The sequence below is a fragment of the Bradyrhizobium sp. CCBAU 45389 genome, from assembly GCF_028128625.1.
GTDB classification, from domain to species: Bacteria; Pseudomonadota; Alphaproteobacteria; order Rhizobiales; family Xanthobacteraceae; genus Bradyrhizobium; species Bradyrhizobium liaoningense_B.
In genome coordinates this window covers 686,292-856,106 of record NZ_LBIY01000002.1, presented here as the reverse complement: position 1 = coordinate 856,106, position 169,815 = coordinate 686,292, and the positions used below count along the sequence as shown (strand labels likewise).

158 protein-coding genes and 3 riboswitches (1 of these 161 cut by a window edge) are annotated in these 169,815 nt (G+C 66.0%); of the genes, 109 read left to right on the top strand and 49 right to left on the bottom strand.

Annotated features, from left to right (window positions below; genetic code table 11):
- Positions 1-254: 254 nt before the first annotated feature.
- From ytfQ to mmsB, 11 genes are all read left to right on the top strand, one after another.
- Positions 255-1,220: a galactofuranose ABC transporter, galactofuranose-binding protein YtfQ gene (gene ytfQ, locus XH79_RS03740; RefSeq protein ID WP_271580709.1), complete on the top strand. Its 966-nt coding sequence runs from the start codon at positions 255-257 to the stop codon at positions 1,218-1,220.
- 114 nt (positions 1,221-1,334) lie between these two features.
- The gene (locus tag XH79_RS03735) at positions 1,335-2,879 is read left to right on the top strand and encodes a sugar ABC transporter ATP-binding protein (RefSeq protein ID WP_271580708.1); all 1,545 of its coding nucleotides are present in this window, start codon (positions 1,335-1,337) and stop codon (positions 2,877-2,879) included.
- Complete coding sequence (locus tag XH79_RS03730) at positions 2,876-3,868, top strand: ABC transporter permease (protein ID WP_271580707.1); 993 nt, start codon at positions 2,876-2,878, stop codon at positions 3,866-3,868. Before XH79_RS03735 ends, XH79_RS03730 begins: the two co-directional genes overlap by 4 nt.
- Complete coding sequence (gene yjfF / locus XH79_RS03725) at positions 3,865-4,845, top strand: galactofuranose ABC transporter, permease protein YjfF (RefSeq protein WP_271580706.1); 981 nt, start codon at positions 3,865-3,867, stop codon at positions 4,843-4,845. The genes XH79_RS03730 and yjfF overlap by 4 nt, the downstream gene beginning before the upstream one ends.
- Entirely contained in the window at positions 4,842-5,618 is a 777-nt protein-coding gene (locus tag XH79_RS03720; protein ID WP_271580705.1) for a FadR/GntR family transcriptional regulator, read from the top strand. Before yjfF ends, XH79_RS03720 begins: the two co-directional genes overlap by 4 nt.
- On the top strand, positions 5,615-6,541 hold the full coding sequence (locus XH79_RS03715) for a Gfo/Idh/MocA family protein (protein ID WP_271580704.1): 927 nt from the start codon (positions 5,615-5,617) through the stop codon (positions 6,539-6,541). Before XH79_RS03720 ends, XH79_RS03715 begins: the two co-directional genes overlap by 4 nt.
- A gap of 2 nt (positions 6,542-6,543) precedes the next feature.
- Positions 6,544-7,623 carry an aldose epimerase family protein gene (locus XH79_RS03710; protein ID WP_271580703.1) on the top strand — a complete coding sequence of 360 codons (1,080 nt, stop codon included), beginning with the start codon at positions 6,544-6,546 and terminating at the stop codon, positions 7,621-7,623.
- Entirely contained in the window at positions 7,620-8,501 is an 882-nt protein-coding gene (locus XH79_RS03705) for an SMP-30/gluconolactonase/LRE family protein (RefSeq protein ID WP_271580702.1), read from the top strand. Before XH79_RS03710 ends, XH79_RS03705 begins: the two co-directional genes overlap by 4 nt.
- 73 nt (positions 8,502-8,574) lie before the next feature.
- Positions 8,575-9,648 carry a multiple monosaccharide ABC transporter substrate-binding protein gene (gene chvE, locus XH79_RS03700; RefSeq protein ID WP_271580701.1) on the top strand — a complete coding sequence of 358 codons (1,074 nt, stop codon included), beginning with the start codon at positions 8,575-8,577 and terminating at the stop codon, positions 9,646-9,648.
- Positions 9,649-9,783: 135 nt separating this feature from the next.
- Entirely contained in the window at positions 9,784-11,355 is a 1,572-nt protein-coding gene (gene mmsA / locus XH79_RS03695) for a multiple monosaccharide ABC transporter ATP-binding protein (RefSeq protein ID WP_271580700.1), read from the top strand.
- Entirely contained in the window at positions 11,352-12,542 is a 1,191-nt protein-coding gene (gene mmsB / locus XH79_RS03690; RefSeq protein ID WP_212344128.1) for a multiple monosaccharide ABC transporter permease, read from the top strand. The genes mmsA and mmsB overlap by 4 nt, the downstream gene beginning before the upstream one ends.
- Before the next feature lie 407 nt (positions 12,543-12,949).
- Here mmsB and XH79_RS03685 read toward each other — a convergent pair whose 3' ends face one another.
- The gene (locus tag XH79_RS03685) at positions 12,950-13,105 is read right to left on the bottom strand and encodes a hypothetical protein (RefSeq protein WP_200875155.1); all 156 of its coding nucleotides are present in this window, start codon (positions 13,103-13,105) and stop codon (positions 12,950-12,952) included.
- Positions 13,106-13,237: 132 nt separating this feature from the next.
- Between XH79_RS03685 and XH79_RS03680 the strand changes: the two genes are divergently transcribed.
- From XH79_RS03680 to XH79_RS03610, 15 genes are all read left to right on the top strand, one after another.
- Positions 13,238-13,813 (top strand): cytochrome c oxidase subunit 3 family protein, encoded by a 576-nt coding sequence (locus tag XH79_RS03680; RefSeq protein WP_271580699.1) that lies wholly within the window; start codon positions 13,238-13,240, stop codon positions 13,811-13,813.
- Positions 13,814-13,815: 2 nt separating this feature from the next.
- Complete coding sequence (locus tag XH79_RS03675; protein WP_271580698.1) at positions 13,816-14,076, top strand: cytochrome C oxidase subunit IV family protein; 261 nt, start codon at positions 13,816-13,818, stop codon at positions 14,074-14,076.
- Positions 14,077-14,170: 94 nt separating this feature from the next.
- The gene (locus XH79_RS03670) at positions 14,171-14,623 is read left to right on the top strand and encodes a c-type cytochrome (RefSeq protein WP_018647685.1); all 453 of its coding nucleotides are present in this window, start codon (positions 14,171-14,173) and stop codon (positions 14,621-14,623) included.
- A 39-nt stretch (positions 14,624-14,662) separates the two neighbouring features.
- Entirely contained in the window at positions 14,663-16,009 is a 1,347-nt protein-coding gene (locus XH79_RS03665) for a cbb3-type cytochrome c oxidase subunit I (protein ID WP_212344137.1), read from the top strand.
- Between the two features lie 62 nt (positions 16,010-16,071).
- Positions 16,072-16,884: a CbbQ/NirQ/NorQ/GpvN family protein gene (locus tag XH79_RS03660; RefSeq protein WP_271580697.1), complete on the top strand. Its 813-nt coding sequence runs from the start codon at positions 16,072-16,074 to the stop codon at positions 16,882-16,884.
- 10 nt (positions 16,885-16,894) lie between these two features.
- A complete protein-coding gene (locus tag XH79_RS03655) occupies positions 16,895-18,811 on the top strand; it encodes a nitric oxide reductase activation protein NorD (RefSeq protein ID WP_271580696.1) in 1,917 nt (638 codons plus the stop codon).
- Positions 18,812-18,884: 73 nt separating this feature from the next.
- Positions 18,885-19,547: an HAD family hydrolase gene (locus XH79_RS03650; protein WP_271580695.1), complete on the top strand. Its 663-nt coding sequence runs from the start codon at positions 18,885-18,887 to the stop codon at positions 19,545-19,547.
- Between the two features lie 6 nt (positions 19,548-19,553).
- Positions 19,554-20,504, top strand: coding sequence for a sugar-binding transcriptional regulator (locus XH79_RS03645; protein ID WP_271580694.1), 951 nt, complete (start codon positions 19,554-19,556; stop codon positions 20,502-20,504).
- A 316-nt stretch (positions 20,505-20,820) separates the two neighbouring features.
- Entirely contained in the window at positions 20,821-22,131 is a 1,311-nt protein-coding gene (locus XH79_RS03640) for an ABC transporter substrate-binding protein (protein ID WP_212344146.1), read from the top strand.
- Positions 22,132-22,231: 100 nt separating this feature from the next.
- Complete coding sequence (locus XH79_RS03635) at positions 22,232-23,104, top strand: carbohydrate ABC transporter permease (RefSeq protein ID WP_212344148.1); 873 nt, start codon at positions 22,232-22,234, stop codon at positions 23,102-23,104.
- Positions 23,105-23,107: 3 nt separating this feature from the next.
- Positions 23,108-23,938 (top strand): carbohydrate ABC transporter permease, encoded by an 831-nt coding sequence (locus XH79_RS03630; protein ID WP_271580693.1) that lies wholly within the window; start codon positions 23,108-23,110, stop codon positions 23,936-23,938.
- Positions 23,939-23,948: 10 nt separating this feature from the next.
- Positions 23,949-24,956: an ABC transporter ATP-binding protein gene (locus XH79_RS03625; RefSeq protein ID WP_271580692.1), complete on the top strand. Its 1,008-nt coding sequence runs from the start codon at positions 23,949-23,951 to the stop codon at positions 24,954-24,956.
- 41 nt (positions 24,957-24,997) lie between these two features.
- Entirely contained in the window at positions 24,998-25,771 is a 774-nt protein-coding gene (locus tag XH79_RS03620) for an SDR family NAD(P)-dependent oxidoreductase (RefSeq protein ID WP_212344154.1), read from the top strand.
- A gap of 39 nt (positions 25,772-25,810) precedes the next feature.
- Positions 25,811-27,457 carry an FGGY-family carbohydrate kinase gene (locus tag XH79_RS03615; RefSeq protein WP_271580691.1) on the top strand — a complete coding sequence of 549 codons (1,647 nt, stop codon included), beginning with the start codon at positions 25,811-25,813 and terminating at the stop codon, positions 27,455-27,457.
- A gap of 5 nt (positions 27,458-27,462) precedes the next feature.
- Positions 27,463-28,398 (top strand): carbohydrate kinase family protein, encoded by a 936-nt coding sequence (locus tag XH79_RS03610; RefSeq protein ID WP_271580690.1) that lies wholly within the window; start codon positions 27,463-27,465, stop codon positions 28,396-28,398.
- A 4-nt stretch (positions 28,399-28,402) separates the two neighbouring features.
- Here XH79_RS03610 and XH79_RS03605 read toward each other — a convergent pair whose 3' ends face one another.
- Positions 28,403-29,290, bottom strand: coding sequence for a LysR family transcriptional regulator (locus tag XH79_RS03605; protein ID WP_271580689.1), 888 nt, complete (start codon positions 29,288-29,290; stop codon positions 28,403-28,405).
- A 121-nt stretch (positions 29,291-29,411) separates the two neighbouring features.
- Here XH79_RS03605 and XH79_RS03600 point away from each other — a divergent pair, with 121 nt between their 5' ends.
- The 8 genes from XH79_RS03600 to XH79_RS03565 all read left to right on the top strand — a co-directional run bounded on the left by XH79_RS03600 (position 29,412) and on the right by XH79_RS03565 (position 38,177).
- A complete protein-coding gene (locus XH79_RS03600) occupies positions 29,412-30,833 on the top strand; it encodes an amidase (RefSeq protein WP_271580735.1) in 1,422 nt (473 codons plus the stop codon).
- 84 nt (positions 30,834-30,917) lie between these two features.
- Positions 30,918-31,868 (top strand): ABC transporter permease, encoded by a 951-nt coding sequence (locus tag XH79_RS03595; RefSeq protein WP_212344160.1) that lies wholly within the window; start codon positions 30,918-30,920, stop codon positions 31,866-31,868.
- Entirely contained in the window at positions 31,865-32,758 is an 894-nt protein-coding gene (locus XH79_RS03590; protein WP_212344161.1) for an ABC transporter permease, read from the top strand. Before XH79_RS03595 ends, XH79_RS03590 begins: the two co-directional genes overlap by 4 nt.
- A 2-nt stretch (positions 32,759-32,760) precedes the next feature.
- Positions 32,761-33,774 (top strand): ABC transporter ATP-binding protein, encoded by a 1,014-nt coding sequence (locus tag XH79_RS03585; RefSeq protein ID WP_271580688.1) that lies wholly within the window; start codon positions 32,761-32,763, stop codon positions 33,772-33,774.
- On the top strand, positions 33,771-34,775 hold the full coding sequence (locus tag XH79_RS03580; RefSeq protein WP_271580687.1) for an ABC transporter ATP-binding protein: 1,005 nt from the start codon (positions 33,771-33,773) through the stop codon (positions 34,773-34,775). Before XH79_RS03585 ends, XH79_RS03580 begins: the two co-directional genes overlap by 4 nt.
- Before the next feature lie 55 nt (positions 34,776-34,830).
- A complete protein-coding gene (locus XH79_RS03575) occupies positions 34,831-36,327 on the top strand; it encodes an ABC transporter substrate-binding protein (protein ID WP_271580686.1) in 1,497 nt (498 codons plus the stop codon).
- Between the two features lie 228 nt (positions 36,328-36,555).
- The gene (locus tag XH79_RS03570) at positions 36,556-37,140 is read left to right on the top strand and encodes a hypothetical protein (protein ID WP_271580685.1); all 585 of its coding nucleotides are present in this window, start codon (positions 36,556-36,558) and stop codon (positions 37,138-37,140) included.
- A gap of 536 nt (positions 37,141-37,676) precedes the next feature.
- The gene (locus tag XH79_RS03565) at positions 37,677-38,177 is read left to right on the top strand and encodes a hypothetical protein (RefSeq protein ID WP_271580684.1); all 501 of its coding nucleotides are present in this window, start codon (positions 37,677-37,679) and stop codon (positions 38,175-38,177) included.
- Between the two features lie 176 nt (positions 38,178-38,353).
- On the opposite strand, the gene XH79_RS03560 is transcribed toward XH79_RS03565, so the two are convergent.
- The 11 genes from XH79_RS03560 to XH79_RS03510 form a co-directional block, all read right to left on the bottom strand.
- Positions 38,354-38,788: a hypothetical protein gene (locus XH79_RS03560; protein ID WP_271580683.1), complete on the bottom strand. Its 435-nt coding sequence runs from the start codon at positions 38,786-38,788 to the stop codon at positions 38,354-38,356.
- 1,962 nt (positions 38,789-40,750) lie between these two features.
- Complete coding sequence (locus XH79_RS03555; protein ID WP_271580682.1) at positions 40,751-42,304, bottom strand: hydantoinase/oxoprolinase family protein; 1,554 nt, start codon at positions 42,302-42,304, stop codon at positions 40,751-40,753.
- A gap of 6 nt (positions 42,305-42,310) precedes the next feature.
- Positions 42,311-43,417 carry a DUF917 domain-containing protein gene (locus tag XH79_RS03550; RefSeq protein WP_271580681.1) on the bottom strand — a complete coding sequence of 369 codons (1,107 nt, stop codon included), beginning with the start codon at positions 43,415-43,417 and terminating at the stop codon, positions 42,311-42,313.
- The gene (locus tag XH79_RS03545) at positions 43,414-44,100 is read right to left on the bottom strand and encodes an AroM family protein (RefSeq protein WP_271580680.1); all 687 of its coding nucleotides are present in this window, start codon (positions 44,098-44,100) and stop codon (positions 43,414-43,416) included. Before XH79_RS03545 ends, XH79_RS03550 begins: the two co-directional genes overlap by 4 nt.
- 2 nt (positions 44,101-44,102) lie before the next feature.
- Positions 44,103-45,179 (bottom strand): ABC transporter ATP-binding protein, encoded by a 1,077-nt coding sequence (locus XH79_RS03540; RefSeq protein ID WP_271580679.1) that lies wholly within the window; start codon positions 45,177-45,179, stop codon positions 44,103-44,105.
- Positions 45,176-46,240 (bottom strand): extracellular solute-binding protein, encoded by a 1,065-nt coding sequence (locus XH79_RS03535; protein ID WP_271580678.1) that lies wholly within the window; start codon positions 46,238-46,240, stop codon positions 45,176-45,178. The genes XH79_RS03540 and XH79_RS03535 overlap by 4 nt, the downstream gene beginning before the upstream one ends.
- Before the next feature lie 28 nt (positions 46,241-46,268).
- Positions 46,269-47,135, bottom strand: coding sequence for an ABC transporter permease (locus XH79_RS03530; RefSeq protein WP_271580677.1), 867 nt, complete (start codon positions 47,133-47,135; stop codon positions 46,269-46,271).
- Between the two features lie 8 nt (positions 47,136-47,143).
- Positions 47,144-48,019, bottom strand: a complete 876-nt coding sequence (locus XH79_RS03525) for an ABC transporter permease (protein ID WP_271580676.1) — start codon at positions 48,017-48,019, stop codon at positions 47,144-47,146.
- A complete protein-coding gene (locus XH79_RS03520) occupies positions 48,016-48,798 on the bottom strand; it encodes an IclR family transcriptional regulator (protein ID WP_271580675.1) in 783 nt (260 codons plus the stop codon). The genes XH79_RS03525 and XH79_RS03520 overlap by 4 nt, the downstream gene beginning before the upstream one ends.
- 180 nt (positions 48,799-48,978) lie before the next feature.
- The gene (locus tag XH79_RS03515) at positions 48,979-49,605 is read right to left on the bottom strand and encodes an alpha/beta hydrolase (protein WP_271580674.1); all 627 of its coding nucleotides are present in this window, start codon (positions 49,603-49,605) and stop codon (positions 48,979-48,981) included.
- Positions 49,602-50,540, bottom strand: coding sequence for a ring-cleaving dioxygenase (locus XH79_RS03510; protein ID WP_212344195.1), 939 nt, complete (start codon positions 50,538-50,540; stop codon positions 49,602-49,604). Before XH79_RS03510 ends, XH79_RS03515 begins: the two co-directional genes overlap by 4 nt.
- 129 nt (positions 50,541-50,669) lie before the next feature.
- Between XH79_RS03510 and XH79_RS03505 the strand changes: the two genes are divergently transcribed.
- Positions 50,670-51,596 (top strand): LysR family transcriptional regulator, encoded by a 927-nt coding sequence (locus XH79_RS03505; protein ID WP_212344198.1) that lies wholly within the window; start codon positions 50,670-50,672, stop codon positions 51,594-51,596.
- Between the two features lie 532 nt (positions 51,597-52,128).
- Positions 52,129-52,605: a hypothetical protein gene (locus tag XH79_RS03500; protein WP_212344200.1), complete on the top strand. Its 477-nt coding sequence runs from the start codon at positions 52,129-52,131 to the stop codon at positions 52,603-52,605.
- A 230-nt stretch (positions 52,606-52,835) separates the two neighbouring features.
- Here XH79_RS03500 and XH79_RS03495 read toward each other — a convergent pair whose 3' ends face one another.
- The 6 genes from XH79_RS03495 to cobU all read right to left on the bottom strand — a co-directional run bounded on the left by XH79_RS03495 (position 52,836) and on the right by cobU (position 59,177).
- Entirely contained in the window at positions 52,836-53,006 is a 171-nt protein-coding gene (locus XH79_RS03495) for a hypothetical protein (RefSeq protein ID WP_212344202.1), read from the bottom strand.
- Between the two features lie 284 nt (positions 53,007-53,290).
- The gene (locus tag XH79_RS03490; RefSeq protein ID WP_271580673.1) at positions 53,291-55,981 is read right to left on the bottom strand and encodes a hybrid sensor histidine kinase/response regulator; all 2,691 of its coding nucleotides are present in this window, start codon (positions 55,979-55,981) and stop codon (positions 53,291-53,293) included.
- On the bottom strand, positions 55,978-57,021 hold the full coding sequence (locus XH79_RS03485) for an ABC transporter substrate-binding protein (protein WP_271580672.1): 1,044 nt from the start codon (positions 57,019-57,021) through the stop codon (positions 55,978-55,980). The genes XH79_RS03490 and XH79_RS03485 overlap by 4 nt, the downstream gene beginning before the upstream one ends.
- A gap of 236 nt (positions 57,022-57,257) precedes the next feature.
- Positions 57,258-57,890, bottom strand: coding sequence for a 5,6-dimethylbenzimidazole synthase (gene bluB / locus XH79_RS03480; RefSeq protein WP_271580671.1), 633 nt, complete (start codon positions 57,888-57,890; stop codon positions 57,258-57,260).
- A gap of 4 nt (positions 57,891-57,894) precedes the next feature.
- Complete coding sequence (cobS, locus tag XH79_RS03475; RefSeq protein WP_271580670.1) at positions 57,895-58,677, bottom strand: adenosylcobinamide-GDP ribazoletransferase; 783 nt, start codon at positions 58,675-58,677, stop codon at positions 57,895-57,897.
- On the bottom strand, positions 58,674-59,177 hold the full coding sequence (gene cobU, locus XH79_RS03470) for a bifunctional adenosylcobinamide kinase/adenosylcobinamide-phosphate guanylyltransferase (protein WP_212344210.1): 504 nt from the start codon (positions 59,175-59,177) through the stop codon (positions 58,674-58,676). Before cobU ends, cobS begins: the two co-directional genes overlap by 4 nt.
- A gap of 121 nt (positions 59,178-59,298) precedes the next feature.
- Here cobU and cbiB point away from each other — a divergent pair, with 121 nt between their 5' ends.
- Both cbiB and cobD read left to right on the top strand, forming a co-directional pair.
- Entirely contained in the window at positions 59,299-60,240 is a 942-nt protein-coding gene (gene cbiB, locus XH79_RS03465) for an adenosylcobinamide-phosphate synthase CbiB (protein WP_271580669.1), read from the top strand.
- Positions 60,241-60,251: 11 nt separating this feature from the next.
- Positions 60,252-61,217, top strand: coding sequence for a threonine-phosphate decarboxylase CobD (gene cobD / locus XH79_RS03460; protein ID WP_271580668.1), 966 nt, complete (start codon positions 60,252-60,254; stop codon positions 61,215-61,217).
- Here the strand turns inward: cobD and XH79_RS03455 are convergent.
- Entirely contained in the window at positions 61,206-62,654 is a 1,449-nt protein-coding gene (locus tag XH79_RS03455; protein ID WP_271580667.1) for a cobyric acid synthase, read from the bottom strand. The genes cobD and XH79_RS03455 overlap by 12 nt on opposite strands.
- A gap of 5 nt (positions 62,655-62,659) precedes the next feature.
- A complete protein-coding gene (gene cobO / locus XH79_RS03450; RefSeq protein WP_271580666.1) occupies positions 62,660-63,295 on the bottom strand; it encodes a cob(I)yrinic acid a,c-diamide adenosyltransferase in 636 nt (211 codons plus the stop codon).
- Between the two features lie 40 nt (positions 63,296-63,335).
- Positions 63,336-63,555, top strand: a riboswitch (cobalamin riboswitch).
- Positions 63,556-63,649: 94 nt separating this feature from the next.
- Between cobO and XH79_RS03445 the strand changes: the two genes are divergently transcribed.
- Genes XH79_RS03445 through cobJ form a run of 7 tightly spaced genes read left to right on the top strand, consistent with a single transcriptional unit; the run spans position 63,650 to position 71,557 of the window.
- Positions 63,650-64,024, top strand: coding sequence for a DUF1636 family protein (locus XH79_RS03445; RefSeq protein ID WP_027558954.1), 375 nt, complete (start codon positions 63,650-63,652; stop codon positions 64,022-64,024).
- Positions 64,021-65,055, top strand: coding sequence for a cobalamin biosynthesis protein CobW (gene cobW, locus XH79_RS03440; protein ID WP_271580665.1), 1,035 nt, complete (start codon positions 64,021-64,023; stop codon positions 65,053-65,055). The genes XH79_RS03445 and cobW overlap by 4 nt, the downstream gene beginning before the upstream one ends.
- Positions 65,055-68,303: a cobaltochelatase subunit CobN gene (gene cobN / locus XH79_RS03435; protein WP_271580664.1), complete on the top strand. Its 3,249-nt coding sequence runs from the start codon at positions 65,055-65,057 to the stop codon at positions 68,301-68,303. The genes cobW and cobN overlap by 1 nt, the downstream gene beginning before the upstream one ends.
- On the top strand, positions 68,300-69,463 hold the full coding sequence (gene cobG / locus XH79_RS03430) for a precorrin-3B synthase (RefSeq protein ID WP_271580663.1): 1,164 nt from the start codon (positions 68,300-68,302) through the stop codon (positions 69,461-69,463). The genes cobN and cobG overlap by 4 nt, the downstream gene beginning before the upstream one ends.
- Complete coding sequence (locus XH79_RS03425) at positions 69,463-70,092, top strand: precorrin-8X methylmutase (RefSeq protein ID WP_271580662.1); 630 nt, start codon at positions 69,463-69,465, stop codon at positions 70,090-70,092. The genes cobG and XH79_RS03425 overlap by 1 nt, the downstream gene beginning before the upstream one ends.
- 2 nt (positions 70,093-70,094) lie before the next feature.
- Entirely contained in the window at positions 70,095-70,826 is a 732-nt protein-coding gene (locus XH79_RS03420) for a precorrin-2 C(20)-methyltransferase (protein WP_212344231.1), read from the top strand.
- Positions 70,823-71,557, top strand: a complete 735-nt coding sequence (cobJ, locus tag XH79_RS03415; protein ID WP_271580661.1) for a precorrin-3B C(17)-methyltransferase — start codon at positions 70,823-70,825, stop codon at positions 71,555-71,557. The genes XH79_RS03420 and cobJ overlap by 4 nt, the downstream gene beginning before the upstream one ends.
- Here cobJ and XH79_RS03410 read toward each other — a convergent pair.
- Positions 71,533-72,279: a cobalt-precorrin-6A reductase gene (locus XH79_RS03410; protein WP_271580734.1), complete on the bottom strand. Its 747-nt coding sequence runs from the start codon at positions 72,277-72,279 to the stop codon at positions 71,533-71,535. The two genes, cobJ and XH79_RS03410, sit on opposite strands and share 25 nt — an antisense overlap.
- Positions 72,280-72,289: 10 nt before the next feature.
- Between XH79_RS03410 and cbiT the strand changes: the two genes are divergently transcribed.
- The 8 genes from cbiT to cobT all read left to right on the top strand — a co-directional run bounded on the left by cbiT (position 72,290) and on the right by cobT (position 79,485).
- Positions 72,290-73,471, top strand: coding sequence for a precorrin-6Y C5,15-methyltransferase (decarboxylating) subunit CbiT (gene cbiT, locus XH79_RS03405; protein ID WP_271580733.1), 1,182 nt, complete (start codon positions 72,290-72,292; stop codon positions 73,469-73,471).
- Positions 73,468-73,836 carry a cobalamin biosynthesis protein gene (locus XH79_RS03400; protein ID WP_271580660.1) on the top strand — a complete coding sequence of 123 codons (369 nt, stop codon included), beginning with the start codon at positions 73,468-73,470 and terminating at the stop codon, positions 73,834-73,836. The genes cbiT and XH79_RS03400 overlap by 4 nt, the downstream gene beginning before the upstream one ends.
- Complete coding sequence (gene cobM, locus XH79_RS03395) at positions 73,833-74,615, top strand: precorrin-4 C(11)-methyltransferase (RefSeq protein WP_271580659.1); 783 nt, start codon at positions 73,833-73,835, stop codon at positions 74,613-74,615. Before XH79_RS03400 ends, cobM begins: the two co-directional genes overlap by 4 nt.
- Entirely contained in the window at positions 74,615-75,925 is a 1,311-nt protein-coding gene (locus XH79_RS03390; RefSeq protein WP_271580658.1) for a cobyrinate a,c-diamide synthase, read from the top strand. The genes cobM and XH79_RS03390 overlap by 1 nt, the downstream gene beginning before the upstream one ends.
- Positions 75,922-76,653 (top strand): uroporphyrinogen-III C-methyltransferase, encoded by a 732-nt coding sequence (gene cobA / locus XH79_RS03385; protein WP_271580657.1) that lies wholly within the window; start codon positions 75,922-75,924, stop codon positions 76,651-76,653. The genes XH79_RS03390 and cobA overlap by 4 nt, the downstream gene beginning before the upstream one ends.
- 45 nt (positions 76,654-76,698) lie before the next feature.
- Positions 76,699-76,918: riboswitch (cobalamin riboswitch) on the top strand.
- Positions 76,919-76,955: 37 nt separating this feature from the next.
- Positions 76,956-77,633, top strand: coding sequence for an energy-coupling factor ABC transporter permease (locus XH79_RS03380; RefSeq protein WP_271580656.1), 678 nt, complete (start codon positions 76,956-76,958; stop codon positions 77,631-77,633).
- Between the two features lie 39 nt (positions 77,634-77,672).
- Complete coding sequence (gene cobF / locus XH79_RS03375; protein ID WP_271580655.1) at positions 77,673-78,422, top strand: precorrin-6A synthase (deacetylating); 750 nt, start codon at positions 77,673-77,675, stop codon at positions 78,420-78,422.
- Between the two features lie 10 nt (positions 78,423-78,432).
- A complete protein-coding gene (gene cobT, locus XH79_RS03370) occupies positions 78,433-79,485 on the top strand; it encodes a nicotinate-nucleotide--dimethylbenzimidazole phosphoribosyltransferase (protein ID WP_271580654.1) in 1,053 nt (350 codons plus the stop codon).
- On the opposite strand, the gene XH79_RS03365 is transcribed toward cobT, so the two are convergent.
- The gene (locus XH79_RS03365) at positions 79,478-80,050 is read right to left on the bottom strand and encodes a histidine phosphatase family protein (RefSeq protein ID WP_271580653.1); all 573 of its coding nucleotides are present in this window, start codon (positions 80,048-80,050) and stop codon (positions 79,478-79,480) included. The genes cobT and XH79_RS03365 overlap by 8 nt on opposite strands.
- Positions 80,051-80,122: 72 nt before the next feature.
- Positions 80,123-80,324, top strand: a riboswitch (cobalamin riboswitch).
- A 115-nt stretch (positions 80,325-80,439) separates the two neighbouring features.
- On the opposite strand from XH79_RS03365, the gene XH79_RS03360 reads away from it, so the two are divergent.
- On the top strand, positions 80,440-82,794 hold the full coding sequence (locus tag XH79_RS03360; protein ID WP_271580652.1) for a TonB-dependent receptor: 2,355 nt from the start codon (positions 80,440-80,442) through the stop codon (positions 82,792-82,794).
- 12 nt (positions 82,795-82,806) lie between these two features.
- Entirely contained in the window at positions 82,807-84,228 is a 1,422-nt protein-coding gene (locus XH79_RS03355; RefSeq protein ID WP_271580651.1) for a PepSY domain-containing protein, read from the top strand.
- Between the two features lie 153 nt (positions 84,229-84,381).
- Here the strand turns inward: XH79_RS03355 and XH79_RS03350 are convergent, their stop codons facing one another.
- Both XH79_RS03350 and XH79_RS03345 read right to left on the bottom strand, forming a co-directional pair.
- Positions 84,382-85,749: an amidase gene (locus XH79_RS03350; protein ID WP_271580650.1), complete on the bottom strand. Its 1,368-nt coding sequence runs from the start codon at positions 85,747-85,749 to the stop codon at positions 84,382-84,384.
- Entirely contained in the window at positions 85,730-86,926 is a 1,197-nt protein-coding gene (locus XH79_RS03345; RefSeq protein WP_271580649.1) for an MFS transporter, read from the bottom strand. Before XH79_RS03345 ends, XH79_RS03350 begins: the two co-directional genes overlap by 20 nt.
- A 26-nt stretch (positions 86,927-86,952) precedes the next feature.
- On the opposite strand from XH79_RS03345, the gene XH79_RS03340 reads away from it, so the two are divergent.
- Positions 86,953-87,288 (top strand): hydroxyisourate hydrolase, encoded by a 336-nt coding sequence (locus XH79_RS03340; protein ID WP_271580648.1) that lies wholly within the window; start codon positions 86,953-86,955, stop codon positions 87,286-87,288.
- Positions 87,289-87,516: 228 nt separating this feature from the next.
- Here XH79_RS03340 and XH79_RS03335 read toward each other — a convergent pair whose 3' ends face one another.
- The 4 genes from XH79_RS03335 to XH79_RS03320 are packed head-to-tail and all read right to left on the bottom strand — an operon-like array spanning position 87,517 to position 91,364.
- A complete protein-coding gene (locus XH79_RS03335; protein ID WP_271580647.1) occupies positions 87,517-88,332 on the bottom strand; it encodes an ABC transporter permease in 816 nt (271 codons plus the stop codon).
- Entirely contained in the window at positions 88,332-89,195 is an 864-nt protein-coding gene (locus XH79_RS03330; protein ID WP_212344292.1) for an ABC transporter permease, read from the bottom strand. Before XH79_RS03330 ends, XH79_RS03335 begins: the two co-directional genes overlap by 1 nt.
- Before the next feature lie 3 nt (positions 89,196-89,198).
- Entirely contained in the window at positions 89,199-90,245 is a 1,047-nt protein-coding gene (locus XH79_RS03325; protein ID WP_271580646.1) for an ABC transporter substrate-binding protein, read from the bottom strand.
- Between the two features lie 24 nt (positions 90,246-90,269).
- Positions 90,270-91,364: an ABC transporter ATP-binding protein gene (locus XH79_RS03320; RefSeq protein WP_271580645.1), complete on the bottom strand. Its 1,095-nt coding sequence runs from the start codon at positions 91,362-91,364 to the stop codon at positions 90,270-90,272.
- Positions 91,365-91,521: 157 nt separating this feature from the next.
- On the opposite strand from XH79_RS03320, the gene XH79_RS03315 reads away from it, so the two are divergent.
- Entirely contained in the window at positions 91,522-92,841 is a 1,320-nt protein-coding gene (locus tag XH79_RS03315) for an amidase (protein ID WP_271580644.1), read from the top strand.
- Here XH79_RS03315 and XH79_RS03310 read toward each other — a convergent pair whose 3' ends face one another.
- The gene (locus tag XH79_RS03310) at positions 92,842-93,591 is read right to left on the bottom strand and encodes an aspartate/glutamate racemase family protein (protein WP_271580732.1); all 750 of its coding nucleotides are present in this window, start codon (positions 93,589-93,591) and stop codon (positions 92,842-92,844) included.
- 2 nt (positions 93,592-93,593) lie between these two features.
- The gene (locus XH79_RS03305; protein ID WP_271580731.1) at positions 93,594-94,373 is read right to left on the bottom strand and encodes a GntR family transcriptional regulator; all 780 of its coding nucleotides are present in this window, start codon (positions 94,371-94,373) and stop codon (positions 93,594-93,596) included.
- Positions 94,374-94,502: 129 nt separating this feature from the next.
- Between XH79_RS03305 and XH79_RS03300 the strand changes: the two genes are divergently transcribed.
- From XH79_RS03300 to hydA (XH79_RS03280), 5 genes are read left to right on the top strand one after another with little or no spacing between them, the layout of a single operon-like run.
- Entirely contained in the window at positions 94,503-95,507 is a 1,005-nt protein-coding gene (locus XH79_RS03300; protein ID WP_271580643.1) for an ABC transporter substrate-binding protein, read from the top strand.
- Positions 95,491-96,342, top strand: coding sequence for an ABC transporter permease (locus tag XH79_RS03295; protein WP_271580642.1), 852 nt, complete (start codon positions 95,491-95,493; stop codon positions 96,340-96,342). The genes XH79_RS03300 and XH79_RS03295 overlap by 17 nt, the downstream gene beginning before the upstream one ends.
- A complete protein-coding gene (locus XH79_RS03290) occupies positions 96,342-97,118 on the top strand; it encodes an ABC transporter ATP-binding protein (protein WP_100231001.1) in 777 nt (258 codons plus the stop codon). Before XH79_RS03295 ends, XH79_RS03290 begins: the two co-directional genes overlap by 1 nt.
- A 9-nt stretch (positions 97,119-97,127) precedes the next feature.
- Positions 97,128-97,859 carry a maleate cis-trans isomerase family protein gene (locus XH79_RS03285; RefSeq protein ID WP_212344319.1) on the top strand — a complete coding sequence of 244 codons (732 nt, stop codon included), beginning with the start codon at positions 97,128-97,130 and terminating at the stop codon, positions 97,857-97,859.
- An 11-nt stretch (positions 97,860-97,870) separates the two neighbouring features.
- Positions 97,871-99,280, top strand: a complete 1,410-nt coding sequence (gene hydA, locus XH79_RS03280; protein ID WP_271580641.1) for a dihydropyrimidinase — start codon at positions 97,871-97,873, stop codon at positions 99,278-99,280.
- A gap of 27 nt (positions 99,281-99,307) precedes the next feature.
- Here hydA (XH79_RS03280) and XH79_RS03275 read toward each other — a convergent pair whose 3' ends face one another.
- The 5 genes from XH79_RS03275 to XH79_RS03255 form a co-directional block, all read right to left on the bottom strand.
- Positions 99,308-100,348 carry a Bug family tripartite tricarboxylate transporter substrate binding protein gene (locus tag XH79_RS03275; protein WP_271580640.1) on the bottom strand — a complete coding sequence of 347 codons (1,041 nt, stop codon included), beginning with the start codon at positions 100,346-100,348 and terminating at the stop codon, positions 99,308-99,310.
- 204 nt (positions 100,349-100,552) lie between these two features.
- Positions 100,553-101,221 (bottom strand): siderophore-interacting protein, encoded by a 669-nt coding sequence (locus tag XH79_RS03270; RefSeq protein WP_271580639.1) that lies wholly within the window; start codon positions 101,219-101,221, stop codon positions 100,553-100,555.
- Positions 101,222-101,323: 102 nt separating this feature from the next.
- Positions 101,324-102,013: an O-methyltransferase gene (locus XH79_RS03265; RefSeq protein ID WP_271580638.1), complete on the bottom strand. Its 690-nt coding sequence runs from the start codon at positions 102,011-102,013 to the stop codon at positions 101,324-101,326.
- A gap of 104 nt (positions 102,014-102,117) precedes the next feature.
- Positions 102,118-102,936, bottom strand: coding sequence for an AraC family transcriptional regulator (locus XH79_RS03260; protein WP_271580637.1), 819 nt, complete (start codon positions 102,934-102,936; stop codon positions 102,118-102,120).
- A gap of 105 nt (positions 102,937-103,041) precedes the next feature.
- Positions 103,042-104,004: a LysR family transcriptional regulator gene (locus XH79_RS03255; RefSeq protein WP_271580730.1), complete on the bottom strand. Its 963-nt coding sequence runs from the start codon at positions 104,002-104,004 to the stop codon at positions 103,042-103,044.
- A 177-nt stretch (positions 104,005-104,181) separates the two neighbouring features.
- Between XH79_RS03255 and XH79_RS03250 the strand changes: the two genes are divergently transcribed.
- The 11 genes from XH79_RS03250 (at position 104,182) to XH79_RS03200 (ending at position 118,756) form a co-directional block, all read left to right on the top strand.
- Positions 104,182-104,802, top strand: a complete 621-nt coding sequence (locus tag XH79_RS03250) for a UbiX family flavin prenyltransferase (protein WP_271580636.1) — start codon at positions 104,182-104,184, stop codon at positions 104,800-104,802.
- Between the two features lie 26 nt (positions 104,803-104,828).
- Entirely contained in the window at positions 104,829-106,250 is a 1,422-nt protein-coding gene (locus XH79_RS03245; RefSeq protein WP_271580635.1) for a UbiD family decarboxylase, read from the top strand.
- 124 nt (positions 106,251-106,374) lie between these two features.
- Positions 106,375-107,214, top strand: a complete 840-nt coding sequence (locus XH79_RS03240) for a helix-turn-helix transcriptional regulator (RefSeq protein ID WP_271580634.1) — start codon at positions 106,375-106,377, stop codon at positions 107,212-107,214.
- A 143-nt stretch (positions 107,215-107,357) separates the two neighbouring features.
- On the top strand, positions 107,358-110,360 hold the full coding sequence (locus tag XH79_RS03235) for a xanthine dehydrogenase family protein molybdopterin-binding subunit (RefSeq protein ID WP_271580633.1): 3,003 nt from the start codon (positions 107,358-107,360) through the stop codon (positions 110,358-110,360).
- Positions 110,357-111,172 carry an FAD binding domain-containing protein gene (locus tag XH79_RS03230; protein WP_271580632.1) on the top strand — a complete coding sequence of 272 codons (816 nt, stop codon included), beginning with the start codon at positions 110,357-110,359 and terminating at the stop codon, positions 111,170-111,172. Before XH79_RS03235 ends, XH79_RS03230 begins: the two co-directional genes overlap by 4 nt.
- Entirely contained in the window at positions 111,169-111,687 is a 519-nt protein-coding gene (locus tag XH79_RS03225; protein ID WP_271580631.1) for a (2Fe-2S)-binding protein, read from the top strand. Before XH79_RS03230 ends, XH79_RS03225 begins: the two co-directional genes overlap by 4 nt.
- Positions 111,680-113,224 (top strand): AMP-binding protein, encoded by a 1,545-nt coding sequence (locus XH79_RS03220; protein WP_271580630.1) that lies wholly within the window; start codon positions 111,680-111,682, stop codon positions 113,222-113,224. Before XH79_RS03225 ends, XH79_RS03220 begins: the two co-directional genes overlap by 8 nt.
- A 29-nt stretch (positions 113,225-113,253) precedes the next feature.
- Positions 113,254-114,060 (top strand): enoyl-CoA hydratase/isomerase family protein, encoded by an 807-nt coding sequence (locus XH79_RS03215; RefSeq protein WP_271580629.1) that lies wholly within the window; start codon positions 113,254-113,256, stop codon positions 114,058-114,060.
- Positions 114,061-114,132: 72 nt separating this feature from the next.
- Positions 114,133-115,464, top strand: coding sequence for an MFS transporter (locus XH79_RS03210; protein ID WP_271580628.1), 1,332 nt, complete (start codon positions 114,133-114,135; stop codon positions 115,462-115,464).
- Between the two features lie 63 nt (positions 115,465-115,527).
- Complete coding sequence (locus tag XH79_RS03205; RefSeq protein WP_271580627.1) at positions 115,528-117,225, top strand: GMC family oxidoreductase; 1,698 nt, start codon at positions 115,528-115,530, stop codon at positions 117,223-117,225.
- Between the two features lie 82 nt (positions 117,226-117,307).
- Entirely contained in the window at positions 117,308-118,756 is a 1,449-nt protein-coding gene (locus tag XH79_RS03200; protein WP_271580729.1) for an NAD-dependent succinate-semialdehyde dehydrogenase, read from the top strand.
- Between the two features lie 149 nt (positions 118,757-118,905).
- Here the strand turns inward: XH79_RS03200 and XH79_RS03195 are convergent, their stop codons facing one another.
- The 6 genes from XH79_RS03195 to XH79_RS03170 all read right to left on the bottom strand — a co-directional run bounded on the left by XH79_RS03195 (position 118,906) and on the right by XH79_RS03170 (position 124,518).
- Positions 118,906-119,742: an ABC transporter substrate-binding protein gene (locus XH79_RS03195; RefSeq protein WP_271580626.1), complete on the bottom strand. Its 837-nt coding sequence runs from the start codon at positions 119,740-119,742 to the stop codon at positions 118,906-118,908.
- Positions 119,743-119,813: 71 nt separating this feature from the next.
- Positions 119,814-120,296 (bottom strand): MaoC family dehydratase, encoded by a 483-nt coding sequence (locus XH79_RS03190; protein WP_271580625.1) that lies wholly within the window; start codon positions 120,294-120,296, stop codon positions 119,814-119,816.
- A gap of 9 nt (positions 120,297-120,305) precedes the next feature.
- A complete protein-coding gene (locus tag XH79_RS03185) occupies positions 120,306-121,889 on the bottom strand; it encodes an acyl CoA:acetate/3-ketoacid CoA transferase (protein ID WP_271580624.1) in 1,584 nt (527 codons plus the stop codon).
- A 4-nt stretch (positions 121,890-121,893) separates the two neighbouring features.
- Positions 121,894-123,036 (bottom strand): acyl-CoA dehydrogenase family protein, encoded by a 1,143-nt coding sequence (locus tag XH79_RS03180; protein ID WP_212344372.1) that lies wholly within the window; start codon positions 123,034-123,036, stop codon positions 121,894-121,896.
- Positions 123,037-123,048: 12 nt separating this feature from the next.
- Positions 123,049-123,417, bottom strand: coding sequence for a tautomerase family protein (locus XH79_RS03175; protein ID WP_271580623.1), 369 nt, complete (start codon positions 123,415-123,417; stop codon positions 123,049-123,051).
- A gap of 3 nt (positions 123,418-123,420) precedes the next feature.
- A complete protein-coding gene (locus XH79_RS03170) occupies positions 123,421-124,518 on the bottom strand; it encodes a LacI family DNA-binding transcriptional regulator (RefSeq protein ID WP_212344376.1) in 1,098 nt (365 codons plus the stop codon).
- Positions 124,519-124,705: 187 nt separating this feature from the next.
- Between XH79_RS03170 and dapA the strand changes: the two genes are divergently transcribed.
- From dapA to XH79_RS03115, 11 genes are read left to right on the top strand one after another with little or no spacing between them, the layout of a single operon-like run.
- Positions 124,706-125,611 carry a 4-hydroxy-tetrahydrodipicolinate synthase gene (dapA, locus tag XH79_RS03165; protein ID WP_271580622.1) on the top strand — a complete coding sequence of 302 codons (906 nt, stop codon included), beginning with the start codon at positions 124,706-124,708 and terminating at the stop codon, positions 125,609-125,611.
- Between the two features lie 14 nt (positions 125,612-125,625).
- Positions 125,626-126,816, top strand: a complete 1,191-nt coding sequence (locus tag XH79_RS03160) for a CaiB/BaiF CoA transferase family protein (RefSeq protein ID WP_271580621.1) — start codon at positions 125,626-125,628, stop codon at positions 126,814-126,816.
- On the top strand, positions 126,813-127,976 hold the full coding sequence (locus tag XH79_RS03155; protein WP_271580620.1) for an acyl-CoA dehydrogenase family protein: 1,164 nt from the start codon (positions 126,813-126,815) through the stop codon (positions 127,974-127,976). Before XH79_RS03160 ends, XH79_RS03155 begins: the two co-directional genes overlap by 4 nt.
- Positions 127,977-127,987: 11 nt before the next feature.
- The gene (locus XH79_RS03150; protein WP_271580619.1) at positions 127,988-128,395 is read left to right on the top strand and encodes a MaoC/PaaZ C-terminal domain-containing protein; all 408 of its coding nucleotides are present in this window, start codon (positions 127,988-127,990) and stop codon (positions 128,393-128,395) included.
- A gap of 3 nt (positions 128,396-128,398) precedes the next feature.
- Complete coding sequence (locus XH79_RS03145; RefSeq protein ID WP_011086090.1) at positions 128,399-128,830, top strand: MaoC family dehydratase; 432 nt, start codon at positions 128,399-128,401, stop codon at positions 128,828-128,830.
- Complete coding sequence (locus XH79_RS03140; RefSeq protein WP_271580618.1) at positions 128,827-129,780, top strand: dihydrodipicolinate synthase family protein; 954 nt, start codon at positions 128,827-128,829, stop codon at positions 129,778-129,780. Before XH79_RS03145 ends, XH79_RS03140 begins: the two co-directional genes overlap by 4 nt.
- 11 nt (positions 129,781-129,791) lie before the next feature.
- Positions 129,792-130,094 (top strand): DUF4286 family protein, encoded by a 303-nt coding sequence (locus XH79_RS03135; protein ID WP_271580617.1) that lies wholly within the window; start codon positions 129,792-129,794, stop codon positions 130,092-130,094.
- Positions 130,095-130,108: 14 nt separating this feature from the next.
- Entirely contained in the window at positions 130,109-131,053 is a 945-nt protein-coding gene (locus XH79_RS03130) for an ABC transporter substrate-binding protein (RefSeq protein ID WP_245003913.1), read from the top strand.
- A gap of 17 nt (positions 131,054-131,070) precedes the next feature.
- Positions 131,071-131,802 carry an amino acid ABC transporter permease gene (locus tag XH79_RS03125; RefSeq protein ID WP_212344392.1) on the top strand — a complete coding sequence of 244 codons (732 nt, stop codon included), beginning with the start codon at positions 131,071-131,073 and terminating at the stop codon, positions 131,800-131,802.
- Complete coding sequence (locus XH79_RS03120; protein WP_271580616.1) at positions 131,799-132,578, top strand: amino acid ABC transporter ATP-binding protein; 780 nt, start codon at positions 131,799-131,801, stop codon at positions 132,576-132,578. Before XH79_RS03125 ends, XH79_RS03120 begins: the two co-directional genes overlap by 4 nt.
- 15 nt (positions 132,579-132,593) lie before the next feature.
- On the top strand, positions 132,594-133,523 hold the full coding sequence (locus XH79_RS03115) for a dihydrodipicolinate synthase family protein (RefSeq protein WP_271580615.1): 930 nt from the start codon (positions 132,594-132,596) through the stop codon (positions 133,521-133,523).
- Here XH79_RS03115 and XH79_RS03110 read toward each other — a convergent pair.
- From XH79_RS03110 to XH79_RS03085, 6 genes are read right to left on the bottom strand one after another with little or no spacing between them, the layout of a single operon-like run.
- Positions 133,520-134,824 (bottom strand): LLM class flavin-dependent oxidoreductase, encoded by a 1,305-nt coding sequence (locus XH79_RS03110; RefSeq protein WP_271580614.1) that lies wholly within the window; start codon positions 134,822-134,824, stop codon positions 133,520-133,522. The two genes, XH79_RS03115 and XH79_RS03110, sit on opposite strands and share 4 nt — an antisense overlap.
- Positions 134,825-134,828: 4 nt before the next feature.
- The gene (locus XH79_RS03105; RefSeq protein WP_271580613.1) at positions 134,829-135,587 is read right to left on the bottom strand and encodes an ABC transporter permease; all 759 of its coding nucleotides are present in this window, start codon (positions 135,585-135,587) and stop codon (positions 134,829-134,831) included.
- A complete protein-coding gene (locus tag XH79_RS03100) occupies positions 135,584-136,399 on the bottom strand; it encodes an ABC transporter permease (RefSeq protein WP_271580612.1) in 816 nt (271 codons plus the stop codon). Before XH79_RS03100 ends, XH79_RS03105 begins: the two co-directional genes overlap by 4 nt.
- Positions 136,396-137,412, bottom strand: a complete 1,017-nt coding sequence (locus XH79_RS03095) for an ABC transporter substrate-binding protein (protein WP_271580611.1) — start codon at positions 137,410-137,412, stop codon at positions 136,396-136,398. The genes XH79_RS03100 and XH79_RS03095 overlap by 4 nt, the downstream gene beginning before the upstream one ends.
- Before the next feature lie 23 nt (positions 137,413-137,435).
- Entirely contained in the window at positions 137,436-138,215 is a 780-nt protein-coding gene (locus XH79_RS03090) for a class II aldolase/adducin family protein (RefSeq protein WP_271580610.1), read from the bottom strand.
- Positions 138,212-139,075, bottom strand: coding sequence for an ABC transporter ATP-binding protein (locus XH79_RS03085; protein ID WP_271580609.1), 864 nt, complete (start codon positions 139,073-139,075; stop codon positions 138,212-138,214). The genes XH79_RS03090 and XH79_RS03085 overlap by 4 nt, the downstream gene beginning before the upstream one ends.
- Before the next feature lie 142 nt (positions 139,076-139,217).
- Between XH79_RS03085 and XH79_RS03080 the strand changes: the two genes are divergently transcribed.
- The 13 genes from XH79_RS03080 (at position 139,218) to XH79_RS03020 (ending at position 155,005) form a co-directional block, all read left to right on the top strand.
- A complete protein-coding gene (locus XH79_RS03080) occupies positions 139,218-140,018 on the top strand; it encodes a GntR family transcriptional regulator (protein ID WP_271580608.1) in 801 nt (266 codons plus the stop codon).
- Between the two features lie 68 nt (positions 140,019-140,086).
- Positions 140,087-140,866, top strand: a complete 780-nt coding sequence (locus XH79_RS03075) for an SDR family oxidoreductase (protein ID WP_271580607.1) — start codon at positions 140,087-140,089, stop codon at positions 140,864-140,866.
- 7 nt (positions 140,867-140,873) lie between these two features.
- Positions 140,874-142,019 (top strand): pyridoxal phosphate-dependent aminotransferase, encoded by a 1,146-nt coding sequence (locus XH79_RS03070; RefSeq protein ID WP_271580606.1) that lies wholly within the window; start codon positions 140,874-140,876, stop codon positions 142,017-142,019.
- Between the two features lie 11 nt (positions 142,020-142,030).
- Positions 142,031-142,912 (top strand): alpha/beta fold hydrolase, encoded by an 882-nt coding sequence (locus tag XH79_RS03065; protein ID WP_271580605.1) that lies wholly within the window; start codon positions 142,031-142,033, stop codon positions 142,910-142,912.
- 3 nt (positions 142,913-142,915) lie between these two features.
- Positions 142,916-144,172, top strand: coding sequence for a Zn-dependent hydrolase (locus tag XH79_RS03060; protein ID WP_271580604.1), 1,257 nt, complete (start codon positions 142,916-142,918; stop codon positions 144,170-144,172).
- Between the two features lie 8 nt (positions 144,173-144,180).
- Positions 144,181-144,711, top strand: a complete 531-nt coding sequence (locus XH79_RS03055) for a flavin reductase (protein WP_271580603.1) — start codon at positions 144,181-144,183, stop codon at positions 144,709-144,711.
- 118 nt (positions 144,712-144,829) lie between these two features.
- Positions 144,830-146,305 (top strand): MocR-like pyridoxine biosynthesis transcription factor PdxR, encoded by a 1,476-nt coding sequence (gene pdxR, locus XH79_RS03050; RefSeq protein ID WP_271580602.1) that lies wholly within the window; start codon positions 144,830-144,832, stop codon positions 146,303-146,305.
- Positions 146,306-146,731: 426 nt separating this feature from the next.
- Complete coding sequence (locus tag XH79_RS03045; RefSeq protein WP_271580601.1) at positions 146,732-148,741, top strand: hydantoinase/oxoprolinase family protein; 2,010 nt, start codon at positions 146,732-146,734, stop codon at positions 148,739-148,741.
- A complete protein-coding gene (locus XH79_RS03040) occupies positions 148,738-150,318 on the top strand; it encodes a hydantoinase B/oxoprolinase family protein (RefSeq protein ID WP_271580600.1) in 1,581 nt (526 codons plus the stop codon). The genes XH79_RS03045 and XH79_RS03040 overlap by 4 nt, the downstream gene beginning before the upstream one ends.
- A gap of 11 nt (positions 150,319-150,329) precedes the next feature.
- The gene (locus XH79_RS03035) at positions 150,330-151,625 is read left to right on the top strand and encodes an aminotransferase class III-fold pyridoxal phosphate-dependent enzyme (protein WP_271580599.1); all 1,296 of its coding nucleotides are present in this window, start codon (positions 150,330-150,332) and stop codon (positions 151,623-151,625) included.
- On the top strand, positions 151,622-153,304 hold the full coding sequence (locus XH79_RS03030; RefSeq protein ID WP_271580598.1) for a long-chain-fatty-acid--CoA ligase: 1,683 nt from the start codon (positions 151,622-151,624) through the stop codon (positions 153,302-153,304). Before XH79_RS03035 ends, XH79_RS03030 begins: the two co-directional genes overlap by 4 nt.
- A gap of 103 nt (positions 153,305-153,407) precedes the next feature.
- Entirely contained in the window at positions 153,408-154,340 is a 933-nt protein-coding gene (locus tag XH79_RS03025; protein ID WP_271580597.1) for an N-carbamoyl-D-amino-acid hydrolase, read from the top strand.
- A gap of 5 nt (positions 154,341-154,345) precedes the next feature.
- Positions 154,346-155,005, top strand: a complete 660-nt coding sequence (locus XH79_RS03020; RefSeq protein WP_271580596.1) for a flavin reductase family protein — start codon at positions 154,346-154,348, stop codon at positions 155,003-155,005.
- Here the strand turns inward: XH79_RS03020 and XH79_RS03015 are convergent.
- Complete coding sequence (locus XH79_RS03015) at positions 155,002-155,664, bottom strand: aspartate/glutamate racemase family protein (RefSeq protein WP_212344456.1); 663 nt, start codon at positions 155,662-155,664, stop codon at positions 155,002-155,004. The two genes, XH79_RS03020 and XH79_RS03015, sit on opposite strands and share 4 nt — an antisense overlap.
- 56 nt (positions 155,665-155,720) lie before the next feature.
- Here XH79_RS03015 and hydA (XH79_RS03010) point away from each other — a divergent pair, with 56 nt between their 5' ends.
- From hydA (XH79_RS03010) to XH79_RS02955, 12 genes are all read left to right on the top strand, one after another.
- Complete coding sequence (gene hydA / locus XH79_RS03010) at positions 155,721-157,190, top strand: dihydropyrimidinase (RefSeq protein ID WP_271580595.1); 1,470 nt, start codon at positions 155,721-155,723, stop codon at positions 157,188-157,190.
- A gap of 16 nt (positions 157,191-157,206) precedes the next feature.
- Positions 157,207-158,181, top strand: coding sequence for an NAD-dependent epimerase/dehydratase family protein (locus tag XH79_RS03005; RefSeq protein ID WP_271580594.1), 975 nt, complete (start codon positions 157,207-157,209; stop codon positions 158,179-158,181).
- Between the two features lies 1 nt (position 158,182).
- Positions 158,183-158,932 carry an SDR family oxidoreductase gene (locus XH79_RS03000; protein WP_271580593.1) on the top strand — a complete coding sequence of 250 codons (750 nt, stop codon included), beginning with the start codon at positions 158,183-158,185 and terminating at the stop codon, positions 158,930-158,932.
- On the top strand, positions 158,929-160,365 hold the full coding sequence (locus XH79_RS02995) for an NAD(P)-binding domain-containing protein (RefSeq protein ID WP_271580592.1): 1,437 nt from the start codon (positions 158,929-158,931) through the stop codon (positions 160,363-160,365). The genes XH79_RS03000 and XH79_RS02995 overlap by 4 nt, the downstream gene beginning before the upstream one ends.
- Before the next feature lie 119 nt (positions 160,366-160,484).
- The gene (locus tag XH79_RS02990; protein ID WP_212344470.1) at positions 160,485-162,104 is read left to right on the top strand and encodes an ABC transporter substrate-binding protein; all 1,620 of its coding nucleotides are present in this window, start codon (positions 160,485-160,487) and stop codon (positions 162,102-162,104) included.
- Positions 162,105-162,132: 28 nt separating this feature from the next.
- Positions 162,133-163,167 carry an ABC transporter permease gene (locus tag XH79_RS02985; protein ID WP_018647561.1) on the top strand — a complete coding sequence of 345 codons (1,035 nt, stop codon included), beginning with the start codon at positions 162,133-162,135 and terminating at the stop codon, positions 163,165-163,167.
- A complete protein-coding gene (locus XH79_RS02980; protein ID WP_271580591.1) occupies positions 163,164-164,012 on the top strand; it encodes an ABC transporter permease in 849 nt (282 codons plus the stop codon). The genes XH79_RS02985 and XH79_RS02980 overlap by 4 nt, the downstream gene beginning before the upstream one ends.
- Entirely contained in the window at positions 164,009-165,679 is a 1,671-nt protein-coding gene (gene nikE, locus XH79_RS02975) for a nickel ABC transporter ATP-binding protein NikE (protein WP_271580590.1), read from the top strand. The genes XH79_RS02980 and nikE overlap by 4 nt, the downstream gene beginning before the upstream one ends.
- Before the next feature lie 155 nt (positions 165,680-165,834).
- Positions 165,835-167,439, top strand: coding sequence for an ABC transporter substrate-binding protein (locus XH79_RS02970; RefSeq protein WP_271580589.1), 1,605 nt, complete (start codon positions 165,835-165,837; stop codon positions 167,437-167,439).
- A gap of 17 nt (positions 167,440-167,456) precedes the next feature.
- On the top strand, positions 167,457-168,398 hold the full coding sequence (locus XH79_RS02965) for an ABC transporter permease (protein ID WP_211400951.1): 942 nt from the start codon (positions 167,457-167,459) through the stop codon (positions 168,396-168,398).
- Positions 168,395-169,318 carry an ABC transporter permease gene (locus XH79_RS02960; RefSeq protein WP_271580588.1) on the top strand — a complete coding sequence of 308 codons (924 nt, stop codon included), beginning with the start codon at positions 168,395-168,397 and terminating at the stop codon, positions 169,316-169,318. Before XH79_RS02965 ends, XH79_RS02960 begins: the two co-directional genes overlap by 4 nt.
- A gap of 18 nt (positions 169,319-169,336) precedes the next feature.
- Positions 169,337-169,815 carry the 5' portion of an ABC transporter ATP-binding protein gene (locus tag XH79_RS02955; RefSeq protein WP_271580587.1) on the top strand. The gene runs 511 nt beyond the window's last position, so 479 of the gene's 990 nt are visible here — the first part of the coding sequence; its start codon is at positions 169,337-169,339; its stop codon lies off the right edge, out of view.

Below are 169,815 nucleotides of genomic sequence, written 5' to 3'. Positions count from 1 at the left end.
AACCAAGTGTAGCGAGGCGATCCAACTCCCACAATTTCCTTCATCTCCCCGTTGCATCCCCGGAACAAAATCGCGCTGAGCGTGTCTTAAAACCGCCGCCGCCGCTCCCGCGCGTTTTCCGACAAATAGTCAAATAATATGACTAGTCGGAACCCATCTTCCGTGAAATAGTGCCTTCCGCCGCCCCAAAGGCCGGCCTGTGGGTGCCATGCTACCAATCGGCGCCCCGGATAACATCTTGGGAGACACGCCTGATGACCCCTAAAGCCCTCTTTGCGGCCAGCGCCACGGCCGCCTTGTTGCTCGCGGTGCCGGCGAGTGCCGGCCAGCTCACCATCGGCTTCTCGCAGATCGGATCGGAATCCGGCTGGCGCGCGGCCGAGACGTCGGTCTCCAAGCAGGAGGCCAGTAAGCGCCAGGTCAATCTCAAGATCGCCGACGCGCAGCAGAAGCAGGAGAACCAGATCAAGGCGATCCGCTCCTTCATCGCGCAGAACGTCGACGCGATCTTCCTCGCCCCCGTCGTCTCGACCGGTTGGGATTCGGTGCTGAAGGAAGCCAAGGAGGCCAAGATCCCGGTCGTGCTGCTCGACCGCGACATCGATCCCTCGGGCAAGGAGCTCTATCTCACCGCCGTCACCTCCGACAGCGTGCACGAAGGCGCGGTCGCCGGCGATTGGCTGGCCAAGACCGTCGGCAACAAGGCCTGCAACATCGTCGAACTGCAGGGCACGGTCGGTGCCAGCGTCGCCGCCAACCGCAAGAAGGGCTTTGACACCGCCGTCGCCAAACATCCGAACCTGAAGGTGGTGCGCAGCCAGACTGGCGACTTCACTCGCGCCAAGGGCAAGGAAGTCATGGAGAGCTTCATCAAGGCCGAAGGCGGCGGCAAGAACATCTGTGCGGTCTATGCCCACAACGACGACATGATGGTCGGCGCCATCCAGGCGATGAAGGAAGCCGGCCTCAAGCCCGGCAAGGAGATCCTCACCGTCTCCATCGACGCGGTCCCCGACATCTTCAAGGCGATGGCCGCCGGCGAAGCCAACGCCACCGTCGAACTGACGCCGAACATGGCCGGCCCCGCGCTCGACGCCATCGCGGCCTTCAAGGACAAGGGCACGGTGCCGCCGAAATGGATCCAGACCGAGTCCAAGCTCTATACGGCCGCCGACGATCCGCAGAAGATCTACGACAGCAAGAAGGGCCTCGGTTACTGAGGCGGGCTTCGCCGGACCGCGCTTTGCGGTCCGGCACCCCCTTCGAAACCGCTGCGCGAGCGAATAGGCTGGGTGTCCGCATCGTTTGCGGGCGCCGGTGGGAGTGACGTCGCGATGGAAAACAGCCTTGATCCTGCTCTGCCGCTACTGGAGGTGCGCGGGATCAGCAAGAGCTTTGGTGCGGTGCGTGCGTTGCAGGAGGTCGACTTCACGCTGCGCGCCGGCGAGATCCATGCGCTGCTCGGCGAGAACGGCGCCGGCAAGTCCACCCTGATCAAGGTCGTCACCGGCGTATTCGCCCGCGATGCCGGCATCGTCCGGCTCGGCGGCCAAGAGGTCGCGCCGCGCTCGGCCAAGGCTGCGCTCCAGGCCGGCATTGCCACCGTCTACCAGGAGGTCAACCTGCTGCCGAACCTGTCGGTGGCGCAGAACCTGTTCCTCGACCGCCAGCCGATGCGCTTCGGCATCGTGCGCGAAGGCGAGATGCGCCGCCGCGCCAAGGCGCTGCTTGCCGATTTCGGTCTCGATATCGACGTCGCCGCGCCGCTCGGCAATTATTCCGTGGCCATCCAGCACGTCACCGCGATTGCCCGTGCGGTGGATCTCTCCGCGCGCGTGCTGATCCTGGACGAGCCGACCGCGAGCCTCGACCGCCACGAGGTCGAGATCCTCTTCGGCATCATGCGCAAGCTCGCGCGGCGCGGCATCGGCATCGTCTTCGTCAGCCACTTCCTCGACCAGGTTTACGAGATCTCCGACCGCATCACTGTGCTGCGCAACGGTCGCCTCGTCGGCGAGCGCGAAACCGCCTCGCTGCCGCGCCTCGAGCTGATCCGCATGATGCTCGGCCGCGAGCTTGCGGAAACCACCAGCGCGCGGGCGGCAACGCGCGAGCATCAGGTTCGCGAGGTGTGTGCGAGCTTCGAGAATTACGGCAAGGCCGGCTATGTCGCGCCATTCAGTCTCGAGCTGCGCCACGGCGAGGTCGTCGGACTTGCCGGCCTGCTCGGCTCGGGCCGCACCGAGACGGCGCGGCTGGTGTTCGGTGCCGAGCGTGCCGATCGCGGGCAGGCGAAGGTGGAGGGCGCAGCCGTCCGGCTGCAGTCGCCGCGCGACGGCGTCCGCCACGGCTTTGGCTATTGTCCGGAGGAGCGCAAGACCGACGGCATCGTCGCCGAGCTCAGCGTGCGCGAGAACATCGTGCTCGCGCTCCAGGCCAAGCACGGTCTGCATCGCCCGTTGTCGCGCCGCGAGCAGGACGAGATCGCGCGCCGTTACGTCAGGATGCTCGACATCCGCCCGCCCGACCCGGAGCGTCCCGTCGGCCTGCTCTCCGGCGGCAACCAGCAAAAGGTGCTGCTGGCGCGCTGGCTCGCGACCTCGCCGCGGCTTCTCGTGCTGGATGAGCCGACCCGCGGCATCGATGTCGGCGCGCATGCCGAAATCATCCGCTTGATCCGCGAGCTTTGCGACGACGGGCTCTCGCTGCTCGTGATCTCCTCCGAGCTCGACGAGATCGTGACCTATTCGGACCGCGTCGTCGTGCTGCGCGACCGCGCCCATATCGAGGAGCTCGCGGGCGAGGCGATCGACGTCGGCAACATTCTCGCCGCCATTGCCGCCGATAGCGTCACAGTTGCGCTTGAGGCCCACACATGACAGCGCTGCTGCCGCGCCGCGGCCTTGCCCAGATCCTGGCGCTGATCGTCATCCTCGCGGTCGATCGCGTGGTGTCGCCGCAATTCTTCGACCTGCGCCTCCAGGACGGCCGCCTGTTCGGCAGCCTGATCGACGTGCTCAATCGCGGCACGCCGGTGGCGCTGCTCTCGCTCGGCATGGTGCTGGTGATCGCGACGCGCGGCATCGATCTCTCCGTCGGCGCGGTGATGGCCATCTGCGGCGCGATCGCGGCAAGTCTTGCTGACAGCCACGGCCTGCCAGTCGTGCTGGCGGCTGCGCTCGGGGCCGGCCTCGTCTGCGGCTTGTGGAATGGCTTTCTCGTCGCCGTGCTTGGCATGCAGCCGATCGTGGCGACGTTGATCCTGATGGTCGCCGGGCGCGGCATCGCCCAGCTCATCACCGAAGGGCGCATTGTCACGTTCTCCTCGCCGGATCTGGTCTGGCTCGGCAATGGCTCGGTGCTCGGCCTGCCGGTACCGGTCGTGATTGCCTTAGGGATGCTGATCCTCACCGGCGCGGTGGTGCGCGGCTCCGCGCTCGGTCTCCTGATCGAGGCGACCGGCGGCAATGCGCGCGCGAGCGAGCTGGCCGGCGTCGGCACCCGTGCGATGATCTTGGCGGTCTATGTCTGGTGCGGCGTCTGCGCCGCGCTCGCGGGCGTGATCGCGGCCGCCGACATCATGGGTGCCGATGCCAACAATGCCGGCCTCTGGCTCGAGCTCGACGCGATCCTCGCCGTCGTGATCGGCGGCACCTCGCTGTTCGGCGGCCGCTTCAGTCTCGTGCTGGCGGTGCTGGGGGCGCTGATCATCCAGACCATGAACACCGGCATCCTGCTGTCGGGCTATCCGCCGGAGTTCAACCTGCTGGTCAAGGCGGTGGTGGTGCTCGCGGTGCTGCTGCTGCAATCGCCGAAATTCTCCGGTCTCGCCGGGATCGCCGCGCGGCTGCGGGGGACCAAAGCATGAAAGGCCTGCCGCCGGTCCTCATCACCGCCATCGTGCTCGTCGCAGGCTTCGCGGCTTGCGCCGTGCAATTCCCCAACATCGCCTCCACCCGCGTGGTCGGCAATCTCCTCACCGACAACGCCTTCCTCGGCATCGTCGCTGTCGGCATGACTTTCGTCATCATCTCCGGCGGCATCGACCTCTCGGTCGGCTCGGTGATCGGCTTCACCACCGTGTTCGTCGCGCTCGCCATCGAGCGCTGGGGCGTGCCGCCGCTGGTCGCCTTCGTCGCCATCCTCGCGCTCTCGGCGGCTTTTGGCGCGGCGATGGGGGCGGTGATCCACGTCTTCGACCTGCCGCCCTTCATCGTCACGTTGGCCGGGATGTTCCTCGCTCGCGGCGCCAGCTTCCTGCTCTCGACGGAATCGGTGCCGATCACGGCTCCGATCTACTCGACCGTGTCGGACTTCGCGCTGCGCATGCCCGGCGGCGGACGACTGACGGCGATCGCGATCATCATGCTCGTGATCGTGATCGGCGGCGCCTTGCTGCTGCATCTCACGAGGTTCGGCGCCAACGTCTATGCGCTCGGCGGCAGCCGGACCACCGCCAGCCTGATGGGCGTTGCCGTCGGCAAGATGACGATCAAGATCTACATGCTGTCGAGCCTGCTCGCGGGGATCGCCGGCATCGTCTTCTCCTTCTACACCAGCGCCGGCTATTCGCTCTCTGCCGTCGGCGTCGAGCTCGACAGCATCGCCGCCGTCGTGATCGGCGGCACGCTGCTCACGGGCGGGCAGGGCTCGGTGATCGGAACCTTCCTTGGCGTATTGATCCAGGGCATGATCCAGACCTACATCAATTTCGACGGGACGCTCTCGAGCTGGTGGACCAAGATCGCGACCGGCGTGCTACTGTTCGCCTTCATCGCGCTGCAGCAGGGTCTGGTCGCGCTGGCGCGCCGGCCGGCGGCGAAACGTGTGGGAGCGGCGTCATGACTTCGCGCATCGTCGTGATCCCGACCCGGCGGGCCCACTCCAACCATGCGGAGGTCGCCCGTTCGATCGGCGTCGACATCATCGCCGGCCGCTACGCGGAAGGCACGCGCCTGCCCGGCGATGCCGAGATGATCGCGATGTTCGGGGTGTCGCGCCCGGTGCTGCGCGAGAGCGTGAAGACGCTGGTCGCCAAGGGCCTGCTCACCACCAAGGCGCGGGTCGGCACCGTCGTGCGCGAGCGCGGCGCCTGGAACATGTTCGACGCCGACGTGCTGGCCTGGCACCTCGACGCCGGCATCGACAAGCGCTTTCTCAACGACCTCGCCGAGATCCGTCTGGCGGTCGAGCCGCGCGCGGCGATGCTCGCAGCAGTGCAGCGGTCCGAGGAGGACGTCGCCGAGCTCCGCCGCTGCATGGATCGCATGCGGCGTGAAGCCTCCGACTCGGTCGGCTTTGCCGATGCCGATCTCGCGCTTCACGTTGGCGTGGCGCGCGCCTCCGGCAATCTGTTCATGCGTTCTATCGGCCATGTCATCGAGGCCGCGTTGCGCGCCTCGTTCCTGCTCAGCGCCCCCGTCGAGCCGGAGGAGCGCGACACCGTGCTGCTCTGGCACCAGAAGATCGTCGATGCCATCGCCACGGGCGACGCGGATGCCGCGTCCGAGGCCATGGTCTATGTCATTCACAACGGCATGCGCCGCCACGAGGGTACGGTGATCGAGACCGCCCCGGCCGAGTCGCTGCCGTCGGCAGATACCGGAGAACAAGCGTGACAGACCTTCGCATCGCCATCGTCGGCTTCGGCAAGATCGCGCGGGACCAGCATGTGGGCGCGATCGCGGCGACACCGGGCGCAACGCTCGCGGCGGTGGCGAGCCGCAATGCTTCGCTGCCGGACGTGCCGCATTTCGCCACCATCGAGGAGCTGCTGGACAAAGGTCCGCCGATCGACGCCGTCTCGCTCTGCACGCCGCCGCAGGTGCGCCGCGCCCAGGCCGCCACGGCGCTCGCAGCCGGCAAGCATGTCATGCTGGAGAAGCCGCCGGGCACCGGCGTTGCCGAGCTCGATCCGCTGACCGCGATGGCTGCGGAAGCAAAGCGGACGCTGTTTGCGACCTGGCATTCGCGCTACGCACCGGCGGTCGAGCCGGCCCGCGAATGGCTGGCGAGCCGCCGGATCAAATCCGTGCGCATCAACTGGAAGGAAGACGTCCGCGTCTGGCATCCCGGCCAGGCCTGGATCTGGGAACCCGGTGGCCTCGGCGTGTTCGACCCCGGCATCAACGCGCTCTCGATCCTGACCCGCATCCTGCCGCAGCCCGTGTTCGTCACCGCGGCCGAGCTTGCCTTCCCCGCCAATTGCCAGGCGCCGATCGCCGCGAAGCTGAACCTGACGGACATTGGCGGCCTGCCCATCACCGCCGAATTCGACTTCCGGCAGACCGGCCCGCAGAGCTGGGATATCCTCGTGGAAACAGATCAGGGCCGGATGACATTGTCTGACGGCGGCCGGCGGATGGCCGTCGACGGCAAGGCCATTGCGGATGCTCCCGATCGGGAATATCGCGAGCTGTACCAGCGCTTCGTCAAGCTGGCGGCGTCAGGCGCAAGCGATGTCGATCTGGCGCCGCTGCGTCTCGTTGCCGACTCTTTCTTGCTCGGCAAGCGCACGATCGTCGAACCGTTTGTGGACTGAACATGGCCGGCTCAAGGAAAATAGAACAAGACGTCTTCGGAACGCTGCCCGACGGCCGCAAGGTCGAGCGCATCGTGCTGCGCGGGGAGGGCGGCTTCGAGGCTCGCATCATCACCCATGGCGCGGTGATCCAGGCGCTGATCGCGCCTGATACCAAAGGCGGCACCGACGACGTCGTGCTCGGCCATGACGCCTTCGCCGGCTATCTCGCCGAACGGAAGTTTTTAGGCGCCACCGTCGGCCGCTACGCCAACCGCATCGCCAAGGGACAGTTCTCGCTCGACGGTGAGACGGTGCAGCTCCCCGTCAACAACGGTCCGAACGCGCTGCATGGCGGCCTCGGCGGTTTCGATCGCAAGCTCTGGGAGATTGCCGAAATCGACGAGGGCGCCGAGCCCGCGGTGACGCTCACCTATTCGAGCCCGCATGGCGAGGAGAATTATCCAGGCAAGCTCGACGTGCGCCTGACCTATCGCGTCACCGGCCCGACCGAGCTGTCGCTGACGATGGAAGCGCGGACCGACCGGCCGACCATCGTCAACCTGACCAATCACAGCTTCTTCAATCTGGAAGGCGCCACCTCAGGCACGCCGATCCTCGACCACAAACTCACGGTCGCGGCCGAGAATTTCCTCGCGATCGATCCCACCGCCATTCCGTTGCCGGAGCCGCCGCGCAGCGTTGCCGGCACGCCGTTCGACTTCCGCGAACCGAGATCGGTGGGCGAGCGCATCCGCGAGAGCGATCAGCAATTGCGAAACGGCAGGGGCTACGACCACACCTATTGCCTCGGCCGCGAGGGAAAGCTTGCGCTCGCGGCGCGGCTCGAGGCACCGCGCTCGGGACGCGTCATGGAGCTGCTCACCAATCAGCCCGGGCTCCAGGTCTATTCCGGCAACTATCTCGACGGCACGATCTCGGGCAAGGGCGGCAAGCTGATCCGGCAATCGGACGCCATGTGTTTGGAGCCGCATATCTGGCCCGACGCGCCGAACCGGCCGGACTTTCCGAGCCCGCGCCTCGATCCCGGCCAAGTCTATCGGCATCACACCGTCTATCGCTTTGGGGTGAGGGCGCCATGACGGAACAGGTGCCGACTTCGGTTCTATCGGCTGAGCACTGTCATCTCGGCGAAGGGCCGACTTATGATGTGACCACCGACACGGCCTGGTGGTTCGACATTCGCGAGGGCAAGCTGTTCGAGGCGCAGCTAAGCAGCGGTTCTGTCCGCATCCACGCGCTCGGCCGGATGGCAAGCGCGCTCGGGCGCATCGATGTCGGCAGGCAGTTGATCGTGGCGGAGGACGGCCTCTACATCCGCGAGCTCGCCGACGGCGCGATGACGCTGTTCTGTCCGCTCGAAGCGGACAATCCGGCTACGCGGTCCAACGATTGCCGCGTGCATCAATCCGGCACGTTCTGGATCGGCACCATGGGCAAGAAGGCCGAGCCAAAGGCTGGGGCGATCTATGCGCTCCACCGCGGCAAGATCTCGACGCTGTTTCCCGGCATCAGCATTCCCAACTCGATCTGCTTCTCGCCGGATGGCGCCACCGGCTATTTCACCGACACCCCGCGCGCCGTGCTCTATGCCGTGCCGCTCAATCCCGCGACCGGCTTGCCGCGCGGCGAGCCGGAGGTGCTGCTGCGCCATAGTGGTATCGGCGGCCTCGACGGCTCGGTGTGCGATGCCGACGGGCAGATCTGGAATGCGTGCTGGGGCGCGAGCCGCGTGGATGTCTACTCGCCGCAGGGCGAGCGTCTTCGCTCGCTCAGCGTGCCGGCGAAGCAGGCGAGCTGCCCCGCCTTCGTCGGCCCCGACCTGTCGCGCCTGCTCGTCACCTCGGCCTGGCAGGACATGGACGCGGCGGCACGCGCCGCCGATCCGCAAGCCGGCTGCACCTTTCTGCTCGAAGCATCCGCGCGCGGTCGCGCAGAGCCCGACGTCAAGCTCGCATAGGAGACCAAAGGCAACCCACGACTACGTTCTCGACGAAACGAAGAAACAGTCCGACACCCAAAGGGAGTGAAATATGCTGAAACTGAAGACGACCTTCCTCGCGCTTGCTCTCGCCAGCGCCGCTGCGCTGATCGCGGGCGCGCCCGCCTCTGCCCAGGACAAGGCAACCGTCGGCATCGCCATGCCGACGAAGTCGTCGGCGCGCTGGATCGACGACGGCAACAACATGGTCAAGGTGCTGAAGGAGCGCGGCTACAACACCGACCTGCAATACGCCGAGGACGACATTCCGAACCAGCTCTCGCAGGTCGAGAACATGGTGACCAAGGGCGCGAAAGCGCTGGTGATCGCCGCGATCGACGGCACCACGCTGTCGGACGTGCTCAAGCAGGCGAAGGCAAAGGGCATTACCGTGATCGCCTATGACCGCCTGATCCGCGGCACGCCGAACGTCGACTATTACGCGACCTTCGACAATTTCCAGGTCGGCGTGCTGCAAGCGGAGTCGATCGTGCAGGGGCTCGGCCTGAAGGACGGCAAGGGCCCGTTCAACATCGAGCTGTTCGGCGGCTCGCCCGACGACAACAACGCCTACTTCTTCTACAACGGCGCCATGAGCGTGCTGAAGCCCTATATCGACAGCGGCAAGCTCGTCGTCGTGTCCGGCCAGATGGGCATGGACAAGGTCGCGACCCTGCGCTGGGACGGCGCCACCGCCCAGGCCCGCATGGACAATCTGCTCAGCGCCTACTACGGCAACAAGAAGGTCAACGCCGTGCTGTCGCCTTATGACGGCCTCTCCATCGGCATCATCTCCTCGCTGAAAGGCGTCGGCTATGGCAGCGCCGACCAACCGATGCCGATCATCTCGGGTCAGGACGCAGAGGTACCGTCGATCAAGGCGATGCTGCGCGGCGACCAATACTCGACCATCTTCAAGGACACCCGCGACCTCGCCAAGGTGACCGCCGACATGGTCGATGCCGCGCTCGCAGGCAAGCAAGTGACGGTCAACGACACCAAGACCTACGAGAACGGCGTCAAGACCGTGCCGTCCTACCTGCTCAAGCCAGTCGTGGTCTACAAGGACAATTGGGAGAAGACCCTGGTCGACAGCGGCTACTACAAGAAGTCGCAGTTCCAGTAGAACTAGTACTCCGTCGTTCCGGGGCGCTCGAAGGGCGAACCCGGACCCTCGAGATTCCGGGTTCGATGCTCCAGGACGCGCTTCGCGGTCCTGTCGCATCGCCCCGGAATGACGGCGATTGAGGAACACGATGCAATGACCGCCATGCTGGAGATGCGAAACGTCAGCAAGAGCTTTGCCGGAGTGCAGGCGCTGCGTGATGTCAATTTCTCGGTTCAGGCCGGGCAGATCCACGCCCTCGTCGGCGAGAATGGCGCCGGCAAGTCGACGCTGATGAAGGTGCTGAGCGGCGTCTACCCGCACGGCAGCTACGAGGGCACCATCGTCTTCGAGGGCGAGGAGCGCCGCTTCCGCGACATCAACGATTCCGAGGCGCTCGGCATCATCATCATTCATCAGGAGCTGGCGCTGATCCCGCTGATGTCGATCGCGGAAAACATTTTCCTGTCGCATCCGCCGTCGAAGTTCGGCGTCATCGACCGCGACGAGGTTTATCGACGCACGCGGGAGCTCTTGGCCCAAGTGGGCCTCAAAGAATCGCCGGATACGCTGATCACCGATCTCGGCGTCGGCAAGCAGCAACTGGTCGAGATCGCCAAGGCACTGTCCAAGCGGGTGCGGATGCTGATCCTGGACGAGCCGACCGCGAGCCTCAACGAGGCCGACAGCGCTGCGCTGCTCGAACGCCTGATGGCGTTTCGCGAGCAGGGCATCGGCTCGATCCTGATCTCGCACAAGCTCAACGAGGTCGCCAAGGTCGCCGACCACATCACCGTGCTGCGCGACGGCCGCACCGTCGACAGCATCGACTGCCATGCCGAGCCGATCCAGGAAGACCGCATCATCCGCAGCATGGTGAACCGCGATATGGCGCACCGTTTCCCGGAGCGCAGCGTGAAGATCGGCGAGCCCGTGCTGGACGTCGCGAACTGGTCGGTCTATCACCCCATCCATCCCGAGCGGCAGGTGATCAAGAACGTCAATTTCGGCGTCAGGCGCGGCGAGGTCGTCGGCATCGCCGGGCTGATGGGGGCGGGGCGCACCGAATTCGCCATGAGCCTGTTCGGCCGCTCCTGGGGCACCAATATCAGCGGCAGTATCCGGCTCGAAGGCCGCGAGATCGCGCTGCCGAGCGTCGCCGCGGCGATCGACGCAGGGCTTGCCTATGTCACCGAGGACCGCAAGCAGCTCGGCCTGATCCTCGCCGACGACGTGCGCAAGAACATCACGCTGGCGAGCCTCGACCAGGTCGCGCCGGGCAGGGTGATCGACGACATCGCGGAGCTGAAGGTTGCCAGCGACTACCGCAACCGCATGCGCATCCGCTGCTCCGACGTCTACCAGGAGACCGGCCAGCTCTCCGGCGGCAACCAGCAGAAGGTGGTGCTGTCGAAATGGCTGATGACCGATCCCAAGGTCCTGATCCTGGACGAGCCGACAAGGGGCATCGACGTCGGTGCCAAATACGAGATTTACTGTATCATCAACGAGCTGGCGGAGGCCGGCCGCGGCGTCGTGGTGGTCTCCTCGGAGATGCCCGAGCTGCTCGGTATCTGCGACCGCATCTGCGTCATGAACGAGGGAGCCTTCGTCGGCGAGTTCAAGGGCGCGGAAGCGACACAGGAAAAGATCATGCGCGCCATCATGCGCAACGAACGAAGCAACGGCGTGCCTGAGGCCGCGGAGATGGGAGTTGTGCGGTCATGACCGACAAGACGGTATCGCTGCCCGAGGAGCGCCGGCACGGCAGCTTCATCAAGAACAATTTGCGCAATTACGGCATGCTGCTGTCGCTGATCGCGATCATGCTGTTCTTCCAGGTCATGACCGGCGGCACGCTGCTGCAGCCGCTCAACCTCACCAATCTGGTGCTGCAGAACAGCTACATCGTGATCATGGCGCTGGGCATGCTGCTGGTGATCGTCACCGGCCATATCGACCTTTCAGTCGGGTCGGTCGCGGGCTTCGTCGGCGCCGTGGCGGCGCTGCTCATGGTGACCTACAAGGTCGACTATACGCTCGCCTTCATCGCCTGCCTCGCGCTCGGCGCCGCCATCGGTGCGGCGCAGGGCTATTGGGTGGCCTATTTCAAGATCCCGTCCTTCATCGTCACGCTGGCAGGTATGCTGGTGTTCAAGGGCCTCGCGCTCGCCGTGCTGCAGGGCCAGTCGCTCGGGCCGTTCCCGCCGACCTTCCAGAAATTGTCCTCCGGCTTCATTCCGGAACTGCTGCCCGAGGCCGGCACGCTGCATCCGACATCCATGCTGATCGGCGCCGTGCTCGCGCTCGGCCTCGTCTATGCCAGCGCCAAGGGACGGTCGCGGGAGCAGGCGCACGGCATCGAGGTCGAGCCTTACGCGTTTTTCCTCGGCAAGAGCATTCTGCTCGCCTGCGCCGTGCTCTATTTCACATATCTGATCGCCTCGCATCGCGGCCTGCCCAACGTGCTGGTGATCATGACCGCGCTGATCGCGCTCTACGGCTTCGTCACCCGCCGCACCGTGATCGGCCGGCAGATCTATGCGGTCGGTGGCAACGCCAAGGCGGCGAGCCTGTCGGGCATCAAGACAGAGCGGCTGACCTTTCTCACTTTCGTCAACATGGGCGTGCTGGCCGCGCTCGCCGGCCTCGTCTTCGCCGCGCGGCTGAATACCGCAACGCCCAAGGCGGGCCTCGGCTTCGAGCTCGACGTCATCGCCGCCTGCTTCATCGGCGGCGCCTCGGCCTATGGCGGGGTGGGGCGCGTCGGCGGCGCGGTGGTCGGCGCCATGATCATGGGCGTGATGAACAACGGCATGTCCATCCTCGGCATCGGCATCGACTACCAGCAGGTCATCAAGGGCCTGGTGCTGCTGGGAGCGGTGTGCATCGATGTGTATAACCAGCGGCGGTAGGGCGCGCGCGAATGCAAAGGTGGGTATAGGCACACCTCCGCGCGGCGTCCGCCCGGCGGTGATTGCGACAATTATCGTCAAATTCGATCACGGTATCGGCATTGCGGCGGCGGCCAATGCCTCGCCTTCACCATGATTTGGGGCATAAATCCGCGGCGCCGGGCAAGGCATGGGCAGGGCAGCGCCGATGACGGCTCCGTACCATGAGATGACGGAAGAAGAGTACGAGGACAAACTTCGCACCCTCGTCCGCATCGTGTCAGCCTCCACCCTGGGACTCTGCTCCTTTGCCGCGGGGCTGCTGATCGGGGCCTTTGTCCTGTTTTGAACCCTGCGATGCGCTGCCCGCACGCGCATTGCCATCATCGATCCCCTCGAACGAGGGGGGATTCGTTTGCCCGCCCCGCCTACTGCGTCGTGAACAGCACCGTCGCGATCGCGACGGAGAGGCTCACCGCCGATATGGTCGCGACCGTCGACAACACGCCCATTCGCCTCAGCGCGATCGCAAAGGCGATGATGATGGGGGTCGCGGTCATCAGCCCGATTTGTGCATCACTCATGTGATCGTTCGTCACTTCTGGGAACCCTGAGCCGGTTCTTAACGCGCGCCGGCGTCTCCCAGTTTGTCCTGCGACAAATTCCGAGCTCGACGGGTCGGCTAAGTCTGGCCGGTGTCCTGATCCGGAAAGACGATGTCGACGGCCGAGTGCGAACAACAGGAAACCGGCTGGGGAATTTTGCAAGATCTCCCCGGCGATCCCATGATCTGGGTGCTGATCTTCAGCGAGCTCGTCGCCTTCGGCCTGTTCCTCGGCGCCTTCGTGGTTGCGCGCGCGATTCATCCGGCGGTGTTCGCAGCCGGGCAGGCGACGCTCGATTCGAACCTCGCCGGCCTCAACACCGTCGTGCTGGTGACCAGCGGCTGGGCCGCGGCCCGGGCGACCAAATCCGCACGCGCCAATGCGAAGCGGGCTTCGCGCCGCTGGCTCCTCATCGCCATGGCGCTCGGCAGCCTCTTCATCGCAATCAAGCTCGCCGAATATGCGGAAGAAATCGGGCGAGGCGTCGGGCTCGAAACCAGCCCGTTCTTCACGCTCTACTTCCTGCTGACCGGCTTCCATCTCCTGCACGTCGGCCTCGGCATCGTCATCCTCGCCCTGGTCTGCCGCCGCGCTGAGGTATCCGGCGTCGAGACGAGCGCCGCCTTCTGGCACATGGTCGACCTGGTCTGGATCGTCATGTTCCCGGTTCTCTATCTGGTGCAATGACGATGCCGGATCGTATCGATATCACCTGGATCGCACTGATCGGCCTCGCGCTCGCGACCATCCTGATTCCGCCGTTGATGCCGCGTCCGCTGCTCGGCAACGCCGTGCTGCTGGCGCTTGCCGTGATCAAGGGCCGCCGGATTGCGCTCGATTTCCTCGACCTCCGCGCGGCGCCCGCGCTTTGGCGCGGCCTCGTCAGCGCCTGGATCCTGATCGTGCTGCTGCTTGCCTGGCTCGCCTCCGCCGTCGTCACCCTGATCTGACGCGCTCATTGCGCCCTGACAAAGAACGGACCGGGCAAAGCGGCAATAAATCGCCGCATCGCTATTTCGCAGAAGCAACCGGAAAGGATTGGCAATGGCTGAACGCCTGACCAAGTCGGCCGCTCGAAACGTGTTCTACGGCGGCTCGGCCTTTTTCTTCGCCATCTTCATAGGGCTGACGGCGCACAGCCATTACTACATGGCCACGAGCTCGACCGATGCGACGACGCTGACGTCGTCGGTCGCCCGCGGCAAGCATGTCTGGGAGAAGAACTCCTGCATCAACTGCCACACGCTGCTGGGCGAGGGCGCCTATTTCGCCCCCGAGGTCGGCAACGTCTGGGATCGCTGGGGCGGCAAGGAGGACCCGGCCGGCGCGCGCGAGACGCTGAAGGCCTGGATGCAGGCGCAGCCCTCGGGCGCGCCGGGCCGGCGGCAGATGCCGCAGTTCAACCTGACCGACCAGGAGCTCAACGACCTCGCCGATTTCCTGCAATGGACCTCGACGATCAAGCGCCAGGAATGGCCGCCGAACAAGGCCGGCTGAGCAGGCCGAATTCCTCTTTCAAGACAGAGAGAACCCGAGATGAAATACCAAACCCAGAAAGTCGCGATGCTGTATTTCTACGGTGCGCTGACGCTGTTCCTGGCCCAGGTCCTGTTCGGCCTGCTCGCCGGAACCATCTACGTCCTGCCCAACACGCTCTCGACCCTCCTGCCGTTCAACATCGTCAGGATGATCCACACCAACGCGCTGATCGTGTGGTCGCTGATCGGATTCATGGGCGCGACCTACTTCCTGCTGCCCGAGGAAACCGAGACCGAGCTGTACAGCCCGCTGCTCGCGAAGATCCAGTTCTGGATGTTCTTCGGCGCGGCAGGTGTCGCCGTGGTCGGCTATCTCTTCCACTACCACGAGGGCCGCGAATTCCTCGAGCAGCCCTTCATCATCAAGGTCGGCATCGTCGTGGTTTGCCTGATGTTCCTGTTCAACGTCACCATGACGGCGCTGAAGGGCCGCAAGACCACGGTCACGAACATCCTCTTGTTCGGCCTGTGGGGCGTTGCGATCTTCTTCCTGTTCGCCTTCTACAACCCGGCGAACCTCGCGGTCGACAAGATGTACTGGTGGTACGTCGTCCATCTCTGGGTCGAGGGCGTCTGGGAGCTGATCATGGCCTCCGTGCTCGCCTATCTCATGATCAAGCTCAACGGCATCGACCGCGAGGTCGTGGAGAAGTGGCTCTACGTCATCATCGGGCTGGCGCTGTTCTCCGGCATCCTCGGCACCGGCCATCACTTCTACTGGATCGGCGCGCCCGGCTACTGGCAGTGGATCGGCTCGTTGTTCTCCACGTTGGAGGTCGCGCCGTTCTTCACCATGGTGATCTTCACGGTGCAGATGACCTGGAAGGCCGGCCGGAAGCATCCGAACCGCGCCGCGCTGTTGTGGTCGGTCGGCTGCTCGGTGATGGCGTTCTTAGGGGCCGGTGTCTGGGGCTTCCTGCACACGCTGTCCTCGGTGAACTACTACACCCACGGCACGCAGGTCACCGCGGCGCACGGCCATCTCGCCTTCTTCGGCGCCTATGTGATGCTGAACCTGTCGGTGATGGCCTATGCGATCCCGCAGCTCAAGGGGCGCGCGCCCTATAACCAGTGGCTGAGCATGGCGAGCTTCTGGATCATGTGCACGGCCATGATGACCATGACCTTCGCGCTGACCTTCGCCGGCGTGGTCCAGGTCCATCTCCAGCGCGTGCTCGGCCAAGGCTACATGGACGTGCAGGATCAGCTCGCCTTCTTCTACTGGATCCGGCTCGGGTCGGGCGTGTTCGTCGCGATCTCTGCGCTGATGTTCGTGTGGGCCGTGCTGGTGCCGGGCCGCGAGAAGACGGTGGCCATTCCGGCCGCGCTGCAGCCGGCCGAGTAAACGCTCACGGCGGCCGCGGTTCGCCGCGGCCGCCGTCTCAATGTGAATTGCGAGGAATGACCATGAAACCTGCCCTTCACGCCGTCACGGCACCGGCCCCCGCGTTGCCGGCCTATGTCGCCAGCGGCAACGAATGCGCGCTGTTCGAGCACGCCTGGCGGCACCAGCTTCCGGTCCTGCTCAAGGGGCCGACAGGCTGCGGCAAGACCCGCTTCGTCGCGCATATGGCGGCGCGGCTCGGCTTGCCGCTGCACACCGTGGCCTGCCACGACGATCTCACCGCAGCCGATCTCACCGGCCGCTATCTCTTGCGGGGCGGCGACACTGTATGGACCGACGGTCCGTTGACACGCGCGGTGCGCGAGGGCGGCATCTGCTATCTCGACGAGGTGGTGGAGGCGCGCAAGGACGTCACGGTGGTGCTGCATCCGCTGACCGACGATCGCCGCATCCTGCCGCTGGAGCGCACCGGCGAGGAGCTCGCCGCGCCGGAGAGATTCATGCTCGTGGTCTCCTACAATCCCGGCTACCAGACGCTGCTGAAGGCGCTGAAGCCGTCGACGCGGCAGCGCTTCGTCGCCATCGAGTTCGGCTTCTTGGCCCCGGAGCAGGAGATCGCGGTGGTCGCGGCCGAGAGCGGACTGTCGCCGGAGCGCGTGCGGCCGCTGGTGGCGCTGGCCGGCCGGCTGCGCGCACTCAAGGGCCACGATCTGGAGGAGGGCGTCTCGACCCGCCTCGTGGTCTATTGCGCGACCCTGATCGCCGCCGGCATGCCGACGGCGGAGGCGGTGCTCGCCGGCATGATCGAGCCGCTGACCGACGATGCCGACGTCAAGGCGGCACTGCTCGACGTCGCACGCGCCGTGATCGGGTGAGGCGGGTCCCATGCTCGACTTCCTCGAACTGGAGGAGACGGTCGGCCGTGCCTGGCACCGGATGGTCGGCGGCACCGCGAGCTATCCGGTTCACCCCGATCACGCGGTCTCGCTTGCCGAAGTGAGAAACAGGCTCGCGGTGATGTTCCGCGCGCTCGGCGGTGAGGCGGGCGTGCAGATCGCGAGCGCTGGCGCGCGCAAGTCCAGCCATCGGCTCGGCTGGCGGCAACGCATCGGCCTCGGCGACGAGCGCCTCGAGCAGCCGGGCCGTGACGCCGCGACCATCTTCCTCCCCGACAGCATCGCGATTTTCGCCGACCGCGAACTCAATGCATCGCTCTATCGTTGGCTCGCGGCCTGGTTCGCGGTCGCGCCGGTCGAGGCGATCACCGAGGCCGATCCGCTCCGGCGCGATCTCCTCGCGCTGCGCCGCGCCGCCGAAACGGCGGTCTTTGTGCTCACGCAGTTTCCCGGGCTCGCCGCCGACTACGCGCAGCTTGCCGCGGCGACCGCCGAGGCCCGGCCGCGGCGCCCCCTGCCGCGCATCGAGCAGGAGATCGAGCGGATCGTTCTCGCCCTGCTCGGCGCGGGACCCGCGCCCGCGGGACAATTGTGGCCGGCCATGATGGGAACGGGACCGCTGCCGGACAAGGCGCCGCCGGGCTATCGTCCGATCCTGCCGTGCCCGCTCTGGGGCGATTGCTGGACGCGCGAGCTCACGCCCGCGTATGCGGGCGAGGATGAATGCGCTGATGGTGCTGAGCTCACGGCCCAGGACAATCGCAAGCGCTTCGCCGTGCGCGAGCGTGAGGACGGCGCCAATCGCCGCGATCCCTTCGTGCTCAACCGCTTCGAAAAAAACCTGGCGATGGCCGAGATGGTCAATGTCGATCGCCCCTCGGACGACAGCGAGGACGAGGACGCGCAGAAGGCGGCCGACGATCTCGAGGAAATCACGCTCAGCCGCCGCAGCGGCAAGCCGGCGAGCCGGTTCAAGTTCGATCTCGATCTGCCGCCCGAGGCGCTCGATGCCTCGCGCCTGAATGCGGAGCTGACCTATCCCGAATGGGATTATCGCAGCAGCTCCTATCTGCCCGATCATTGCCGCGTGCTCGCATCTCCGGCTTCGGAGCGAGGTGAAAGCTGGGCGCCTGACGAGACCATGCGCCGGCACATCCGCCAGGTGCGTCGCCGCTTCGAGGTCTTGCGGCCGCGTCATGAACTGATGCGGGCCCAGGCCGACGGACATGACCTCGACCTCGATGCGCTGGTGCGTGCGAGGTGCGACCTCCGCGCCGGCAGCAGCAATGGTCTCGATCGCGTCCACATGGCGATGCGCCCGCAAGGGCACGATCTCGCCGTCACGCTGCTCGTCGACGTCTCGCTCTCGACGGATGCCTGGGCCGATGGCCACCGGGTGCTCGACGTCGAGAAGGAGGCGCTGCTCGTGCTTGCGCACGGGCTGTCGGCCTGCGGCGATCACCACAGCATCCTGACCTTCACCTCGCGCCGGCGCTCCTGGGTGCGGCTCGAAACGGTCAAGGCGTTCGGCGAGCCGATGAGCGGCGTGGTCGAGCGCCGCATCGGTGCGCTCAAGCCCGGCTATTACACGCGGATCGGCGCGGCGGTGCGCCACGCCTCGGCCGAGCTTGCGCGCCAGTCGCAGCGCAAGAAGCTGCTGCTCGTCCTCACCGACGGCAAGCCGAACGACGTCGATCATTATGAGGGCCGCTTTGCGCTCGAAGACACCCGAAAATCCGTGCAGGAAGCGCGCCGGCTCGGTATCGCGGTCTTCGGCGTGACGATCGACGCGGCGGCGCAATCCTATTTTCCGACGCTGTTCGGCCATAGCGGCTATGCGATCGTCGGCAACATCAAGCGGCTGCCCGCGGCGCTGCCGGCGATCTACCGGCAGGTGGCGCATTGATGCGGGAATACCGCGGCACCGTGTTCCTTCCTGAGCTATTGCTCAAACATTGAGTATATGATCGAATGGCCGGATGGACCAGGGCCGGCCAAAACCCGATCTGATCATCTTCGACTGCGACGGCGTGCTCGTCGACAGCGAACTGTTGAGCTGCCGCTGCCTCTCTTCGGCGCTGGCCGAGCTTGGAATCGCGCTGAGCGAAGAGCAGGCGGTCGAATTGTTTCTCGGACGCAGCACCAAGGCGGTCGAGCAGCACTACCGCGATCTCGGGCAGTCGCTGCCGGACAGCTTCCTGCCGCGATTGAAGTCGCGTGTGCTGGAGACGTTTGCCGCCTCGCTCGAACCGATCCCCGGGGTGGAGGCGGTGATCTCGGGACTGACCGTGCCGTTCTGCGTGGCTTCGTCCAGCGACCTCGACCGCGTCTCGCTCTCGCTCGACGTCACTGGTCTTCGCGCGCATTTCGGCGATCGGCTCTACACCGCGCAGATGGTCAGGCACGGCAAGCCGGCGCCCGATCTCTTTCTCCATGCAGCCGAGAACATGCGAACGCCGCCCTCGCGCACGCTGGTGATCGAGGACAGCGTCAGCGGCGTGCAGGCGGCCAAGGCGGCCGGCATGACCGTCTGGGGATTTGTCGGCGGCGGCCATTATCGTGCCCGCGACGGCCGGGCTATATTGTCCGCCGCCGGAGCCGATCGGGTCTTCGCGCGCATGAGCGATTTCTGGGAGATGTGAGCCCGTATGGCCGCCGAGAACGACAAGTCGAGACTCGACGACGCCGCGCGTGCCGGCTGGCTCTATTTCATTGCCGGCCACACCCAGGACGAGATCGCAAAGATGCTCCAGGTCTCGCGCGCCTCGGCGCAGCGGCTGGTCTCGCTGTGCCTCGCCGAGCGGCTGATCACCTTCCGGCTCGAACATCCCATCGCCGCCTGCATGGAATTGTCGGCGCGCCTGAAGGAACGGTTCCACCTCGTGCATTGCGAGGTGGTGCCGGCCGATCCTGCCGCGCCGCAGGCAACTGCAGGCATTGCCGAGCGCTGCGCCAATCTGCTCGATTCCACCCTGCGCTCGGAGACGCCCGTGATCGTCGCGCTCGGCACGGGGAGGGCGGTGCGAGCCGCGGTCGAGCGCGTCACGCCGATCGAGCGGCCCAATCACCAGATCGTCTCGCTGGTCGGCAATATCTCCGCCGACGGTTCGGCGAGCTTCTACGACACCGTCGGCCGGCTCGCCGACCGCACCGGCGCGCGGCACTATCCGATGCCGCTGCCGTTCCTGATGTCGTCGGAGGACGAGCGCAACAAGATGGTGCGCATCGAGCCGATCGCCAAGGTGAAGGCGGTCGCGGCCAGGGCCGATTTGCGCCTCGTCGGCATCGGCCAGATGGACCAGAAGGCGCAGGTGCACGTCGACGGCTTCGTCACCCGCGACGAATTGTTCGAGATGATGCGCCTGGGCGCCATCGGCGAGATCACCGGCTGGGCCTATGATGCCAAGGGACGCCTGCTCAAGGCCGGCACCAACAAGCGCCTCACCAGCATTCCGCCGGAAGTGCCGGCGAAGACCACGACCATCGGCGCCGCCGTCGGTGCCGCCAAGGTGGCGGCCATCGGGGCTGCGCTGAGCGGCGGCCTGATCAATGGCCTGATCACGGACGAGACGACGGCAAGGGCGATCCTGGAGCGGTAGGGCACTCAGGTTTTCAGCGCGCTTCGCGAGGCTGTAGTTCTCTCCACCTACATCGCTGTCATCGCCCGCGAAGGCGGGCGATCCAGTATTCCAGAGGCCGTGGTGGCTAAACCGAGGGGCCGCGGCGTACTGGATGCCCCGCTTTCGCGGGGCATGACAGCCGTGGACGAGGCAACACCTTCCATCACTCCCGCACCGCAGCACTCATAAGTTGCTGGAACGTCCACGCGCCTGCTTGACAAGCCCAGTCCCTCAGTTGAACATACGCCCAACGCGTGGGCATATGCTCAAAAGCGCGAGTCCAAGGGAGGTCACCGTGAAACATGTTCTGGGCGCCGTCTGCGGCGCGTCTGTCCTGCTGGCCGTCCCCGCGATGGCCGAAACGACCCTGACCATCGCCACCGTCAACAATGGCGACATGATCCGCATGCAGGGGCTGACGGGTGAATTCACCAAGAAGAATCCTGACATCACCGTGAAATGGGTGACGCTGGAGGAGAACGTGCTGCGCCAGCGCGTCACGACCGACATCGCCACCAAGGGGGGCCAGTTCGACGTGCTCACCATTGGCACCTATGAGGTGCCGATCTGGGCCAAGAAGGGTTGGCTGGTGCCGCTCGCCAATCTCGGCGCCGATTACGACGTCGCCGACCTCTTGCCCAAGATCAAGGACGCGGTCTCCGCCGACGGCAAGCTCTATGCCGCGCCGTTCTACGGCGAGAGCTCGATGGTGATGTATCGCACCGACCTGTTCGAGAAGGCCGGCCTGAAGATGCCGGAAAAGCCGAGCTGGGACTTCGTGATCGACGCGGCCAAGAAGCTGACCGACAAGAACGCCGGCACCTACGGCATCTGCCTGCGCGGCAAGGCCGGCTGGGGCGAGAACATGGCCTTCCTCTCGGCGATGGCCAATTCCTACGGCGCGCGCTGGTTCGACGAAAAGTGGGAGCCGCAGTTCAATACGCCGGAATGGAAGACGACGCTCACCACCTATGTGAACCTGATGAAGGAAGCCGGCCCTCCCGGCGCGAGCTCCAACGGCTTCAATGAGAATCTGGCGCTGTTCAACGCCGGCAAATGCGCGATGTGGATCGATGCCACGGTCGCGGCGTCCTTTGTCACCAACCCCAAGGACTCCAAGGTCGCCGACAAGGTCGGCTTCGCGCTCGCGCCCAACACCGGGCTCGGCAAGAACGCCAATTGGCTGTGGGCCTGGAATCTCGCGATCCCGGCCGGCTCCAAGAAGACGGAAGCCGCCGAGAAGTTCATCGCCTGGGCGACGAGCAAGGACTACACCAAGCTGGTGGCGTCGAAGGAGGGCTGGGCCAATGTGCCGCCGGGCACGCGCACCTCGCTCTACCAGAACGATGAGTACCTGAAGGTCGCGCCGTTCGCCAAGCTGACGCTGGCCTCGATCGACGCCGCCGATCCCAATAAGCCGACGGTGAAGCCGGTGCCCTATGTAGGCGTGCAATACGCCGCGATCCCCGAATTCCAGGGTATCGGCACGCAGGTGGGCCAGCAATTCTCCGCGGCACTTGCCGGCTCGATGACGGTCGATGCCGCGCTTGCCGCGGCGCAATCCCAGACCGAGCGCGAGATGAAGCGCGCCGGCTACATCAAGTAAGACCCAACCGAGCTCTTCCTCCTGAGCTCAAACTGGCGGCCATCCATCAGCCCAGCCCCGGATGGATGGCCGCCTTCTTCCACTCAGCGGAGAAGCGTTGATGGCAACCCGGCAGACGCAATTCCTCGCGAGGTCGCTGCTGACCCCGGCCGTCGGATTGCTGTTCGTCTGGATGATCGTCCCGCTCGCGCTGACGCTCTATTTCTCGACGCTGCATTACAGCCTGCTGGATCCCGGCTCCGAGGCCTTTATTGGCTTGGAGAACTTCCGCTACTTCCTCACCGATCCCGCCTTCCTCGCCTCGCTCCAGAACACGCTGGTGCTGGTCGGCTCGGTGCTGGCGCTGACGATCCTGCTCGGCATTCCCCTGGCGCTGTTGCTCGACCAGCCCGTGATCGGCCGCAATTTCGTGCGGCTGATGGTGATCGCGCCGTTCTTCGTGATGCCGACGGTGAGCGCGCTGGTCTGGAAGAACCTGTTGATGCATCCGGTCTCCGGGCTGTTTGCCTGGCTCGCCTCGCTGTTTCATCTGACGCCGATCGACTGGTTCAACGACGTGCCGCTGTTTGCCGTGATCCTGATCGTGGCCTGGCAATGGCTGCCGTTCGCGACGCTGATCCTGCTCACCGCGCTGCAATCGCTCGACGAGGAGCAGAAGGAAGCGGCAGAGATGGACGGCGCCAGCGCCGTCTCGACCTTCATCTACATCACGCTACCGCACCTCGCGCGCCCCATCACGGTGGTGATCCTGATCGAGACCATCTTCCTGCTCACCGTCTTTGCAGAGATTTACGTCACCACGGGCGGTGGCCCGGGGCTGTCGACCACCAACATCGCCTTCCTGATCTATTCGCAGGCGCTGATCCAGTTCGACGTTGGCAGCGCCTCCGCCGGCGGTCTCGTCGCGGTGGTGATCGCCAACATCGTCGCCTTCTTCCTTGTCCGCATCGTCGGCCGCAACCTGGAGGCTTGAAGCATGGCGCGGATGGCGACGAGACAGCGGGTGGTGATCTCGACGATCGGGGCCTGGTTCTTCGGCTTCCTGATCTTCTTCCCGATCCTGTGGATGGTGCTGGCGAGCTTCAAGACCGAGCTCGAAGCCTTCGCCATTCCGCCGTCCTTCCTGTTCTTCCACTGGACCACCGAGAACTATGCCACGGTGCAGGAGCGCAGCGATTATTTCCACCATGCGATGAACTCGATCATCATCGCCGGCGGCTCGACGCTGATTGCGCTCTTGATCGCGATCCCTGCAGCCTGGTCGATGGCGTTCTCGCCGACCAAGCGCACCAAGGACATCCTGCTCTGGATGCTCTCGACCAAGATGATGCCGCCGGTCGGCGTGCTGGTGCCGATCTACCTGATCTTCAAGACGTTCGGCCTGCTCGATTCCCGCATCGGCCTGGTCTTCATCCTGTGCCTCGGCAATCTGCCGATCGTGATCTGGATGCTCTTCACCTATTTCAAGGAGATCCCGCGCGACATTCTGGAGGCCGCGCGCATGGACGGCGCCACCATCGGCCGCGAGCTGGTCTATGTGCTGACGCCGATGGCGATCCCGGGGCTGGCGTCCACGCTGCTGCTCAACCTGATCCTGGCCTGGAACGAGGCGTTCTGGACGCTGAACCTGTCGACCTCGAACGCTGCGCCGCTGACGACGTTCATCGCCTCCTATTCGAGCCCGGAAGGGCTGTTCTGGGCAAAGCTGTCGGCGGCGTCAACGCTGGCGATCGCGCCCATTCTCGTCCTCGGTTGGTTCAGCCAGAAGCAGCTCGTGCGCGGGCTCACCTTTGGCGCGGTGAAATAAGGGGGCTGCCATGGGTCGGATCACACTTCAGGGCGTGCAGAAATCCTTCGGCCCGGTACACATCATCAAGGGGGCCGACCTCGACATCGCCGATGGCTCGTTCGTGGTGTTCGTCGGTCCGTCCGGCTGCGGCAAGACCACGCTGCTGCGGCTGATCGCGGGGCTCGAGGACGTCAGCGGCGGCAAGATCCTGATCGACGGCAAGAACGTCGTCGATACGCCCCCGGCCAAGCGCGGGCTGTCGATGGTGTTCCAGTCCTACGCGCTCTATCCGCATATGAGCGTGCGCGGCAATATCGGCTTTGGCCTGAAGATGGCTGGCCTCGCCAAGGACGAGATCAACCGCAAGGTCGAGGCCGCCGCCGCGACGCTGAACCTTTCGCCCTATCTCGACCGCAAGCCGCGCGAGCTCTCCGGCGGCCAGCGCCAGCGTGTCGCGATCGGCCGCGCCATCGTCCGCGAGCCCAAGGCGTTCCTGTTCGACGAGCCGCTGTCCAATCTCGACGCCGCGCTGCGCGTGCAGATGCGCATCGAGGTGACACGGCTGCAGAAGCAGCTCGGCACCACCGCGATCTACGTCACCCACGACCAGGTCGAGGCCATGACCATGGCCGACAAGATCGTCGTGCTCAACGGTGGCAAGATCGAGCAATACGGCTCGCCGCTGGAGCTTTACGAACGGCCCGCCAATCTCTTCGTCGCCGGCTTCATCGGCTCGCCCAAGATGAATTTCGTCACCGGTGAGCCGGCGTTGCAGAAAGGCGCGGCGACGATCGGCGTGCGACCGGAGCATCTGAAGATCGAGCGGGAGGGCGGAGGCGGCTGGCAGGGAACGATCTCGGTGGCCGAGCATCTCGGCAGCGACACGTTTCTTTATGTCGATGCCGGCCCGCTAGGGATGCTGACCGCGCGCTACATCGGCGAATTGAGCCTGCACGCCGGCGACCGCGTCTCGCTGGTGCCGGACCCCCAGCGCATTCACCGCTTCGATGAGGGCGGCAACGCCCTTCGAGGCTAACAAGAAACGACAAGACAACGGCAAGAAACGGAAAGACCACCATGTACCTGGAAAAATTCAGATTGAACGGCAAGACCGCGTTCATCACCGGCGGCGGGCAGGGCATCGGCCTTGGCTGCGCGGAGGCGCTGGCCGAGGCCGGCGCCCGGGTCATCATCGGCGACCGTGACAGCAAGGTCGCCGACAGCGCCAAAGCCAGCCTGAAGGCGAAGGGTTTTGACGTCGAGACGGCAATCATGGACGTCACCGATACCAAGCGGGTGGCGGACGTGGCGAACGACCTCGTCGCCCGCCACGGCAGGGTCGACATCCTCGTCAACAATGCCGGCATCGCGCGCAGCGAGACGCCGGCCGAGACTGTCACCGACGAGCACTGGCTCAACGTCATCGACGTCAATCTCAACGGCACCTTCTGGTGCTGCCGCGAGTTCGGCAAGCACATGCTGAAGGCGAAAAGCGGCGCCATCGTCAATGTCGGCTCGATGTCCGGCTTCATCGTCAACAAGCCGCAGGAGCAGTGCTTCTACAACGCCTCCAAGGCCGCCGTGCACCATCTGACCAAGTCGCTGGCCGCCGAATGGGGCGCGCGCGGCATCCGCGTCAATGCGGTGGCCCCGACCTATATCGAGACGCCGCTCAACGCCTTCGTCAAGAGTAATCCTAAGATGTACGACGCCTGGATCGGCGGAACCCCGATGGCGCGGATGGGGCAGGTCGAGGAGATCGCCTCCGTCGTGCTGTTCCTCTCGTCAGAGGCCGCGAGCCTGATGACCGGCAGTATCGTGCTGGTGGATGGCGGCTACACTTGCTGGTAGGCTTATCGTCAAAACTGACGAGAGCTTCCGGGAGCGACAATGCCGCGAGCGTACATCGGCGTCGACGTGGGGACCACGAGCACGCGGGCAGGGGTTTTTGACGAGGCGGGCACCTTGCTCGCCACCGCCAGGCATCCGATCAGGATCTGGCACGAGGCCGGCGATATCGTCGAGCAGTCGTCCCAGGACATCTGGGAGGCCTGTGCCAAATCGGTCCGCGCGGCCATGGCGCAAGCCGCCATCGCACCCGACAGCATCGGCGGCATCGGTTTTGACGCCACCTGTTCCCTTGTGGTGCTTGATGCGCAAGGCGAGCCGCTCACCGTCAGCGCCTCCGGCGAGGCGCAGCGCAACGTCATCGTCTGGATGGACCACCGCGCCACGGCCGAGGCGCGGCTGATCAACGAGACCGAGGATCCCGTGCTGCGCTATGTCGGCGGCTCGATCTCGCCGGAGATGGAGATGCCGAAGCTGCTCTGGCTGAAGCGGCATCTGCGCGCGAGTTTCGACGCCGCAGGTCACTTCTTCGATCTGGCCGACTATCTGACCTGGCGCGCGACCGGCGCGCTGCAGCGTTCGACCTGCACCGTCACCTGCAAGTGGAACTATCTCGCCCATGACGGCGGCGGCTGGAGCGCGCCGTTCTTCAAGCGCATCGGTCTGTCCGACTTCGTCGCCGAAAAATACGCCCGCATCGGCACCGAGATCGTCGCCCCCGGTACGCGCCTCGGCGCAGGTCTCACCCCGGCAGCCGCAGCCGAGCTCGGCTTGACGCCGGGCACCCCGGTCGGCGCCTCCCTGATCGACGCCCATGCCGGCGGCATCGGCGCGATCGGCGGCCGCGACGGCCCGGGCGGGGCGAGCGATGTCAGCGACCGTCTCGCCTACATCATGGGAACGTCGGCCTGCATCATGGCGACGACGAAGGAGCCGTGCTTCGTCCCCGGCGTGTGGGGGCCCTATTATTCCGGCATGGTGCCGGAGTTCTGGCTCAACGAGGGCGGCCAGTCCGCAGCGGGTGCGGCGATCGATCATCTCCTCAAGTCGCATCCCGGCCATACTGATGCGAGCGCCGCGGCGCGCAGCGAGGGCCTCGACCTCATCGATTTCCTCGAGCGCCGCATCATCGCGCGCGCCGGCGACGCCAGCCGCGCCGCGCTGCTCGCGCGCGACGTCCATGTGCTGCCCGAATTCATCGGCAACCGCTCGCCCTATGCCGACCCCGACACGCGCGCGGTGATCGCCGGTCTCGATCTCGACACCGACATCGCCTCGATGGAGCGGCTGTTCGTCGCCGGCCTGTGCGGGCTTGCTTACGGGCTTGCCGAGGTGATCGAGGCCTTTGCCGCGCATGGCGTCCGTTCCAGCCTCATGATCATGGGCGGCGGCGCCAGCCGCAGCCCGCTGGTGCGGCAGATCATGGCCGACACGACGGGCCTCACGGTCGCGCTGCCGCAGACGAAGGAGCCGGTGCTGCTGGGCGCCGCCATGCTCGGCGCGGTCGCCGGCGGCGCCTATGCCTCGATCGGCGAGACCATGGCCAAGATGTCGGCGCTGGGACGCAAGAGCGAGCCGACCGCGCCCGACATGGCCGCCTTTCACAGGCGTAAGCGTGAGGTCTACAAGCTGCTGCGCGAGGTCGATCGCGGCAGCCGTGCCGCGATGGCCGACATCGCCAGAGGTTGAAAGAGATGTTGTTATCCTGCGGCGATGCGCTGATCGATTTCGTGCCGACGCGAAACATGGAAGGACGCGAGGCGGTGATGCCGGCGGTCGGCGGCTCCTGCCTGAACGTCGCGATCGGCATGGCGCGGCTGGGCGCGCCGACCGGCTTCGTCGGCGGCATCTCCACCGACCTGTTCGGGCGGATGATCGCGGATCACGCAATCGCCTCCAACGTTGAGCTCGGCCTCGCCACCCGCAGCGATCACCAGACCACGCTCGCCTTCGTCCGCATCGTCGCGGGCGAGTCGCATTACGCCTTCTACGATGCCGAGACCGCGACGCGGAACTGGACCTACCGGCGCGGGTCCATTCCCTTCGATACGGTCGAGGCCGTCCATATCGGCTCAACCACGCTGGTCAACGACCAGGGCGCCGCCGAGACCAAAGCTCTGATCGTGGACGCGCGCGCCTCCTCGACGATCTCCTTCGATCCGAACTGCCGCCCCAACCTCGTCAAGGACAAGCCGGCTTACCTTGCGCGCATGGCGGAGTTCGCCGCCCACGCCGATCTCATCAAGATGTCGGACGTCGATTTCGCCTATCTCTTCGGCGAGGAGCCGTATCAGCAGCGCGCGAGCGCGTTGCTGGGGCAGGGCACCAGCCTCGTCGTCATCACCCGCGGCAACAACGGCGCGATTGCCTGGCATGCGCGGGCAGGGCAGATCGAGGTGCAGGCACCAAAGGTCGCGGTCGCCGACACCATCGGTGCCGGCGACAGCTTCCAGGCCGCGCTGCTGTTCGCCCTGCACAAGCAGGCGCGTCTTGCGCGAGAGCGGCTCAAGGACATCAGCACTGAGGAGCTCCGCCGCGCGCTGTCCTTCGCGGCCAATTGCGCCGGCCTGACCTGCACCCGTCCGGGCGCCGATCCGCCCTGGAGCCGCGAGATCACCTGGAGCCTGTAGCCCGTCACAACCCCGCGACGACCTTCTCCGCGCATTTGAGGAAGGTGCGGATCAGCGGGCTCTGTGAATCCCGCCGCCAGCAGACCGCGATGTCGAGGGAGTCGGTGGCGTCGCGCAGCGGCCTGAACACGATGCCGCGCGGGGCGCCGAGCTGCGCGCAGGCGGGCAGGATCGCGAGGCCTTCGCCGGCGAGAACCAGGCTCATCGCCGAATGCACCGTCTCCACCCGGCTCGCGATCGGCATCACCACCTGGTGCCGGCGCAGCAGGGGGACCACCGCGGATGACGCGGGACCATGGTCCGGATGCGGCAGCGCGATCAGCGGACGGCCGTGCAACCGGGCCATCGGTACGGAGCCGAGGCGCGCGAGCGGCGAGCTGGTCGGCATCGCCAGCATGAAGCGCTGCGCACCGATCCGCGCCACCTGGATCTCGGGATGGTTGATCGCCGGCATGCACAGCGCGACCGTGACGCTGCGATCGAGCACCCGGGCCTCGCGTGTCGAGGCGCTGAGCTCGGCGAAGTCGAGGTCGACACCGGGCACCGAGCGGCGCAGCTCGGGGATCAGCCGCGGCAGGATCGCATTGGCCAGCACGAACATGTAGCCGACCGAAAGTCGCCCGCGCTTGCCGGATGCGACCGCGCGTGCGGCCTCGATGCCGTCGGCCGCCAGCGCCAGCGCTTCGCTGGCGCGCACCAGCAGCGCCTGGCCCGCCTCGGTCAGGTCCATGCCGCGCGTGCCGCGGCGGAACAGCGGCGCGCCGACCTCGGCCTCGAGCTTGCGGATCTGCACCGAGAGCGGCGGCTGCGCCATGCGCAGTCGCTCGGCGGCCTTGCCGACGCTGCGGGCTTCAGCGACGGCGACGAAATAGCGGAGCCGGCGGAGATCCATTGGCATACCGAAAACGTATGGGTTGGCGACCAAAATCGTATTGGACGGCGAGTTAACAAAACTGTCATTCTCGCTGTCAATGCCTGCCAACGGTGGCGGGCCTGCGGAGCGTGATGTGACGATGAACGGCGATCCCTGTCTGCTGTCCGCAACCGAGCTGCGCGGCCTGATCGCCGCCAGAAAGATTTCGCCGGTCGAGATCGTCAGCGCCGTGCTCGCCCGCGCCGAGGCGCTCCAGCCCGAATTGAACTGCTTCATCACGCTGTGCGGTGACGAGGCGATGGCGCAGGCCCGCGCGGCCGAGCGCAAGGTGATGGCCGGCGAGCCGCTTGGCCTGCTCCACGGCATCCCCGTCACCGTCAAGGACATCGTCAACACCAAGGGGGTCAAGACCACCTTCGGCGCGGTGCCTTACAAGGACAACGTGCCGACCGAGGACGCCGTCGCGGTGGCGCGGCTGCGAGCTGAGGGCGCGATCCTGATCGGCAAGACCACGACGCCGGAATTCGGCAGCAAGTGCCTGACGGATTCGCCGCTGTTCGGCCGCACCCGCAATGCCTGGGACGCCTGCCGCTCCTCCGGCGGCTCCAGCGGCGGCGCGGCGGTGGCGGTGGCGAGCGGCATCGCGCCGCTGGCGATCGCGACCGACGGCGGCGGCTCGACCCGGATTCCCGCCGCCTGCAACGGCGTGGTGGGCCTGAAGCAGAGCAACGGCGTGATCCCGCACAGCCAGGCCCTCGACGTCTTCGGCAACCAGACCTATGTCACGCCGACCACCCGCACCGTCGCCGACACCGCGCTGATGATGCAGGCGATGGCCGGTGAAGATCCTATCGATCCCTGGTCGATCGGCGTGCCGGTGCCCGACTTCGTCGGCACCGCCGCCCCGCGCGGCGACCTGCGCGGGCAGAGGATTTTGTACTGCCTGACGCCGCCGGGCCGCCCCGTTTCCGCCGAGGTCGCCGCCAGTTTCAAGGCGAGCCTCGACCGGCTGGCCGGGCTCGGCGCCGAGCTCGAGGAATTCTCCGGCGAGGGCTTTGATATCGAGCCGATCTGGCGCGCCATCAACCACACCGTCTGGCGCACGCGCTTTGCGAAGCTCGCGGCCGAGCACGGCGACGAGCTGAGCGAGGCCTTCCTCAAGCAGCTCGCGCTCGCCACCGAGGTCAGCGGCGTCGACTACCAGGAGGCGATGTTCGCGCGCGCCGCGCTGTTTCGCCGTGTACAATCCCTGCTTGCGCGCGGGCACTTTCTGGCGATGCCGACCCTCACGCGCACCGCGCTGCCGATCAAGCAGGATCTGTTCGGCAGCATCGAGATCGACGGGGCGCATTTCGACAGCGTCCGGCCAAACTGGTTCCCCTGGACCATGCCGTTCAACATGACCGGCCATCCCGCCGTCAGCCTGCCCTCAGGCTTTGCCCGCGACGGCCTGCCGGTCGGGCTTCAGCTGGTCGGCCGCTTCCGGCTTGATGCCGACTTGCTGCGTGTTGCCGCGCTGTTCGAGGCTTCAGGCGACCTTCTGTCCCGCTGGCCGGAATGACGTCATGCACAAGCAGCAAAGCCCTTGCCTCGGCCGCCCGGACATGTTGATCGTGCCGCGGATGAGCCCTGAAACCGACCGCACATGAGCGTCTTTGTCCTCCGACGTCTGTTGACCCTGCTGGCGACGCTGGTCGGCGCATCGCTGATCATTTTCCTGGTGCTGGATGCGCTGCCCGGCAATGCCGCGCAGATGCTGATGGGGGCCGACGCCTCGCCGGACGCGGTGCGCGCGCTCACCGTCAAGCTCGGCCTCGACCAGCCGCTCCCCGTTCGCTACCTGCAGTGGATCAAGGGCCTCGTCGTCGGCGACCTCGGCAATTCCTATGTCTACGGCACGCCGGTCGCCAGCCTGATCGCGGAGCGGCTGGTGCTGACCATTCCGCTCGCGATCATGTCGATGGCGATCACGGTGACGCTGGCGCTCTCGGCCGGCGTCTACACCGCCGCCAACCACAACAAGCTCGGCGACGTCGGCGTGATGTCGCTGACGCAAGTGGGCATCGCGCTGCCGAATTTCTGGTTCGCGATCCTGCTGGTGCTGTTGTTCGCGGTGCGGCTGCAATGGCTTTCGGCGGGCGGCTTCGCCGGCTGGGAGGACGGCGTCTGGCCAGGCGTCAAGTCGCTGCTCCTCCCGGCAGTCTCTCTGGCGGTGGTCCAGGCCGCGATCCTCGCCCGCGTCACGCGCTCGGCCGTGCTCGAAGTGCTGCGCGAAGACTTCGTCCGCACCGCCCGCGCGAAGGGGCTCGGCAAGCGCGAGGTGCTGTGGAGCCACGTGCTGCGCAACGCCATGATCCCCGTGATGACGGTGATGGGCCTGCAATTCGCCAATCTGCTCGCCGGCACCATCGTGATCGAGAACGTGTTCTACCTGCCGGGCCTCGGCCGGCTGATCTTCCAGTCGATCGCCAACCGCGACCTGATCGTGGTGCGCAATTGCGTGATGCTGCTGGCGACCATGGTCGTCATCGTCAATTTCATCGTCGACGTGCTCTACGCGCTGATCGATCCCCGCATAAAGGTGCACGACCTGTGAGCGCGCCCGTGACCACCTCCATTGACGCACCCGTCGCGACGCGCCGTCTGCCGGCCAAAACCTTCTGGGGCCGCGCGCTGCGCCATCGCAGTTTCGTCCTCGGCGGCGCGCTCAGCCTGCTGGTGCTCGTCTCGGCGCTGCTGTCGCTGGTTTGGACGCCGTGGTCGCCCTACGAGATCGACATCGCCTCGAAGCTCCGGCCGCCATCGGCCGCGCACTGGCTCGGCACCGATTCCTTCGGCCGCGACATCGTCTCGCTGCTGCTCGCCGGCGCGCGCTCCACCATCATGGTCGGCATCATCGCCGTCAGCATCGGTCTCACCTTCGGCGTCTGCCTCGGCCTGATTGCGTCCGCCAAGCGCGGCTGGACCGAAGAGATCATCATGCGCTTCTCCGACTTCACCTTTGCCTTTCCCGCCGTGCTGTCCGCGATCATGCTGGCCGCGGTGGTCGGACCCGGCATGGTGACCTCGATCGTCGCCATCGGCATCTTCCAGATCCCGACATTGACCCGGCTGACGCGCGGCTCGGCCAACGCGATCTGGGCGCGCGAATTCGTGCTGGCCGCGCGCGCGTCGGGGAAGGGAAAATTCCGCATCACCATCGAGCATGTGCTGCCGAACATCCTGTCGATCCTGATCGTGCAGGTCACCATCCAGTTCGCGCTCGCCATTCTCGCCGAGGCCGCGCTGTCCTATCTCGGCCTCGGCACCCAGCCGCCGCAGCCGTCCTGGGGGCGGATGCTGAACGACGCGCAGACGCTGCTGTTCCAGTCGCCGATGCTCGCGGTCTATCCCGGCGCTGCGATCGCGATCGCCGTGCTCGGCCTCAATCTCCTTGGCGACGGATTGCGCGACCTGCTCGATCCCCGCCTGGCGCGGGAGCGATGACGATGGCTGAGCGCTCCAATATGCCGCTGATCGAGGTCGACAATCTCGGCGTTCGCCTCAACACCAGCCGCGGGCCGGCGCAGGCCGTGCGCGGCGTCAGCTTCGCGCTGAAGCGCGGCGAGACGCTCGGGCTTGTCGGCGAATCCGGCTGCGGCAAGTCGGTCACCGCGATGTCGCTGATGGGCCTGTTGCCTGAGAGCGCACGCGTCACCGGCAGCATCAAGCTCGACGGCAACGAGCTCGCCGGGCTCGCGGATGCGGACTACTGCCGCCTGCGCGGCAACCGCATCAGCATGATCTTCCAGGAGCCGATGACCGCGCTCAATCCGATGCACACGATCGGCAACCAGGTCGCCGAGCCGCTGCGGCGTCACAAGAAATATTCGGCGGCGCAGGCGCGAAAAGAAGCGATCGCCTTGCTCGACCGCGTCGGGTTGCCCGATCCGGCGCGGCGCATCGATGCCTATCCGCACCAGTTCTCCGGCGGCCAGCGCCAGCGCATCACCATCGCCATGGCGCTCGCCTGCGAGCCGGACCTGTTGATCGCGGACGAGCCGACCACCGCGCTCGACGTCACCATCCAGGGCCAGATTCTCGACCTCATCGCCGATCTCGTCGAGGAGCGCGGCATGTCGATGATCCTGATCTCGCACGACCTCGGCGTCATCGCCGAGAACGTGCAGCGCATGATGGTGATGTATGGCGGCACCGTGGTCGAGAGCGGGCCGACCGACGAGGTATTCCGCCGCATGGGCCATCCCTACACGCAGGGCCTGTTCCGCGCCCGGCCGAAGCTCGGTGCGCGCAAGGGCACGCGGCTGAAGACGATCTCGGGCACGGTGCCGGAGCTGGCGGATCTTCCGGCCGGCTGCACCTTCTCCGAGCGGTGTCCGCTGGTGATCGATGCGTGCCGCGCCGCGCTGCCGCCGATGGTCGACGTCGGACCCGGACACGGCGTGCGCTGCATCAGGACCGACGTCTCCATGGCTGCGAATGTCGGAGCGCTGTCCGCATGAGTACCGCGCCTCTCCTCGACGTCAGGGATCTCGAGCAGCGCTACACGCTGCCGCGCGAGAGCCTGTTTCGTCCGCCCGGGCAGGTGCGCGCGCTCAACGGCGTCAGCGTGACGGTCGCGGCCGGCAAGAGCCTCGGCATCGTCGGCGAGTCCGGCTCGGGCAAGTCCACCTTCGCGCGCGTTGTGATGGCGCTGGAGCGGCCGACCTCGGGCCAGGTCGCGCTGCTTGGCCGCGATCTCAACCGCATCCCCGCCGACGAGCTGCGGCGCGCGCGGCGCGATTTCCAGATGGTGTTCCAGGACCCCTACGGCTCGCTCGATCCGCGCCAGACCATCGCGCGCATCGTCGCCGAGCCGCTCACTGTGCTGGAAGGCGCCGACCGCACCACCTTCCGCGATCGCGTCGCCGCGGTGCTGCGCCAGGTCGGCCTGCGCGATGCCGACATGGACAAATATCCGCATGAGTTTTCCGGCGGCCAGCGCCAGCGCATCGCGATCGCACGTGCGCTGATCACGCAGCCGAAGCTGATTGTCGCCGACGAGCCGGTCTCGGCGCTCGACGTCTCCGTGCAGGCCCAGGTGCTCAACCTGATGCAGGACCTCCAGGAGCAGTTCGGCCTCAGCTACATCCTGATCAGCCATGACCTCGCCGTCGTCGACTATCTCTGCGACGAGGTCGCGGTGATGTATCTCGGCCGCATCGTCGAGCAGGGGCGCCCCGAAGATCTGTTCGAGCATTGTGCCCATCCCTATACGCGGGCGCTGCTGGACGCGGTGCCGCGGGCGCGTGCCGGGGGCGGCCGACGCCGACGCGGGGCCCAGGCGATCGCTTCGCAATCGGCGGCCGCGACCGGATGTCCCTACGTCGCGCGCTGCCCGCTCGCCGACCAGCATTGCCGCGAGGCCCTGCCTGAGCTACGCAGGGTGGGCGAGGGGCACCTTGCCGCCTGTCACAAGGCGGAGGCCGTGATGGCGTTGCCGCCAGCGGCCATGGAAGGTTAGTGTCCGGAGCAGGATTGGCGTAGTCTGGGCAGGCAGCAGGCCGGGGAGTTACGAGATGTTCAGGAAACTATCGATCGTCGCATTTGTCGCCGCGCTTGTTGCAGCGCCGCTGCCGGTCCTGGCGCAGAGCAAGAAGGACAGCGTCGTCACGGCGATGGCGCTGGAGCCGCCGGGGCTCGATCCCACCAATGCCGCTGCGGCTGCGATCGCCGAGGTCACGCTCTACAACATCTACGAGACACTGACCAAGATCAACGAGGACGGCTCGGTGTCGCCGCTGCTGGCGGAGAGCTGGACCGCTTCGCCCGACCTGAAGACCTACACTTTCAAGCTGCGCAAGGGCGTCAAATTCCAGAACGGCGAAGCCTTCGATTCCGCGGCCGTGAAATTCTCCTTCGAGCGCAACGCGGCGCCGACCAGCACCAACAAGGACAAGAGCCTGTTCCAGGCTTTCGAGAAGGTCGATGCGCCCGACGCCGACACGGTCGTGATATCGGTGAAATATTCCGAGCCGAACCTGCCGTTCCTGCTGGGACAGGCGAGCGGTTCGATCGTCGAGCCGAAGAGCGCAGCCACCAACGTGACGCAGCCGGTCGGCACCGGGCCCTATCAGTTAGGGGCCTGGGCTAAGGGCTCGTCGATCACCCTGACCAAATGGGTCGACTATCGCAACGCCGCGGCGATCAAGCTCTCGAAGGTGACGATCCGCTTCATCTCCGATCCCGCCGCGCAGGTGGCGGCGCTGCTGTCGGGCGACGTCGATGCATTCCCGCGCGTTGCCGCGGCGCGCGCCTTGCCCCAGTTCAAGTCCGATCCGCGCTTTGCGGTGCTGGTCGGGGGCTCCAAGGCCAAGACCATCGTCGCATTCAACCACCGCAAGAAGCCGCTCGATGACGTCCGCGTTCGCCGCGCCATCATTGCCGCGATCGACCGCAAGGCCATGATCGACGGCGCCGTCGACGGTTTCGGTACGCCGATCGGCAGCTTCTACGTGCCGGGATCGCTCGGCTATGTCGACACCACCGGCATCAATCCTTTCGACCCCGAGAAGGCCAAGAAGCTGCTCACTGAAGCCGGCGTCACCACGCCGCTCGAATTGTCGCTCAAGCTGCCGCCGCCGTCCTATGCGCGGCAGGGCGGCGAGATCGTCGCGGCCCAGCTCGCCAAGGTCGGCATCATCGCCAAGATCGAGAACGTCGAATGGGCGCAATGGCTGTCACAGGTGTTCGCCGGCAACGGTCCGCATAATTTCGACCTCACCATCGTCAGCCATGTCGAGCCGTTCGACCTCGTCAAGATCACCGAGGCCGATTACTATCTCGGCTACAACAACGAGGCCTACAACGCCCTCTACAAGCAGATCGTCTCGACGCCCGACGAAGCCACCCGCGCAAAACTGCTCGGCGACGCCCAGCGCATGCTGGCCACCGACGCCGTCTCCGCCTACCTCTACCAGCCGCAGCTGATCACCATCACAGCCAAGAAGCTGAAAGGCGTCTGGAAGGACGTGCCCCAATACGAGAACGATTTCTCGACCTGGTATTGGGAGTAGGGGCGGCGACAGCGCGGTGCTCATTGCGGTGCCCTTTCCCCTCGTGGGGGAGGGCTATCGCGGATGGCGTCCTGGTGGCGGTCTGAGCGAGCGCCTCGTCCTTCGAGACGACCGCTTCCAGCGGTCTCCTCAGGATGAGGCCAGGCAGTATTGGCCCGTTTGAAATTGCTGCCGCGCGCTCCGCCCTCATCCTGAGGCCCGCCATCGGCGGGCGTCTCGAAGGATGTATTGCAGGCGAGCTATCCGCAGCTCTTTTCTCTTTTTGCGCTATTGGGTGCGGATGGTTGCCGCAGTGGCCTATCTGCACGAACGCATGACCATCGTGGCATATGCGCATTGATTTTCGTGATTTCCGCGCCCTTGCAGCGTAGTCGTCGGGAAGCCGCAATCAAGGTGCAGACTTGGGTTGTGACCGCTGTCGGCGCGGCGCCGACGGGAGCGTTCGCGATGCGCGCCTGTATCCCAATTCCCACACTTCGCGCAAAAGAGCATCCGTTTGTCGCTTTTCGAACAGACGGAAAAAGCCCGCTCCGTTCCAATTCTCCAACGATCAAAGCAGCCGGTCGGGGAGGCGAAATGGAACATTCCCTGTTAGTTGAGATGGCGCGCGACAAATATGTCGAGCGGTGCAAGCAACGGGCCTTCGATCATCTGGACCGAGGCGATCTCAAGAACGCGGTTGCTTCGTTTGTCGGCAATATGAGCGCGCGTCCCGATTGCGAATTGCCATCCTACCTGGCAGCGCTTGGCGCTTCGCTGCTCGGGGCGAACGATGCGTCCGGCTGGAGGATGCTGATTGAAGGATTGAGGTGATGATCCGATAAATGCGGCGTGGGGAGGCGTGGGGATGGCTCACTACCGAGCTTACCTTTTGGATCAGCACCACCGCGTCATAAGCGTGGCCAAATTGCAGTGTGCCGACGAACAGGAAGCACGAGAACGTGCTGCGCAACTGGTCGATGTCAACGACGTTGAGCTATGGCAGCTCGACCGCCGTATTGCGGTGTTTGAGGCCCCCACGAGCCGAACTTCGCAGGCTCCGGGAAAGGGAAGGCCGTGGCGCCCTAAAGACAAATGAGGCGTGCGTGCCGGTGCGCGAATCCCGCGAGTTGAATTCGTGGTGACAACTCCCGGCGGCGCCGCGCCGTCCGCGGATTTTTCCGGCCAGATGCTTCCGGTTCCTGTCGGGAACTACGTGGTCGATCGTCGCTGTGCGCTGGCCGCTTGATTTAGATCAAGCTCGAGACGACGAAATGCCAAATGCATGCGCCGGTGCCGTCGCCGTTGGCGCGGGCATCACCCGCAAAAGGCCAGCCGATCGATGGCGCCTCACCATCAGGAGGAAGCTCATGGTTCGCTATGGTCTGATTGGTTTCGCGGCAGCTATCCTCGTCGCTGCCAGCCTGGTGCCCGATGACGCGTTTGCTCGCCGTGGTGGAGGTGGCGGCGGCTTTCGCGGTGGAGGAGGAGGATTTCATGGCGGCGGCATGCGCGCCGGTAGCTTTCACGGCGGCGGCATGCGTGCTGCCCACGTTGGGCGAGGCGGGGCTTATGCCGGACGCATCCACGGCGGTCGCGGCTATGGCGTGGCCGGAGGAGTTCGGCCGTCGCATCCGATAGCAGGCCGCCCGATTGCAGGTCGACCCGGCTATCCGGGACGCCCGATCGCTGGTCGCCCGGGCTACGGCGGCGGCTACTACCGCCCGGGCTTGGGCTATGGTGCTGCCGCGGTGGGCGCCGCCGCTGCCTACGGAGCCTACGGTTACTACAACAACAACTACAACAGCGGCTGCTACTACGACACCAACGGCAGCTACGTCTGTCCGGGTCAGTATCCGTATCAGTATTGAGAAGACCAGGTGAGCACGGACGGCGGTGATCGAGGGCCGCCGCCTGCTCTTGGCATTCTCGCCGCCGATTGCTCCGGATAAGAGGCGAACCTGTTGGGCCGGCGCTTCAGGCTGTTTCTGCAATCGAATTTGTAGCCTTCAATCAGCTTTTGTCGCGGTTAACCGGTCCCGCGGGCTCAGGAGGCGCATGCGCGATACATCGCCTGCAGCGGGTTTCCGCGGAGGAATATGGTCCGGGGCGTCAAGCCGCCGCGACGGGCGATCCAGCGTCGCACCGGTGCGGGATACATGAGATACATCATACGCGTCGCGCCGGCGTTCGTGACAGCCCGTCCGCGAGGACCAATATCCCATGCGGCGTGGAACGCCAGCTCGGCCCGCGAAGTCACGCAAATCCTTTCGGCGGGCAGGGTCGCCAGGACAATCGTGCAAGCCGACGCGCAGAAACCGTCGATGATGACACGCTGGCCCGAAGCGCGCAGCCGTTCATACTTGTATACGTACTTCCCGATCGATCCGCCTCGATCGTCTGTGATCCGCACGGCGGCATCGCTCGAGCGCGATCCGGCGACCATGAGTGCTGCGATGACAAGCCTCATCCAGCGTTTCATGCCGAGCCCCTGCGCGTTGCCTGATCAATCCTCTTGAATCAGGCTCCGGTTGGCTTGATCCAGATCAACCAACTCGAAAACACGCCGACATCGGCGCGAGGTTGCCGAGCTTGCGGTTGACCGCGTGGAATGGCGCGCGGATGGCTTCCTGGTTGGTGCGACCGAACACGGCTGGCATCTCCTGTCAGAAGGAAGCGCGATCAACTTTTGGTCGCTCCGGCAACCTCCACGCCCGCGAGGCGATTTGTCAGAGACATTGTCCCAATTAGACCCGCGTCCTCGACTTGATGTCGTCGAACCCCAAAGTATCTAGATTGAAGTCGGGAGTGTTGATCAGCCGGGTTGCGGCTCCCGCGGGGAATAAGCAATGAAGGAAATGCAGGCCCAGCTAGAGCTGCTCCGCGCGCAAATCGCCGAATGCGAGCGGCTTCAGAAAACTGCCAAGAGCCAAGTCAAGCGCGACACATTCACGAGATTGCTCGCTCGCTACCGGGCGATCGCCGTGGAGTTGGAGCGAGCAATAGCAAGAATGCCACCGGCTAGCGGTACTTTCCTTGGACCGCAAAGCCGAGGAACCCCGTCCGCAAGAACAAGAAGAACGGTAAGGCCCACCTGAAGGCAGCCTCTTCGTGCTCTTCATCCAATGTGACCTGTTGGCCAGTTTTGCTCGAACGATTTGAAGTCGTAACGAATTCGAATCACGTCCGGAGAGTGAAAATTAGTTCTGCGCCATAATCGTAATGACTCCGTCGTAAAAAAAGAAAATAAGGTGCAAAAAACAAAAAATAGCTGGGAGGAGCAAATGGATACTGCGAGTCGCCTGCGCGCGATGGCATCGCTGTGCCGTCAGACAGCCGCGCATCATCCTGATCGAAGTTGGAAGCTGCTCGCCGAAGCTGAGTATTGGGAGCATTTGGCCAACGATACGCCGCCCGATGATTTCGAACTTTGCCAAGTTGGCTCACCGCCTCATGGTGAGCGCAGTCTCACGCAACCGGCCGCGGCCGTCGCAGGGGAAGTGCAAGACAGCATAGTTTGTTAGCTTCTATATGCCTAACTGGAAGCGTGCCGATTACCGCCGATTGCGGCACATTGGAATGGGAATGCCGGCCCCGGCTGTTACCCCATCCTGCGGCTGGGGCCGTTTTGAACTTTCAAACTCCAACGACAACCTTGTTGAGAGGCAGCCCTATAGCGCTATTTGGAATGGGCATCTCTTCTCAGCCTGATCGAGCGCTGTTCTGTGGCCGCAATACTGATGCCGCGGTCAGGGTTGTGCGGGAGATCAGCCGAGCCTAGAGGCGCTTCAGGAACTACCCGTGCGCTCAACGCCCTGCTGCCAGGGACGGCTACTTCTTCAACAGTATTCCGATGCTCCGCGCCATTCGTCGCACCGACCCGGCGTGACGGCCCAATTCGGCGGCTATCTTCGATGTGCCAACCCCCTGCCGGGCGAGCCTGATCAATCGGCGGACCTCCTGCTCGGCCCATTGCTTTGGCTTCGGTGCTTTCATGGCGGTGCTCGGCTGCACCAGTTAACCAGCAGGGTGATAGGCCGGCACTTGGGAAATTTACGGGTGGTGATTGCTCCCAATCGACATCCGACGCCTGGCAACCGCCACGAGGCACACGGCTGCGCGCAACGGCTATGCCGCTTGCTCGCGCGCCTCTCACCTGGATGTCGTCTGATGACCCATGGCTAAACTGCGTGGGTTGCTGCCGTTGAAGTCCCAGCCGCAGGTCGGCGCCGCCGCGCCAACGATCCAAACGCCGTTCGCGCCGGTTTTGCCTCCCAGAGGAGAAAGAGGATAATGCCCGGAATTCGGAATAATAGCATTATACCCCTGTGTTGCCCGACGTGTCAAAGGGGCCGTGGCTATCTGCGTAAGCCGTTGATTGTGTTATCGCCGGCTACTGTGCATGGGGTTGTTTTCGCATTTTTGTTTGTTGGGGATGAATAGGCTATGCCGCCGCCGGCAGATCCGGATCGGCGATCGCCCCTGCAACACGCACCCGCACACGCAGCGCATTGCCGGGCAGATACGCAATCGGCATGTCCTCGACGTCGACGGTCTTGAGGCTGTCGCGCGCCGCTCCCGCCTGGACGGCGCGGTCGGCGGCGATGTCGCGTGCGGCAGCGATAGCGTCCTCGCGGCTGAGATCGCGGAACACCTGATCGGCTTCGCCTGAGACCTGCGCGATCGCAGCGCCCACCGCGTTGGCGCAGTCGCCATGCGGTACGCGCACGATCTCGGAGATGCCGGGCAGGCGATCCGGCACCAGGAAGGCGCCGCCGCCGACCGCAAGCAGCGGCACGTCGCCGGCCTCGGTCTTCATGCGGTCGATGTCTTCCTCCAGCTTGCGCCAGGCATCGCGCAGCGCGGCCTCGATCAGCCGCTTCGGCAAGTTCGCGACGTGCGAACGGTCGCCGATGTCGATCAGGCCGGCCGCGACCGCAATGTCGGTGGCGGTGAGGCGCGAGCCGCCGAACACCAGCGCATCTGACGTCAGGCGATAGCCGACGCTGAGCGGGCCGACGCGGACCGGGTCCTCGTCGACATGGCTGCCGCCGCCGAGCCCGATCGAGAGCAGATCGGGCATCCGGAACAGCGTGCGCACGCCGCCAACCTCGACGACCGCATTGGCTTCGCGCGGAAAGCCGTGACGCAGCTGGCCGATGTCGCTGGTGGTGCCGCCGACGTCGACCACCATGGCGTCGTCGAGGCCCGAGAGATGCGCGGCGCCGCGCATGGAGTTGGTGGCGCCGGAGGCGAAGCTCATCACCGGGAAGGCGGTGGCGATCTCGGCCTGCATCACCGTGCCGTCGTTCTGGGTCAGGAACAGCGGCGCATCGATGCCGCTGTCGGCGATGGCCTTGCGGAAGGCGGCGACCGTGGTGACCGCGAGGTCGTGCAGCGAAGCGTTGAGCAGCGCCGCGTTCTCGCGCTCGAGCAGGCCGATGCGGCCGAGATCGTGCGACAGCGTCACCGCGACGTCGGGGCAGATCTCGGCGAGGATCTCGCGCGCCGTGGTCTCGCAGGAGGGATCGAGCGGGGAGAAGCTCGAGCAGACAGCGACCGAGCGCAGGCCGGCGTCCTTGATCTTTCGTGCGGCGTTCTTGAGGCCGGCGACATCCAGCGGCATGAACGGACGGCCGTCGTAATCGTGGCCGCCCTCCAGCATGAAGATCTCGCCGTTGACGAGGCTGGCGAGATCCGTCGGCCAGTCGCAGAACGGCGGCAGCGAGGCACTCGCGGGCATGCCGATGCGGATCGCGCCGATCTTCTGCACGTGGCGGCGCTGCACCACGGCGTTGATGAAATGCGTGGTGCCGATCACGACGGCGTCGACCTTCACCGCGGCGGCAGGCTCCGCGCGCAACGCCTTCAGCGCGTCCAGAATGCCCGAGGTCACATCCGCGGTGGTCGGTCGCTTGACCGAATGAACGACCTTCTCGTCGACGATCAAAACGGCGTCCGTGTTGGTGCCGCCGACATCGATGCCAATACGCTTCATGGGATCTTAAGCTCCGACTGCTGCGGGCGAGAAGAGGGAACGGAAATCGAGGTCGTAGCCGAAGGCGCGCGGGCCGACGAATTCGAGACCGCGCTGGCTCGTCAGCACCGGCGGCGCGGGCAGGGCCACGACGGTGACGCGCTGGCCATAGCGAATGGTCTCGGTGCCGATGCCATGGCCGTTGACGCTGTCGAGCACGCAGATCAGATCGGGCGAGGTCGCGATCGCCTCCTCATCACGCCAGGCCACGATCCATTCGTTCTGGAACGAGAGTTTTAGCTTTGTGCCGCGATCCGCGTCGCTGCCGTCCACCATCGCTGTGCCACGCAGGAATCCCTCGGTTGTCCGTCGCGCAACGTCAACAATCTTGCCGGTGAAGAGCTTCTTGCCGCCCTCGGTCGCGAGCAGCGCCGCGATCGGATCCTCGTGGCGGCGGTTCGCCTCCTGCACGGCGCGGCCGATGCGGATCGCCTTGGTGGTGGTGAAATGGATGCCCCAGTCCTTGACCTCGCGCCCCGTGCGCGGGGCCTTGCTGGTCGAGGCGATCGAGCCCATCTCGACGCAGATCTTGCGGCTCGCCCGCTCCATCCACTTCCAGGTAGGCACCTTGGTCACGACCGCCTCGATGCCGCGGGGATCGTAGAGCGTGCAAGGGTAGGGACGCAGGCCTCCGATCGCGACCGAGGTCATCTGCGCCTCAGGGAAGGCACGGCCCATGCAGTCGGCGTCGACGACGGGGATGCCGAGATGCGCGGCCGCCATCAGCGCCTGCACGCCGTTGCCGCCGCCGATCTCAACCGACATCACCGCGCGGAACTTGATGTTGTTGATCTCTTCCTGCATGCGCACGGCGCGCGCGATGTTGCGGCTGTCGGCGAGGCGCTCCTGTCCGACCAGCGGCGCGCCCATGTTGGAGACCACCGCGACCCAGTCCTCGTCGTCGAGGTCGAGCGGCGACATCAATTGTACGCGGTGGCCTTCGGCGTAGAGCCGGCGCAGATTGAGCAGGCCGAGATAGGGGCTGCCGCCGCCGCCGGTGCCGAGAATCCAGGCGCCGACCGCGAGCGCCTCGATCTCCTCGAGGCTGATCGTCTTCAATTCCACCTTGCTCACGATACCAGCTCCTCGACGATGCGGGCCGCGGCGGCGATGCCGAGGATCACGGGACCTGGATAGGCCTTGCGCACGCGCGCCTTGTTGGCGCTGGTGTAGCTGATGCAGTCCATCACCACGAGATCGGGCTCGAGGTCGGCCATCGTGCGCGCGGCTTCGTCGACGGCGGCCTCGCTGGAGCCGGGGCGCAGCGTGATGCCGACGACTTCGACGCCCTCGCGCTGCCATTTCTTGTCGATCAGCGCGGTCTGCTCGGGTAGCGGCGAGAACACGCCGAGCCGGCCCTTCGGCAGCACGGCCTCGACGAGATTATGCAGGACGGCCGACGGCAGGATGACGAGCCCGTCGGCGGCGAGGTTGGGGAATTTGCCGGTGCAGGCCATCAGCGTCACGCCGACGCCTTCATGCTTGAAGCGCGTGATCTGCTGGCTCGCGCGCCGCTCCACTTCCTTCTTGCTGATAGTGACGCCGTCGCCGTTCGGCAGCAGCGTGAACAGCGTGTCGTAACCGTCCATCGGCGGAATGGCGTCGATCTCGGCGCGGCTCATGCCGTCGAGCGCGCCGCGCAGCTCGATCTGGATGCCCGGCGACAGCACGGCTGCGATCTCGGCAGCGACGGTCGGGCGCGGACTCTGGCCGATCACGACCACTCCGATGCGCTGGTGCTTCAATGGCATGTTCATGTCTAGTCCTTCAACACGACGAGATCGGCCGGCGTCCATTCGAGTGTGACGCCGTTGCCGGGAACGAACAGGCGGCTCGTGCCTGCATTGGGCTGTTGCACGAGGATGCGATGGCCGCCCTCGAGCGTGATGCGGTAGAGCACGGCACCGCCGAGGAAGTTGGTGTTCTCGACGATACCATGTGCCGAGCTGCCGGCCGGGGGGGCGGCGTCAGCGCGCGGCATGAGGCGAATCTTTTCGGGGCGCAGCGCGACCGAGAGCACGCCGGTGCCCTGCGCTTCGGTGGGCGGCAGTGCCAGGATCAGGCCCTTGCCAACGTCGAGGCTCTGGCCCGCGGCAGTGCGCTCGCCGCGGAAGATGTTGGTGTCGCCGATGAAGTCGGCGACGAAGCGCGTCGTCGGCTGGTTGTAGATCTCCGTGGGCGTGCCGACCTGCTCGACGCGGCCGCCGTTCATCACGGCGATGCGGTCGGACATCGCCAGCGCCTCTTCCTGGTCGTGGGTGACGAAGACCAGGGTGAGGCCGAGCTTCTTCTGCAGCTGCTTGAGCTCGAACTGCATCTGCTGGCGCAGCTTCTTGTCGAGCGCCCCTAACGGCTCGTCGCAGAGCAGGACGCGCGGGGCGATCACGATGGCCCGCGCAAGCGCGACACGCTGCTGCTGGCCGCCGGAGAGCTGGGCGGGGCGGCGATCTTCCAGCCCGGACAGCTCGACCATGGCGAGGGCGGCTTTCACCCTGGCCGCAATGCTCGCCTTGTCGAGCCCGCGCATGCGGAGGCCAAAGGCGACGTTCTCGGCGACGGTGCGATGCGGGAACAGCGCGTAGTTCTGGAACACCATGCCCATGTCGCGCTTGTGCGCGGGTACATGGGTGATGTCGGCGCCGTCGACGCGGATCGCGCCCGCGCTCGGCGTCTCGAAGCCGGCGATCATGCGCAGCGTCGTGGTCTTGCCGCAGCCGGATGGGCCGAGCAGGGAGAAGAACTCCCCTTGCCTGATGTCCATCGCGACCGCGTCGACGGCGCGGACGCCGCCGTCATAGACCTTGCTGACGCCGGCGATCTCGATCGATGCGCTCATGCGCGGAAGATCCGGTTGACGCGCTGGTCGATCTCGTCCTTGCGCTCGTTGTACCACTTCCAGTCGACCTGGATCAGCTTGGAGACCTTCTCGGGCGTGGTCAGCAGCTTGGCGTCGTACTTGGCGTCGAGCTTCACCTTCTTGTTGGCCGGTGAGTACCACACGGTCTCGGCGAGGCGCTTCTGCACCTCGGGACGCAGCATGTAGTTCACATAGGCGTTGGCGAGCTCCTTCATCTTGCTGCCGGGCGTGATGGTCAGAACCTGCTCCAGCGACAGCACGCCTTCGCTCGGCGAGACGAAATCGGTCGGCTGGTTCTGGCCATCATAGCGGTAGATGCCGGAATCGTGGATGACGCAGAGGCCGACTTCGCCTGATAGCAGCATCTTCTCCATCGCGCCGGTGAAATCGACGATCTTGATCGGCTTCAGCTTCTCCAGCGCGGCATAAGCCGCGTCGAGATCGGTCTGGCCCTTGCCGAACAGCGTGCCGCACATCATCAGGAAGGCCTGGCCGAGGCTGTTGACCGGAATGACATAGCCGCCGCGGACGCCGTTGTACTTCGCGTCCCACAGCTCCTTCCAGGAGGTGACGCTGCCATAGCCCTTGTCGGTGCGAAGGCCAAGGCCAATGGCGCTCGTGAAGATCGAGACGCCGACGATCTTGTCGCTGACGGCGTAGGGATAGACGTCGGCGAGGTTCGGAACGAGCTTGGGATCGATCTTCGGCTCGACCAGTCCCATCTCGGCGGCGGCCCACTGCTCGTTGGAATTGGTGTGCAGCACGTCGTAGATCGGCGCGGAGCGCGAGCTCGCCTGGAGCTTTGGCAGATAGGGGAAAGCGGAGTCAGTCTGAAGCTTGCACTTGAACTCGCTCTCGAAGGCGGGGCCGATCTCGGCCTTCATGATCTCGCCCCACTTGCCGCCCCAGCCGGTGATGCGCAGCGTCGGGTCGTCGGCGCGCGCAACGTAAGGCGCGGCGATGGTGCCGATGCCGAGCGAGGCGCTCGCGGTCAGAAAGCGGCGGCGGCTGAGCCGTGACGATCCCAGAGCTTTCATCATGTGTCGATTCCTTCGTTGGAATGAGCGGTTACAATTTGACGTAGGAGCGCAGGCCGACCGTGCGGTCGAGCCCGATGACGACGACAAAGGCGAGCACGATCGAGACCACCGAGGCAGCGCCGATGGTGCCGTCCAGATCGAACTTCAGATAATTGAACAGCGTGACCGGCAGCGTCTCGTTGCCCGGCGAGACCAGGAACAGCGACACCGGGAACTGGTCGAAGGAGACGATGAAGGCGAAGATCGCGCCCGCGAGCACACCCGGCTTGATCAGCGGCAGCGTCACCTCGAAGAAGGTGCGTAACGGGCTGGCGCCGAGATTGCGCGCCGCCTCTTCCAGGCGCGTGTCGAAATTGTGCAGCACGGCGAGCGTGGTGCGCACCACGTAAGGCAGGGTCACCAGCGTGTGGCCGGCGACGAGGCCCCAGGTCGGCCGACCGACATCGAGCAGCACATAGGTCTGGAACAGCGCAAGGCCGGTGAGGATCGCCGGCAGCATCAAGGGCGAGAGCATGGTCGCCACGATCAGCCGCGTGCCCGGCAGATTGCCGCGTGCAAGCGCCAGCGCCGCGGAGGCGCCGAGCAAAGTCGCGGACAGGGTGGTGAGCACGGCGACTTCGAGGCTGAAGCCGAGCGCATGCATGAAATCGCGCGAGGCGAAGAATTTCTCGAACCAGCGCAGGGACACACCGACCGGCGGAAACTGGATGAACGGCGTCGGGTTCAGCGCGAACACGACCACGATCGCGATCGGCGCCAGCAGGAAGACCAGAATGGCGATGTTGAGGGCGAGATAGAGATAGCGGCCGTAAGGCCATGCGGCTGCGGCCGTACGAGCAGGCGTCGCCTTCCGGGCGGTTGCGAACGATGGGCTGTGGGAGGTGGAGGTGCTCATAGTCCGCCTCACTGCAATTCGCGCTGGCCGGAGACGAGGCCGAGCGCGCGGTTATAGGCGATGACGAGCATGAGCGAGATCATGAGCAGCACGATGCCGAGCGCAGCGGCGAAGCCGACGTTGAAGTTCGCCGAGATCTGCTGGTAGATCAGGATCGGCAGCGTCATGATCTGGAAGCCGCCGAGCAGGATCGGCGTGACATAGGCGCTGATCGCGAGCGCGAAGACCAGCAACGATCCGGCGAGGATGCCGGGCACGCTGAGCGGCAGCGTCACCTCGAGGAAGGCGCGCAAGGGGCTCGCGCCGAGATTTTCGGCGGCCTGCTCCAGCCGTTCGTCGATCCGGCCGATGACGCCGGTCAGCGTCAGCACCATGAAGGGCACGTAGATGTGGACGAGGCCAACCACGATGCCGGTCTCGGTGTACATCAGCTTCAAGGGTTGAGAGATCAGGCCGAGCGACATCAGGGTCTGGTTGACCACGCCCTTGTCGGAGAGCAGCGTCATCCACGCGAAGGTGCGCACCACGATGCCGGTCAGCATCGGCGCCAGCACGGCCATCAGCAGCAGCGCGTGCCCGGTACGGCTCTTGATCCGCGCCATCCAGTGCGCCAGCGGATAGCCGATCAGGAGCGCGACCAGCGTGGTGACGAGCCCGATCCGGATCGTGGTCCAGATCACCTCGAGGTAATAGGGATCGCCGACCATGCGGGCGTAGTGGCGGTTGGTGAAGGCGACCTTCGGCATCACCACGGGATTGCCGGTGAGCACGCTCATCAGCGCCATCAGCCCGATCGGCAGGAAGAAGAACAAGGCGAACAGCAGCGCGCTCGGCAGAATGAAGAGCGCAAGGCCGTTGGGGCGCGTGGTTGCGGCGTTGCTCATCGCGTCCCCGTCTGGATGCGGGCGGCGTCCTGATCGAGCGGATCGCCGGTCAGTCGTCGCAGTTTTGCGGCCATCGCCGCCAGCTCGCGGCGGACATTGGCGCGCTCGGCGGCGGTGGTCGCCTGCACCGAGTAGGACACCGCGATGCCGATCATCTCGCCGGTCTCGCCACTCTTGAGCGCAAAGCCTTGCGAGCCGACGCCCTCGATGGATTCATCGGCCGCCTCCGACACGCCGGTGCTGCGGATCTCGTTCAGGCGCAGCATCAGCTGCTTGAAATTCTGCGGCGAGTTGCGCGCCAGCTTTGGATAGGTCGCAGGCACCCGCGCGCGGATGTCTTCGTCGGAAAGGCGCGCCAGCATGGCGCGGCCATTGGAGGTCGCGAGCGCAGGCGTGCGCTGGCCAGGCGGATTGACGACGCGCAGGGGATTGGAGCCCGGCACGATGCGGAGCACGACCTGCTCAAAACCGTCGAGCACGGCGATGTAACCGGTGTGACCGGTGCGCGCGCAAACCTCGCGCAGCTCGCGCTCGGCCATGCTGATGAGATCGTCATGGGCGCGATGCAGTCGGCCGAGCTCGAAGGTGAGCAGGCCCGGCCGGTAGCGGCGGGTGTGCGGGTCCTGCTCGAGCAGGCCGCAATCGCGCAAGGAGCGCAGCAGCCGCGAGGTCGAGCTCTTCGGCTTGCCCGTCAGCGCCATCACGTCCGCGAACGACAGATCGGGCCGCGCGCTGGAAAAGCAGCGGAGGATCTCGATCGCGTTGGTGAGAGCGCTCATCAGGGTTGGTCCAAGGTAGTTCCATATTTCGGAACCTTGTCCCAAATTCTAAGCCTGACGCGGAAACGGGCAAGCGGAAAATTCCGGCAGGCTGGCGCCCGATTGCGCAGATGCGGCGGAAGGTCGCTTGCAGGGGGGCGAGGCGGCGCACCGCGACCAACGGTGCGCCGTTCGCAGATGTCAGGCCGCTTCGGCGGCGACGCTGCCGATCCAGTCGCGGGCGAGCGTCACGTCGGCCTGCGACAATTGATGGCCTGCCGGCAGGACCTTGTGCGTCACGCCGGCGCCTGCTTGCGACAGCAGCGCTGCCAGCCGCGCCGAGTTGCTCGCAGGCACGATCGGATCGGCCTGGCCGGACAGGAGCAGGACCGGCTTGTTGCCGAGCACCGCCTTGAGCGGATGCGACAGCGGCACCATGGCCCGCAGCAGGATCGCGCCTGCAAGCACGTCCGGCTTCAGCAGCAACAGCGCCGCCGCGATATTGGCGCCGTTGGAGAAGCCGACCGCGATCGGCGCGGCGATGCCGTAGCGTTGCCGCGCCTCCGTAACGAAGTCACCGAGCTCGTGCGCGCGGCGGCGGACGTCGTCTTCGTCGAACACGCCTTCGGCGAGGCGGCGGAAGAAGCGCGGCATGCCGTGCTCGAGCACGCGGCCACGCGGCGAGAGCAGCGCCGAGCCTGGCGAGATCATCTTGCCGAGCCCGAGCAGGTCGTTCTCATCGCCGCCGGTGCCGTGCAGCAGCAGGAGAGGGGGTGAGCCCGCGCTGGTCGCGGGCTCGAAACGGTGGATGAAGGTGCTCTCGGTCATGACACGCTTTCTTCGAGGCTCGGCAGCACGCTCTCGATCTGCTTGCGGTGCTGCTCGAGGAAGCTCGGCAGCTTCAGGTCACGTCCCAGCGTCGCGACGGGCTCGTCGACGGCGAAGCCGGGGATGTCGGTTGCGATCTCGAACAGCACGCCGCCGGGCTCGCGGAAATAGATCGAGCGGAAGTAGTTGCGGTCCCTCTGCTCGGTCGGGTGCAGGCCGTGATTGCTCACGAGCTTCTGCGCCATCTTGCCCTGCTCGGCATCATCGGCCGCGCGGAAGGCGATGTGATGCACCGAGCCGCCGCCCTGATGTCCGCGCAGAAAGCCCTTGGCCTCGTAGATGTCGACGACGCTGCCTTCGACATCGCCCGGCGCCTTGAAGCGGATCACCGAGCCCTCGCGGCCGGTCTCCTTGAAGCCGAACACGTCGGTGAGAATGCCGGCCGTCTTCGCCGCGCTGTCGAGGAGCAGCGTCACGCCATGGAAGCCGCGGATTGCGTGCTCGGCCGGCACGTCGCCATTGCTCCAGCCGGGCTCGTTCTCGGCGCCGGGGACGCCGACCAGCGCGAGCGCCATGCCGTCAGGATCGGTGAAGGGCAGCACGGATTCGCCAAAGCGCTTCTCCAGCGCCTCGTAAGCAATGCCCTTCTCGGTGAAGCGCTGGGTCCAGTAGCCGAGCGAGCGCTGCGGCACGCGGAAGGCGGTCTGATGGGTCTCGCCGACGCCACGGCGGCCCGAGGGCACGCCGGCCCAGGGGAAGAAGGTCAGGATGGTGCCCGGGCGGCCGGTCTCGTCGCCATAATAGAAGTGATAGGTGCCGGGATCGTCAAAATTGACCGTCTTCTTGACGAAGCGCAGGCCGAGATCGCGCGTGTAGAAGCCGAAATTGCGGATGGGGTCGCCGGCAATCGCGGTGACATGGTGCAGTCCAGACATTGTCGTCCTCCTGAAATCGGGGAGCGGTCTTGCTCTGGCTGGAAATATCGTTCCGCTTTGGATTGGAGACAATCCATGCAAATATGACGGCTATGTCTACGATTTGGAAACAATCGCGGGGGCCGGGCCTTGGATAAGGTCGCCAGCCTCCGGGCCTTCGTCAAAGTGGTCGAAAGCGGCAGCTTCGCCGAGGCCGGACGGCAGCTGCGGCTGTCGCGCTCAGCGATCAGCAAATACATCGCCGACCTCGAGGAGAGCCTTGGCGTCCAGCTGCTGAACCGGACCACGCGTCACGCCAGCCCCACCGAGAACGGCCAGCGCTATTTTGAGCGTGCGGTCGTCATCCTCTCCGAGATCGAGGCCGCGGACCAGGCGGTGACACAGGCCCAGTCGGCGCCGCGAGGTCTGCTGCGCGTCAACGCGCCGATGTCGTTCGGCACGATGCGGTTAGGTCCCGTGCTCGCCGATTTCATGGCGCGCTATGGCGAGCTGCAGCTCCAGATCGTGCTCAGCGACGATCTGCTCGATCCCGTGCAGGACGGCTTTGACGTGACCTTGCGGATCGCAGAACTGGAATCCTCCAGCCTGATCGCGCGCAGGATTGTGCCTGTCCCGCGCATGATCTGCGCCTCGCCGGATTATCTCGCGCGCCACGGCACGCCAAAACATCCGCAGGATCTGCGCGAGCACGCCTCGCTGACCTACGGCTTCCTGCTCACAGGCAATCAGTGGAAGCTCACCGGCAACGACGGCGATCACTGGATCCAGCCGGCCTGGTCGCTCTGCGTCAACAATGCCGAAGTGCTGCGCGATGTCGCGATCAAGGGCAGGGGGCTGGCGTTGCTGCCGGAGTTCATCGCTGCGGACGCGTTGAAGAAGGGCGAGCTGCGGACGGTGCTGGACGATTATTCGGCGCCGCCGCTCGCGCTCTATGCGGTCTATCCGCCGACGCGGCATTTGTCTGTGAAGGTGCGGCTATTCATCGATTTCCTGGTGGAGCGGTTTGGCCGCGAGGAGGAGGCCGGCGGGCGCAGACGTGCGGAGGCTGGGCCGTGAACCCATAAATCTCCCGGGCGACGGCTCGCTAGAGTCCGCTAACCCCGATGGCGCATCAATTTCCCTGTCACAGCGATTCTGTCGCGATGGGGCAAGAGGCGATTCCATGGGTGACCAGCGCAGGGACTTACGCCCGTGAAATGGTGTCGCGACATCGCTCTCCCATTTGTCAACGTTGGTGACACTAATCCCCCGGAATTGCTGTTCCGCGAACTATCGGATGGAGTTGGCCAACCAGCGAAGGCCATCCGGCGCCGTCGAAGCATTGGTCAGCTCGATTACATCGCTCGTATCGACACACTGAGGGTCCCGTGTAGCTGGACACCATTATACCGTAACGGAAACCTGAACTTTCTTCCGATCGCTTGGGACTCATACTTGCGTCCCGGCTTCGCGCCTTAGGACCAGAGAGCTTCAGCCGCTGCCGGGGCGCCGCCGAGGGCTCTCTTTCGTGCCGCAGCGAAAAGCGGCGGCATGATGTGTGGCTCGCCGGCACTTCTCGACTTGATTTCAACAAGCTCAGGAGGAGCCTATGCGGAAGTCTCTCACCTTTTTCCTTTCTGGCGTGGCATTGACCATCGCGGCGTCAACCGCCGTAGCCGGCGAGCGGGTGCTTGAGTTCAAGCTGATCACGAAGCCGATCGACCTCAAGGTGATAGAGGCCGCAAACGTCGAAGGACAGACGGTTGCGTCTGGTAAATTCTTTGGGGTCGCAGTCTTCAACGATGGCCGTATCGGAGTGAAGGAGTTCGTTAATAGTTCGGACTTGCTCAAAGGGTCGGGCCCCTTCTTCGGCTATAGCACTTACACGTTCGAGGAAGGCTCGATTACGGCGCGCTACACCGGTTCGGTCAAAGACGGCAAATCAATGGGCGAATACACGATCCTATCGGGCACAGGTGCTTATGCGAACGCCACGGGTACGGGAACAATCGAAAGCGCCCCGAACCCATTCAAGGGCGTCAACCTGCTTAACATAAAGCTTGTCGTTAAAACGTCCGGTTCTTGAGAGTGCAATGCTCAGAGGCCCCTGCACGAAGGAAGTTAATCCCTCGTGTGGCGTGTTAGCCCGGCCGGCACATTGCCGGCCGGGCGATCTGCTGAAGAAACGACCGGAATCGTGAGATCGATCTCCCTCTTGGCGCTAGGTGGCGGCGGCCGCATCGGCTTGGTGGCGGTCCATTCAGAGTTGCCGAGGTCCGTCGCGCGCAATTCGAGGCTACTGTTTGGGAGCTTGAATCATAGGCTGACGCGGTTGCTCCACTGGTCCTGATCGTAGGCCTGCAGGATGCGGACAAAATCGGCCATGCTGGATCGATCCCGGTTTTCGGGGACAGCCGCAACCTGGGTATCGGATGCGGGCTGGCTCCCATGCCAAAACCGCACGAGCAGATCGGTGATGTTTCTCATGACGTACTCTCTGCAGCCAACTGGGACAGTAGACATCAAGTACTGGAGCGGCATCGTGCCGTTCGATCAGGAGAAAGGCCGGCGGGCGCCTACGCCGCCGGACTTGTCCTGCAACTGCCGGCTCGTAGGGCCGGTTCCGTTGCTTTTCACTCTGCGTTCATAGGTAGCACGGAGCACTTGGCTGTCGCCATTGTGCGCGGGTATGGCGTGACCATACTGAGGTAGGGTCAGATGATGCATCGGGATAAGTCGACCAAGGGGCGGTTTATTCACGGGTTCAGCGGCTAGCTAGCCGAACGCGCCTCGGCCGGCGTGAGCAGATCGTCCAGCGCTTTCATCGACGCCTGCTGAAGCGCGGCAAGTTCGTCGGCCGCACTCTGGCATTCCGCCGGGGATATCGAGATTGCAGCCAATTCGACCTCACGGCAGCGCTCGAACAGGCGGACGAGCCCGAGCGCGCCGGCCGCGCTGCCGAGCTGGTGCGCGGATCGGGCGAGCTGCTTGTGGTCGCCGGTCGCCGCAGCCTTGGCGATATCGTCGATCAGCCGTTCGCTCGTTTGCTGCAGGAGCTGATGGAGTTTTGCGATCTGCGCCGCACCCAGCAATTCCTTCTGGTCATCGAGAAAATGCCGGTCGATCAGTGCGCCTGCGGCGAGTTGCGCGGCGGCCGGTTCGTCCGGGGTGTCTTCGATCGCCTCGCGCAGCGCATTGATCAGGATCGGCTTGCTGACGACCTTGGTGATGCCGGCGCCGGCGAGGCGTTCGCGGGCGTTGGTGGATACGTCGGCGGTCACGGCGATGATGCTAGGCATCTTCGGCAAACCGAGCTTGCCGATCAGCGAGGCTGCCTCCACGCCGTCCATGTCAGGCATGTGCAAATCCATCAGGATGATATCGAACGTCTGGTCGCGCGCGAGTGCGACGGCGGAGGCGCCGTTGCCGGCGAGGGTGGGGCGATGGCCGAGCCGGTTCAGAATGGCTTCGCCGACCTGGCGATTGACGGGATCGTCGTCGACCAGCAGCACGCGGAGCTGCCGCGACGGCGGCGGAAGCGCGCCTTGCGCGATGCCGCTCGCGGCGCGGTCGAGCGGTACCTCAAGCCTGAACGTGCTGCCGGCGCCCGGCGTGCTCTCCACCGTCAGCTCGCCCCGCATCAGGCGGGTGAGGCGCCGCGCGATCGCAAGGCCGAGGCCTGTGCCGCCGAACCGCCGTGCAATGCTGTCGTCGGCCTGGACGAAGTCCTCAAAAATCCGCTCATGCATGTCGGGCGCGATGCCGATGCCGGTATCGCGAACGGTGATGTGCAGCAGGACACGATTGTCGAGCCGTTCGGCGGTGCCCGTCAAAGCGATCCCGCCGCGCGGGGTGAACTTGATCGCGTTGCCGATCAGGTTGAGCAGGATGCGGTTGAGCCTGACGGGATCGCCGTGCACGGAGATATTGACCGTCGCATCGCTGGCGAGATCGAAGGTCAGTCCTTTATTGAAGGCCTGCGGGCGCATCAGATCGGCGGCTGCCTCGATCAGCTGGTCGAGGCGGAAGTCGCGCGTCTCCAGCGCCTCGGTGCTGGCCTCGAGGCGCGCATATTCCAGGATCGCATCGACCAGCGCGATCAGCGTTTCGCCCGATGCGGCGGCGGTGGCGAGGCGGCGCCGCTGCATCTCGCCGAGGCTGCCGTCGTCGAGCAGTTGCAGTACGCCCATGACGCCGTTCAGCGGCGTGCGCAGCTCGTGGCTGACGACGGCAAGAAAGCGCGATTTGGTCTCGTTGGCCTGCACGGCAATGCTGCGCGCGCGCTCGGCAGCGTCGTGCTCGGCCAGGGCCTGATCGCGCGCCTTCTCGAGCTCGGAGGTCCGCTCGATCACCTTGCCCTCGAGCGTTGCGTAGGAGTCGCGCAAGTGAGCGGCCATCCGGTTGAACTGGTCACCGAGCGCCTCCAGCTCGTCGCCGGTCCTGATCGCGAGCGACAGGCCGAGATCGCCGCTTCCGATCCGCCGCGCGCCCTGCGTCAGGATCTGGATCGGCACTGTCATGCGCCGACTGAGCCAGAGGGACACCAGAACCGCAATGGCGAGCAGGACGACCAGAAGAAAGGTGGAGCGTCCGATCGACGCGTAGATCGGGGCATAGGCTTCGGTGAGCGGAAGCTCGACGAACACCAGCCAGCCGAGCGACGGCACCGTCGCATAGGTCGACAGCACGCGTTGACCTGACAGGTCCTCCCTGACCAGGCCGCCCGAGGGCGGGCCTATGCCGTCGAGCGCGGCGCGCACGTCCGCGTGGCCGGTGAGATCGCTGCGACGAAGCGCCGGCCACAGATCCGGATGGGCGATCAAGACCCCCATGCGGTCGACCACGTAGGCCTTGCCGGTGTTGCCGACCCTGATCCCGGCGACGAGGTCCCAGATAAAACGCAGATTGACTTCGGCGACGACCACATTGGGCGCGCGGCCGCTCCCGCGGGTGGCGAGCGTCATGAACGGCTCGGTGTCGCCGAAGAAGTAGACCGGCCCGTAATAGGCGCGGCTTTCATTGGCGCCGCGGAAGGCCGGCGAGGTGGAGAGGTCGGCCTTGCTGCCGACCTTGTCCGCAACGCGGCGCGACACGCGCACCAGCTCGCGGCCCTGCGCATCGAGCTCGGCAATTTCCGCGATCGCGGGCGAGAGGCGCAGCAGGCGGATGGCGTTCAGGCGATCGTCCTCGTTGGTCGACAGTTCCGGCGGCAGGCGCGAGAGCCATCTGATCTGGTTTTCGATCTGGCCGATGAACTGGCCGATCTGGATGGCCGCGGATGCCGCCTGCTCGCGCTGGATCGCCGCGAGGAGCTGCTTCTGCTCGCGATAGGAGAACCAGACGTCGAAGCCGGTGTTGATGGCGAGCGCGGCAAAGGCGAGGGCGACGATCGAGTAGAGATATTTCCGGTACAGCCGGCCGGGAGGCGTTCGCAAATGTCCCTGGTCGACCTGCTCGTTCACTCGCGGATCTCGTCGGCGCGCGCGAGCAGCGTGAACGGGATCGTCAGTCCGAGCGATCGCGCGACGGTGCGGTTGATCAAAAGCTCGTATTTACGCGGCGATTGCACCGGCAGATCCCCGGCCTTGGTGCCGCGCAGGATCAGGTCGACATAGTCGGCCGAGCGGACCTCCAGCGTCGGCCCGTAGCTCATGAGCCCGCCCGCATCCATGAAGTAATGAAACGGATAGATCATCGGAACACGATATTTCGCCGTTGCCGCGACGATCGCCTGGCGGTTCACCACCAGGAAACTGTCGACGAGCGAGATCATCGCAGCCTTGGGCGGCTCGGAAAAGCGGCTTATCGCCCCGTCGATCTCCGCTGCCTTGCCGATGGGGGCGAGGACCACGTCAACCCCCGATGTCGCGGCCTCCTGCTCGAGGGACTCGAGAAAGAAGCGTCCGGCGCGAGGCGTGCTCGCAGGATTGAACAGGACGCCGACACGCGCCATGTCCGGCACGGCCTCCTTGATGAGCTGAAACCATTTTCCGCCCATCTCGGCGGTGCTGCTGGTGAAGCCCGTGACGTTGCCGCCGGGATGGGCGAGGCTCTCGACGAAGCCGTTGCCGACGGGATCGTTGGAGGTCGCGAAAACGATCGGGATCGTCTTGGTGGCCGCCAGCACGGCCGCGGTTTCACCTGTCGAGCCGGTCAGGATGACATCCGGCTTGAGATCGATGAGCTCCTGCACGGCGGTCTTCAACTTGTCCGGTCCGCCGAAGCTCGACCGGATCTCGAAACGGAAATTGACCCCTTCGACCCAGCCTCGTTGCCTCAGGCCCGCGATGAGCCCGCCGAGCCGCGTGGTCGCAGCTTCGGTCATGCTTCTTTTGGTCAGTTCGTCGTCGAGCGGCAATGCCGTGAGCGTCGCGACGAGCCGCATGCGATCCGGCGTTGCGCCGAGCACAAGCCATCCCGCGGCAGTTGCGCCTGCCAGGCGAAGGAGATCGCGGCGGGCGACCGCCGGCACAACGCGGGCAGGAGCGGGCCGCTCAGTCATGAAATGCTTCGCAAAAGTTGTCCCTGACGCTGTGCATATCCCGAAAGGCTAGCGACCACAATTGATGAAAAAGTGCGCTTATGAATGTTCATTCGCAGCCATGCGCAGCCCGATACCGTATTCCTACGAGCCGAGAGAGTCGCTGTTTCGATCGTTGCCTGATCGGTGACGCTCCGTAATGCCTTGTCTCTGGATTGCTTCGCTGCGCCCGCAATGACGGAGGATCGTGCGGCCTGCTAACGCCGCAGCGTAAATTCGCTCGCGCCGCGCCGGTGCTCCCACTTCGCCTGCTCGAGTTCGGGCTGGTCGCATTCGACCTCCGGATAACCGATGCAGAGATAGGCGATGAATTTCCAGGTGTCAGGCACGTCGAGAATGGCGTGGATGCGATCGGGATTCAGGATCGACACCCAGCCAAGGCCAATGCCTTCCGCGCGCGCGGCGAGCCACATCGCGGTGATCGCGGCGACGACGGAATATTCCGTCGTTTCCGGCATGGTGGCGCGGCCAAGGCCGTGGCCGATGTCGCTGGTCTTGTCCGCGAACACGGCGAGGTGGCCCGGCGCCTGTTCGAGGCCCGACAGTTTTAGCGTGGCATAGCGCGCCGCGCGGTCGCCCGAGTAGCAGTTGAGCGCATCGGCGTTGCAGGCCCTGAAGTCGTCGATGACGGCACGGCGCCGTGCCGCATCGTCGACGATGACGAAGCGCCAGGGCTGGCTGAGGCCGACCGACGGGGAAAGACACGCCGTCTCGATCAGGCGATCGACGGCGCCGTCCGGCAGCGGATCGCTGCGAAAGCGGCGCACGTCGCGGCGCCACACGAACAGCTCGTGCAGGTGCCGGCGGAAGGTGTCGTCGAACTCGACCATGAGGTCAGCGTCCCATCTGGAAGGCCGCGGCGACCAGCAGGATCAGGATTTCGCCGATCTGCTCGAACGCGCCGAGAATGTCGCCGGTCTGCCCGCCGATCTGGCGGATGGCGAGCCGCGCCAGCAGCAGGCCGGCGAGCGAGAGCAGGACCAGGCCGGCCAGCGCCTTGCCCGGCCCCAACGCCAGGGCAAGCACGAGCGTTCCAACCGCGAAGGCGATCGCGATGCTGCGGCCGGGCGGCACGCCAGCGCTGGCCGACAGTCCGTCAGGCCGCGCCGGCGGCACCAGCGACATGAAGGCCGGCACGCCCGCGCGTGCAGCGGCGTGCGCGGCGCATAGCGCGAACGTGACCGCCAGGGGATTGGCGATCGCTGCGAGCGCGCTCCAGCGCAGGCCGAACGACAGGATCAACGCGCAGACGCCGTAAGCGCCGATCCGGCTGTCGCGCATGATCTCGAGCTTGCGCTCGCGCGTGCGGCCGCCGCCGAGCCCATCGGCGGTGTCGGCAAGGCCGTCCTCGTGCAGCGCGCCGGTGATGAGGGTAGTCGTCGCCAGCGCGAGCAGGGCGGCGAGGCTCGGCGTCAGCCCGAGGCGGATGGCGACCTTGTAGATGAAAGCGCCGGCAAGGCCGACCAGAAGGCCAGCGATTGGAAGGGCCCAGGTCGCGCGCGCGACGGCGCCGTCGGCTGCGGGTTTCGACGATGCGACGGGGAGGATCGTGACGAACGATGCCGCCATCCTGAGATCGGCGACGATGTCCTTGAGAAGCTCCACGCGCGGCATCATTTCAGTTTCATCGGCAGGCCGGCAACCACGAACTCGACCTCGTCGGCGAACTCGGCAATCGTCTGGTTCATGATCCCGGCGGCGTCGCGATAGCTGCGCGCCAGTGCGTTGTCGGGCACGATGCCGAGGCCGACCTCGTTGGTGACGAGCACGACCGGGCTCTTGAGATTGAAGAGGGTCGCGGCAAGCGCGTTCACCTCGTGCTCCCAGTTGCGCCCGGCATGCATCAGGTTGGAGAGCCAGAGCGTCAGGCAATCCACTAGCCGTGCGCCGCCGCCGTCGCTTGCGACCAGCGCGGCCGCGAGATCGAGCGGCACTTCCCGCTCGATCCAGTCGGTTCCGCGCCGCGCGCGATGCCTGGCGATGCGCGCCTCCATTTCTCCATCCAGCGCCTCGGCCGTAGCGACATAGACGGGCTGTCCGGGAAAAGCGCGCGTGCGTGCTTCCGCGCGCTTGCTCTTGCCCGATCGCGCTCCGCCGGTAATCAAGATGACGGCCATGAAGGTCTCCTGTGGGCCTGACTAATCACCAAACGCGGCCAAAGACAAAGCCGAAATCAGGCGGGCAGGGGCTTGCGCTCGGCCCTCGCTTTGCGCAACAGGGGCGGGACAGGAGGCGGATTTGGGCTTTGCGGGCGCGATGGTGGTGGCGATGGCGGTGGATGCCCTTCTGGGCTGGCCGTCATGGCTGTTCGCGCGCATCGGCCACCCCGTGACCTGGCTGGGTAGCCTGATTGGCGCGATCGATACCGGCTGGAATCGCTCCTCCGATCAGCCGGTCCTTCGGCGCGCTGCGGGTGTTGCGGGAGCGCTTTTGGTGATTGCGCTCTCCGTCGCGCTCGGCTGGATGCTTCAGTCCTTGCTGGCTTCGGGCTGGATCCAGATCGCGCTGGTGGGCGTGCTCGCCTGGCCGCTGGTCGCGCTGCGCTCGCTCCATGATCACGTTGCCGCCGTCGCGAGGCCATTGCAGGCCGGCGATATCGCTGCCGCGCGCGAAGCGGTCTCGCGCATCGTCGGCCGCGATCCCGCGGCGCTCGATGAGGCCGGGATCGCGCGCGCGGCGATCGAGAGCCTTGCCGAGAACGCCTCCGACGGTATCGTGGCGCCGGTGTTCTGGGGCGCGCTGTTCGGCCTCCCCGGTATTCTCGGCTACAAGGCCATCAACACGCTGGATTCCATGATCGGCCATCGCAGCGAGCGTCACGAAGCTTTTGGCTGGGCCGCGGCGCGCATCGACGATGTCGCCAACTTCATTCCGGCGCGCCTGACAGGGTTTCTGTTCGTGCTGCTCGCGCCAAGGCGATCCGAAGCGTTGTCGTGCATGACGCGCGATGCGCGTCGCCACCGCTCGCCCAACGCCGGCTGGCCGGAAGCGGCCATGGCCGGTGGGTTAGGCGTCCGGCTCAGCGGTCCCCGCATCTATCATGGCAGCGTCACGAAGGAGCCCTGGCTCAACGAAGGCGCGCGCGATCCACTTGCTGCCGACATCGGCGAAGGGCTGAACGTCTACCGCCGCGCCATGCTGCTGCTTGCCGGCCTCCTTGCGATCCTGGCCTTCGCGTGAAAGAACGGGGCATGCGCGAGCACGGTGGAAATCTCGATCTGGCCCAGCAGCGGTTTGGCGGCCGCGCCGAGGACTGGATCGATCTGTCGACCGGGATCAACCGGGTGCCTTATCCGGTGGGCGAGGTGAGCATGCGCGCCTGGAGCGCGCTGCCGTCGCGGGCTGAGATCGATGCGTTGCATCAGGCGGCGCGGCACGCCTATCGCACGAGCGCACCACTCGTCGCGATGGGCGGTGCGCAAGCCGCCATTCAACTCTTGCCGCAACTCGCGCCGTGCGGCCGCGCTCGCATTCTCGCACCGACCTACAACGAATATGCCGGGGTCCTCTCGGCTACGGGCTGGGATGTCGAGGAGGTCAGGGACTTCGAGGCATTGGCAGGCGCGGACCTCGCCATCATCGTCAATCCCAACAATCCCGATGGCCGCTGCCATACGCCCAATGATTTGCTCGCACTGCTGCCGCGCGTCGGCCGTCTCGTCGTCGACGAGAGTTTCGCCGACGTCGTTCCGCATCTGTCGCTCGCGCCGGAGGCAGATCGGCCGAGACTGCTGATCCTGCGCTCCTTCGGCAAGTTTTACGGGTTGGCCGGCCTGCGGCTTGGATTCGCGATCGGCAATGCCGCCGATGTCGGCAAGCTCGCGGCGGCATCGGGCCCATGGCCGATCTCGGGAGCGGCGATCGCCATCGGCTGCCGCGCATTGTTTGACGATGCCTGGGCCGAGGCGACAACGGCGCGGCTTGTGCGCGACAGCATACGGCTCGACGCGATGGTACAGTCGCAAGGCTGGTCGCTGATTGGCGGCACGCCGCTGTTTCGTCTTTACGAGACGCCCGACGCGTTGACTGCACAGGACAAGCTCGCGCGCGCCCATATCTGGTCGCGCGTCTTCGCGAAAGAGCCGACATGGCTGCGGCTCGGGCTTCCAGGCAACGAAGCCGAATGGTCGCGCCTTGCCGAGGTTCTAGCGCGCTAGCGCGAGCAGGCCTTCGACGTCGAGATGCTTTTCGATGTGGTCGGCGAGCGCATCGAGCGCGCTCTCGACCCGGGCGTGATATGGCTCTTCGCCCGCGGGAATGTCGAGCTTTGCCAAATACGCTTTGCGAAAATCGTCCGAGGTGAAGAGGCCGTGCAAGTAGCTGCCCTGCACGCGCCCATCGTGCGAGATCGCGCCTTCCGGCTCGCCGTTCAGGCTGGCGAACGGACGCGCGCGATCCGGCCCGTCGGTGCGGCCGATGTGGATTTCGTAGGCTTGGATCGGCTGATCGGTCGCGGCGTGCACGGCCGTGGCGCGCGTCAGCGTCTTCTGCGGGCTCATCACGGTCTCGACATCGAGAAGTCCGAGGCCCGGTGTGTCGCCCGCAGGGCCTTCGATGCCCTCAGGGTCGGAAACGCTGCGCCCGAGCATCTGATAGCCGCCGCAGAGGCCGAGCACATGGCCGCCGCGGCGGTGATGCGCCATGAGATCGATGTCCCAGCCCTGCGCGCGCAGGAAGGCGAGATCGCCGCGCGTGGATTTTGAGCCGGGGATGATGACGAGACGGACATCGCCGGGGATCGGCTCGCCCGGACGCACCATGATGAGATCGACGCCAGGCTCGAGCTTGAGTGGATCGAGATCGTCGAAATTGGCAATCCGCGACAGCGCCAGGCACGCGATCTTGCAGCGGCCCGGCTTGCGCGCGTCGCTCAGGCCCAGCGCGTCCTCGGCCGGCAGCTCGCCGGCACGCGGAAACCAGGGCAGCACGCCAAAGCCGCGCCACGATGTTTTCGCCTCGATCAGTCTGTAGCCATCATCGAACAGCGTGGGATCGCCGCGGAACTTGTTGATGACAAAACCCTGAATCATCGCAGCATCTTCAGGATCGATCACCGTCCTGATGCCGACGAGCTGGGCGATGACGCCGCCGCGGTCGATGTCGCCGACCAGCACGACGGGGACATCCGCCTTGCGAGCAAAGCCCATATTGGCGATGTCGGCCTTGCGCAGGTTGACCTCGGCCGGACTGCCGGCGCCTTCGACCAGCACCAGATCAGATCGCGCCTTCAGCCGCTCAAAGCTCTCGATCACCGCACCCATCAGCGACGGCTTCATCGCCGCATATTCGCGCGCACGCGCGGTCGCAATGCGTTTGCCGTGGACGACGACCTGTGCGCCGACATCGGTCTCGGGCTTGAGCAGCACCGGGTTCATGTCCGTGTGCGGCTCGACGCCGGCGGCAAGCGCCTGCAGCGCCTGGGCGCGACCGATCTCGCCGCCATCGACCGTGACGGCCGCATTGTTCGACATGTTCTGCGGCTTGAACGGAAGCACGCGCAAGGCCCGCCGCGTGAAGGCACGCGCGAGGCCGGCCACGATGAGCGATTTGCCCACGTCCGAGCCGGCCCCCTGGATCATCAATGCGCGCGCCATCGAATTCAGAACTCGACGCCGGCCTGCGCCTTGATGCCGGAGCGGAAGGGATGCTTCACCAGCGTCATCTCGGTGACGAGATCGGCGATCTCGATCAACTCGTCCTTGGCGTTGCGCCCGGTGAGCACGACATGCGTCATCGGCGGCTTCGAGGTCGTCAGGAAGTCGACCACCTCCGCGATGTCGAGATAATCGTAGCGCAGCGCGATGTTGATCTCGTCGAGCACGACCATGCGCAAGTTCGAATCGAGGATCAGCTCCTTGGCCTTCTCCCAGCCGGCGCGCGCGGCGGCGATGTCGCGGGCGCGGTCCTGCGTCTCCCAGGTAAAACCTTCGCCCATCGCGTGGAACTGACAGAGGTCGCCGAAATGGCCGGTGAGCAGGCGCCGCTCGCCGGTGTCCCAGGCGCCCTTGATGAACTGCACGACCGCGCAGGGGAAGCCGTGGGCGACGCAGCGGACGATCATGCCGAAGGCGGAGGAGGATTTGCCCTTGCCCGCGCCGGTGTGGACGATGATGAGGCCCTTTTCGCCGCTCTTGGTCGCCATGATCTTGTCGCGGGCGGCCTTCTTCTTCGCCATCTTCTGGGCGTGCCGGGCGTCGGTTTCCTCGGCCGTTTGGGTATCCGGATCAGGCGTCATCGGATGGGGTCCTTCGGCTTGACAAGAGGCGGCCGGGGGCAAATGGTGGCCCGGCGTTGGTTCCTGTCCTATGACAGGCGAAGAGGGAATGCGATAGGGTCCGAATCGGCAAGATTTGGGCCCAAAATGCAGCCGCCCCCGCGACCGTGACCGGAGAGATGCCCGAAGCCACTGATTCCCACGGGGATCGGGAAGGCGGGGATCGAAGGGCAAAACCCTGCTCCGCAAGCCGGGAGACCTGCCAGCGCGGACGAGTTTTGGACCGGCGGACGGGGTGTTCCGCGACGGGGAAGCGGGCCCTCGCAAGACGGTTCGTGGGCCTCTTCGCCTCCGCCGTTTATTCTGGAAGAGGCGATGACCGTCACACTTCACGTCTGCATCACCTGCCGCGCCGGCCAGACGCTGGGCGAGGGCGAGACGACGCCCGGCAAGCGCCTGCATGGTGCGATCCTCGAGGCGGGCGTGCCCGAGGGCGTCAATGTGGTTCCCGTCGAATGCCTGTCCGCATGCAGCCAGGGCTGCTCGGTCGCGCTCAGCGCGCCCGGCCGCTGGTCCTATGTCTATGGCCGCCTGTCGGATGCGAATGCGCAGGACGTCGTCGCGGGTGCCGCAGCCTATGCGGCCGCGCCCGACGGCCTCGTGCCCTGGCGCAGCCGTCCCGAAATCTTCCGCAAGCAGTCGCTTGCCCGCATTCCCCCCATTGCCGTGTTGCCGGAGGCCGCCGAATGAACTCGCTCGCAAAAGTCCCTGTTACGGTGGTCACGGGGTTTCTCGGTTCCGGCAAGACGACGCTGATTCAGCATCTGCTCAGCAATCCCAACGGCAAGAAGCTCGCGGTGCTCGTCAACGAGTTCGGCAGCGAGGGCGTCGACGGCGAGATCCTCAAATCCTGCGCCGACGCCAATTGCCCCGAGGAGAACATCGTCGAGCTCGCCAATGGCTGCATCTGCTGCACCGTGGCCGACGATTTCATTCCGACCATGGAGCAATTGCTGGCGCGCCCCGTGCGGCCCGATCACATCCTGATCGAGACCTCGGGCCTTGCGCTGCCAAAGCCGCTGCTGAAGGCGTTCGACTGGCCGGAGATCCGCTCGCGGATCACGGTCGACGGCGTGATCGCGCTGGCCGACGCCGAGGCTGTGGCCGCCGGCCGCTTCGCGCCCGATCCGGCGGCCGTCGAGGCGCAGCGCGCAGCGGACGAAAATCTCGACCACGAGACGCCGTTATCGGAAGTGTTCGAGGATCAGATCGCCTGCGCCGACATCGTGCTGCTGACCAAGGCGGATCTCGCCGGCAGTGCCGGCATTGAAGCTGCGAAGGCTGTAATCACGGCCGAGATGCCGCGCCGCGTGCCGATGTTGCCCGTGACTGACGGTGCGATCGATGCGCGCGTGATCCTTGGCCTCGGCGCCGCCGCCGAGAACGATCTGGCCGCGCGTCCCTCGCATCATGATGGCGAGGAGGAGCACGAGCACGATGATTTCGCCTCCGTCGTGATCGATCTTCCGGAGGTTGCCGATGTCGATGGGCTGGTCGCTTCCGTTCAGCGTCTGGCGCGCGAGCAGAACGTGCTGCGCGCCAAGGGCTATATCGCGGTCGCCGGCAAGCCGATGCGCCTGTTGCTGCAGGCGGTGGGCGAGCGCGTGCGCCACCAGTTCGACAAGCCCTGGGGCGCGGGTCTCAGGCAGTCAAAGCTCGTCGTGATCGGCGAGCATGGCGACATCGACGAGGCCGCGATCAGGTCAGGACTAGGTATCTGATGCACGTCGTCTTCCGCGAGAGCCGCGGTCTGGAGGAGACCGCGACGCCAAGGGACATCGGCCAGGACCCGGCCGATCTCGTGGTGCTCTCGTACTCGGATTCCGACCTTGCCGCGTTTGCGGCCGGCTGGCGGCGTGGTCGCGACGGCCTGCCGTCGCTGCGGCTCGCCAATCTCGCGGAGCTGCGTCATCCGCTGTCGGTCGATACCTATATCGAGCGCACGCTGTCGCAGGCGCGCGGCATCCTGGTGCGCCTGATCGGCGGCGAGTCCTATTGGCCGTACGGGCTCGCGGCCCTGCAGCAACTCGCCAAGGATCGCGGCATCGTGCTGGCCGTGCTGCCGGCCGATGGTCGCGACGACGTCAGGCTCGATGCCTACTCGACCCTGCCGGTTTCGACGCTGCGCCGGCTGAAGGTGCTCTGCGACACCGGCGGCCCGGTCGCGGCGCAAGCCGCGATCGCGCAGCTCGCGCTGGCCTCGGGGCTTTATGCAGGCCCGGTCGTCGGCGAGATGACGGTGCCCGAGATGGGCTTTTACGATCCTGCGCGCGGTGTCATTGCGGCGCCGGCGCCGGGCGAGGGAAAGCCGCGCGCGCTGGTGACGTTTTATCGCTCCTATCTCACCGCTGCCGACACCGGCCCCGTCGATGCCCTCATCGCCGCGTTGCGCGAAAAGGGTTTTGACGCGCATGGCGTGTTCGTCACCTCGTTGAAGGCCGCGGGCGTTGCGGATTGGCTGGGCGCGTATCTCGCGCAAAATCCGGCGGCTGCGATCGTCAATGCGACGGCGTTTTCCGCGGTTGGCGACGGCGGCACGACGCCGTTCGATGCTGCATTGTGTCCGGTCTTCCAGGTCGCGCTTTCCACGGCGCGTCGCGAAGACTGGGCGGACTCGCTGCGCGGCCTTTCGCCCGGCGATCTCGCGATGCATGTGGTGCTGCCCGAGGTCGATGGCCGCGTGTTCACGGGCGTGGTGAGTTTCAAGTCCGCCGCGGTGCGTGATCCGGATCTACAGTTTTCGCATTTGGCGCACCGGCCCGATGAGGCGCGCGTAAAGGCTGTGGCCGCGCGCGTCGCGGCCTGGCGGCACCTTGCGGAGAAGCCTGCCGCCGAGAAGCGTGTGGCGATCGTGCTCTCGAACTATCCGGGCCGGCCGCACCAGATCGCACATGCGGTCGGTCTTGATGCGCTGGCTTCGGTCGAGGCCCTGGTATCCGATCTCGCGGAAGCCGGCTTCGGCGTCGCGCCGATCCATGCACTCGGCGATACGCTGCTCAAGCAGCGATTGACCTGGAGCGTCGCCGACTATCGCGCCGCGCTCGCGCGCCTGCCGCAATCGCTGCAGGATGATCTCGCGCAAGCCTGGGGCTCGCCGGAGACTGATCCGAGTTGCCGCGACGGCGCGTTTCACTTCGCGGCCATCACTTGCGGCAACTCGATCATCGCGGTCCAGCCGGAGCGCGGCGATGCCACCTCGCGCGATGCCGATTATCACGATCTCGCCCGCACGCCGCGCCATGGCTATGTCGCGTTCTATCTCTGGCTCCGCGGGCAGGGGATTGATGCCGTCGTGCACATGGGCGCACATGGCACGCTGGAATGGCTGCCCGGAAAATCGGTGGCGCTGTCTCCAGCCTGCTGGCCGGAAGCCCTGATCGGCGATCTCCCAATCATCTATCCCTTCATCGTCAACGATCCCGGCGAGGCCGCGCAGGCCAAGCGGCGCATCGGCGCCGTCACGATTGGCCATCTGCCGCCGCCGCTCGAAAAATCCGCCGTGCCGGAAGGCCTGCGTCGGCTCGAACGGCTCCTTGACGAATATTCGACCGCCGATGGTCTGGATCCAGCCCGCCGGCAGCGTTTGATCGCGGCAATCCGCGACGAGGCGCGTGCAGCCGGCCTTGAAGACGATCTTGGCCTGGATGCTTCTGCTGCACCGGCCGAAGCGATCCCGCGCATCGACCGCTTCGTCTGCGATCTCAAGGAGAGCCAGTTCGGCGACGGCCTGCACGTGTTTGGCCGCGGCGCCTGTGGCGATGCGGAGCGCGACGCCCTGCGTGCTGCGCTCGCAGGACAGCGAGTCGCGCCGGGGCCGTCGGGCTCGCCTTATCGCGGCCGTCAGGACGTGCTGCCCACGGGACGCAATCTCTTCGCCGTCGATCCCCGCGCGGTGCCGACCCCGTCGGCGCACGCGCAGGGGATAAAACTCGCCGAAGAGCTGCTGCGGCGCCATCTGCAGGATCACGGCGACTGGCCGAAGGGGCTCGTCGTCGATCTCTGGGGTTCGGCGACAATGCGCACCGCGGGCGAGGAATTTGCGATGGCGCTGCATCTGGCAGGCCTCGCGCCGCGCTGGGATCACGCTTCCGGCCGCGTCACCGGTTACGACATCATCGCGCCCGCCGAGCTCGGCCGTCCCCGCATTGATGTCACCCTGCGCGTATCTGGCCTGTTTCGCGATGTCTTTGCAGGGCTTGCGCAATTGTTCGAGGCCGCTGCCGAGGCGCTCGCGGCGCGCGACGACGAGGGCGAGGAGAATCCGTATCGCCAGCGTGCGTCGCGCGTGTTCGCGCCGCGTCCCGGACAATACGGCGTCGGCCTGTCGGCGATCCCGGATGCCTTCACGCCGGAGACGCGCGAAGCGGCCGGCGAGGCTTGGCTGTCGGCATCGTCCTGGGCGTTCTCCGCCGATGGCGAGATTAAGCCGGATCGAGCCGGCATCGAGACGCGCCTCGCGTCGGCCGATGCTTTTGTCCACGTCCAGGACTTGCCGGAAACCGATCTGCTGCTCGCGGCCGACTACGCCGCGCATGAAGCGGGGATTGCGGCCGCCGCGGCACAGCTCGGCGGGACCGCGCCGTCGCTCTATCATCTCGACGCAACGCGCCCCGACCAGCCGCATGCGCGGACGCTGACCGAGGAGATCTCGCGCGTGGTTCGCGCGCGCGCCGCCAATCCGGCCTGGATCGCCGGCATGATGCGCCATGGTTTTCGCGGCGCCGCCGAGATCACCGCGACGCTCGAGCATATGGCAGCCTTCGCCCATCTGGCCGGCGCCGTGCCGCCGCATCTGTTCGATCTCTATTATGACGCGACACTGGGCAACGAGGACGTCAGCGCGTTCATGGCCCGCGAGAATCCGGCGGCACTTGCCGCGATGGAGACCTGCTTCACCCGCTTGCATGAGGCTTCACTCTGGCGAACGCGCCGCAATTCGATCGCGGCTGCACTCCGGGAGGCGTCATGAGCGCGGCTATGGTCAAGGGCTGGTGCCCCGGTGCGCTGCGGCCGATGCAATCGGGCGACGGACTCGTCGTCCGCGTGCGGCCGTTCGGCGGTCGGCTCGATGCGGCGCAGATCTCCGGACTTGCCCATCTGGCCGAACGCCATGGCAACGGCCTGATCGACGTGACCAGCCGCGCCAATCTCCAGATCAGGGGCGTCAGTGAAAGCAGCCACGGGCTGCTGGTCGACGGGCTCGCGCAACTGGCGCTGCTCGATCCGGACCCCGAAACCGAATCCCGGCGCAATATCCTGGTGACACCGTTCTGGCGCGCGGGCGACGAGACCCAGGCGATTGTCGCCGAGCTCGAAGCGGCGCTCGAGGCGTGCGCGCTCGCGCTTCCGACCAAGTTCGGCTTCGCCGTCGATGACGGCACCTCGCGCGTGCTTGCCGGCGATTCCGCGGATGTGCGGATCGAGCGCGACCGGGCCGGCGGGCTGCTGGTGCGGGCCAATGGCGCCGAGCTCGGCCGATCCGTCGCGCGCGGCGAGGCCGTGACCGCTGCGCTCGCGCTTGCAAACTGGTTCGTGATGTCAGGCGGCGCCACTGGCGGGCGAGGGCGCATGGCGGCGCATCTGGCCGCCGGCGCAATCTTGCCCAGGGCGCTGCGCGGCGAGGCCGAGCCGGCACCGATCATGGCCGCGGCGCGCCCCGGCCTCTATCCGCAGGGCGCGATGGTCGGCGTCGCGTTCGGGCAATTGCCCCATGCCACGCTCAACCAGTTTGCCGATTGTGGACATGCGCTGCGGATGACGCCGTGGCGGATGGTCTTGAGCGAAGACAAGCGCACGATGCCGACCGCGGCCGGCCTCATCACCGAGGCCTACGATCCGGCGCTGCGCGTCATCGCCTGCAGCGGTGCGCCGCGCTGTCGCGAGGCCCACGCCGACACCCGCGCGCTGGCGGCCGCGCTTGCGCCGAACATCGGTGCGGCCGCGCGGCTTCACGTTTCCGGCTGCGCCAAGGGATGTGCGCATTCCGGCACTGCTGCGATCACGCTGGTCGCGACTGGCGCAGGATTCGATCTCGTGCGCAGCGGGTCGACGCGCGACGAGCCCGTTCTGCGTGGGCTGAACCGCGATGATATCGTCGGTAATCCCTCCATCCTGATGGGAGGGCATTGATGCCGCATGTTTACGAGACCGATGGCGCCGCGATCTACCGGCAGTCCTTTGCGACCATTCGCGCAGAAGCCGACCTTGCCCGCTTCACGCCCGATGAGGAGCAGGTCGTCGTGCGGATGATCCATGCCGCCGGCATGGTCGGCCTCGAAGCGCATATTCGCTTCACGCCAGGCATGGCGACCGCCGCGCGCGCCGCCCTGCAGAAGGGCGCGCCGATCCTGTGCGATGCGCGCATGGTCTCGGAAGGAATCACGCGGGCGAGACTGCCGGCGGACAATGCCGTGATCTGCACGCTCGGCGATCCCTCCGTTCCGTCGCTGGCGCAATCCATGCGCAACACCCGCTCGGCCGCGGCGCTGGAGCTGTGGCGGCCGCATCTCGATGGCGCGATTGTTGCGATCGGCAACGCACCGACAGCGCTGTTCCATCTCCTCAACATGCTGGAGGACCAAAACTGTCCGCGGCCGGCGGCGATTATCGGCTGCCCGGTCGGCTTCGTCGGTGCAGCCGAGTCCAAGGCGGCGCTGATGGCCGATCCGAAGGTCGCGACGCTGACGGTCGAGGGCCGCCTCGGCGGTTCGGCGATCACGGTGGCCGCCGTGAACGGGCTGGCGAGCCGGAGCGAATAGCGATGGGACGCATCATATGTTGCGGCCTCGGCCCCGGTGATCCCGATCTGATGAGCGTGCGCGCCGACCGCACCGTGCGCGCCGCGCAGCACGTTGCGTATTTCCGCAAGAAGGGTCGGCCTGGCCAGGCGCGCCGTATCGTCGAGGGCATGCTCGCCTCCGACGTCACCGAATATCCCATGGAATATCCGGTCACCACGGAGATTGCTTTCGACAGCCCCGAATACGTCCAGCTGCTCGCCGGCTTCTACGACGAATGGGCCGAGCGCTTGGCGCGGCTGGCGCGCGCGGTCGACGTCGTCGTGCTGTGCGAGGGCGATCCCTATTTCTACGGCTCCTTCATGCATCTGCACATGCGCCTGCAGGGGCGTGTCGAGATCGAGGTGATTGCCGGCATTCCCGGCATGGTTGGCTGCTGGAATGGCGTCGGCCAGCCGATCGCCCTCGGTGACGACGTGACGACGGTGCTGATGGGGACGCTTCCCGAAGACGACCTCGAACGCCGCATGCGCGATTCCGATGCGCTGGTCGTCATGAAGACCGGCCGCAATCTTGCGAAAGTACGCCGCGCGCTCGCATCCGCCGGTCGGCTTGAAGACGCCTGGCTGGTCGAGCGTGGCACCATGCCGGGCGAGCGCGTGGTGCGGCTCGCGGAGGTCGATGCCGCAGATTGTCCCTATTTCGCGATCGTGCTGGTGCACGGCAAGGGACGGCATCTGGACGCGGCCGAATGACGGGCACGCTGACCATTGCGGGTCTTGGCCCGGGCAGCGACGCGCTGGTAACGCCTGAGGTTTCCGCCGCGCTCGCCTCCGCGACCGATATTTTGGGCTATGCGCCTTATGTTGCGCGCGTGCCGCCGCGACCAGGTCTCACGCTGCACCCCTCCGACAACCGCGAAGAGCTGCAACGCGCGCGCGAGGCGTTGCGTCTGGCCGCCGAAGGCGGTCAGGTCGTCGTCGTCTCCTCAGGCGACCCCGGCGTCTTCGCGATGGCGTCCGCCGTGTTCGAGGCGCTCGAACAGGTGCCGCAATGGCAGGCGCTGCCGATCCGCGTGCTGCCGGGCATCACGGCGATGCTGGCGGCGGCTGCACGCGCGGGTGCGCCGCTCGGTCACGACTTCTGTGCGATCAATCTCTCCGACAATCTCAAGCCCTGGGCCGTGATCGAGAAACGGCTGCGGCTCGCGGCGGAAGCCGATTTTTCGATTGCGATGTACAACCCCCGTTCGGCAAGCCGGCCGGAGGGTTTTGGACGCGCGCTGGCGCTACTCAAGGATGCCGGTTGCGGCGAACGGCTCGTGATCTTCGCGCGCGCGGTCAGCGCTGCCGACGAGACAATCGAGACCGTGACGCTGAACGAGGCGCGGCCCGAGATGGCAGATATGCGCACGCTGGTGATCGTCGGAAATTCGCAGACACGCCGCGTCGGCCGCTGGGTCTATGCACCGAGGCGGGTTGAATGACCGAGCCACTGCATCACTTCAGTGACGCTTTCGACGCGCGGACGCTCGGGCAGTTCTGGTCGCGAGATCATGACCACGGGCAGGCCGAGCGTACGGGCCGCGTCGATCTTGGCGCGCGCGCCGTCGCCGCCGGAATTGCGGGCGACGATCCATGCGATGCCGCGTGCGCGCATCATCTCGAGCTCACCTTCGAGGGTGAACGGCCCGCGGGACACGATCACGTCAGCCGGGAAGGGCAGGGGCGCTTCGGGAGAATCGACGAAGCGCAGCGTGTAGGTATGCTGCGGCTTGGTTGCGAACGGAGCGATATGCTGGCGACCGATGGCGAGAAAGACGTGTGCGGGCGTCTCGGGCAGCGCGGCGACCGCCGCGTCGACGTCCGCGACCTCGATCCAGTTGTCGCCTTGCGTCCTGTCCCATGGCATGCGTTCGAGCGCGATCAACGGCGTACCGGCTTCGGCGCACGCCGCAACCGCATTGCGGCTCATCTCGGCAGCGAAAGGGTGCGTCGCGTCGATAACGTGCGTGATGCCTTCGCGGCGGATGTAATCGGCAAGCCCGCTCGCGCCGCCAAAACCGCCGATGCGGGTCGGCAGCGGCTGGTCGGCGGGCGCGCGGGTGCGGCCGCCATAGGAGTAGACGGCATCGACGCGCGCATGCGCGATCTCCGCGGCGAGCAGGCTCGCATCGGCCGTTCCGCCCAGAATGAGGGCGCGCGTCATGGCTAATTCCTTGGCTGATCCCTGGCTGACCATCATCGGTATCGGCGAAGATGGCCTTGCCGGGCTGTCCGACGCAAGCCGAAAGGCGCTTGTGAGGGCTGAAACCGTCTTCGGTGGTGAACGTCATCTCGCTCTGGCAGACGTGGGCGGCCGCGGCCGTCCATGGCCGGTGCCGTTCGATGCGGATGTCGTGCTGAGCTGCCGCGGCAGGCCGACGGTGGTGCTGGCATCCGGTGATCCGTTCTGGCATGGCGCCGGCGCGAGCCTTGCCGAGAAGCTGCAGACCGGCGAGTGGATCGCGCACTCCGCTCCGTCGACGTTTTCGCTTGCGGCCGCGCGGCTGGGCTGGCGACTCGAATCCGCCGTTTGCCTCGGCCTGCACGCCGCGCCATTCGAGCGTCTCGTGCCGCATCTTGCGAATGGTGCGCGCATCATTTGCCTCGTGCGTGATGGGAAAGCGGCAGGTGACTTCGCAGCATGGCTGAGTGAGCGGGGATGGGGCGCCTCGTCCTTCTGGACGCTCGCTGCGCTCGGCGGGCCGCGCGAGAGCATCGGGGAATATCGCGCTAACAGTTTTGCCGGTGGTCTCGCCGGAAACCTGGTCGCAGTCGCCGTCGAGGCGAAGGGCGCACAAGGTCTGCCCCGCAGCTCGGGACTGTCAGACGATCTCTTCGTCCATGACGGCCAGATCACCAAGCGGCCGGTGCGCGCAATGGCGCTCTCGACGCTGGCGCCGCGCTCCGGCGAGCGATTGTGGGACATCGGCGCGGGCTCGGGTTCGATCTCGGTGGAATGGGCGCTATGCGGTGGAACGGCGACCGCCGTCGAAGCGCGAGAGGATCGCGCCGCGAATATCCGCAGGAATGCGGCAGCGTTCGGGCTGGCGCACCGGATCACTGTTGTTGAAGGGAAAGCGCCCGACGCTCTCGCTGCGCTGGACGCGCCGGACGCCGTCTTCATCGGTGGCGGTCTCGATAGCGCGATGTTCGACGCCATCTGGTCGCGGCTCGCGCCGGGGGCGCGGCTGGTTGCACATTCCGTGACGCTGGAGACGGAAGCGCTGCTCGGCGAATTGCACCAACGCCACGGCGGCGAGCTGATGCGAGTCGAGATCGCGCATGCTGCGCCGCTCGGCGGCTATCGCTCCTGGGAAGCGGCACGCCCGGTGGTGCAGTGGAGTGTAGTCCGATGAAGGTCGCCGGACTCGGGTTCAAGAAGGATGTCACGCTGGCTTCGCTGCGCGAAGCGCTTCTGGCCGCCGGCGGTCCCGAAGGGCTTGCGGCAGTGGCGACCGTCAGCGACAAAGCTGATGCCGAGGCCCTGAAGCAACTCGCGCAAGAATGCGGTGTGCCGATCAAGGCCGTTCCGGCCGAGACGCTGGCCGGCATCGACACGCTCACGCAATCGAAGCTCATCGCGGAGAAGTTCGGCACGGGATCAGTTGCCGAAGCTGCGGCGCTCGCCGCAGCCGGCCCTCGCGCGCGACTGATTGCGATGCGCGTGGTCTCGAGGGACCGCACGGCCACCGCCGCGATCGCGGAAGGAGACGGCCCATGACCGTGCATTTCATCGGCGCCGGGCCCGGCGCTCCCGATTTGCTGACGCTGCGCGGCCGCGACTTGATCGCGGCCTGTCCGGTCTGTCTCTATGCCGGCTCGCTGGTTCCCGAAGGCGTGCTGGCGCATTGCCCGCCCGGCGCGCGCATCGTCAACACCGCGCCGCTGTCGCTCGACGAGATCATTGCCGAGATCGCTGCCGCGCATGCGGAGGGCAAGGACGTCGCGCGGCTGCATTCCGGCGATCTCTCGATCTGGTCGGCGATGGGCGAGCAGCTCCGCCGCCTGCGCGCGCGCGGCATTCCCTATTCGGTGACGCCCGGCGTTCCCTCGTTCTCCGCTGCTGCGGCAGCGCTGGAGGTCGAGCTGACTTTGCCCGGTCTTGCCCAGACGGTGGTGCTGACGCGCACGCCAGGCCGCGCCAGCGCGATGCCTGAGGGCGAGAAGCTCGCCGCCTTCGCCGCGACCGGCGCGGTGCTCGCGATCCACCTCTCGATCCATCTGCTCGGCCAGGTCATCGCCGAGCTCACCCCGCATTACGGCGCGGACTGTCCCGTCGCCATCGTCTGGCGCGCGAGCTGGCCGGAGCAGCGTGTCGTGCGCGCGACGCTGGCGACGCTGAATGCCGCCGTTGGTACCGAGATGGAGCGCACCGCGCTGATCCTGGTCGGCAAGACCCTTGGCTCGGCAGATTTCGACGAGAGCCGCCTTTATGCCGCCGACTACGACCGCCGCTATCGGCCAATCGGCGCCGAGCCGCGCTTTCCGGAGGTCTCCTAATGCCGGCGGGCCTTGTCATCTCCGCGCCAGCCTCCGGCGTCGGCAAGACCACACTGACGCTGGCGCTCGCGCGCGCTTGGCGCAATCGTGGCCTCGAGGTGCAGTGCTTCAAGAGCGGGCCTGACTATATTGATCCCGCATTCCACGCGGCCGCCACGGGACGAGCCTCTGTCAACGTCGATAGCTGGGCGATGGACCGCGGAACGATCGCGCATCTCGTCAGCCGCGGCACGGATGCCGATATCGTCCTCGCCGAAGGCTCGATGGGTCTGTTCGACGGCGTCGCCGCGCGTGGCGTGTCCGGCACCGGTGCTTCGGCCGACATCGCGGAGATGCTGGGCTGGCCGGTGGTGCTGGTGATCGATCCATCGGGGCAGGCGCAGACGGCGGCTGCGATCGCCGCAGGCCTTCGCGACTATCGCCCGGGCGTGCGCCTTGCCGGCGTCGTGCTCAATCGCGTCGCCAGCCCGCGCCACGAAGACCTGGTGCGGAGTGCGCTCAACGATGCCGGCATTGCCGTGTTCGGTGCGCTGCCGCGGCACGCGGAGATCAGCCTGCCGAAGCGGCATCTCGGCCTCGTGCAGGCGGAGGAGCAGGCCGAGATCGGCAAGCTGATCGACGAGGCCGCGCGCTTTGTTGCCGAGCACGTCGATCTCGACGCGGTGTTGCGAGCGGCCGCCGGCTGGTCGCCGCAACCTGCCGCGAATGGCCTGAACGTGACGCCGCCCGGCCAGCGCATCGCGCTCGCCCGCGACGCCGCGTTTTCCTTCGTCTATCCGCACATGCTGGAAGCCTGGCGCGCGGCGGGCGCCGAAATCACGACATTCTCGCCGCTCGCCGATGAAGGCCCTGATACGAGCGCCGACGTTTGCTGGTTGCCCGGCGGCTATCCCGAGCTTCACGCAGGAAAGATCGCGGCCAATACGCGGTTTCGCACCGGCCTGCGCTCGTTCGCCGAGACGCGGCCGGTGCACGGCGAGTGCGGAGGCTATATGGTGCTGGGCGCAGGCCTCACCGACGCCGACGGTGTTCGTCATGAGATGACGGGTCTGCTTGGCCTGGAGACGAGCTTTGCCAAACGCCGCATGCATCTGGGCTATCGTCTTGCCGCCCTCGCGGCGCCTATGCCGGGGCATCAGGCGGGCGCGCGCTTGCGCGGTCATGAGTTCCACTATTCGACCATCCTTGCCCAGCCCGATACGCCGCTGGCGGTCGTGCATGATGCAACGGGCGCGGTCATCGCCGAGACCGGCTCGCAGCGCGGCCGTGCCACCGGCACTTTCTTCCATCTGATCGCGGAGGACCGGTGAGCGGTTTCGTCTCCTTCATCTCCGCCGGCCCCGGTGATCCCGAGCTCCTCACCGTGAAGGGCGCCACGCGGCTGCGCGAGGCCGACGTTGTGCTCTATGACGACCTCGCATCCGGCGCGATCCTCGATCTCGCCCGGCCCGGCGCCAATCTCGTCGCGGTGGGAAAGCGGGCCGGGCGGCCCTCGACCAAGCAGCACCATGTCAACCGCCTGCTGGTCGACTACGCCGTCACAGGCGCGCGCGTCGTGCGACTGAAGTCCGGCGATGCCGGGATATTCGGCCGGCTCGAGGAGGAGCTGGAGACGCTGCGCGAGGCCGGCATCGGCTACGAGATCGTTCCCGGCGTCACCTCGGCTTGCGTCGCCGCGGCGCAGGCGGGGATTCCGCTGACCCGGCGGCACACCTCGCGCCGCGTGCAGTTCGTGACCGGGGCCGATGTCACGGGCGAGCTGCCGCCAAACCTGAACTGGGCGGCGCTGGCCGACCCTGAAGCGACCACTGTCGTCTACATGGGCCGGCGCACCTTTCCGGCGCTTGCCGCAAAATTGATCGCCCACGGCCTCGCACCAACCACCCCGGCGCTGTTCGCCGAATCCCTCGGCCGATCCGACGAACGGCTGGTCCGCACCACGATTGCCGAGCTTGCCGAGCAGCTTGCACGGGGTGGGGCGGCTTCGACGGCCGCCGTCATCCTGTTTGGCGCGCTGGCGGGGGAATATCCATCATGACGGCCACTGCCGCCGTTCGCCCCTTGACGCCTGCAACGCGAAAGGGGCACACAAGAGGGGCATGGTGCTCGACGCGGCGCAAAGCGCCGGAGCATAATCGGGAATGGGGATGGGCGGACCCAGTTGCGGCGCCCAAAACCCCAGCCGCCCCCGCGACTGTAAGCGGTGAGGGGCTCCGATCAGCCACTGGGCCGCAAGGTCCGGGAAGGCCGGAGAACCCCAGTGAACCGCGAGCCAGGAGACCGGCCGTGCATGTTTTGAGGCCAAGGCCGTCGGGTGTGACGGCAGGAAGGAACTGAGCCATGCATATCGAACCCGGCGTCGTGACGGGCGCCAAGCTCGTGTTGAGTTACGCAACCGGCATCGCCGCAGGCGGCGTTGCCTTGAAGCTCGCGGCCGAGACCGTGCGCGAGCAGGGCATCACGTCGTTCGCCGCGCGAACGCTGGCCACCACCGCCCTCGTCTTCACCTTCTTCGAGATCCTGCCGCACTTCCCGGTCGGCGTCTCCGAGGTGCACTTCATTCTCGGCTCGACCCTGTTCCTGCTGTTTGGCGCTGCGCCCGCGGCCTTCGGCCTTGCGCTCGGCCTGTTGCTCCAGGGCGTGTTGTTCGAACCCGCCGACCTGCCGCAATACGGCATGAACGTCACGACGCTGCTGGTGCCGCTGTTCGGGATCCAGGCGATCGCCACACGGATCATTTCGCGCAACACCGCCTATGTCGACCTCAGGTATCGCCAGGCGCTGGCGCTCTCGACGACTTACCAGGCCGGCGTGATCGCCTGGGTGGCGTTCTGGGCGCTCTATGGCTCCGGCTTTGCCATGAGCAACCTCGCCAACATCGCGACCTTCGCGGCCTCCTACGCGCTCGTCATCGTGATCGAGCCGCTGGCCGATCTCGCCGTGCTGGCGCTGGCGAAGTCGCTGCGCGGTGTGACCGCGCCCGGCCTCGTCACCCCGCGCCTGCACAACGCGGCTTAAGAGACAAGGGGCGGCCGTCATGGCCGCCCCACACGCCCGATGCTCACACTCTCCCTGATAGGCATCGGTTGCGGCGATCCCGAGCAGCTCACGCGCGCCGCGATCCGCGCGATCAACGCGGCCGATCTCGTGCTGATCCCGCGCAAGGGAAGCGCCAAATCAGATCTCGCCGATCTCAGGCGGACGATCTGCACTGACGTGCTCACGAACGACACGACGCGCATTGCCGAGTTCGATTTGCCGGTGCGCGACGCGACCGAAGCTGACTACCGAAAGGGCGTGGACGATTGGCACGACGCCGTGGCCGCCGCTTGGTCGCAGACGATCGCGAGCCATCTCGTCGGTGACGGCAAGGTCGCACTGCTGATCTGGGGCGATCCTTCGCTCTACGATTCCTCGCTGCGCATCGCGCGGCGGCTGAATCCCTTGCCAAAGATCGAGGTCGTGCCCGGCATCTCCTCGATCCAGGCCTTGTGCGCGGCGCATGCGCTGCCGCTCAACGACATCGGCGAGCCGTTTCTGGTCACGACAGGCCGTCGCTTGCGCGAGGCCGGCTGGCCGCAGGGCGTCGACACGGTGGTGGTGATGCTCGACGGCGGCACCGCGTTCCAGTCGCTCGATCCGGCCGGGCTGTATATCTGGTGGGGCGCCTATCTCGGCATGCCCGATCAGATCGTGATGTCCGGCCCGCTCACTGACGCGGGTCCGCGCATCGTCGCTGTGCGGCAGGAGGCGCGCGAGCGGCATGGCTGGATCATGGACAGCTACATTCTCAAGCGCAGGCCGTAAGCGAGGCAGCATGCTCCCCGACTGGGTCACCCGGAAATGCCCCGATGTCTCCGCGATCCATCGCGACGCGGCGATCGCACGTCAGGCGCAACTTACAAAACCGACCGGCGCGCTCGGTCGGCTCGAGCAGCTCGCGATCGAGCTCGCCGGCCTGCAGGCGACCGAGCAGCCGCGCGCCGCGCGCGTGCCGATCATCATCTTCGCCGGCGATCACGGCATCGTCGCGCAGGGTGTGTCGGCCTATCCGCAAGCCGTCACCATCGCGATGATGGCGAATTTTGCTTCCGGCGGCGCCGCGATCTCGGTGCTGGCGCGCGAGCTGGGTTCGCGCCTGGAAGTCGTCGACGCCGGCACGCTGGCGCAGGGGGCGATGCCTGGCATCGTCACCGACAAGCCGCGCAATGGCACCCGCGATTTCAGCGTCGAGGCCGCACTCACGCCTGCAGAGCTGGCTTTCGCCTTCGATGCCGGCCAGCGCGCGGTTGCGCGTGCCGAGGCCAGCCAGCCTGATCTCCTGATCTTCGGCGAGATGGGAATCGGCAACACCACGACGTCAGCGGCGATCGCCGCGAGCCTGCTCGGGATCAGCGCCGAGGAGATCGCGGGCAGCGGCACCGGCGTCGATGCGGCCGGCCGGGCGCACAAGGCGCGCGTGATCGATACGGCGATTGCGCGTCATGGCGCTGCGGGCGCGTCGCCCGAAAAGATCCTGTGTGCCGTCGGCGGCCTCGAGATCGCGGCGATCTCGGGTGCCATCATTGCGGCCGCGCAGCGCCGCATCCCCGTGTTGATTGACGGCTTCATCGTGTCGGTCGCGGCGCTGGCGGCGGTGCGGCTCAATCCGTCGTGCCAGCCATTCCTGCTGCCCTCGCATCAATCGGCCGAGCAGGGGCATCGGCTGGTGCTGCGCGCATTGAACGTGCAGCCGCTGATCAGCCTCGATCTCAGGCTCGGGGAGGGATCGGGCGCCGCCATCGCTCTGCCGCTGGTGCGGTCGGCCTGCGCGCTCCATAACGGCATGGCGACCTTCGCGCAGGCCAATGTGCCGGATCGGCCTAGCTGACCCGCTGATTGACGGACACCACCCGCCAGCCGGCCGCGAGCCGATCGATCCTGGTCAGCGACAGCGGATCGATCACGAAGCGCAACGCCGCTTCCGGTGTGAGATCGAGCGCGATGCAGAGCGCGGCACGGATGGTGCCGGAATGCACGACGAGCGTTGCGGAGCCGGCTCCGATCCGCGACAGGCCCAGGCGGACGCGCGCGACCTGATCCCCAAAACTCTCGCCGCCCGGTGGTCTCAGGTGCGCAGGGTCGCTCCAGAATTGTGTGTAGGCCTCGCCACTGCTCGTTGCGAGCTCGTCATGCCGCCGGCCGGTCCAGTCGCCGAAATCCTGCTCGCCGAATTCGCTCATCAACACCGGTTCGAGCCCCAGCGCGCGCGCCGTCTCGATCGTGCGCCGCGCAGGGCTCGCATAGCTCGCAGCATCCCGCGGCAGGCGCGACCGCAGCGCTTCCAGTTGCGCGCGGTCGGTCAGGTCCGCCGGTGCATCGGCGGCATGGATCGTTCCTTTGACGCCGTCGACGGGTGCATGTCGGATCAGCCAGAGGAAGGTCGGGCCTTCCATACTTATCTCCAGGGAAGTTGATCGCTGTGGCAATAACGCTGCAACTGGTACATTGACTCTGTCTTGCTGGTAATCCTAGATGCTCGCGACGGTTTCCCCGAGAGGGGATGAAAAGGGAATGCGGTGCGGGGAAATTGTCCCCAATGCCGTGGCTGCCCCCGCAACTGTGAGCGGATAATCCTTCGTCAGAAGCCACTGGGTCCTCGGTCCCGGGAAGGCGACGAAGCGGTCGTGACCCGCGAGCCAGGAGACCTGCCGTCAGCCGTGGTCACACGCGAAGATGTCGGTCGGGGAGTACAGACATTCGGCTTCATCGTAGGGCTGACAAGCCCGGGGTGAGACCTCGTTCGCTGTGACGTGCCACTGACGTCATACCGAGGTCTAGACCCGTGTCTTCCATCCGTATCGTACGACCGCGCAGCGTCCTGCTTGCCTCTGCCGCGCTCACGTCCTTTGCCGTTCTCGATGTGCCTGCTGCACTGGCGCAGCAGGCCCGCGAAGCCCTGCCGCCGATCGAGGTATCGCCCCAATCTCGCAAGCCGGCCAAACCGGCCGCCCGGGAAGCCCAGAGCACGCGCCGCGCGGCAGCGCGCAGACCTGCGGCGGCATCGGTCGCGCCAAAACCCACCGTGCCGGCCGCAGCCGCGCAGACGCCGCTCAACACCAATGTGGTGGCGGAAAGCGCCTCGCGCCTTGGGCTGACCGTGCGGGAGATACCGGCGACCGTCGAAGTCATCTCGGCCCAGACCATGCGCGAGCAGGGCTATCGCACCGTGTCCGAGGTGGCGCAAGGAGCGGTCGGCGTGACCTCCGGCGACGCCCCGGGGGAGCCGGCGGGCTTCTCGATGCGCGGCTTCACCAACAGCCAGATCAACACGCTCTACAACGGCATCAAGATCGGCCCGCAGAACATGACCTCGCGGATCATGGACACGGCCAACCTGGAAGCCGTGGAATTCCTGAAGGGTCCGGCCTCGCTGATCTCGGGCGAGGGCGCCGCCGGCGGCGCGATCAACCTCGTCACCAAGCAACCGCACACCGGAGCGATCCGGAACGAAGCGGACGTCTCGTACGACTCCCTGAATTCGTTCCGTGCGCATTACGGCTCGGGCGGCAGCACCAACGTTCAAGGCCTCGACTACCGCTTCGACATCAGCCGCTCCTCGCTCAACGGTTTTGTCGACGACACCTATACCAAGACGTTCGACGTCTCCGGCCAGCTCAACTACCGCATCTCCGACAGCCTCAAGGTCTGGGGCGCGATCGAGTACCGCGAGGATCGCGGGAAGGCCTATTGGGGCGCGCCGCTGGTGCCGGTCGCCTTCAGCGGCTCGCATGCGACAACGGGGATTGTCTCGGGCAACTACGTCTCAAACTACAACAAGACCAATCTCGGTGCGGTCACCATCGACGATCGAACCTTCAACACCAACTACAACGTTCTCGACAACCGCAACGTGGGGCAGGAAGTCTGGCTGCGCGGCGGCTTTGAACTGAAGCTCGCGCCCGACCTGACCTTGAAGAGCCAGGCCTATGGCTACGGCGCAGAGCGCACCTGGTTCAACAACGAGGTCGAGGCATTCAACTCTGGTACGAACCTGGTCGATCGCGAGCGCTTCTATGTTGCGCATAGCCAGCGGCTGGTCGGCAACATCACCGACCTGATATGGGATGCGAACATCGCCGGCTTCGACAACCGGATGGTCACGACGCTCTCGTCGAGCTACCTCGATTTTGTCAGGCCGGGCGCCGCAAACTTCCCCGGCGACTCCGTTTCGCTGGTCGATCCTGACCGCGGCTTCTACGGCCTGCTCACGACGCAGCAGCAGACCGCGCGCATCGACAACGAGGCGCTGTCGTTCGAGGACCGGCTCAAGCTGACGCGCAGCTTCGCGCTGGTCGGCGGGCTGCGCGTCGAGCATATCGGGCTCGACCGCAACTCGACCGACGTCAACGGCCTGGTGAAGGCGGGCTTCCCGTTCACGAAGGACTGGGCGCCGGTGACGGGACGCATCGGCTACACCTGGGAGGCCGTGCCCGGCCTGACCTTCTTCAGCCAGTATGCGACCGGCGCGGACGTTTCCGCCAACAACATCTTCCTGTTGCTGCCGACCCAGCCGCTGGACCTGACGACGTCGCGCACCTACGAGACCGGCGTCAAGCATCTGTTCTGGGACAATAGGGCGGAGTGGTCGTTCTCGGCCTACGATATCCTGCGCAAGAACGTCTATGCGGCGGCCGGCGGGCAGGCGCTCAATATCGCCGGGCGGCAGGAATCGAAGGGCGTCGAGCTCGCCGCCGCGGTGCGGCCGATCGATCCGCTGCGTTTGTGGGGCAACATCGCCTATGTCGATGCGCGCTATGCCGACTATAATTTCGCCGGCGGCTCGTTCTCGGGCAACACGCCGCCGAACGTGCCGCGCATCGTCGCGAATGCCGGCGCGTCGTATCGCTTCTTCACGCCGTGGCCGGTGGAGCTCGGCATCGTCGGCCGGCACGTCGGCGATCGCTACAACACCGACGCCAACACGGTGACGATGAACGCCTACACGGTCGGCGACGTCTATGCCTTCGTCGATATCCCGAAGACCGTCTTCAATGCCGTCGACCAGGCCCGCCTGACCTTCCGGGTGCGCAACTTCACCGACAAGCGCTACGCGATCTGGGGCGATCCGTTCTATCCCGACCAGATCCTCTTGGGCGCGCCGCGCACCTACGAGATCTCGGCGGCGTTCAAATGGTAGGGCGCTGACCGCATGATGGGCGCGATCGTCCTGCTGCATCGCTGGCTCGGGGTCGCATTCTGCCTGCTGTTCGCGATGTGGTTCGCAACCGGAATCGTGATGCACTTCGTTCCGTTTCCGTCGCTGACGGAAGCGGAGCGGGTTGCCGGCCTGGCGCCGGTGGGGCGCGCGCAGGCGACCATGACGGTTGCCGATGCGGTGATTGCGAGCGGGATCGCCGATGCTACGCGTGTGCGCTTGATCCAAGGGAGCGATGGGCCGGTCTACGTCGTGTCAGGGCCCTCGCGCCTGAGCGCGGTTCGGGCTGCTGATGGGCAGGATGCCTCGGTGCGGTCGCCTGAGGTCGCGCTCGCCATCGCGGGTACGCATGCGCGTCAACGCGGGCTCGATGCCGCGCAGGCGGCGGTCGTTGCGCATGCGGACTACGACCAATGGAGCGTACCGAACGGCTTTGATCGACACCGGCCCTTGTTACGCGTGGCTCTCGGCGATGCGGCCGGCACGGAGGTCTACGTCTCGTCGCGCACCGGCGAGGTCGTGCTGGATACGACGCGAAGCGAGCGTGGCTGGAATCTCGTCGGCAGCGTGCTGCACTGGATCTATCCGACGATCCTGAGAAGCAATTGGAAGCTCTGGGATCGCGTAGTCTGGACGCTGTCGCTGCTGGCCCTGTTCGCAGCCTTGCTGGGTGCGGTGCTCGGGATCGTGCGTGTGAAGATGCGGGGACGCCAGCTCTCGTCGCCGTATCGCGGCTGGCACGCCCTGCATCATGTCATCGGCCTCGCAGCGACCGTCTTCGTGCTGACCTGGATCTTCAGCGGATGGCTCTCCATGGATCACGGCCGGCTGTTCTCGCGCGGGCAGGTGAGCCCGGCCGAGGATGGCGTGATCAATGCTTCGCCGGACTGGACGATGGTCCCGTCACCCGATCGGAATCCCATCTCGTCCTTGACCCGCGAAGTCGAATGGTTCGCTTTCGACGGCAAGCTCTATCGACGCGAGCGGATTGATCTCGACACGCAGGTTGTGGTGCGGCCGGATGGTGCGGAGTCGCCGGTCCTCAGCGCACAGGAGATCGCGACTCTGACGATGCGGCTTGCGACGGGCTGCGACGCGCCCTCCATCCTCGCGGGTAACGACGACTATCCCGCACAGTCCGCCGTCCCCGGGGCGCCCGTCTACCGCTCGCGGTGCGGTGATGTCTGGTTCGACATCGACGGCGCCGATGGCCGCGTGCTGCAAAGGCTGGATGCGTCGCGGCGGGCTTATCGCTGGTTCTATAGCGCGCTGCACACGCTCGATTTTCCGATCCTCATGGCGCATCCGCGCTTGCGCGATGTGCTGATCGTCGGCCTTTGCGCGCTCGGGCTGGTGTTCTCGATCACCGGAATCGTCATCGGCTGGCGGCGGCTGCGTCTGTCTTTCGCCAGCTAGGGGAGCCCGACAAACAAAAAGTGTGAAAACAACCCCATGCACAGTAGCCGGCCATAATGGAATCAACGGCTTACGCAGGCATCGCCGCGATTTGACCCGTCGGGCAAAACAGGGGTATATTGCTATTATTCCGAAATAGCCGCGTGCTCGAAGCTACGCCCGCAGCTGCGCCTCGATCTGCCGCGCCGCGCGCAGCAGCGTGCGGTCCTGACCGCGGCGGGCGATGATCTGGAGGCCGAACGGAAGCCCGTTTGCGTCGGTCCCGCATGGAAGCGAGATCGCCGGCAGGCGGGCATGATTGATGAACGGCGTGAACACCGCATGCGCGCGCGGGCTCGCCGCGCGGCCGCCGATCGTGTCGGGCCCGAGCTGGGTGAACGGCCAGGCGACACAAGGGACGGTCGGCGTGAGCAGCAGGTCGACCTCGGTGAAGAAGGCCGCGAAGGCATTGGCGATCGCCGCGCTCGCGATCAACGCTCCCCCAACGTCTGTGCTCGTCCACGACAGTCCTCGCTCGATTTGCCTTGCGATGTCGGGATCGAAGATAGTCGCATCCTTGAGGAAGGTGTCGCCATAGAGTGCAGCGAGGCCGGCATGCTGGAGCGGCATGATGGCCTCTTCCGTCGCGCCCGCCGGCCAGACGGGATCGCGCTGCATGATGCGCAGGCCGGCGGCGGAGAGACGGGCGATGACGGAAACCAGCCCATTGGCGACGACGTCGTCGACCGCAACGTCGAGCCCGAGGCGCGGCGAGAAGGCGATGCGAAGGCCGGCGATGTCCTCGGCCTCTTGCGTGATGACAGCCGAATCCGGATCGCGTGGATCGGTGCCGGCCATGGCCTCGAAGGCCAGCGCGATGTCGGCGACGTCAGTGGCGATCGGTGCGATCACGGAGAGGCCGAAGAACGGTTCGGCGAAGCCGGGCCCATAGGGGATTGCGCCGTAGGACGGCTTGAAGCCGGCGACGCCGACATGGGCCGGCGGCCTGCGGCTCGAGCCGCCCGCATCGGTGCCGATCGCGAGCGGCACGAGGCCGGCCGCAACCGCAGCGGCCGGGCCGCCCGATGAGCCGCCCGGTGTCAACGCGGGATCGAGCGGATGCCGCGTTGGCCCGAACAGCTGCGAGGTGGTGACGCCCTTGCTGGCGAATTCCGACGTCGCACCGGTGCCGACGATGACAGCACCGGCCTTGCGCAGGCGCTCGACCGCAATGGCATCGCGTGGCGCGATGAAATCGGCAAACAGGCGCGAGCCCTGCGTCACGCGCCAGCCGCCGACCCAGATGTTGTCCTTGACGATAACGGGGACGCCGGCGAGCGGCATCGTCGCGCCGGCACGCAGGCGATCGTCGACCGCCGCCGCGTCGGCCAGTGTGCGTGCGGGATCGGTCGTGACCACCGCGTTCAGCGCCTTGGCTGCTTCGATCCGTGCGAGCGCGGCCTTTGCGGTCTCGACGGCGCTGGTCCGTCCAGCCGCGACATCGGCCGCAATCTCGCGGGCGCTATGTGCTGGCTTTGTCATGGCCTCCCCAGATCAGCGCCACTGTGCCGCAGAGAGCGAGGCAGGCCAAGGCGAAGAACGCCGCGCCAAGGCCGGCCACGCCATCGAAGATCGACACCAGCGCCGGCGCCGCCAGCAGGCCGGCATAGGACGCGGTCAGCACTGCGCCGGTGGTCTCGCCGATCCGGTCCTGTGGTGCCAGGCGGGCGATCTCGGCGATAAAGACGCCGTTCCAGCCCGACGCCGTCAGGCCGAACAGTGCGGCAACGATGAATTGTTCGCTGCGGCCGAGCGATGCGCCATCAAGGCCCAGCAGCGCGGCACAGAAGGCCATGCCGAGGCCGATGACGACGAGCACGGCGCGGGAGGCGTCGAGGCGCATCGCGACATAGCCCCAGCCGAGACGGCCGACCAGGCCGCCGGCTTGCGCGCAGGCGAGCGCCATGCCGGCCTCGATATGGCTGAGGCCGAGCTCGCGTGTGCCGAGCGTGACGAAGACCGTGTTGAGGGACACCTGCATCGCGCTGAACGGCATCGAGGCCAGCGCCAGCATCGCGATCCGCCGGTCCGCGGTCACCAGCGCCAGCCGGGCACGTAGATCGAGCTTTGGCGGCGGGGCGACCTTGCCGGTATAGGCCGGCCGCAACCATTCGAACATCACGATCGCGAGCAGCGCGCAGACGCCCACCAATGCATAGCACCAGGACGGCCCGAGCGAGATCGCGATCGCGGGCAGGGCCAGCGAGCCGCAGACCGCGCCGATCTGGTTGCCGGTCTGGCGCACCGAGAAGACGAAGGCGCGCCGCTCGGCGGTGACGAGCCGTGCCAGCAGCGCTGCGCTTGCGGGCGTCTCGGGTCCCATGGCAAGGCCGAGGCAGAGGCCCGCGGCCAGCAACGCGGCGCTCGATCCGAGCGAGGCCAATGCCATGCCGGCGACGATGGCCGCCGCACAGAGACTTGCGATCCGCAGCGAGCCAAGGCGCGCGATGAAGCCGCCGCCCCAGAACGAGGCGGGGATGCCGACCGCGAACACCGCGCAGGAGAACATCGAGAGCTGCCAGACCTCGATATGGGCGCGGGGCGCGACCACGCCGGGCGCGAACAAGGCGAGCGCGACGAGGGCCTGAAGCGCGGTCATCGCCCCCAGGGCCGGCAGCAACGCGGGTGCTGGCCGAAGGGCCGTGTTTCCGTCTACCATGGCGGCGTGCTCATGGGAGGAACATTGTGGCAGGCGGCATTTCCATTCACGCGGTCGATGTGGCGAGCGGACGGCCCGCGCAGGGACTGCGCGTCGAGATCTGGCGGATCGATCCGGATTCCCAGCGCATCGCCGACGGGCGGCTCGGTGCCAATGGCGTGCTTGATCATTCCGTTGCGCAAGGCGCAGGCGTGACGGCGGGCGAGTATGAGGTGCTGTTTCATCTCGGCGAGTTCTTTGGCGAGCGCGACGGCTTCCTGACCGTGACGCCGTTCCGCTTCCGCATCAAGAACGTTGAGGAGCATTTTCATCTGCCGCTGAAATTCACGCGCTGGGGTTATTCGCTGTTCCGCGGAGCCTAGAAAAACGTGGCGGGAAGCTTGCCTGCGGCCATCCTTCGAAGACGCCCGCCTCCGGCGGGCCCTCAGGATGAGGACGGAGTACGTGGCGGTAGTTCGGCAGGCAAAACTGCCGCCAAGCCTCATCCTGAGGAGACCGCGGAGCGGTCGTCTCGAAGGACGAGGCGCTTGCTCAGGCCTTACTAACTCATATGCGATAATCCTCCCCGGCGAGGCTCAGCCTATCAGCTCTTAGTTCGTCAGTCGCCGCGACAGCCCAGTGACGCGCTCCATCACCGCGACCAGCACGACGGTGGCGATGATCAGCACACTCGACAGCGCGGCGATGGTGACATCCAGCTTGCCTTCGAGATCCTGCCACATCCGGATCGGCAGCATGTCGGTCGCGGCATCGCGCAGGAACAGCGACACCGGCACGTTGTCGAAGGACGACATGAAGGCGATGAAGGCGCCGGCGATGATGCCTGGCCGGATCAGCGGCAGCACGATGCGGCGGAAGGTGTAGAGGCGGCTCGCGCCGAGCACTGCCGAGCTTTCGAGCAGGGTCGGCTCGAGCTGGGCCAGCGCTGCGACCGTGTTGCGCACGACATAGGGCACGCAGACCACGGTGTGGCCGATCACCAGCGTCAGCGGCGACACGGGCAGGCCGACCAGCGAGAACAGCATCAGGGCGGCAAGGCCGAAGGCCAGCGCCGGCAGCACCAGCGGCGACATGAAGAGGGAATCGAGCAGCCGCGCCGACAGCGTCCGCGACCTGGAGATCGCGAGCGCCGCGGCAACGCCGAGGGTGACGGACAGGCCGGTCGCCCACAGCGCCACGATCAGGCTGTTCTTAGCCGCGAAATGCAGCTGCCAGGCATTCCACAGCTCGGCGTACCAGCGCAGCGAATAGCCGGGTGGCGGGAAGCGCAGCGAGAAGCCGCTGGTGAAGGAAACGATCAGAACCACGAGCGACGGCGCGATGATGATGACAAGCGCAATCACCGCGATCACGGTCATGACGAGCTCGAAGCTGATCGCCTCAAGAGTGCGCTTGCGGCCGCTCATCATGCGCCTCCATAGCCGCGCGACATGCGGCCGAGCGTGGTGAAGACCGAGACGACCGCGAGCACGGCGAGCAGGAAGATGATCGAGATCGCGGCCGCAAACGGCCAGTTCTGCAAGGTCGAGGCCTGCTGGTAGAGATACATCGGCATGAACAGCATCTGCCCGCCGCCGACCAGCGACTGGGTGATGAAGGCGGTGATGGCGGCGGCATAGGTCAGCGTGCAGCCGGCAATGACGCCGGGCAGCGACAGCGGCAGCACGATCCGGAAGAAGGTGCGCCAGCTTCCGGCGCCGAGCGAGCAGGAGGCATCGTCGAGATTGGGATCGATGCGGCCGAGCGCGGTGATCAGCGGCAGCGTCATCAAGGGCATCTGCACCTGCGCCAGCGCGATCACCACGCCGAACTGGGTGTAGAGCAGTTTTAAGGGCGTATCGATGATGCCAAGGGATTGCAGCGTCGCGTTGATGATGCCCTGGCGCCCCAGGATGACAATCCAGGCGAAGGTGCGCACCACGACGCTGGTCAGAAGCGGCAGCAGCACGATCAGGATGATGATGGTCTGGAGCTTCGGTCCGACCCGCTGGTAGAGCCAGGCGATGGGAAAGCCGAGCACGAGGCACACCGCCGTCACCTCGGCGCCCAGCAGCAGCGTTGAGCCGAGCACGCCCAGGCTGAAGGGATCGGTGAGGAAGTGCAGGTACTGGCCGAGCCCCCAATGGAGCCCGGCCGTGTCGTTGTGCAGCGAGAGCCAGAGCAGTTGCAGCAGCGGCGCGACGAAGAAGAGCAGGAAGAACAGCGCCAGCGGTGCTGCCAATCCCATTCCGTAGGACGTGACGTCCCGTGATGCCGGTGCTGCGCCCATGATCTAGATCTTGATCTCGCGGTTGAAGCGCTCGATCCAGGCCGAGCGCTGCTCGTTGATCTTCTTCCAGTCCTGGAACACGAACTTCTTCTTCAGCTCGGCCGTGTCCTTGGCCAGCACGCGCGCGATCTCGCCGCCCATCGTCACCTTGGAATTGGTCGGCACGATCAGGTAGGGCGGGTTCATCAGCGTGGTCTGCACCTCCGGCGTCAGCGCCGCCTCGATCAGCTTGAAGGCGAGCTCGCGGTTGGGCGAGTTCTTGACGATGTGGATCGTGGTCTTGAAGGCGATGGCGCCTTCCTTCGGCGCCACGAACTCGACCGGCACGCCGCGGGCTTTGAGGATCTGGATGGCGTTGAAATTGCCGGGCGAGATGTCGATCTGGCCCTGCTGGAACAGGGTCGCGAGCGCGCCGGGATTGGCGGCGACGGCGGCGAGATTGGGCTTGAGCTCCTCCAGCGCCTTGAAGCCTGGATCGACGTTGGCCTCGGAGCCGCCGCGCATCTTGGCGATCTCGACCAGCCAGCCGGTGCCGAGCGTCGAGTTGAGGTTGGTGATGCCGACGCGGCCCTTGAACTCGGGCTTCCAGAGATCGGCCCACGAGGTCGGCGGCGTTTTGACGGCTTCGGGATTGTAGGTGAGGCCGACGACCTGGAAGAACGGGGCGGGGCCCATCGGCTCCTGCGCTTCAGTGATCAGGTCCTTGTAATAGGCGCTCTTCTCGACCGGATAGGGCTCGACCAGGTCCTGGCCGATGGCGACGAGGGCGGGGCCGGGATCGTGCAGCATGACGTCGATTGGCGGATTGGCCTTGGCGGCGTTGACCTTGGCGATCTGGTCGACCGAGAGCATGGGATCGAGCACCATCGCGGCGTCCGCATTGGCTTTGCGGAATGCGGGCACAAGCACGGCCTTGTGCGCTTCCTCCCAGCTTCCGGTGAAGGTCGCAAACACCAGCGGGCGGGCCTGGGCGTAGCTCAGGCCTGGAAACGCCTTCATGGCCCCGAGTGTCAGCGCCGTGGTTAGCAGGCTTCTGCGGTTCATGATCATGTCGAACTCCCCTCTGGACTGGATCTAAAGCGTTGCGGGAAAGGCGTTGGCGAGCGATGGCGCGAGCGGCGCAAGGCGCACGGCGGCGCCATTCTCCAGCGCGCGCGTCTCGCCGATGCGCGCCTGCGAGACCTTGACGCCGGAGCCGTCGGCGGTGGTGACCTCGTGCACGACGGTGGCGCCCAGCGGCAACGACATGCCGACGACGCCGGCAAAGCCGGTCTCGTCGCCGACGAATTGCAGATGCTCGGGGCGGATGCAGACGGTGACGCGGCCGCCTTCGCTGAGCGTACCGCCCGCGGGCCGCGCGATGATCTCCGCGCCGGCATCGAGCCGCACCTTCGCCGCCGTGCGGTCCGCCGAGACCACGACGCCCGGCATGCGGTTGGTGGAGCCGACGAAAGTGTTGACGAACAGCGTCTGCGGGCGGTCGTAGACGTCCGACGGCGAGCCGAACTGCTCGAGCTTGCCGTGGCTCAGCACGGCGACACGATCGGCCATCGACAGTGCTTCTTCCTGGTCGTGCGTCACGATCAGCGTGGTGATGCCGGACACGCGTTGCAGCCGCTTGACCTCGATCTGCATGTCGAGCCGCAGATTCTTGTCGAGCGCGGCGAAGGGCTCGTCGAGCAGCAGGATCGACGGCTTGATCGCGAGCGCGCGGGCGAGCGCAACGCGCTGCTGCTGGCCGCCGGAGAGCTGCCGCGGCAGCCGCTCGGCCATAGAAGGCAGCTGCACCAGCTCCAGCAGGCGCTGCGCCTCGCGCTGGCGCGCGGCCTTGTCGACGCCGCGGGCGGCGAGGCCGTAGGCGACGTTCTCGCTGATGCTGAGATGGGGAAACAGCGCGTAGTTCTGGAACACGATGCCGACCGCGCGCTTGTTCGGCGGCAGCGCATCGACGATGTCGTCGCCGATGATGATCCGCCCTTGCGTCTGCGCGATGAAGCCGGCGATGATGCGCAGGAGCGTGGTCTTGCCGCAGCCGGACGGGCCGAGCAGGGCGATGATCTCGCCGCCCTTGATGTCGAGATTGATGTTCTCGACCGCGAGCGCGCCACTTGGATACCGGTGGGTGACCGCGTCGACGACGAGCGATCGGCCGCCTTGCGTTTCAGCCATGGTATTGCCTCCCGTTGTCCCAGAGGAGAAAGCAAGTCTTGTGCCCGCGCCTGTCGCTTTTCGGCGAGCGTTTTGGCATGGTGACCCGATGAAAGCGGATCGATCGATATGCGACCTCACGGCTATGGGGCTTGCGCGTGCCATTGCGAGGGGCGAAGTGTCGTCTCGCGAGGCGATTGAGGCGCATCTTGCGCGGATTGCGAGCCTCGACACCCGATTGGCGGCATTCGTGACGGTCGATGCGGACGGCGCCCGCCGCGCCGCGCAGATCTGCGATGCGGCACCGGCGCCGATCGGTCCGCTGCATGGCGTGCCCATCGCGATCAAGGACCTCACCGACACTGCGGGACTTGCGACGACTTATGGATCCGTGCTGTTCCGTGATCACGTCCCGGCCGAGGACGATCTCGTCGTGGCGTGGCTGCGGCGCGCCGGCGCGATCATTTTGGGCAAGACCAACACGCCGGAGTTCGGCTTCGGTGCGGTCTGCACCAACAGATTGCGCGGGCCGACGCGCAATCCGTTCGATCCCGCGCTGACCTCCGGGGGATCGTCCGGCGGCTCCGCCGTCGCGGTCGCGGCCGGCATGGTGCCGCTGGCGCACGGCACCGATTTCGGCGGCTCGGTACGCACGCCCGCCAGCTTCTGCGACGTCGCCTCGATCCGGCCGACGCCCGGCCGCATCCCGTCGCCGCGCCGGCCGCTCGGCTGGGACATGCTCGCGACCCACGGTTTCCTCGCGCGCAGTGTCGACGATCTCGAATTCGCGCTGTCGGTTTGCGCCGGCAGCGATGCGGATGATCCACTCTCGCTCGGCGGCGCCGGTGATGATCGACCCATCGCCGATCGTCCCCGGATTGCTGTCACGCCCGATTTCGGCGTCGCGCCCGTTTCTCGCGAGGTGCGTGCGCGCTTCGCTGCAGCTTGCGAGGCTTTGAGCGGCGTTGTCGATCTGGTGCCGTCCTCGCCCGATTGCGGCGGCGCGATTGAGACATTCCGCATGCTGCGCGCCGCGCACATCGCGAGCAGCTATGGCGAGTTGCTGAGGACCCGGCGGGCGGAGCTCACGCCGACGGTGATCTGGAATATCGAGGCCGGCGCAAACCTGTCCGCGGAGGACTATTTGAACGCCGAACGGCGCCGCACCGCGATCTACCGCAGCTTTCGCGAGCTGTTCAGCCGCACCGATTTCCTGGTCGCACCGGCCGCGTCCGTCTTTCCCTGGCCGAATGAGATCAGTGACGTCACCGCCATCGATGGGACGGCGATGGAAACGCCGATCGATTATCTCGCCGTCACCTTCATCGTGTCGCTGGTTGGTTTCCCGGTGCTGACCCTGCCGGTGCGGCGAGGGGAGCATGAGCTGCCCTTTGGCATCCAGATCATCGCACCGCCGGGACGCGAATCCCGCTTGTTTGCCTTCGGCCGTATCCTCGAGAACGAACTGGGTTTTTCGCATCGCCGGCCGCCGCTCTGATCAGCTGTCGCGATGCTCGAGCCGGGCGGCAAGCGCGTCGGCAAGACCGATGGTCGGTTTCGCAGCGGGCCGGCGATACGTTCCCGCCGTTGCCTTGCGCAGGCGCAGCGCATGCAGCGCTTCGGCTTGCTTCACTGAGGCGATGACCTGATCGACCACGGGGACGGGGATGCGGTCGGCGACGCGCTCGGCAAGGCCGGAGAGCGGGGCGCCCGAAAAGATCAGCACATCGGCCTCGTCCTCGACGATGGCGCGCTGGGCGAGCTCGACGAGCACATCCTCCTTCTCGGTGCCGACCTCGGAGATCGCCTGAAACGGCGTATCGAGCATGCGGATGCCGGCGCAGCGCTCCCACAGCCCGTGGGCGCGGACGCATTCCTCGTACCAGGGACCCAGCGCCTGGGCGAAGGTGACGATGGCAAAGCGGCGCCCGACCATGCACGCCGTCAGCATCGCCGCTTCCGCCATGCCGACCACGGGAATGTCGAAAGTTTCGCGCGCGGCGAACAGGCCGGGATCACCGAACGCCGCGATGATCGCGGCGTCGACCTTTTTGTGCTGCTCGGCCAGCATCTCCAGCGCGATGGCGCCGCCGATCTGCGCCTCCGTGCGCGTCGCGATATAGGGCACGCCGCGGGTCGCGGTGCAGGGGATCAGCTCGGTGCCTGGTGAGGCCGCGCGCTGCCCGACACCCAGCATCAGCTGCGTGACCTCGGTGCTGGTGTTGGGGTTGAGCAGCAGCAGCTTCATGGTCATGCCGCCGTCCGCTTGGCTTGAGAGGCGGCGAGCACTTCGAGCAGCGCCGTGCCGGTCCGCGCGACATGGGCGCCGAGCAGGCGGCCGGCCGCTTCGCCGTCGCGCGCTTCGAGAGCGGCCAGGATATCGGCGTGCTCGTCGACCGAATTGCTCCAGCGCCTGTCGGCCCCGAGCGCGAGATAACGCGCGCGTTCGGCGCGGGAGATCAGTGTCTCGTGCGCCTCGCGCAGCGGCGTGTTGCGCGCCATGCGGACGATGGTGTTGTGGATCTCGCCGTTGATGGCGAAATAGTCGTCGAGCTTGCCGTTGCGGTGATGCCCTTCCATCCGGGTCTGCAGCGTGCGCAGGCGGGTGAGATCGCGCTCGGTGGCGCGCACTGCGGCAAGCTCAGCGGCGAGCCGCTCGATGCCGGCGAGGGCCTCGAACAATTCCGAGATGCCGTCGACCGCGATATCGGCAATGCGCGGGCTGCGGTTGGGGCGAAGCTCGATCAAGCCTTCGGCGGCGAGCACCTTCATCGCTTCGCGCAAGGGCGTGCGCGACACGCCGAGCTCCTTCGACAGCCTGGTCTCCTGGGTCTGCGATCCCGGCGGCAGCTCGCCGCGGATGATCATCGTCCGCATCCGCGCGGCGGCGCGCTCATGCAGGCCCATCCGCTTGAGTTTGGGCGATTTTCGTCCCTTCGGCGCTTCCGGTTTTGGCTGCACGCGTGCCTCGCTTCTCAGGTTGATCTTAGCCGTTTCCGGCCCCTTGGCTTGCCCAAAATATCGACGTATCTCGCTGAAAACAATGGCATAGAGCGCAAATTGTATGCAGCATGCAAAAATCGGATTGCGCCGCGGCGAAGGGCGGCGGATGATCGTTTCCGACGCGCGAGATCCCGCGCCTTCGAAACGGAGTAAGCGATGCGGACGAGTTTGCGACTGGGCCTCGTGGTGATGGCGGCAGTGCTTGGCGGCAGCAATCTCGCCTCGGCGCAAGTCGCGAAGATCAAGCTCGGCTACGCCAAATGCGCGCACTGCCTGCCGATGTCGCTGATCCCGGGCATGGCGAAGAGTGTCGAGGTCGAGGCCACCGGCTTCAACTCGGGCAATGACGTGCTCACCGCGCTGGTGTCGAAGAGCATCGACATCGCGCAGGTGACCTATCTCCACTACATCACCGCGCTCGACAAAGGTTTTGACGTCGTCGCCGTCTCGGGCCAGATCAACGGCGGCTCGGAATGTCTGTCGTCCGCGAAGCTGAGCCTGCCCCCTGAGGACTGGGCCACCTTCAAGACGACCGTTGCGAAGGCGAAGAGCGACGGCCAGCCGCTGAAGGTCGCGGCGTCCCGCGGCAATGCGCAGGACATCCACATGCGCGGCGCGTTCCTCAAGCAGGGCGTCGATCCCAACAAGGACATCCAGTTCATCAACATTCCCAATCCGTCCGACCATCTCGCAGCGCTCCAGCGCGGCGAGGTCGACATGATCTGCTCGGTCGAGCCGTTCGCCTCGCAGATTCGCCTCGCCGGCGCCGGCAAGCATTTCGTGCTGCCGTATGAGCAGGCTGCGGGCAATCTGACCAATCTGATCGTCACCCGTTCCGACGTGATCGCGAGCCAGCGCGCCGGCGTGCAGGGCGTCGTCAGCGCCGTGGTCGAGCTCGACAACAAGTTGATCGCCGACAAGGCGCCGTGGATCGAGGTCATCAACAAGCTCACCGGCCTCGACAAGAATGTGGCGACCGAGGCGCTGAAGAATGCCTCGCCCGATCCCGCGATCCATCGCTCGCAAACGCTGGCGATCGCCGCGATGATGCGCGACCTCAAATACATCTCGAAGGACGTCTCCGCGGAAGCGGAGAAGAACATGGACTATTCGTTCCTGGAGCAGGCCACGGGAAAGGCTAGGAATGACCTCGGTTACTGACGTCTCGGCCGCCAGGCCGGCGTTCCGGCTGACGCGGGCATTCCAGGGGCTCGAACGCCTCGTCGTGCCCGCGCTGCTGATCGCGGGCTGGGAAGCGTTTGCCCGCAGCGGCATGCTGCCGCCCGCGCTGCTGCCGGCACCGAGCGCGGTGCTGCATGCGCTCGGCGACTGGGTGTTCGGCTTCGACGAGACCACGCAGACCTATTCCGGGCACTGGCTGCGCGACGCGCTCGCCAGCGCGCTTCGCGTGTTCGGCGGCTTTGCGCTGGCGAGCCTCCTCGGCATCCTCGCAGGCGTTGCGATCGGCTGGTCGCGCCTGTTCGAGAAGACGCTGGAGCCGACGCTGCAGATGCTGCGCCCGATTCCGCCGGTGTCCTGGATTCCGCTCGCGATCATCTGGTTCGGCATCGCCGACAAGCCGGCGATCTTCCTCGTCTTCCTCGGCGCCTTTTTTCCCGTGCTGATGAACAGCATCCATGGCGTCAAGACGGTGGACCACAATCTCGTGCGCGCCGGCGCGATGATGGGCGCCAATGGCCGGCAGATGCTGACCGACATCGTGCTGCCGGCGGCGCTGCCTTCGATCTTCGCCGGCCTGCGCATCGCGGTCGGCTCGGCCTGGATGCTGACTGTTACGGCCGAGATGGTCGCGGTGAAGAGCGGCCTCGGCTACGTCTTGTGGGATTCTTACTACTTCCTGCGCTACGACATCGTGCTCGCCGCGATGATCTCGATCGGGCTGCTCGGCTATCTCTCCGACCTCGGCCTCAAGGCGATCATGGCGCGCACGCTGCGCTGGCAGCAGACGACCACCGTGCAGGGCAGGGCGGGCTGATGGCGGCAATCGAGCTTCGCAACATCGTCAAGGTGTTCTCCGACAAGCGGCGCGGCCGTGACCTCTTGACGCTGGACAACATCAATCTCGACATCGAGGCCAATGATTTCGTCTGCCTGCTCGGCCCCTCCGGCTGCGGCAAGTCGACACTCCTGAACATCATCGCCGGGTTCGAGCAGGCGACCTCCGGCCGTACGCTGGTGGACGGCAAGCAGGTGGAGCGGCCGGGCTCGGACCGCGGCGTGGTGTTTCAGCAGCCGACCCTGATGCCGTGGCTGACGGCGATCGACAACATCGCCTTCCACCTCAAGCTCAAGGGCGTCGCCAAGGCCGAGCGCTACGATCGCGCCATGGAGTTCATCGATCTCGTCGGCCTGCGCGGCTTCGAGCATCACCACCCTTCAGAGATGTCCGGCGGCATGAACCAGCGCGTCGGCATCGCCCGCGCCCTGCTAATGAACCCGAGCGTGATCCTGATGGACGAGCCGTTCGCGGCGCTGGACGCCCAGACCAAGCTCGAAATGCAGGAGGAGCTGGTCGCGATCTGGCAAAAGCGCCGCTGCACCATCGTGTTCGTCACCCACAGCGTCGACGAGGCGCTGGTGCTCGGCAACAAGATCGTGGTGATGACCAGGCGGCCGGGCCGGATCCGCGAGGCCGTCAATTTCGACCTGCCGCGCCCGCGCGACATCACCAGCCCCGAATTCAACGACGCCAAGCGCCACATCCTGGCTTTGATCCGGGAGGAGTCGACGCGCCTTGCGCAGGCGTCGTAAGGTATCGCCATGCGCAAACGCCTCGGCATGATCACGCCGTCCTCCAATTCGGTGCTCGAGCCCGTCACCAGCACGATGCTGCACGACGTTTCTGGCGTCACCGCGCATTTCTCGCGCTTCCGCGTCACCGAGATCGCGCTCGACGCCGCCGCGTTGAGCCAGTTCGATGCCTCCGCGATGCTGCCCGCGGCGGATCTGCTGGCCGATGCCAAGGTCGATGCGATCGCCTGGAATGGCACCTCCGCAAGCTGGCTCGGCATCGGCCGCGACCGCAGCTTGTGCGAGGCGATCACGGCACGCACCGGTGTGCCCGCGACGACGTCGACGCTCGCCTCTATCGACGCAGCCCGCGCGCTCGGCGCCAAGCGCGTCGGCCTGGTCTCGCCTTATACGGACGACGTGCAGCGGCGCATCGGCAATGTCTGGGCCGAGGAGGGGATCGCCCCGCACGCAGAGCGGCATCTCGGCTTGCGCGACAACTTTTCCTTTGGCGAGGTCGCGCCGGCGACGATCGCGGACATGATCCGCGCCGTGGCGGCGGAGGGCGCCGACGCCATCGTCATCCTCTGCACCAATCTCGACGGCGCGGCGCTTGCGGCCACGCTGGAGCGGGAGCTGGACATTGCCGTGCTCGACTCGGTCGCGGTGACGCTGTGGCGGACCCTCGGCCTCGCCGGCGGCGACGTTACGGCCCTTGCGGACTGGGGCCGAATATTCCAGACATCAGCGGTCATCAAGTGACGGAGACGCAAGTGACCCAGCTCGATCTCGCCATTCGCGGCGGCACCATCGTGACGGCCAGCGACGAGTTTCGCGCCGATATCGGCATTCGCGACGGCCGCATCGTCAGCATTGCCGAGCGCATCGAAGGCGCGGCGCGCGAGATCGACGCGACGGGGCTGCTGGCGCTGCCGGGCGGCATCGACAGCCACGTTCACATCTCGCAAGCCTCGGGCCCCGACGTGGTCATGGCCGACGACTTTGCCTCGGCGACGCGCTCGGCGGCGGCCGGCGGCAACACCATGGTGCTGCCCTTTGCGCTGCAGGAAAAGGGCACGTCGCTGCGGACCTGCGTCGAGAACTATCGCAAGCTCGCCGAGGGCGAATGCTATATCGACACCGCGTTCCACCTCATCATCTCCGACCCGACCGCGGTCGTGCTCGGGCAGGAGCTGCCGGCGCTGGTCAAGGACGGCTACACCTCGTTCAAGGTGTTCATGACCTATGACGACCTCGTGCTCAGCGACAAGCAGCTGCTCGAAGTGTTCGAGGTCGCGCGCCGCGAGGAGGCGCTGGTGATGGTCCATTGCGAGGGCTACGACGCCATCCGCTTCCTCACCAGCAAGCTCGAGCGCGAGGGCCACATCGCGCCCTATTATCACGGCACCTCGCGGCCACAGGCGGTCGAGCGCGAGGCGACGCACCGTGCCATCAGCCATGCCGAGGTGATCGGCGTTCCCATCATGATCGTGCACGTCTCCGGACGCGAGGCGATGGAGCAGGTGCGCTGGGCCCAGCAGCGTGGCCTGCCTGTTCATGCGGAGACCTGTCCGCAATACATCACGCTGACGGCCGACGACATGAAGGGCCTCAACATGGACATCACGGGCGCGAAATATGTCTGCTCGCCGCCGCCGCGCGATGTCGAAAGCCAGCAGGCGATCTGGGAAGGCATCACGACAGGCGTGTTCCAGACCTTCTCGTCCGATCACTGCCCGTTCCGCTATGACGATCCCAAGGGCAAGTTGACGCCGAACGCCCGCACCTCGTTCCGCTGGGTGCCGAACGGCATTCCCGGTGTCGAAACGCGGCTGCCGATCCTGTTCTCGGAAGGTGTTTCGAAGGGCCGCATTACTTTGCAGAAATTCGTCGAGCTGACCGCGACCAACCACGCCCGCATCTACGGCCTCTATCCGCGCAAGGGCTCGATCGGCGTCGGCTTCGATGCCGATGTCGTGCTGTGGGACCCCAAGCTGAAGAAGAAAATCCAGCAGGCCGACCTGCACCACGGTGCGGACTACACGCCGTGGGAAGGTTTTGATGTCACCGGATGGCCCGTCACGACCATTGCCCGCGGCCGCGTCGTCTACGAACAGGGCAAGATCGTCGGCGACAAGGGCGCGGGCGAGGTGCTGAGCCGCGGCAAGTCGAGCCTGGTGTGATCGGTCACATCGGCTCGATGTGACCGATCACATCGGCTCGATGCCGATCTTCTTGATGATCCCGGCCCATTTGGTGGTCTCGGCGGTCATGTAATTCGTCAGGCCTTTGGGGTCCATCACCAGTGGCTCGGCGCCCTGCTCGACGAAGAGGGCGCGCACCTTCGGATCGCTCACGGCTTCGATCATCGCCTTGTAGAGCTTGTCGATCACGGCCTTGTCGGTATTGGCCGGCGCCAGCATCGCAAGCCAGGCGGCGCTCTCGTAATTTTTCAGGCCGGCCTCGGCCGCGGTCGGCACATCAGGCAGCGCCGTCATGCGCTTGTCGCTGGCCACCGCGAGCGGGCGCGCATCGCCGCTCTTGATCAGGCCGAGGACGTTCGGCAGCAGCTGGAAGCCGAGCGGCACTTGCCCTGCGATGAAGTCCGGCGTGTAGGCGGCGATGTTGCGGTAGGGAACGTGCGTGAGCTCGGTGCCCGTGAGCTGCTCGAAATAGGCGGCCGACAAATGCTGCGACGAGCCGACCCCGACCGTGCCGTAGTTCAGCTCGCGGGGATGTCCTTTCGCGTAGTCGATCAGCTCGGCCAGCGATTTCGGCGGCAGCTTCGAATTGATCACGATGACATTCGGCATCGTGGCGAACAGGCCGATCGGGGCGAGATCCCTGAGCGGATCGTAAGGAAGCTCTTTGTAGAGCGACTTGTTTGCGGCCAGCGGGCCGGAGGTGCTCATCAGCAAGGTGTAACCGTCAGGGGCCGCATGCGCCGCGGCCGCGGTGCCGATATTGCCGCCGGCGCCGGGGCGATTGTCGACCACGAAGGCCTGTCCCAGTGACGTGGACATGCGGTTGAGCAGGATGCGCGTGATGACGTCGCTGGCACTGCCGCCGGCAAAGGGCACGAGTACCTGGACCGGGCGGGCGGGATAGTCCTGTGCGTTCGCGGTCCGCATTCCGGCGGCTGCGAGCAGGGCGCCGCCTCCGAGCGCGAGCAGCGATCTGCGATCGGGACGAAAGCCCTCGTTCTGCTGCTGAACGCTGTCCGTGATGTTGCTGCGATCGAACCGTGTCATCTCGGACTGAATCTCCCGATTGTCTCTTGTTCTGCGAGCCGTGGGATCGTCCGGGACGAGAATCGGGATGAAGCCAGGTCGCGATTTTCTGCGCCTGGATCGTAGTTAGCTCGTGAATACGACCGTCATGCCGGCTCGTCTCAAAACTTACCAACGCGTCTCATTCTGCGGTGAGCGCGACATCTTGTCCTGATAAGACGAGGCTTAATCCAGCCCGGTCTTGCCTGGCGCCCAGTAGGCTTTGGCCTTGATCCGCGATGACGCGACGCCTGCAGCTTTCAGGGCGCGGCTGAAGCGCTGGATCGAGGATGCCTTGCCGGTCAGGACGAACTGCGCTCCGTTTGCAGCAAGGCGCAGCATTTCCGCCTCGACGATTGCGAGATGCTCCTCGCCGGCGCTGCGCGCAATCAATCGCGCCTGGCCGAGGCTGACAGCATCCAGCACCTGCTGCGATTCCACGACATCAGTAACCTCGAACATGTGGAGCGCACCGCCTGCCTGCAGATTGTTGCGCAGAGCTGCAGCCAGGCCGAACGAGGTCTCGTCGCCGAACAGCACGACAGGCGCTTCAAGGCCGGCGAGATCGAGCGAGCGACGCGGTCCGAAGAATTGGCAAGTGTCGCCTTCGCGCAAGCCGCTGGCCCAGCGGCTGCCGGGGCCATCGCCATGCGCAAAGGCGAGGAGGCGCGTCCTGCCGCGGCTTCTGTCCCACGACATCGGCGTGTAGGTGCGTGCGCTCAGGCCGGCGCCGATCGCGACCTGGATTTTCTGCCCGGCGGTCCAGGCGACGTCCTTGAGGGCCTCGCCTTCGAGCTCGATCAGCGCAAAGCGCGGCGACAGCGTCTCGACGGTAAAAACTCGCGCGGGGCGCATCAACCATCGCAGCAACATGCGTGTGACCCGGCCTTGCGGGACCTGCGACGGTTCCGAGATTTCGGATGCTTGTCCGGGCTTATTCAAGGCTTGGCTCCCGGATTATCTGGACCTGATCGTGAGTTCATTGCCGCGGCCGGGATCGAACTGCAGCGACAGCGAGAGGTAGCCATTCCGGGGATCTCTGACGTAGTCGAGATAGCCGGAGGCTTCCTCGAACGCGTTCTCGCCCACGATGATCGCGCCGGGCTTCAGCTGCGGCTCCAGCAATTTGAGAATGGAAAGATAGAGGGTGAAGGCGCCGTCGAGCATCACCATGTCGATGTCGCTGACGCCGGAGCTGAGCGTCTCGCGGGCATCGCCAAGCCTGAACTCGACGAGGTCGGATAGCCCCGCGGCCGCGACGTTGGCGCGGGCGCGCTCGATCTTGCCGGGTTCGAGATCGGTCCCGATCAGGTGGCCGCCGCCCATGTCGCGCAACGCTGCTGCCATGTAGATTGTGGAAATCCCCATCGAGGAGCCGAACTCGACGATGCGCTTCGCCTTGCTCGCGCGCGCACACATGTAGAGGAAGCGTCCAAACCGCGGCGAGACGCTCAGGAAGTTGTTCGCATAACGCTGGTAGACTTCGTTGAGATCGCGATTCTCGGCCGCGATGGCCTGGCTGATCATCTCTTCGCGGCTGTTTGCCTCACTCGCGAAGGCATGCATCAGTGGCGCGTCGGCCATCTCCGCTTCCTGGTGAAGACGATGAAGGACGTCCGCGACGAGTCCGCTGCTGATCGAATCCATGCATCCAGCTCCCTTGCAATGCGCCACCGGCGCTTCGGAGCCTGGATACGAAATCGCATCTGCAATCGCATTCCGCGAACGGGACAATCGATTGCGATTTCCGGTCAGTATGCGCGGCGTTCCGCCAGATATCGCGCCGGCGGCTTGCCCAGCGCCTTGCGGAACATGGTGACGAAGGCGCTGGCGCCCTCGTAGCCGAGATCGAGCGCCACAGCCTGGACCGAGGCGCCCTGGTCGAGCCGCTGAAGCGCGATGAGGATGTGGAGCTGCTGGCGCCAGCGGCCGAAGCTCATGCCCGTCTCGCGTTGCAGGATGCGGGTCAGCGTCCGCGGCGCAACGGCGATGCGCCGGCCCCAATCGTCGATCGTTGCACGGTCGGAGGGATCTTCGATCATCGCGCTCGCGATCCGGCGCAGCCTGGCATCCGCAGGCATCGGGAAGCGGAGCTCCTCGACCGGCGCCAGCGCCAGCTGGTCCAGCAGCACCGTGGCAATGCGGCCGTCGGCGCCGTCGAGATCGTACAGCGCCGGCATGTGCGTGGCATGCACCAGCAGGCGCTCCAGCAGCGGTGAGATCGTCAGCGTGCAGCATTGCCGGGGCAGCGTTGGTGCCGCATCCGGCTCGACGAACAGGCAGTAGACCTCGACGTCTCCCGCGACGGTTACGCTGTGCGCAACATTGCCGGGGATCCAGACCGCGCAGCGCGGCGGCACGATCCAGACGCTTTGCCCGGCTTCAAGCCTGACGGCGCCGCGCAAGGACAGGACAAGTTCGTCCTTGCGATGCGCGTGCATGGCCACCTCCGTACCCTTTGTGACCATCTGGCCGCCGAAGGCGGCAATGGTGCGCGGCACGTCCTCCGGATTGAAGTCGATGGAGTCGTCGGGGCGAAGATCGCCGTCGTTGAGCCGGAAGAAGGGCATGGTAGGGCGAATAATCGGTCCGGATGCAATGGACGGGGCCTGACCAATATCTGACCTGCTATTGCAACTTTCAACGCTGCTGGCTTGAATCTCGATCTGTTCTAATCAGCTCGCCTGTCGCCGCGTTGGACGCTTGCGGGAAGGTGAGGCCGCGCCATGTGATGCCGGCTCCACGAACCCGCTCGCCACGGCGGCGGCCTGTGCAAGATCCTGGCTGATGACATCGAGCACGGCCTTGGCCGCGACCGACACAGCCCGCCGCGGATGGTGCACCCAGGCGATCGAGCGCACGATCCGCTGCGCGTCGAAGCGATGCGCCCGGATGGTGCCTCCCGCCAGCGACTGCCGGAGTGCGATGGTCGGCAGCACCGTGGCAAAATCGGTGGTCGCGATGACGTCGCAGAGGGCGGGGAGGGTGTCGAGCTCAAGCCGTGGGCGCAGGTCGATGCCAACGGCGGCGGCGTGCTCGTCGAGGATCAAGCGTAGGCCGTGGCGCTTCGAGGGCAGCACGAGATCAAAATTGGCGATGTGGTCGAAACGCAGTTTTGCAGGCGTCCTGATCGGGCCGTCCTTGCGGCAGGCGAACACCATCTCCTCGTCCATGACGTGATGCGCGGCCAGCGGCGTCTTGCGGCGCGGCACGTTGATCAGGGCGAAATCGAGCTGGCCGGTGTTGACCCAGTCGACCAGCGTCTCGGTATAGCCCTCGCAGACTGACAGCGTGATCTCGGGATAGCGGCTGGCGACGATCGCCGATGACCTCGCCATCGTGCTTTGCGCGACCGAGGTGATGAGGCCGACCGAGACGCGGCCCGAGATGCGCCCGCCGAGCTGCGCCATCTCCTGCCGCGCATACTCGGCATCGCGCACGATCGGCGCCGTCAGTCGCACCAGGGCCTCGCCGGCGCTGGTCAGCGTCATGCCCTGGACACTGCGGTCGAACAGCTTCTGGCCGAGCTCGGCCTCGAGCTTGGCGATCTGCATGCTCAGCGCCGGCTGCACGATGTTGAGCTGGCGCGCCGCCCGGGTGACGTTCCTCTCCTCGGCCAGGCACAGGAAATATTGCATCTGCCTGAGTTCCACGGGCGTGTCCTTCGGTCGCTGGTCTTGCTCACGGGCCATCATCTCAGATGATCGATTATATAATCAATCATTATTTGTGATGATGGCTGCGATTGCCTAGTCTTGCCGCGGATGAACGTGGACCTCGGAGGGCGCGTGATCCACGGGAGCGAAACCAAAGATATGCAGGACACCACGCCCAAGCGGATGATCATCGGTATTTCCGGCGCCTCAGGCGTCACCTATGGCGTGCGCCTGCTGCAGCTGCTGCGCAATGCCGGCGTCGAGACGCATCTGGTGATGTCGAAGACCGCCGAGCAGACCTTTGCCTATGAGACCGAGCTGAAGATCGCGGAGGTGAGGGCGCTCGCCAACGTGAACCATGCGATCGACGACATGGCCTCGGCAATCTCGAGCGGTTCGTTCCGCACCTCCGGCATGATCGTGGCGCCGTGCTCGATGCGCTCGATGTCAGAGATCGCCTCGGGCGTGACCACGACGCTGCTGACCCGCGCCGCCGATGTCGTGCTCAAGGAGCGCCGGCGTCTGGTGCTGATGGTGCGCGAGACGCCGCTGCACACCGGGCATCTCCGGACGATGACGGCACTCTCCGAGATGGGTGCGATCATCGCGCCGCCCGTGCCGGCCTTCTACGCCAAGCCCGAAAGCCTCGACGACATAGTCGAGCACACCGTCGGCCGCATGCTCGACCTGTTCGATATCGATATCGGCGTCGTGCGCCGCTGGGGCGAGGACGAGGCGCTCAAGCGCCGCTCGCCGTCGCTGCGCAAGATCGCGCCCTGACCTGAGACTTAGGAAAGACCCGTTACATGCAAATGGAAACTCCGGCCGGAAAGAGCGCCAAGGCGCAGGCTGATCTGCGTGGCTGGCTCGCTTACCTCGCCGAGCGCGGCAAGCTCGCGATTGCCCGCGAGGGTATTGGCTTGGCTGATGAGCTCGCCGCCATCGCCAAGCGGCTGGAGCGCGACAGCGCCGTGCTGTTTCCGCGCCCCGACGGGCACGCGATCCCCGTCGTCGCGAACCTCTTTGCCGGCCGCGACTGGGTCGCCGAGTCGCTCGGCGTGAGCGAGGACCAGCTGCTGCCGCGATTCCTCGCCGCCGCGAGCCATCCGCTGCCGACGCATGAGGTTGCGGGCGGGCCGGTGCAGGAGATCGTCCATGACGATGTCGACCTGCTGCGCCAGCTTCCTGTCCCCAAGCACAATGAGCGCGACAGCGGCCCTTACATCACGGCCGGGCTGCTGATCGCCCGCAATCCCCAAACCGGCGTCCAGAACGTCTCGATCCACCGCTGCCAGATCTCCGGCAAGAACCGCATCGGCGTGCTGCTGCTGCCGCGGCATACCTTCTCCTACTATCGCCTTGCGGAAGAGCTGGGGCAGGCGCTGGAGATCGCGATTGTGATCGGCGCGCATCCGGCCTTGATGCTGGCCTCGCAGGCGATCGCGGCGCTGGACGAGGACGAGATGGCGATCGCCGGTGCGCTGCTCGGCGCGCCCGTCGATGTCGTGAAGTGCCGCACCAATTCGGTCCGCGTGCCCGCGCATGCGGAGATCGTGATCGAGGGACGGATCTTGCAGGGCGTGCGCGAGCCGGAAGGCCCGTTCGGCGAATTCCCCCAATATTACGGCCCGCGCGCCAATCGCGAGGTGATCGAAGTCGATGCGATCACGCATCGCAAGGCGCCGATCTTCCACACCATCGTCGGCGGCGGTTTTGAGCATCTCATCCTCGGTGGCGTGCCGCGCGAGGCGACGCTGCTGCAGCATCTGCGCCGCAGCTTTCCTGGCGTGATCGACGTTCGCCTGACGCGCGGCGGCACCTGCCGCTATCATCTCGCGATCAAGATCGACAAGGCCAATGACGGCGAGCCCAAGAACATCATGATGTGCGCCTTCGGCGCGCATTACGACATCAAGCAGGTGGTCGTGGTCGACAAGGACGTCGACATCTCCTCGTCCGAGGAGATCGAGTGGGCGGTGGCGACGCGCTTCCAGGCCGACCGCGATCTCATGGTCGTCGCGGGCGCGCTCGGCTCAAAACTCGATCCGACCACCGACAACGGCATCAGCGCCAAGATGGGCCTCGATGCGACCGCGCCGCTCAGCGCGCCCGAGCTCGCCTTCAAGCGCATTCGCGTCAAGGGCGAGGAGGAGGTCGATCTCGCCACGGCATTGCAGGCCGACCCAAGCGCGGCGGTCGCGCGGTTGCTTGCGGAGGCGCGCGCATGAGTCGATTACCGCCTCCGGGCACCTTGCGTCCGTTTGCGCGGTTGGAATATGAAGCTGACGCTGCATATAGTGCCGCGCCAACAAGCCAATCGTTTTGCAGCGCAACGCCGGGAGGAAGGAACTGATGTCGACGGCCCTGCGCATCGCTCACGGCGCTTTCGGCAGGGTCGCTCTGCTCGACATGGACCGTTCGCTGGTCCGTCACGCTCATCATCATTGCCACGTCCTGCTCAAGGTCGAGGGCGCCGATACGCAGTTCCTGGTCGGTGATCAGGTCACGCCGCTCACGGACGCCGCCGCCGTGCTCGTCGACGGCTGGAAGCCGCATGCTTACGTGCACGACGTCAACCGTCCGCGCACCCTCATCATGGCGCTCTATATCGAGCCGGAATGGCTGAAGGAGTTCCGACCGGGGTGGGCCGCAAGCGGCGCACCCGGCTTTTTCGAGCGACCCTCGGGCGAAGTCTCGCCGCGCATCCGCCAGCTCACGCTGCATCTGGCGGCCGAAATGATGGCGAATCCGGATGCGGTGCGCACCCATGAGCAGACGCTCTCCGACCTGATGATCGCGGTGATCGAGCGTTTTACGTCCTGGCGCAGCTTTCCGACCTCGATCCGCGGCATGAGCGCGGTGAGCTGCGACTGGCGCATCCGCCGCGCGATGGATGCGATGCGCGGGCAGGATTCCCATGGCAGCGTCGATCAGTTCGTGAAGGGCGCAGGGCTCTCGCGCGCGCAGTTCTTCCGCCTGTTCGAGACCTCGCTGGGCGTCTCGCCAAAGATCTATCTCAACGTCGTCCGCATGGAACGCGCGCTCGATGCCGTGATGCGCGAGGATACGCCGCTCGGCGAGCTCAGCGAGCGTTTTGGGTTTCCGGAGCCGGCGCATTTCACGCGCTTCTTCCGCGACCATGCCGGCGTCAGCCCGCGCGAGTTTCGCAACGTCTCGCGTCTTGCAGGTTGATTCTTGCGGGCTGATATTGCGCTGCACGCGCTCGAATGAGACGATTTGGTAAGTCGTGAGAGCGGGCGGTATGGCCCGCGCATCCCCTGTCCTGACAAGTGTCACCGTCGCGTCAAAGAACGCGTCGGGAGGTATGCCGGGACATGTTGCAGGCGGTCAAATCCGCAAATCCGGGAAATGGCGATGAGCCCTGGGTCGGGCGCTCGATCGAGCGCGTCGAGGACGCCGCGCTGCTCATTGGTCGCGGCCGCTTCATCGACGATCTCGGTCTCCAGCCCGGCACGCTGCACGCGACCATCCTGCGTTCGCCGCACGCGCATGCCGACATTCTCTCCATCGATGCCGAAGCCGCCAGGCGCCTCCGGGGCGTCGCGGCCGTTCTGACCGGCAGCGACGTCAAGGCCGTCACCACGAGCCTCGTCGTCGGCGTGAAGGCGCCGGTCGAGTGCTGGCCGATCGCACTGGATCGCGTGCGCTATGTCGGCGAGCCCGTTGCTGTGATCGTCGCAACCGATCGAGCGCGCGCGGAAGATGCGGCCGAACTGATCAATGTCGAATATCGCCCGCGCGGCGCCGTCGTCGATCCGCTCGGCGCGATCACGCCCGGTGCGCCGGTTCTGCACGACGGCTTCCCCGGCAATCTCGCCAGCGACCGCGCCTTCCGCTACGGCGATCCCGAGAAAGCCTTTGCCGATGCGTCGCACCGCTTCTCCATCGACATCCGCTATCCCCGCAACTCCTGCACGCCGATCGAGACCTATGGCGTCGTCGCCTCGCACGATGCCGGCGAAGACGCCTATGAAGTGCTCGCCAACTTCCAGGGCCCGTTCAGCATCCACACCGTGATCGCGCGGGCGCTGAAAGTGCCGGGCAATCGCTTGCGGCTGCGCACGCCGCCGGATTCCGGCGGCAGCTTTGGCGTCAAGCAGGGCGTGTTTCCCTATATCGTGCTGATCGCCGCCGCGGCGCGCGTCACGGGACGGCCGGTCAAATGGATCGAGGACCGGCTCGAGCATCTCACGGCGTCGGTGTCGGCGACCAATCGCGCGACGACACTCTCAGCCGCGGTCGCGGCCCACGGGAAAATCCTCGCGCTCGACTGGGACCAGGTCGAGGATTGCGGCGCTCACTTACGCGCCCCCGAGCCGGCGACGCTGTATCGCATGCACGGCAATCTGACCGGCGCCTACGACATCAGCCACGTCAAGATCCGCAACCGCGTCGTCGTCACCAACAAGACGCCGACCGGCCTCAACCGCGGCTTTGGCGGGCCGCAGGTCTATTTTGCGCTCGAGCGGCTGGTGCAGCGCATCGCGATCGGGCTTGGCCTCGATCCGCTCGATGTGATCAAGCGAAACCTGATCGATGCGAACGCCTTTCCGTATCGCACCGCGACCGGCGCGCTCCTGGATTCCGGAAATTACCAGGAAGCAATCGCGCGTGCGGTCGAGCAGGGCAGGCTAGCGGAACTGAAAGCCAAGCGCGACGAGGCGCGGGCGCAGGGGCGGCTCTACGGCATCGGCTTCACCGCGGTGGTCGAGCCCAGCGTCTCCAACATGGGCTACATCACCACCGTGCTGACCGCGGCCGAGCGCCGCAAGGTTGGTCCCAAGAACGGTGCGCAGGCGACCGCGACCGTTGGCCTTGATCCCGTCGGCAGCGTCACCGTGCACGTGGCGTCCGTGCCGCAGGGGCAGGGCCATCGCACTGTGCTGTCGCAGGTCGTCGCCGACGTGTTCGGCCTCCAGCCGAAAGACATCCGCGTCAACACCGAGATCGACACGGCCAAGGACGCCTGGTCGATCGCGTCAGGCAATTACGCCAGCCGTTTTGCCGCGGCCGTGGCCGGCACGGCGAAGCTCGCGGCCGAACGTGTTGCCGGCCGTCTCGCTCGCATCGCCGCCAGCCAGCTCAACGTCGAAGCCGCGGACATCGTGTTCGCAAAAGGCTTCGTCGCCTCGAAGCATAATCCGGAGAACCGGATCGCATTCTCGCGCGTCGCCGCGCTCAGCCACTGGTCGCCGGGCTCGCTGCCCGACCATGCCGGCCAGACCATCCGCGAAACCGTGTTCTGGACGCCGCCGGAACTGACGCCGCCTGATGACGAGGATCGCATCAACTCCTCGCTCTGCCACGGCTTCATCTTCGACTTCTGCGGCGTCGAGATCGATCCGGTCACGCTGGAGACGCGGATCGACCGCTACGTCACCATGCACGATTGCGGCACCATCCTGCATCCCGGCATGGTCAACGGCCAGATCCGTGGCGGCTTCACCCAGGCGCTTGGCGCGGCTTTGTTCGAGGAATATGCCTATGCCGAGGATGGCAGCTTCCTGACGGGAACGCTCGCCGACTATCTGCTGCCGACCACCACCGAGGTGCCGGAGCCCGAGATCTTCCACATGGAGACGCCGTCGCCGTTCACGCCGCTCGGCGCGAAGGGCGTGGGCGAAGGCAATTGCATGTCGACACCGGTGTGCCTCGCCAATGCGGTTGCGGATGCGCTTGGCGTTGCCGACGTCACTCTGCCGTTGGTTCCAGCGCGGCTCGCCGAACTTGTGCGCGGCGCCGAACCGCCGCCTCCGGCAGGCGGCGCTACGGCTGCGCCCGCTCGCGAAGGCGACCGGCGGCTGCGCGGCGAAGGGCAGGCCACGGTGAAGGGCGCGCCGGAGCACGTCTGGGCGATGCTGCTCGATCCCGCGACGCTGCAATCCGTCATTCCCGGCTGCCAGAGCGTCGACAAGGTCACCGAGACGCATTTCCGCGCCGATGTCACGCTCGGCATTGGCCCCGTCACCGGGCGCTATCGTGCCGATGTCGAGCTGTTCGATCTCGATCCGCCGCGCGCCGTCACCTTGCGCGGCGGTGCCACCGGTGCGCTCGGCTTCGGTAGCGCTGAGGGACGGATCACGCTTGCGCCGGACGGCCATGGCGGGACCAAACTAGGCTACAGCTACGACGCCGCGATCGGCGGCAAGGTCGCCAGCATCGGCGGCCGCCTGCTCGATGGCGCGACACGCGTGATCATCGGCCAGTTCTTCACGGCGCTCGCCCGCAAGGCCGGCGGCGGTGGCGCAGCGGGCGGCGGCTTCTCGCTGTTCGCGCTGCTCGCGAAGGTCGCCAGTCTGTTCGGAGGGCGCCGATGAAGCCGCCCGCATTCGATTATCTCCGCGCCGAAAGCGTCGGCGATGTCCTCGAAGGGCTCGCGCAGCAGGGCGGCGATGCCCGCGTGCTCGCCGGCGGCCAATCGCTGATGGCGATGCTGAACATGCGCCTCGCCAAGCCCAAGCTGCTGATCGACATCATGCGGATCAGGGAACTTCGCCAGATCGAGCGGAAGGGCGATGCCGTCATCATCGGCGCCGGCGTGCGCCAGGCTGATCTGCTGGCCTGGCCTGATCTTGCCGAGGCGCTGCCGCTGGTGGCGCTGGCGCTGCCCTGGGTCGGGCACATGCAGACCCGCAGCCGCGGCACCATCTGCGGCTCGCTCGCCCATGCCGATCCCAGCGCCGAGATGCCGCTGGCGCTGGTCGCGCTCGGCGGCGAAGTCCTGCTGCGCAGCGCCAGGCGTCGTCGCCGCGTTGCTGCCAAAGACTTTTTCTCCGGCATGATGCTGACCGCCCGCGCCGATGATGAGCTGATCGAGGGCATTTCATTGCCGGTCCTCAAGGGATCGCGCGTCGCCTTCCGCGAGGTCGCGCGCCGGCACGGCGACTTCGCCATCGTCGCCTGCGCTGCGATGAAGACGCCGACGGGCGTGCGTCTCACTGTCGGCGGCGTCGCCGACGTCCCGACCGCGCGCGACTGGCCGCGGCTGGAGGGCAGCGCGCTCGACGATGCGCTCAACGCCTTCGCCTACGAGCTCGGTGCCCGTGACGACGTCCACGCCACCGCGCGCTACCGCCGCGACCTCGTGCGCATGATCGGCCGCGACCTGATCGGCGAGGTGCTGCAATGACCCGTCTCAGGGCCGATCAGCGTCATCCCGTCCGCATCACGCTCAACGGCAAGTCCGTCGAAGGCGAAGCCGAGCCGCGCATGCTGCTGTCCGATTTCCTGCGCCACCAGCTCGGCGCCACCGGCACCCATGTCGGCTGCGAGCACGGCGTCTGCGGCGCCTGCACGATCGTCGTCGACGGCATGCTGACGCGGTCCTGCCTGACGCTGGCGGCGCAGGTCGACGGCTGCGAGCTGAAGACCGTCGAAGGGCTTGCGCCCTCGGCCGACCGGCTCGGCGTGCTGCAGCAGGCGTTCCGCCGCAACCACGCGCTCCAGTGCGGCTTCTGCACTGCCGGCATCTTGATGTCGCTCGACCACTATCTCGCGAAGAACCCGGCGCCGACCGAGGTGGAAATCCGCGACCTCCTCAGCGGGCATATCTGCCGCTGCACCGGGTACACCCCGATCATCAAGGCGGCGTTAGATGCCGCCGCCGAGCTTGCTTCATCCAACAAAGAGACGTCCGATGCTTGATCTCGCCAGCAGCTTCATGGCCAGCGCCGCGCGCGATCCCAATTCCATTGCGCTGGTCGACGGCGATCTCCGCCTGACCTACCGGAAATGGTACGACAAGATCTCCGCGCTGGTGGCCTCATTCGACCGCCTTGGCCTCAAGCCCGGCGATCACGTCGTCACGCTGCTGCAGAACCGCTGGGAGGCGGCGACGCTGCATTGGGCCTGCCAGTTCGCCGGCCTCGTGATCACGCCGATCAACTGGCGCGCCAAGTCCGATGAGCTCGATTACTGCATCGAGAACGCCGAGGCCTGCGCGGTGTTCTACCAGGATATCTCTGCCGAGGCGGTGCAGGGCTCGGCGCTGGCAGGCAAGTTGCTGCGCGTGTCCGTCGATCCCGGGACGGGTGATGCCGCCAACTTTTCCGACCTGATCAAGGACAGCGCACCGCATGCCGAGCCGCGCGTCGGCGCCGATGCCTGGTCGATCATGCTCTACACCTCGGGCACGACCTCGCGCCCCAAGGGCGTGCCGCGGCGGCACCGCGCCGAGCGCGCCGCGGCGATTGCTCATGTCGCGCAAAATCTCTACGGCCGCGGCGAGCGCACGCTCGGCGTCATGCCGCTCTATCACACCATGGGCGTCCGCTCGCTGCTGGCGATGTCGCTGATCGGTGGCAGGTTCATTTGTCTGCCGCGCTATGACAGCCGGCAGGCGCTGGCGCTGATCGAGAAGGAAGCGATCACCAACCTCTATCTGGTGCCGACGCTCTATCACGACCTCGTTCATCACGAGGCGTTTGCCGGGACCAACGTCTCGAGCGTGCGCAAGCTCGGCTTTGCCGGCGCGTCGATGACCGATGGCCTGCTGAAGAAGCTGAACGAGGCGTTCAAGCCCGATCTGTTCGTCAACCATTACGGCAGCTCGGAGATCTACACCTTCACGATCGACCAGAATGCCGCCGCAAAGCCCGGCTCGGCCGGCAAGGCGGGGCTGAACCAGCACGTCAAGGTCGCGCGCATCGGCGCGAAGTCGGTCGCGGACCTCGCTGCGGTCGGCGAGGAGGGCGAGATCATCGCGACGCTCGCGGGCGACGAAGCTTTTGAAGGCTACTGGCGTCGTCCCGAGGCCGACGCGAAATCGCTGCGTGAGGGTTGGTACTTTACGGGCGACACCGGCCTCATTGATCCCGACGGTGACCTGTTCGTCACCGGCCGCGTCGACGACATGATCATCACCGGCGGCGAGAACGTCTCGCCGGTCGAGATCGAGAGCTGCCTGTCGCTGCACCCCGCGGTCGACGAGGTCGCGGTCGTCGGCGTCGCTGATGAAAAGTGGGGCAAGGTCGTCGCCGCCTTCGTCAAGCGCAATCGCGCCGTGTCGGAAGGAGAGCTGGAGCAGCTCTGCCGCACCTCGGGCCTTGCCAATTTCAAACGGCCGCGCCGCTACGTCTTCGTCGACGCGATCCCGAAATCGCCGGTCGGCAAGCTGCTGCGGCGACTGCTCGTCGCCGGAGAATACGAGGCCGAGCGCCTGCCGCCGTCGGACGCGGCCTGATCATCACCCATCAACAGAAGGAAGCCAAAATGCCGTCACCCTATACATTCGCCGATCCCCGGCTCGCCAAGCTCGACGGGTTCAAGGTCGAGATCGACGAAGCGCATGAGCGCGCCGACATCATCCTTGGACGCCCGCCCTACAACGTCGTGGCGATGCCGCAGCGCGACCAGCTGCGGCTGACTTTCGAGACGCTGGACGAGGATCCGCGCGTCCGCGTCATCGTGGTGCGCGGCGAAGGCGAGCATTTCTCCAGCGGCGGCAATATCGGCGGCTTCATGGAGGCGAGCCCGGAGCACGTGTCGAAGCTCGCCTGGAACATTGCGGCGCCCGCGCGCTGCGCCAAGCCCGTGATCGTCGCCAATCGCGGCTATTGCTTCGGCGTCGGCTTCGAGCTGTCGCTGGCCTGCGACTTCCGCATCGCCTCGGAGACCACGCAATACGCGCTGCCGGAGCAGAAGCTCGGCCAGATCCCGGGCTCGGGCGGCTCAGCGCGTCTGCAGAAGATGGTCGGCATCACCCGCACCAAGGACATCGTGATGCGCTCCAAGCGCATCTCGGCCAAGCAGGCGTACGAGTGGGGCATCGCCACCGAATGCGTGCCGGATGGCGAGCTGGAGAAGGCGACCGACAGGCTGGTCAACGAGCTCCGCACCTTCTCGCCGCTGGCGCAGCGCACCGCCAAGAAGCTGCTCAACGACACCGAGGATTCGACGCTCGCCATCGCCATCGAGCTCGAGGGCCATTGCTACAGCCGCCTGCGCCAGTCCGAGGACTTCAAGGAGGGTGTCGAGGCCTTCAACGCCAAGCGTCCGCCGAAATTCGTCGGCCGCTGATACGGGACTGAACTGCCGCGGTTCGCCATGGCGCGGACCGCGGCGCCATTCAAACGGGGGAGGTAAAACAACATGGCTGAGATGGATATGCCGGTCGCGGGTACGCACGCATCGGCCGATAACAAGCAGATGGTCAATGCGATCATCGCATCGGTGCTAGGATGGGCGCTCGATCTGTTCGATTTGTTCATTCTGCTCTACGTGGCGCCGGTCGTCGGCGCGCTGTTCTTTCCGTCGAGCAATGCGGCGCTGTCGCTGGCGGCGGTCTACGGCTCGTTCGCCGTCACGCTCTTGATGCGGCCGCTCGGCTCGGCGGTGTTCGGGCATTATGCCGACGTGCACGGCCGCAAGCAGGCCATGCTGATCGCCATCGTCGGCGTCGGTCTCAGCACGGCGGCGTTCGGCCTGCTGCCGACGATCGCGCAGGTCGGCGTGATCGCGCCGATCGTGTTCCTGGTCCTGCGACTGGTGCAGGGCGTGTTCGTCGGCGGCGTTGTGGCGTCCACCCACACGATCGGCACCGAGTCCGTGCCGCCGCAATGGCGGGGTGCGATGTCGGGCCTGGTCGGCGGCGGCGGTGCCGGCATCGGCGCGCTGCTGGCGTCCTTCATCTTCCTGATCACGTCCTCGGTGTTCCCCGGCGATGCGTTCGCGGTGTGGGGCTGGCGCTTCATGTTCTTCTCGGGCCTGCTGAGCTCGCTGCTCGGCTGGTTCATCTTCCGCAACCTCGAGGAGTCCCCGTACTTCAAGGAGCTCAAGCGCCAGCAGGGCAACAAGCAAGCGAAGGTCTCGAAGGCGCCGGTCAAGGACGTGTTCTCCGGCGAGTATCGCGGCGTGCTGCTGGTCAACCTGCTCATCACCTTCGGTGGCGGTGCCGGCTATTATCTCACCTCGGGCTATCTGCCGAGCTTTCTGAAAGTCATCAACGCGGTTCCGAACCAGACCTCATCGCTGATCCTGATGGCGGCGAGCGTCTCGGCGTTCTTCTCGGCCGTTCTGGTCGGCGCGCTGAGTGACTGGATCGGCCGCAAGAAGACGTTCCTGCTGATCGGCGCGCTGGCGGCGGTGCTGTTGCCGCTGTGCTATCTCAACCTCGCCGCCAGCAAGGACACGACGCAGATCACGCTTCTTGCGCTCGCCATCGCCTTCATCGGCAATGCCGGATACGCGCCGGTGCTGATCTTCCTGAACGAGCGTTTCCCGACCGCGCTGCGCGCGAGCGGCACCGGCCTGTCCTGGAACATCGGCTTCGCGCTGGGCGGCATGATGCCGACCTTCGTCTCGCTGGTGAGCGCCAGCCCGGCGCAGATTCCGATGTCGCTGGCCTACTTCGCGGTCGGCGTGTTCGTGATCTACCTGATCGGCGCGGTCGTGATCCCCGAGACCAAGGGTAACTTCCGCTGAGTCTTGAGCCGGCGCGGCTGCCTTGCCGCCGCGCCGGCTCGCTCGACGCATAACGAGACGGAAATGGATGAGCTGCATTTCGACGATGTGATCGTCGGCGGCGGGTCGGCGGGCTGCGTGCTGGCCAACAGGCTTTCCGCGGATGGACGTCGCCGCGTCCTGCTGATCGAAGCCGGGATGGATACGCCGCCCGAGGCAACACCGCCGGAAATTCTCGACGGCTATCCGATGCCGCTGTTCTTCGGCGACAGATACATCTGGCCGGGCCTGTCGGCGGCGGCCGGCCGCAATGCTGCGGGCAAGCCGGTCGTCCGCGCCTATGAGCAGGGCCGGGTGATGGGCGGCGGCTCCAGCATCAACGTGCAGTCGGCCAATCGCGGCCTGCCGCGCGATTATGACGAATGGCGCGATCTCGGCGCGCGCGGCTGGGGGTGGGCGGACGTGCTGCCTTACTTCCTCAAGCTCGAGACGGACCTCGATTTCGATGGCCCGTTGCACGGCAAACGCGGCCCGATCCCGATCCGCCGGATCGCGCGCGAGGCGATGCCGGCGTTCGGCAAGGTCGTGGGCGAAGCGCTGTCGGCGACCGGCCTGCCGTTCCGGAAAGACCAGAATGCCGAGTTCGAGGACGGCATTTTTCCGCCGGCCTTCTCAAACCGCAGCGACCGGCGCGTCTCCACTGCCGCCGGCTATCTCGATGCGGCGACCCGGGCGCGGCCGAACCTGACCGTCTGGGCCGACAGTGAAGTCGAGCGGCTTCAGCTCGAGGGCCGCCGCGCGACGGGCGTCGTGGTCTCGCGCGGTGGGCAGAAGCTCACCGTCGGCGCCGGCCGCGTGATCCTCACCGCAGGCGCGCTGCAATCGCCGGCGATCCTGATGCGGGCGGGCATCGGCCCCGGGGCTGCGCTGCAAGCGCTCGGCATTCCCGTCGCGATCGATCTTCCCGGTGTCGGCAGCAATCTGCGCGATCATCCTGCGCTGACCTTCTGCCAATATCTGCCGCGCGGCTTGCGGCTGCCGCTGGCCCGGCGGCGTCCGAATTTCGCGGCGATGCGTTTCTCGTCCGGACTTGCGGGTTGCGATCCCTCCGACATGTACATCACGGCCTCGGCCCGCGGCGGCTGGCACGCGCTGGGCACGCGGCTCGGGCTTTATTTTCTCTGGTGCAACCGGCCATATTCGAGCGGTTCGCTCACGCTGGCGAGCCGTGATCCCAGGACCTATCCGGTTGTCGATTTCAACCTGCTGTCCGATGTGCGCGATCTCGAACGGATGGTTGCGGCCGTCCGGCTGCTGGCGAGGCTCGTGGTGCATCCGGCGCTCAATCCCGAGACCGGCGACTTCTTCCCGGCGTCCTATTCGCCGCGCATCAAGCGCCTCAGCCGTTACGGTACCGCCAACCGCATCATCGCCTCCGTGCTCGGGCCGATGCTCGACGTGCCCGCAGGTCTTCGGCAACTCCTGATCCGGCTGGTGCTTCTCAACGGCACCGCGTTCCAGGCGACGCTCGGGGACGACCGCGCGCTCGAAGCCTTCGTCCGGCAGAGCGTGTTCGGCGTCTGGCACCCCGTGGGCACCTGCCGGATGGGCGATCCCGCCGACCGGATGGCGGTGGTCGATCCGCAAGGGCTGGTGATCGGCAGCGAGAACGTTTTCGTGGCGGATGCTTCGATCATGCCGCGGCTGCCGACGGCCAATACCAATATTCCCGTGATCATGGCGGCCGAGAAGATCAGCGATGCCTTGCGGCGGCATCTTTGATCCCTTTTCGCCGGGCGCCTTTCGGTGTAGCTCTGCGCCGGCTTGAAACGGTGGGGCGCTGGGCCCGCCGATGACCGAAATCATGGAGGCACCAAGGATGTATCCGAAAGTTCAAATGTTCATCGCCGGCGAGTGGACCGACGGCACGTCCGGCAAGTCGGAGGACATCCTCAATCCCGCGACCGGCCAGCCGATCGGCAAGACCCCGCACGCCTCGAAGGCTGATCTCGACCGCGCGCTGGAGGCCGCCAAGGCAGGGTTCGAGGTCTGGCGCAGGACCTCGCCGTTCGACCGCTACAAGCTGATGCGCAAGGCCGCCGACATCATCCGCTCCCGCGCCGCCGAGATCGCCCCCGTGATGACCATGGAGCAGGGCAAGCCGGTGGTGGAAGCGCAGGGCGAGACCATGCTCGCCGGTGACCTCATCGACTGGTTCTCCGAGGAAGCCCGCCGCGCCTATGGCCGCATCGTGCCGCCGCGGATGGGCAACGTCTCCCAGCTCGTGACCAAGGAGCCGGTGGGGCCGGTCGCCGCGTTCACGCCGTGGAATTTCCCGATCAACCAGGCGGTGCGCAAGATCTCGGCCGCGCTCGCCGCCGGCTGCTCGATCATCGTCAAGGGTCCGGAAGAAACCCCCGCAAGCTGCATGGAGCTGGTGCGCGCCTATGCCGACGCGGGCATTCCTCCCGGCGTCGTCCAGCTGGTGTTCGGCGTTCCGGCCGAAGTGTCGGAATATCTCATTCCGCATCCGATCATCCGCAAGATCAGTTTTACGGGCTCGACCGCGGTCGGCAAGCATCTGGCCGCGCTCGCGGGCCTACACATGAAGCGCGTCACCATGGAGCTCGGCGGTCATGCGCCGGCGATCGTGTTTGCGGACGCCGATCTCGACAACGCCGCGAAGATCCTCTCGGCCAACAAGTTCCGCAATGCCGGCCAGGTCTGCGTCTCGCCGACGCGCTTCCTGGTGCATGAGAGCGTCTACCAGCCCTTCGTGGACAAGTTCGTCGCGGCGGCCAAGAGCCTCAAGGTCGGCAACGGCCTCGACAAGGACACCCGCATGGGACCGCTGGCCAACCCGCGCCGTGTCGACGCCATGGAAGGTCTCGTGTCCGACGCGGTCCAGCGCGGCGCCAAGGTGCAGGCTGGCGGCAAGCGCATCGGCAATGAAGGCTTCTTCTTCGAGCCGACGGTCATCACCGACGTGCCGCGCGATGCCCGCATCATGAACGAGGAGCCGTTCGGACCGCTGGCGCCGATCACTTCGTTCCGCAGCTATGACGAGGTGGTGGCCGAGGCCAACCGTCTGCCCTATGGCCTTGCGGCTTACGCCTACACGACCTCGACCAAGACGATGCAGGCGATCGGTGCCGACGTCGAGAGCGGCATGGTCTCGATCAACCACCACGGCCTCGCGCTGCCCGAAGTGCCGTTCGGCGGCATCAAGGATTCCGGCTACGGCTCCGAAGGCGGCCTCGAAGCGATCGAGGGGTACCTCAACACGAAGTTCGTGACGCAGGCGAGCGCGTAAGAGAAGACGGTCTCGTAGGGTGGGTTAGCCCCGCGGCTGCGCGCAGCGCAGTCCGCGCGGCGTAACCCACCTCTTCTGTATCCACGTAGAAAGACAGCGGTGGGTTACGCTTCGCTAACCCACCCTACGTTCGCGCAACCCTTACTTCCTCAATTCGTCGGCCCGTCTCCGCGAATGGCGAACGTCGTGGCCTTCAGCTTGGTCATGCCGAACTTGTCGAACAGCTTGTCATAGGTGCCATCAGTGCGGATCGCGGTGAGGGCGTCGGCGACGGCCTGGGCAAGCAGCTTGTCGCGGAAGGCGAAAGTGATGTCGGTGCCGGCGATGTCGCGAACCCAGATCTTTGCGATGCCCTTCTGCTCCAGCGAATTTGCGGTCTCGTTGATGTTCAGCGCGGCCTCGAGCTGTCCGGCGCGCAGCGCCGCCGAGGTGGCGGTGACGGTGGTGAAGGTGCGCAGCTCGATCGGCTTGAGGCCTTTGGCTTCCATCGCCGTGCTGAACTCGCGCGCCTTGCGCTCGGTGTAGGTCGCCGATTCCACGCCGACCACGCGGCCGGCGAGATCCTCGAACTTCTCCAGCTTCAGGCTGGAGGAGGGGTCGGTGTAGATGCTGATCGCCTGCTGCGCGTAAGGCACGAGGTAGAGCATCTTCGAGCGCTCCTCGGTCCAGAACAGGCCGGTGTTGATGGCATCGAAGCGGCCGGAGCGCAGCGCCGGGATCATCGGCGGGAAATCCATGCGCAGGAACACCGCCTCGACGCAGATGCGCTTGGCGATCTCGCGGGCGAGCTCGACATTGAGGCCCTGCAACTCGCCCTTGTCGTCGACGAATTGCTGCGGCGGCAGGGTCGGGTTGATCGACATCTGCCATTTCGGCGCCTCGATCAGGCTCGACGCCGGCACATTCGGCGTGCAGGTCTGGGCAGCGGCGGCCTGCGTCAGGCCGACCAGCAGGGCGAGGGCGGAGAAAGTCTTGGGAAATCGCATCTGAATACTCCGATCAAATCGTGGGTGAGAGGGGAGCCGTTCTCCGGTCCGACGTCTTCTTCATTGTCTCGTCATGTGGCCGCCGGAGCGTCGGCTTGCCGGGTCAGGATCAGCGAGATGTGGCGGGCCGCGGTCACGACCTCGTCGCGCTGGTTGAGCAGGTCGAGCGTCTCGACGACGATGCCGCGCTCGGGGTTTTTGGTCGGCCGCTTCTCGACGAAGCGGAAGCGCACGCGCAAGCTGTCGCCGGCAACGATGGGGCCCTTGAATTTCACCTCGTCCCAGCCGAGCGAGGCGACAGAGGTCTCCTCGTACAGCTTCAATTCCGACTTCAGCCCTTCCATCAGCGACAGGCCGAACAGGCCATGGCCGATCACCGCGGGAAAGCCGCGCGAGCGCGCATAGGCGCCGTCGATATGGAGCGGGTGGTGATCGCGCGTGACGTCGGCGAAGACTGCGATATCAGCCTCGGTCACGGTGTGCACCGCGGTCTCGAACTCCGCGCCGAGCGCGATGTCTTCGTAACGCAGATTGATCGGGGCGCTGGCGTTCATGCTGATCCCTCAGGCAACCTTCCGTGGCCGCGCCGGCAGCGCCTTGAAGCTCTGCGCGATCCCCATCGGCCCGGAGCGGAAGATGCGCGGGTCCATGTCCTTCAGCTGCGGGCTGATGCGTGGGCGAAAGCCCATATGGGCGAGGATGTCCTCCTCGAGCCGCACGCCGGGGGCGATCTCGGTCAGCGTCACGTGGCCGTTCTCGAGCTCGAACACGGCGCGCTCGGTGACGTAGCTGACGTGCTGGCCGCGCTGCGCGGCGAGCGAGGCGCTGAAGCTGATCTGGCCGACTTGTGGGACGAACTTGCGGAAGGCGCCGTCGCGCCGGATCGCGAGGCGGCCGTTCTCGACGCCGATGTCGAACTTGCCGCCGGTCATGGTGCCGCTGAAGATCAGGCGCTTGGCGTTCTGCGTGATGTCGATGAAGCCGCCGGAGCCGTCGCGGCGCTCGCCGAAACGGGTGACGTTGACGTTGCCGGCTTCATCGACTTCCGCGAAGGAGAGGAAGGCGCAGGAGAGGCCGCCGCCGTCGTAGAAGTCGAACTGATAGGCCTGGTCGAGAATGACGCGCGGATTGATCGCGGTGCCGAACTCGCGGGCGTGCCCGGGCACGCCGCCGACGACGCCTGACTCCACCGTCAGCGTGATCAGGTCGGAAATGCCTTCCTCGGCCGCGACATTGGGGATCATCGCGGAGATGCCGACGCCGAGATTGACGACGTCGCGCGGGCGCAATTCGAAGGCGGCGCGACGGGCGATCACCCGACGCTCGGTGAGCGGATCGGGCGTGATCAACGCCACGGGGACGCGCGTCTCGCCGCAGCGCGCGGGATCATAGACGGTGCCATAGGTCTGCATCTGCTCGGGCTCGAGCACGACGTGGTCGATCAGGAAGCCCGGGATCTTCACCATCTGCGGATGGATCAAGCCGCGCTTGACGATGCGCTTGACCTGGCAGATCACGGTGCCGCCGGCATTGTGCACGGCCTGCGCGATCGAGAGATCCTCGCGCGTCGTGCCCTCGTGCTCCATGCTGATATAGCCGTCCTCGTCAGCGGACGTGCCGCGGATGATGGCGACATCGGGCGGATTGGGAACGCGGTAGAGCAGGTACGATTGGCCGTGCAGCTCGAGCAGGTCCACCAGCGGCGCAGTGGTGCGCTTGTTCATGCGGCCGCCGTCCTGGCGCGGATCCATGTAGGTGTTGAGGCCGACATGGGTGAGCACGCCGGGATGTTTGGCGGCCATGGCGCGGCAGAGCTGGCTCATCACGCCTTGCGGGAAATTATAGGCGTCGATCAGCTCGTCGCGGACGAGGCGCATGAACGGCACTTGGAGGCCGAAATTGCCGCCGATGACGCGCGCGATCAGGCCTTCATGGGCGAGATGGCAGAGGCCCTTCTCGGTCACGGCGCCGACGCCGGTGATGTTGATCAGTGTCAGATTGTGCGGGCCCTGACCGCCAAGGAAGCGCTGCTCCAGCGCATCGAGGATGGCTTCGGCAGCGCCGGTGCCGCCGTTGCCGCCGACGATCAGCGTGTCGGTGTCGCGGATCAGGCCCGCTGCTTCTTTCGCGGTGATGATGCTCAGCATGCCCTCACGCGGCCTCCTTCTCGACCTGGCGGGCGATGATCAGCCGCTGGATCTGGTTGGTGCCCTCGTAGATCTGGGCGAGGCGGACGTCGCGGAAGATGCGCTCGATGCGGTACTCGCGCGAATAGCCGTTGCCGCCGTGGATCTGCAGTGCGTTGGAGACGTGCTTCATCGCCATGTCGGTGGTGAACAGCTTTGCCTGCGCCGCCTCCTTGGCAATCGGCTCGCCGGCATCGTGCAGACGCGCGGCGTGATGGATCAGGAGGCGCGCAGCCGCAATGTCGGTCGACATGTCCGCGAGCATGAATTGCACCGCCTGGAAGCCGATGATGGCCTGGCCGAACTGCTTGCGGTCCTTGGCATAGGCGGTCGCGTCCTCGAACGCGGCCTGCGCCATGCCGAGCGCCATCGAGGCCATCATCAGCCGGCTGAAGTTGAAATTGCTCATCGCCATCTTGAAGGCCTGGTTCTCCGGCCCCATCACGCTGTCCGAGGGCAGGCGCACATCGGAGAAGGTGATCTGGCAGTCGTCGAGGCCGTGCATGCCGAGCAGCTCCTCGTTCTTGCCGCGGGCGATGCCGGGCAGGGCGCCGTCGACGAGAAGACAGGAGATGGAGCGGTGGCCCGCCTCGGCGCCGGTGCGCGCGAACACCATGATGCGGTCGGCGACGCCGCCGAGCGTCACCCAGGCCTTGGTGCCGTTGAGCCGCCAGCCATTGCCCTCGCGCACCGCGTTGGTGCGGATGCTAGCTACGTCGGAGCCGTGATCGGGCTCGGAGACGGCGGTGGCGGGAATGATGTCGCCGCTCAGGATCTTCGGGATCAGCGCCTTGTGCGCGTCGGTGCCGTGATGGTCGAAGAACAGCACGGCTTCGACGGGGATCGCGAAGGCGTTGGCGACCGCGCCGGAGCAGCGCGCCAGCTCCTCCATCGCGATGCAGGCCGCGACCGCGTCGAGACCTGCACCGCCGGCGCCTTCACGCAGGCAGATGCCGAACAGGCCGAGATCGGCCATGCCCTTGTAGAGGGTGCGGTCGAAGCGGTCCTCGCGGTCGATCGCGGCGGCGCGCGGCAGGATCTCCGCTTCCGCGAAGCGGCGGGCGGTCTCGCGCAGGGCTTTCTGGTCTTGGCTGTAGAAGCGGTCCATGGCGTGCTCCCGTCAATCGCTGGCGAGCTTGGAATCGTGCGAGACTTCGCTGCGGTCGCGGTCGCAGAAATAGACCGCGACGTCGTCGCCGGGCACGCCATAGGCGCTGCATACGGCGCGGGTCAGCGCGATGGCGGCGGCGCGGCGCTCGGCCTCGCTGCGGCGGAAGGCGTGGACCTTCAGCAGGATGCGCTGGCCGGTGGCCGGAGCGCCGAACGTGCCGGCATGGGCGTAGTCGTCGGTCGCAATGTTCAGGAAATAGAGTGTGACCGTATCAGCGGTGACGCCGAACGCCGACATCAGGCCGTCGGTCACCGACCGCGCCAGCGCGGCCTTGCGCTGGGATGGGACTTGCGGGGCGAGCACTTCGACATAGGGCATCGGTCAGACCTTCGCGGATTTGGCCGCAGATGATTTGGATGAAGAGGATTTGGACTTCGCGGGTTTTGCAGGGGCCGGGCCATCGATCTGGCGGCAGGAGTCGCGCTGGATCAGCTTGGCGCCGACGCGATATTCGCGCACGCCGTCATTGCCGTTACCCTTGCTGTTTCCCCTGGCATCCATGCGATGCAGCAGCCGGTCGACGGCGAGATTGGCAAGATCACGCGCGCCGTTGTCGACGATGCTGATCGCCGGGCGATGCCATTCGAACCACGGCATGTCCTCGTAGCAGAGCAGGGAGAGATCATCGGGAACGGCGATGTTCCGTTCCGCCGTGACGCGCAGCACGCCGAGCGTGGCCTCATGATTGGCGACGAAGATCGCGCTGGGCGGGCGGGGGAGGTCGAGCAGCTTGCGGGCAAAGGTCGCGCCGGTCTCGGGCTCGAAATGGCCCGCGTGAATCAATGCGTCGTCCCTGGTGATCCCCGCCTCACGCAGAGCGCGGACATAGCCGGACAACCGTTCGCGGCCGGACGTGGTGTCCTGGCGGCCGACGATCAGCCCGATGCGCTTGTGCCCGAGCTCGATCAAATGGCGCGTGCCCAGATAAGCGCCTTGCGGATCGTCGGCGAGCACGGTCTCGAGATCGGTCGCGTCATCGCGCCGCACCAGGCAGACGATGGGCACGTCCTTGGAGAGCGTCTTGAGCTGCGCGCCGTTCTTGCCGGTGGGCACCACGATCAGCCCGTCGATGCGGTGATCGACCAGCGTGGTGAGGGTGTCGCTCTCCTGCTGTGGATCGTCGCCGCCGATGCACAGAAGCATCTGATAACCCAGCGCCTTCAGGCGCGCCTGCACCACCTCGGCCATCACCTGGAACGAGGCGTTGGTGAGATTGTGGACGAGCAGCGCCACCAGCCGCGATTGTCCGGTCTTGAGGCCGCGCGCGATCGGGTTCGGCCGGTAGCCGAGCTCGCGTGCGATGCGCACCAGGCGCTGCTGCGTACGCTCGCTAGTCAGGCCGGTTCCCGTCAGCGCTCGGGAAGCAGTGCTGACTGAAACGCGGGCCGCCTGTGCCACATCTTTGAGCGTGACGCTCATCAAACCTGCCGATAGACTGCAAACGATTGCAGAAACGCTATGAGCTTATTCCACGCGGATCAAGCTCAAAAAATGGATGGTGTTGCCCAATGCAGAGCCATTTATGCAAACGATTGCATAAAACGTGCGGATATTCCGCAGGCGGCATCCATCGCCTGAATCCACCCGAGCACCCGGCAGTTCCCCGATGAAGACGTTCCGCGGCACCTACACCGTCATGATCACCCCGTTCACGGCAGCGGGCGAGGTCGATGTCGCGGCCTTGCGCGCCTTCGTCGACTGGCAGATCGCAGAGGGCATTCACGGGTTGATCCCGCTCGGCTCGACCGGCGAGTTTCTCTCCATGGACGATGATGAGAAGGCACTGGTTGCGGAGGTCGTCATTCGCCAGGCCGCGGGCCGCGTCCCCGTGCTGATCGGCACCGGCGCGGAGGACACGCGCGAGGTGGTGCGCCTCAGCCGCCGTGCCGAAAAACTGGGCGCTGATGGTGTGATGATCATCCCGCCGTTCTATTCGACGCCGACCGACGACGAGCTCGTGCATCACTACAAGACGGTGGCGGATGCGATCTCGCTGCCGATCATGGTCTACAACAATCCGGCGACCGCCAATGTCGATCTCAAGCCGCAGCTGGTGGCGCGGATCGCCGAGATCGACAACTGTCTCTATATCAAGGAGTCGACGCTGGAGGTGACGCGGGTGCGCGACATCATCCGGCTCTGCGGCGACAGGATGACGGTGTTCGGCGGCATCCTCGGCTTCGAATCCTTCGTCGAGGGCGCGCAGGGCTGGGTGGCTGTGGCCTCCAACGTGGTCCCGGCAGAGATGGCCCGCATCTTCAGCCTCGTTGCCGACCACGGCGCGATCAAGGAAGCGCGTGAGCTCTATCTGAAATACCTGCCGGTGATCGAATTCGTCGGCGGCCAGGCCTATGTCGCCGGCAGCAAGGCGCTGCTCAGTCATATGGGCTTTGCTGCCGGCCATCCCCGCCCGCCGCGTCTGCCGCTGCCGGCCGCGCAGGATGCGGCCGCGCGTGCCCTGGTCAAGACGTTCGATCTCGCCTGGCGCGGCGCGCCGGTTGCGGCTGCCTAGATTGAGGTGAACGGATGAACCTGCTCGACGGCGTCAAGATCCTCAGCTTCAACCACTATCTCGCGGGGCCCCTGGCGGCGCAGACGCTCGCCGATCTCGGCGCCGACGTCATCGCGGTCGAGCCGATCGAGGGCGCGTTTCAGCGCAACTGGGCGGTCGCCAATCATTTCGTCGCAGGCGACAGCGTCAATCATCTGGCCACGGGACGCAACAAGCGCAGCCTTGCTGTCGATCTCAAGCATCCCGACGGCATCGCCGCGGTGAAGAAGCTGGTCGCGACCGCCGATGTCGTGATGGAGAATTTCCGCCCCGGCACCATGGCCAAGCTCGGCCTCGGCTACGACACGCTCAAGGCGATCAACCCCGGCCTGATCTATGCGGTCGCGACCGGCTTCGGATCGGACGGACCGTACAAGGATCGCCCCGGCCAGGATCTGCTGCTCCAGGCGATGTCGGGTCTTGCGATGCGGACCGGACGCGCCGATGGCGAGCCGACCGCGGTTGGCGCCGTCATCGTCGATCAGCATGCCGCCTCGCTCTATGCCATGAGCATTCTTGCGGCGCTGTTTGCCCGGACGAAGACCGGGAAGGGCCAACTCGTCGAGGTCAACCTCTATCAGGCCGCCCTCGATCTCCAGGTCGAGCCGCTGACGGCGTGGCTGAATGGCGCGCCGTCGCCGACATCGCGCGGTCCGGCCGGTATCGCAGCGTGGTTCAGCCCCGGTCCTTATGGCGTTCACGCCACGGCGGATGGTCATATGGCGATCTCCATGGCCACGCCCAAGGCGCTCGCCGTCGCGCTCGATAGCGAGGAGCTGAAGCAGTTCGGGGAGGGCGACAGTTTTTCGAAGCGTGAGGAGATCACACGGATCGTTGCTACTAGGCTGAAACAGAAGTCGACGGCCGATTGGTTGCCATCGCTCGAAGCCGCGAAGATTTGGCACGCCCCGGTGCAGGACTATCGCGACCTCGTCTCCGATCCCCAGCTCAACCATCTTGGCGTGTTCAAGAGCGCCGAGAGTGCAGGTGGCGCGCCGATCCGCATGGTCGCGCATCCCGCGCGCTATGACGGGCAGACGCCGGAGGTGCGGCTGGTGCCGCAGCGGCTGGGCGCGCAGACGCGCGAAGTGCTCGGCGAGATCGGCTACGGCGCCGCCGAGATTGACGCCATGGTTGCCGGCAAGGCTGTGGGGGTGGCGCGATGATCGATTTTTCACTCCCCGAGGAGACGCGCCTCCTGGTCGACACCGTCCGCCGCTTCGTCGAGACGGAGGTGCAGCCGCTCGAAGACGTCGTCGAGCAGACGGCCAAGGTGCCGGCGGAGGCGCTGGCGGTCACCAAGGCCAAGGCCCAGAAGCTCGGCCTTTACGCCATGAACATGCCGGCTGATGTCGGCGGCGGCGGGCTCACTTGCGTCGAGCACTGCCTGGTCGAGGAAGAATTCGGCAAGACGTCGGACGCGTTGATCCGCCGGGTGTTCGGCCAGGTCTATCCGATGCTGATGGCCTGCAAGGGCGATCAGGTCGAGCGCTATCTGCTGCCGACGGTGAAGGGCGACAAGATCTGCGCCATGGCGATCACCGAGCCGGGCGCCGGTTCCGACGCGGCGTCGATCAGCACCACGGCGCATCTCGACGGCGACGAATGGGTGCTGAACGGCACCAAGCATTTCATCAGCGACGGCGACATCGCCGATTATGTGATCCTGATGGCGCTGACTGACAAGGACAAGCGGGCGCGCGGCGGCATCACGCTGTTCCTGGTCGATCGCGGTACAGCCGGCTTCAAGGTCGCGCGCACCCAGCCGATGATGGGCCATCGCGGCTATGGCCATGCCGAGCTGACCTTCGAGGATTGCCGCATTCCGAAGGCGGCGGTGCTCGGCGAGGTCGGCGGCGGCTTCAAGCTGATCATGCAGAGCGTGCTGCAGATCCGTCTCGCCCATATCGGCGCGCGCGCGGTCGGCATGGCGCAGCGCGCGCTCGAGATGATGCGCAAGCACGCCGGCGAGCGGCGCCAGTTCGGCCAGCTGATCGGCGACTTCCAGATGGTGCAGAAGCTGATCGCCGATTCCGCCACCGAGATTTTTGGCGTCAAGATGATGGTGATGAACGCCGCGTGGGACATCGATCAAGGCAAGGATGCGCGCGACAAGGTCTCGATGATCAAGGTCGCGGCGTCCGAGATGCAGGGCCGCGTCGTCGACCGCGCTATCCAGGTGTTCGGCGGCATGGGATTCAGCAAGGACCTGCCGCTGGAGCGCATGTACCGCGATGCTCGCGTCACCCGCATCTATGACGGCACCTCCGAGATTCACCGCATGCTGGTCGCGCGCAGCACCATCAAGAACGGCTTGCAGCTCTAGGGAAGCGATCGATGTCTCACGCACCTCTCAAGCCCGGCGCTGCCTTCACCTTCCGCAAGACCATGACGGTGGCCGAGCAGGCGATGTTCACCGGCATCAGCGGCAATCTCGGCGGCCTCTATGTCGATGCCGTCCGCGCAAAGAAAGCTGGCGCGTCGAACATGGTCGCCTTCGAGCTCGCGGTCGGGGGTCTCGCGACGACCTGCCTCAGCCAGCTCGGTGGACCCACGCGGCGGATCGGCAGCATCGCGCTGAATTTCGCTGCGCCCGTGATCGTCGGCGAGTCCGTCGAGGCCAGGGCCGAGATCGTTTCGGTTGACGGCGACGACGCGGTCTGCCGCGTCACCTGCACGCTGTCGCCTTCTGGTGCAACCGTGGTGGACGGCACCGCGACCCTGGTTCCCTTTGCCAAGGCCTGAGCCATGTACGAGCCAAAGTCCTTCGACGATCTCAAGGTGAATGACAGGGTCAGCCTGAGCAAGACCATCACCGAAGCCGATGGCGCGCTCTACATCGCCGCGACCGGCGATTTCGGCCCGGTTCATGTCGACGAGGTCTATGCCGGCGCGACGCGCTTCGGCCGCAGGCTGGCGCCGGGGATCATGGTTGCTGGCCTCTGCACCAGCATCCTCACCTCTGAGCTGGTCGGCACCATCGGCGTGTCGGTGGAGGACCGCTTCTGGTTTACCGGCCCCGTGTTCTACGGCGACACGCTCACCTTCGACGTCTGGATCGCCGAGCAGCACGACGAGACCCGCACGATCATCTGGGAGGCGAGCGCGCGCAACGAGGGCGGCCTCGAAGTGCTGAAGGCGCGCGCGAGCCTGAAATTTCCGCGGCGAAAACCATCATGAGCAAGGCGATGAAGAAACCGGATTTGCGCGGCGTCACGGTCGCGACCGTGCTGCCCTTCAAGGACGACAGCTCGATCGATTGGGACGGCTATGCCCGCCTGCTGGACTATTGCGCGTGCCCGGACGGCATCGCGGCGGTGTTCGTCAATGGCCATGCCGGCGAGGGCGGGTCGCTCTCGGACGACGAGCGTCAGGCCGTGATCGAGCGGACACGCCGGCAGATCGGCGGCAAGCCTTTGCTGGCCGGCATCATCGCGCATTCCACCGCGGAAGCGATCCATCAGGCCCAGCTCGCGGAAGCTGCCGGCGCCGATTGCGCGGTGCTGTTCCCGCCCGCGCCGCTCGGCGGCGGCGCCTCGGCAACCTCGCGCGCGCCGGTGGCCTTCGTGCAGGCGGTCAGCTCCGCGATCGGCATTCCCGTGTCGATCTTCCAGTACCCGCTTGCGTCCGGCTTCGGCTATTCGCCGGAGACGCTGGCGAAGATCGCCGCGCTCGACAGCGTCATCGCCATCAAGGAAGGCAGCGACACCATGCTGGCCTATGACGAGAACCGGCGGGCGGTGAAGCAGGCCGATCCGTCTGTCGCGATCCTGCCGTCGAACTTCAACTGGTTCCTGCCGCAGCTCGCCGTCGGCGGCGACGGCATTCTCTCCGGCCTTGTCAGTCTCGCCCCGCATCTGTTCGCAGAACTGTGGCAGGCCTCGCTTGCCGACGACCTCAAGGCGATGCGCGCCGTCAACGAGCGGCTCTATCCGATCGTCCGCGCCATCTACGGACCTGCGCCGATCATGGACATGCACACCCGCATGAAGGTCGGGCTGAAGGCGCTCGGCCTGATCCGCAACGCCGATCCGCGGCCGCCATTGCTGCCGGTTCTGCCTGCGCTGCGCGATGCCATTGCAACGACGGTCGGCGCGGCGCGCGCGGCCGGCGACATCCGCCTGTCATGAGGGACGAGACGATGGCGGACGGAGCCTTCATCCATATTGTGCGGGTCGACATCGATCCCGAGCACGAGGCTGCGTTCAACGCCTGGTACGAGCAAAAGCATTTCCCTGATCTGCTCGCTTGTCCCGGCTGGCTCTCGGCAAAACGCTTCGTCTCCATCGGCGACGGGCCGAAATATGTCGCGATGTACGAAGTCGCGGGACGATGGGCATTCGAGACGCCGGAATTCCTGAAGGTGAAGGGTTTTGGTCCGTTCGAATCCCTGGTGAAGAATTTCATGCGCATCCAGCTCAGGCCGATGTCGGGACCGGCTTGAGAGGATCGAAGACGATGCTGCCTGCCGTGTCGCGAGATCCGGCCGGCCGCATCCAAGAAACGTCAAAGGGGAATCCCGGACGAGGGACTGCATCGGTCATTGGCGTCTTACTGGAGGTATCCATGGTCTCGACACTGTTTCGCTTGAGTGCGGCCGCAGCACTCGTTCTCGCATCGACGGCGGTGCATGCCGCATGTACGCCCGCAATCACCGATGACAATCTGATTGCGCCCGGCAAACTGCAGCTCTCCATCAACCCGACCAATCCACCGCAGCAATTCGTCGACAAGGACGGTCAGTTGCAGGGCCTCAACGTCGAGCTCGCCGCCGAGCTCGGCAAGCGGTTGTGTCTTCCGGTCGAACTCGTCCGGATGGATTTTCCGGCCATGATTCCTGCCTTGGGCGCAGCGCGCATCGACGGCGTCAATACCGGCATGTTCTGGACCGAGGAACGCTCGAAGCTGATGTACATGGTGCCGTACGCCATTCAGGCGATCTCGGTCGTGGTTGCGCCCGATAGCGGCACAAAACTTGCTACCGAGAACGATCTGATCGGAAAATCATCCGCGGTCGAGGTCAGCAGCTACCAGATGAACTGGCTCAAGAAACTCAGCGATGCGAGCGTGGCAAAGGGCGGCGCAGCCGTCGAGATGCGCACGTTCCCGACCGCGACGAACGTCGTGAGTGCGCTGCTTGCGGGGCAGGTGGATAACGCGCTGCTGGTCGACAGCGTGGCGCGCGATCTCGTCGGCCGTGGTCGCGTGAAGGAAGTTCTGAGTGGGCTCGGCACGGCCAGGACCACGCTTGGTTTCCGCAACAAGACGGTCGCCGATACCGTCGTCAAGGCGCTCAACGCGATGCGGGCCGACGGCTTTTATCAGGCGCTGTTCGACAAGTTCGGCCTGACCGCCATGCCGGCCGATCAGCCGCTTGCGATCGCCGGCCCCGGTCCGGCCTGAGATACGGAGACGAGCCGATGAGCCATTTCAGTCCGACGGCCGCCGTCAGCTACTTCTTCAACTACTTCCTGATGAAGGGAGTGCTCGTCACCATCGGCTTGACGGTGGCGGCGGTTGTCGGCGGATTGATTCTCGGCATGGGCATCGCGTTGCTGCGCATGTCGTCCAATCCGGTGCTCGCGGGTGCCGCGCGTTTCTACATCTGGTTCTTCCGCGGCACGCCGCTTCTGATCCAGCTGGTGGTGATCTACAGCGGCTTGCCGCAGCTGGGCATCAAGTTCAGCGTGATCACCTGCGCGCTCGTCGGCCTGATCCTCAACGAGGCGGCCTATCTCGCCGAGATCGTGCGCAGCGGCTTCATGGCGGTGTCGGCGGGGCAGCGCGAGGCCGCCTGGGCGCTCAGCCTGTCGCCCTGGGTCACGTTCCGTCGCGTCACCCTGCCGCAGGCGTTCCGGCTGATGATCCCGCCGCTCGGCAACTCCATCAACTCGCTCCTGAAGGCGACCTCGCTCGCCTCCGTAATCTCGGTCGAGGAGCTGATGCGCCGCAGTGACATGCTGATGCAGGAGCATTTCCAGATCCTTGAAGTCTATGCGGCGGCAACCGCGTATTACCTGATCCTCACCTCGGTCTGGGATGCGGTTCAGCGCCGGCTCGAGAAGCATTTCGGTCGATCAAGCGTTGCGAAATCCAGGAAGGTCGCGGCGCGGGCGCCGGTCGCACAGGCGAGCGTGGAGGCCCGGGCATGAGCGAGATGTCGATGACTACGGTCGAAAGTGCAACAGTCCGCGAGGTCCCCGCGGTTCGCATGGAGGCGGTCTACAAGCACTATGGCGACTTCACCGCGCTCGACCAGATCGATCTCAAGGTCGCCAAGGGCGAGAAGATCGTGGTCTGCGGGCCCTCCGGCTCGGGCAAGTCGACGCTCATCCGCTGCATCAACCACATCGAGAAGCACGACGAAGGACTGATCTACGTCAACGGCGTCGAGCTCGACCATCAGCGCAAGAACATCGACGCGGTCAGGCGCGACACCGGCATGGTGTTCCAGAGTTTTAATCTGTTCCCGCACATGACGGTGCTGGAGAACTGCACCCTGGCACCGATGACCGCGAACGGCATGAGTGAGGCGGAGGCCAAGGACCTCGCCATGCATTTTCTCACAAAAGTCCGGATTCCGGACCAGGCCGGAAAATTCCCGGGGCAGCTCTCCGGCGGCCAGCAGCAGCGCGTCGCCATCGCGCGGGCGCTGTGCATGCGTCCCAAGATCATGCTGTTCGACGAGCCGACCTCGGCGCTCGACCCTGAAATGGTCAAGGAGGTGCTGGAGACCATGAAGAAGCTCGCGGAGGAGGGCATGACCATGCTGTGCGTGACGCACGAGATGGGCTTTGCCCGCGAGGTCGCCGACCGCATCGTGTTCATGAACGAGGGCAAGGTGGTCGAGCAGGCCGCGCCGGAGGAGTTCTTCAAGAATCCGAAGTCCGAGCGGGCGCGGACTTTCCTCGACCAGATTATTCACTAGCCGATGTCGGCGGAGATGCGGACATTCAGCGACCGCCTGCGTGGCATCCACGCCGCCACGATCGTGCCGATGACGGCCGGTTTCGAGGTCGACGAAGCGAGGCTCTCGTCCCATCTCACCTCGGTCGCATCCACGCCCGGCATCAATGGTCTTCTCGTTAACGGCCATGCCGGCGAAAACTTCGTGCTGTCGCTGGCCGAGAAGCGGCGCGTGGTGGAGCTGGCGCGCCAGCACGCGCCAAGGGACTGCCTGATCGTCTCCGGGGTCAATCATGAATCGAGCCTGGAGGCCGCGCGCGAGGCGGCTGCGTTGCAGCAGGCCGGTGCGGACGGGCTGCTGGTGTTTCCGCCCAACAGCTGGGCGCTCGGCCATGCCGATGATTGTGTGATCGAGCATCACCGCCATATTCGCAATGCTACGACGGCGCCCTTGATGCTCTACGCCGCGCCCGTCGGTGCGGGCGCGATGGCCTATGCACCGCCGCTGCTGGAACGGCTTATCGCCGATCCCCGCTTCGTCGCGATCAAGGAGGGCAGCTGGGAGGTCGCGACGTACGAACAGAATCTGCGGCTGATCCGGAAACTGCGACCGGAGTTCGTCGTGCTCGGCTCGGGCGACGAGCATCTGTTGACGAGCTATCTCGTGGGCTCGGCCGGTAGCCAGGTGAGCCTTGCGTGCGTCGTGCCGGAGCTCGTGGTGAGCCTTTGGAATGCCGCGGACGCCGGCGATTGGGAGCGGGCGCGCGCCGCGCACGAGAAACTGTATCCGCTCGCGGTCGCGATCTATCGCGACCCGCCCGGAGGACGGGCGACCGTGCGGCTCAAGGCCTGCCTGAAATTGCTCGGACGCCTGTCGTGCGACGCGGCGCGGCCGCCGCAGCCGCCAGCGACACGCGGCGAGTTGCAGGCGCTCGAGCAGGCACTGCGCGTCGCCGGCGCACTCTAAGCCGCGAAGAACGGATTGGCCGGCCGCGCGAGGCCGAGATGATCGCGCAATGTCGTACCCTCGTAATCCGCGCGGAACAGCCCGCGCTCCTGCAGGATCGGCACGACGAGCTGGACGAAGTCCTCGAACCCTTCGTGGAAGTAGGGCGGCATGACGTTGAAGCCGTCGGCGGCATGCTGCTCGAACCAGAGCTGGAGCGTGTCGGCGATGCGTTCGGCCGAGCCGCACAGCACCCAATGGCCGCGGGCGGCGGCGGTGAGGTTGTAGAGATCACGCAGCGTCATGTTTTCGCGGCGGCCCTTTGCAAGCATCACGCTGGCGAAGCTGTGATAGCTGTCTGATGGCGCGATGTCGGGGATCGGCCCGTCGAGATCGTAGGCCGACATGTCGCGGCCGAAGCGATCAGAGAGGATGGCGAGCGCATTGCTGCCGCTGACGAAGCTCTGGAGCGTGTTGAGCTTCTCGAACGCCTCCTTGTCGGTCCGACCCACGACGGGCATGACGCCCGGCAGCACGGTGACGTCCTCGGACCTGCGCCCGAATGCCGGCAGGCGCGTCTTCAATGAGGCGTAGCCGGCCTTGGCTTCCTCGATATCCTGCACCACCGAGAACACGATGTCGGCGGTGCGCGCGGCGAGCGCCTGTCCGGCCTCGGAGCCGCCGGCCTGGAGCACGACGGGCTGGCCTTGTGGGCTGCGTCCGATGTTGAGCGGGCCCTTCACCTTGAAGAAGGCGCCGTCATGGTCGATCGGGCGCAGCCTGGCCGGATCGATGTAGAGGCCGCTGGCCCGGTCAGCGACGATGGCATCATCCGCCCAGCCGTCCCACAGGCCCTTGACCACCTCGAGAAACTCGCCCGCCATCTCGTAGCGGCGGGCGTGGTCGGGATGCGTCGTGCCGAAATTCGCCGCCGTCGCCGGATTGGCCGTCGTCACCGCGTTCCACGCGGCGCGGCCTTTGGAGATGTGATCCAGCGAAGCGAACACGCGCGCGACCGAGAACGGATCGCTGTAGGTGGTCGAGACAGTGGCGCCGAGGCCGATATGGCTGGTCGAGGTCGAAAGCGCCGCCAGCATGGTCAGCGGCTCGAGCCGCAGCGTGTAGGAGGGATGGGCCGCCGCGTCGGCATAGAGATTGTCGCCCATAAAGATCAGGTCGAACTTGCCGCGCTCGGCGGTGCGGCCGATCTCCTGGATCGCCGCAAAGTCCTGAAAGCTGTCGACCGCGCCGGGATAGCGCCAGCCCGCGACATGACTGCCGGTGCCGAGGATGAATAATCCGAGATGCATCTGTCGTTTCATGGCGTCATGTCCAGAACAGGATTTTTCGCTCGAGGAAGCCGATCAGGCCGAAGAAGGCGAGGCTCGCGGCGGAGGCGACGAAGATCGCCGACCACACCTGGACGAAATCGATCTGGAGCACGGCCTGGTAGATCACCCAGCCGAGCCCGCCGTGCGCGCCGAGCATTTCGGTGACGATCGCCACGATCACGCTGCGCACCGTGGAGACGCGCATGCCCGCGAGCAGCAGCGGCAGCGCGGTCGGCAGCCGCAATCGCCACAGCACGCTGAGGCGGCTCGCACCGAAACTCTTCATGAGATCGACGGCGCGGCGATCGACCCGGTCGAGCCCGGCCAGCATCGACAGCAGGATGGTGAAGCTCACCGCCATCGCCACCATCACGATCTTGGAGCTGACGCCGATGCCGAACCAGAGCAGGATCAGCGGCGAATAACCGACCACCGGCACCGAATTGATCGCGGTTGCAAGCGGCAGGATCGCGCTGCGCAGCGCCGGCACCAGTGCGATGGCGACGGCGAGGCCGATGCCGATCAGGCAGCCGAGGCCGTAGCCGACCAGCGCTTCGAACAGCGTGTAGCCGGCGGCGTCGGCCAACGTTGCGCGCTTGGACCAGAGACCCACCAAGATGTCGCTGACGGCGGGGAGCACATAGGCCGGCAGATGCAGTCCGCGCGCCATGCCCTCCCAGCACGCGATCAGGAGGACGGCGCCGAGAATGCCGCGCTGGACGGCGAGCGAGGGGGAGGCGAGCGCCCGGCTCATTGCTCGGCGCTCCAGAACACGAGCCGCCGCTCGACCGCGGCGACCACCGCATAGAAGCCCGTGCCGAGCAGGGCCGCAGCGAGCAGGGCGCCCCAGATCGCGACCACGTTCTCGGTGAACATGGCCTGGAGCAAGAGTACGCCGAGCCCGGTGGTGTCGCCGAACCACTCGCCGACGATCGCGCCGACGAGGCTCAGTGAGGCCGCGAGCCGCAACGCCACGAAGATCTGCGGCAGCGCGGTCGGCAGCTGCAGGCGCAGCAGGAGCTGGCGGTTGGAGGCGCCGAAACTGCGCATCAGCGCGACCTGCTTGGGATCGACGGTCTCGAGTCCCAGCAGCGTGTTCACCGTCACCGGAAAGAAGGTCAGGTAGAACGCGATGATCGCCTTGGCGAGCAGCGTGTTGCCGAACCACAGCACCACCAGCGCGCCGAAGGCGATGACCGGAATGGTCTGTGACACCACGAAGATCGGGAAGATCATCTCGCGCAGCGCGCGGACGCGGAAGAACAGGATGCCCATGAGCACGCCGAACGCGCCGCCGGACGCAAAGCCGATCAGCGTCTCGGCGAGCGTGCGCAGGAAGCCGTCGACATAGGCGCGAGGCGTGGCCGCCATCGCCATCAGGATCGTGCTGAGGCGCGGCAGATAGTAGGGACGGATGCCGAACAGCAGCACCGCGCCTTCCCAGATCACCGCCGCAATCGCGAGGCCGAGCAGGAGCCGGATCAGCTTGCGCAGCGAATCCGGCATCGTGATCGACCGCGCGGCCGCGCGGCCGTCACCAAGCGATGTCGCGGCAGGGCCGCTCACGGCAGCCGGTCCGCCACGGGGACGCTCTGGATGAAGCTTGCGTCATAGGCGGCGGCAAGATCCAGCGGCTTGGAGATCACGCCGTATTTCAGGAAGAAGTCGTGGGCGGTCTTCACTGCATCGGCATCGATCCAGAACATGCCGTTCTTCGCCGCGGCGCCCGCGGTCATCAGGCGCTTCACCTCGGTCAGCATGAACTCCTGCTGTGCGCGGTCGAGTGTCGGGGCTGCGGCCATCACGGTATCGACGGCGCCCTTGGGATCGGAGAAGGCGTCCTTCCAGCCCTTCAATGAGGCGCGCAGGAATGCCTTGACCAGTTCCGGCTTCTCCTTGGCGGTGGCTTCCGCCACGATCAGCGTGTCGCGCGGGAAGGTGATGCCGTAGTCCTCGGCGACGAAGGTCTTCAGGTTGTCCTTCGGCATGCGCGACTGGATGGTGTAGAACTCGTTGTAATAGGTCGCGGTGATGACATCGACGCTGCCGTCGACGAACGGCGTCACGGACACCTGCTGCGGCTGGATCTTCAGTTCATCCGGCTTGATGCCTTCCCTGGCGAGCATGCCGTTGAGCACGTGATTGGCGCCCGTGAACCAGGTGGTGACGGTCTTGCCCTTGAAGTCCTGGATCGTCTTCACCGGCCCGTCCTTGCGGGTGACGAAGATGAAGGGCGTGATCTGGTGCGAGACGCCGATGCAGACGATCGGCAGTCCCTTGTCGCGGGCGGCGAACACGCTGTCGGTGCCGCCGGAGAGGCCGAACGTGTCGGCGCCGGTCGCGACCAGGTTCTCGGTGAGCAGATTGGGCCCGCCCGGATTGATGGTGAGATCGATGCCTTCGGCCTTGTAATAGCCCTTGGCGGCTGCGACGTAGAAACCTGCGAACTGCGCCTGCGGCAGCCATTTCAGGCGCAGGCTCGCCTTCTGCGGCTCGGCTGCCGGCGCGGCCGTGACGAGCGAGCCGGTCGCCAGTGCGATGGCGGAGAGAATGGAGAAGGCGTGGCGTCGGCTCAACATGGTCATACTCCAGGCGGTGAAAATCAATTGCGGTAAGACGGATCGGTGCGATCGAGCTGGCGCATCAGCGCGGGCCATTCGCGTTCGCCGGGCACGAGGATGTCGCCCTGCAATTCCCAGAACTGGCGGGCGGCCTTCTCGCAGACCTCGTCCGGCGGCATCACCAGCGTGGCGCCGGCCGCGGCGGCCGCCTGCATCTGAAGCTGGATCCGCGCGGCGCGCTCGAAATAATAGAGCAGCATGAAGGCTTCGCCCGGCGTGCGGCCGACGGTGAGGATGCCGTGATTGCGCATCAGCATCACCTTGTGCGGGCCGAGATCGCGCACGAGGCGGACCTGCTCGTCGAGGTCGATGGCGACGCCTTCGTAATCGTGGAAGGCCTGGCGGTCGTAGAAGCGCATCGCGAACTGGCTCAGCGGCAGCAGGCCCTTCTCCTGCCCGGACACCGCGACGCTCGCGTCGGAATGGGTGTGCAGCACGCAGGCCGCGTCATGGTTCGAGGTGTGGATCGCGGCGTGGATCACGAAAGCGGCGACGTTGACGGCCTGCGGCGTGTCGTCGAGCTTGTTACCCCCGGTGTCGATCTTGACGAGGCTCGACGCCGTGATCTCGTCGAACAGCAGGCCATAGGGATTGATCAGGAACTGATCGTCGTGGCCGGGAACGCGCATGGAGATGTGATTGTAGATCAAATCGTCCATGCCGAGCTTGGCGACCATGCGATAGCAGGCGGCGAGCTTGACGCGGGCGTCCCACTCGGCCGGATCGATCCCGTGCGCTTCTCTCGCTGACATCGCGTTCACTGCGGCTTCTCCTGCGCGACGGTGGACTGGAACGATTTCATGCTTTCTTCCTCGATCGCATCGAGCAGCGTGCGCTTGAGGCGCACGAATTCGGGGGAGGTGACGATCTCGGGCTTACGCGGGCGCGGCAGGTCGACGACCTGTTCGAGCTTCACCGAGCCGGGACGCGCGGTCATCACCAGCACGCGGTCGCCGAGGAAGATCGCCTCGTCGACGTCATGGGTGATGAAGAGAATGGTGCGGCGGTATTTCTGCCAGACGTCGAGCAGCCAGCGCTGCATCATCGCCCGCGTCAGCGCGTCGAGCGCGCCGAACGGCTCGTCCAGCAGCATCAGGTCGCGCTCGAACAGGAAGGTGCGCATCAGGGCGACGCGCTGGCGCATGCCGCCGGACAATTGATTGGGATATTGCTTCTCGAAGCCGGCGAGGCCGAACTCGGGCAGCATCTTCAGCGCCTTGGCGCGGGCCTGATCGCGCTTCATGCCCTCGACCTCGAGCGCGAGGATGGCGTTGTCGACCACGTTGCGCCAGGGAAACAGCAGGTCGCGCTGCGGCATGAAGGAGACGCGGCCGAGCAGGTCGGCGGAATGGCAGCTCTTCCCCTCGAAGCGCAGGATGCCGCCGGCATCCGGCTCTTCGAGGCCTGCGACGATGTTGAAGAGGGTGCTCTTGCCGCAGCCGCTGGGACCGACGACCGTGACGAACTCGCCGGGGGCGATGCTCGCCTGAAGTCCGGACAGTGCCGCGACAGCACCGAATGTCTTGTTGATCGCGCGAAGTTCGAGCAGCGGCTCAGGGCTGGGCTGAGCCTGCGGGGCTTCGGTGGCCGGACCGGGATGGGGGAGGCGGGCAGCCTGCACCGGGATGTCCTTGTATAATGGCGGCGGTCATTCGCATACGGAAGCGGGGCCGCGTTGAAATCTCTTAGCAACTCGTGTGCCAGTGCGATTTTCGCGCAAATCAGGCATAAGACTTGCGAGAACGGCAGAGGAAACGTCGGAATTGCTCCGCATCTCCGACAGAAAACAGGCCGTTTGGCTGGAACGAGGGGGCCGTTATGTATACCTACATCGGCATTGGAGAAACATGATGGCGACTATCGGTGCACATAGCGCAGGCAAGCGCGTTAAAAATGGGCACGAAACCCTCACCGCGAGTCCCGGCATGACGCTCGCCGAAAGCCTGCGCCAGAGGCTCGAGGGGGCGATCGCGGCCGGCCATCTGGAGCCGGGCAGCCGGCTCGACGAGCAGGAGATCGCCCAGCGTTTCGGCGTCTCGCGCACGCCGGTGCGGGAGGCGTTCCGCTTGATGGCCGCCAACAATCTCGTCGAGTTGCGCGGGCGGCAGGGGGCGACGGTCCGCAGCATCAAGGCGCAGGCGCTGATCGAGATGTTCCAAGTCATGGCGGAGCTCGAAGGGCTCTGCGCCCGGCTTGCCGCAAGGCGCGTGTCCCAGGCCTGGGGTGCGGAAATTGGCGAGATTCACCAGAGGCTTGTTGCGGCAGGCGAAACCGGCGACATCGACGTCTTCTACGACATCAACCAGGAATTCCACGAAGCGATCTATGAAGCTTCGCGCAACAGCTTCCTCGCCGATCAGACCCGCAGGCTGCGCAATCAGGTAGCGGCCTATCGCCGCCGGGTGACGCGGATGCCGAACCGGATCGCCGATACCGTCCGCGAGCACGAGGCGATCATGCAGGCGATCCTGGCTCATGATCCCGAGCGGGCGCACAGCGCCATGCGCGACCACGTCAACCTGCTCGGCGACAACCTGCTGGACTTCCTCGCCGCCTTCGAATGACCCCTCCGGCCTCTTGGTATGCAAATTGCTAGACTTTGTATATCAAGCTTGCATCCTGGAGACCCGGAGTGGACCTGAAGCTGACGAACAAGACCGCGCTCATTACCGGCGCGTCGAAAGGAATTGGACTTGCGGTGGCCGAGCTCTTCGCCGCCGAGGGGTGTCATCTCCATCTTGCCGCCCGCAACGGCGAGGCGATGCTCGAGGCCAAGACGCAGCTCGAAGCCCGCCATGGCGTGAAGATCACCATCCACGCGCTCGACCTGTCGAGCACGTCCGCGATGGAGAAGCTCGCGGCCGAGGTCGGCGACATCGACATCCTCATCAATAATGCTGGCGACATCCCGGCCGGTTCGCTGGAGATCCTCGACGACGCCGCCTGGCGGCGCGGCTTCGATCTCAAGGTGTTCGGCTACATCACGCTGTCGCGCCTCTATTATCCGCGGATGAAGGGCAAGGACGGCGTCATCATCAACATCATCGGCAATTCCGGTGAGAACTGGGATGCGAGCTATATCGCGGGCTCGACCGGCAATGCGGCGCTGATGTCCTTCACCAAGGCGCTCGGCGGCCGCAGCCTCGACCACGGCGTGCGCGTCGTCGCGGTCAATCCGGGTCCCGTTGCCACCGATCGCATGCTCAAGATCATGAAGCGCAAGGCGATCGACATGCTCGGTGACGAAAGCCGCTGGGAGGAGCTGTTCGACAAATATCCGGGCAAACGGCCGGCGACGTCGGAGGAGGTCGCCGACCTCGTCGCCTTCCTGTCCTCGCCGCGGTCCGGCTACATCACAGGCACCGTGGTGACGATCGACGGCGGCATTGCCGCGCGCGGCTCGGTGATCTGAGGCGCCGATGTCGAGGCCTCAATCCGCGGCACTGGTCCGCAACCGCTATTTCGACGAGCTCTCGGCGACGCCGGGGCTCTACTGGCTCGGCCAGAACACCAATCATATCGAGAGCCATCCCGCCGTGCGCGAGGCGATGCTGCGCTCGATCGAGGCGGGCGAGTTCAACGCCTACGCCCCGCCGCTCGGCTTCGAGGCGCTACGCGAGGCGATCGTCGCCGATCTCGGTGCGCCCGGTGCAGAGGCGCTGGTGACTGAGGGCGGCGTCAACGCGCTGGCGATGATCTGCCGCGCGCGCTGCAAGCCCGGCACGACGCTGGTCACCACCGATCCGACCTGGAAATGGCCGTGCCTGTTCGCGCGCCAGCAGGGCGCCGAGGTGATCGAGATCCCGATCTACGATCCCGCCTGCAACTACCGCCTGACGCCGGAGGCCTTGAAGGCGAATGTCGATGAGCGCACCGCGATCATCTATCTCGTCGATCCCAACAATCCGCTCGGCATCCGCTACACGCGCGAGGAGATCGAGAGCTTTGCCGCGATTGCGCGCGATTGTGGCGCGCTACTGGTGCACGACTGCACCTATCGCGACTTCGCCGACGGCCATACGCCGGCGCTTCATGTTGCCCCGAAAGGCTCGGTGGTCTCGACCAGCTTTTCGAAATGGCTCGGGCTCGCGGGCTTGCGCATCGGCGCGCTCGTCGCTGCCCCTGATTTGTTCGAGGAACTGGCGCAGACCTCCACCAGCGTGCTCGGTGCGAGCGTCATTGCCCAGCGCGCGGCGCAGGCGGGGCTGTCGGTCAAGGCCGAATGGATGAAGAAGGTGCGCAGCACCGATCGCGCCAACAAGGCGATGATCCAGGAGGCGGCCGCCTCAATCGACGGGCTGGCGCTGCCGATCATGCCTTCGCATGGCAACTTCCTGGTGCTGGAGACCATCGCGGCCGGCATCCGCCCGGAGGCGCTGGTCGAATGCTATCGCCGCCAGGGCATCATGATCCGCCAGGGCACCTATCACACCCAGCGTTTTGGCGACCGCTTCGTCAAGATCAGCACCTCCGTGCCGCAAGCCTGGGTCGAAAAGCTCTGCACGCTGCTGCCGGAGATGGTCGCGCAGGCGCGCACGCTCAACGACCTGCCGCCGCAATTCTAGGGACGATGCCGATGACGATGATCACAGCGAAGGACGGCGTGAAGCTTCATGTGGAAGAGGCGGGCGAGGGCACGCCGATCCTGTTCATCCACGAGTTCGGCGGCAATCACGACAGCTGGGAGCCGCAGCTGCGCTATTTCAGCCGGCGTCATCGCTGCATTACTTACGCCGCGCGCGGCTATCCGCCGTCGGACGTGCCTGAGAGCATGGAGGCCTATTCGCAGGCGATTGCCGCTGACGATGCGGTCGCCGTGCTCGATGCGCTCAAGATCGAGAAGGCGCATATCGTCGGCCTCTCCATGGGCGGCTTCTGCACGGTGCATTTCGGCCTGCGCACGCCGGAGCGCGCGCTGTCGCTGACGGTGGCCGGTGCCGGCTATGGCTGCGAGAAGGAGTTCGAGGAGTATTTTCGCGGCGTCTCGCTCGAAGTCGCCGATAATTTCGAGAAGCAGGGCGCGAAAGAGTTTTCCAGGATCTATGCGCTCGGCGCGAGCCGGGTGCAGTTCCAGAACAAGGATCCGCGCGGCTGGCGGGAATTCGCCGATCGCCTCGCCACCCATTCCGATCGCGGCGCCGCCAACACCATGCGCGGCGTCCAGGCACGGCGGCCGTCCTTCTACGATCTCGAAGACGGCCTGAAGAAGATGATGGTGCCGACGCTGGTCGTGGTCGGCGACGAGGACGATCACTGCCTCCAGCCCGGCATCTTCCTGAAGAAGACCATTCCCGCCTGCGGCCTGTCGGTCTTCCCCAAGACCGGCCACACGCTCAATCTCGAAGAGCCGGCGGCATTCAATGCGCTGCTCGCCGAGTTCATCGCCCAGGTCGAGGCGGGACGCTGGCTGCCGCGGGATCCGCGCGCGCTGCCGGGCCAGATCATGCGCACGAAATAGTCGATGACGAGCGCGCCCCTGATCAATGCCGATCGGCTCTGGACCCGCCTGATGGCGCTCGCCGAGATCGGCGCGACGCCGGCCGGCGGAGTCAATCGTCAGGCATTGAGCGACGGCGAGATCGCGGCCTGGCGCCGCGTCATCGGCTGGGCAAGCGAGGCGGGATTGACGCCGTCGACGGATGCCGCGGGAAATCTGTTCCTGACGCTGGCCGGTCGCGATCGCGCCGCGCCGCCGCTGCTGCTCGGCAGTCATCTCGACAGCCAGCCGACCGGCGGGAAGTTTGACGGCGCGGCCGGTGTGATGGCGGCGTTGGAAGCTGTGGTCTCGCTCGCCGGGCAAGGCGACAAGCCTGCGCGCGATATCATCGTCGTCGCCTGGATGAACGAGGAAGGCTCGCGCTTCGCCCCGGGCATGATGGGCTCGGAGGCCTTTACCGGCGAGCGCGACATGGACGCAATCCGTGCCGCGCGCGATGCAGACGGCATCAGCGTCGGCGAAGCGCTCGATCGCCTCCACCAGGCTTTCCCCGATATGCCGCGCAGGCCGCTCGGCTTTGCCGCCGAGGCCTATCTCGAATTGCACATCGAGCAGGGACCGCTACTGGAGGCGGCCGGCTGCACCATCGGTGTCGTCACCGGCATCCAGGGCAAGAAGACGTTTCAGGTGGTGGTCGAGGGTGCCGAGGGACACGCCGGCACGCTGGCGCAACGGGAGCGGCGCGATGCGCTCGCAGCCTTTGCGCAAGTCGCGAGCGCACTTCATGCCGAGATCGGCGCCATCGATGCCGACATCAAGTTCACCATCGGCCGGGTCGCTGTCGTGCCGAACGCGCCGTCGGTGGTGCCGTCGCGCGTCAGCTTCAGCATCGATCTGCGCCATCCCGATAATTCCGTGCTCGACGCGGCTGGTGCGCGCATCAACGCGCTTTGCGAAGAGAAGGCCCCGCCGTGCTCGGTTACGGTGACGCCGCTCGTGGATGCGCCGTCGAACGCCTTCGATGAGCGCCTGCGGGCAAGCATCGCAGAGGCCGCGCGTGAGCAGGGGCATTCCGCAATGGCGATCCTCTCCGCCGCCGGTCACGATGCCCGTCATCTCGCAAAAGTCTGCCCCGCCGCGATGATTTTCATCCCGTGCCGCGACGGGGTGAGCCATGTCGAGCACGAATGGGCCGAGCCCGATCATGTCGCCGCGGGAGCGTCCGTGCTGGCACAGGTGCTGCGCGAGCTGGCCTTCGCGCCGCCTGGCATCGAGGGGTGACGAGATCGATGCAGGATGTGGCCCCCCGGGACTACCGCGACGCGATGGCCTGTCTCGGCGCGGCCGTTACCATCGTCACGACCGACGGTGCCGCGGGCCGCGCCGGATTCACCGCATCCGCGATCTGCAGCGTCACCGACGATCCGCCGACGCTTCTGGTCTGCATCAACCGCGGCTCCTCCGCCTATGCCAGCGTGACGCGCAACAAGGTGGTGTGCGTCAATGTGCTCTCGGCGCGGCACGAGCAGCTCTCCCGCCTGTTCGGCGGCAAGGTGCCTGCCGAAGAGCGGTTTGCCGCCGCGGCCTGGTCGACGCTTGCGACGGGCGCGCCGGTGCTGGTCGACTGTGCCGCAGCGTTCGACTGCCGGATTGCCGATGTCGCCAATGTCGGCACCCACGATGTGCTGTTCTGCCGGGTCGTCGCGCTGCAAAGATCCGGCTGCACCGACAATCTGATCTATTTCGGCCGCGCCTATCATACGGTCGGGGTGACCGATCCTGCCGAGGCTGGACCCGAATCCGCTTCTGGCCCATCCTGAGGGAACGCCGGCGGCCATCGCCGGCCGTTCCAACAGCCACCTCTGCGCGATGGACAGAGATCGTCACCCGAGCAAGCGCGTCTCCCTTGCGGGAATGCATATCGACCGGACGTCGGCCGTGCCGCTGCATTTGCAGATCGCGGCCCACATCCGGGATTGCATACTGCGCGGCGTCTTTCCGCCCGGAACGCAGTTCCTGGGCTCGCGCGAGATCGCGCGGGAATTGGGCTGCTCGCGCACGGTGGTGCTGACCGCGTGGGATCTGCTCTACGCCGAGGGCTATCTGGCATCGACGCCGCGCGGCAGCGTGATGGTGGCGTCCGTCGCGACCCCGCATGCGGAGCCGCCGTCGATTGCGCCGCCCGCCGCGCCCGCCCTCATGTCGAAGCGCTGGCAATCACTGCTTGGCCTGGATTACGAGACCAATTGGTCGTCCGTGTTCGCACCCGGCGCGCCCGACATCTCGACCTTTCCCTTCAAGGAATGGTCGCGCCTGCTGCGTCAGACCTGGCAGAATCCGCGGGAGCAGGAGTGCCTCGATCTTCCGTCCGAAGGTCATCCGCGCTTGCGCAGCGAGATCGCGAACTTCCTCGGCTCGGTGCGCGGGCTCGTCTGTTCGCCGGACGAGGTCGTCGTCACATCGGGCACATCGGGCGCGCTGGATTTCTGCAGCCGGATGATCCTCGATCCCGGCGACGAGGTCTGGGTCGAGGAGCCCGGCTTCATTGAGGCGCGCTGGGCATTGACGGCCGCGGGCGCGAAGCTGGTTCCCATTCCCGTCGACGACAAGGGCCTCGTCGTCTCCGAAGGTATCAGGCGCGCGCCGGGTGCGCGGCTGATCGTGGTCACGCCGTCGCATCAATATCCGCTCGGCGTTAGCATGGGCTTGGAGCGGCGCCTCGAGCTGCTCGACTGGGCCAACAGGAACGACGTCTGGGTGATCGAGGACGATTACAATTCGGAGTTCAGACACCAGGACAGCATGATCGCCTCCCTGCGCTCGCTCGACCGCGAGGGGCGGGTGATCTATTTCGGCACCTTCTCCAAGATCATGATGCCGAACCTGCGGCTCGGCTACATCGTCGCCAACAGGCATTTCATCGAAGGATTTTCGAAGGGGCGCGCGCGGATCGACGTGCACACCTCCGGCATCGGACAGTTCGCTCTGGCCGAGTTCATGCGGGAGGGACATTTGCTGCGGCATCTGCGTGCGATGCGCCGGGTCTATGCGAGCAGGCGAAAGGCGCTGATCGATGCGATCGCAGCGCTGATGCCGGATGACCTGGTCGTCTCCGCGGCGGTCACGGGATTGCATCTGGTGGCGGAGTTCACCGAGGCGATGCGGGCGCGGATGAGCGACCGCGAGGCGGCTGCAAGCCTGAAGCAGGCCGGCATCCACGTCCAGCCGCTGTCGCAGAACTTTCTGGCGCAGCCGACACGACAGGGCCTGGTGTTCGGCTATGGGCGGCTGCGCGTCGAGGATGCCTCGCCGCTGCTTGCGAGAATCGCGGCTTGCATCGGAAGTGGCTCCCGCAACGCACCATCCGAGGCGGCAATCCCCTCTCGTACTGTTCGTACAATAAAGAGAGGCTGAGGCGACCGCTATGCATAGCTCATAGGCAGGCGAATATCCCGCGGGGTCGATCGATCGCCTGCAAATTAGACAGACGATTTGAAGTGTTCGGATTGCAGTGCAGCGGATATCGCGATTTGCGCGGAGAAATCCGTGGTGCGCTGCACTTTTCCCGCGTGGAGCGGTCCGCGCTCGCGTGCCGTCAGCGCGGGCAGCGCTGCACCAAAACGTGCAGCTTGTGGCGCGGCGCGCGGCCAAGGTCGTGCGCTGGTCTAGCGGTTTGCGACAACTCTGGCCCTATCCTGCGCCCATCGCTCTGTCGCACGCTCGTTCATGGTGGCATGACAGGGGATGCATCATGAGCGCTCTCGGTTCGGCATTGGACGTTGCGATGGACGGGAAGAACCCGGCGTCCGGTTCGGGCGTCATCCGTAGCTGATTGTGCAAATGAGCTACTCCGACAATCACTGGGAGGTCGGCACCGATATCGGTGGCACCTTCACCGACATCATCGCGATCCGGCGCGACTCCGCCGAGGCGCGGATCGCGAAGGTGCCGTCGCGTCCCGACGCGCCCGTTCAGGCGATGCTGGAGGCGATCGAGGCGGTGGGCCTGCGCAAGAGCGAGGTCAAGCGCTTCGTCCACGGCACCACGCGCGTCACCAACGCGATCGTCGAGGGCCGCTTGCCGAAGGTGGCGCTGATCGCGACCGAAGGCTTTGCCGATGTGCTGGAGATTGCGCGCTATCGCCGCCGCGATCTCTACCGGCTCGACATCCCGCCGAAATCGCCGCCCTTGGTGCCGCCTGAACGATGCTTTGGGCTCGCCGAGCGCCTCGATCACGAGGGCCGGGTGCTGAAGGCGTTGGACGAAGCCGAGATCGAGCGTCTGGTGGCGTGGGTGAAGGAGACCGGCGTTCAGAGCGTGGCAGTTGCTCTGCTTCACGCCTATGCCAATCCGGTGCATGAAAAGATGCTGGGCGAACGGCTCAGGGATGTCGTCGCCCATGTCTCGCTCTCGCACGAGATCAATCCCGAGGCGCGCGAATACGAGCGGACCTCGGCGACCGTCTTCAACGCGGCCGCGATGCCGATCGCGGTTGAATATCTCAGTGAGCTGGAGCAGCGACTGCCGATCGGCCCCGGCCTGCAGGTGTTTCATTCCGCCGGCGCCATGATCCCGATCTCGGCGGTGAAGCGGCGGCCGCTGGTGATGGCGATGTCGGGTCCGGCGGCCGGCGTCTCGGCCTCCGTCAGCATCGCGCGCCAGCTCGGCACCTCGCGCATGCTGACCTTCGACATGGGCGGCACCACGACGGACGTCTGCCTGATCGTCGACGGCCAGGCCGAGATGACCGACGGCCGCATGCTCGGCGACAAGCCGCTGCGCCAGCCGATGCTCGCGGTGCATTCGATCGGCGCGGGCGGCGGATCGATCGTCCGCAACGGTCCCGGCGGCCTCACGGTCGGGCCGGAGAGCGCCGGCTCCGAACCGGGCCCGGCTTGCTACGGCCGCGGCGGCCATGAACCGACGATTACCGATGCCAATGCCGTGCTCGGCTATCTCAATCCCGAGACCAAGCTTGGCGACCGCATCGGCATCGATATCGAAAGCGCGAAGCGCGTTATCGATCCGATCGCGCGCGCGTTGGGCCTGAGCCTCACCGAAACGGCGCTCGGCATCATCAAGGTCGCCAACGCCACGATGGCGCGTGCGCTCCGCCGCGTCACGGTCGAGCGCGGCATCGACGGACGCGACTGCACGCTGCTCGCCTTCGGGGGCGGCGGCCCGATGCACGCCGCGGGCCTCGCCGATCTCTACGGGATCGCGCAGGTGGTCGTCCCGAGCGCATCGAGCGCATTCTCGGCGCTGGGCTGTCTCACCGCCGATTTCAGCTTCCTTCAGCAGCAGACGCTGCGCGCCGCTCTCGACGGCATCGACCTCGCGCGGGTGTCGGAACGGATCGGCACGCTGATCGACGATGCTTCGGCGCCGTTGATCGCCAACGGCGTTGCGACGGCGGATATCCAGGTCGAGCTGGTGGCCTTGATGCGTTATGCGGCCCAGAACGATGCCATCCCGGTGCCGTTCGCGCTGCCGCTCGATATCGCCAGGCTGAAGCAGGATTTCCTGACGCGCCACCATGAGCTGTTCGGCTATGCGACCGGCGAGCCTTGCGTCATCGAATCCGTGCGTGTGCAGGCCCGCCGACCCTCGACAACGGTCGTCAGCCGGCCGGCGACGGCGGCGAGGGCGGTGTCGTCAGGTACGCGCATCTGCTCGTTCGACGGCTTCCACGATATCGCGACAGCAATCATCGACCGCGCCTCGCTCACGGAGACTGTCAGCGGCCCGGCCATCATCGAGGACGCATGGTCAACCGTGGTCGTCCCACCCGGCTGGCAAGCGAGGCCAGATGCCGCCGGCAACCTCTTCCTGACGCGGAGGGCGGCATGAAGCTCGATCCGTTCGTCGTCGAAGTCATCAGGCACGGCCTTTCGGCCGCGGCCGAGGAGATGAGTCTGGTGATGACGCGCTCGGCGCGCTCGCCGCTGCTCCGCGAGGCCGGCGATCTGTCGTCCGCGATCACGGATGGCCATGGTGGCCTGGTCGGGCAGGGCCGCGACATCCCGATCCATCTCGGCGCGATGGCCTACACCATCCCTGAATTGCTGAAGGTGATGCCGCGCGACAGCCTGAATGACGGCGACGTGGTGATCTACAATGTCGGCGCGCTCGGCGGCAATCATCTCAACGATGTCAAGGTCGTGCGTCCCGTCTTCGTCGACGGCGAGATCGTCGCCTTCGCGGTCAGCCTCGCGCACTGGCCCGATATCGGTGGCACCTGGCCCGGCAGCTATTTCGCCAAGGCCGTCGACACCTTCCAGGAGGCGTTGCGGATTCCGCCGGTGCTGATCGCAACCGCAGCCGGCCTCAATACGCCGATCGTGCAGCTGCTCAAGGCCAACGTCCGCGATGCCGAATCCTGCGAGGGCGACCTGCTTGCCCAGATCGCCGCGACCAAGGCCGGCGAGAAGCGCATCGTCGAGCTCTGCCGCGAGCACGGCAAGGCCGTCTTCATGGCGACGCAGTCGCGTCTGCACGATCTCTCGGAGATCGAGATGCGTGAGGCATTGCGCGCGCTGCCTGATGGTGTCTACGAGGGCGAGGACTATCTCGACGACGGCAGCGCGAACAACGCGCCGGCGCGCATCCACGTCAAGATCACGATTCGCGGCGACGAGGCGACCTTCGATCTCTCCGGAAGCTGCGACCGCGTCTCGAACTTCTGCAACACGACGCCGTTCATGGCGCGCTCGGCGGTGGCCTATGCCGCGCGCATCATGAGCGGACGCGACATGCAGCAGAACGCCGGCGCGCTGCGGCCGCTGACCATCATCACGCGCCCGGGCTCGATCCTGGAGCCGGGGTGGACCGCGTCCGTTGCCGCCGGCAACCACGAGACGTCCATGCGCATCGTCGATGCGATTTTTCGCGCGATGCAGGACACGATCCCGGAACGTTTGTCGGCTGGGGGCGCGACCACCGCGGGCGTGCTGTTCTTCGCCGAGCCGCGGCCGAACGGTTCGTGGAAGATGCTCTACGAGGTCCATGGCGGCGGCGAAGGCGCGCGGCATGACCGGGCCGGCACCTCCGCGACCCGGGTGCATCTGTCCAACACGTCGAACACGCCGGTCGAGGTGATCGAAGCGAACTACGCGATCCGGCTCGAGCAGCAGGCCATTCGCAGGCAGTCCGGCGGCGCGGGCGCGCACCGCGGCGGTGACGGCTCGGTCCGCACCTACCGCATCCTCGCGCCGTCGATGCACCTGACCACCTGCATCGAGCGCATGGTGATGGCGCCCTGGGGCATGCAGGGCGGCTATCCCGGCAAGGCCTGCCGCATCTCGCTGGTCAGACAGGGCGCCAACGTCGCGATCGACGGCAAGTCGAACCTGGTGTTGCAGCAAGGCGATCTCGTCACGATCGAGATGTGCGGCGGCGGTGGCTACGGCGTCGCGGCCGCGAAGTGAGGGGACCCGCGATGAGCAGATTGTTGCGAACCGGTTTGAATGCGGGCGAGGCCGCGCCGATGGCCGTGGTCGGCGGCGAGGGCGTCTACTTCCACCTGTCCGATGGGCGCAAGCTGATCGACGGCAGCAACACCGGCGGCGGTCTCGGCCATCGCCATCCCGCGATGGTCGAGGCGATCCGCCGTGCGGCGGATACGCCCGTCGTCAACGAGGGGTGGACCTGGGTCGGCCGCGAGCAGGCCGCCGACGACCTGATGGCGACCGCGTTCAAGGGCGAAGAGGATTGGGTCGGTGCGGTGCGCTTTTGCATCAGCGGCAGCGAGGCCAACGACATGGCGCTGTCGCTCTGCCAGGCGCTGACGCAGCGCTCGGCGCTGGCGACGCGCGAGCGCGCCTATCACGGCATCACCGGCCTATCGCGCAGTATGACAGTGCAGCCGCAATGGCACGGCGGGCTTGCGGTGCACGCCGGCGGCTCGAAGCTGCCGGCCCCGATGGCGCCGGTGCGGATTCTGCCGGCGCCGGATGGCGCGATCTATGGCGGGCCGGCCAGCAATACGCCGCCGAGCCAATATCTCGCCGATGCCGCGCGCCTGCTATCGGACACCGCGGCGACGATCATCGACTACACGCAAGGCGGCATCTACTACGACGGCGCCTATCAGGATGAGGTGGCGCGCTGCGCGCGGCAGGCCGGCTCGTACTGGGTCGCCGACGAGGTCGTCACCGGCGCGGGCCGCGCGGGCCGCTGGTTCGCGTTCCAGGGCGCGCAAAGCCGCCCCGACATTGTGACGCTTGGAAAATCGCTCGGCGGCGGCGCGGCGGCGGTGGCCGCGGTCGTGGTGTCCAAGGACATCGTCGAGCGGCTCAAGGGCACGAGCTGGCAGAACTACGGCACGCTGCGTGGCCATCCGATCAGCATGGCGGCCGTCAGCGCCTATTTGAGGGTCGTCACCGACGACAAGATTCTGGAACACGTCGCAAGCCTCGAAAAGCTGTTCACCCGCCGCTTGCTGGCGATCGCGCAAAAGCATCCGAGCGTGCAGCGCGTGGCCGGGCAGGGGCTGCACTGGACGGTGGAGTTGCACGGCCCGGATTGGCGCACCTGGCATGCCGACACCACGGAGGTGCCGATCGCTTCGCGCGTCGCGGAGCGGGCGCTAGAGGCCGGCGCGGTGATCGGCACCAGCGGCGAGCAGACCTCGCTGTTCCTGGCGCCGCCGCTGGTCATCTCCGAGCGCGAAGCTACGCTGCTGCTCGATGCGCTCGACCACGGCCTCGACATTGCCGACAAGGAGCACGGGTGAGCGCGGACCCCGCAGCACCTCGTCGCTCGCCGGCCTGGCCGGCGGATGAGCCTTGGTATCTCGCGATGCCGGAGGGGACACTGTACGATGCGTTGGCGCGCGCGGCGAATGATCGGCCCTCGCATCCGGCGACGGTGTTCTACGGCGCGAGCCTAGGCTATGCCGAGCTGCGCGAGCGGGTCGATGCCATGGCCGGCTTCCTGCAAGGCGTATGTGGCGTGAAGCGCGGCGATCGCGTCATGATCGCGCTGCAGAACTCGCCGCAATATGTCATCGCCTACTACGCGGTGATGCGGGCGGACGCCGTGATCGTGCCCGTCAATCCCATGAACAAGACCGCGGAGATCGCCTATCTCACTGCGGACAGCGGCGCCAGCGTCGCGATCATCGGCAGCGAGCTGAGTGATGTGTTTGCGCCGCTGGTGGGCGAAGCGATCGCGCATACGATCGTCGCGCAATATCGCGACGAGGTTCCAGCCGCGACGCCCTACACGCTGCCATCCTGCGTGACCGAAGCACCGTCGGAGGTGCCGTCGTCGCCGGGCTGGCATTCCTGGTCGCCCGCGATCGCGCAAGGCCTGCAGCCGGGTGCAATGGAGGCCGGGCCGGACGATCTGATGATCCTGCCCTATACCTCGGGCACGACAGGCAAGCCCAAGGCGTGCATGCATACCCATCGCAGCGCGCTGTTCACCGCCGTGTTGCAGGCACGCTGGTATGGGCTCGATGGCAGCGACGTGATGACCGGCTTCATGCCGCTGTTCCATGTTGCGGGCATGCAGGGCTCGATGAATGCCGCCATCGTGACGGGTGCCACGCTGCTGCTGATGGCGCGCTGGGACAAGGATCTTCTGCCTGATCTCTTCGAGACCTATGGCGTCACGTTCTGGAACGCGGCACCGACCATGATCGTGGACGTGCTTGCAAGCGCCAGCTTCCGCGACAGATGCTTTGCAAAACTCAAGGTGCTGACCGGCGGCGGCGCCGCGATGCCGACCGCCGTCGCCGAACGGCTGAAGGGGCGCTTCGGCCTCGATTTCGTCGAGGGCTACGGCATGACCGAGACGATGTCGCCGACCCATCTCAACCCGATGGCGGCGCCGAAGCGGCAGTGCCTCGGCATCGCCGTGCAGGAGACTGACGCAAGGGTCGTCGATCCCGAGAGCCTGATCGAGCTGGACGACAACGTGGTCGGCGAGATCGTCGTGCACGGGCCGCAGGTGCTGCAGAGTTACTGGAACAGGCTGCAGGCGGATGCCGAGGCCTTCATCCAGCTCGACGGCAAGCGGTTCCTCCGCACGGGCGATCTCGGCTATCGCGATGCCGAAGGCTATTTCTTCGCCGTCGATCGCCTCAAGCGGATGATCAATGTCAGCGGCTTCAAGGTGTGGCCGGCCGAGGTGGAGGCGGCGATGTACCAGAACCGCGCCATCCGCGAGTGCTGCATCGTCTCGGCGCCGGATGATTACCGGGGCGAGACCGTCAAGGCGCTGGTGGTGCTCGATGACGCCGCGCGTGCGACGACATCAGTGGACGACATCGTCGGCTGGGCGCGCAGCGCGATGGCGAGCTACAAGGCGCCGCGCGCCGTGGTCTTCGTCGAGTCCCTGCCGCGCACCGCCAGCAACAAGATCAACTGGCGGCTTTTGCAGGATGCCGAATGGGGGCGGACGGCATGAAAGCTGCTTGGCTGGAAAAGCGGTGCGAGGCTGCGTTATGCTGCGCGCGCCGGAACATCCCAGAAGCCGCCGCTTCCCCCGAGAGATCACTAGGAATTCGCTGATGCGTATCGTCAATGTCGCCGCCGCCCAGATGGGCCCGATCCAGAAAGCCGACAGCCGCGAGGCCGTGGTCAAGCGTATGATCGCGCTGATGGACGAGGCCAAGAGCAAGGGCGCCGATTTGATCGTCTATCCCGAGCTGGCTCTGACGACGTTCTTCCCGCGCTGGTACGTCGAGGACCGCTCGGAGTTCGACAACTGGTTCGAGCGGGAGATGCCGAATGCGGCAACCAGGCCGCTGTTCGAGCGCGCGGCGCAGCACCAGATGGCGATGAATTTCGGCTATGCGGAGCTGACGCCGGACGGCCATCATTTCAACACCGCGATCCTCACGGATAAATCCGGCAAGATCGTCGGCAAGTACCGCAAGGTCCATCTGCCAGGCCATGTGGACTACGACACCAAGCGCTCGCACCAGCACCTGGAGAAGCGGTATTTCGAGCCGGGCGATCTCGGCTTCAACGTCTGGCGCGAGCTCGGCGGCATCATCGGCATGGCGATCTGCAACGATCGCCGCTGGCCCGAGACCTATCGCGTCATGGGCCTGCAGGGCGTCGAGATGGTGCTGATCGGCTACAACACGCCATCGGTAAATGCGGAGAAGAGCGAGGAGGGCATCGAAAAGCGCCTGTTCCATAATCGCCTCTCTGTGCAGGCGGGCGCCTATCAGAACGCGACCTGGGTGGTCGCCGTCGGCAAGGCGGGCAATGAGGACGGGCATCCGCTGTTCGGCGGCAGCCTGATCGTGGATCCCAACGGCGAGATCGTGGCCGAGGCCAAGACCGAGGATGACGAGGTGCTGGTTCACGCCTGCGACCTCGATGCCACCACCTTCGGCAAGACCACGATCTTCGATTTCGCCCGGCACCGCCGCATCGAGCATTACGGCCTGATCACCAGCCAGACCGGCGCGGTGCCGCCGCCGGAGAAGTGACGCCGATGGCGGACAAGGGCATATCCCTGCGTGAACTCGATCCGCGCGATCGCTACAAGCTGCTGTGCGGCGTGGTGGTGCCGCGGCCGATTGCGCTGGTGACGACGCTGGACGAGAACGGCGCGGTGAATGCCGCGCCGTTCAGCTTCTTCAATGTCTTCTCGGAGAGCCCGGCGCTGATCGTGCTCGGGCTCCAGCACAAGCCGGATCACTCGCCGAAGGACACGACCCGCAACATCCATCGCGACGGCGAGTTCGTGGTTCACATGGTGGACGAGGCGCTGTCGGTCGCGATGAACGACTGTGCCGTCGATTTTCCCTCCGGGGACAGCGAGGTCGCCGCGACGGGCCTAGTGACGCTTCCCTCCGTCGACGTCAAAGTGCCGCGCCTTGCTGCGGCGCCCTTCGCGCTGGAGTGCCGGCGTCATGTCGTGCTGAACTTCTCGCCGGATCGCGAGCTGCTGGTCGGCGAGGTGCTCAGGGTGCACGCCCGCGAAGGGCTCGTCGACACCGCCAACATGTATGTCGATCTCGATGCCTACCGGCCGATCGGCCGCATGTTCGGCAATCTCTACACCACGCAGCGGGATACGTTTGCTTTGACGCGCGAGAGCCATGCGCAATGGCTCGCGCGCCAAGGCACAAAAGAGCTGAAGGACGCCTAGTGAGCCGAGAACTGCACCGTGCCCAGCGCCATGGTGACGGCCGCCTGTGTCGGGTCGATCACGGGAATGCGCAGCGCGTCTTCAAGCGGGCGGCGGTGGCGCGCCATGCCGGCGCAGCCCATCACGATGGCGCGGGCGCCGTCCTCGTCGCGCAGCGCGCGGCCGATCTCGATCATCCTGGCGAGCGTGCCTTCGCCCGAGGCGGTTTCGGCGACGCTCATGTTGAGCGGCCGCTCGCCGGCAAGGCGTTCCGTCAGTCCCATCTGCCTGAGATAGCGCATGTGCCGCGGGATCGAGCGCTGCGCAATCGCGATGACACCAAAAGTCTCCGCCCGGGCGAGCGCCGTCAGCACGCCGCACTCGGCAATGCCGAACACGGGGCGATCGGTGCCTTCACGGCAGACCTGAAGCCCGGGATCGCTGTAGCAGGCGATGACGAAGGCGGCAAAACTGTTGTCGCTTTCGACCAGCTTTCGCAGCGGCATCGCAACGCTGTCGACGTCCGCCTGACTTTCAATGCCGAACGGACCCTCGGCCAGCGTCTGGCAGACCACCTCCGGCCCGCCCTCGAAACCGAGCGGCTTCAGCGCATCCTCCAGCCCTTGCGTGACCTTTTGGTTGGAGTTCGGGTTGATGACGAGAATGCGCGGCCGGGACATGATGGTCTTCCTGCGAATTTACGAGTACGTGCCTTGAGCCTATCACGGAGTGCCTCATGACTGAACCCGCTTACGACCTGATCATCCGCGGCGGCCGCGTCGCCACCACCACCGACGTCTTCGAGGCCGACGTCGCCATAACAGGCGAGACCATCGCCGCCATCGGCCGCGGGCTTCCCCCCGCCAAGCGCGAGATCGACGCGCGCGGCAAGCTGGTGCTGCCCGGCGGCGTCGACAGCCATGCCCATATCGAGCAGCTCTCGGCCGCCGGCATCATGAACGCCGACACGTTCGAGAGCGCGACGGTCTCCGCGGCGTTCGGCGGCACCACTACGGTGATTCCGTTCGCTGCCCAGCATGTCGGCATGAAGCTGCCGCAGGTGGTGGAGGATTATCACGCGCTGGCGAAGAAGGGCGCCGTGATCGACTACGCCTTTCACATGATCATCGCGGACGCGACCAAGGAGACGGTCGAGGAGCACATTCCCGCGCTGGTGAAGCAGGGGCACGCCTCGATCAAGATCTTCATGACCTACGACCGGCTCAAGGTCGACGACGAGCCGCTGCTCGATATCCTGCTCGCCGCGCGCCAGTCCGGCGCGATGCTGTGCGCGCATGCCGAGAACCACGGCATCATCGCCTGGATGGTGAAGCGCTTGCTTTCGCGCGGCTACACCATGCCGAAATACCACGCCGTCAGCCATGCCCGCGTGTCGGAGGCCGAAGCCTTCACCCGCCTGATCGGCATGGCGGCGCTGATCGACCAGCCGATCATGATCTTCCATGTCTCGACCGCCGAAGGCGCCAAGGTGATCCGCGACTCGCGCGGGCAGGGGCTCAAGGTGTTCGCGGAGACCTGTCCGCAATACCTGTTCCTGACCGCCAACGATCTCGACAAGCCCGGCTCCGAGGGCGCGAAATGGATGTGCAGCCCGCCGCCGCGCGCACATGCCGATCAGGAGGCGCTGTGGCAGGCGCTCTCGCTCGGCGATCTCCAGACCATCTCGTCGGACCACGCGCCGTATCGCTATGACGAGACCGGCAAGCTGCGCGCCGGCCCCAATCCCAATTTCAAGCAGGTCGCCAACGGCCTGCCGGGACTGGAGCTGCGGCTGCCACTGCTGTTCGACGCGATGGTGTCGAAGGGCCGGCTGGGCCTCGAAAAATTTGTCGAGCTGACCGCGACCGCGCCGGCAAAAATCTACAATCTGCATCCGCGCAAGGGCTCGATCGCCGTCGGCGCCGATGCCGACATCGCGATTTGGGATCCCAATCGCGAGACCGTAATCGCCGACGAGATGATGCACGATCTCACCGGCTACACGCCGTTCGCAGGCCGCAAGCTGAAGGGCTGGCCGGTGTCGGTGCTGTCGCGCGGACGCGTGATCGTCGAGGGCAACAAGTGTCTCGCGAGCGCCGGCAGCGGCAAATTCCTGGCGCGTAGCGGCGGCGAGGCGGCAAAGCCGACGGGGCGGCTCGTTGCCGACATGGATCCGGAGCGGAATTTCGGGGCAAAACTGCTGTGATGGCGGATCGCGCGCGATGAAGATCGTCATCTTCGGCGGCACCGGCTTTGTCGGCCTCAATCTCGCCGAGGTGCTGCTCGCGCGCGGGCACGAGGTGACGCTGTATGATCGTGCAACGTTGCCGCCATCCGCGCAGCGCTCTCTTGCCGACTACGGCGCACGGCTCAAAGCGGTGCAGGGCGATATCACCGACGCAGACACCATCGACGCCCTTATCGCAAAGGGCTGCGACGCGATCGTGCTGGGCGCCGCGGTCACCGCCGGCGACGAGCTCGAACGGGCATCGCCCGCGCGCGTTCTCGAGATCAACGTCATGGCGCAGATCCCGATCCTGCAAGCCGCGATCCGGCATGGTGTTCGCCGCGTCATCAATCTGTCGTCGGCATCGGCTTACGGCGCATCGGGCGCGCGGTTCGAGGTCCTCGACGAGGAAACGCCCTGCGATCCCGTCTCGTTCTACGCCATCAGCAAGTTCACCTCGGAACGATCGGTGGCACGGCACGCCGAGCTCTTTGGCGGTGATTTCCTGAGCGTGCGCTTAAGTGCAGTGTTCGGTCCGTGGGAGCGGCCCGGTTCGGTTCGCGATACGCCGAGCCTCCAGTTCCAGATTCTCGCCGCGTTCGCGCGCGGCGAGCCGGCGCTACTCCCTGCGCCAGGCATGAAGGACTGGACCTACGCGCCTGATGCCGCCGAGGCCGTCGCCGTGCTGATCGAGGCCGGGCGGCCGCGCCATCGGCTCTACAACATCTCCAGCGGCACGGCCTGGTCGGCGCTGCAATGGGGCGAGGCGTTTGCGGCACTGCATCCCGGGCTGGAGTGTCGGCTCGCGTCTCCCGGAGAGACGACCATCATCAAGCTCCACGGCGGGGATCGGGCGCCGATGTCGGTCAAGCGGATGGCCGACGAGTTCGGCTGGCGCGCCCGGTTCGGCTGCGCCGAGTCCGCTGCTGCGATGAGCACGTGGTGGATGCAGCACAAGGAGGGGATTTGACATGCGGCTGCAGGGGCGCACCGCCATCATCACCGGAGCGGGCTCGGGCATCGGCCGCGCCAGCGCAAAGCTGTTCGCGGCGGAGGGCGCGCGTCTCGCTCTGGTTGATCGCGATGCCGTGGGGCTTCAGGAAACGCTGGGCCTGGTCGGCGAGGCAACGACGCATGTCGGCGACGTCGGTGATGCCGCCTTCGCCGAGACCGTCGTCGGTGAAGTCATCGCACGATACGGCCGGCTCGACATCCTGATGACGGCGGCCGGCTTCTCCTGCGGCGGCACGGTGCTGACCACGAGCCCGGACGACTGGGACGCGGTGTTCCGCGCCAATGTCGGCGGCACCTGGCTGTGGGCGCGGGCGGCAGTGCCTCACATGCAGCGGGCGAAGAGCGGCTCGATCATCACCTTGGCGTCACAGCTCGCGATCGCCGGCGGCAAGGGCAACAGCGCCTATATCGCCGCCAAGGGCGCGATCGTCAGTCTGACACGGACGATGGCGGTGGATTTCGCCACGGACGGCATTCGCGTCAATGCGATTGCGCCGGGCGCGATCGATACGCCGATGCTTCGCCGCAGCTTTGCCCGTCACGCCAATTCGGACGAGGTGCGCGAAGCCTCGCGCAACCGCCACGCCATGAAGCGGTTCGGCGCGGCCGAGGAGATCGCGCAGACCGCGCTGCATCTGGCCAGCGATGCGTCGTCCTTCACGACCGGCACCGTGATGGTGGTTGACGGAGGCTGGCTCGCGGCATGAGTGAGGCGCTCACCCAGCTCGAAGCCGATATTCGCGCCGATCTTGCGATGATCGCGCATCCCCACGCTGCCTGGCTCGAACCCAAGACCGGGCCGGATGGCAAGCCCGCGCTGGATGTCCTCATCATCGGTGCCGGCCAGTCCGGCATCGCCATCGGCTTCGGCCTGATGCGCTCCCGCGTCAGCAACATCCTGCTGCTCGACAAGGCCGAGGCGGGCAAGGAGGGGCCGTGGCTCACCTATGCCCGCATGCCGACGCTGCGCAGCCCGAAGGACTACACCGGTCCTGATCTCGATATCCCGAGCCTGACCTACCAGTCCTGGCATGAAGCCCGCTTCGGCAAGGACAGCTGGCAACAGCTCGGCCTGATCGAACGCGGCCATTGGGCGGAGTATCTGCTGTGGCTGCGGCGCGCGATCGGCCTGCCGGTGCGCAATGACTGCGAACTCCTGGAAATTGCGCCTGCATCTGACGGCTTGCTCGCCGCGCGCGTGAAGCGCGCGGGCGAGGTCGAGACCCTCTACGCCCGCAAGATCGTGCTGGCGACAGGGCAGGAGGGCATGGGCGACTGGATGATTCCGGAGCAGCTGGCGCATCTGCCGGCGAGCTCGGTCGCGACCGTCGCCGACGACATCGATTTCGAAAGCCTTCGCGGCAAGCGCGTCGCCGTCATCGGCGCCGGCGCTTCCGCCTTCGACAATGCGGCAACCGCGCTGGAGGCGGGCGCCGCCGAGGTGCACCTGCTGTGCCGCCGTGCGCAGATCCAGGTGATCCAGCCCTATCGCTGGCTGACGTTCCGCGGGTTCCTGCGCCATCTCAGCGATCTCGACGATGCCTGGCGCTGGCGCTTCATGCGAAAAATCCTCGAGATGCGCGAGGGATTTCCGCAACCGACCTATGACCGCTGCGCGCGTCACGCCAGTTTCACATTGCACGAGGGCGCGCCGGTCGAAGCCGCGCGTGAGACCGGCAAGGGTGTTGAACTGCAGACGCCGCGCGGCGCCATCACCGCCGATTTCATCATCTGCGGCACCGGGATCGACATGGACTTTGCCGGCCGCGGCGAGCTCTCCAATTTCGCCGGCAACGTCGCCACCTGGGCCGACCGCTATCATCCGCCGGAGGACGAGCGCAACGAACGGCTCGGCCGCTTTCCCTATCTTGCCGATGATTATGCCTTCACCGAGCGCGTGCCGGGAGAGACGCCCTGGATCTCCGACATCCATCTCTTTGCCATCGCCTCCACCATGAGCTTCGGTCCGTCGGGATCGTCGATCAATGCGATGACGACCGCCGTTCCAAAGCTGGTCCACGGCCTGACGCGCGGCCTGTTCCGCGCCGATATCGCGCGCCACTGGGACTCGCTCAGCGCCTATGACGTGCCACAGGCCGTGGTCGCGCGGCCGGCGCGAAAAATGGAGGAATCGCTGTGATCATCCATGCGCCGCCGCGACGACGCGTCCCCAAAAACGCCCCATGAGACTGGCGCGCAACTTGCTTCTTTCTTCACCTGCCTTGCTGGCGTTCTCGTTCGAAATTCAGGGAAAAACCAATGCGTTTTGTGTCTTTCAGACCGGCGACCTCAGTCCTCGCTGTCACCGCGCTGTTGCTCATCGCCACCGCGCCGTCGCAAGCGCAAACCAGGGCGGAGACATTGCGCTATGTGACGGGCGCATCCGTCAACACGCTCGATCCCAACATCCCCGGCTCGACCCGCGAGTCCTTCGCGCTGAGCATGAGCACCTATGACCGGCTGGTCGCGTTCGGCCGCAAGCAGCTCAACGGCAAATGGGTGTTCGATCTCGACACGATCACCGGCGAGCTCGCCGAATCCTACGAGGTCAGCCCCGACGGTTTGAAGCTCACCTTCCGCCTGCGCAAGGATGCAAAATTCCAGGATGGCTCGCCCGTCACCGCCGAGGACGTCAAATGGTCGCTCGATCGCTGCGTCACCGCGCCGATCCTCGGCAAGGCGCAGCTGCTGACGGGCTCGCTGACGTCGGCCGATCAGTTCAAGGTGATCGATCCCCTCACCATCGAGGTGACGCTGCCGAAGCCGGACAAGCTTGCGCTGCCTAATCTCGCCACTGTCTACCCGATGATCATCAACTCGAAGGTCGCGAAAGAGCACGCGACGGCAGATGACCCCTGGGCAACGGCCTGGCTGAAGGAGCACACCGCCGGCAGCGGCGCCTATGCGGTCGAGAGCTTCAAGCCCGGCGAGCAGGTCATCCTCAAGCGTGACGAGAGCTGGAACCGCGGCTCGGCCAACAAGCCGGCGTTCTTCAAGCGCGTCATCGTGCAATCGGTTCCAGAGCCCGCGACCCGCGCCAACCTCGTCGAGCGCGGCGATGCTGATCTCGTGCTCGATCTGCAGGCCAGCGACGTGCAATCGCTGGAAGGCAAGGGCAAGCTCAAGGTGATCTCGACGCCGCAATACAATGCGATCACCTTTGTCTCCATGAACAACCAGATCCCGCCGTTCGACAACGTCAATGTCCGCCGCGCCATCGCTTACGCGCTGCCCTATGAGGACATGTTCAAGGCCGCCCTGTTCGGCCGCGGTTCGCCGCTGTTCGGCGCGAGCTGGGCGGACGGCAAGCCGGCGAACGGAATCTACCCGTTCCAGCAGCCGGTGAAGCTCGACCTCGACAAGGCCAGGGAATATCTGAAGGCCGCAGGTCTCCCCGAGGGCTTCTCGACCACCTTCAGCTTCAACGTCGGCCAGGCCTCGACCGCCGAGCCGATGGCGGCCCTGGTGAAGGAATCGCTCGGCAAGATCGGCATCAAGGTCGACATCCAGAAGCTGCCGGACGCGCAGATGTCGACGCAGATCAACGAGAAGAAGCTTCCTTTCTACACCGAAGGCATCGTCGCCTGGCTGCCGTCGACCGATTACTTCTACCGCAACTTCTACACCGGCAATCAGCGCTGGAACTACTCTTCGATCAACAATCCGGACCTTGCCGCGATCGCGCAGGAAGCGCGCTTCGAGCCGGACAAGGCCAAGTATGAGGAAGCCGGCCGCAAGCTCAACGCGATGCACTTTGATCTGATGCCACAGATCATGCTGTGGCAGCCGAACCAGGACGCTGTCATGGCGCCCTCGATCGAAGGCTACACCTATGAGTTCCATCGCCAGGTCGACTATCGCGACGTCAGCCGCAAGTAATATCGGGAAACGAGGGAGGCTCTGAAAGGTGACGACCGGTCTTGGCGCAACGATGGTGCGGGCGGGCAGGCGGCTCTTGTCGTCGCTGCCGGCGCTGTTCGGTGTGCTGGTCTTCACCTTCCTGCTGATGCGGGTCCTGCCGGGCGACCCCGCGGTGTTCTTCGCCTCGGGGCCCAATGCGGGCAAGGAGGAGATCGAGCTGATCCGCAAGCAGATGGGCCTCGACAAATCGGTGCCGGAGCAGCTCGTGTTCTATCTCTCCGACATCGGCCACGGCAATCTCGGCCGCTCCATGATGACCGGGCAGCCGGTGCTGAAGGATCTGCGCGAGCGGCTGCCGGCCTCGCTCGAGCTCACCTTCACCGCGCTGCTGATCGCGCTGATTGCGGCGGTGCCGCTCGGCGTCATCGCGGCGCTGCGGCCGGGGTCGGTCGTCGATCACGGCGTGCGGCTGTTCTGCGCCCTCGGCGTCTGCGTGCCGACCTTCGTCTCGGGCCTGCTGCTCATCTACGTCTTCTACTATCTGCTCGGGCTCGCGCCCGATCCAACCGGGCGGATCGATGTGTTTACGTCATTGCCGCCGCAGCGTACCGGCTTCCTCTCGATCGATTTCCTGCTGGCCGGCGACTTCGAGGGTTGGTGGGCGGCCTGCAAGCAGCTGATCCTGCCGGCGGTCAGCATGGCGCTGTTCGTGATCGCGCCGCTGGCGCGGATCACGCGCGCCTCGATGCTGGTGTCGCTCGGCAGCGATTTCGTGCGTACCGCGCGCTCGGTCGGATTGTCCTGGCGCAAGGTCGTCGTCACCTACGCGCTGCGCAACGCAATACTACCCGTCATCACCATTGCCGGCATCGTGTTCTCGACCATGCTGGGTGCGAACGTGCTGGTGGAGAAGGTGTTCTCCTGGCCGGGCGTTGCCTCCTATGCGCTCGATGCGCTGCTGTCGTCCGACTATGCGCCGGTGCAGGGTTTCGTGCTGCTGATGGCGAGCCTGTTCGTGCTGGTCAATCTCGTGGTCGATATCTGCTATGGCATCGCCGATCCCAGGGTGTCGATCGAATGACCAGCGCAACCCTCCGCCATTCGGTCTGGATTTTGCGCGGCAATCCGCTCACGGCGGTCGCCGCGGCCGGGGTGACGCTATTCGTCCTGCTCGCGATCTTCGGCCCCTGGATCGTGCCCTATGATCCCGTGGTCTCCAATGTGTCGGAGGCATTGCAGCCGCCGAGTGCAGCGCATCTCGCCGGCACCGATCAGCTCGGGCGCGACGTGTTCAGCCGTCTCATCATCGCCGCGCGGCTTGATCTGGCCATCGCCGTCTCCGCGGTAGGCATCTCCTTCGTGATCGGCGCCGTGGTCGGCTCGTTCTGCGGCTATGCCGGTGGCAAGCTCGATCGGGCGGTCGGCCGCTTCGTCGACGTGATGATGGCCTTTCCGCTGTTCGTGCTGGCGATGGCGATGGTCGCGGCGCTCGGCAACCGGATCGAGAACATCGTGATCGCGACCGCGATCATCAATCTTCCCTTCTACATCCGTTTCGCGCGCGCCGAGGTCAATGTCCGCCGCAATGTCGGCTGGGTCGAGGCCGCGCGCGCCTGCGGCGAGAGCCATTTCTCGGTGGTGCTGCGTTTCCTGCTGCCGAACATCCTGCCGGCGATGGCGGTGCAGATCTCGCTCAATCTCGGCTGGGCCATTCTCAACGCCGCCGGCTTGTCTTTCATCGGCCTCGGCGTCAAGCCGCCGACGCCGGAATGGGGCATCATGGTCGCGGAGGGCGCGCGCTTCATTTCGACGGGACGCTGGTGGCTGGTGGCCTTTCCGGGCCTTGCGCTGATGATGGCCGTGCTGTGCTTCAACCTGCTTGGGGACGGGATGCGGGACATTCTCGATCCGCGCATGCGCACATGAGCGAAGAGCTGCTCAGGATCGAGGACCTCCACGTCGCGTTCTCGACGCGGCGCGGCATGGTCGAGGCCGTGCGCGGCGTTTCGCTTACCGTCGAAACCGGCGAGATGCTCGGCCTCGTCGGCGAGAGCGGCTCGGGCAAGTCGGTGACCGGCTTTGCGACGACGCGGCTGCTCGATGCCGCCGGCCGCGTCACCGGCGGAAAAATCTTGTTTCGCGGGCAGGACGTGACGAAGCTCCGGGGCGACGACCTTCGTCATCTCCAGGGCGCCGCGATGTCGATGATTTTTCAGAACCCGCGGGCGGCGCTCAATCCGATCCGGGCGATCGGCCTGCAGATCGCCGACGCGATCCTCACCCACAAGCGGATCTCCAAGGACGCCGCGCGCGCCGAGGCGCTGGACCTGCTGCGCGCGGTGCAGATCCGCGATCCCGAGGCGCGGATGAATGCCTATCCGCACGAGCTCTCCGGCGGCATGTGCCAGCGCGTCATGATCGCGATCGCGATCTCCTGCAATCCCGCGCTCCTGATTGCCGACGAGCCGACCACCGGTCTGGACGTCACCACGCAGAAGGTGGTGATGGATCTGCTCGCGGACATCGCCGCCGCGCGCGGCATGGCGACGATCCTGATCACGCACGATCTCGGGCTCGCCGCACGCTATTGCCGCCGCATCGCCGTGATGGAGCGCGGCCGCATCGTCGAGGAGGCGAGCCCCAGGACTCTCTTCAGCACACCGCAGCACGCCTATACGCGGCGCCTCGTCGCGGCATCGCCGACCGCGACGTCCCGGATCGAGGATCTCGTGACCGAGGAGGAGCGGGAGCGTTATGCGACCGTTGTCAGCAAGCCCAGGCGGGAGCCAGCACACGGGACGCCGCCGCTGCTGGAGGTGCGCAAGCTCGCGAAGCGCTTCGACCAGGGCTCTGCTGCGGTTGCCGACTTCTCGATGACGATGGCCGGCGGCGAGAGCGTCGGGCTCGTCGGCGAGTCCGGCTCCGGCAAGAGCACGACGTCGCGGATGATCTGCCGCCTGATCGATCCGAGCGAAGGCGACATCGTGTTCGACGGGCAGTCGATCGGCCACGTGGCGGCGCGCGACTTCCATCGCTCGCGCTTTCGCAAAGACATCCAGATGGTGTTCCAGGATCCGAACGAAAGCCTCAATCCGCGCTACACGGCGTTCGACTGTATCGCCCATCCCCTGATGCGGCTCGGCGGCATGCGCGCCGGCGATGCGCTGCGCAAGCGGGTGGAAGAATGCGCCGAGCGGGTGGGCTTGCCGCTCGACCTGTTGCCGCGTTTCCCGCACCAGCTCTCCGGCGGCCAGAAGGCCCGCGTCGGCATTGCCCGCGCCATCGCCTGCCGGCCGCGGCTGCTCGTGCTGGACGAGCCGACCGCCGCACTCGACGTCTCCGTGCAGGCGGTTGTGCTGCAGCTGCTCGATCGCCTCAGGCGCGAGAACGACATCGCGCTACTGTTCGTCAGCCACGATCTCAACGTGGTGCGCATGCTGTGCGACCGCACCATCGTGCTCCGCAATGGCGGCATCGTGGAGCAGGGGGAGAGCCGGGCGCTGTTCGACAATCCGAAGACCGACTACACCCGCAAGCTGGTCGAGGCGATTCCGCATATCGAGACCGGCGAGGTGCTCGCGGCTGCCCTCTAGGGACGTGCAAGTCAACGTGGGTCAGCCAAAAAGTCGGTGAGATCCCGGCTGGCGAAGGGGCATTGAGTGGCATACCATTTGCTTGCAAATGGGCTCGGTTTCACTTGCCCTTGGCCAATGAACAGCTGGCATCGCGGCACTATCGGGAGGACTTCATGGATCGCAGGACGGTATTGAAGGGATTGGCTGGCGCGGGCGGTCTGGCATTGACGGGCGGCCTGTCGGCCCCGGCGATCGCACAGGGCGCGGCGGCCCGCACCCTGCGTTTCGTGCCGCAGGCCAATCTCGCCAATTTCGATCCGATCTGGGGCACCCAATATGTCGTGCGCAATGCGGCCGCGATGGTCTGGGACACGCTCTACGGCATCGATTCCTCGTTCCAGCCGCAGCGGCAGATGGTCGAGTCCGAGGAAGTGACGGACGACGGCACGACCTGGACGTTCAAGCTGCGCCCGGGCCTCAAATTCCACGACGGCGAGCCGGTGCGGAGCAAGGACGTCGTCGCGAGCCTCACCCGCTGGGCGGCGCGCGATCCGATGGGCCTGATGATCAAGGCGCTCCAGCAGGAGCTCACGGCCGTCGACGACCGCACCTTCAAATGGGTGCTGAAGCAGCCTTTCCCGAAAATGCTCTATGCGCTGGGCAAGAACAATTCGCCATGCGCCTTCATCATGCCCGAGCGCATCGCGCAGACCGACCCGTTCAAGCAGATCTCGGAATATGTCGGCTCTGGTCCGCTGAAGTTCGCCAAGAGCGAATGGGTCCCCGGCGCCAAGGCGGTGTTCGAGAAGTTCGCGGACTATTCGCCGCGGCAGGAGAAGTCGTCCTGGCTGGCCGGCGGCAAGCAGGTGATGGTCGATCGCGTCGAGTGGGTGATCATGCCGGATCCGGCAACGGCTGCAGCCGCATTGCAGAACGGCGAGATCGACTGGTGGGAGAATCCGATCGCGGATCTCGTTCCGGTTCTGAAGAAGAACAAGAACATCAGCGTCGATATCGGCGATCCTCTCGGCAATATCGGCTCGTTCCGCATGAACTTCCTGTATCCGCCCTTCAACGACGTGCGGGCCCGCCGCGCGGTGCTGATGGCGATGAGCCAGGAAGACTACATGCGCGCGATCGTCGGCGACGACAATTCGCTGTGGAAGCCGCTGCCCGGTTACTTCACGCCGGATACGCCGCTCTACACCGAAGTGGGTGGAGAGATTCTGAAGGGCAAGCGCGATCTGGACGCCGCCAAGAAGCTGCTCGCCGAGAGCGGCTATTCCGGCCAGCCGGTGACGTGTCTCGTCGCGCAGGACCAGCCGATCACCAAGGCGATGGGCGACGTGACCGCCGACCTCCTCAAGAAGCTCGGCATGAATGTCGACTTCGTGGCGACCGATTGGGGCACGGTCGGCTCCCGCCGCGCGCAGAAGACACCGCCCGGACAGGGCGGCTGGAACATGTTCCACACCTGGCATGCGGGTGCGGATTGCGTCAATCCGGCCCCCTACACCGCCATTCGCGCCACCGGCGACAAGGCCTGGTTCGGCTGGCCGACCAGCGCAGGCACCGAAAAGGAGGTCACGTCGTGGTTCGAGGCCAAGAATGCCGACGAGGAGAAGGCCGCCATCGGCCGTCTCAACAAGGCGGCGATCGATGACGTCGTCTACGCTCCGACCGGCTTCTTCCTGAGCTACACCGCGTGGCGCAAGAACGTGTCGGGCGTCACCAAGGGACCGTTGCCCTTGTTCTGGGGCGTGTCGAAGTCCGCTTGATCGTGCGTTGAGGCCAGATGCTCTCCTACATCCTCCGTCGCATCGTCGCGACCTTGCCGGTCATGGCAATCGTCGCGCTGTTCGTGTTCAGCCTGCTTTACATCGCGCCCGGTGATCCGGCCGTGGTGATCGCGGGCGATCAGGCAAGCCCGGAGGATGTGGAACGCATCCGCCAGAGCCTCGGCCTCGACCGGCCCTTCCTGGTCCAGTTCGGAAGCTGGGTCTGGCGCATCCTGCATGGTGATCTCGGCACCTCGATCTTCACCAATCTGCCGGTCTCGGCGATGATCGGGCAGCGTCTCGGACCGACGCTGTCGCTGATGATCGTCACGCTGCTGCTCACGATCGTGGTGGCGGTGCCGCTCGGCGTGGTGGCGGCGTGGAAGGCCGGCAGCCTGATCGACCGCGTCATCATGGGCTTTGCCGTGTTCGGCTTCTCGCTGCCGGTCTTCGTGGTCGGCTACATGCTCGCCTACATTTTCGCGCTCGAGCTCGAATGGCTCCCGGTGCAGGGCTACACGCCGCTGACCCAGGGTTTCTGGCCGTGGCTGGAAAACCTGATCCTGCCGGCGATCGCGCTCGGCTGTGTCTACATCGCGCTGGTCGCACGCATCACGCGCGCCGCCATGCTCGAAGTCCTGCAGCAGGATTATATCCGCACCGCCAAGGCCAAGGGCCTGGGGCAGGGCGGCATCCTGTTCATTCACGCGCTGAAGAACGCTGCGGTGCCGATCGTGACCGTGATCGGGATCGGCATCGCGCTGCTGATCGGCGGCGCGGTCGTCACCGAAAGCGTGTTCGCGATTCCCGGCCTCGGCCGGCTCACGATCGATGCGATCCTGCGCCGCGACTATCCCGTCATCCAGGGCATCGTGCTGCTGTTCAGCTTCGTCTACGTCCTCGTCAATCTGATGATCGACGTCACCTATACGCTCGTTGACCCGAGGATCCGCTATTGACCGACACCACCGTCAATCCGCAATCGCTTCCGGCCGGCCTCGTCCTTGCGCCGCAGCTGCCGGACATCCTCCGGCCGGTCAAGATCCGGCGCGGCTTCATCGGCCTGTTGCGCGGCCATCCGACGGTCGCGATCGGCGGTGCGCTGCTGCTGAGCCTGGTGCTGATCGCGATCTTCGCGCCCTATCTCGGAACCGTCGATCCGACCGCGCTTGCGCCGGCAAAACGTACGCGCGCGCCGTCGGCCGATTTCTGGTTCGGCACCGATGTGCTCGGCCGCGACATCTATTCGCGCGTGCTGTTTGGCGCCCGGGTCTCGCTGACGGTCGGCCTGTCGGTCGCGATCTTCGCGTCCGCCGCCGGTCTCGCCATCGGCATCGTCTCCGGCTTCATCCGCTGGGCCGATGGCATTTTGATGCGCTTCATGGACGGCCTGATGTCGATCCCGCCGATCCTGCTGGCGATCGCGCTGATGGCGTTGACGCGCGGCAGCGTCGGCAACGTCATCCTCGCGATCACCATCGCCGAGATTCCGCGCGTCTCGCGCCTCGTCCGCAGCGTCGTGCTGTCGCTGCGCGAGCAGCCTTATGTGGACGCGGCGGTCGCCTGCGGCACACGCACGCCGATGATCATCATCCGCCACATCCTGCCCAACACGCTCGCGCCGATGCTGGTGCAGGCGACCTATATCTGCGCCAGCGCCATGATCACGGAGGCGATCCTGTCCTTCATCGGCGCCGGCACGCCGCCCACCATTCCCTCCTGGGGCAACATCATGGCCGAGGGCCGCGCGCTGTGGCAGGTCAAGCCCTACATCGTGTTCTTCCCTGCGGTGTTCCTGTCCGTCACCGTGCTCGCGGTGAACCTGCTCGGCGACGGCCTTCGCGATGCGCTCGATCCGCGCATGGCCAAGAGCCTGTGATAGTGCGGGGCTGATCAGATGGCATTGCTCGAAGTCGAGAACCTCCAGACCCATTTCCGCACCCCCGGTGGCATCAACCGCGCGGTCGACGGTGTGTCCTTCCACGTCAACGAGGGCGAGACGCTCGCCATCGTCGGCGAATCCGGCTGCGGCAAGTCGGTGACCTCGATGTCGCTGATGCGGCTGGTCCCGGAGCCGCCGGGCCGGATCGCCGGCAGCATCCGCTTTGCCGGCAAGGATCTCCTGAAGCTGTCCGATCGCGAGATGCGCGCGATCCGCGGCAACGACATCTCGATGATCTTCCAGGAGCCGATGACCAGCCTCAATCCGGTGCTGACCGTCGGCCGCCAGATCCGCGAGACCTTGATGATCCATCAGGGCCTCGACAAGCAGGCCGCCGAGGCGCACGCGATCGAGATGCTGACGCTGGTCGGCATTCCCGAGCCGAAGCGGCGCGTGCGCGAATATCCGCACCAGCTCTCCGGCGGCATGCGCCA

Bases quoted from the DNA above. Each gene is read 5' to 3' on its own strand.
- ytfQ (WP_271580709.1), top strand. From the start codon at position 255: ATGACCCCTAAAGCCCTCTTTGCGGCCAGCGCCACGGCCGCCTTGTTG.
- XH79_RS03735 (WP_271580708.1), top strand. From the start codon at position 1,335: ATGGAAAACAGCCTTGATCCTGCTCTGCCGCTACTGGAGGTGCGCGGG.
- XH79_RS03730 (WP_271580707.1), top strand. From the start codon at position 2,876: ATGACAGCGCTGCTGCCGCGCCGCGGCCTTGCCCAGATCCTGGCGCTG.
- yjfF (WP_271580706.1), top strand. From the start codon at position 3,865: ATGAAAGGCCTGCCGCCGGTCCTCATCACCGCCATCGTGCTCGTCGCA.
- XH79_RS03720 (WP_271580705.1), top strand. From the start codon at position 4,842: ATGACTTCGCGCATCGTCGTGATCCCGACCCGGCGGGCCCACTCCAAC.
- XH79_RS03710 (WP_271580703.1), top strand. From the start codon at position 6,544: ATGGCCGGCTCAAGGAAAATAGAACAAGACGTCTTCGGAACGCTGCCC.
- XH79_RS03705 (WP_271580702.1), top strand. From the start codon at position 7,620: ATGACGGAACAGGTGCCGACTTCGGTTCTATCGGCTGAGCACTGTCAT.
- chvE (WP_271580701.1), top strand. From the start codon at position 8,575: ATGCTGAAACTGAAGACGACCTTCCTCGCGCTTGCTCTCGCCAGCGCC.
- mmsA (WP_271580700.1), top strand. From the start codon at position 9,784: ATGACCGCCATGCTGGAGATGCGAAACGTCAGCAAGAGCTTTGCCGGA.
- mmsB (WP_212344128.1), top strand. From the start codon at position 11,352: ATGACCGACAAGACGGTATCGCTGCCCGAGGAGCGCCGGCACGGCAGC.
- XH79_RS03685 (WP_200875155.1), bottom strand. From the start codon at position 13,105: ATGAGTGATGCACAAATCGGGCTGATGACCGCGACCCCCATCATCATC.
- XH79_RS03680 (WP_271580699.1), top strand. From the start codon at position 13,238: ATGTCGACGGCCGAGTGCGAACAACAGGAAACCGGCTGGGGAATTTTG.
- XH79_RS03675 (WP_271580698.1), top strand. From the start codon at position 13,816: ATGCCGGATCGTATCGATATCACCTGGATCGCACTGATCGGCCTCGCG.
- XH79_RS03670 (WP_018647685.1), top strand. From the start codon at position 14,171: ATGGCTGAACGCCTGACCAAGTCGGCCGCTCGAAACGTGTTCTACGGC.
- XH79_RS03665 (WP_212344137.1), top strand. From the start codon at position 14,663: ATGAAATACCAAACCCAGAAAGTCGCGATGCTGTATTTCTACGGTGCG.
- XH79_RS03660 (WP_271580697.1), top strand. From the start codon at position 16,072: ATGAAACCTGCCCTTCACGCCGTCACGGCACCGGCCCCCGCGTTGCCG.
- XH79_RS03655 (WP_271580696.1), top strand. From the start codon at position 16,895: ATGCTCGACTTCCTCGAACTGGAGGAGACGGTCGGCCGTGCCTGGCAC.
- XH79_RS03650 (WP_271580695.1), top strand. From the start codon at position 18,885: ATGGACCAGGGCCGGCCAAAACCCGATCTGATCATCTTCGACTGCGAC.
- XH79_RS03645 (WP_271580694.1), top strand. From the start codon at position 19,554: ATGGCCGCCGAGAACGACAAGTCGAGACTCGACGACGCCGCGCGTGCC.
- XH79_RS03635 (WP_212344148.1), top strand. From the start codon at position 22,232: ATGGCAACCCGGCAGACGCAATTCCTCGCGAGGTCGCTGCTGACCCCG.
- XH79_RS03630 (WP_271580693.1), top strand. From the start codon at position 23,108: ATGGCGCGGATGGCGACGAGACAGCGGGTGGTGATCTCGACGATCGGG.
- XH79_RS03625 (WP_271580692.1), top strand. From the start codon at position 23,949: ATGGGTCGGATCACACTTCAGGGCGTGCAGAAATCCTTCGGCCCGGTA.
- XH79_RS03620 (WP_212344154.1), top strand. From the start codon at position 24,998: ATGTACCTGGAAAAATTCAGATTGAACGGCAAGACCGCGTTCATCACC.
- XH79_RS03615 (WP_271580691.1), top strand. From the start codon at position 25,811: ATGCCGCGAGCGTACATCGGCGTCGACGTGGGGACCACGAGCACGCGG.
- XH79_RS03610 (WP_271580690.1), top strand. From the start codon at position 27,463: ATGTTGTTATCCTGCGGCGATGCGCTGATCGATTTCGTGCCGACGCGA.
- XH79_RS03605 (WP_271580689.1), bottom strand. From the start codon at position 29,290: ATGGATCTCCGCCGGCTCCGCTATTTCGTCGCCGTCGCTGAAGCCCGC.
- XH79_RS03600 (WP_271580735.1), top strand. From the start codon at position 29,412: ATGAACGGCGATCCCTGTCTGCTGTCCGCAACCGAGCTGCGCGGCCTG.
- XH79_RS03595 (WP_212344160.1), top strand. From the start codon at position 30,918: ATGAGCGTCTTTGTCCTCCGACGTCTGTTGACCCTGCTGGCGACGCTG.
- XH79_RS03585 (WP_271580688.1), top strand. From the start codon at position 32,761: ATGGCTGAGCGCTCCAATATGCCGCTGATCGAGGTCGACAATCTCGGC.
- XH79_RS03580 (WP_271580687.1), top strand. From the start codon at position 33,771: ATGAGTACCGCGCCTCTCCTCGACGTCAGGGATCTCGAGCAGCGCTAC.
- XH79_RS03575 (WP_271580686.1), top strand. From the start codon at position 34,831: ATGTTCAGGAAACTATCGATCGTCGCATTTGTCGCCGCGCTTGTTGCA.
- XH79_RS03565 (WP_271580684.1), top strand. From the start codon at position 37,677: ATGGTTCGCTATGGTCTGATTGGTTTCGCGGCAGCTATCCTCGTCGCT.
- XH79_RS03560 (WP_271580683.1), bottom strand. From the start codon at position 38,788: ATGAAACGCTGGATGAGGCTTGTCATCGCAGCACTCATGGTCGCCGGA.
- XH79_RS03555 (WP_271580682.1), bottom strand. From the start codon at position 42,304: ATGAAGCGTATTGGCATCGATGTCGGCGGCACCAACACGGACGCCGTT.
- XH79_RS03545 (WP_271580680.1), bottom strand. From the start codon at position 44,100: ATGAACATGCCATTGAAGCACCAGCGCATCGGAGTGGTCGTGATCGGC.
- XH79_RS03540 (WP_271580679.1), bottom strand. From the start codon at position 45,179: ATGAGCGCATCGATCGAGATCGCCGGCGTCAGCAAGGTCTATGACGGC.
- XH79_RS03535 (WP_271580678.1), bottom strand. From the start codon at position 46,240: ATGATGAAAGCTCTGGGATCGTCACGGCTCAGCCGCCGCCGCTTTCTG.
- XH79_RS03530 (WP_271580677.1), bottom strand. From the start codon at position 47,135: ATGAGCACCTCCACCTCCCACAGCCCATCGTTCGCAACCGCCCGGAAG.
- XH79_RS03525 (WP_271580676.1), bottom strand. From the start codon at position 48,019: ATGAGCAACGCCGCAACCACGCGCCCCAACGGCCTTGCGCTCTTCATT.
- XH79_RS03520 (WP_271580675.1), bottom strand. From the start codon at position 48,798: ATGAGCGCTCTCACCAACGCGATCGAGATCCTCCGCTGCTTTTCCAGC.
- XH79_RS03515 (WP_271580674.1), bottom strand. From the start codon at position 49,605: ATGACCGAGAGCACCTTCATCCACCGTTTCGAGCCCGCGACCAGCGCG.
- XH79_RS03510 (WP_212344195.1), bottom strand. From the start codon at position 50,540: ATGTCTGGACTGCACCATGTCACCGCGATTGCCGGCGACCCCATCCGC.
- XH79_RS03500 (WP_212344200.1), top strand. From the start codon at position 52,129: ATGCGGAAGTCTCTCACCTTTTTCCTTTCTGGCGTGGCATTGACCATC.
- XH79_RS03495 (WP_212344202.1), bottom strand. From the start codon at position 53,006: ATGAGAAACATCACCGATCTGCTCGTGCGGTTTTGGCATGGGAGCCAG.
- XH79_RS03485 (WP_271580672.1), bottom strand. From the start codon at position 57,021: ATGACTGAGCGGCCCGCTCCTGCCCGCGTTGTGCCGGCGGTCGCCCGC.
- bluB (WP_271580671.1), bottom strand. From the start codon at position 57,890: ATGGTCGAGTTCGACGACACCTTCCGCCGGCACCTGCACGAGCTGTTC.
- cobS (WP_271580670.1), bottom strand. From the start codon at position 58,677: ATGATGCCGCGCGTGGAGCTTCTCAAGGACATCGTCGCCGATCTCAGG.
- cobU (WP_212344210.1), bottom strand. From the start codon at position 59,177: ATGGCCGTCATCTTGATTACCGGCGGAGCGCGATCGGGCAAGAGCAAG.
- cobD (WP_271580668.1), top strand. From the start codon at position 60,252: ATGCGCGAGCACGGTGGAAATCTCGATCTGGCCCAGCAGCGGTTTGGC.
- XH79_RS03455 (WP_271580667.1), bottom strand. From the start codon at position 62,654: ATGGCGCGCGCATTGATGATCCAGGGGGCCGGCTCGGACGTGGGCAAA.
- cobO (WP_271580666.1), bottom strand. From the start codon at position 63,295: ATGACGCCTGATCCGGATACCCAAACGGCCGAGGAAACCGACGCCCGG.
- XH79_RS03445 (WP_027558954.1), top strand. From the start codon at position 63,650: ATGACCGTCACACTTCACGTCTGCATCACCTGCCGCGCCGGCCAGACG.
- cobW (WP_271580665.1), top strand. From the start codon at position 64,021: ATGAACTCGCTCGCAAAAGTCCCTGTTACGGTGGTCACGGGGTTTCTC.
- cobN (WP_271580664.1), top strand. From the start codon at position 65,055: ATGCACGTCGTCTTCCGCGAGAGCCGCGGTCTGGAGGAGACCGCGACG.
- cobG (WP_271580663.1), top strand. From the start codon at position 68,300: ATGAGCGCGGCTATGGTCAAGGGCTGGTGCCCCGGTGCGCTGCGGCCG.
- XH79_RS03425 (WP_271580662.1), top strand. From the start codon at position 69,463: ATGCCGCATGTTTACGAGACCGATGGCGCCGCGATCTACCGGCAGTCC.
- XH79_RS03420 (WP_212344231.1), top strand. From the start codon at position 70,095: ATGGGACGCATCATATGTTGCGGCCTCGGCCCCGGTGATCCCGATCTG.
- cobJ (WP_271580661.1), top strand. From the start codon at position 70,823: ATGACGGGCACGCTGACCATTGCGGGTCTTGGCCCGGGCAGCGACGCG.
- XH79_RS03410 (WP_271580734.1), bottom strand. From the start codon at position 72,279: ATGACGCGCGCCCTCATTCTGGGCGGAACGGCCGATGCGAGCCTGCTC.
- XH79_RS03400 (WP_271580660.1), top strand. From the start codon at position 73,468: ATGAAGGTCGCCGGACTCGGGTTCAAGAAGGATGTCACGCTGGCTTCG.
- cobM (WP_271580659.1), top strand. From the start codon at position 73,833: ATGACCGTGCATTTCATCGGCGCCGGGCCCGGCGCTCCCGATTTGCTG.
- XH79_RS03390 (WP_271580658.1), top strand. From the start codon at position 74,615: ATGCCGGCGGGCCTTGTCATCTCCGCGCCAGCCTCCGGCGTCGGCAAG.
- XH79_RS03380 (WP_271580656.1), top strand. From the start codon at position 76,956: ATGCATATCGAACCCGGCGTCGTGACGGGCGCCAAGCTCGTGTTGAGT.
- cobF (WP_271580655.1), top strand. From the start codon at position 77,673: ATGCTCACACTCTCCCTGATAGGCATCGGTTGCGGCGATCCCGAGCAG.
- cobT (WP_271580654.1), top strand. From the start codon at position 78,433: ATGCTCCCCGACTGGGTCACCCGGAAATGCCCCGATGTCTCCGCGATC.
- XH79_RS03365 (WP_271580653.1), bottom strand. From the start codon at position 80,050: ATGGAAGGCCCGACCTTCCTCTGGCTGATCCGACATGCACCCGTCGAC.
- XH79_RS03355 (WP_271580651.1), top strand. From the start codon at position 82,807: ATGATGGGCGCGATCGTCCTGCTGCATCGCTGGCTCGGGGTCGCATTC.
- XH79_RS03350 (WP_271580650.1), bottom strand. From the start codon at position 85,749: ATGACAAAGCCAGCACATAGCGCCCGCGAGATTGCGGCCGATGTCGCG.
- XH79_RS03345 (WP_271580649.1), bottom strand. From the start codon at position 86,926: ATGGTAGACGGAAACACGGCCCTTCGGCCAGCACCCGCGTTGCTGCCG.
- XH79_RS03335 (WP_271580647.1), bottom strand. From the start codon at position 88,332: ATGAGCGGCCGCAAGCGCACTCTTGAGGCGATCAGCTTCGAGCTCGTC.
- XH79_RS03330 (WP_212344292.1), bottom strand. From the start codon at position 89,195: ATGGGCGCAGCACCGGCATCACGGGACGTCACGTCCTACGGAATGGGA.
- XH79_RS03325 (WP_271580646.1), bottom strand. From the start codon at position 90,245: ATGATCATGAACCGCAGAAGCCTGCTAACCACGGCGCTGACACTCGGG.
- XH79_RS03320 (WP_271580645.1), bottom strand. From the start codon at position 91,364: ATGGCTGAAACGCAAGGCGGCCGATCGCTCGTCGTCGACGCGGTCACC.
- XH79_RS03310 (WP_271580732.1), bottom strand. From the start codon at position 93,591: ATGAAGCTGCTGCTGCTCAACCCCAACACCAGCACCGAGGTCACGCAG.
- XH79_RS03300 (WP_271580643.1), top strand. From the start codon at position 94,503: ATGCGGACGAGTTTGCGACTGGGCCTCGTGGTGATGGCGGCAGTGCTT.
- XH79_RS03295 (WP_271580642.1), top strand. From the start codon at position 95,491: ATGACCTCGGTTACTGACGTCTCGGCCGCCAGGCCGGCGTTCCGGCTG.
- XH79_RS03290 (WP_100231001.1), top strand. From the start codon at position 96,342: ATGGCGGCAATCGAGCTTCGCAACATCGTCAAGGTGTTCTCCGACAAG.
- XH79_RS03285 (WP_212344319.1), top strand. From the start codon at position 97,128: ATGCGCAAACGCCTCGGCATGATCACGCCGTCCTCCAATTCGGTGCTC.
- XH79_RS03275 (WP_271580640.1), bottom strand. From the start codon at position 100,348: ATGACACGGTTCGATCGCAGCAACATCACGGACAGCGTTCAGCAGCAG.
- XH79_RS03270 (WP_271580639.1), bottom strand. From the start codon at position 101,221: ATGCGCCCCGCGCGAGTTTTTACCGTCGAGACGCTGTCGCCGCGCTTT.
- XH79_RS03265 (WP_271580638.1), bottom strand. From the start codon at position 102,013: ATGGATTCGATCAGCAGCGGACTCGTCGCGGACGTCCTTCATCGTCTT.
- XH79_RS03260 (WP_271580637.1), bottom strand. From the start codon at position 102,936: ATGCCCTTCTTCCGGCTCAACGACGGCGATCTTCGCCCCGACGACTCC.
- XH79_RS03255 (WP_271580730.1), bottom strand. From the start codon at position 104,004: ATGCAATATTTCCTGTGCCTGGCCGAGGAGAGGAACGTCACCCGGGCG.
- XH79_RS03250 (WP_271580636.1), top strand. From the start codon at position 104,182: ATGCAGGACACCACGCCCAAGCGGATGATCATCGGTATTTCCGGCGCC.
- XH79_RS03245 (WP_271580635.1), top strand. From the start codon at position 104,829: ATGCAAATGGAAACTCCGGCCGGAAAGAGCGCCAAGGCGCAGGCTGAT.
- XH79_RS03240 (WP_271580634.1), top strand. From the start codon at position 106,375: ATGTCGACGGCCCTGCGCATCGCTCACGGCGCTTTCGGCAGGGTCGCT.
- XH79_RS03235 (WP_271580633.1), top strand. From the start codon at position 107,358: ATGTTGCAGGCGGTCAAATCCGCAAATCCGGGAAATGGCGATGAGCCC.
- XH79_RS03230 (WP_271580632.1), top strand. From the start codon at position 110,357: ATGAAGCCGCCCGCATTCGATTATCTCCGCGCCGAAAGCGTCGGCGAT.
- XH79_RS03225 (WP_271580631.1), top strand. From the start codon at position 111,169: ATGACCCGTCTCAGGGCCGATCAGCGTCATCCCGTCCGCATCACGCTC.
- XH79_RS03220 (WP_271580630.1), top strand. From the start codon at position 111,680: ATGCTTGATCTCGCCAGCAGCTTCATGGCCAGCGCCGCGCGCGATCCC.
- XH79_RS03215 (WP_271580629.1), top strand. From the start codon at position 113,254: ATGCCGTCACCCTATACATTCGCCGATCCCCGGCTCGCCAAGCTCGAC.
- XH79_RS03210 (WP_271580628.1), top strand. From the start codon at position 114,133: ATGGCTGAGATGGATATGCCGGTCGCGGGTACGCACGCATCGGCCGAT.
- XH79_RS03205 (WP_271580627.1), top strand. From the start codon at position 115,528: ATGGATGAGCTGCATTTCGACGATGTGATCGTCGGCGGCGGGTCGGCG.
- XH79_RS03200 (WP_271580729.1), top strand. From the start codon at position 117,308: ATGGAGGCACCAAGGATGTATCCGAAAGTTCAAATGTTCATCGCCGGC.
- XH79_RS03195 (WP_271580626.1), bottom strand. From the start codon at position 119,742: ATGCGATTTCCCAAGACTTTCTCCGCCCTCGCCCTGCTGGTCGGCCTG.
- XH79_RS03190 (WP_271580625.1), bottom strand. From the start codon at position 120,296: ATGAACGCCAGCGCCCCGATCAATCTGCGTTACGAAGACATCGCGCTC.
- XH79_RS03185 (WP_271580624.1), bottom strand. From the start codon at position 121,889: ATGCTGAGCATCATCACCGCGAAAGAAGCAGCGGGCCTGATCCGCGAC.
- XH79_RS03180 (WP_212344372.1), bottom strand. From the start codon at position 123,036: ATGGACCGCTTCTACAGCCAAGACCAGAAAGCCCTGCGCGAGACCGCC.
- XH79_RS03175 (WP_271580623.1), bottom strand. From the start codon at position 123,417: ATGCCCTATGTCGAAGTGCTCGCCCCGCAAGTCCCATCCCAGCGCAAG.
- XH79_RS03170 (WP_212344376.1), bottom strand. From the start codon at position 124,518: ATGAGCGTCACGCTCAAAGATGTGGCACAGGCGGCCCGCGTTTCAGTC.
- dapA (WP_271580622.1), top strand. From the start codon at position 124,706: ATGAAGACGTTCCGCGGCACCTACACCGTCATGATCACCCCGTTCACG.
- XH79_RS03160 (WP_271580621.1), top strand. From the start codon at position 125,626: ATGAACCTGCTCGACGGCGTCAAGATCCTCAGCTTCAACCACTATCTC.
- XH79_RS03155 (WP_271580620.1), top strand. From the start codon at position 126,813: ATGATCGATTTTTCACTCCCCGAGGAGACGCGCCTCCTGGTCGACACC.
- XH79_RS03150 (WP_271580619.1), top strand. From the start codon at position 127,988: ATGTCTCACGCACCTCTCAAGCCCGGCGCTGCCTTCACCTTCCGCAAG.
- XH79_RS03145 (WP_011086090.1), top strand. From the start codon at position 128,399: ATGTACGAGCCAAAGTCCTTCGACGATCTCAAGGTGAATGACAGGGTC.
- XH79_RS03140 (WP_271580618.1), top strand. From the start codon at position 128,827: ATGAGCAAGGCGATGAAGAAACCGGATTTGCGCGGCGTCACGGTCGCG.
- XH79_RS03135 (WP_271580617.1), top strand. From the start codon at position 129,792: ATGGCGGACGGAGCCTTCATCCATATTGTGCGGGTCGACATCGATCCC.
- XH79_RS03130 (WP_245003913.1), top strand. From the start codon at position 130,109: ATGCTGCCTGCCGTGTCGCGAGATCCGGCCGGCCGCATCCAAGAAACG.
- XH79_RS03125 (WP_212344392.1), top strand. From the start codon at position 131,071: ATGAGCCATTTCAGTCCGACGGCCGCCGTCAGCTACTTCTTCAACTAC.
- XH79_RS03120 (WP_271580616.1), top strand. From the start codon at position 131,799: ATGAGCGAGATGTCGATGACTACGGTCGAAAGTGCAACAGTCCGCGAG.
- XH79_RS03115 (WP_271580615.1), top strand. From the start codon at position 132,594: ATGCGGACATTCAGCGACCGCCTGCGTGGCATCCACGCCGCCACGATC.
- XH79_RS03110 (WP_271580614.1), bottom strand. From the start codon at position 134,824: ATGAAACGACAGATGCATCTCGGATTATTCATCCTCGGCACCGGCAGT.
- XH79_RS03105 (WP_271580613.1), bottom strand. From the start codon at position 135,587: ATGAGCCGGGCGCTCGCCTCCCCCTCGCTCGCCGTCCAGCGCGGCATT.
- XH79_RS03095 (WP_271580611.1), bottom strand. From the start codon at position 137,412: ATGTTGAGCCGACGCCACGCCTTCTCCATTCTCTCCGCCATCGCACTG.
- XH79_RS03070 (WP_271580606.1), top strand. From the start codon at position 140,874: ATGTCGAGGCCTCAATCCGCGGCACTGGTCCGCAACCGCTATTTCGAC.
- XH79_RS03065 (WP_271580605.1), top strand. From the start codon at position 142,031: ATGACGATGATCACAGCGAAGGACGGCGTGAAGCTTCATGTGGAAGAG.
- XH79_RS03060 (WP_271580604.1), top strand. From the start codon at position 142,916: ATGACGAGCGCGCCCCTGATCAATGCCGATCGGCTCTGGACCCGCCTG.
- XH79_RS03055 (WP_271580603.1), top strand. From the start codon at position 144,181: ATGCAGGATGTGGCCCCCCGGGACTACCGCGACGCGATGGCCTGTCTC.
- XH79_RS03045 (WP_271580601.1), top strand. From the start codon at position 146,732: ATGAGCTACTCCGACAATCACTGGGAGGTCGGCACCGATATCGGTGGC.
- XH79_RS03040 (WP_271580600.1), top strand. From the start codon at position 148,738: ATGAAGCTCGATCCGTTCGTCGTCGAAGTCATCAGGCACGGCCTTTCG.
- XH79_RS03035 (WP_271580599.1), top strand. From the start codon at position 150,330: ATGAGCAGATTGTTGCGAACCGGTTTGAATGCGGGCGAGGCCGCGCCG.
- XH79_RS03025 (WP_271580597.1), top strand. From the start codon at position 153,408: ATGCGTATCGTCAATGTCGCCGCCGCCCAGATGGGCCCGATCCAGAAA.
- XH79_RS03020 (WP_271580596.1), top strand. From the start codon at position 154,346: ATGGCGGACAAGGGCATATCCCTGCGTGAACTCGATCCGCGCGATCGC.
- XH79_RS03015 (WP_212344456.1), bottom strand. From the start codon at position 155,664: ATGTCCCGGCCGCGCATTCTCGTCATCAACCCGAACTCCAACCAAAAG.
- hydA (WP_271580595.1), top strand. From the start codon at position 155,721: ATGACTGAACCCGCTTACGACCTGATCATCCGCGGCGGCCGCGTCGCC.
- XH79_RS03005 (WP_271580594.1), top strand. From the start codon at position 157,207: ATGAAGATCGTCATCTTCGGCGGCACCGGCTTTGTCGGCCTCAATCTC.
- XH79_RS03000 (WP_271580593.1), top strand. From the start codon at position 158,183: ATGCGGCTGCAGGGGCGCACCGCCATCATCACCGGAGCGGGCTCGGGC.
- XH79_RS02995 (WP_271580592.1), top strand. From the start codon at position 158,929: ATGAGTGAGGCGCTCACCCAGCTCGAAGCCGATATTCGCGCCGATCTT.
- XH79_RS02990 (WP_212344470.1), top strand. From the start codon at position 160,485: ATGCGTTTTGTGTCTTTCAGACCGGCGACCTCAGTCCTCGCTGTCACC.
- XH79_RS02980 (WP_271580591.1), top strand. From the start codon at position 163,164: ATGACCAGCGCAACCCTCCGCCATTCGGTCTGGATTTTGCGCGGCAAT.
- nikE (WP_271580590.1), top strand. From the start codon at position 164,009: ATGAGCGAAGAGCTGCTCAGGATCGAGGACCTCCACGTCGCGTTCTCG.
- XH79_RS02970 (WP_271580589.1), top strand. From the start codon at position 165,835: ATGGATCGCAGGACGGTATTGAAGGGATTGGCTGGCGCGGGCGGTCTG.
- XH79_RS02965 (WP_211400951.1), top strand. From the start codon at position 167,457: ATGCTCTCCTACATCCTCCGTCGCATCGTCGCGACCTTGCCGGTCATG.